Consider the following 221,055-nt stretch of genomic DNA (forward strand, 5'->3'; position numbering starts at 1 on the left):
AGCTTGTCGAACTCGGGCATCCAGTGGTAGTCCGACGCGGAGTGACGACCGTCGAAGAAGGCGTCTTGCCACTGTCGAACCATGCCGATGTACTCGTTGTTGAGCACGGCGACCGTGATGTCGAGGTTCTCGCGGACGGCGACCGACAGCCCCTGCAGCGTCATCAGGAACGAGCCGTCGCCGTCGATACAGACGACCTCCTGATCGTCGTCGGCCGCGATCCGCGCGCCGATCGCCGAAGGCAACCCGTAGCCCATCGTCCCGAGCCCGTGACTCGAGACCCAGGTGCGGGGCTCGGTGTAGGTCCAGTACTGGCAGGCCCACATCTGGTGTTGGCCGACGCCGGTGGTGACGATCGCTCGGTCGCTCGTGGCCTCGTCGAGCGCCTCGACGACGAACTCCGGTTGGACCGGTTCGTCCTCCGGCGCGTCGTAGGCCATCGAGTAATCGGATTTCCACTGCTGGCACTGCGCGCGCCACTTCTTCGCTTCCGGCGAGGCGTCGACGGCCTCGGAGAGCTGTTCGACGACCGTTTCGGCGTCGCCGACCAGCGGGTAGTCCGCGTGGATGTTCTTCGAGATCTCCGCGGGGTCGATGTCGACGTGGATGAGCTCCGCGTCGGGCGCGAAGGTCTCGATCCCGCCGGTCAGCCGGTCGTCGAAGCGGGTTCCGATGCCGATCAGCGTGTCGCAGTGTGTGATCGCCATGTTGGCGTAGCCGGTGCCGTGCATGCCCGCCATCTCGAGGGAGAGGTCGTGATCCTCGGGGAACGCGCCGATTCCGGGCATCGTGGTGATGACCGGGATCTCGTGTTTGATGGCGAACTCGCGACAGGCCTCGCTGGCCTCGCCCTTGATGACGCCGCCGCCGAGCAACATGGCGGGGCGGTCGGCGTTCTCGATCCGCTCGGCCGCGGCCGCGACGATCTCCGGATCCGCTCGCTCTTGTACCTGATAGGTGTCCGGAACCGCGGGGGCGTCGGGCTCGCGGTCGGTCTCGCCGTTCGTGATGTCTTTGGGCAGATCGACCAGGGTCGGTCCCGGCCGGCCCGCACCGGCGAGCGCGAACGCCTCGCTGACGTCGCTGCCGACGCGATCCGAGTCGCTCGCGAAGGTGTTATCCTTCGTGATCGGCGTCGTGACGCCGGTCGTGTCGGTCTCCTGGAACGCGTCGTTGCCGACGAACTCGGTCGGGACCTGCCCCGTCAGCGCGAGCAGCGGATCCGAATCCATGTCGGCGTCCGCGATGCCGGTGACGAGGTTGGTCGCGCCCGGTCCCGACGTCGCGAGGCAGACGCCCGGTTCGCCGGAGACGATACCGTAGGCGTCGGCCGCGTGGGCCGCGCCCTGCTCGTGGGCCATCGTCACGTGACGAATGTCCGAATCGTAGAGCGCGTCGTAGACGGGCATGATCGCCCCGCCCTGCACGCCGAAGGCGTACTCGACGCCCGCGTTCTCGAGCGCGCGAACGACCGCTTCTGCGCCCGACGTGACGGGGGCGGGCGTCGTCTCGGCGTCGCCGGCCGCCGCGTCGTTCTCGGTGGCCGCGTCGGGTGCGGCGCTGTCGGTGATCTGGTCGTCGTCCTGTTCGTCGTCCGGTGGTGTGACCTTTGCTGCGCGTTCGCTCATCGATTGCCTCCCGCCGGTGTGCGGCGATCGGGTGGTGTACGGTAGTGTGTCATCTGCTGGGGTAGTGATCGCTCGGAGAACGATGCGGATTCCGGTCCGACGCTACGAAGTGCTGAAAATGGGGCTAGAACGCCCCTACAATACGAATCGGAGCGAGCGCGCTGGTGCCGACCGTGCGAACGCGAGCCGACAGGGGAGCGCGGACCGTCATTACTGTCTACGTAGCACCCTCGAGGATCATAATCCTTCCGGGACGCATCCGTCCGTCCGCTCGAGCGCGACAGCAGGGGCTCGCGGCCGGTGGCAAACGGTGAGGACATTCCTCAGGCGCGCACCTCCTCCTGATCCTGCTGGCGTTCGACGCCAGCCTCTTCGGCGAAGCGCTCGAGGATGTCGACCGTCACGCGACGCTTCTCGGCTCCGTAGTCCTTGACGCGGCGGGTGACCGCCCTGACCTGCTCGTCGGTGGGGTCGAAGCCGCACTCGACGAGTCGCTCTCGGACCGAGTGGGTGCCGGTGTGTTTCCCCATGACGAGCTTGCGCTCGGCACCGACCATCTCGGGGGTCATGACGCCGGGTTCGAAGGTGTCGGAGTTTTCGATGACGCCGGCGGCGTGGATGCCGCTCTCGTGGGAGAAGGCGTTGTCGCCGACGACGGGTTTGTTGCCCGGCGTGTCCATCCCGCTTTTCTCCTCGACGATCTCCGACAGTTCGGTGATGCGCGTCGTGTCGATCCCCGTATCGCACTGGTAGAGCGACTCGACGGCCATCACGTACTCCTCGTAGGCGGCGTTGCCGGCCCGCTCGCCGATCGAGTTGACCGACACCTGCGCCTGGGCCGCGCCGGCCTCGATACCGGCCAGCGCGTTGGCGGTGGCCAGCCCGAAATCGTCGTGCGTGTGAACGTCGACCCGCGCGTCGGTGTGGGCACAGACCTTTTCGATCATGGCCCGAAAGCGAGTCGGCGTCGCGACGCCGCACGTGTCCGGAATGTTGATCCAGTCGGTACCCGCGTCCGAAACCGCCTCGATGACCTCGAGCAGGTACTCCTCGTCGGTTCGAGTCGCATCCATCGGCGAGAACATGCAGGTCACGCCCGCCTCTTTGATGCGTTCGACCGAGTCGACTGCGCGCTGTACGACTTCCTCCCGGGTGGCGTGCATCGAATCCTCGATCTGGACGTCGCTGGTGGACACGAACGCGTGCACCATCTCGACGCCGGAATCGAGCGCCGCTTCGATGTCCCCGTCGACGACGCGGGCTAACCCGCAGGTCGTCGAACTGGTTGCCGAAGCGATGTCACGAACGGCCTCGAACTCGGCGTCCGAGTTGACGGGGAATCCGGCCTCGATGACGTGGGTTCCCATCTCGTCCAGGATGGACGCGATCTGCCGTTTGTCGTCGTAGGAAAACGATGTGCCGGGCGACTGCTCGCCGTCCCGGAGGGTCGTATCGAAGACACGTGCTGACTCTATTTCGTCAGTGGAATCTAACGTGCCCTGGAAGAACTCGACCCCCCTGATTGGTATCAGAGGATGGGCTGTCTTGTGAAGACATTGTATCTGAACCCGAGGTGCGACGAGGTATATAAATCTAACGCTGTGAGCGGCGGACAGCTGTCGCGAGCGATACCGCTACCGATCAGATTCATCGGGAAAACGCACGACTGCGACGACCTATTATCTAATAGTATCTCCTAATACTGTTTAGGCGCTATCCAGTGATCAGCCCCGACTATCGGGTATCGAACCGGAAATACCACCCGTTCGGCCTCACTCGGACCGCTCGAGCGCTGGCGCGCGGTCGACTGTGGACGTTCGATCACCGCTCGCCTCCTCGAGGCACCGTATTGCTGTTCTTCCCTTATTTTCAACCCAGATAGTAGACGTTCATCCACCATCGGCGAGGAACGGTGGGTGCCGAACCGACGATCGGACGGCGTCTCCGCGGTCCTCGCGAACCAGCGCACCCGCCACCGAGCGGGGAGTCGAGTCGACGGAACGGAGCAGTCGCGCGTGTGAGCGTTTTATGCCCGGTCGTGGTATGACGGCGCGCATGACGACCGACGAGATCACCGACCTGCTGACAGGGGCGTATATCGACGAATTCGAGACCGTGATGAACTATCAGACCAACGCGATCGTCCTCGACGGCATCCACGCCGAGGAAGTCAAGACGAGCCTCGAGGAAGACATTCAGGAGGAGCTCGGCCACGCCGAGATGCTCGGCGAACGCCTGAAACAGTTAGACGAATCTCCGCCCGGTTCGGAGTCGTTCGAGGCCAACCAGCACAGCCTCCAGCCGCCCGAGGACACCACCGACGTCCAGTCGGTCATCGAGGGCGTCCTCGAGGCCGAGGAGTCCGCCATCGAGACCTATCGGTCGCTGATCGAGGCCGCGACCGAGGCGAACGACCCGGTCACGGAGGACGTGGCGGTGACGATTCTCGCGGACGAGGAGGCCCACCGGACCGAGTTCCGCGGGTTCCAGAAGGAGTTCCCGATGGACTGATCGTCTCGCACTCGACGGCATTCGCGGCCATACTCTCAGTTTCCGCGAGCGAACGCAGTGAGCGAGCGGGCCGAGGAACCCTCGAGGCCGCGCCAACGGCGCGGCTGAGAGGGTGACGCAGGCTTTTGATCAACCTTTACCGAGCGAACGACCGAAGGGAGTGAGCGCAGAGTAAAAGGTTGGAGGCGAACGTTTTTCTCGTCCGGGTTCGACGCTCGCCATATGAGCGATTTCGACCTCGACCTTCGGACCGTCGAGGAGCACATCGACGACGAACTCGAGCTCGAGGGCAGCATTATCCTCGGGTTCCTCGATGGAGAAACGCCGGACGACGAGTGGCTCGAGGCGATTTCGAAGGGGAACGTGCTCGTGCTCAACGTCGACGGCGACGTGAACGAACTGGCCGCGGGATTCGCGCGGGACATCAAGGAGTCGGGCGGGAATCTCGTCCACTTCCGGGGGTTCTTGCTCGTGACGCCGCCCGGCGTGGACGTGAGTACGGAGCGACTGTAATCACCTCGCGAACGACCCGCAAACGAGACTGAGTGAATTTCGATACCGTCTCGCTCGTGTCTCGATGAATGAAGAGCGCGTTCTACTGATACTGGCAACACGGAGGGGCCACACCCTCCCCAACCGATTCGCTCACTTCGTTCGCTCATCCCTCGCGTGTATTTGAGCGACGACTCGCCACAGGCTCGTCGACGCACCGCACGCGCCACCGCAGGGCGGTTCACCGGTCCGAAGTGCGGACGCGTTCACACCGCGGTAAACGTCAGGAAGTGGTCGTCCGGATCGCGGACGACGACCGCCTCGTCCGACTCCCGCTCGAGCGAACCGATCCGATCGCGCACCGCCTCGAGCGCCGCTGCCGGATCGTCCGTCTCGAACCCCAGATCGACGTGGACGCCGCCGCGGGCGTCGGCGATCCCGAGATGGGGCTCCCAGAGCTCGAGGGCCATCGGCCCGTGGAGTCGGACGCGCTTGCGGTCGTCGCCCTCGTCGACGGTCTTGAACCCCAGCTCCTCGTAGAAGGCCTGCGCACGGTCGATGTCCGCGACCTCGAGGACCACCTCGAAGATGCCGTCGATTCCCGGCCCGGCGACGTCTTGCTGGCCGAGTTCGACGCAGTTGCCGTCGGGATCGTACAGGTAGAGCGACCGGGAGGAGCCGAAGCGCGCCTCCTCGAGGTCGTAGTCGTCGTCGAGGCGGTCCCACCAGTCGTCGTACTCGGCCGCGGGGATCGAGAACGCGAAGTGCGTGTGGAGCCCGCCCCGCGGGAGCGCCGCCGGTCGTCGGAGCACGAGATCGGTGTCGCCGGCCGCGAAGACGAGTTCGTCCGCCCCGCGTTCGCGCCCAGTCAGTCCCAGCGTCTCCTCGTAGAACGTCCCCGCGGCCTCGAGGTACTTGGCCTCGAGAGCGAGCCAGGCTATCCCGGTTAACATACGCGGACGTACGCGAAGCGGGTGCATAGAAGCGTCGCCGGTTTCGCCGGCGGGCGGCCTCGAGTACGGTTGACCGCGCTCGGGCGACTGACCGTTCGGGTGCGGCGGTTACCGAGATTTATGGAGCGACGGTTCGTAGACTGTCAGTATGACTTCCCGAGTCGACGAACGCGAGACCGAGTTCCGCGAGATCGACCGCTTCGAGGACGGCATCGGCTGGATCGCCCACCCCGACGAACGGATGCAACGCGCCAGCCACGCCCTCGCGGTCGACGGCGAGGTCTGGGTGATCGACCCGGTCGACGCCGAGGGGATCGACGACCTGTTCGCCGAGTTCGGCGACGTGGCCGGCGTCGTCGTCACCCTCGACCGGCACAAGCGCGATGCGGCGGCGGTCGCGGACCGCCACGACGTTCCCGTCTACCTCCCCGAATTCTTCGAGGGCGTCACCGAAGACATCGACGCCGCGGTCGCTCGCTTCGACGACGAACTCTCCGATACCGGGATCCGCGCCATCACGGTCGTCGACAACCGCTTCTGGCAGGAAGTCGCCCTCTACAACCCGGCCGACGGGACGCTCGTCGTCCCCGAAACGGTCGGGTCGGTGGCATACTTCCGGGCCGGCGACGAGGAACTCGGCGTCCATCCGGCGTTGCGACTCACCCCGCCGCGAACGCCCCTCCGCGGCGTCGCGCCCGAGCGCGTGCTCGTCGGCCACGGCACCGGCGTGATGGCGGACGCCGCGCGCGTCCTCGAGACCGCGCTCGCCAACGCCAGAAAAGGCGCGCCACGGCTGTACGCGACCACGGCCTGGAAGCTGCTTCCCGTTTAGGGCGTCCGGAACCCGATCGGGACGAGACAGCGAGCTCCCTCAGGAGGCAACAGCTAAACTTCCGGCTATCCAAAGGGACCCTGTGGTCTACGTAACTCGCGCACTCGTCGACGTCCTGCTGGACCTGGCGAGCGATGCCGATCCCAACGACGTGACGACCGGCGTTTCGGTCACGCCGGCGAGCGAACTCGAGGGTGCGGACGCGATCCCGCCCGAAACACCCGTTTTCACCGACTTCTTTCTCCCCGACCCCCACAACTCCGTCAACGCCGTCTTCGGCGTCGATCTCTCGACGCCCGCGCGCCAGACGCAGGGCCGGTTCGTTTCCCACCCCGTCGGCGAGCTCGAGGTGACGCGCCGGGACCACCTGGCGGAAGTCGTCTTCGTCGCCGTCCCGCCGTGGGGAACCGACGACCGGTCGTTCGCCGCGTTCGACCGGAGCGGCAACCGACGACCCCTCGAGATCCTCGACGCCTCGCCGCCGGGGCAGTCGTTGACCGATTGATCGATATCGTCCGACCGACGACGACCAGATACGTCGACTACGTAGCGCGGCTACTATCCGTCAGGCGGTGATGCTCGCTCGGTACTGTGGTCTGGCGATCTCGAAAATATAGTAGCTACTGAAACGATCAGTGTGCAAACCGTTTCAGTGGCTACTACAGAGCGACTCAGCGTGGTTCAGGGCGGGTCACTCGAGATAGCCCAGCCCGCGGAGCTGTTCGGTGATCTCTTCGAACTCGGCTTCGGTGAGTTCCCCCTCCTTCTGGTGCTGGATGACGATGCTGCGCAGCAGGAATCGAACGAGGTCGCTCGTGCTCTGGAAGCTGGTCCCCTCGATGGTATCCTCGACGCGGTCCGCGAGATCCTTCGGAATCGACACCGTGGTGTACTCGGTCATACGCCATACTCCGTCGCGGGCCCCAAATGCGTGTCGACAGGTCGGTGGTCACCGCCGAACCGGTAGCTGATGGCCGCCGAACCGGTGGCTGATGGCTCACGCGGCTGTTGGCAGGGTTGTCGTTGGCTGCGATTGCTGTTGGCCGGAATTGCTGGGATCTGAAGCGGTTGCTAGTAGGCATCCGACAGTGAGCAGTTGACAGCCTCGACGGCGTTCGACTGACAGTCCCTGTTCGGTGACACTCCGCTGCCGTCTCCACAGGCATTTTTATATCCGGCTCCGTAGCGGGAGGTACAGGTATGGGAGTCCGGCCACCATCGAGCGGAGACGACGAGGAGCCCGACAGTATCGAGTTCGGCATCGCGGCCGTCGACGCTCATCTCAGCGATTCCGACCTCTCCTTTCCGGCTACGAAGGACGACGTCAGAGCCGAGATCGGCCACGAGAACGTTCCCTACGACGTTCACGGGAACGACGTGCCCCTGAGCGAGATGCTCGCCGAAGTCCCGACCGACCAATTTGACTCGCGTCAGGAGCTGTTGAACGCGCTCCACCAGCCCTTCGAGGAGTACCGCCGAAACAACTCGAACGGGGTCGTCGCCCAGTTTCGCTCGCTATTGCCCTTCTGAGTTCTCGCTGTCGAAGAAACAGGTCCGATAGCAGGTAATAGCGGTGTCAGTGGAAGATCGGTAGTTACAACCGTGATTCCCGTTCGCTCATCACGGTACAGCGCGCGCCACCGCCTAGCGGCTGACTGATTGGGAGCGATGCACTGATCCGCTGGACTGGCTGGGTAGACCGCGACGCTCGTTCCGTTCCCGACCGCGGCCGTCACTCGTCGTTCGACTCTCGAGCGATCCGCTCGAGTCGCCGCCGCTGTTCGCGGTGGAGGGTGACGAGCATGTCCGAGAGGACGCCGAACATGAGGAGCTGGACGCCCAGCAGGATGGCGGCCGCCGAGGCGAGAGCCATAACCTCGTGGCTCTGGGTGTACTGGACCCACTCCCAGAGGACGTAGACCGCGATGAGACCGCCCGAGAGAATCCCGGCGACCCCGAGACTGCCGAAGTAAAAGAGGGGGTTGTTGGTCTTGGCCAGCGAGTACAGCGTGAGCAGGATCGTCCCGCCGTCTTTGACCGGGTGGAGGTTGGTCTCGGACTCGTCGGGTCGGGCGCTGTAACTGACCGGGACGACCGTCGTCTCGACCCCGTGTTTGACGCACTCGACGGCGAGTTCGGTCTCGATCGTGAACCCGTCGGAGTCGAGCGAGAGCCGTTCGAACGACTCGACGGTGAACGCTCGGTAGCCCGAGAGGATGTCCTCGTAGTTGGCTCCGTGGACGAACCCGAACGCGCGGTTGATCATCCGATTCCCGAAACCGTTCAACGCGCGCATCGCGTCGTCGTCCATCTCGGCGAAGCGGTTGCCGATCACGTGTTCGTACCCCCGCGAGAGCGGTTCGACCATCTTGTCGGCGTCGGCCGGATCGTAGGTGCCATCGCCGTCGGCCATCAGCACGTACGGTACCGTCACGTACTCGAGGGCCTCGCGGACGGCCTGCCCCTTTCCGTCACCGGACTGAACCAGCACCTCGGCGCCGTGCTCGCGAGCGATCTCGCGAGTGCCGTCGGTCGAGTTGCCGTCGACGATGACGACGTTCGTATACCCCTGCTCGCGGAACCCCTCGATCACGTCGGCGATCGTGGCCGCCTCGTCGAGCGTCGGGATGAGAACGCAGACGTCGTCGGGCGAGACCTCGCGGGCGCCCTCGGTCACGGCGACCTCCCCTGCGCCGTCCGAGAGGATACTCGAGCCCGCACGTACCGCGTCATCTTCCATCGGACGGTATTCGCCCGCGTACCCGCAAAAGGCTACTGATTGAGCAGTGTCGGGTCTTTACGTCGGGTGGACTGCGACGCGGCCATCGCCTCGTCACCAGGTCAGCCCTTCGTAGACCTCGAGGGACTCCTCGTCGATCTCGATCCGCCGACCGTCGACCACGACGGAGCGCGCCATTCCCTCGAACGACACGTCGTCGAACTCAGGCCAGTTGGTCGCGACGACTGCGCCGTCGGCCCCCTCGAGCGCGTCCGCCGCCGACTCCGCGTACTCGATCTCGGGATAGTCCGGCCGAACGTTCTCGATCGCGACCGGATCGTAGGCGACGACCGCCGCGCCGCGACCGCTGAGGTGCTCGATCACGTCCAGCGCGCGGGACTTGCGCACGTCGTCGGTCCCGGGTTTGAACGAGAGCCCGAGAACCGCGATTCGGGCCCCCTCGAGCGGGACGTGCTCCTCGAGCAGGGCCACGAGCCGTTGCGGCTGTTCGTCGTTGACCGCGACGGTCGCATCGAGCAGTTCGGGATCGTAGCCCTGCTCGCGAGCGCCGGCGCGCAGCGCGTTGACGTCCTTGGGGAAACAGGAGCCGCCCCAGCCCAGGCCCGAGCGCATGAATCGCTCCGAAATCCGGTCGTCGAGCCCGACCGCCTCGAGCACCTCGTAGGCGTCCGCGTCGTACTCCCTGGCGATGTTGCCGAGCTCGTTGACCAGCGAGACCTTCGACGCGAGGAAGGCGTTGTTCGCGTACTTGATGAGTTCCGCCTCGCGGATGTCGGTCTCGACGAGGTCCGTCTCATCGCGCTCTAAGAGAGGCGCGTACAGCTCTCGGAGGGTCGCCGCGGCCGCCTCGCTCGCGGTGCCGAGGACGACCTTGTCCGGCTCGAGGAAGTCCTCGACGGCGGTCCCCATCCGGAGGAACTCGGGGTTCATCGCGAGCTCGAGGCCGTCGCCGATTCGCGCACCGGATTCGGCCTCGAGGATCGGTCCGACGACTTCTTCGGTCGTTCCGGGCAGGACCGTGCTCTTGACGACCACGAGGTGGTCGTCGTCTTTGTCGGCGATCGCGCGGCCGAGCGATTCCGCGCCGGCGCGCATGATCGCGAGATCGAGACTGCCGTCGTCGGATTGGGGCGTGGGAAGACAGAGGAACGTGACGTTCGTGTCGCGAACCGCATCGTAGTCCGTCGTCGCGCGGAGATTCGTTCCGGCGTGGGCGGCGATTCGCTCCGCGAGACCCGACTCGTGGATCGGTGCCTCCCCGGCGTTTATCGCGTCGACGATGTCCTCGTCGATCTCGACGTTGACCACGTCGTGGCCGATATCTGCGAGGCAGGCGGCGATCGTGGTGCCGACGTAACCGCTGCCGACGATGGAGACGTTCATAGGAAACGAGATGCGGAGTGGACGTTAGACGTTTTTGGGTTCGAGTGGACCGCGCTCTGTCCGGTTCGTCGACTCGCCCTCGCCGGATTCCGGAGCCGCTCGAGCACACCCACTTGTCCCGATCGGCGACCGTCACCAACACGAAAGCTATTCTTGCGGTTCGAGACTCCCTAGAGACACATGCAGGAACCCTTCGGCCAACGCGGCCGTCTCGCGGCGGGCGTCGTCCTCCTCGCCGTTCTGGCCGGGCTCGTCCTGTGGGCGGGCGCGGTCCCCTCCGATCTGATGAGCGGCGGCTATCCGGACGAAGTGGACGTCACCCAGAACCGCGAGGCCTACGTGGGCGAGCAGGTCGTCCTCGGCGGTCGCGTCGTCGACACGGACCCCGTCGTCATCGCGACTCGGGCCAGCGGCTACGGCAGGTTCACCCTCGTCAACGCGGAGGAGGGACTCCAGAACTCGGACGCCTCCCTCGAGCAGGGTGACCGCGTGAGCGCGTTCGGCCACCTCGAGGACGAGTCGACCCTCGTCGTCGACCGAACGACCATCGGCGACGTCTCCGGGACGGCCTACATGCTCGTCGTCTCGTTTTTCGGCGGCCTCTGGGCGTTCGGTCGGTTCGCCCGCGACTGGCGCGTCGATTTCGGTCGGTTCGCACTCGTCCCGCGAGACGAGCCGCTCTCCCTCTGGGACGTGATACCCGGGACTCGAGGCGGCGCGAGCGGCGGTGATCGCAGTGACTGACGTCCTCACGCACGTTCTCGTCGGCTACGTCGTCGGGACGCTCCTGTCGATTCGATACGCGCGGCTGCGGCGAGCGCACGTGACGCTCGTAATGCTCGGCGCGCTCTCTCCGGACTTCACGAAGATCGATCTCTTCTTTCCGGACGAGTTCGTCAGCTACCTGCTCGGCATTCCCTTCTCGTGGGCGCCGCTCCACCTTCTCGGTGGAACGATCGTCGTGACCCTCTTCGCCTCGCTCCTGTTCGCACCGGAGTACCGCCGGGACATCGTCGTGCTCGTCGCGATCGGTGCGGCGTCACACCACGTCCTCGATCTGGGCCTCATGACCTCGACGGGATACTCCTACGCCGCCTTCTGGCCGCTGACCGAGTACCGACTGCCGGCGGGCGGACTCTACCTCAGCACCGACCGCTGGCCGGCGCTCGTCGCTGGGGTATGTGCGGTACTCGTCTGGGCGCTCGAGCGACGGGTCGGCGTGCGGGGATATGAGGATTCGGCGTCGCTCGAGTGAAAGTGGTGATGCGGAACGCGGGTCTCAATCGGCGATCTCTAACTGACGCTATCGTTATTCGGTCGGTACCGGGACCCCGGCGTCGGCCAGCCGCTCCTCGACGCGGTCTCTATCTTCCGGATAGCCGACGTCGGTGCGCCAGCCGTCCATCCGAATCGCGTCGATGGTTCGACCCGACTGGATGAGGAGATCGATCGCGTCGGGAAGTTCGTACTCCCCGCGATCCGAGGGCTGGACGAGATGGCACGCGTGGAAGATTTCCGGCGTGAAGGTGTAGAAGCCGGTCATGACAAGATTGGACGGCGGATCGTCGGGTTTCTCCATCACCTCGACGATCTCGCCGTACTCGTTGGTATCGAGGACGCCGTACCTCGAGGCCTCCTCGTAGGGGACCTCCTCGACGAGGAAGGCGGCATCGGCGCGCTCTTCCTGCTGGCGGTTGATCACGTCGGCGAGATTCGCCCGGAAGACGTTGTCCCCGAGCATGAGCATGAAGTCGTCGTTGATGTGGGGTTCCGCCTGGAGAATGGCGTGAGCGAGGCCGAGCTGCTCGCGCTGGTGGGCGTAGGTGATGGGGATGTTCTTGTATTCGTCCCCGTAGCGCTCGATTATTTTCTCCTTCATGTAGCCGACGACGAGGACGAACTCGGTCGCGCCGATGTCGATGAGGTTGTCCATGACGTCCTCGAGGAGGGGTTTATCCTCGACCTCGACGAGGACCTTGGGTTTGCTATCGGTAAGGGGCCGGAGGCGGGTTCCCTTGCCCGCGGCCAGCACGACTGCTTGCATACACTAACCAATTATACTTGAATATTATATGACTTCGGGGATCACTGGTCCCAAATCAATTCTTATTATATTTTTTATTAGTATACAATCTAAAATTGTTCAATTCAAGCCAGAGAAAGGTTGGAAGTAGTTCCTCAACGGCTCGTACCAGTCGTCGTCCGCACGAACATTTTTTGGCTACAAGTCGGGTCATAACGACTCTGTGACATTCCGTAAAATTTCGTCACTGCGGTCATGGCATATGCGGCAGCCATGCCGGAGCGTTGGCGATGACCGTCGTACGGAATTGGGCGGAAATCACAAAAAGGGACAGGAAATAGATGCCAGACCCCGACACAGTGAGCGAGATGACGATCAGAGCGTTATGGCTCACATCGAGCGTCTCAAGGAGAGATCGACCGCCAGCAACAATTCCGGCCATCATCACTGCGGTGATGAACTGACGAGCCAGTTCGTCAGTCGGGACCTCGAAATTGACGAGCTGTCGAAGTGAGCGATACGAGAGCACCAACCCGACACACGCAGAGAGGCCCGTTGCAATTGCTGCACCGACCCAGCCGATCCAGAGGATGAGGACCACATTCAGGACGGCGTTCGTCACGATAAATATGATGTTTATTCGGAAGGCGATGTCGGGGCGATCCAGCGCGTTCAACGCGTTCATCAGCTGTTTCTGATAGCCATAAATGAGGGATGCGAGGATCAGCAATCCGAGGACGGGGGTTCCCTGCGTAAACTGATCGCCGTAGAGACGGAGGAGGCGATCGGCGAGGACGACGCCGCCGAAGAGCCCCGGGATGGCGATGAGGCCACCGTAGGCGATCGAGTCCGTCACCAGTCCCGCGATCCGGTCGTGATCGGCGGACGCCTCGGCCTCGCTCAGTTCGGGGAACAGCGTGGAACTCACCGCACTGTCAAACAGCGTAAGGAACGTCGCAATACTCCAGACGACGGAATAAACGCCCACGAGTGCCGACGGGACGAGGGCACCGAGGACGACGATATCGACATCGTTGAACGAACGGGATTTGAGCCCGCTGAGCCACGAGAACTTCGCGAAATCGAACAAGCTTCGGAAGTGGTGTCGCCGAGGCCGCGTCACTTCGACCGTGAGGAACGCCGCCCCGAGGAGGATCGCGAGGAGCGCACCGATCGCGTGTCCGACGAGCATTCCGGTCAGCCCGAATCCGGCGAGTACGAGTCCGATTTGGACGATGCTCCGGAAACTGGTCTGTACCGGCATGAGCAGCCCGGAAATGTGGACGAGCCGTTCCCCCCTGAGCGCCGCGTTGATGAGAGCGGACGAAAGACTGATCAATAACAATACTGCGACGAACGGAGCGACCCGCTCGCCAACGTACACGTTTACGACGTTGTGAAGCGCAAGGACCCCGATCGTCAGGCCGAGTCCCAACACCGCAACGATGATCATTCCGGCCGTAAAATGAGCTGACGGCTCATCGCCCTCGCTTATTCGCTTAACGACCGCCGAGGAAATCCCGAGTTGGCCGCCGAGCGCGAGCCAAGCGACGACTGCGAGGACGATCGCGTAGTGACCGAGAACCGTTGCTCCGAGCGTCCGCGCGAAGTATAGCGTCGCAACGAACCCTAGTGCCGAGCCGACGAGTTTGGAGGCGAAGACGACGAACGAGGTTTGACCAATTCTCATGCTGTTCCGCAATTAGAATTCATGCAGCCACACGTTGATTCCGTTCACTGACCGAAATAGACTCTCGCTGAATAAATTCATTATGAGATATCTCCAATCGTATTGCGGACGCACTGACTAGACAATTCACCTCCAATCGGACAGCCTTGAGGCTGTGCGACCGGTTTTGATAAACTGACGGCCGGCACCAGCAAGTATTCAAGCCTTCATCATCCAAGCAGGTGGTATGGAAGAAGAGAACGTGTCAGCTGTCGTACTCGCAGCTGGCGAGGGACGCCGGCTCGAGCCGCTGACTAACCGGCGTCCCAAACCGATGGTTCCCGTCGCGAACCGTCCGATACTCGAGTACGTCGTGTCGGCGATCGCAGAGGCAGGACTCGAGCGAATCGTCCTGGTCGTCGGATATCAACAGGAGCGAATTCGAAATTACTTCGGTGACGGTGACGACTGGGGGGTCGACATCGAGTACGTCGTCCAAGAGAAACAGCTCGGAACGGGCCACGCGGTCTTACAGGCCGAATCCACCGTTTCGAATCCGTTTCTCGTCCTGAACGGCGATCGAGTCGTCGACGCGTCGCTCGTCGAACGGGTTCGAAGCGCGATTGAAGCGCGCGATGGCCCGGTGATGGCGGTAACCCGAACGGACCACGCGAGCGACTACGGCGTCGTGACGGTCGCGGACGATCGCGTCACGGCGATCACGGAGAAACCAACCGAACCCGTCGCGTCCGAACTCATCAACGCTGGCGTCTACGGATTCGAGCCGTCGATCTTCGACGCGATCCGGTCAACACCGACCGACCGCGGCGAACTGGCCATTACGACGACGCTCGAGCGCGTCGCGACCGACCGACCGATCCGCGCCGTCAGGTATCGCGGTCGCTGGCTCGACGTCTCACACCTCTGGGATCTACTCGATGTGAACGCGGCGATCATCGATGACGACAAATCTCCCTCACAGGAGGGACGTGCGATCGCCGCAGATACGGCGATCGGGTCCGACGTGACGATCGGTCCGAACGCGACCGTCGGCGGCAGCACCGCGATTGGGGACAACGTGACGATCGAATCGAACGCTGTGCTCTCGAACGCGGTTGTCTTCGCCGATGCGGTCATCGAATCGGGGGCCGTCGTCCGCGATGCGATCATCGCGGAGAACGCCACCGTCGGAGCGAACGCGACTATTGCGGGCGGCACCGCGACGATCGTCGTCGACGGCACAGTGCACGACGCCGTCACCCTCGGCGGCGTCGTCGGCGACAACGCGACCGTCGGAAGCGGCGCAACTGTCGACCCCGGAACCGTGCTGGGCGACGGCGCAACCGTCGACCACGGCGTAGGCGTGAACGGTCGAATCGAACCGGATGCGATCGTGAGGAGGGGATAACATGTGTGGAATCGTCGGCTACGCCGGCACCGACTCAGCCGGCCCAATCGTCTACAGCAGCCTCGGGAACCTCGACTACCGCGGTTACGACTCCGCCGGGGTCGCACTCGTCGGCCGTGAACTGACGGTCGCGAAGCAGGCAGGCGAAGTGAGCGAACTGCGCGTGCCGGACGTCCTAGGCGCTACCTGCGGGATCGGACACACGCGCTGGTCGACCCACGGACCGCCAACCGATGCGAACGCCCATCCCCACACTAGTCGGAACGGCACCGTCGCCGTCGTCCACAACGGAATCATCGAGAATTACGAGTCACTGAAGGGGCAGCTCCTAAAGGAGGGATACGAGTTCTCGAGCGCCACCGATACTGAAGTAATCCCTCACCTCCTCGAGCGAGAACTCGACGATGGGCACGACCTGCTGTCGGCCGTCGAACGCGTCGTGGACCTGCTCGAGGGGAGTTACGCGATCGCCGTCGTCCGCGCCGGCAGCGACCGGATCGTCGCGACGCGTCACCAAAGTCCACTCGTGGTCGGTCACGGCGACGACGCCGCGTTCGTCGCGAGCGACGTGACGGCGTTCCTCGACCGGACTCGCGACGTGACCTACCTCGAGGACGGCGACATCGTGTCACTCGAGGACGACGGCGTAACCGTATACCACGACGGTGAACTTGTCGACCGAGCTATCGAAACCGTCGACTGGGACGCAGACGCCGCGGAGAAGGGGGGCTACGAACACTACATGCGCAAGGAGATCCACGAGCAGCCGTCAGCGCTTCGGCAGACACTGTCCGGTCGGTTCGACGTGGATCGTGGCGAGGTCGATCTCGACCTCGACTTTCCGCAGGGTTATCTCGAGTCCCTCGAGGAGATCCAGCTCGTGGCCTGTGGCACGTCCTACTATGCAAGCCAGTACGCGGCGCAGTTGCTCGAAGAGTTAGCGGACGTTCGCGCGACCGTCGAAATCGCGAGCGAGTACGAGTTCGACGGCGGCCGCGACCCCTGGCGGACGCTCGTCGTCGCCGTAACCCAGAGTGGGGAAACGGCGGATACGCTCGGCGCAATTCGCCGCGCCGCCGGTGCAGGGACGCGAACGCTCGCAGTAACGAACACACTCGGGAGTACCGTGACTCGGGAGACCAACGATACGTTGTTCATTCGCGCCGGCCCGGAGATCGGTGTCGCCGCGACGAAGACGTTTGCCTCGCAGGTCGCGACGCTGGCGCTGCTCGCGGTGAAAGTCGGGCGCGGCCGGGAAATGCTCTCGACGGCGGACGCGCGTGATGTGTTGGAGGATTTGCGCGCGTTACCCGGCGCCGTCCAGCAGGTCCTCGACGAAGAGGAGCGGGTCCTCGCGGCCGCTCGCGAATATCAGGACTCGGACGCCTTCTTCTTCGTCGGCCGGCGGTTCGGCTATCCGGTGGCCCTCGAGGGTGCGTTGAAGCTGAAAGAAATCTCGTACGACCACGCCGAAGGGTTTGCAGCAGGCGAGTTGAAACACGGTCCACTTGCACTGGTTTCAGAACGAACGCCTGTGCTCGCCGTCCTGACGACTGGTGCGGACGGGGATGAGACGAGAAACAATCTGACTGAAGCGCAGACTCGTAGTGCACCGGCGATCGGTGCTATCTCAGACGGGATGCGGACGAGATCGTTAGATTGGGCACTCGAGGTTCCTGCACTCGGCGTGTTCGAACCGCTCGTTGCAAACGTCTACTTCCAGCTATTCGCGTATCACATCGCGAACCTGAAGGGGCGGTCAATCGACAAGCCGCGGAACCTGGCCAAGAGTGTCACGGTAGAATAGGAGTAGTCTCCCTCGAGTAGTTTGCCCAGTTGGAGAGGGATCCTGAGGTCACCCCGTTGAAAGACAAAGAACCCGATCGAAAACCCTGTTATCACAACCGGTTAACAGCTTGGACACTATCTAGTTCTGAACCACCCCGGATTGGCGTTTTTCCGTTGGGCGCTTGATGCGGTCTTTGTTGGTTGCAGTAATATTCTAACCATCCAATACACTCGCGGATGTACGTCCGACTGCCCACCCACGAGTTATGGAAACGGTAAATGCGCATTTTGAGGGTGTGAAACCACTTTTCAAGGTTTCGGTCAGTATAGCTAATCCGATCGCTCAATCCTTTCTGTGAGAACGCAGTCCGATAGCCAAATTGATCGGCGAGAAACTCAGCCTCGGACAGATTGCGTTTCTCGCCGAGTTTCTGGAGTAATATAGCCGCCGGGGCAGTTCCATGCCGACTAAATAACGCGATATCGAGGACCATCTTTAACTCGATATCTATTGTACCATACATCCAAGACCATTTACCGTTGATTTTGACAGCGGTCTCGTCAACCGCGACCCGCTATCAGCCAGCCGACATTCCCAGTTCCACATCGTTCCATGAGATCGTTCAACGCCTACTGCAGCGAGAATCATTGTTGTCTCCCGAAGCGAAGACCGATCTGATGGAGGCGGATAGCGAACGGCCTGGCGGGCGTCGCCGTCCGCTCGTTCTTCCAGGATTCTTCTATATCCGCCTCATAGCTCTAGCTGAGCAGGTCTGCAAGCAACCTAGTCAAGTCACTCAACGACCTGCTCGTTTCTCAAACTGGCTCAACTCGACAGTGCCTGTTCACCTGATATATCAGAGACACCGATAGACGAAGTCGTTCGCGTAGGCTTCGGCCTCAAACGTACCGTCGATGTCAACCAGCACTGGGTTGTCGGCCATTCCATAAGCGAGGTCGGCGAAGTTCAGTGCATGGAATTCGCTGTGGGGTGTCCCGACTATGAGCGCGTCGAATCCTTCTACATCGAGTTCCTTCTGGACGGCGGTCCCGAACTCGGTGCGCATTGCATCGTTGGAAGCATGCGGATCGAAGCCGACGACTTCGATACCGTACTCTTTGAGTTCGTCTATCACACCGCCGATCGCGGAGGTTCGGATGTCGTCGACGTCCGGTTTGTACGCCAACCCGGCGACGAGAACCCGACTGTGCTGGAGAACCTTCTCGCTCTCGTTGAGCGCCTTGATCGTTTGTTCAGCAACGTGGGTCGAGACATACTCGTTGACCTCGCGGGCCTTCTGGATCAGCTCTGGGGAGAAGCCTTGCTGTTCGCTCTCGTAGATCAAGTAGAACGGGTCTACGGGGATACAGTGGCCGCCGACCAGTCCCGGTCTGTAGTCGTGGAAGTTCCACTTCGTTCGCGCAGCCTCGAGGACGGCCTCCGTTTCTACTCCAAGATGGCCACACGCCACTGCCAACTCATTGACCAGCGCGATATTGAGATCGCGTTGGGTGTTCTCGACACACTTGGCGGCTTCGGCGGTCTCGATCGTCGGCGCTTGGTGGATTCCGGCGTCGACGACCGTCTCATAGAGGGCGGCGAGCTCCGCACACGTTGTGTCGGTTAGCCCGCTCACAATTTTGACAACATTCCGCAGCCCGCGGTCGTCGTCGCCTGGGACCATCCGTTCGGGCGAGTAGCCAACGCCGAAGTCGTCGCCGGCGGTAAATCCCGACAGTGACTCGAGTGCCGGTATGAAGACTTCGCGCGTCGCACCCGGATACACGGTCGACTCGAGGACGACGGTCGTTCCGGGCGTGAGGTGTTCGCCGATCGTCTCGCCGGCACGTTCAACGAGGCTCAGATCCGGTTTCTTGAGGTCGTCGACAGGTGTCGGTACTGCGACTACCACAACCTCGACCTCTGCGATCACTGCTGGATCGGTAGTGAACTCGATCTCGCTGTCCACAATCGCGGCGTCGCCGATGTCACCCGTTGGATCAGCCCCCGCCTCGAGGGTTGCAATTGTATTCGGATCAATATCGACCCCCCAGACATCGTGGCCCTCTCCGTCGAACGCCTGTGCCAATGGCAAGCCAACGTACCCGAGTCCCACCACACACACCCGTGTCGATGTCGCTTTGATAGCGTCTGTCTCAGTGACTTGTTCACTCATCGTCTTTGCCTCGCATATTCATACTGTTCTAAGCCCTCTGATTTCATAGCTGCTGTTTCTTTTCAAACGACAGTTATCATACTGCTGAATCAGTGCAGTCTTCACGTTGTTAGTTCAGTCCCAGACTGCACTGACAGCACCGCAGTTCCCATCTTCTCATTTTTATACCACCATTGGACAATATTTTCGTCAATGAGCCCTATGCATGAATATGATAAATATTTGCCGGCCAAAATCCCTTCCAACTTGTGGTTCTCTTAAACGCGGTCCACGCGCGTACTTGAGTGCGTCAATAGCTTTCGATGAACGCATCCATCCAACCCATTTTCTGCCTCAGCGGTCGTACCCGCTATTGCCGCGCCTTCTTGTACGTCTACCGGCGGCTGACTCAGCAGAGTGACCGGGCACAGACATTCGTCGGTCGGACTCGACCACCTCGGGGGCGGAATAGGTGACGACTCGTGCAGTTCCGTGTGATGTATCTCACACTAGTATCAAATTGAGGAGGAGAAGAAGAGAGACGCCGGACAGCTAGTCCAGTGATCGGGAGAGTGCTGCCGGATAGTAGACCGCGTCTCGATCAGGAGACATATATGCGACCGATCCGTCAGTTGCGCCACGAATTCACACTCCGAGGACGCGATGGATCTGAAAAAGCTGGCAACTGATACGCTCATCTCGTTCGGGAGACAACTCCTGACGATTGCAAGAGGTATCGTCGTTATTCCATTGATCACGAAACTCATTGGAACGGACGCGTACGGTATCTGGGCGGCAGTTCTCGGTGTTGTCAGTATTGCGATGGGAATTGGCTCTTTCGACGCCGGGAATGCGATCGTCCGATACACTCCTACTGAGGAACGGACGGGGCAGACGTTCATCGATATTCTCCTCCTCGTCGTCGCTACCAGCGTTGCAGTCGGTGGACTGCTCCTTCTCGTCGACTCTGTCGTTCCCGTCCTTCCGACAGGCGGCGAAGCGTCGATCATCTACCCGACTGCCGCGCTCGTGATCGCATGGAGCGTGAGCGTCATTGTCCGCAACTATCCGCGGGCCCGCGACGAGGTAAAGTTCTACGAACTGCTCAATACGGTACAGACCCTTCTCGAGATTGTCGGCTTGGGTATCGTTCTCTTTCTCACACGCGACGTCGTAGCCGCGCTCTGGACGTTAGCCGCAATTAGTCTCCTCGTCGATAGCGCTACTGTGGTTTACTACTGGCCGGACGATGTCAACTTCCCCGCCGTGGCCGATCTCCGGCAGTACGTGACGTATAGTCTCCCGATGGTGGTGCAAACGCTCTCGAGTCGTATCATCCGTCACGCCGACAAATATCTCCTCCTGTATCTCGTCTCGCCGACTGCCGTCTCCGTGTACGCCGTTTGTATGGCAGCCAGCAAAATGATCGAAAATTTCATGGAAGTGTTGAATCCGAGCCTCTACCCCAAAATCGTCCGAGCATGGGAACAGGGTGATAAAGAAACGGTCGGACGCCTGTATACGTTCATTCTCAAGTGGTTTGTGGTCTTTGGTATACCAGCAATAGCGGGGCTCGGGATCCTCTCTCGTCCGTTTCTCGTAACGTTATCCACAGCGGAGATTGCAGAGGTCGGATCGGTACTGCTCCCATTGACAGCCTTCGCATATCTTGTTAGCGGGTTCAATAGTCCGCTAGTATTCATCGTTAACGCTGAGGAGAGCAACACCGTCCTCTCGAACGCGTACGTGATCGGGTCGGTGATCAACATTATCTTGAACTTGGCACTCATTCCGTCAGTTGGTATCTACGGTGCATTACTGGCAACAGTCGTATCCTATGCACTCATCACAACGTATCTCGTCTACTGGACTCGACAGCGCGTCCCGTATCGGCTCCCGGCGGCGACAGCCGTTAGAGCGGTGGTCGCAACGGCGACTATGGTGCTTGTTCTCTACGCTCTGCCACCGATGGCGTCGTCAATCAGTCAGTTGTTCCTGTATCCGGTCGTCGGTGCGGTCGTATACTTCGCAATACTCGTCGCTGTCGGCGGTATTCGAGGAGACGAGATTCGGACTGTCTACGGTGTTCTCACCGCTGAATAGTACTAGCTGCTACTCGTACTCCGCCAAAATTCGGTGGCCGCCAATCTGTCAGATACCGAGACAGTTTAAATCTCGATAAAAAATCGATGTTCGCTGGAGGTTCGCAGTTACTGGCCCCATTCCCTGAAAAAACAATTCGTTGAACCCTTGATCATCGAGCATTTCGTGCCCCGCTTCGTGACGCTGATTGTTGGTATCGTCCCAAATGATAACGCCGTCGGGAGTCAAGTGATTTACCGCAATCTCCGCACACTTGCTCCGCATGCGACCATCAATCACGATAACATCGAACTGTCCGTATTCGTTGATAACATGGGGATAGTCATCACTAGTACTGTGGTTGACCGTGGCGTTCGTCGGCAACATGGCCTCTACTCGTTGACTCCACTCGTGATCGTCTTCGACGGCGATCACCTGTTCGACCTGCTCCGCGTACCACATCGTCGAAAAACCGCTCCCGTACTCGAAGACCCTGAACGATGATTCGAGCCGGTCGGAAAGGAAATCGGTGAAACAGTAGGGTGTCCACGGCAACGGGTTCCCTTCCGCGTCCGTCGGTGCACCGTCGTAGGTGTCGAACCAGTTTCGGTCGTGGAGCGGACTATCGAACAGTAGTTGCGCGTGCGATGATACACCAAACCGATTAAGAACACCTCGTACGAGTTTTTGTGCACCATCTGGAAGTTTCCCGAACGTGTTCAATAGGACTGCTGACCCGGGCCGTGTTCCGGTTCGATTGCTGTCGTCCGACGAACGCTCCGCCTGAAGACCGTCGTACATCGTTACGTCTCTGTTCCTCGACCTATATAATCTTCGTGGCAGAATATGTGTGATAACGGTAAATAACAAATAATTAATACTACATCTCCACGAGTAAATAACACTGAAACTCATATAGTATTGGTCCAAATACTAATATATCGGTGAATATCAATCATATAAGAACAGATCAGCTAACTTATAATCTTGACATTGTTTATTGGAATATGGTATTAGAAGAGAGGATGGAAATTATGATGCCTGTAGAAACCGATACGAATGTAGGTTGCCGACCGAAGGAGCTTCCGCAGATCGAGTTTTCCAGCAAGTATTTGCGGCCGGACGAAAGAACGAGGGTTTATGGACATAGTCTGGCTTGTTCTCGACTCCTTAGGGTTCGACGAAACGTCGTTTGCAGCCGACGGTCCCGAAACGACGCCACGACTGGCAGCGCTCGCGGCCGAATCGGGCGTTATATTCACCAATGCATACGCGCCAGGACCAGCGAGTCCGTCCTCGCACGCGTCATTTCTCACCGGAAAACAACCGTCTGAAGCGGGAATGCACGAAGCGCGACCAGAGTTCGATCACCGTGTTCCGACGATCGCCGATGCGCTCAATGAAACGCACCGGACGTATCTCACGACCGTCAATCCGTTCCTGTTTACTGGACTCGAGGATTCGTTCGACGTCGCCGACGATCTCGCGGCGAACGAATACCTCGTATTCGACGACGCAACCGACCCGCGACGGTTCGGTAGGGAAACCAACACCCGAGGACTAGCGCAGTATCGTTCTTTCTTGCGTGACGGCGGCACGCCACTCCGGAACGTGATCAACGGCATCAGTTTCAAGCTATGGCAGCGGCGCGACGACGGCTTCATCCCAGAATCGATCGACGGTGCGGACGGCACGTATCGGTACGCGAAAGCGCTGAACGAACGCGTTCGGACCTCTCTCGAGGGGGATAGGCCGGCGTTCGTCGTCGCCAACTACATGGACGTCCATCCACCGCTCTCGGCGTCCGACGATGCGCTCGAGCAGTTCGCATCGGCGTACGACCGGTCGACGATTCCCATTGGCGTTCGCGCCGAGGATACCGACACCTACGATCATGACGCGATGCTGGCGCTCTACCGGGCGGCCGTCTGGGATCTTGACCGCGAACTCGCGCCCCTAGTTGAAGAGTTACTGAACGAGGGGGTCTTCGTCGTGGTCACGGCCGACCACGGGCCGCGGTTCGGTCGCGGCAACTATCTCACCGAACGGCGGCTCCATGTCCCGCTAATCGTATTCGCCCCCGACGGAGAAGCCCAAACGGTCGAACATACGGTTTCGCTCCGGTCCCTGCCGAAGACGACGCTAAACCGGATCCCCGGTGCGAACGGCGAGTTCGACGGCGACGATCTACTCTCGGTCAACGGTGATCGCACCGTTGTCACGGAGTACCTCCATCGTGAAAGTGATGATCCAGGCCCGGTGTCCATCAGTGCGGACAGTGAAATCCTGGATTACGATCTCCGTCTCCAACGCGGTAAGACAGTGTTACAGCTCGAGGGTGGGCGCGAAACGGTCGCGGACGGTGCTCCGTCGGTACTCGAAGAACTTAGGACTGATGCCGAATCGCTACGGGCCTCGCAGGGAGCCGAAGATGAAACGCCAACCGAGTTTGACCGGGCGACTGCCGAACGTCTAGAGGATCTGGGGTATCTCTAAGCCGGCAGCCGGCGGTTATCCGATCGGGAGCCGCCTGTATTGCCGCCGAACCGCTTCGCCGAGGCCGCTGACTTCCCAGCGGACGACCGATCGCGATCGCGCGGCGTTGACTCGCGGAATGGTAGCCGCGAGTACGGGGCTGACTGGCGGCTTGAGGAACCCACGCGAGACGCTGACGCCGAGTTCGTGAGTTTCCGCGACGCGACGTCGGCTTCGTAAATCGTACTTTCCGCCGGGATAGCAAAAACGGGAGATGTCAACATCGTATCGGCGTTCCAGTGATGTTCGCGCATCGTCGATCTCGGCACGCAATTCGTCCGTCTCGAGGTCCGGAAGCGATGGATGCGTTGCAGTGTGGTTCCCCAGCGTGACGAGGTCGTGGCCGGCCAGATCACGCATCTGCTGTTCGGTAAGCATTTCGTCAGGACCGGCCGCGAGTCCGAACGACCGAGGATCGCGCCGGTCTGCGCCGACGAATTCGTCGACGACGAACAGCGTAGCCGGCACCTCCAATTCCTCAAGAACCGGCAGCGCGTCGGTATAGAAGTTACGGTAGCCGTCGTCGAAGGTCACTGCGATTCGAGGTTCGTCCCCATGCCCAAGAACGTCTGGAAGGTCGACGATACGAAATCGGTTGCGAATGTACGAGAGGTCGGTCCGAAGTCGGGCAGGGGAGATTGTTCCACGAGGGTTGCCGTACGGTTCACCGACGGAATGGTACATCAAGACAGTGTTCCCGGGCGGGGGCGCAGCATCTGTCAACCTCGTTCGAACCGCTAGCTCGGCGAGGCCGCGCCACGCCGCGAGTTTTGCTCGAGAAAGAAAATCCTGTCGGACAGGCATGCTTACAGTATCGAATGCGATTCGATGTACGAATAGTCGACGACGCCGTCCGGTCGTCCGCCGCCGCTTTCGACAAACTCGCACAGCCGACAGACACGATCTTCGTACGTGTGATCGGCTTTCGCTCGCTCGTGACCGCGTTGTGCGATCGCTTCTCGTTCGTCGTCGTGTGTGAGGTAGTAGTCGACTTGCTTTCGAAGTTCGGACGGCGAATCGACGATAACGATCTCCTCGCCATCGACGAACCAGTCCGGATTACAGGCATCGGCGATCTGTAACGTGCCGGATGCGGGGATTTCGAAAGTCTTCATGTTTCCACCGGACAGTTGTACGCGATGATGAATGTTGACGGATAGCTTCGAACTATAGATCGCGCTGTAAAGATCAGGGCCGTACACGGACCCGCGATGAAAGGACGCAAGCGGTGTCTCATCCCAGCGCGGTCCGTACAGGGCGAGATCAATATCGGCATCGACAAGCGCCTCCAGATACATAACACGGCGAGGGTAGGGTTGACCCACGAACGACACGTCTGCGTCGAACTCAGACCGGTACTCGCAGAATTGCTGAACGGTGTTGATATCGCAGCCACTGCGGGGGAATACGACGCTGTCTACGCCGAGTGCCTGCCAGGACTGCCGGCGGTTGTCGTCATTGACGAGCATCAGGTCGTATTCTTGAGGTGCAACGTGGCGTTCCTGTGGCGCGCTGAAATCGAAGGGGCCGGTCCCAGTAATCCCGAAGACAAGCGCGTCGGTCGCTGACTTAATTTCCCCGACCGTTTCGGCAGTCAGATAGTGGTAGCCACCGGTGATCAACACGAGATCGGGACCGAATTCGATCGCGGCGTTCAATGCGCGACGGTTTCGTTTGCGGGCGGCGTGATCGAGCCAAGTGGGGGATCGACGACGGAGCTCGCGGACAGCGCGATAACCGATCCCAAATGTCTTATCGAGCCACGATGCGGCCCTGTATCCGACCGACGGTGGGAGCAATGCAGGGTCCGTGTACCGTTCAACACAGACCTGATGGCCCAGTTCTCGAAGAGCAGTAATAAATCGATGTTGATCCTGCGATGTCGGCAGTTCGGGAACTGCCTCGGTTCCGGTGTCCTCCCTCGAAATGTACCGCTCTACGTGGTCGAGACGGGTTAGATAGAGGACTCGCATATCTCTCTATCGAGAGGAGCCACAGATATATATACCGGTTGCCGGATCACTAGATGTAGCGATCCATGCACGTGCTTTTCGCCCCGTTTTTTGGGGACAACCCCTATCAAGAACTCCTCCGCAGTTCAATCGAAGCGGCTGGCATCGAAACGTCGACACATACGGACCCTGTTCCGCTAAGCCCGCTACTGGGTCACGTACTGTGGCACCGGGCTGACGTGCTCCACCTTCACTGGACGCATCCGTATTTTCTCTTCGGCAGTCGACGAGAATTCTACCGGCTCCCGTTGAGTCACCTCTTCTGTACGATCGCTGCAGTGATCTTCGTTGCACAGGTGGCGATCGCATCGCGACTCTGCGACAAGGTCGTCTGGACGGTTCACAACCGGTGCAACCACGAACGGCGGTACGAACTCCTCGATCGGTGGGTGAGCCAACAGGTAGTCGATATCGTCGACGTCGTACAGATTTGGGACGATCAGACGCGCGAGGAACTCGCGTCCTACCTCGATCGAGATCTAGATCACGCCGTCAAAGTTCCACACGGAAACTACGCACCCAAGTACAATCTTGAGTCCATTGATCGAGACGTTGCACAAGAGACTCTCGGCGTCGACAGCTATGAACGGGTCTTCCTCTACTTCGGCTTGATCCGCCCGTACAAGAACGTACCACAGCTGGTCGAGACGTTTGCCGAGGTCGCCCCGGACGACACTTGTCTCGTCGTCGCCGGCAATCCAATGCACGACGAGATCGAACGGGACGTTCGAGAAGCAGCCGCCGGCAAACCGAACGTCCACCTCGATCTCAGATTCGTGCCAGAACGAGCGGTCCCCGAACTCTTTGCAGCCTGCGATTTCGCCGTCTTCCCGTATGAACATATCTTCAACTCCGGCTCTGTCATGCTATGTATGACCTTCGGGCGACCGTTCATCGCACCGGCTCGCGGCAGCCTTCCCAGCGTCGCACCCGAGGGAAACGTGCTCTACGAATCGTTACGTAACGGGCTACAGGCGGCAATTTCGGCCCCGACCGAGCGAATTCGAACAGTCGGTGAACGGAACTTCTACGTCGCTCGAACGACATACAACTGGGAGGATATTGGGGCGGCTATGGCCGATCTGTACCGCGCCAAGTAGAGTTCGGAGCGTTCTTATCTCTCCCAGACTATGTTCGGCCAGAGTAGATGCATCCGTACGCTCCAGTCGATTTCGATCCCGACGATATCTCTCTCGTCGGTGACGTGGTGATGGTCAACTACGAGGGGAGAGATCAGCTCGCCGAATCGCTCCCTGTCTGGGTCACGATGCGAGACCTCGGATACGTTGGAACGATTTATGTCATCGACAACGCATCGTCCGACAGATCGGTCGCGTTTCTCGAGGATTCCTTTCCCGACGTGACCGTGGTTGCAAACGACACCAACAAGGGGTTTACCGGTGCTGTCAATCAAGGAATGGAACACGTGACGGCCGACGCGTCGTTTATTACGACGCCAGACATGATCGTCACACAGTCGTGGTGCCATAGGCTACTGGAGGCGATGGCGGATGCGCCGAACCGGGGTGCTGCGACCGGAATTGTCGTCCGTCCGTCGGGAGAAATCGACGGCCGAGGTTCGATCGAAAACGCGCTCTTCCGATTCGATCCGGGACCCCCACGTGATGATGTTTCCAGGGTCGACTCGGGACGCGGGAGCGGCCTCCTCGTTCGATCGGACGCGTTTGATGACGCTGGCGGGATCGACGACGATCTGTTCATCCAGTGGGACGAAGTAAGCCTCACTCTGAACCTCCGGGTGGCCGGGTACGAGACCGTGTTCGTCCCCGGGGCGCTCGCTTGGCACTGCGAACGTCTTGGATACGGAACGGGAATGGAGTATTACCACGCTCGGAATCTGTATCTCCTCGCAGGGCGCCACTGCGACCGATGGGAATTCGTCCGGATCCTTACCCTGAACCTCGGCCTTCATATCGTTGGACATCTGGTATCGGCACTCCTAGGCCGTCGTCCGTGGGCCGCGGTCGTACGGACATGGCACGGCGCGGCAGTTGGAATCAGTCGGGCGATCGCTGGCCGAGTCCGCTCGAATGGAGGGAAATCATGACCAATCTCCCGAAACGAGCGGTTCGGGTTCTCAGAGAAGACGGACCGATCGCCGCGATTGGGGAAATTTCAAAGTATGTCCACCAAGAGGCAGTCAGACCGCGGCTCCCCCGGAGGCGTGCCGTCTACAATGGTATCGAAACGCGCGCTGGACGGTCGTTCGATCGGATCGTTCCGTGGGAATCGGTCAACAGACCAACGTATGAGAGCGCGATCGTCGAGACTCTCAGATCCGAGGTCCAGCCCGGAGACCACGTTGTCGTTGTCGGCGGCGGGTGGGGTGTCTCGGCGACAGTCGCTGCGAGGCAATCCGGACCCGAGGGCCGTGTCTCCGTTTACGAGGGCTCCGAGGACGGCTCTGCACATGTACGTGAGACCGGGCGGCTCAATGGCGTCACTGATCGTATCGACGTAATGCACGCTATCGTCGGTGAATCGATCAGCCTTCTAGGGCCAGATGGTAACGCAGCTGTTGTTCCGACCACGGCTCTCCCCGACTGTGACGTACTAGTACTCGATTGCGAAGGTGCAGAGCATACGATCCTGACTGATCTGTCAATCCGACCTCGAAAACTCGTCGTCGAATCACACGGCTTTCTGGGGACGCCGCCTGACACAGTTCAGGAACTCGTCACGGCAAAGGGCTACGAGATCAAGTCACTGAAACCGGCAAACGCTGGCCACATCGAATACTGCGAGCAAAAGGGAATTCAGGTCATACACGCACATCGACAGTAGTATCGCCCCTCGATCGATCGGTTCCGGTTTTCGTTACAGTCCCCTACGATACGTCGCTGCGAGCTGGTCGCCGACGCGAGTCCACGTATACTGATCACGGACGTGATTGTGGGCAGTTTCGGCGAGTCGAGTTGCGAAATCAGGATTTTCGAGGACGCAGGTGATCGCCTCGACGAGGCTCGAGACGGAGCGTTTTGTTGCGGCCAGACCAGTTTCCCGGTGGACAAGGTGACCAGCGGCCGCGTGTTCATCGGTACCGACGACTGGCGTCCGGCAGGCCATCGCTTCCAAAGCAACGATACCAAATCCTTCGGTTACCGAGGGAAACACGCAGACATCGACGGCGTTGTAGTAGTCCGACAGTTCGAATCGCTCGACGGCACCGACAAATTCGACTCGGTCGCGTAGCCCTTCCTCATTGATCGTGCGCTCGACGTCGGACATGATCGCCTCGTCGACGCCGCTGTACACGAGCAACAGCGTCACGTCGTCAGGGAGTCGAGAGAGTGCCCTAACGAGGTAGGGGACACCTTTATGTTTCGTGATTCGGCCGACAAATAACAGGTATCGTTGATCGATAGCGAGCCCAAGGCGCTCGCGGCAGGTGTCACTGTCGTCCGGGCTGAACAACTGCGTATCGACGGCGTTAGGTAGATGGGTCATTCGATCAGCAGACAGCCCTGCAGTCCGCAAGTTATCGAGTTCTCGTTGGTTCACCGAAAGAACGCGGTCGATAGCGGGGGCAACGCCGTGAACGAATAGGTGATACCAGAAACGGTGCTTCCGACATCCAGTATCAAGCGATGCACCGTGATTGTGAACGACGATTTGTGCATCGGTCCAAACAAATGGTAGAACGAACTGGAGGACGTTCGGCTGATTGTAGCCGTGAACGTGGATTACGTCCGCGTCTGTCGACCAGAGGTATCGAACGAGTGGGATCGAGAGCTCACGTCCGAACGAAGAACCGGTAGTCACCCGAAACAATCGTACGGGAAATCCGAGGTCATCCTCGCTCGGCTCGGACTGCTGGGAGAGTACCAAGAGTTCGACCGACCCCCCTTTCTCGAGAACGACCTCGCAAAACCGCCGGTGGTATTCGGCGTATGCCAAAAACTTCGCCACAGAGGAGTATCCCACTGCGGACGGCGAATGCGGAACGACAAACGCAATTGTGCAACCCGCGAGATTGTTCGTCATCGGCGATCACCCATTCGGATTTGTGAGCAGATCTGGTTTCATGAATGCGTACGCATATCCTAATCCAACTGCGGCGATAAAGATGAGAATTGCACCGAGTTGTTTGCACTGATCCGATGATCGAGTGCTAAGACACTGCCGGAATCGGGTCGGGATCCGGGTCGTCAACAGCCAGCGGAGATACTCTCCTTTGGTGTCCGGTGCGTCTTGATAGAGGAGGTCCATGACGCGTTTCGAGTACCCTTGCCAGAACGAGCGGAAGACGAGCCAGCGAAACTCTCCCCTATAATCGAACAGTCTATGGGTGACAACTGCGTTTTCGTTGTATATCATCCTCTTTCCGTATTTTTCAAGTATTCGGTTGCCGGCTGGCGCTTCGTGGGCCTGGACGTGACGACTTCCTTTTCGGCCCGTCTTCTCGTCATATCCGCCAACCGCTAGAAACACTGCGCGTTTGTACGAGATATTCGATCCGTACGTGTTCCGAACCTCGTCCATGTGGTCGGCAAATCCAAGTTCCGTACAGCCGACCAGCCAGTAGAACTCTTCGGGGAAGAAGCCAGGTTTTGTCGTCACCCATTCCGGCGAAACATATCCTCCGACGGCGACCGCGTCAATCGTTTCGTAGGTCTCGACCAAGGTTTCTACCCAGTCTGGTTCAGCGATACCGTCGTCATCGATGAACGCAACCACCTCCCCAGTCGCGATCTCGGCCCCTCGAGTCCGACTGTACGAGATCCCCTGATTCTCGTCGTTACAGTGAAGGACGACATCATCAACCTCGCCGTAGTCATCCTGCACGCGCTCAAACACTGCATCATTCCCATCGACGACGATCACGACCTCGAGCGGCTCGTGCGTTTGCCTGAGGACGCTGTCGACACACTCGGAAAAGACGTCGTAGCGTTCCATCGCGTAGGTACAGATGACGACGGAGACCTTCATTTCGAACGGCTTTCGGTGACGCCTGAATAAGCTTTTTCGTTCGGACGGATCTACATCGCGATCATCACGTCTCGAAGCCACTCATCGAAGTGACCCAGTCCGGGCTCCGGATGGTAAAACCTCGCGGGTATATAACAAGACTTATTCTTGGCTTGGGTCTGGTGGGACCTAATGAGCACCGATACCGAACGCGTCGAGGACGGGACCGAAACGTCCGTCCTCGAGTCGTTCCGAGACTGGTATCACCTCCCCGTGATCGGGGTCGTGATGCTGTTTATGGTCTGGTTGCGAACCCGGTCGTATGATCGGTTCGTCACCGAGGATGGAACACCCGCCCTGGCAGGGGTCGACTCGTGGTATCACTGGCGGACGATCAACTGGACGGCGGAAAATTACCCGCACACGATGCCGTACGAGGTCTGGACGGGCTTCCCGACCGGCACTTACGTCGGCCAATTCGGCACGCTGTTCGACCAGCTCATCGTCACCGTCGCGATGATCGTCGGGCTCGGCGATCCGTCGCAGCAAACCCTCTATACGGTCTCGCTGCTTTCGATCCCGGTCATGGCCGCGCTCGTCGCGATCCCCGTCTTTTACGCCGGCCGCCGGCTCGGCGGCACGCTCGGCGGCATCGTCTCCGTGCTCGTGCTCGCACTCGCGAAGGGACAGTTCCTCTCTCGGTCGACAGTGGGACAACTCGACCACCACGTCGGCGAGGTCCTGTTCATGTCCATCGCGGTCCTCGCGATGATGGTCGCGCTCACCGTGGGCGAACGCGAGAAGCCGATCTACGAACTGGTCGTCGACAGGGACTGGGACGCACTCCGGACGCCCGCGATTTACAGCGCGCTCGCCGGACTCGCGCTCACGCTATACATCTGGGTCTGGCCGTCCGCGATCCTCCTGATCGGGATCTTCGCCATCTTCTTCACCGTCCAACTCTGTCTCGACTACCTCCGCGGTGTCTCGCCGGATCACGTCGCCTTCGTGGGCGCGGTGAGCCTCGGCGTGACGGCTATCCTGACGATCCTGCTCATGGAGCAACCTGGAAGCACGGGCTCGACCAGCTTCGGGTTGCTCCAGCCGCTTACCGCCCTCCTCGTAGCCGTCGGCTGTGTCTTCATGGCCTGGCTCGCACGCGAATGGAACAACCGCAGCCTCGAGCGACGATACTACCCCGTCGCGATCGGCGGACTGATCGCCGCGACGTTCGTCGTGATGTGGCTCGCCGTCCCGAGTCTGTTCGACTCGATAATCGGAAACGCGACGCGTCGCATGCTACCGTTCGGCGGGACGGCCACTGACCTCACCATCGCCGAGGCCCAGCCGCCGGAGAACTTCTTTGATCGCGTCTTCACCGAGTTCGGGAGCGCGTTCTACACGATGCTCGCCGGGCTGGCCTTCCTCGCGATTCGACCGCTCCTCGGTCGGAAGTTCCGCGCCGAGCACACGCTGATCATCGTCTGGACCGTGTTCCTGATCAGCATGGCCGCGACGCAGGTGCGCTTCATGTACTACCTCACGCTCGCGGTCGCGGTGGTCAACGCGGCGTTTATCGCGGAAATCACCCGCCTCTTCGACCTCGACCTCGAGAGCGGCCTCGACTCCATCAGACAGGTCGAGACCTATCAGGTGATCGTCGTCCTGCTCGTCGTTTTGCTCCTCTTCGCGCCGCTCCTGCCGCCGCTCGCGCAGGCGACCGCGTGGGAGCAAGGCAAACAGACCGGACCGAGCGGGAGCGCAATGAACTGGGAAGAATCGAACCACTGGCTCAAAGAAAACACGCCCGCGCCGGGGAACTACGGCGGTGCGAACAACGCCGACAAACTCGACTACTACGGGACGTACACTCCGGGCGACGGCGACTACGAGTATCCGGAGGGGGCCTACGGCGTCATGTCGTGGTGGGACTACGGCCACCTGATAACGACGCAGGCCGAACGGATCCCGCATTCGAACCCGTTCCAGCAGAACGCGCGGTCGTCGTCGACGTATCTGACAGCCGAGTCCGAGGAGCGAGCGGAACTGGTCCTCGACGCGATCGCCGCGGGCGAGCCGGTCGCCGATCGCTCCACCGAGGAACTCCGGCAGGCGACTTCGGGCAGTGATTCGGGCGAGGACGTCCGGTACGTGATGATCGATAACGAGATGGCCGGTCAGAAGTTCAGTCCGATCACGCAGTGGTCCGGCCCCGACTACGGCCACTACATCAATAATGAGCAGTTCGCGTTCGGTGAGAACCAGACGCAAGCGCTGCCGACCGTCAACGAGAACTACGACAATACGACGCTCTCATCGTTGTACCTGCAGGACGCGGCCGGAATGGAACACTACCGGTTAGTCCACGAGAACGACAAGTACGCGATCGTCGGCGGGATGGGTATCAGGGGACAGGCCATTCCCCGCTACTCCCTGCAGCTTCGGGGCTCCGGTTGGACGAACCAGACGCGGGCGATCCAACAGCAGCTAGCGCAGGCCCGGAGCAATAATCAGGTCTATCAGGGTCTCGGAAACCCAGTGTGGGACGGTCACGTCGTCTCATCGGTGAAAACCTACGAGCGCGTCGAGGGGGCGACGATCACCGGCAGCGTCGACGACGCCGACGATATCGACCCTGCTAACGCGACGGCCGTCGTCGCAGTCGAACTCGAGACCGACACCGGACGCACGTTCACGTACAGACAGCAGGCGGCGCTCGCGGACGACGGGAGCTACGAAGTGACCGTCCCGTACGCGACCAACGACGAACTGGGCGTCGAGGACGGCTACACCGACAGCAGCGTCGAAGCAACCGGTAACTACAGTGTCAGCGTCTTCGAGTCCGGCGAACAGGGACTGCGGCAGTTCACCGGGGAGACGGCCGTTCCCGAGCCCGCAGTGGTTCAGGGAGAGACCGTCACCGTCGGGGACCTCGAGGAAGTCGAAGATCCGTCCGGCAACGAAACGACGGGCAATGAGACGACGGACAACGAGACCTCGGGCAACGAAACGACCGGCAACGAGACGGACGACGGAAGCACGGACGGCACCAACTCGTCGGACGACGGAACTGCCGACAACGGGACCGCGAACGCGTTCGAGCCGGTCGCAGCGGAACGCGCGCACTAACGCGTCGATCCATTCTTCGAGCCGTGGCCGCTTCTCGTGGCTCGGTTCTCGATCGATGCGGAACGCGGGAACGGTTTTGCGTGACTTCGACAGATGTCACGAGCGATGCGGACTCCGCTGACGTCTTCCGAGGAGTTCTCGACGGGAGCAGCCGACATCGCTTCCGATGTCTCGGACGGAGCGCGAGCGTCGATCGTCGGCATCTCCGATCGGTTCCTCGGCTCGAGTCAGGCGGGGGACGTCGTCGGATGCGTTCGCGAGCGGGATCGAACTGCGACGCTCGTGGTCGTCGTGAATTCGATCGTGAGAGCGGCGACTGCCGGTCGGGGGTAGCCTGACGGCCCTCGAGGGGCGCCTGTCGAAACGGCCGGCAATTGCGGTCTTCGTAGTTGTCGACGAGACCGGAGCGGTAATTTCTTATACGAACACATCACAGATCGCGAATACGGAAATCACGGAGAACAACCCCGAAAACCGGATTTCTCTGTTGAGTTACTGTTTCAGGTTGGATCGTCATTGAAACATAAGAATTCGTATATGAATCTATTAGATAATTTTATTTCCATTGGCACCAACCAATGGTATGTATGCCAGCAAAAGACGACATGAAAGACTACCTCGCAAAGCACCCCCGAATGATCGGCGCGCTGTTCACCCTGTTCGTCCTGCTCAGTCAGGCGGGATCGGTCGCGGCAGGAATGAACTCCCAGATCGGACCGTAACGAGAGTGTTCGGCAACTGAACGTATCATTTTCGACAATTCTGTCGTTAAAAGAGGACTCCGGTGCTATAGTAGCTACTGAAACGAATTGCACACTGATCACAACGCCGTCGTACGATCAGGCGTGCATTGACTTGCAGTGGCTACTAAAGAGGGGAGTAGTTCACCGTTCGATCGCGTCCTCGCATCCGTCGCGAAGTAGCGAACGGACGGGCTTAGTCGAGCGAAATCGAACCGACGCCATCGTTCCAGCGGAGTCTCCCGTCGACGAGAACCGGTAACTCGGTCCACGTCAGGTACGGCTGCAGATCCTCCGTGTCGACCCGCGAATTCGGCGTGACGCCGGGACTGAGATGGCGGTCCGCGACCGACTCGAGGTTGGAGGCACTGGCCGTTCCGAGTTTGAACTCCTTCGTCGAATACGAGCGGACCGCGAACTCGAACTCGCCGTCATCGCCACCGTCGAGTTCGATGATCGCCGGCGTCCCGCCGTCGGACTGTGCGATGTCCGCCGAGCCGTCGCCGACGATGAGGTACTGATCGCCGAGCCCCGCGTACGTTCGCGCGATCTCGAGCGCCCCTCTGAGCGGGAAGCCGCGGTTGAGCAGCCTGGCCATGGTCTCGCCGGCCGTGACGGCGTCTTCGTTGATGACGTCGGCGTACGTGCTAACGCCGCCGAACGCGCCGCGGCGGGTGAGCGCGAGACCCTGCTCGTAGGACCGACAGGCGTTGAGAAAGAAGACGCCGACGTCGACCGACTCGAGGGTTCGGACGTCGAGGTCGCCGTCGGGACAGCGGATGCCGTCTTCGACCGCGTGACCGATGTAGTGAAAGAAGTCGTACCCGCCGTCGGTGAGCAACTCGGCGAGGCGATCCGATTCGACGCCGAACTCCGAGCGGATCTCGAACGGGAGGTCCGCTCGGTTGCCGTAGGCACCGTCGAGGAGGTCGTGTTCGTCGATCATTCGGGCGTCGTTGCAGACGAGCAGGATTTCGATCGATTCGCTCCGCTCGCGGCGATCCAGCTGGTTTCGGTACGCTTCGATCGTCGCTTTCGACGCGCGCTGTGGGATGTCGTCGCCGAACCACGCGTGTTCGACGGCTTCGTCGGTCACGGACGGCACGACGAACGCCGAATCGTCGGGTTGTGACGGCGAAGAGCGATACGTCGTCGCAGAGCGAACGAGCCCCGTCTCGGTCTCCGGTCGCGGAATCGATTCCGGCGTCCGACCGCGGGATTCGCGAACGATACCGAGTTCGTTCACGAGGTACGGGAGCAGCGTGGCGCTGTCCGGTTCGGCCGGGACGTGTGCGGTCAGCGGCCACCGCGGGATGTGCTGGTCGATCGACTGGATCGGCACCTCGAGGTACCGGTCCAGTCGCTGGGGGAGCGACAGGTCGTACGCTTCCGCGAACGAGAACGGCAGCTCGTCCTCGAGCGCCGATCGCTCGAGGAGGTTGTACTGGAAGACGCCCTCCGTTCGGACGAGACAGTCGAGGAAGAAGAATCGCTTCAGGAGTCCGGCGGTCTCGTCTTCGAACGCGCGCCCGGTCGAGAGCGGATAGTCGAACCGCGGCGTTTCGAGCGCCGGTTCGTCCCCCGGTCGAACCGCGGCTCCAAGGAAAAACGCCAGCGGTGCCGCGGCGAACACCGCCGCGTACTCCCGCGGGACGGTGAGGGTGATGTCGCTCTCCGGTGGATCGACGGCGTCGGGAATCTCGAGGCTGTCACCGAGTTCGATCAGCGGCGGATGGCCGCGCAGGGTCGGCCACGTCCGCTCTGGAGACGGCGTCTTCAGCGCGGACGGGAGCGCGGAGACGGCCTTCGTCAGTGACTCGATATCGGATGGCGTGGTAATCGTCCCAACCGGCTGGTCGTGCGGCGATCGTGCGCCGAGTTCGATCGTCGTCTCTCGGTCGGTCGCGATCCGTATCGAGGTCAGTCCGATGTCGATCGTGCCGGAAACGTCGATGCGACAGTACAGCTTCATCGGGCCGCTCAATCCGACGAACTGGGTCCGTTCCTCGAGCCGAACCGTTTCGCCGGCGTCGAAACTCGCCTCCGTGCGGCCGGTTTCGTCGTGAACGGTGACGGAGTAGAGCTGGTTGAACGTGAGCGCGTCGGTCTCGAACCGGCACGTCTCGTCGACGGGGAAACAGAACTGCGCCGTCTCGATGGCGTCGAACGACACCGACCCCGGCGTTTCGATCTGGAGGCGGCGTTGCTCGATGGAATCGTATACCTCGAGCCCGGGCGGGTCGGCCGTTTCCGCGATCTCGATAGTCATCTGTCCTCGTTGTCATCTCCCTCATTCCGCCGCACGGTCAAAAATGATTGTATCGGTCGCCGATCACGGAGCGTCGTCGTCCGCGGAGGGTCATCGATTACGGAGGGTCGTCGAGCGAGACCGTCGTCAGCGATCGGAACGCGATCTGGGGGTACCGCGGCTCGACCGCGCTGGGTTGCCGACCGCTGTTGTGACCCGATGACGACAACTGAACCCGTTCGATGACGCCTCGTTCCGCGAGCTCGTAGAGGAATCGCGTGACCGTGCCGGCGGTTAGCGACGACCGGGCGGCGATAGCGCTGGCTAGTTCGCGGATCGGGCGGTCGCTCGGATCGATATCGACGAGCGCGAGCAACACCCGTTGCCGGGTGGCCGAAAGTGCGAGCGCGCGAGCGACGTGAACGCCCCCGTCGGGCACGTCGGCCCGCGCCGTCTCGAGGTGGCTGGGTTCGATCCGCTCGGTTTCGCCCTCGCGAGCGAGGACGGCGGCGCCGAACAGGGCCGCGAGCGCGTCGTGAGCGTTCCCGTCGGCCCAGTCGGCCAATTCGCGGACCGCGTCGTGATCGAGCGCGCCCGCCGCGAGTCCCGTCGAGACGCGGTCGGTGACGACGTCGACGAGTTCGTGATCGCGGTAGGCCGGAACGGTGACCGTCTCGCCCCGGTGGTCGTCCGGTTCGGTCCGTCCGACCGCGACGGTGGCGCAGTCCTCGACGGGTGCCAGCAGCTCGCGGACGCGGTCGATCCCGAGCGTCTCGGGTTCGTCGTGGTGGTCGATCGCGACGACGGCGCGCCGATCCGGACGAGAGAGCCTGTCGCGGAGGCGCTCGCGGAGGTCGTCGGTGCCCACGCCGCTCTCGGGCACCCGTTCCGACGAGAGCCCCGACAGCACCGCACGATAGAACGCGAAGGGACTCTCGACCTGACGGCCGTCGACGGTGACGAACCACGTCACCGGCTCGGTGCGTCCACCTCTCGTCGTCGTCGCGATCGCGCGGCTCGAGCCGCCGAACTGGTCGTTCAACGCGTCGAACATCGCGGTCACGACCGCTGACGTGCCCGATCCAGCCGGCCCGACGATCGCGACCGGCGGCGGCAACTCCCCGTCGAAGACCGGCTCGATCGCGTCGAGCAGTTGCTCCAGCACGGGGCCTCGGCCGACCGGTTCCAACCGGTGGACGACCGGGCTGAGCTGGTCGCGATCGGCGACGATGCGTCGCCCCTGTCGGACCGATCGACGGCGAGCGATTCGCTCCTGGAGGTCCATTACTGCGCGTCTGCCTCCGTCGCGGTTCCGACCAGCGCCGCTTCGAGCACCTCGAGCGTGTGAGTGATCTCGTAGCCGGTCCCGTGTTCCATCTGCATCGAACAGGTGGGACACTCCGTGAGTCCCGTTTGTGCGTCCGCATCTTCCATGTGATCGAACATTTCCGACCCGATTTTCATGGATGTTTCGTAATGCTCGGCCTTCCAGCCGTACGTGCCGGAGATCCCCGAACAGGAGTCGCCGACGTCGTGGGCGTCGACGCCGTCGATCGCTGCCAACATCTCCATCGTCTGCCCGTCGAGGCCCTGATTCCGCGCGTGACACGGCGCGTGGTAGGCGAAGTTCGAATCCGCGAGCGCCCCGTCTATCGACGTCCCCTCGAGTTCGCCCTCGAGGTCCTCGTGGACCCGGAGGTACTCGACGGCGTCCCAGGTGTTTTCGGCGACGTCCTCGGTTCCCTCGAAGTCGAACAGTTCGGGGTACTCCTGTCGGATCGACATCGAACACGAACTGCAGGAGGCGACGACGTCCGCGCCGTCTTCGAGCGCCGCGGCGAGCTCCCGGACGTTCGTCTCGGCCGACCGGCGCGCGTCCTCGAGCATCCCGTTGGCGAACATCGGCGTTCCCGAACAGTGCTGGTCGGGGACCATGATCTCGTAGCCGAAGTGTTCGTAGAGGCGGACGAGCGCCTTCGCGACTTCGGGCGTGTTGTAGTTCGCGTAGCAGCCGTGGAAGTAGGCGATGCGCTTCTCGTCACTCTGAATCCGTGCACCACCCCTCTCCGTCCACCACTCCCGAAACGTCTCCGTCGCGAACGCCGGCAGCTCCCGCTCGCCGGTGATCCCGAGGAGTTTCTCGCCGAGCCACTGCGTCGCGGAGAGCCCCATCACGAAGTTCGTCGTCCGCGGGAACGTCGACCCGAGCGGGGCGAGTCGACGGTAGTTCGCGAGGATGCGGTTCCGAACGTACTCCCGCGAGAATTTGTCCATCCGTTCCTCGACGTACTCCCCTCGAGCGGTGTTGTGCATCTGCGAGAGGGGGACGTCCGACGGGCAGGCGCTGTCACAGCGCATGCAGTTCGAGCACTTCATCACTGAGTCGTCGATGTCGTGGTCGTCCTGGCGCTTGAGCCGCCACTGCTCGGGGCCCTGAAACTTCGGCCCGGGGAACTCGTCGTCTACCTCGGCGACGGGACAGTTGGTGTCGCAGGTCGAGCACTTGTAGCAGTCGTCTGCACCCGGTCTGAGGTCCATCTCCTCGGCCTCGGGGAACACCTGAATCGGCTCGAACTCGTCGTCACCTGCCGGGTCGTCGGTCGGTCGTTCTGCGTCGCTCATTGAATCACCTGAATCAGTCGGTTGTCGCCGTCCGTGCCGTTCGTCTCGTCCGTACCGCTCGTACCGTCCGAACCGCTCGTGTCGTCTGTACCGCTCGTGTCGTCTGTACCGCTCGTATCGTCTGTACCGCTCGTATCGTCCGTGCCGCTCGTGTCGATCGGGCGAATCAAATCGCGCACGTAGCGTCGGTCGGTTCCGCCGCTCGAGGCGCACACGTCGTCAGTCACCGTTCGCCCTCCGAGGCGGCGCGCCGGCCCGCGACGTAGCCCGTCGCGAGCGAGACGCCGGCACCCGATTTCTCCGCCGCGAAGTCGTAGCCGCCCAGCACCGCTCCCGCCGCCCGGAGGTTCGAAAACTCGGGCTCGTCGCCGGCGTCGAGCGGGCGGAGGTCGCGGTCGACCGGGAGGCCGAACCGCGCGTAGGGCTGGTCGCCGAAGACGTCGTCGACGAACCAATCGTAACGGTCCGCGGCGTGCGGGACGTGGCAGTCGAAGATCGGTTCGAACACCCGTTCGCGCTCCGAGCGCACGCCCTTTCCGACCAGCCCGCCTGTCGCGAGCACGTACTGGTCGGCGCGGTGGGGAATCTCGCTGCCGTTCCGGTCGACGACGACGCGATCGATCCGTTCGGAGCCGGTCGGGCCCGGCTCGCCCGCGTCGGTCTCGTAATCGACGACCGGAACCCCCGTCGTCACCCGGACGCCCCGCTCCTCGAGCGCGGCGTACAGGCGGTCCTCGAGTCGCATCCCCGGCAGGCTGGGCGGTCCCATCGGGACCTCGAAGACGTCGACACCGAGTCGGTCCGCGAGGTCCGCCCTGACCGCGTCGGCGCGCTCGTCGCCGAGGATCGCGGGGAAGCCGACGCGGGACTCGCCCTCGAGGTGGGTGCGAACGGTCTCGGCGAGGGCCTCGCGGGCGGTCGTCTCACCGGCCGTCGTCGCCACGGATTCGTCGTGGTCGAGCAGGTGCGCGTACCGCGTGATCTTCGCGTCGTCTCGAGCGATGCCGGGAAACCGAACCGTGACGCCGCGGGCCTCGAAGGGGACGCCCGCCGCCTCGAGGTGGGACGCTGCCAGCGGCGCTTCGAAGTCCGGCAGCGTCTCGAAGCCGACGAGCAGGGCGTCGCGGTCGTCGCTCGCGAGCCCGGCGGCGGTCGAAACCGGATATCTGGCGGTCGGCTTGACCGTGCCGCCGTGGGTCGGGACGAGCGCGTTCGAATCCGTGTGCGACCCCGCGTAGGCCTCGCCCGCGATATCGTCGAAAAAGGCGAGGGCCTCGCGGACGGCCTCGCTCCCAACCCGCTCGTAGGGATGGCCGTCGGGGAGATCGGCGAGCGCGTCGAACGGGTCCACGAGCGGGCCGTCGCCCGCCGGCGCGTATCCCAGCACGTCGATCAACCCGCTGGCGTGGCGGAGCGTGCTCTGCTTGTACGAAACCAGCCGGACGTGTACGTCTCCGTCTCGCTCCGCCGCGGCGAGCGCGGCGGTCGTCCCGGCGAGTCCGCCGCCGATGACGAGGACGTCGTCCTCGATCGCCATCTATCGGCCCCCTCCTGAGCCGTCGGCCCGGTTCCCCTCGGTCCGGCCGTCGTCGAAGGCCGCGAAATCGACGGCCGCCGTTTTCGCGTCCGCGCTTGCGGGATCGCAGTCCCGGTTCATCGTCGTCGCGTGCAGCGCGTAGTTGAGCATGGCCTGCGAGAGCTGTTCGCCCCACAGCGCGTGGCGCTCCCCCTTCCAGCGCTCCTGAAAGAGTTCGTCCAGCGCTTCGCGGACCGTCTCCTCGTCGTAGCCGGGATGGAGTTCGTTCGCCATGTTCTGACAGCAAAAGCCGCCCTGACAGTTCCCCATCGAGGCGCGCGTCCGGATCCGAACCGCGTCCAGATCCGAGCCCGACTGCGAGATCGCGTCTCGAACCTCCGCGCGCGTCACGCCCTCGCACTGGCAGATCACCGGGTTCGGCTCGTCCGTCTCGAGCACGTCGCGCGCCCGGCTTCCCAACCGCTGCTTGCTCCGGCGGGCCACCGGCGAGCGAAGGCCGAAATCGTCCATCCCGGCCTCGAGCGTCTCGGCGTTCTCGCTGCCGGGCAGGGGGTCCTCGGCGGTCGTACAGGCGGCTCGAACGCCGAGTTTCTCGCAGACGTGGTCGGAAATCTCCTCGGCCATCGCCCGGTAGGTGGTGAACTTGCCGCCGACGATGCTCGACATCCCCGAGACGCCGTCGCGATCCGCGTGATCGAGGAGGAAAAAGTCCCGCGTGATGTCGGTCGGGTCCTCGGTGCCGGTTCCCGGCGGCTCGTACAAGGGACGAACGCCCCAGAACGAGCGGATCGTTCGCGCCTCGGAAAGGATCGGCACCAGTTCCGAGAGCGTGTCGATCATCTGGTCGACCTCCCACCCCGCTTCCGGATAGTCGTCCGGGTCCGAGACCTCCTCGTCGGTCGTCCCCAGGATAGCCGTCGTCTCGTGGGGGACCACGATGTCGGCGTCTCCCTTCGGCCGGCAGCGGTTGATCACCGTGTCGACCTGCCGGACGTTCATGATCGTCATCACCCCCTTGGAGGGGCGGACTTCGATCTCGAGACCCGCCATCGCACCGATCTGGCCGGCCCACGCGCCGGTCGCATTGACGACGTACTCGGCGGTGATCTCCTCGGTCGTACCGGGCGTCGCGTGCGTGCGCTTCCCCGGTCCCGACTCGTGGCGCACCTCGACGCCGTAGATACCGTCGCCGTCGCGTAAGAGGTCCACCACCTCGGCGTGGGTTTCGATCCTCGCGCCGTGGGTCTCGGCGTCGATCGCGTTCGCGACGCAGAGCCGGAACGGGTCGACCGCGCCGTCGGGGACCTCGATCGCTCGCTTCACGTCCGCCGCGAGGTGCGGTTCGACCTCGCGAGCCTCCACGCCCGAGAGCACGCGGGCCGGAATGCCACAGTCCCGGCACCCCTCGAGTTTCTCGCGGAAGTAGTCGTCCGGGTCCTCGGGGCGCTGGACGAACAGGCCGCCGGTCTCCTCGACGCAGTGGCCCGCGATCTCCCGGAGCACCTCGTTTTCCTCGATACACTCGCGCGCGCTGGCCCGGTCGGACACCGCGTAGCGCCCGCCGCTGTGCAACAGGCCGTGCATCCGGCCGGTCGTTCCGTCTGTGAGGGTTCCTCGTTCGACGAGCGTGACCTCAAGGCCGCGGCGCGCCAGATCGCGGGCGATACCGCAGCCGGTCGAACCGCCGCCGAGAACGAGGACCTCCGTATCGGTTGCCATCCCTTCGTCCGCATCTACGATCACCTCGCCCATTATTTTATCGGTGGTAGCAGAACGTCCGTAAATTCTTGTTCAGCTCGGCTCGTCAACGGCAGGACGGCGTAGTCAGACGGCCAGTTACTCCGGTTCGATCCTGGTACGCTTCTACGCATAGGACGTTCTAACCGACGGATTACGTCGTATTAGTGTAACTATATCGCGTTTTGATAGGTTTAGAAACGTTTATAATGATCGTCAAAATTGTTTACCGATATCGCGCGATCACCAGTAAACAATCGCGTGGCTACACAACACCGGGTGAATACGAGTGACAGAATCCACGTACGTCGGTGCGGTCGACCAGGGGACGACCGGGACCCGCTTCATCGTCTTCGATCACGAGGGGCAGGTCGTCGCGAACGCTTACCAGAAACACGAACAGATCTATCCGGAACCCGGCTGGGTCGAACACGACCCGATGGAAATCTGGGAAAACACGAAAGCGGTCATCCAACAGGCGCTCGGGCAAGCTGACATCGGTCCCGAGCGGCTCGAGGCCATCGGGGTGACCAACCAGCGGGAGACGACGCTGCTGTGGGACGCCGATTCCGGAAAGCCGGTCCACAACGCCATCGTCTGGCAGGACCGACGGACGACGGATCGCGTCGAGCAACTCGAGGACGACGGGATGGTCGAGACCGTCCGCGACAAGACGGGCCTCGAGGCCGACGCCTACTTCTCGGCGACGAAAGCCGAGTGGCTGCTCGACAACGCCGATCCGATCAAACTCGAGCGCTCCCGCCCGCAGGACATCCGCGACCGCGCGGAGGAGGGAGAGGTCCTGTTCGGGACCATCGACTCGTGGTTGATCTACAATCTCACGGGCGAGCACGTTACGGAGGTCACGAACGCCTCGCGGACGATGCTCTACAACATCCACGATCTCGCGTGGGACGACGACCTCCTCGCGGAGTTCTCGATTCCCGAGGCGATGTTGCCCGAGGTCCGCCCCTCGAGCGACGACGCCACTTACGGATCGACCGATCCGGGCGGCTTCCTCGAAGCCGAGATCCCGGTCGCGGGTGCGCTGGGCGACCAGCAGGCGGCCCTGTTCGGCCAGACCTGTTTCGACGCCGGCGACGCGAAGAACACCTACGGCACCGGTTCCTTCTTCCTGATGAACACCGGCAACGAGGCCGTCGAGAGCGACCACGGCCTGTTGACCACGATCGGCTTCCAGCGCGCCGGCGAGGACGTCCAGTACGCGCTCGAAGGCTCGATCTTCGTCACCGGCGCGGCGATCGAGTGGCTCGAGGACATGACGCTGATCGACGATCCGGCCGAGACGGCGTCGCTCGCCCGCAGCGTCGACTCGACGGACGGCGTCTACGTCGTCCCCGCCTTTACGGGACTGGGCGCGCCCCACTGGGACCAGCGCGCACGCGGCACCATCGTCGGAATGACGCGGGGCACCCGAAAGGAACACGTCGTTCGCGCCACCCTCGAGTCGATCGCCTACCAGACCCGCGACGTCGCGGCGGCGATGGAGGCCGACTCGGGGATCGAGATGACGTCGCTGAAGGTCGACGGCGGCGCGGTCAAGAACAACTTCCTCTGCCAGCTCCAGTCGGACATCATCGGCTCGGAGATCGTTCGCCCGGTCGTCGACGAGACCACGGCGCTGGGATCGGCCTACGCGGCCGGACTCGCGGTCGGCTACTGGAGCGATCCCGACGAGTTGCGGAGCAACTGGCAGGTCGACGCGGAGTTCGAACCCGAGATGGACCCCGACGACGCCGATCGACGCTACGACCGCTGGTCGGACGCCGTCGACAGATCGCGCGACTGGGCGCAGGACGCGGAGGAGTGACCCATGTTCCAGCCCCTGTTCCAGATTCCCGTCATCGGGATGGAGTTCGAGGCGTTCGCCGTCCTGCTGATCGCCGCCCTCGCCGGCGGCGCGTTCGGCGCGGCGCTGGGTGCGCTTCCGTCGTTCGTTTTCACCGGCTTCGTCGTCTTCCTCGGCGAAGGGATCGCCATTCTCCAGGACGAAATCGGAAGCGAAATCGGCGTCGCCGGAGCGGGCGATATCGCGACCGGTATCACCGGAACCATCGGCTTCGGCCCGGTCACCGGCCCGCACATCGCGTTCGCCGGCGGCGTGGCCGCGACGGCGTACGCCGGCCGGAAGTACCCCGAGATGGAACCCGACGACTGGGACTACCACTTCGGGAAGGACATTCTGTACGCGTTCGGGACCAAGCCCGACATCCTCGCGGTCGGTGCGATCTTTGGCGCAGTAGGGATGCTCTTCACCCGGATCATGGGTGGAATCGGCTTCCCGACGGACAACATCGCGCTCTCGGTCGTGGCGACGGCGTTCCTGGCTCGACTCGCCTTCGGCTACCCGCTCGTCGGCAGGGTCGGCGGCTCGAGCGTTCTCGACATGTCGCCGTTCGAGCGCGAGGAGAAGCGCGTGGCGGCCGACGGCGGCACCGAAACCGATCGGCTGGCGACCGAACCCTGGCTGCCACACCAGTACGAGTGGTCCGGCGTCACCGCGATCGGCATCGTCGGCGGGATCCTCGGCGGCTTCATCTGGCTCGAGACCGGGAGCATCTTCCTGGGCTACGCGATTTCCGCGATGAGCCTGCTGTTTCTCAACCTCGGCGTCGAGAAGATCCCCGTCACCCACCACATCACGCTGTTGGGATCGACGGGTGCGGTGATCGCAGCGTCGGCCGTCGGGAGCGACCCGATCGTACTGCTCGTCGCCGGCGCGTTCGGGGCGATCAGCGCCCTCATCGGCGAACTGTCTCAGCGGGTGTTCTACTCGCACTCCGGGACCCACGTCGACCCGCCCGCGATGGCCATCGCGGCGTTCATGCTCGTCATCGGGGTCCTGTATCTGGCCGGGCTCTTGCCCAACGCGGGCTATCTCGGACTCTGAGGGATTCGAAATCCGACTGCGGTCCGTCTTTTCACCCGTCTGGATGACGGCGGGTTTCCCGTACCAGTACCGCTCAACGCGAGTTACGGATTGCTGTAACGATTTACCGGCGCAACCGCGACCCGTGCAGCGGTTGCGCCGGAAATGACTTACAGTAAACCGTAAGTAACCCTGGTTCCTGAGCGGCACGGATCGGACGGCCAATCGGCGTTTTCATCGGGTGATCTATTTTCACCGGATAGCTTTATCACGGTTCTTGGTGGCATATGACACGGTGTTCAACAATGGGAGAAGAGTGGATCATCAAGGGAGACTACGTCGAAGCCTGCAACTGCGACGTTGCCTGTCAGTGCGTATGGATGGAACCGCCGGACGACGACGTCTGTACCGTCTCGCTGGCGTGGCACATCGAGGAGGGACGCTACGGCGACGTAGATCTGAGCGGGGTAAACGTCGGGATGCTCATTTCGACCGACGAGGGGGTCATGTTCGCCCCCGAGACGGCGTGGGACGTCGTGTTACTCGTCGACGAGACGGCCGACGACGACCAGCTCGAGGCCGTCGAGGACATCTATTCCGGCCGCGCCGGGGGCATCTGGGCACCCGTCGCTGATACGCACGTTCGGTCCGTCGACGTCGCGACCGTGCCAATCAGCTTCTCGCGGGACGGATCGGAGTTCGCCGTCGAGATCGGGGACGCCGTCGAAATGGACGCGAGCGGCGCGGTCGGGTTCAACGAAGCGGTCGGGACGGTCTCGCCCCACCCGCTGACTGAGAGTCTCGAGGTGCAGACCGGCAAGACGACCACGGCCACCGTCTCCTACGACGACCAGTTCGCGTGGGACGTTTCGGGGAACAACGCCTACCTCGGGGACTTCGAACTGGCGAACTCCTGAAGACGGGACGACGGCGACACGGACGAGCTATCATGGGGAGACACGACTCGTTTCGAGACCAGATCACTCACCGACGCGTTCCGATCGTCGCGCTCGTCACGTACGTACTCGCGTTGCTCGCGTGGGCGGCGGTCGTGGGTCGGTGGCTCCCGATGCCTGACGGCCGGATGGAAGGACAGATGTCCGATCCGGGAGCACCGGAGGCGATGGCTCTCTCGAACGGGCCGACCGGTATCAGCCTCTACCTGTTCATGTGGGGTGCGATGATGATCGCCATGATGTATCCCTCGTCGGTCCCGCTCTTCCGGCTGTACGCCGAGACGCTCGAGGGGACGACGACCGCGGGGAAAGGAGCGCGAATCGGGGCGTTTATCGGAACGTACGCGCTCACGTGGACGCTGACGGGAATCGTCCCGCTCGCCGTTAGCGCGGTGGTGCCGATCGTCACCATCGCGAACGCCCACGGCGGGCTCCTGGTGGGCGGATCGTTGCTGCTCGTATCGGGGTACCAGCTCTCACCGTACAAATACCGGTGTCTGCGGTACTGCCGGTCGCCGCTCGGATTTCTCCTGGCACATCACCGACCGGGGGTGCGCGGTGCCGTTCGGATGAGCTGGCAGTTCAGCGTCTTCTGCGTCGGGTGTTGTTGGGCGCTGTTCGCGTTCATGGTGATCGTGGGCTCGATGAATCTCGTCTGGATGGCGCTCATCGCGGTCGTGCTCTCGCTCGAACGGACGGTCGCGCGGGGGGAGCAACTGGCACGTGCGGTCGGCGTTCTCGCCGGCATCGCCGGGAGTACCGTCATCGTACTCGCACTGATCTAGGACGAGCATCGGATACTATCGGGTGACCCGAAGGCGTCACTGACCGATCTCTCAGCCTCGAGCATCCCTGAACCGACTCTTTTAGGGCGCTCAGCCCTCGAGTGACGCACATGACCGCCGATCCGCCGCTCGTCCTCGACGTCGACGGCACCCTGACCCGCTCCGAAGGCTGGGGGATCGACCCCCGCGTCTTCGATCCGCTCCGCGAGTGGGACGCGCCCGTCCTGATCGCGACCGGGAAGGCCTTCCCCTACCCCGTCGCGCTCTGTCACTTCGTCGGCATCCCCGAACTCGTCGTCGCGGAAAACGGCGGCGTCGTCTACACCGGCGACGACGTCTTCTTCACCGCCGATCGCGAGGCGGCACAGGCCGTCGCGGAAGAGTATCGGGCCGCCGGCTACGACCTCGGCTGGGGCGCGGAGGACACCGTCAACCGCTGGCGGGAGACCGAAATCGCGGTCAGCCTCGAGCAGCCGATCGACCCCTTGCGCGAGATCGCCGCGAAGCACGGCCTCGAGGTGATCGACACCGGCTACGCCTACCACGTCAAGGACACCGATCCGACCAAGGGCGACGGGCTCGAGACGATCGCCGAGCACGTCGGGTTCGACCTCGCGGACTGCGTCGCCGTCGGCGACTCGATCAACGACGTCTCGACGTTCGAGGCGGTCGGCCGGAGTTTCGCCGTCGGAAACGCCGACGAGCTGGCGAAAGCGGCCGCCGACGAGGTGCTCGACGAGGTGCACGCCGACGGGACGCTCGCGGTGCTCGAGCGCGTTCGAGACGGAACGTAAACCAACTTCGTTCCGTAACGACCTCCAGTCGTCCTTACTCGCCGTCCTCGAGCACGTCGTCGATCCACTGCGCCGGGACGACCCGTATCTGACTGTCGGCCTGCAGCGAGTCGGCGGTGAGGAAAACGATCTCGTCGCCTCCGGCGACGGCCATTCCGCCGCCCGCGACGGAATCCCAGTGGTTCAGGACGGTGTCGGGGATCGTCAGGGTCCGCTCGCCGTCGATCTCGGTGCTCGCGACGTAGCGGATTCCCTCAGCGTCCTGCATCGGATCGAACTCCTGTGAGACGAAGACGGCGTCGTCCTCGCGAATCCCCCAGAACGCTTCGGAACTGAGCGACAGGATGTGCTGATCGAACGCGCGCTGTGGGACCGGGATTTCGCTGCTGTGTTCGTCGAACGCCGCCGAACCCAATCGCTCGTACGATTCGCGTTCGGCGCTGACGGAACTGTCGGATTCGCTCTCAGCCGCGGTGGACTCGCTCTCGAGATCCTCGATCTCGCTGTCAGGCTCAGTGGACTCGTTCGCCACGTCCGCAAGTCGCTCCTCGTCGGCGCCGGTCTCGACGACGTCCGACTGGTCGATTTCGGTCGCGTCGACATCGCTCTCGAGATCGGGACTCGAGTCCACGTCCTCGATGTCGATGCTGGTCCCGGCGACGCGCCGGGCCTCGTCACCGGTGTGGCGGCCGCCGCCGGCGTCTCGTTCCTCGAGGTCGTCGATTTCGGGGCCGGTGCTGACGACGTCCGTCTGATCGATATCGCTCCGAGCGTCGCCCGGTCTCTCGTCCGACCGTCGCTGGGCGATCGCGACCGCGACGAGCACGCTACCCAGGACGAGTTGGCCGATGCCGTGGTCGCGCTCGCCCCGCCGGAGTGCTCGGACGCCCCGGAGGAGACTCACTCCGCCCCCGATACCCGCCGGGAGGCCCGATTCGATACCCCCTCGGACTGACCGGAGCGCCCCGGAGACTCCCTCGCGGCTGCGTTTCGATTCGCTGTGCTCGGATTCGGTCGCGGGACTGTCGCCGGTTTCGGTGGTGGGATCTCGCTTGCTCATGTTCGAGGTGGCTGTTTCGATCCGTCGCAGGCGGTCTCTCGAGTAGTGAGAACGCGGTGCGGCACGGAACGCGTCTGGTCGGTGGTGGCTATTTGGTAGCTGGCTGCTGGTGGCTGGTGGCTGGTAGCTGACGGCTGACATCCGTCTCGTGGGGGTGAGCGAATTCGCGATTCAGCTCTCGGCGCTCGAGTCACCGTCTCCCGCGCTGTCGGCGAACTCGTCGGTCTCTTCTTCGGCCGACGACTGGACGTCGTCCATGTCGACGGCGGAGCCGACCTCCTCCTCGTTGATCGCCCGCTCGAGGGTCCCCGTGTCGGTCACCGCGCTCAGCCCCTTCTCTTCCACCGCGGACTGGATCTCTCCCGCGTCGATCGCCGAATCGACGTTTCCGTCGCTCGTCGACGACTTCAGCGCTCGTCGGACGATCAGATAGCCCGCGAGCGCCGCGCCGCCGCTCGCGATCGCGCCCGGAACCCCGTAGCGTTTGTAGCCGAATGTAACCGCTTTCTTGCCGATCGTGTAGGCGCCAATCATGGACGAACGTTGCACTGGCACGCGGAAGAGGGCGAGGCTTTCGTACGGAAGCGGCGATCCTCGAAGGGGACGGTCGATAGCTCCGACTGCGACTCGCGGAAATCGGCTCGAGAGAATCTATATAGACTTCGCCCCCACCAGTCACACGACGTTCTATGCGGACGAATTTCGGGTAGAGCTTCGACAGCACCCGTATCGGGCGTTGGTAATCGGCGTCTCTCTATAGATCCGCCTGTATTTATATTCGAGCGGGCTACATCCGACCACATGGAGACGCGCAAGGTCCAGGTGACGGGCGGATCGACGTACACCGTCTCGCTGCCGAAAACGTGGGCGACCGACAACGACGTCAGCGCCGGCACGACCGTCGAATTTTACCCCGAAGACAGCGCGCTGTTACTCACGCCCCAGAGCGAAACGGAGCGCCAAGAAGGAACCCTCGACATCTCGAGCCTCGAAGGCGAGCGCCTGACCCGGGCCGTGATGACGATGTACGTCAGCGGCTTCGACATAATCAGGCTCGAAGCCGGCCGCATCACGACCGACCAGCGTCGCGCGATCCGCAGCGCCACGCAGGGGCTGGTCGGCGTCGAGGTCCTCGAGGAGACCACCGACAGCGTGGTCATCCAGGATCTGCTCGATTCCTCGGAGCTGTCGATCGTCAACGCCGTCACGCGGATGCGCCTGATCGCCCAGTCGATGCTCGAGGACGCAGTCCGGGCGCTGATCGAGAACGACGACGACATCGCTCGCGACGTGATCGAGCGCGACGACGACGTCGACCGTCTCTGGCTCGTCGTCTCGCGGATCTTCCGCGCCACCCTGCGTTCGCCCCGCGCCGCCGAGGAACTCGGCGTCCCGCGCGAGGACTGTTTCGACTTCCACTCGAGCGCCCGCCAGCTCGAGCGCGTCGCCGACCACGCCGCCAAGATCAGCAACATCGCGCTCAAACTCGAGGAGATCCCCGAGCCGGTCGCCGAGGCGCTCGAGGAGCTGCATACGGACGCCTCCACCGTCCTCGAGAAGTCGATGGACGCGCTGTTCGCCGACGAAACCGGGGAGGCGAACCGGCTCGGCCACGACGCCCGGGAGGCCGTCCTCGAGATCGACGAGCACACCCGTCAGATCGACGACATGCTCCGGGATCTCGACCCGGTGCAGGCCCAGTCGCTGGGGCTGATCGTCGACTCGCTGTCCAGGAGCGCCGACTACGGCGGCAATATCGCCGAGACGGCGCTACAGAAGGCCGCACCGCGGCCCTGACGCGTTCGATCGGACCGCGCCAGTCAGCGTTCCGGTCGGCCCGATCCGCGGGAGCGTTGCGAACGAGCGGGAAAGCTACTACTACCTCTCCCTGAAATCGACTCCCGATGGCTTCCCGAGCGGCTCCGTTTCGGGTCGCGGCGGTGGTACCGTGACGCCCCGCCCGCGTTCGTCGCTCGCTCGAGTCCGACCGGCGCTCACGCGCACCCAGATTCGGGCCGGCCTTTGCATCGCCGTTCTGCTCTCGACCGCCGTCGTCGCCGCCGCGGCGTCGGGCGGCCTCTCGACGGCGTCGAAAGAGACCGTCCCGGAGGCACCGCCGACCGAGAACCACACGGTCGTGACCGAATCGGGTCGCGCCGGGACGATTACGGCCTACCAACCCGACGGGGAGGTCCTCTATTACAACAACTCGCGGACGAAGTACTTCGACGTCGATCCGGTCGAGGGCGATCCGCTGACCGTCGAGTACACCGCGACCGATACGATCCACGCGGAAGGGCCCAACTGCGGCGATCCGCCGTGTGCCAGAAACGTCATCGAGCGCGTCGACCTCGAGACCGGGGAAGTCGAGATCGTCTACGAACGCTATGACCACAAGGAGACCGCCGCCGAGTGGCACGACGTGGACCGCATCGACGAGCGCCACGTTCTCGTCGCCGACATCGTCGCGGATCAGGTCTTCATCGTCGACACGGAGACCGAGGTCGTCGAGTGGCTCTGGGACGCCCAGAGCGAGTTCCCGATGGAGAGCGGCCACTCGTTCCCGAACGACTGGACGCACATCAACGACGTCGAGTACATCGAGGACGGCCGGATGGAAGGCCGGATCATGGTCAGTGTTCGAAACCAGAATCGGGTCGTCTTCCTCGACCGAGAGGAGGGGCTGCTCGAGGAGTGGACCCTCGGCGGCGAGAACGACTACGATGTCCTTCACGAACAGCACAACCCCGATTACATCCCCGAGAGTCAGGGCGGCCCGGCCGTCCTCGTCGCCGACTCCGAGAACGGCCAGATCAAGGAGTTCCAGCGCGAGGACGGCGAGTGGAACCGAAGCTGGTTGTGGGAAGACGATCGGATCCAGTGGCCCCGCGACGCGGACCGGCTTCCGAACGGGAACACCCTGATCACCGACACCCACGGCAACCGCGTCGCGGTCGTCGACGAGTCGGGCGACATCGTCTGGGAGGTCGCGTCGACGCTTCCCTACGACGCCGAGCGCCTCGAGACCGGTGCCGAGAGCGAGAGTGGCCGGAGCGCCCGGGAACTCGGCCTCGAGTCCCGGACGGTAACCGAAGACGACGGCGGAAGCGGCGACTCCGGGTTCGACCCGTTCGCGTTCCTCGGCGACGTCGTCGAGTCGCTCCTTCCCCATCGAGTCTACAACGCGCTCATCTTCGTCGCACCTGTATGGGTCGACAAAACTGCGGCCGCCGCGATCGCCGTCGGACTCCTGTCGGGGCTGACTTGGGCGGGGCTCGAGATCAGATGGAAACTCCGCGATGCCGGTATCAGGTTCCGCCGTCCGGTCTCCCGCGAACGGGAGTAACGCGGTCGGTGGCCGCCGCTGCTCCGCGGGTGACACCCATCACCCTCTCGTCGGCGAGGGAGCGGATCGATCAGGCGTCCTTCCGTCCGACCGGCAGCGATCGGGTGCGGCTCGAGGGGGAGAACCGCGTCCACACGGCGCGTCCGCCGACGGCGACGAGCGAGGCGAAAATCAGGAACGAGCAGAAGTACCACGGCTTGGACTGTATCACCGCGAGTCCCCTCGTGGAAGCGGGGACGAGACCGAGCGCCAGCAGATAGAACGCGGTGCAAAGCGCGAGCGACGACCGGCGGTGGCCGTGCCAGTAGATGATTCCGATGAGAACGCCGGACAGGAGACCGAGCTGGCCCGAATGAAGTTCGGGAACGGTGCTGAAAATCGACGAAAGGACGGTCTCGACGGTAGCCATTCGTCTCGTTCTCCGACGGGACCGTCCTATGCTATGACCTGCAAATCGACAGCTACTATGACGGGTCGGCCGCGACGCTGTGGGTGGTCGTTGTCGAAACACCGACGACGAAAACCGACGCGTTCGTCGAGTTCGTTTAGTTCGTCGACATCATCGACATCGTCGGTCGACCGGTTCACTTCCACCCTCCTCCGGGAACGCTTTTTACGCCCCGACTCGAAAGGCGAGTGATGGAACTCGACGATCATGCCGAGGATCTCGCCTCCGACCTCGGTGTTGACAAAGAGGAGGTCAAAGACGACCTGCAGAATCTGGTGGAGTACAGCGTTCCGATCGACGAGGCGAAACAGAGCCTCCGGCGGAAGTACGGCGGCGGCTCCGGCGGCGGTGGCGGCGCGCCGTCGGCGAAGGATATCGCCGAAATAACGACCGACGATAGCAACGTCACCGTCACGGGCATCGTCCTGACCGCGGGCGAACGATCGATCCGCTATCAGGGCTCCGATCACGTCATCGTCGAAGGGCGACTGGCCGACGAGACCGGCGTCATCGACTACACCGCGTGGGAAGACTTCGGCCTCTCGCCGGGCGACACGATCACCGCGGGCAACGCGGGCGTCCGCGAGTGGGACGGCGAACCCGAACTCAACCTCGGCGAGAGCACCTCGCTCTCCTTCCAGGAGGAGTCCCTCGAAATCTCTGACGAGATTTCCTACGAGATCGGTGGCGACGCGCAACTGGCCGAGTTGCGGACCGGCGACCGCGCGGTCACTATCGAGGTCAGCGTCCTCGAGTGCGAGCGCAAGACGATCGACGGCCGCGACGGCGAGACCGACATCCTCAGCGGCGTCTTCGGCGACGAGAGCGGGCGGCTCCCCTTCACGAACTGGGATCCGGCCCCCGAAATCGAAGACGGCGGAACGGTCCGCATCGAGAATGCCTACGTACAGGAGTTCCGCGGGGTTCCCGAGGTCAACGTCTCGGAATTCTCTCGAGTCTCCGCACTCGAGCGCGACATCGACGTCGGCACCAACACGTCGACGATGGACGTCGGCGACGCCGTCGCCACCGGCGGCATCTACGACGTCGAAGTCGCGGGGAACCTGCTCGCGGTCCGCGACGGATCCGGGCTCATTCAGCGCTGTCCGGAGTGTTATCGGGTTATCCAGAAGGGACAGTGCCGAACCCACGGCGACGTCGACGGGATCGACGACCTGCGCGTCAAGGCGATCCTCGACGACGGCACCGGGACCGTCACCGTCGTCCTCGACGACGAACTCACCGAGCGAGTCTACGACGGGACCCTCGAAGACGCCCTCGAGCAAGCCCGCGAGGCGATGGACCAGGAGGTCGTCGCGGATCGGATCCGCGAGCGCATCGTCGGCCGCGAGTACCGCGTCCGGGGGCACCTCTCGGTCGACGAGTACGGCGCGAACCTCGACGCCGAACGCTTCGAAGAGAGCGACGACGATCCGGCCGCCCGTGCGACTGCCTTCCTCGAGGAGGTGGACGCATGAGCGCGAACGGCGACGGCGACGACGAGATTCCGGGGCGAGAACTCGCCTACCGGCTCTTCGCCGCCGAGTACGACGACGCCTCCTTCTCCTACGCGGAGAGCGACGAGGAACGCGCGCCGAACTACGTGATCACGCCGACCGGCGCGCGGCTCAACCGCGTCTTCGCCGTCGGAACGCTGACCGAGGTCACGTCGGTCAACGACGAGATGGTTCGGGCCCGGGTCGTCGATCCGACCGGCGCGTTCGTCGTCTACGCCGGCCAGTACCAGCCCGACGAACTGGCGTTCCTCGAGCAGGCCGAACCCCCCGCGTTCGTCGCGGTAACGGGCAAAGCGCGGACCTTCCAGCCCGACGATTCCGACCAGGTCTACACCTCGATCCGGCCGGAGAGCATCGCGACGGTCGACGCCGACACCCGGGACCGCTGGGTCGTCAGCGCGGCCGAGCAGACCCTCGATCGAATCAGTACCTACGCCGGGGCCGCCGACCTCGAACTGAACGGCGACGCGCTGACCGACGCGCTGCTCGAGGCCGGCGTCGAATCCGGCCTCGCGGCGGGGATCCCGCTCGCCCGAGAGCACTACGGGACGACGCCGTCGTACCTCGCGGCGCTGCGAGCCTGTGCGCTCGAGGCGGTCGAAGTCGTCGCGGGCGAGCGCGATCAGGTGAGCGGACTCGCTCTCGCACCCGACGCGACGAGCCCCGAGTCCGACGCGACGTTCGCCTCGCTCGCCGACATCGACGGCGTCGATACCGACGCGCTCGAGGCCAGCGTCGAGTCCGAACCCGAACCCGAGGCGGCGGAGCCGGTCGCCGCGACGACCGACGGGAGCGGCACGGCTTCGGCCGACTCCGAGGGCGCTCATTCCGGCTCCGCGGCCGGAACTGCGACGAGCGACGATCCCGATATCGCCGAGATCGATGCGGAACTCGAGGCCGAGGACGCAGCGGTAGAACCGGACGCTGAGTCGGACGATACCGACGAGCTGGACGGTTCCGCCGAGCCGGATGTCGAGTCGGACGACACTGCCGAACCGGACGTCGAGGCCGATACAAGCGAGACGGCAGCCGACACCCTCGAAACCGAGGACGGCGGTGACGAGACGGCGAGCAGTGACGAGGCGGCGAGCGAGGTCGACGAAAGTGCCGATATCGCGACATCGGAAGCCGACGACAGCGATGACGAAGCCGACGACGAACTCGGCGACTTCGACGCCGGCGACGTCGACGACGGCATGTACGAGATGGACGAGTCGGAACGCGAAAAACTCGAGGCGGAGTTCGGCACGGAGTTCACCGCCGGCTCCGAGGTCGACGAGCCCGGTGAAGCGGGAATCGACGTTCCCGAGCCCGAAGACGCCGCGGCCGACGAACTCGAGGCGGAATCGGAACCGGACGACGCCGAATCCGACGACGGCGACGCGATCACCGGTGGGGAATCCGACGAGTCCGACGACGATATCGGGACGCCGCCCGAATCCGGACTCGAGGACGCGGAATCGGACGAATCCGCCGAGTCAGCGCCCGGGGACGGAGAGGAGTCCGAAGCCGACGACGCCGACGACGAACCGGCCGAGGACGTCGACCTCGAGGCCGCCGTCGTCGAGACGATGAACGAACTCGACGACGGCGACGGTGCCGATCGAACGGAACTGATCGAGACGGTCGCCGCCGACACGGGGGCGCCCGCCGACGACGTGGAAGACGCCATCCAGGACGCGCTGATGGGCGGCCAGTGTTACGAACCCGACGACGAGACGCTGAAGGCGATCTGAGCGACGGCAATGCGAGACGATTCCAACCGGCCTCCGGCCGGGACCACGTCGTCGCCCGCTCGCGTCGAACCGGTTCCCGGCGAACCGGCCGCGACCGCGGCGATCGGGGCCGAGAGCGCGTTGCTCGTCGGCGACTATCACGCCGGCTACGAGGCCGGCTTGCGCTACGAACGGGGCGTCGACGTTCCCAGCCGCGCACCTGACCGCCGAGAGCGACTGTTGGCGTTGCTCGAGCGCACCGATCCCGATCGCCTGGTCGTCCTCGGCGACCTCATGCACTCGATCGGCGATCCGGGCGGGGCCGAACGCGGCGAACTCGAGGTGCTGTTCGAGTCCTTTGCAGGCGATCTCGCGGTCACCGTGGTCAAGGGCAACCACGACGGGAGAATCGGAACCTGGCTCGCGGACAGCGACGATATCGGAGCGACGATCACCGTCGTCCCCGGCGAGGGGATCGCGCTCGGCGATATCGGCGTCTGTCACGGGCACACGTGGCCCTCCCGAGCGGTCCTCGAGAGCGACGTCGTCTGTCTGGGTCACGAACACCCCTGCGTGCGACTCGAGGACGAGGTCGGCGGGAGCCGCGTCGAGCGCGCGTGGCTCCGCGGTCGGCTCGATCCCGGCCCGTTTCGCGACCGTCCGGAGTACGAGGGGGTAGCGTGGCTCGAGGATGCGGACGAACCTCCGCCGCGCGCGGTCGTCGTGCCGGCGTTCAACGACCTCGTCGGTGGAACGTGGATCAACGTGAGCGGGCAGTCGTTTCTCTCGCCGTTCCTGCCGGCAGGGCTGGCTTCGGGGGAGGCGTACTTGCTGGACGGCACGCGACTCGGCCCGTACGAATCTGTGTGAGACTATAGCGAGATTAGCGGGCGAAAAGCGGACCGTGACGCTCCCAGACGCGGAGTCCCCTGTGCTCGTTTCGCGGATCACAGCGCACCTACCGACGGCGAACGACGACAGCTGACCGTCCGTGAAAACACACCTGCGTACGGGCTCGTCCGTCACTTACGATTCCGAATCCGCCTCGCCGATGACGAACTCGCCGTCCGCCGTCGACCACCTGAGTTCGATTCCCGTCCCGCCGTCGATCCCCGGGAGCACCGAACCGCCCGCCTCGACTTCGACTCTGTCCGGTGCCGGGACCGTGACCGATTCGCCGTCGACGACGAACGTCATCGTCCTGGCCGTCGACAGCTGGCGCTCGACTCGCTCGAGCGCGACCGCCGGATCCGCGGTCGTCCCCTCGCTCCCGTCCGAGGGGGTCTCCTCGAGCGGGACGCCGCCGATGACCGGCTCAATGTTTACGTCGCGGCTGCGGTTCGAAAGGACGGCGTTGACGGCGACGCCGACGAGGAGCAGGAGGCTGCTGAAGTACAGCCACGTCAGGAAGACGAGGATACTCGAGAGGAACTGTCCCTCGGCGGCCGTACTGCTGTACTCGAGGTAGAACCGGAACAGCGATTCGAAGACGACGAGACCGACGGCGGTCACGGCCACACCGGGGACCACCTCTCGAACCGTCATATTCGGCTCGTCCGGGAAGAGATAGTACATCGGAGCCAACGCGGCCGCGATAGCGACGACGAGCCCCGTGCGCTGGACGATCCATCCGAACGTCGATACAGTCGACGGCGACAGCGTCGCTTCGATCGCGATGACGGCGACTCCCACGGCCGCGATAGAGACGAAGACGAGGATGCCGTCGACGAACTGGTTCGCGACCGTGTTCTCGGCCTCCGTTTCGTAGATATCGGAAAAAGCCGCATCGAGGCTCCGAAAGATCCGCAACGCGCCCCAGACGAGGACGGCGATTCCGAGCGCCGACGCCTCGACCGAGGCGGTATCGAGTTCGCTCACGAGTACTTCGGCCGCGCCCGGGGTGAAGGCCGCCTGCGTCACCGACAGCAGCGCCTCCTCGAGTCGCTGGCCGCCCACCGCCGAGACCGCGGCCAGCAACACCAACAACAACGGGAGCAGCGAAACGAACGCGTGGTAGGCGATACTGCCCGCCATGAACGTGATCCGTTCGACCCGAATCTCGTGGACGATCGCCCGGAGCACCGTCACCGCCCGATCCGTTCGCTGGCTCATTAGTTATCGATGCGATCGAGATCCGAAAAAAGGATCGGACTCCGTCGGCCGTCAGTGTGGTTCGATCTCGATCGAGTAGACGTCGTCCTTCCCGCTGTCCCCTACCGCCGTACAGTCTCCGATCGAATCTCGTCGCCCTCGCGCCACTGATAGTAGTCGTACTCGGTCCCGGCAATCTCCGTCATCGAGACGGTCGCCCGTTCCGGGACGCCGTCGGGGTAGGAGTCGGAATCGGCCTCGTCCGATGACGATTCGTCGTCCGCCCCCTCGCGTCGCTCCTTCCACGTCGCCACCGCCTCGAGATGGGAACTCACGTCGCGAAGCGTCGCCGCGTCTCGTTTCGTGAGTTCCTCGAGCGCCTCGCGGTCCGCGCGGTCCAATTCCGTCGGCGGAGTCGGTCGCTCGTCGCCAGTCATGTCTTCCGGTGGGAACCGGGCGACCGTAAAACGTCGTTGTTCCGTTCGAGACCGTCTTCCGCGTCACGATTTGCGGTGTGATGACGTGGCCTGTATTGAGTCCTAATATCCATTGATACTCCATCCACGTGTAGATTTATATACCAGAACGGGATCCGTACTGGTGACAATGGAATCACAGAAACGCCGACCGACGACGCGGATCGATCCGGTCCCCGACGACCTCGAGTCGGCCCAGGCGAAACTCGTGTACATCTCCCTGGAAGCGGCCGACGGCGCGACGGTCGACGAACTGGAAGAGATACTGGCGATGAAGAAGATCGACATCCTGAGCGTGCTGAACTCGCTTTCGAGCGCGGACTACGTCACCCGAGCGGGCGAGACGTACGTCGTCGCGAACTGATCGGCGAGTCGCGACGTCCGGGACGACGAGCTCTGCGCTCGTTTTGCCGGTGTGTCGTCAGAAAGTGGAGTGGTAGCGTATCGGCGCTCGACGCGCCGAAACGGGTCGTCTGCTGGGTCGGCCGGTTAGAACGTCTCGAGGTAGCGGTCGAGCTCCCACTCGGAGACGTCGACGAGGTAGTCCTCGAACTCCTGTTCTTTGGCTTCGACGAACTTCGGCCCGACGTGTTCGCCGAGGGCGCTGTAGATGACTTCGTCCTCCTCGAGGGCCTCGACGGCTTCGCCGAGGTTCGTCGGCAACGTGTCGATGCCGTACGCTTCGCGTTTTTCCTCGTCGAACTCGTAGATGTTCTCGCGGACCGGGTCCGGACAGTCGAGGTCCCGTTCGACCCCGTCGAGACCCGCGTGGATGAGCGCGGCCAGCGCGAGATACGGGTTACAGGACGGGTCGGGGAAGCGAGCCTCGACGCGCGAAGCCGCCGGGACGCGCGCCGCCGGTTTACGGATCAGCGCCGAGCGGTTGCGATCGGACCAGGCGACGTAGACGGGTGCCTCGTAGCCCGGCACCAGTCGCTTGTAGCTGTTCACGGTCGGGTTCGAGATCGCCGTGATCGCCGGCGCGTGCTCGAGAATCCCCGCGATGAAGGAGTGTGCCGTTTCGGAGAGGTCGAACTCGTCGTCGTCGTCGTGGAAGGCGTTCTCGCCGTCCTCGAACAGCGAGAGGTGCGTGTGCATGCCCGAGCCGTTGATGCGCGGGATCGGTTTCGGCATGAACGTCGCGTGGAGGTCGTGCTGGGCGGCGATCGCGCGGACGACGGTGCGGAACGTGCCGACGTTGTCGGCCGTCGTCAGGGCGTCGTCGTACTCGAAGTTGATCTCGTGTTGGCCCTTGGCGACCTCGTGGTGGCTCGCTTCGATCTCGAAGCCCATGTCCTCGAGGCCGTAGATGATGTCGCGGCGAACGTCGCTCGCGAGGTCTTTCGGCGCGAGGTCGAAATAGCCGCCGTGGTCGCCGGTCTCCGTCGTCGCGCGGCCGTCCTCGTCCTCCTCGAAGAGGAAGAACTCCGGCTCGGGCGCGGCGTTGACCGTGTAACCGAGGTCGTCGGCGCGCTCGAGGGCGTTCTTGAGGACGCGCCGCGGGTCGCCCTCGAAGGGCTCACCGGTCGAGGTGTCGATGACGTCGCAGATCATTCGGGCCGATGCGCCGTCCTCACGGTTTTGCCACGGGAGAACCGCGAACGTGTCCGGATCCGGCTTGAGCCGCATGTCCGACTCCTGAATGCGCACGAACCCCTCGATCGAGGAGCCGTCGAAGTAAATGCCCTCGGTGAACGCCTTCTCGGCCTGTCGAGCGGGCACGGAGACGTTCTTGACGGTCCCCAGAATGTCGGTGAACTGCAGCCGAAGGAAGTCGATGTCTTCCTCCTCGATTTCGTCCAGTACCTCCTCTTCCGAAGCGGTTAGATTTCCGTTCGTCATCTTCTGCTCGCCTAAGCCAACGGATTCTACTATTAAAGTTCTACTGTTGTGGGCGAATATACGCAAATCTCTTCTCAGATGGACGACCGTAGTTTATAATATGGTATACTCGGTGTGTGGCTGACATCGGCTGAAAAAGTACCGGCAGAAATGAATAATCGTGTAGTGGTCGCTCGAGGCACGACTCGACTGCGTCGAACTCGTCGATCTCGAGGATCGATTCGCTACGCCGAAGCGGCCCCCACGCCGGGGAGGTGGCCGACACCGGTCAGTATCGTCAGGCTCGAGAGGCCGATATCGACGGTCGCCCGCCAGACGGTCGAAGAGACGCGGATCGCTCGCTGCCACGCCGCGATCGGCACGATCGACGCTCGTTCGCGTGCCGGCTCGTTCGGTCGCGGCCGCTTCATCAGTGTCGTCTCGCAGTTCGGACAGACGGACGCGACGCGCCGGCCGTTCGATTCCAGCTGCCAGTCGCCGTCGATCGGGCTCGAGTGGTCGCACTCCCAGCAGAACAGCGTCGCTTTCCGCTGTGTCGGCGCGCCGTCACCGCGGGTTGATGCTGGCTGGGTCATCGGGCGTGAGTACGGGCCCCAGCTATAAAATCACCCCCCGTTCTCGATTCACACAATACGATCAATCGGTGAATCTTCGCTGCGACACCGTCAACCGATCCGAGAAGTGCGGTGTGTCCACGAGGGTCAAGCTGGTGAGACGACCCGACCGTCGACTCGCCGCGCCCCGTCGTCACGGATTTCCGCGCCGGTCACGTACCCGTCACCATGGCCGCGACCAGTAAACCGAGCCGACTCGAGACCGGCGACGAACTCGACGACTTCGTGGACGCCCACGACGTGGCGCTCGTGGAATTCTATACCAGCGGCTGTGCGATGTGTCAGGCCATGGAACCAGTTTTGGGAAACGTCGCTCGCGCCACGGACGTCGCGATCGGGATGGTCAACCCCGGCGACGACATCGAACTCGTCGATCGGTTCGACATCCGGTCGGTGCCGACGCTGCTCCTCTTCAAGGACGGAACGGAAACCGCGCGGCTGGCAGAGGGGTTCCAGGGCGGCGACGCGGTCACTGCGTTCCTGGCCGAGCACGTTCCGACCGCCGTCGGCGCGAATTGACGTAGCCGGATGTGCCACTGCAGCGCGCCAGCCCATTTCGCGATCGCCCTCACTCGAGTCCGCGAACGCTTATCATCGCTCGCTCGTATTCCCCTTCTATGTCCGACGAGGACGGTGCCGACCTGCTGGCGCTGCGCTGTGACGCCGTCGCCGAACTGGACGACACAGCGCTGCGAGACGCGCTCGAGTACTTCGATCCGGACCTCGTCTACGTCGTCCGCGAGTCGTCGGACGTCCGCGTCGTGAGCCGCCTTCGCCGCGCGTTCGACGGGCCGGTCGTCTCCGCCGCCGGTCCCGCCGACGTTCGGACGGAGACGGTCGCCGGTATCGCGTTCGTTTTCGCGGGGTCGGCGGCGCTGCTCGAGGACCGTCCCGACGACGAGACGGAGACCGCGGAGTACGTCGTCTGCGACGATATCGAGCCGACGACCGACGCCGTCATGCTGGAGGCGACCCTCGCCGGCCGCGAGTCGATCGCCCGCTACCAGTCGCGAGCGAGCGGGACGGCGACCGTACTGACCGGCGCGCTCGAGGCGAGTTATGATCACGTCTGGGAACCGACCGTCGACGGGGGGCCGGTCAGGATACCGGTTCGGGGAGCCGCCCCGTTGCGTCGCTCCGGCGCGGTCGAACTCGCCTGTCTCACCTGCGATCGACGCGGTTCGGTGGCGGTCTCGTCGGCCCCGGCCGACCGGTTCGGGCTGCGAGCGCTGTCTCACGTCGGGCCGACGACGGCAGCGCGACTCCGAACGAACGGGTACGAGACGCGCGCGGCCGTCGCCGAGGCCGCCGAGGCGGACCTCCGCGCGATCGACGGGATCGGCGCGTCGAGGGCTCGAGCGATCAGCCACAGCGCACGCTCGCTCGCGGAGTCACGCGTCGTCCGCCGCACCGACGAACCGGTTCCGCCGGCAGCCGAGTCCGCGACGCCGCTGTTCGTCGACATCGAAACCGACGGGCTGCAACCGACGATCATCTGGCTGATCGGGGTCTACGATCCCGACCGCGACGCGTACGTGGACTTCGTCGACACCGATCCGTCCCGCGACGATCCGGGCGCGGCGACCCGCGAGTTCGTCTCGTGGCTGGCCGCCGAGTACGACGCGCCGTCGCTGGTCGCGTGGAACGGCCACGCGTTTGACTACAAACACCTCGAGCGGTTCATTGCCCGCGACGTGTCCGAGTTCCGTGAGTTCTGGCAGGAGAGCGTTTTCACGTACGACCTCTACGACTGGGCAGTGCGACGCGAACACGCCGTGTTGCCGGGTCGAACGAACCGACTCGAGGACGTGGCCGAGGCGCTGGGCTGCGACCGCTCGGGACCCGCGGCGGCCCTCGACGGGAAGAGCCTCGCGGAGCGGATCCGGCGGCTGCTCGAGAGCGAGCAGCCATCGGGTGCCGGAGCTGACGATGTCCCAGCCGCGACGGAGGACACGGCGGGACCGGATATCGACTGGGCGGCCGCCCGGGAGTACTGCGAGGCGGACGTCCGGGAACTGGCCGCGGTCGCCGAGGCGATCGCGGCGGCCCCGCTCGAGGCGGAGAGAGCAACTGCGGAGACGTGCAGAGCAGCGGCGGAGACCGGCGGAGCGGAGACGGAGCGGGAGCGATCGACCGACGACTCGACGACGCAGACCGGCCTCGCCGACTTCTGACTATGCCAACCGACGACATCGACGATTTGACCGACGGGGAGGACAGCACCGGAGCGGACGGTCTCGCACTGACCGGCGCGGAGCTACGCGACACCTTTCCGTCGCGTCGCTACCACGGACAGCTTCACGAACGGTTCACGCTGCCGGCCGAGCCGGCCAGTCACGTTCCCGCCCGCGAGGTGTTGCCCGCCGACATCGCGGCGACGCTCGCGGTCGACCCCTGGAGCCACCAGGCCGAAGCGCTCGAGGCGCTGGCCGACGGCGAGAACGTCTGCGTCGCGACCTCGACGTCCTCCGGGAAGACCTACGTCTACGGGTTGCACATCGCGCGACGCTTTCGGGAGAATCCGGACGTGCGCGCGTTGCTCGTCTATCCGACGAAGGCGCTCAGCCGCGACCAGGAGCGGGAGCTCAACGATCTCTTCGATTCGCTCGGGCTGGACGTCACGGTCGGCGTCTACGACGGCGACACGAAACGCGAGGCAAAGGCCCGCATCCGCGAGGAGGCGAACGTCGTCATCACGAACTTCGCGGGACTGAACCAGTACCTCGAGGGCCACCACCGCTGGGCAGCGTTCCACGCGGAGTGCGAACTGATCGTGATCGACGAGGCGCACTCGTGGACGGGAATCAGCGGGATGCACGCCGCCCGGATCCTCCGGCGGGCCCGGCGGCTGATCGACTGGTACGGCGGCGACCCGCAGTACGTGCTGACGACCGCGACGATCGGCAACCCGGCCGAACACGCCCGCGCGCTGACCGGTGAGCCGGCGACGGTGATCGACGAGGACGGCTCGCCCAGCGGTCGCCGCCACCTCGCGTTCTGGGACCCGCCGACGGACGGCGGTGGGGGCGAGTACGAAGACGGGAGCGGTGATAGTGATACTGAGTGGTCGTCGAGCAAACGCCCCGCTACCGTCGAGGCCGCCGAGGTCTGGGCGCACTGTTGCTATCACGGCGTCCCCTCGCTGTTGTTCTGCGATTCGCGCAAGCAGACGGAGCTGGCCGTCGGGCGCGCGCGGGAGTACCTCGAGAACCCCACGTTGCCCTACCGAGGAACCGCCGACCTCGCGGCGTACAACGCGGGTCACGGAAAGCGGTCCCGGCGAGGGACCGAGAGCCGGCTCAAAAGCGGAGCCCTCGACGGCGTCGCGACGACCAGTGCGCTCGAGGTCGGCATCGACGTCGGCGGGATCGACGGCACGATCCTCATGGGGTATCCCGGCTCCAGACAGTCGTTCTGGCAGCGCCTCGGCCGCTCGGGGCGCGACGAGCGAGAGGCGCTCTCCGTGTTCGTTCCCAGCCACTCGACGCTAGACCAGTACATCCTGCGCCATCCGGAGTACCTCCTCGAGGAGGCACCCGAGAGCGCGGTCGTCGACCTCGCGAACAACCCGGTCTACCTCCAGCATCTGCGCTGTGCCGCTCAGGAACTGCCGCTGCGCCGCGAGGACGCGGACCGGTTCGGCGGGATCGAGAGACTGGAACAAGCCGTCGAGTACGGTCGACGGACGGGGGACTTCGAGGGCTCGCTCGCGGGCGGCGTCACGTACGCCCACCGCGACCGGCCACAGAGCGAGATCGATCTCTACGCCTCCGGCGGGAACGCCTTCGAGGTGCGGCTGGCCGGCGAGGAAACCATCGGCCACCAGCCCATCGGCAAAGCGCGCGCCTATCGGGACTACCACGAGGGCGCGACGGTGCTGTACCAAGGCGATCAGTACGAGGTCGTCGAACTGCGGGAGGATCGACCGCAACCGTACGTCACGCTCGAGTCGGTCGACGTCGACTACTACACCCAGTCCCAGCGCCGGACGACGATCTACGACACCGAGGTCCGCGAGTCCCGCGACGTCGGCCCCTTCCGTCTCAACTGGGGGTACGGAACGGTCACGGTCCACCACGACACCTTCACGAAACGGGAGATCGGGACCGGCGACGTTCTCACGGTGGGGCTCGAGACGGGCGTCCCGCCCCTGGAGATGCGAACGCAACTGTGCTGGGCCGAAGTCCCCGACGAGGTCGAACGGGCGGTGACGGCCGCTCACAGCGACTATCACAACGACGACTGCGAGGAGCTGCCGCCGCGACTCCACGGCTACCTCGGCGGCATCCACGCCATCGAGCACGCGATGATCGCCGTCTCGCCGCTCGAGTTGACCGTCGACGCCGCGGATCTCGGCGGCCTCGCGACCAACCGGCTCCCCGACGGGGGCGACGCGAGCGGCTGGTTCATCTACGACGGGGTCGAGGGCGGACTGGGCTTTTCCCGGCGCATCTACGAGGAGTACGAGGCGGTCGCCCGCCGGGCGCGAGACCTGATGACCGACTGCCCGTGCGGGCGCGACGAAGGGTGTCCCGCCTGTCTCATGGACGATCGCTGTGGCAACGACAACCGGCCGCTGTACGCGCCCGCGGCGGCGGACGTGATCGACGCCTTGCTCGGCGAGGTCGATCCGGCCGCGTTGCTCTCGCGGTCGGAACCCGTTCTCGAGGACGGGACCGAGCGTCGACCGCCCGCGTCGGTCTCGTAGCCGCTGGAACGAATTCCGTCGCGTGCGGCCGTCGAGAGACCGTGACCGATCCTACGTTTCGGACTCGAGCTCGCTCGGGTCGAGCGTCCCCTCGAGATACCGTTCGCCCAGCTCCGACACCTCGTAGACGCCGGGCATGTGTTTGGTCAGGAGCCCGTACTTGGTCAGTTCGCGGCATCGATAGGCCGCGTACCTGGCCGGAGCGAGCCCCTCGTCGTCGATCTGGTTCGGTTCGAAGGCGTCTTCGGACCGGAGGAACTCGAGGATCGGCTTGTCCGCGGGTTCCATCCACTCGGCGTCCGTCTCCGCTTCGGCGTTCGCTTCCGTTTCGCTCTCGGACTCGTCGGTACCGGATTCCGGGTCCTGGGCACCGGTTTCGGACTCGTCGGCACCCGCCGCCGGCTCCGCCGGATCGTCGGTCGTCGGATCGTCCATGAATAGCGAGACGACCTCCTCGGGGGAATGTGTTTCCCAATCGCTCGAGGCCCGTCACGCGATCGGTGGCGTCGTGACCGGGACAGATACCCGCGAACGGCTCGACCCCGTCGAGTGAGAGGGACAGCAGTGACCGGCAGGCCTCGCCGCTGGTCGTTACTCCTCCGGGACGGCGTAATCGACGTGAACGTTCGGAATCGCGGCCGGTTCGTGCCCCGTGATTCCGCGATCGACGAACGTGACGTCCGTCAGGTCGCCGGTGAATCGGAACGTCACCGTTCCGCTCTCGATCGTCCCTTCGACGGTGGTGCCCGAGAGGACGGTCACGTTCGCACCCCGCTCCTCGTCGGCCAGCTCGATCGCGCCGTCGACGGTGAGTTCGAAACTCGAGGGCGTCCCCTGCCCGATGATCGTCAGCACGTTCGGCCGGTCGCCGTTCGCGTCGGTCGCGTTCGACGACGATCTCGTCGCCGCGATGGTCGCTGTCGCCGGCGTCTCCGTCTGGAACGGTGTACTGCCACTGTCTACCGATTCCGCGGCGACACGGCCGTCGTCGCGGTCTCCCGTCGCGTTCTCGCGTCTCATATGGTGGACAGAGGCGAGTATGACAGTATAAACCTTCTCACTGAACTAACGGTAAGATCTGGAGAAATATAACCACACAAGCCGGATCTCGACGGAATTTTGCGCGTTCATCTCGAGGTTTTATACCATCTCTCTGATCGATGATTCCTCGTCGACGAGCGATGCGAGACACGAAAACTCCGAGACACTCGGGGCGGTCGAGTAAGGGTCTCTCCCACCCGCTCGAGCGCACTCGAGTCGGCGGGATCCGTCGTCAGTCGTCCTCGAGAAGCCCGAGGTCGGTCGCGGCCAGGTTCGCGATCTGATCGGCGATGTCGGGATCCACCGCGGCGACGTCGTCGCCGTCGTGAAGCTGCTCGTTGTGTCGGTCGATGGCGTCGGCGAGCTCCGACAGGGGGACGCGGGAGGTCGTTTCGCAGCCAGGACACACGACCGGGACGCGCGGAGCGTCCTCGTCCGACTCGTTTGTGTTCGTCATTTGTCGTGTGTCTCGCGCCGATCGTCAAAGCCTCATTGGTTCGCTTCCCGTCCGACACGATCGCGTCGACGGACTTCGAAATCGGTCGACAACCGGACCGGCGGGTTGTTCCGCCCGATCCGTTCACCCGTTAGGACGCGAGAGCTGCGTGGGTCCCGGCGACAGCCGTCGCCGTTCCCTCTCTTTCTCCGAGTCGTCGGGTTCGAAACCGTACCGGGGACCGTCCGCTATCGGTCTCCGCGTCGCCGGTGTGACGAGTCTCCGGCGACTGGGTCCGAAGTACCGGCGGGCCGGCGTTACCGTCGGTGTCGAGCGAGGGCGGCGACCGACAGCGCGACCACGGCCGCGAACGCGCCGAATCCGGGCATCTCGTCCCCTCCCTCCTCCGAGACGGACTGGGTGTCGTTCTCCTGCAGGGAGTCGCTCGAGTCGTTCTTCGACGGATCGGTGCCGTTCGACCCGCCGGGATCGAAGCGCTCGTCGGCCGGTGCGTCGAGTTGCAGGACGACGACGACCTGTCCGTGAGAGGCCTCGGTCTCGTAGGTCCAGCCGCCACCGGCTTCCTCGTAGGATTCCGCGGCGGTTACCGGGTCGATGTCGGTATCCCAGCCGTCCCCTTCGGGAACCTGCTGAATGTAGCCGGCCACGTCGATCCTGTCGGCGTGTTCGCCGCTGATCTCCGCTTCGCCGTACTCGATCGTCGCGTCCTCGGGGTGGCCGTGCATCTCGATACAGTGGGAATCCATGTAGCCGTCGCCCTGCGCGACGTCCGGGCTCGTTCCGAACTGGTCGGCGTCGAGCGGCCGGTCGTAGTTGTCCGTCAGGGGGAAGTCGACGGTCATCGGGTCGGCGTCGGAGTGCCAACTCGTCACGTCGTTCGTCGGAATCGTCACGGACGTGTTCGGAACCGACTCGCCGACGACCGGGTCGCCGTTTTCGTTGACCAGCGTAACGCAGACCTTCCCGGAGCCGTCCCCGAGGTACGGACTGCGATACTCGTCGCGCGGGTTCTCGTAACTGACCCAGCTCCCGTCGCTCGCCGCCGCCTCGAAGTAGGGATCCCCCGGCTCCGGCGCGGGTTCGACGTACGCTTCCTCCGAGACGGTCCCGTTCGAATCCTGGGCGACGGTGCCCGCGGCCGTCCCCGCGACACCCGTCGCGACGAGGCTGGCGATCACGACCAGTCCGAGGCCGAGAGCGAGGAGTCCGCGTCGCCCGCTCGGGATCGGTCCTCGAGATCCCCGTAGTCCGGACATGGTTACGCCACGTCACCGAGTTCGATCGCCGGGTTATCGATCCTGTGACTGTTCTGCAGCGACGACTGTCGTTCGATGATATCGGTCATCGGACTGGGGTACCGGGTTCCCCGTTCTATATATGAGCCGCGTACTTCCGTGGTAGGTGGTCGCTACCTCCAGTAGGCGGCCGTTTGACTCCCTGTACCGTGTACAACGCACCCGTTACTGGACGGTTGTGGATCGCTCGTTCGGAACGGTTCTCGCTCGGCGTCATCGCAGTAACGCAGCCGGATCGTTCCAAATTAGCGGCCACGACTATTATCGGATATGGTCCATCAAAACCAGGATGAAATGTACACTGTCCGAAAGATGGGGAATTGATTAAGTTTAACACCCACTATCTAGCAGCATGTGGTATGGGAGAAGATACCAGAAAGTTCGAGCAGATCCTGACGAAAAAGGACCTCTTCGTGCTCGCGTTCGGCGCGATGATCGGCTGGGGATGGATCATCCAAACGGGGTTCTGGATCGACGAAGCCGGCGTGGCCGGCTCGGTTCTCGGATTCGTCGTCGGGGCGATCATGGTCTGTATCGTCGGCCTGATTTACGGCGAACTCGCCTCCGCGTTGCCGTTCGTCGGCGGGGAGCACGTGTACAGCCTTCGGGCGCTCGGCCCGGTCGGATCGTTCGTGTGTACGTGGTCGCTCGTCCTCGGATACGTCGGCGTCGTCGTGTTCGAAGTCATCGCGCTGCCGTCCGCGATGGCGTACATCGTTCCGGGATTTAACGTACTCGAGCTCTGGTCGGTGGCCGGAGAACCGGTGTACGCGTCCTGGATACTGGTCGGGGGTATCGGTGCGGTCGTGATGACGGCGCTCAACTATCGCGGCGTGAAACCCGCGGCGCAGTTCCAGACGATACTGACGCTCGTCATCGCGCTGGCCGGACTCATGCTCGCCGTCGGGGCCGTTCTGAACGGCCAGTCACAGCCGAACCCGCCGCTGTCAGACGTCGGTGCGACGGGGGTAGCCACGGTCGCGATCATGACGCCGTTCATGTTCGTCGGATTCGACGTCATTCCCCAATCCGCGGAGGAGGCGGACGTAGCTCCCCGCCTCATCGGTCTTCTCATTCCGGCCTCCGTCACGCTGGCCGCCCTGTTTTACATCGGCGTCATCTGGGCGTCCGGGCAGGCGATGCCCGGCTCCGCACTCGTCGAGAGCCCGCTGCCCGCCGCCGCGGCGATGGAAACGATCTTCGACAGCCAGCTAATCGGTCGCATTATGGCGCTGGCGGGGATTGCGGGCGTCCTCACGAGCTGGAATTCGTTCCTCCTCGGTGCCAGTCGTGCAGTCTTCGCACTCGCCGACTCCGGGATGATTCCGAAGCGAATCAGCACGATTCACCCGGAGTACAACACGCCGTCGACGGCCGTCGTCCTCATCGGCGGGCTCTCCGTCTTCGCGCCGCTGTTCGGCGAGCAGATGCTGGTCTGGATCGTCAACGCGAGCGGGCTCGGTCTCGTCGTCGCGTGGTTCTTCGTGGTCGTTTCCTTCTTCGTGCTTCGGCGCAACGAACCCGACCTGGATCGACCGCTCAAACTCCCGTTCGGCTACGCGTTCGGCGCCGCCGCACTCGTCTTGACGCTCGGATTCATCGGTCTCTACTTGCCCGGCGGCCCGTCCGCGCTCCTGTGGCCCTACGAGTGGCTGATCGTTCTCTGCTGGGCGCTCCTGGGCGTCGTCCTGTACAGCGTCTCCTCGACCGACTCGGAGGTCGGCGTGACGGATCTGGAGATGGAAGAACTCGAGTAGCCCCTCGAGCGATCAGTCGGAGTCCGTCGTGGTCTCCACTAACGTCTCTAACTCGAAGTCGTTCAGCGGATGGGGCTCGTCTTTGACGGTTTCGACGACGAACTGCGAACTCGTTCGGACGATCTCGTCGATCATCTCGTAGTCGCTGATGAGTCGCTGCACCATCTCGCGGTCCGACAGGTGGGCGATGACGACGAAGTCCGTGTCCCCCATCGTGAAGTAGACCTGATTGACCCCCTCGATGGCGGCGAGTTTCTCACCGACTTCGTCGTGATACTGCTCCTCGTATTCCGCGATGACTTCCGAGATCACCGTGATCTCGAGGCCCAGTTTCTCGAGGTCGACGTCGAACAGGTCGTCCGTTACGATCCCGTCCTCTTTGAGCTTCGTCAGTCGATAGTGGACGGTCGACTTCGGAATATCGGTGTACTCGGAGATTTCGTCCGGACTGCCGGTCCCCAGATCCGCGACGGCCTGCAGAATGCGGATATTTCGTTCGTCCATATCTCGCGTAAGGGAACCCGCCGATAAACACCATTCGAATACGAAACCCGTACTCGGCCCAAAGTTGGATTTGGTTCGATAGCTTGTCGATCGCGAGGATCCGTGCGACCCGATCAAACTAGCAGCGCACCCCGTTTGGATAATTCGATTTATACTGTCACATATCCAAAGAAGTATGATTTAATAGGATACGGTGTAGATAAAGTAGCTATGTCCGAACAACAATCAGGACCTCCGAACGGGGCGCAGTCGAATTCGGCCGTCGTGTCGGCGTACGACGAACATCTAATGCCGATCTGGAAATCGCTCGATGTGCCGGTGAAACGGGCCTCGGGGTGTACGCTCGAGGACTTCGAGGGCAACGAGTACCTCGACGTCTTCTCCGGCATCTCGGTGACGAACGTCGGCCACGGCAACGACGCCGTCGTCGACGCCGCGAAAGACCAACTCGAGGAGTTCGTCCACGGCTGTTCGTACGTCCATCCGAACGAGCCCGTCGCCGACCTCGCCGAACGGATCGCCGAGGTGACGCCGGGAGACCTTCAGAAGAGCTTCTTCTGTAACTCCGGGACGGAGGCCGTCGAGGGGGCCGTCAAACTCGCACGGAAGTACACCGGTTCGAAGGAAGTAATCGCCCTCGAGATGGGCTTTCACGGCCGCACCCTCGGCAGTCTGGCGCTGACGGGGAACAAGGCCTACAAGCAGGGGATGGCCCCGACGCTCAACGACGTCGCCCACACCGCGCCGCCGTACGGCTACCGCTGTCCGCGCTGTGACGGCGACCAGTGCGACGCCAGTTGTGCCGAGGAACTCGAGCGGATCATCGGCTCGCACACCAGCGGGGATCTCGCGGCGGTCGTCGTCGAGCCCGTCATGGGCGAAGCCGGGATCGTCGTTCCGCCGGCGGGCTGGCTCGAGCGAGTGCGAGAAATCGCCCACGACCACGGCGCGTTGCTCATCGCCGACGAGGTCCAGACCGGCTACGGTCGAACCGGCGAGCTGTTCGCGAGTACCCACTTCGACGTCGAGCCCGACATACTGACGCAGGCGAAAGGGATCGCGAACGGACTGCCACTCGGCGCGTTCACCGCCTCCGAAGAGATCGCGGACGCCTTCGAGTCCGGCGATCACCTCTCGACGTTCGGCGGCAACCCCGTCGCCTGCGCCGCCGCGCTGGCGACGATCGACGAACTGCAAGACGGCATCGTCGACGACGCCCGCGAGCAGGGACAGTGGCTCGAGTCCGAGCTCGCAGGTCTCGAGGACGAGTACGACGTCGTCGGGCAGGCGCGAGGCCTCGGACTGATGCGCGGCATCGAACTCGTGGAGCCGGGCACACTAGGACCGCAGAACGTCGCCCCGCGACCGGACGGCGATCTCGCAGCGGCCGTAAGCGAGCACCTCCGCGAGGAGTCGAACGTCGTGATCGGCGTCGGCGGCTACCACAAGAACGTCATGCGCTTCCAGCCGCCGCTGACGATTACACGCGATCAACTCGAGTACGCCGTCGACGAGCTCCGGACGGCGCTCGAGACGGTCGCTCGGTGAGTTACCCGCCTGAGAGTCGGCCGCGGCCGTCCCGAAGGGACCCGGGACAGTAATCCAGTTTTCCCGCCCCACGTTCGTGAGATTGCGCTCCTTACTCGTCGGTGTCCTCGAGCGAGAGATCCGACATCGAATCGTCGACGGCGGTGAAATCCGTTCCGCCGCACCGACAGCCGTCCCTTCGACCGATCGGTCGAATCTTGTCTTCGGATAGTTCGAGTGCCGCGTAGAGCGACCCGCACTGTTTGCACGCGGCGATCGTTCGTCGATTGTCGTCGCTATCGTCCATATCGCCGGTGGAACGTCGGGAAAGCGAGCACAAGTACTCGCCGTGAGGAGCCGAGTGACAGCAGGGTTGTCACCCTGATCGTAACAACACCGATCGGGAGTGACGGTCGGCCGCAACGGGCCCCGCGAGCGCCGGCCGACCGCTTTTCCGACGGGTCCCGATAGCTCCGTCTATGAACGACGACGGACCGAACCGGGACCGCGCGCAGGATCGCGCCGAACAGCGCAAGTCCGAGCGGGCCGAGCAGACGGAATCGATCCTCGAGGACGTCGAACGCCACCTCGGCGAGATGGAGTATCCGGTGACGAGCGAGGAACTCGCCTCGGAGTACGCCGACCAGCCGATCGACATGCCCAACGAGACGGAATCGCTGGGCAGCGTCTTCGACCGGCTGGCCGACGAGCAGTACGACTCTCCGGAGGCGGTCCGCGAGGCGGCCTACGGCGAGCTCACCGGCGAGGCCGGGAGTCCCAACGAGGCCAACGCCGAACGGGATCTCGAAGAACTGACCGATGAGTACGAGGGGAACGAGGGATCGCTCGGCGAGAGCGACGACAGCACGTACTGATCAGCGGGATCTCACCGCATCGATCCGTTCCACTACCCGTACCACTACCGTCGCCGAGTCACCGGGCGGATCGTGATAGCAGAACGGATTTACGTTCCCAACACCTGTTCTCGCGTATGGATTACGAAGCGAGTCTCGACCGAGCGATGGAGGACGTCCCCGATATCGGGGGCGACGAAGAGCGGCTACAGATCCCCGACCCGCAGCCCCAGAAGGACGGTGCGTTTACGCGCGTCACGAATCTCGACGAGATCGCCGACGTGCTCTCGCGGGACACGGAACATCTCCACCGGTTCATCCAGCGCGAACTGGGGACCAGCGGCAAACTCGAGAACGGCCGCGGTCGGTACAACGGGACCTTCTCGCAGACAGACCTCAGCGCGGCGATCGACGCCTACGTCGACGAGTACGTCCTCTGTTCGGAGTGTGGCCTACCGGACACGCGCCTCGTCCGCGAGGACCGAACGCCGATGTTGCGCTGTGACGCCTGCGGTGCGTTCCGACCGGTCACCAAGCGCTCGACCAGCAGCCAGCAGCAACAACAGCAAGACGCCGTCGAGGAGGGCCAGACCTACACGGTCGAGATCACCGGTACGGGCCGAAAGGGCGACGGCGTCGCGGAGAAGGGGAGCTACACGATCTTCGTCCCCGGTGCCGAGGAGGGCGACGTCGTGGAGATTTACATCAAGAACATCTCCGGCAACCTCGCGTTCGCCCGACTCGACTGAGACGGTCCGCTGTACCGATGTACCGGTGCGACCGTCGGCCGTCTCGCGGTCGCACCGGAAATGACTGACAGCAGTCCGGATGAAACGGATTCGAGTCCGCGCCCGTTCGGCTCGAGCGGTCGACTGCGCGACGTGCCGACCCGCATCGTCGGACCGAGAAATTAAAGTCAATTTGTTCTAGTCACAGTTCTATGGGAGTATCGTTCGACCTCTTCGGGACGCTCGTGACCGCCGACCGGCCGGACGATCCGGCCGCAGCCGTCGCGACCGAACTCGCAAAGCGGGACGTGGCGGTGCCCAACGACTGGGCCGACGTCTACGCGGAACCACACGTCGATGCGCCCGACGGTGCGGAGGTCCCGCTTCCGGCTCACGTCTCCCGCGCGCTGGCGAGTCGCGGCGTCGACTACGAGCACAACGCGACCAGACGCGCGGTCGTCGCCGCGTTCGATCCGGTTGTCGAAACCAGATCCGGGGCGCTCGAGGCGGTCGACGCCGCCCGCGAGCGGGGGCCGGTCGCGATCTGTTCGAACTGCAGCGTCCCGGAGCTGGTCGGGCGGACGCTCGTCAGGTCCGACTTCGAGCGCGACGATTTCGACGCGATCGTGACGAGCGTCGGCTGCGGCTGGCGCAAGCCCGCCCCGGAGATCTTCGAACTGACGGCCGACGAACTCGGCGTCGCCCCCGCCGATCTGGTCCACGTCGGCGACGATCCGGAGGCCGACGGCGGGATCGAGGCCGTCGGCGGAACGGCGCTGGTGCTCGAGGACCTGTCGCTCGCGGACGTGCCGGCGCGACTGGCGACGATCGCCGAACGCAGCAGTCATGACTGAGCGGTCACATTCCCCTGGCAGCATGGCGGGGGCCGCGACGTGCTGACGACGCTTTCGGTCATCGGGCTGGCGTTCAGCCTCGATCTCCTGCTCGGCGAGCCGCCGACCGCCGCCCATCCGGTGGCCTGGTTCGGCCGGCTCGTCGACGCCCTCGACCGGGAGTGGAGCGAGACCGAGCGCGGCCAGCGGGTAGCCGGCGTCGTGATCGCCGTCCTCGCCCCGCTCGTTCCCGCCGGTATCGCGGGCGGTGGCGTCCTCGCGGCGACGACGGTTCACCCGACCGCCGGCGGGATCGCCGCCGCGCTGATCCTCTTCCTGACGATCAGCCTCCGCTCGTTACTCGAGCTCACCGCGGACGTCGTCGCGGCGACCGGGGGCGACCTCGAGACGGCTCGCGAGCGAGTCAGGGGACTGGTCGGCCGGGACGCGTCGACCCTCTCGGCCGGCGAGCTTCGCAGTGGGGCCGTCGAGAGCGCGGCCGAGAACCTCGCGGACGGGCTCGTCGCGACCCTCCTCCCCTTCGCAGTACTCGCGCCGGTGTCGCTCCCGGCCGCCGCGGCGGTCGCCGCGTGGGTCAAGGGCGTCAACACGCTGGATTCGATGCTCGGCTACCCCTCGAAACCGATCGGCACCGGAAGCGCGCGGCTCGACGACCTCGTCATGTTCCTGCCCGCACGGATCGCGGCCGGCGCGATCGCCGTCGCCGCGGCCGACCCGCTCGCTCTCGGTCGCGCCCGACGGTGGGCGCGCGTGCCGCCGTCGCCGAACTCCGGCTGGCCGATGGCGACGCTCGCCTGCGCGCTCTCGGTTCGGCTCGAGAAACCGGGCGTCTACGCGCTCAACCCCGACGCCGACCTCCCGACGCTGGCGGACGGCGAGCGAGCCGTCTCAGTCGTCGGGCGGGCGGCCGTCGTCTCGGTCGTCATCGCGGTGGCGCTCGCCGTGCTCGTCTCGGAGACGGGACAGGGACTTGAGTCCGCCCGCGGAGCGGCCGTCGGGCTCGTCCTCCCGGTGATCGGCGGGCCGGATATCGACTCGGTCCCACGACTGATCGCGGAGGTGAGTGCGACATGGCGGTGACCGGTCGCTGGATCGGTGCCGTTCGCGGCGCGCTCGGATTTCTGACGCGACTTCCAGTCGGCTACCGCGACGGCGACTGGGAGGCCTTCCGGGCGACGCCGGCGGCGTTTCCGATCGTCGGCCTCGTGGCAGGATCGATAGCGGCGATCCCGCTACTCGCCGCGGAAACGCTCGCAGCCCCGACCGTCGCGCTGGGATACCTGCTGTCGGTGTACGCCGTGACGGGGATCCACCACCTCGACGGCGTCGCCGACCTGGGCGACGCGCTCGTCGTCCACGGCGACCGCGAACGGCGGCGGGAGGTGCTGAAGGACACGACTACCGGCGTCGGCGCGATACTGGCGGTCGCGATCACCGTCGCCGCGCTGGCGCTCGGCGGGCTGGGACTGGCTGGTCTTCCCGTCCGCGCGGCGGTCGGCGTCGCGGTCGGCGCTGAAGTCGGCACGAAACTCGGGATGGCCGCGATGGCCTGTTTCGGCCGCGCGGCGTCCGACGGGATGGGCAAACGGTTCACCGACGCGGCGACTCCCAGGTCGTTCCTGCTGCCCGCAGCGGTCGCCCTCGCTGCGGCCGCCGGTATCGGAACTCTGGGCCGGCCGCTCCCCGTCGCGGTCGCGCTCACGGGTGCCGCCGCCGGGATCGGGATCCCGTGGTACTGGGCCGACCGGCATCTCGGGGGGCTCAACGGCGATATATTCGGAGCAGCCAACGAAATCGGTCGCGTCGCCGGCGTCCACCTGGGGGTGATCGCGTGGACGCTGTTGTGATGTGCGGCGGGAAGGGAACCCGCCTCGAGAGTCCCCGCGAGAAGCCGCTTCACCCGATCGACGGGACGGCGATGGTCGATCGCGTGCTAGCTGGACTCCGGGACAGCGGGGTCGAGACGATCTACGCCGCCGTCTCGCCGAACGCGCCGGAGACGCAGGTTCACCTCGAGGACCGCGACGGCGTCGCGACGATCGAAACGCCCGGCGAGGGCTACGTGGCGGACCTGATGGATCTCCTCGAGCGGCCCGAACTCGCGCCGCCGATTCTGACCGTCGCCGCGGACCTGCCGCTGCTCGAAGGGCCGGTCGTCGACCGAATACTCGCGGCGCACGGCGACAGCGACGCTTCGCGAACCGTCTGCGTTCCCGCGGCGCTCAAACGGCGGCTCGGAGTCAGTATCGACGCGCGACTCGAGCCCGACGATCACCTCGCGCCGACCGGGGTCAACGTCGTCGGCGAGACGGACGATTCAACGACCACGACTATGACAGACGTACGCTACGATCCACGACTCGCGGTGAACGTGAACCGACTCGAAGACGCCCGCGTCGCGGCCGACCGGCTGCAGCGCCGATCCGCGGAGGGACGCTAACGATGCGACTTCTTCTCCCCGCCGGAACGACCGAGACGGCCCTGATCGACGGCATCAGCGCCGCGGGGGCCGCCCCGGAGCTGATGGAGCACACGCCCTCGGCGGACGTCGAGATCCTCGAGTACGGGGAACCGGTCATGTCGCCGGTGACGCCAGTGAGTCCGAACGGCTGTCCGACGCCCGCCGCCGTGACTCGGGCGGTTCGGGAGGTCGTCGGCTTCGACGTCTCGGTGATCGACGCGGGACTCACGCAGTCGACGGCCGCGCCGACGGTCGACCTCGACGCGGGGCCCGGCGGCGACATCCGCGAATCGGTGGCCGTACCGGACGCGAAAGCGAGCTTCGACCGCGCGTACGACTACGGCGCGAGCCTGCCGGACGACCGGCTCGTGATCGGCGAGACGGTCCCCGGCGGGACGACGACCGCGCTCGGCGTCCTCACCGCGCTCGGCGAACCCGCAGGCGTCTCCTCCTCGCTGCCCGAGAACCCGATCGAGCGCAAGCGTCGAGTAGTCGACGAGGCGCTGGCCGCGAGCGACCTCGAGCCGGGCGACTGCGACGGTGCGCCCCTCGAGGCGATCGAAGCCGTCGGCGATCCCGTCCAGCCGACGGTGACCGGGATCGCGGCCGGCGCGCTCGAGTCGGGGACCGAGGTAACGCTGGCCGGCGGGACCCAGATGCTCGCCGTCGCGGCCCTGTTGCGCCACGCCGGGATCGACGCGCCGCTGTCGATCGCGACCACCTCCTTCGTGGCCGACGAACAGGGGGATCAACTCGCGGACGCCTGCGAGCGCTTCGGCTGCGAGCTCACCGTCACCGATCCCGGCTTCGACGAGCGCGACCACGTCGCGATGGCGCGCTACTGCGCCGGCGAGGCCAAGGAGGGCGTCGCGATGGGCGGCGCGCTCTCGCTCGTCCCCGAGGCCCGGATGGGGGAGGTGAGAGATCGGCTCGAGGCGGTCTGTGCTCGACTGGGTATCGAGAACGACGAAGGCAGTGGCGGAGCCGAAGAGGGGAGCCGTGGACCCTGATTCGATCCGGACCGCGGAGCGGGTCCCCCACGGCGGCGAACCCGACCGCGACCTGCTGGACTTCTCGGCCAATACGAACCCGCATACTCCCGACGGCGTCGCGGACGTGTACGCCGGCGCGCTCGAGGAGTCCCGTCGCTATCCGGACGACGACTACCCGGAGTTCCGGGCCGCCGCGGCGGCGTTCGTCGGCTGCGAGCCGGACCGAGTGATCCCCACGCCGGGCGGGCTCGCCGCGATTCGGCTGGCGATGGAGGCCGCGCTCGAGCCGGGCGACGAGGCGCTGGTTCCCTATCCGAGCTTCGGCGAGTACGCCCGCGAAGTCGAGCTACAGGGAGCGACACCGCGGTTCGTTCGCTACGACGAGCTGTGCGAGATCGGGCCGACCGTGCTCGAGTCGTCCGCGCTCGCGGTGATCTGCACCCCGAACAATCCCACCGGGGACGCGATCGATTCGGACGCGCTCGAGGCGTTCGCTACCCGCTGTGCCGACGCCGGCACGACGCTCCTGGTCGACGAGGCGTTCCTCGGCTTCACCGACCGCTCGTCGGCGGCCGAACTCGAGCGGGAGAACGTCATTGTCGCCCGCTCGCTCACCAAGCTGTTCGGCCTGCCGGGGCTGCGCGCCGGCTTCGCCGTTGCGAGCGCCGAGCGGCGAGACGCGCTCGCGACCGCCCGTCGCACGTGGTCGCTCGGGACGCCGGCCGCTCGAGTCGGGGCGCACTGCCTGCGGCGGGACGAGTTCGTTCGCGACACGCGCGAGCGCGTCGTCAGCGAGCGCGAGCGGATGCGCGAGGCGCTCGAGCGGCGGTTCGAGGTCCACGAATCGGACGCGCCCTATCTCCTCTGTAACGTCGGTGACCGAGACGTCTCCGCCGTGATCGACGACGCGCGAGCGGCCGGCGTGACGATCCGCGACGCGACGACCTTCCGCGCGCTCGACTCTCACGTCCGGGTCGCGGTCAAGGACCGCGCGGCGAACGACCGACTGCTCGCGGCGCTCGGCGTTCGCGATCACGACGACACCAGCGAAACCGAGCGATGACTGGAACGGATGCGGAGTACGACGCGATCCGACGGGACGGCGTCCTCCGGGTTATTCGACCGGGGACCGAGTGGCTCTCGACCGGCTGGAACGGGGGCCGCCACACGGCGGACTGCGCGTACAACGTCTCGGTCCCGGAAGGCTGGGAGCGAACCGACCTCGGGGCGTACGTCGACGAGCGCCTCGAGCGCGCGGGATTCGAGCCGACCGCTGCAGACGCGGCCGGACCGGCCCTACTGACCGGCGTCGACGTCGCGGACGCTCGCGGCGCTCGCCGGGGTCCGGTGACGGCCTACGCGACCGCCGGAATATCGAATCCGGCCGCGTTGCCGATGGAGCCCGATCCCGCCGACGCGAACGATCCCGACGGGCCGGCGACGGACGAATCGGCGCTCGAGCAGGGACGGGGAACCGTCAACGTCATCGTCGGGACGACGCGGGCCCTCGCGCCGGGTGCGCTGGCGAATCTGATCGCGGTCGCCGCGGAGGCGAAGGCCGCGACGCTGCTCGCCGAAACCGGTTTTCCGGGCACGACGACGGACGCGATCGTCGTCGGTCACGATCCGTCGGGACCGTCAGCGGCGTTTTCCGGCAGCGGCACCGAAGTCGGCGCGGCGACCCGTGCATGCGTCCGCGACGCGGTTCGGGCATCGCTACGCGTCCACTACACGGACGGCGACGTCTCCCTCCCGGAATCGCTCGCGGACGCGGCGTACGGCGTTTCGACGGACGATTGCGCCGAGGTCTTTCGACCGGGGCTCGAGCCGGAAGCCGACGACGATCGCGTTGCGACGGAGTAACTCGAGGCTCGAATCGCCTCACCCGACGGCTTCTATCGAACGGTTTCTACGAATTACCACGGATGCTCGAGATCCAGTGATCGAGACAGGGAAGTTTCGTTTCACTCCGACCAACCAACCGGTATGCGGTGGCGCGCGCTGTCTGCGAGGCGCGACTAGTGCGAGACCGGAGGTCTCGCAAACCATTCGCGCGGCGTTGCCGCGCGAAGACGACGGGAGTGCCTCGAAAGCGAACGGAGAGCGAAGCGATCCGTGAGCAGGCCGAACGAGAGTGAGGTCGGTCGATACCACTGCGCGAGGTCCTCGTGAGTCTTGCGAACGAAGGCTTGGAAGGCGCGGAGCGTCTTCCAGTGGATGAGTGAGCGCCGCGAGGCGTGAACGTTAGCGCGGGACCGTCTGTCCCGCGAACCATGCGAACGAGCAGTGCGCGGCGCAACGCGCCGCGACTGTCGGGACGGTGAAACCGTCCCGCAACGCCCGTGAGCAGAAATCGGCCGGGGAGGGCGTGGCGATTCCCTGTTGCCACGATAGCAGGACGCTTCGTCTCCCACAATCTCATCAGTACCTCACTGCACCGTTCACGGACGTCGCACACGTTCGAATCCCGGCAGTTAACCGGCCGCGAGTGCAATCCAGTATCAATGGTGGAAGACGGCGATCCGTCAGACGACCCCGATGACCCGTCAGCCATCCGCTCGATCGCGCTCTCGCCGGACGACGCCGTCGACGCCTACGCCTACAGCCGGGAGAATCCCGGCGAGGCCGTCCTTCGAGTGACGCCGCCGTTTCACGGCCGAATGCGGGCCCGCATCCACGTCTACCGCGTCGACGACACCGAACTGACCGGTGCGGTCCACCTCTCGCCCGCCGACGTTATCGACGAGGATGTCGTCGCCGAGTATCCCGACCTCGAGTCGACGCGCGCGGAGGCGAACGACGACTCGGACGCGGATGGCGACCCGGACGAGGCCGCTGATTCGGAGACCGACCGGATTCGCGAGCGCCACGCCGAGGCCATCGAGGCGTGGCAGGAGCGGGCACGCGAGGCGATCGTCCAGACGATCACGGTCGAGACCGACGACGGCTCACATCGCGTCGAACTCAAGACGCTCGGCTAGCGAACAGCCGACCGGCAGGTCAGCGGTGACTACTGCTGCAACCCCCATCACAGTCCCGTTTCACCGAACGGGACTCCGTCCCGTACTTTCACTTTCACTCCGGACGGATCGGTTTGACGTACTATCGCTCCAACTGAAACGTATGTCACTGATCATTGAAGGAGCCGACGAACGGATCGATTCCGACGAGGGGAGTGAACGACGCGACCGTCGCTCGACCGTCGACCACACGAACCGAGCGACGCAACAGCACCAACGGATCGATGTCACCGATCTGCATGCCGCGGGGATCGACGAATACGTCCGCACGAACGTCGAGACTAACGACGTCTCGCTCGAACACCGCGGCAGCCGAACGTACCTTCGACTCGAGGAGTGAACGAGGAGCTGTCGGACGACGTGCGTGCGGTCTCTCGTCGCTTCGAAAAGGAGATAGAGGGCACTCAGAGCTGCTGGACCCGGACTTCGTCGTCGGTTATCGTATCGACCTTGTCTTCGTCGAGCGGGTAGGTCTCCTCGTCCTGATCGCCCCAGCCGAGTTTCGATTTGATCGTATCGGTGATACCGGGGCTGAGATCGACGTGGGCAGTCCCTGAACTGACGTTTTGAACGACGCCGATCTCCTCGCCGTTGGCGTTCACAACTCGTTTCCCCTCGTCGTCGTCTGTGAAGTGTGCGGACATACGTTCTCCGTTCCCTCGAGTAGTGAGATATACGCTACCCCTGCGTCTGCTCGGCGGTCGCGACCGAAAAGAGTCCGGACGTTCGACCTCTCACTGTCTCGAACTGAATACCGCCGCGTATTCGATCAGAGACGCTGTAGCCGTATCTCGTGCTCCGTGATCTCGTCGATGTAGTCCTCGTCGAGCCGGTAGTTCTCCGTGCCGTCGGCTATCTCTCGGTCACGACGGAGCCGGGATTTGATCGACTCGCTCATCTCCGGGCCCGGTTCGACGTATGCGACGCCCGCGTCGATATCCTGAACGACGCCGATCTCCTTTCCGTTCGTGTTGACGACTCGCTTCCCTTCGTCGTCGACCGTCAGGTTGGCGCACATGGGCACTCGTTGGCCGGGCGACGGGGTATGCGTTGGACCGTCATATGCGTGGTGCGATCGACGGGTGAACCGGAACGGTGTCAGGATCCGTCGCCGGCCTCGAGGACCGCGCTCGAGTCCGAACCGGTTCGCGAGCAAACCGATACCACTAATCTCCCGGAATCGAGACCGCCGGTAATGAAACTCGCACGGATCGCGACGGACGACGGACCGGTCGCCGGACGATACGAGGACGGCGTCGTACACGCGGACGACGGTGCCTACGAGGTCGGGTCGGACGGGGACTTCCTGCCGCCCTGTGAGCCCTCGGCGCTGTACTGCGTCGGACGGAACTTCGCGGCGACGATCGATCAGATGGAGTACGAGCGACCCGACGAACCTGACTTCTTCATCAAGCCGCCCGCGTCGCTCGTCGGTCACGAGGATCCGGTTCCCTACCCCCAGTTCAGCGACGAAGTGACCTACGCCGGCGAGCTCGCGGCCGTCATCGACGAACCCTGTCGGAACCTCTCGGAAGACCAGGTCCCCGAGGTCGTCCGCGGTTACACGATTCTCAACGATATGGACGCGCTCGATCAGGGCGGGCGGACGGCCCGGAAGGCCTTCGACGCCTCCGGCCCGCTCGGTCCGTGGATCGAAACCGCCGTCGACCCGACCGACATCGACATGCACACCGACGTCGCCGGCGAGCGTCGACAGGAGGCCAACACCGAACTGATGCTGTTCGATCCGTACGAGATCATCGCCTTCCTCTCGCGGCGGTTCACCTTCCGCCCGGGCGACGTGATCTCCTTCGGCAGCCCCGCGAATCCAGGCCTCGTCGAACCCGGCGACACCGTCGAGATTACCTACGACGGCGTCGGCACGCTCCGGAACACGATCGTGGACTCGAGCGAGCGGGAGACGCTACCGCTCGAGTAGGCGACGATTCGCGCGTAGAACCGAGTTCGGAGTGCCACGCCACCCCGATCGAACAGCTATCGGGTGTGACGTTCAGCGTCGTCGCGGTGAACTCCGGTTCTCACTTCCAGGAGACGATCGGTAGAAAGGCACTTCACGGCGACCACCTACCAACGACACGTGAGCGCTGACGCCACGCGACGCGTCGAAGTCTATCCCGACCGCCAGGTCGTCGTCGAGTTCGACCCCGACCTCACGTTCGAGTGCGTCGACGACTGCACGTGGTGTTGCCACCACGGCGTGCTCCTCTACGATCGGGACCTCCTCGAGCTCGCCCAGCGGGCGAACCTCGCCGAGACCACGACGGAGTTCCGCGGCGAGAAGTTCGTCACGCGCGAGGCGAAAGACCGCGACGACCACGTCGCCGAGGACGGCCACGCCTGCGCCTTTTTGCGGGAGGACGGCCTCTGCTCGCTGCACCTCGAGGAGGACTGGAAACCCACCCGGTGTTCGGTCTTTCCGCTCGGGGTCTGGCTCGAGGACGGCGAGTTACACGTCGACATCCGGGACTCGGCTCACGAGCACTGCGAGGGGCTGAACGTCAGCGAGCGGAGCGTTATCGACAACCTCGAGGCCTTTCTACCGGAAGTGCTGTGGGACCTCGAGAATCCGGATTCGGACCGCGAACTCTAGCCGGAAGTCGACCGGAACCGTTCGAGGGGGTGATGTCGCCCGTTTTTCGCTAGTAGCCACTGAAACGATTTACACACCCGATCGTACAGCCGTCGCATGATCACGTATGCAGTGACTTTCAGTGGCGACTATAGCTCGAGTACGGACGATCGCCACCCGTTCGCACGAGGTTCGCTACCACGCCTCTCCAAGTATTTAAAAGTCTGCCGCACGTAGTCAGCCTGTGTCAGAAGACTCCGGGCGACGGAACCTCCGTATGCCCAACAGCGATGAAGTATTCGCCGTCGTAACCGAACACCTCGGTGGCAATCACGTTCGCCTCCGCTGTGAGGACGGCGAGGAGCGTCTCGGCCGCATTCCCGGGCGCATGAAATACCGGACCTGGATCGAGCAAGACGACATCGTCGTCGCCGAGCCATGGGACTGGCAGGACGAAAAAGCCACCATCGAGTGGCGCTACACTGGTCAGGACGCAGATCAACTGCGTCGCGAAGGCCACATCGATTGAACCCCGGTATCGGTCCCGCTTTCAATTAGATTTCTCCGCACCGACAGTTCGTCCGTAGCGGTTGCACTCTCGTACCGAGAGCCTCGGAGGCGTGAGACGGCGACTCGAGACGGTGCCCACTCCCGTCCGCGCTGCCTTGCCGTCGAAAACGCGACGCTATCGTGACGACCCGGAACGCTCTCCGAGCGACCGCTACTCTCGACGGTCGGTTCGCGCGTCGACGCGCATCTCGACGTAGCGATCCGGCCAGCTCTGGCAGTGTATCCGGAGCGACTCGAGCACGGTCGCGACGAGTCCCGCCGTCGGGGCGTGGTCGACCGCGTCGCCACTGTCCTCTCCCGCGGACTGCACACCCGGTTCGTGGGGCCCCTCTGAGAAACCCATTATGTTAGCATGTAACACGGAAGGTGTAATAAATATTGAGGACGTTTCGACCGGTCGGACGCCAGGCGAGGATCACCCCCTCAGTATAGTGCACGACTTACCCACACGAACGGTTCACGAGGTAGCGACAGACGGAAATACTCTTATTCTTCACTTCCAAACGCAGCGCTCACGGTTCAATGACACCGTCGTCATCGTCACCGAGCATCCAGAAGACCTTTCTCAAGTATCAACACGTCCTCGTCTTCATCGCACCGCTGGCGTTCGTCCTCGGGGTGTACTTCTTCGCACCAACGTCCGGAAGTGGCGGAACTGGCTACTGGCTGGAGTACTGGTGGCTCTTCGTTCCCTTCCTCATCGGTGCGACCATCGTCAACACCGTCGGGATCAGTGGCTCCGCACTGTTCGTCCCATTCCTCATCTTCGTCTTCCCGCTGTTCGCGTACCCCCTGGAGCCCGAGACGCTGGTGAAAATCGGCCTACTCAGCGAATCGTTCGGACTCTCGAGTTCGTCGCTCGCGTTCATCCAGCACGGGTTAGTCGACCGTCGGCTTGCGCTCAGCCTCGTTCTCGGGGGAATTCCGTTCGTCGTCGCCGGCGCGTTCCTCTCGTTCGTTATTCCGGAACCCGTGTTCCACGCGTTGCTCGCGATCGCGCTCCTCGCGGCGGCGTATCTGCTGTTCAAAGCCGACCTCAGCCACGGGGGGCCGGACGCGTCGGACGACTCGGCGATGGCGGCGGACGGCGGGCTGCCGAACGACGCGGCCAAACCCGGCGTCGCGGGCGTCCGGACCGCCGAGAACGGTACCGTGACCCGCGCAGACCGCGACGGAAACGGCTACGAGTACTCTCGGAGCGGCTACCTCGAGCGATTCGCCAACTACAGCGTCGGCGGCGTCTTCCAGGGACTCGCGGGCTTTGGCATCGGCGAACTGGGAATCATCTCGATGCTCCGGACGAACGTTCCCGTTCGAATCGCCATCGGCACCAACCACATCGTCGTCGCCTCGACGGCCATCCTCGCCTCCGTCGTCCACGTCTTCGGCGGCGGACTGGTCCCCGGCGGTCACACGATGGACCTGGCGTCGACGCCGTGGAACATGGTCATCTGGACCTGTCCGGCCGCCGCGACCGGCGGCCAAATCGCCCCCTACGTCTCGGCCGCGCTGGATACGGGAACGATCAAGAAGGGTGTCGGCGCTCTGTTCGCGATTATCGCCACGGCACTGTTCCTGATGGCGTTCGGCGGCTTCTAGGGCCGCTCGAGCCTGGAACACGTAGTGCCATCGAGCCCGGAACTCGGTCGGCCGACTGTCCGTGAATGAGACGGCGACGCGTTTTCGCCGTCCCCGAATTTCCACCTCGAGCGAACAGTCCCGATTCCCTACATAGGTATGATATACGTTTAACACCGGCCCCATACTCACGTTCGAGCATGGAATCGCTGGCCGGTGAGTCGGTCGTCGTGATCGGGGGCGGCATCGGTGGGCTCTCGACGGCCTGTTATCTCGCCGACGCGGGTGCCGACGTGCGCGTCATCGAGAAGAACGAACAGGTGGGCGGCCGCGCGAGTCGCCTCGAGACGGACGGGTTCCGATTCGATATGGGGCCCTCGTGGTACCTGATGCCCGACGTCTTCGAGCGCTTTTTCGCCGAGTTCGGCCGGACGCCCGGCGAGTACTACGAACTCTCGCATCTCGATCCGCACTATCGAATTTTCTTCAAAGATAGCGCGGAACGACGTCGTTCGAGAGACGGCGACGCCGTCGCTCGTGATGACGAAAATCGTCAGGGACGATTTTCGAACCATTCCGCGGACGATGCGAGCGGGCAGGGCCCGCGAGCACACGGTGATCGGGTGGACGTCACGCTGGACCTCGAGCGAACGAAGGCCGTCTTCGAGGAGTACGAGGCGGGCGCGGGCGAGGCGTTAGAGCGCTACCTCGAGAAGTCCAAGGAGAACTACGAGGTGGGGATGGAACACTTCGTCTATGAGGACCGCGAACGACTGCGGGATTACATCGATCCAGACGTGGCCCGACAGGCGCGGGGCCTCTCGCTTTTGGGATCGATGCAGGGCCACGTCGAGCGCTACTTCGATCACCCGAAGCTCCAGCAGATCATGCAGTACACGCTGGTGTTTCTGGGCGGTTCTCCCACCAATACGCCGGCGCTGTACAACCTGATGAGCCACGTCGATTTCAACCTCGGCGTCTGGTACCCCGACGGCGGGATCGGCGCGGTCATCGACGGCGTCGCGGAACTGGGCGACGAACTCGGCGTCGAGTACGACACCGATCGGCCGGCGACGGAGATCAAGGGCCGCACGGGCGGGTTCGAAGTCGAGACAGCCAGCGGCCCGGTACAGGCGGATCTGGTCGTGAGCAACGCCGATTACGCCCACACCGAACAGGAGTTGCTCACGCCCGAGCGCCGCGGCTACGACGCGGAGTACTGGGAGGAACGGACGTACGCCCCGTCCGCATTCTTGCTCTATCTCGGCGTCGAGGGCGACGTCGACGAACTCGCCCACCACACGCTCGTGCTTCCGACCGATTGGAACGACCACTTCGATCAGATCTTCGACGATCCGCAGTGGCCCGAGGACCCCGCGTACTACATCTGTGTCCCCTCGAAAACCGACGACGACGTCGCGCCCGAGGGACACAGCGCCCTGTTCGTCCTCGTCCCGATCGCCCCCGGCCTCGAGGACACGCCCGAAATCCGCGACCGGTATCGCGATCTGATCCTCGCGGACGTCGCCTCGAACACGGGGACCGATCTCCGAGACCGGATCGTCCTCGAGGAACGGTTCAGCATCGATGACTTCGCCAGCCGGTACAACAGCTACGAGGGGACGGCGCTGGGACTGGCCCACACGCTCCGCCAGACGTCGCTGTTCCGGCCGCCACACCGCTCGAAGGAGGTCGACGGCCTCTACTTCGTGGGCGGCGACACCACGCCCGGAATCGGCGTGCCGATGTGTCTCATCAGCGGCGAACTGACCGCCGAGAAAGTGCTCGAGGATCACGGATGACGGCGCCGACCGACCGCGGCGAATCCTCGAGACGCCATCGATGAGTTCGGAACCGACGGCCCCGAGCGGCGAAAGCGCGGGTGACCAGCTATCGTACCTGCTGACGCTCTCGCGGCCGCGGTTCTGGCTGTATCTGGCGGGCCCGGTGCTCGTGGGGGTAGCCTACGCCGCTGACGCCGTCGGCGACCTGTTCGCGCCCGCGGCGGTCGTGCTGTTCGCCTACTTCCTCCTGCCGGCGAACGTCTTCCTCTACGGGATCAACGACGTCTACGACCGGGAGATCGACGCGGCGAACCCGAAGAAGGGAGAGCGGGAGACGCGCTATCGGGGACAGGGTTACGTTCCCCTGGCGGTCGGGCTCTGTGCGGCCCTCCCCGTGCTGTTCGCACCGCTGGTCGGGACGGCCGCGCTGCCGTGGCTGATCGCCTTTCTCGCTCTCGGCGCGGCCTACAGCGCCCCGCCGGTCAGGCTGAAGACGACCCCGCCGCTCGATTCGGTCTCGAACGGGCTCTACGTCACGCCGGGGGCCGCCGCCTACGCCGCCGTCGCCGGCGCGCAGCCCCCCCTTCTCGCGATCGCCGGCGGCTGGCTGTGGGCGATGGGGATGCACACGTTCTCGGCGATCCCCGACATCGAGCCCGACCGCGAGACGGGGATCCGAACGACCGCAACGGTGCTCGGCGAGCGCCGCACCTACGCCTACTGCGGCGCGTGCTGGGTCGCGAGCGCGGCCGCCTTCGGCGCGCTCGACGCGGGGCTTGGCGCGCTCATGCTCGTCTATCCCGCGCTCGTCGTCGCGATTTCGACCGCGAGCGTCGCCGTCGATCGCGCGTACTGGTGGTTTCCGGCGATCAACACCGCCGTCGGCGCGCTCCTGACGGTGGGGGGCCTCTGGAGGCTGTTGTATGGGTAGCGAGGACCCGAACCGCTCGTCATCGAATTCACGTGCGAGTTCGGGACCGGAAACGGATTCAGGGCCGGAGCGAAGTTCGAGGTCGGAGAGGGGCTCGGGGCCGGAGACGAGCGCCGATCCCGACTCGAGCCCGCGTTCCCCCGACGACGCCGACACCGACGGGCTGACGCGAGCGTCCGTCCAGCGGCGGCTCGAGGCCCTCGTCCGCGAGAATCGGTTCACCATCGCGGTCGTCTTCCCGGTCGTCGGCGCGGTGACGCTGGTCGCGAGTGCCGAAGGGCATCTTCCACCGATACTGTCCTACAACCCGCTGCTGATCCTGTTCGGAACGCTCGTCATGCGCTCGCCGCTGGTCGTGGCCCTGCTCCCCGAAATCGACCGCCGCGCGCTCGCCCTCCTCGGCGTCCTGACGGCGTACACGTACGCGATCGAGCTCGTCGGGGTGCGCACGGGCTGGCCGTACGGGACCTTCGAGTACGGGGTTCGCCTCGGGCCGATGGTCGGCGACGAGGTCCCCCTCGCGCTGCCGCTGTTTTTCGTCCCGCTCGTGTTGAACGCCGTCCTTCTCACGCTGTTAGCGCTCGGCGAACGGGCCGCGCGGGTCGTCCCGCGCGTTCTCGGGACGATCGCCGCGGTCCTCGCCGTCGATCTGGTGCTCGATCCCGCTGCCGTCGCCATCGGGTTCTGGACGTACGTTCCGCCGGGAGAGTACTACGGCGTTCCGGCCTCGAACTATCGCGGCTGGCTCCTCTCGGGAGCCGTCGCCGTCGCCCTCCTCGATCTCGCCTTCGATCGCGCGGCCGTCCTCGAGCGCGTCCGGACCTGCGAGTTCGCGCTGGACGATCTGGTGAGCTTCCTCGTGCTGTGGGGGACCATCAACGCGCTCTACGGCCAGTGGCTGGCCGTCGGCGTCGCCGGATTGCTCTGTCTCGTTCTCCTCCGGACCGATCGCTACGACCTCGAGGCGGTCCGGACGGCGCTCCCGGGAGTCCGAGACCGGCGGTAGTGCCGCGTATCGATCGCGAGCGGTGAGCGGATCGACACCGACGGCGGGAAATTCCGGCCGGTACCTTTTGCGCCCGGGAGGAGTACCACTGCTATGGCGACGAAGGAACCGGTCGAATGTCCGGTCTGTCGCGAACCGACCGACGCGGGCCAACAGCTCGAGGATCACCTCTTCGCGGAACACTCGAAACGCAAGTTAGCGAAGTTCATCGTGGCCGATACGGCCGTGCTGGCCAACGGGGACGCTGCCGAGTAGCGCCGCGGTCGTTCGGGCCGTCCGTCGTGTGCCGTCGATGAGTGGCGAGCGTTGGTCGACGGCCGGACGCGAGAGAAAAACGTCCGGTGCGCGAACCGAGCGCCGCGTGTCTCGGAGCGGTTCGAAATAGCGCTCAGCGCGTCGGGACGGTTTCCCCGCGTCCGGAGCCGCGGTGGTCCGGTTCGCCGGACGGTACCGCCGACACGCGCTGGAACACGGCCTCGGGATCGCGGTTCCAGTGCCAGTGCCACCGCGTCTTCGCGAGACACCACAGCTTTCGAGTCGTGGACAGCGACGGCTCCCGCGAGAGCACGTCGTACTCCTGGGCTCGGATGACGGCGTGGTGTTCCGCGTAGAGGACCGCCGCCAGCAACACCGGAAGCTGACAGTCCTCGGGGAGATATCGAATACCGGCGACGCCCTCGCGGTAGAGCTCCTCCGTCCGCTGGAGCTCGGCGGCCATCGCCGCGGCGAACGAGTCGGAGAACTCGAGGCGCTCGACCTGGGCGGCGTCGACGCCGTGTTCCCGGAGCGTCTCCTGTGGAACGTAGATCCGACCGCGCTCGAGGACGTCCTCGCGGACGTCCCGGATGAAGTTCGTCAACTGGAAGGCTTCGCCGAGTTTGATCGCGTGGGGGAGCGCGATCGCTTCGTCCTCGGAGTCCATGATCGCGGTCATCATCACGCCGACCGCCGCGGCCGACCCGCGCATGTAGGACTCGAGGTCGTCGTAGGTCTCGTAGCGCTCCGTCTCGATGTCGGTCGCCATCGCGTCGATGAACGCGTCGATCTCGTCGTCGGGGATACCGTACTCCGCCCGGAGTTCGCGGAACGCCTCGAGAACGGGATCGTCGGGCTCTCGCTCGCCGAGGGCCTGTTCGCGAAGCTCCTCGAGTCGAGCGCGTTGCGTTTCCGGCGGAACCCCGTCGGCGTCGTCGACCACTTCGTCGGCGATCCGGAAGAACGCGTAGAGGACGTGCGTGGCGTGTCGAACTCGCTCGGGAAGGAACCGCGTCGCGAGATAGAACGTTTTCCCGGTTCGTTTCTGTATCGCCTTCCCTGCATCGATATGTTCCTGTTGCATTCTCTCACTCGTCGATCCCACCAAATTGCGATCGGATGGCGATCGGATGATGATTCTACGACAGTACTATATAAAGTACCACCCCCTCACTATGCTTACTGACCGCTGACCGCGGGCCAGTCGGACGGTCGACGCTGCAGGTGTTCGTACCCGGAAACCGTCGAGTCCCGATTCAGTCGGGCCGCCGTCACGGAACTGATCCGGGAACCGATCTGTGAACCAGCGGGTCGGTCCGTCCCAAGCGTCGACTCGAGGTGAGCCGACTATCGGTGACGGACAGGCGTCCGCTCACTAGTGGAATTTGTATAACATGTTTGATAACGTTTTTGTAGTCGTTCGTGGACGGCTTCCACGGAGATCGGGCGCGCTGGGATACGGATCCCTCAACCGACGAACGGAGCGCTGGAACCGAGCGGGCACGTCGGCAACGACGGTCGCTCGAGTACGGGCGCTCGGAGACGGTGGCCGAACCGACGAGGCGATCTCCGATTCGATCCACGCGAACGGACGGGTCGGTCCGACGACGGACGCCGTCGTCCGCTCCGCCCCGACCCAGTAGCGCCGTCCACGCTCACCCCTGTCATTCGCGGTCGTCTGCGCGGCCGGCCGTCTGTCGACGGTCGGTCTCGGACGGCCCGTTAGTTCCGACGGTGGAGTCGCTACGCGAAGCGAGAGCAGTGAACCGTTTCCGCCGTCAGCGTTCGCTCTCTACCGAAGATCGGGACAGTCGCCGTCGATCTCACTCGACGACCATGCAATCGACGCGGATCCCGCTTCAGCCCGTGCGACAGTCACTGCTGCCCGAACAAACATCTATGAGTGCAACTAGCATAGATCGAGATATGGCCAGTAACGTAGTCACGCACGAACGGTCACGGTGTCGCAACTGCGGCTTCGAAGCCCCCGGCGGGGACGACGAATGGCAGCGAATCGAGGTCCCCAAACTGGGCCGAATGACGCAGTGCCCCGACTGCGAGAGTACGGACGTCATCACCAGCCGGTGACGACCGGTCCTCGAGCCGGCGGGCCCAGTACGGCGGTACTCCGTCGCGGTCCGAGGGAGAGTTCGCAGACAGACTCTTGAGTGTCTCTCCCCTAGAACTCGCCGTGAGCAACGAGGCAGATCACCGTCCGACGAACGACGATGAGTGGCGCGAGAAACTGAGCGACGAGGAGTACCGCATTCTCCGAGAGGCGGGAACCGAGGCACCGTTTAGCGGCGAGTACGTCGACCACAAGGACGACGGCACGTACGCCTGTGCCGGCTGCGGGGCCGAACTGTTCGACTCCGAGACGAAGTTCGAGTCGGGGTGTGGCTGGCCCAGCTTCTACGACGCCGACGACGACCGGATCGAGACCCGAACCGATACCAGCCACGGCATGCGCCGCACCGAGGTCCTGTGTGCCGACTGCGGCGGCCACCTCGGCCACATCTTCGACGACGGCCCCGATCCGACCGGCAAGCGCTACTGCATCAACTCCGTCGCCCTCGAGTTCGACGGGGAGTGATGGACGGATAGCGGTTCGAATTTCGGATCGCGTTCGACGACCACCGCAGCGGTCTCGGACGGCGGCGACTGCAGGCAGCATCCTTTTCGAAATACTCGGCTCACCTCGACTATGTCCAACGAACGGCCGACCGCCGAGGAACTGCGACAGGGGATGACCGTCGAAATCGTCCAGGAGGATGCGGACCCGGAATCCGAGGACACGGAACCGATCATCGGCGAGGTCGGGACGATCTACGGTGACGAACCCGAAGGCCCGCAGGTGAAGTTGAAAAGCGGCGCGGTCGGCCACGTGCAGTCGGTCGCCCCCGACGAGTAACGCCCCGTTCGGTTCGGGTTCCGGTATTCGATTAGCACGTCAGATTTGAACAGAGTGTAACAGAAATGGGCGCATTATATCTAAACTTCAACTACCAATCGAACCCCTTCCGAAACATTCATGGTGTCTGTGAGAAGATATTCGAACATGGCACCCGAAGCGACGCCGGTCGGACGGCAGGTGGACGGGTCGAGCGATGTGATGGCGGCCATCGACGAGATCGACGGTCGATCTCACCTCGTCATCGCCGATATCGCTCGAGACGAGGCCTGGCTCGCCGTGTCCGAGGAGGAGGCCGTCTCCCTCGACGAGAGTCGGTAGGCCGCTTCGGAAGAGGTTTTTCGAGTCGCGATGCGAGGGCTTGCGCTTAGCGACCGGTCCCGTCGTCTCGAAAGGCCGCGTAAATGGTCTCCGCTCGCGTCGGGCCGATCCCCTCGAGCAGCGTGAGATCGTTCGGCTCCGCCTCGAGCAGCGCTTCGACGGTCGGATACCGGTCGTACAGCGTCGCGGCGAGTTCGGGGCCGATCCCTTCGATACAGCCGTAGATCCGCTTCGTCGTCGGTTCGCGACGACTGGGGACGGAACCGGCCGGCAGCCGGGTACTCGTCGGGTCCTCCGCGTGCTTTCGGCCGAGTCGGATCGCGAAATCGACTAACTGCCGGCGGTCCGTACAGGGGACGACCGGGACGCCGTAGCGGGCGGTGATCGAGGCCATCGACCCTCGAATCGATTCCGGGGAGACGCCCGTCCGCAGCGACTCGAGACCGGTGAAATCGTCCTCGAGCAGGACGTAAGAGTGGTCGTAGGCCGCGGCCATGCGCTCGACCTGATCGCCGAGATCCGAGCCGCTCCGTCCCATGACACTCGAGACGTAGTCTCGAAGGGTTTTGCGCTCGATACCGACCGAATCGATGGCGATATCGCCGGTCGCCAGCCGCTCGACTCTGACCGTCGTCACGTCGGGATGGGCGCGGACCGCCTCGACGAGGCCGGCCGGTTCCCGATCGTCGACGGTAACGGCGACGCGCATACTCGTCGGACGGGCTCGAGCGATGAACGAGTGTCGGTTAGCGACGGTCGCGCGAGCGCGAACGGACCGATGCCTTCTATCCCCAGGGGCCCGTAGACGGAACGAATGGCTTCCACACGGACGCTCGACGACGCCAGGCTCCTCGTCGCGGAGTCGCCCGATCCGAGTGCCGGTGACCGTTCGAACGCCCGTTCGGACGCCCCGCTCGAGGACGCGCTCGAAGACGACGCCCTCGAGGTGGTCACGGTGACGACCGCAACCGCGGCGCTCGAGCGGCTCGAGACGGACCACGTCGACTGTCTCCTGACCGCACAGTCCCTTTCGGACGCGGAGACGACCGGGCTGGACCTCCTCGAGGCGGTTCGGGAGCGTGCCCCCGATCTTCCGGTCGTGCTCGCGCCGGCCGAGGGCGACGAAGAACTGGCCAGCCAGGCGATCGCGGCGGGGGTCACGGCGTACGTGCCGCGCGATCGGACCGGCGACGGCTCGAGCGACGACTGCCGAGCGGCGATCGAACGGGCGCTCTCGGAGGGCCGCGAGAGACGACGCCAGCGAGAGCGCGCCCGACAGTTCGACGCGATCTTCGAGGGGGCGGAAACGCACTCGTGGGTGCTCGAACCGGACGGAACCGTCCGACGGGCCAACGAACCCGCGCTCGAGGCGATCGGCGCGACCGCGAGCGATGTCCGCGGCCGGCCGTTCGCGGCGCTTCCCTGGTGGCGGTGTACCGCGGACGGAAGAACGGCGCTTCGGGAGGCGATCGACCGAGCACGGAGCGGAGAGATCGCACACCGAGAGCTAACGCAGAGCCGCACCAACGGGGGTGATCTGGCCGAGCAAGGCGGGAGCACCGCCGCGAGCGAGCCGGCCGACTCGACCGACGATTCCACCTTCGAGGTGACCGTTCGGCCGGTCCGCGACGCGTCCGGTGACGTCGTCTCGTTGCTCGCACGGGCGAGCGACGTCACCGAGCGGGCCCGACTCGAGCGGGAGCTGCGAGCGTCGGAGGAGCTCCACCGGGTGACGCTCAACAACATGACCGATACCGTCCTCATCACCGACGACGACGGGGCGTTCACCTACGTCTGTCCGAACGTCCACTTCATCTTCGGCTACTCCGACGACGAGATCCGCGAGATGGGGACGATCGACGACCTGCTCGAGCCGGACCTCTTCGATCGCGACGAACTCGAGTCGGCGAGCGTGTTGACCAACATCGAGTGTACGGCGACCGATCGCGCGGGCCGCGAACACACCTTGCTGGTCAACGTCCGCGAAGTCTCGATCCAGGGCGGGACGACCCTCTACAGCTGTCGAGACATCACGAAGCGAAAGCGCCGCGAGGAGGCGCTGACGGCGCTTCATCGGACCGCTCGCGAACTCCTGTACGCCGAAACGGACCGCGAGATCGCCGACATCGTCGTCGACGACGCGACGGCCGTGCTCGATCTCGAGGCCAGCGGCGCGTACCTGTTCGATACGGCGGAGAACGTGTTACGACCCGCCGCGTCTTCGCCGGGTATGGAGCGGTTACACGGGCCGATTCGCGACCACCGGGCGACGGACGACAGCATCCCGGGTCGCGTCTTCATCGACGGCGAGAGTCGGTTCTTCGCGAACGTTCACGACGCCGCGTCGCTCTCGAATCCGGAGACCGACCTGCGAAGCGCCGCGTACGTCCCGCTCGGCGACCACGGCGTGTTCGTCGTCGGATCGACGGGGTCGGATGCGTTCGACGACGTTTCGCGGGAGTTGACGGACCTGCTGGCGGCGACCGCGGAAGCGGCGCTCGACCGGGTCGAACGGGAGCGAACGCTGCGCGAGCGGGACCGCGAACTCAAGCGCCGAAACCGGCAGCTCTCCCGCCTCAACCGGATCAACGAGATCATCCGGGAACTCGATCAGGCGCTGGTCGAGGCGGAGACCCGCGCCGAGATCGAACGGGCGGTCTGCGATCGACTCACGGCCGCCGACCGGTTTTCCTTCGCCTGGATCGGTCAGCTCGACGCCGACGGCGACCGCCTCGAGGCGCGCGCTCACGGTGGCACGGGCAACGGCCGCGAGTATCTCGACGCCGTCCCGCTCTCGCTGGCGGACGCGAACGAACCCGCGGTCGGGACGGCGGCCGATCGCGAGGCGACCGTCGTCTCGAACGTCGTCGACGGACTCCGCGAGGAACCGTGGCGCTCCGAAGCGCTCGCCCGCGAGTATCAGTCGGCCGCGAGCGTCCCGCTGTCGTACGACGGGTTCACGTACGGCGTCCTGACGGTCTACGCCGACCGCCCCGACGCGTTCGACGACATGATCCGCGCCGTGCTCGCGGAACTCGGCGAGACGATCGCGTCCGCGATCGCCGCGGTCGAACGCAAGCGCGCGCTGGTCTCGGACGAGAACACGCGACTCGAGTTCGAGGTGGCCGACGAGACGTTCGTCTTCGCACGGCTCGCTCGACTGGCAGACTGCGTGCTCTCCTCGGACGGCGGCGTTCGCCAGCACGAGCGGGGCGCGTCGGTGGTCGCGACCGTCGACGGCGCGTCGCCGGCCGCCGTCGCGACTGCGGCCGCGGAGCTGGTCGGCGTCGAGCGCGCACAGGTCATTCACACGGACGAATACGGCGGCGGAGACGGCGACGGTGAGCCGACTGCCGATGCAGATACCAGTGACGCCGAGGTCGTCGACACTGACGATGGCGTCGGCGGTGGCGTCCTCTTGCATCTCTCCCGACCGGTGCTTGCAGACCGGCTCGCGGATCACGGGGCGGTGTTACGAGGCGTCGAAGCGACCCCCTCGAGCGCCCGGGTCGTGATCGACGTTCCCCGATCGGCCGACGCGAGAGAAAGCGCCGACATCGTCTCGACGGCCTTCTCGGACGTCGAACTCCGATCGAAACGGACCGTCGAACGCACGACGCCGCGGGACCTCCGCTCGGAACTGCACGATCGGCTCACCGAGCGCCAACTCGAGGTCGTCCAGCTCGCGTACTACGGCGGCTACTTCGAATCGCCGCGCGACAATTCGGGCGAAGACGTCGCCGAAACCCTCGATATTTCGCCGGCAGCGTTCTACCGGCACGTCCGGCGCGTTCAGCGGACGCTCTTCGAAGTCGTGTTCGACGAGATCGGACTGCCGGAGCCTCGATCGGGAGGGGTTGAATAGTGAACCCCAATCGTTTGCCGACGCTAGCTATCTGACGGATATACTCATCCTAATATACCTTGTATTCGCGGATACGACGAGTGTCGCGACACACCGTCAGTCGTCTCTCCCATGAACCACAAAGACGCCGACTCCGACCCGCGGGCGGAATCGACCTACGAATGCTTCGACTGCGGAACCGTCGTTCGCGCGTCCGCACCGGACGCCTGTCCCGAGTGCGGTGCCGAAATGCGCAATCGAGGGACGCCGATCGAGTAAGTATGTCCTCTCAGGACCGTTCTTCGCCGCCGACCCGAGAAGCGACGGCCGAATCGACCGGCCCCGAAACCGCACTCGAGACCGCGCGCCGACAGCTCGATCGCGTCGCCGCACAGTTAGATATCGACGACGCCGTCATCGAGCGCCTCTCCCACCCCACGGCGGTCCACGAGGTGACGATCCCCCTCGAACGCGACGACGGCTCGCTCGAGGTCTTCACCGGCTACAGGGCCCACCACGACAGCGTCCGCGGGCCCTACAAGGGCGGACTGCGCTATCACCCCGGCGTGACCCGCGACGAGTGCGTCGGACTGTCGATGTGGATGACCTGGAAGTGTGCGGTGATGAATCTCCCATTCGGCGGCGCGAAAGGCGGCATCGTGGTCGACCCGAAATCGCTGAGCGACGACGAGAAGGAGCGGCTCACGCGTCGATTCGCACAGGAGATCCGCGGCGTGATCGGGCCGAACACGGATATCCCGGCGCCGGACATGGGCACCGACCCGCAGACGATGGCCTGGCTGATGGACGCCTACAGCATGCAGGAAGGCGAGACCATCCCCGGCGTCGTCACCGGCAAACCGCCGGTCATCGGCGGCAGCTTCGGCCGCGAGGAAGCGCCCGGCCGGAGCGTCGCCATCGTCACGCGGGAGACCTGCGAGTACTACGACTACCCGCTCGCCGAGACGACGGTCGCCGTCCAGGGCTTCGGTAGCGTCGGCGCGAACGCCGCGCGCCTGCTCGAGGAGTGGGGCGCGACGGTCGTCGCCGTTTCGGACGTCAACGGCGCGGTCTACGACCCCGACGGGATCGACGTCGACTTGATCCCTTCCCACGACGAGGAGCCGGAAGCGGTGACGCGCTTTGCGACCGATATCCTGGACGACGACGGCGGCGTCTCCCGGCTCTCGAACGCCGAACTGCTCGAGTTGGACGTCGACGTCCTCGTCCCCGCCGCAGTCGGCAACGTCATCACCGCGGACAACGCCGACGCGATCGCGGCCGATATCGTCGTCGAAGGGGCGAACGGCCCGACCACGTTCGCCGCCGACACCATCCTCGAGGACCGCGGGATCCGCGTGATTCCGGACATCCTCGCGAACGCCGGCGGCGTCACGGTGAGCTACTTCGAGTGGCTCCAGGACATCAACCGTCGCGCGTGGTCCCTCGAGCGGGTCAACGAGGAACTCGAGTCCGAGATGGTAACGGCCTGGACCGCCCTCAAAGACGAGGTCGAACGGCGGGACGTCTCCTGGCGCGATGCGGCGTACGCCGTCGCGCTCGAGCGGGTTTCCGACGCCCACGAGATGCGCGGCCTCTGGCCGTGAATAGTCGGTTCCGGTAAATCGCAGACGAGATCGGTTACCGCTCTGTTTCGGTTCTCCGTCGTTGAAGTGCTGTTTTTGACGATGACTGCAGTGGACAGTGCGCTCGAGACTATCCGAAGAGAAAAGAACGCGTTCTGCTATCGTGGCACCAGGGAATCGCCACGCCCTCCCCAGCCGATTCGTTCGCTCGCAGGCTCGCTCACTCATCCCTCGCACGGCATCGTGCCGCGGTTCATTGACACTCACCGCGGCCCAGCGCGCGCCACCGCATGCCGGTTGATCAGTCTGAAGCGAGATAGCGCCTCCCTCAATCGATCACCGATCCAGTGTCACGACTCTCGAGCGAGGTACTCGATCGCTTCGTCGTCGCTCACCTGGCCGAAGGTCCGGTAGTACTGGCCAACGGCGCGGAAGCCCGCGGGCGTCTGGAGAGCGATCACTTCGTCGGCCTCGCGCTCGAGGCCGTCGATGGCCCGCGGGGAGCCGACGGGCACGGCCAGGCCGACCCACGCCGCGCCGGTCTCTCGGACCTGTCGGAGGCAGGCCGTCGCGGTCGCCCCGGTCGCGACGCCGTCGTCGACGATCAGGACCCGCTTCCCCCCCAGGTCGGGTAGCCCGTCCGCGTCGCGGTAGCGATCGGCCTTTTCGCGCGCGTTGTCGGCTTCTTCGGCCCGAATCTCCTCGAGATACCCCTCGGAAACGTTCAGCCGATCGATCAGGTCGTCGTTCTCCCAGACGCTGCCGTCGCTGGCGACCGCGCCCAGCGCCACTTCGGGATTGTGCGGCGCGCCCATCTTGCGCGCGACGACGACGTCGAGGTCGGCCTCGAGCGCGTCGGCGACCGGCCGCGCGACGGGAAGGGCACCGCGGGGAATTCCGAGGACGATATCGACAGCGAGGTCGCGGGCCTCGAGGTCCGCTGCGAGGCGTTCGCCGGCGTCAGTTCTGTCGTCGAACATGGTCCCGTCGGATAGTACGGTATCGACGCACTACGCGTTTGCGCCGCACACGCCGGGATCGTGACGCTGGGATGGTGCAGATCGGACCGTAACTCGCCTGCCGAACGCCTACACGGTGTCGTTCGGGAGAGGTCGTATGGGACGCCTCCAGCAAACGCTCTCGAACGTCAGCGACGAGTCGGGACGCGACAACGGCCGGGTCGGAATCGTCGGCGGGAGCGTCGCGTATCCGAACCAGCCCGCGCTCGTCGGGCGCGCGGCGCTGCGAACCGGCTCCGATCACGTCCGGACCTTCGTCACCCGGCCGATCTGCGAAATCGTCGCCGGTCACTCGCCGAACCTGCTCGTCGACGCCTACGACCGCGAGGAGTTCGACGACGGCGCCGTCGAACGGACCCTCGAGGTGGCCGACTGGGCCGACGCCTTCGTGATCGGACCCGGGCTCGTCGACGCGGATCCCGACGCGATACGCGAGGCGGTCGATCGCATCGAGGTCCCGATCGTCGTCGACGCACTCGCGATCGAACCCGCCCTCGAAGCGGACCTCTCGAACGCGATCCTGACGCCCAGCGGCTCCGAAGACGACCCGATCTACGAGGCCTACGGTTCGCTCGAGACCTTCTCCGAGGAGACGGGGGCAGTCATCGCCTTAACCGGCGGCGTCGACGAGATCGTCGCCGAGGGCGACCGGATCGAAAACGAGACGGGAACGTCGGCCATGACCGTCACCGGAACTGGAGATACGCTGTCGGGTATCGTGGCCTCGCTGCTCGGCCAGGGGATGGATCGCCGCGAGGCGGCCGAACTCGGCGCGTGGGTCCTCGGCAAGACCGGCGAACTCGCGACGGCCGAGTACGGACCGGGCGTCGTCGCGACCGACGTTATCGAGCGAATTCCGAACACGATCCGCTAACCGCTCGATCCGGTACCCGCGTTCGGAACTGACTACTGTTCGTGAACGACGATCACGGTCATCGGTGCCCGGCGAACCACCGCTTCGGAAACGCTGCCGAGCAAGACGCGATCGACGCCGTGTCGTCCGTGACTGCCGACGACGATCTGATCAAATCCGTTCTCGACCGCGTAGTCGACGATCTCGCGAGCCGGTTTCCCCTTCGCGACGACCGTCTCGATTTCGCGGTCGGTGTCAGCGGCCGACTGCACGGCCGTCTCGACGAGTTCCTCGCCGCGTTCTCGTGCGCTCTCGTATCCCGGGAGCGCCGATTCGGAGGCGGCGAACGACGCCCAGTACCCCTCAGGGAGTCGAACGACGTGTATCGCCGTGAGCGCGGATTCGGGGAACTCTTCGAGCGCGTACTCGAGCGCCGCTTTAGCCTGTGGAGAGTCGTCGATCGCGACCAGCGTTTTTCGCACCATGTGTGAGACTCCCACTCCCGAGAACTTAATGACGATCTCACGATTTCGTGGACGTCTACACGCACCGACGCGCTATCGGCCCGAATCAGCCCTCGGTCCGTCGCCGTTGAAGCCGCCCGCGAACGATCGGCGTCACCGGGAACACTCCGACGCCGACCCGCTCGATCTCGAGGACGTCGAACGCGTCGTGCCCGACGAACCGTTCGACCGTCTCCCGGTTCAACTGGCATCCACCCGCAGCGCGTTCCCACAGCGGATTCAGACGGTCCTGTGCCCGCGCGCGCCAGCCGTCGTTGCGGACGTGCTCGAGGAAGCGCAGTTCGCCGCCCGGTCGCAGGACGCGGGCGACCTCCTGGAGCGCCGTCCCGGGGTCGGCGATGGTACAGAAGACCAGGCTCGAGAGGACGACGTCGAAACTGTCGTCGGCGTACGGCAACGACTCGGCGCGGTCACCGCGGAGGTGGACCTCGAGGTCGGTTCCCCTCGCTTCGCGCGCGGCCCGGCGTCGCATGTGCGGATCCGGTTCGATCGCGTGGTACTCGAGGTCGTCGTCGCGGGCATCGGCTACGTACGGAATCATTACGCCGTTGCCCGCGCCGATATCGAGAACGCGTCCGGAGAGGTCAGTCGCGAGGTACTCGCGGTGGGGGCCGATCAGCAACCGATCCGGCACGAACCGATCGTACAGCGCGGCGAACGCGGGGTGTGCGATCGTCCGATCGCCCGCGGGGCATCGTGAAGTGCCGTCTGCCATCGTATCACTCGGTTCAACGGACGGCGACCCGGGCCATACTCCTTTTCCCGTCGGTACTCGCACCCGTAGCGATCGGTTTCGGGACGGCTACTCGTCGTCCTCCCTCGACAGAGAGGGTGTATCGACGTTTCAGTCCGGATCACACCCGACTCTTTTCGACCGTCCCGCGCCCGGGAGCCAGGAGATTGCTATAGCGGCTTTTAGTTTATCAGGATGGAGAGGATCGACACCGAAACGTCAGCGTTACGGCGGCGCGCCGGCCAGTTCGCGTATGGAAGTGCCGTGCGTCCGCGTCGCGCGAGAAGCGGGGGAAGCGACGCGATCGTCGCTCGCCGATGCGGACCTGATCGACGACGCCTACGAGATTAGCGTCGCAGACGGCCAGCTCTACATCCCGATCACCGATCCCGCCGCCGCATCAGCGGCGCTCGAGGGGTGCGAGATCGTTCCCCGGACGGTCACCGAGCGCGAGCAACAGACGACGCCCGCGGATCTCCTCGCGTTCGACCCCACCTACGAGCGACTCGGCGAGGCCGCGCTCATCGACGAGGACGATCCCGAGCGGGCGCGCGAAATCGCCGACGCGGTCCTCGAGTCGGATCTCCCCGCGAAAACGGTTCTGAACAAGGCCTCGAAAGTCAAAGGCGAGACGCGCGTGCGCGATTGGGAGTTGCTCGCCGGCGAGAACACGGAGGTCGTCCACCGGGAGTACGGCTGCGAGTTCGCACTGGACCTCGCGTCCGTTTACTTCTCGCCGCGGCTCGCGACCGAGCGCCACCGGGTGGCCGAGCAGGTCAGCGAGGGCCAACGGGCCTCGGAAAGTGCGAGCGGGCAGGGCCCGCGAGCCGACGGCGAGCGCGCGTTCGATATGTTCGCCGGCGTCGGCCCCTTCGTGATTCCGTTCGCGAAACGCGGCGCGACGTGCGTCGGCGTGGACATCAACGCCGAGGCGATCGACTACCTGCGCGAGAACGCCCGCCGAAACGGGGTTGCAGACCGCGTAACCGCTATCAACGACGATGTGCGCGAGGTGGCTGCCGACTACGAGAACTGGGCCGACCGGATCGTGATGAACCTCCCCCACAGCGCCGACGACTTCCTCGAGTCGGCCGTCGCCCTGGCCGGCGACGACTGTACCCTCCACTACTACGACATCCAGCACGAGGACGATCCGTTCGGGCCGGGCGAACGCGCGATCCGCGCGGCCGCCGAACCCGAGTACGCGGTCACCGTCGAAACCCGCCACACCGTTCGGTCCTACGCCCCCCACGAGCTGAACGTCTGTCTGGACGTCCGCCTCGAGCGGTAATCGAGAGCCGCGACGCGCGCCATCTGTCATGAACCCCCATCGCACGAGCGCACCGATTCGCAATCCTTATGGCTGGTATCGGCCCTACGAATGAATGCACTCGCGTCGGTGTTGCGGCGACGGTCGTCGCCGATGCACGGGACACGAGCGCAGTGAGTGTGCCGGTGTAGCTCAGACTGGCAGAGCGAATCCTTCGTAAGGATTAGGTCAAGGGTTCAAATCCCTTCACCGGCTTGCTTTTGCGACGAACAGTACGTGAGGAGCGAAGCAAGCCGAAGAGGATTTGAATCAAGGAGCAGCTTTGCTGCGACCGTGGTTCACGATCCCTTCACCGGCTTGCTTTTGCGACACGACGTGAGGACCCCAAGAGCGACTGGAGGGATTTGAATCTGGAGGGGCGTGCTCCGACCGTGGTTCAAATCCCCTCCACCGACTCGTCTTCTGCGACGGATATCCCGTGGGAAGCGAGCGCCAGGGGGAGCGAAACCGGAACGCCGGTTCGCTCCGACCATCAATCGATTTCGACGAGAGGCCTGTGATCCTCGGGGTCGACGACTCATTCGGGGACGAGATCGTTGTCCGCAGCCGATGGCATGAACGTCCGAATGAAACTGTGAGAGACTAGAGACCTGAGCGACTGCGTCAATTCGACCGACTCAATGGGATCCAATCGCCGGTCAGCACTAGTAATAAACTATATGCCGCGATATCAAATGGGCCGTTTCCGTATAAGACGGCTATCGACGGACGAGTACTGCAGAAATGATCACGGCGAGAAGACAGTACGCGAAATCTCGAGTGCGGCTTCACCGCGTGCTCGAGCACCGCGAGGTGCTCGTGGACGGTCGCGGACCCGTGCCGTCCTCGTTCAGTCGTCGGTGTATCCTTCGATCAGGCCCCGCAGTCGGTCCGCCGGCAGCGCGCCGGTGAGCTGTTCGACCTGCTCGCCGTCCGCGAAGAGCGCGAGCGTCGGAACGCCGCGGACGCCATAGGCACCCGCGAGCTGCTGATGTTCGTCGACGTCGACTTTCGCGATCACGGCCTCTGTTTCGCCGGCCAGATCGTCCAAGACGGGCTCGAGCATCTGACAGGGACCACACCAGTCGGCGTAGAAGTCGACGAGCACGACCTCGTGGGCCTCGACGACCTCGTCGAGCTGTTCCTCGCTCTCGATGGAGAGCGGTTCGTCAATCGACCGTTCGGACGGTCCGCCGCGGACATCGGTTGCCATTACAGCTCCGTACGGACCGACAGCGTTTAAGAGTTTTGTGGAAATGGTACAATATAGGCACGGCACGATTCGCTCGCTCCGACCGGCTCGACGAGAGGCGCGGTTCGAAGGGGCGATTCGGCGCATCTCGCGTCCCTTTCTGCCTCGAGAGGGGAGAGGAAGGGCCACAGAGTCCGTTTGTAACCAAAGCAGCTCCAATACGCCCGTCGAGCGGGTGCTCGCTGACGTCGTCTTCCCGACGATCGATGCGCTCGAGTTCTCGATTCCGAACAGCGAAGATCGTCCCATTCTCACCGTACGTTCGCGCCGTGTGTGCCGTCTCTGTCTGTCGTGCCGCTCGAGACCGGCTGTGCTAGACGAACGACGAGAACGCGAGAACGGCGGCGAGCACGAGGACGGGATAGTCGAGACGCGAAAAATCGAGCGGCGGGAGCGTGGGATTCCACGCGAAGCACCGCGCCTGCAGCGCGAGCGAGAGCCGGTCCGCTCGGTCGAAGGCCCGCGTCAGGCCGAGTATCCCGATCGTGCTGGCGCGGTCGACCGCGCTCCGTTCGGTTCCGAGCCGGGCGGCCATCGCCTCGCGGATCGTCCGGAGATCGCCCTGTAAGACGGGGAGAAATCGGAAGACGAGCGCGACGCCGATGCCGAGGAGCTGCCCTGGTTTTCCGGGGATCGTCCGCTGGATCGCCGCTCGAGAGTCCCGAACCGGCGTCGACCGGACGTAGGCCGCGCTGACGAGCAGGATGAGCAGAACGCGGTAGCTCGCGAGCCCCGACGCGGTGGCGTCCGCGGTATCGAACCAGGGCGCACCCAGGGTGACGCCCGCGATCAGCGGGGCGAGCGCGAGGATGAGCAGCGCGAATCGGTAGTCGACGAGCGTCCGTCGGATCGAAACGTGCGCGCTGAACAGGACGATCGCCGTCACCGCGGAGAGGACGGCCAGCGCTCGCGGCGTCGTGTGCGCCAGTGCCGTGGCCGCGAACCCGATCTGGACCGCCAGCTTGGTCCGGGGGTCGAGTCGGTGTGCGAGCGTCGCGTCGGGTTCGTAGGTCAGCATCGATTTTCTCCGGCGGTCGTTTCGGACAAGAACGGTGGTCGTCTCAGATCGACCATCGTGATCACCGCCTCGGGACTCGGACCTCGAGGCCCTCGAGTTCCGCCAGCGCCTTCGCGGGCGGTCCGTCGACGGCGACGCGGCCGTCCCGCATGGCGATGATGCGATCCGCGAGCCCGCAGACGTCCCGGAGGTCGTGGGTCGCGAGCAGGATGCCGGTGCCGTCGGCCGACAGCGACTCGAGGCGCTCGAGCACGGACCGGCGGGCGGGCTCGTCGAGCCCGGTAAAGGGTTCGTCGAGGACGAGATGGGTCGGTTCCATCGCGAGCGCGCCGGCGATCGCGACGCGGGACTGTTCGCCGCCCGAGAGTGCGTCGATTCGGTCGTCCTCCCGGTCGGCCATGTTCACCGCCTCGAGCGCGGCGGTCACCCGGCGGTCGATCTCCCGCCGCTCGAGCCCGAGGTTCTCGGGGCCGAAGGCGACGTCCGCGCCGACGGTCGCGGCGACGAACTGGTCGCGGGGGTGCTGGAAGACCATGCCCACGCTCGATCGGGCGGCGATCAGGTCCTCCGCGACGGGCGTCCCGTCGACGAGAACGTCGCCGGAATCGGGCTCGAGGAGGCCGTTGCAGTGGCGCAACAGCGTCGTCTTCCCGCTGCCGTTTCCCCCCGCCAAGAGGACGAATTCGCCGTCGTTGATCGAGAGCGAGACCGACTCGAGAACGGGAACGTCCTCGAACGCGTAGGAGACCGACTCGAACTCGATCATCGTTCCCTCGTCACGATCGAACCGGCGTAATTCGGCCGGATCTGACGATTGCGACCGCGGCGGCTATTTTGAGGATTTCGCCGGGGATGAACGGGAGTACGCCGGCCGTGATGGCCTCCCAGGCCGTGTACTCGAGCAGCCAGGCCATGTACGCCGTCCCGAGCCCGTAGATGAGGATCGTCGCCATGACGAGTGCGCCGACCACCAGCGAGAGCGGGACGGTGCGGAGATCGCGCAGCGTCGTTCCGCGGTGGACGACCACCCCGATCAGGGCCGCGGCGATCGGGTACGACCACAGATAGCCGCCGCTGTTTCCGACCAGAATGCCGAGACCGCCCTTCATGCCGGCGAATACCGGGAGACCGACGCCGCCCGCCGCGAGGTAGAGCAGGAGCGAAAACGCCCCCCAGACCGGACCCAGAACGAGTCCGGCGAGGAAGACGAACAGTACCTGCAGCGTGATCGGTGCCGGCGAAAGTGGTATCGGAATTGACACCAGTACCGACGCCCCGATCAGCGCCGCGAGCACCGCCGCTCGAGCGAACTGTCGGACGACGGTGTCGTCCACGAGATCGACCGAATTCCGTTCCGTTGCCATACCGCTGCTCTCTCGTAAACCGGGATCAAAACTTCGGTTTCCGAGGGATTTTAGCCCCTCGTTGACACGTTTTCTCGAGTCGCTATCGGTCCGGTGTCGACTCGAGGGCGGGTCGAAGAACGGTCGAAACAGTGCGCTTCCTCTCAGTTTTGGTGACGGTGGAGGTCCCCGCGAGATCGTCGATGGTCGGGCTATTCGGGCGTCGATCCGTCGTTTCTGGCAGTCTCCCAGCGAAAGAACTTGGTAATAGCTAATTGTCTCGTCTCGCTAACCGAAACGACCGGCGGTCTTATGGCGTCATTCGGCCCGTGGTGGGGAAAATGCGAATTGGTTGTGCTGCGGCTGGCGATCAAGGGTACCACGCGGCGACTCCCGACGCGGCCGATTCGGGGGTTCGACGGGAAGCAGTTTGGGGCGAACGGAAGCGGAGTGAGAACGGGGCAGAGCCGGGGTGGTGGCGTCACGAATCAGGATCGCCGAAGGCGGAATCGGAACTGGAAGAGAGATTCCGGCGTCCCGCTCGCGGAGTGATCGCGCGATGAGGAGCGGTCGAACGACCGTCGTCGTCGCGCTGGTCGCGGCCGCGATGGTCGGAAGCGTCGTGGCGCTTCCAGCGTTGAGCGGTGGCTCGGACCCGCTCGACGTGGCCGACGGTGTGACCACCGAGACGGGAGCCGATCCGGCGGCCGCGGGTGAGCCACGGGCCGCGCTCGAGGCGGGCGGCGCGCAGACGCAGAACGCTAGTTCGGAACTGGTGGCCTTCGAGGAGGCCGACGCGACGGATGACGATGGCGGCGCGAACGCGCAGGCGACGATCCAGGGGGATACCGAAACCGCCGTCGAGAGCGGCGTCGAGGAAGGGGTCGAACTCGTCCAGTCACAGGGGATCGAGGTGACCCAGGAACAGCGAGCGGCGGCGCTCGAGGGGGCGCGGTCGTCGGTCGCACAGCACCAGACCGTCGACGCCGAGCAGGTGCAGGCGGCCACGAAGGGGGCGGTCCACGGCTCCCTGATCCAGTCCCAGTCGGTGAACGCCACCCACATTCAGTACGCGGTGAACGGAGCGACCGACGGCGGACTCTCTCAGTCCCAGTCGGTCAATGCGACCCAGCTCCAGAGCGCGACCTGGGGAGCGACCCACGGCGCTCTCGCACAGAGCCAGAACGTCAGCGTCGAGCAGATTCAGGTCGCGACCAAGGGCGCGGCTGCGGGTGCCACGAAGGAAGCGGGCGCGAGCGACGTCGGCAAAGCGCCGCACATCCAGGAGGCCGCCCAGGGATCGGCCTACGGCGTCCTGACGCAGTACCAGTCGATCTCGCTCGAACAGCGCCAGCGGGTGACCCTCGAGCACGTCCAGCACGCCGCCGCCGGCGGTGCGGCCGGCTCGCTCGCGGGGAGTTCCCCCGCCACGCTCGAGGGAGAGCAACGAGTCGACGCGCGACAGAAACAGCGCGTCGACGTCGAGCAGCGCCAACGGGTGACGATCAAGCAGATTCAGAAGGCCGCGGCCGGGGCGTCGAAGGGAGCGCTCGTCCAGAAGCAGTCGGTGTCGGTCGAGCAGACGCAGGCAGCCGCACGCGGGGCCAGCCGGGGCTCGCTGAAGCAAGTCCAGTCGGTGCGCCTCGAGCAGTCCCAATCGACCCGCCTCGAGCAGCGCCAGCGGGTTTCGATCACGCAGGTCCAGGAGGCTTCCTTCGGCGCGGCGAGGGGCGCTATCTCGCAGAGCCAGTCGGCGACCGTCGAACAGATTCAGGCCGCCGCCCACGGGAGCGCGGGCGGCGTGCTCGTCCAGCGCCAGTCGATCTCGATCACGCAGATCCAGTACGCCGCGGTCGGGGCCGCCCAGGGCGCGGTCACGTCGGCGATCCAGCGTCAAGAAGTGACGATCGAGCAGCTCCAGGCGGCCGCGTTCGGTGCCGGCGAGGGCGCGGTGACCCAGACGCAACTCGTCGAGGTCACGCAAGTCCAGCAGCTCGCACACGGCGGTGCGAGCGGTGCCCTCGTCCAGGCGCAGTCGGCAACGGTCGAGCAGATCCAGATCGCGGCGCGATCCGCCTGTCAGGAGACGGCCCACGTCGCCCAGTCCCAGCGGATCAGCATCACGCAACTGCAGATCCTGACTCAGGAAGCCGCGTCCGAGGCGACCGCCTACGCGGTGCGAGAAGAGACGGATGACGTGACCCAGATCACCCAGTACGTCGATATTACGGTCACCCAGCGAATCGAGACGATCGACCGGATCGAGGGGACGGCCTCGATCGACGCCCCGGATCAGGAGTCCGGCGGGGAGCGGGTCACGATCGAAGACGCGTCGCTCTCCGAGGGCGGCTTCGTCGCGGTCTACGAGGGACTCGCAATCGACGCCGATCCGGACGCCATCATCGGCGTCTCGGAGTTCCTCGAGGCCGGCGATCACGAGAACGTCACGATCGAACTCGACGAGCCCCTCGAGGAGAGCGGGTCGGTCGTCGCGGTCCCCCATCACGACACGAACGACGACGGAACGTTCCGGTACGCCGAGTCCGACGGCGAGGAGGACGTGCCCTACGTCACCGGTGCCGGCGCGCCGGTGATCGACGGCGCGTTCGTGACGGTCGCGGACGAACCGGATGAGCCGGACGAACCGGACGAGGCGACCGCGACGCTGTCGGTCGCCGATCAGCAGGGCGACGGCGAAACGCTCACCGTCGACGAAGCGAACGCCTCCGTTCCCTACGCCGTCACCGCATCGTACGACGGCGAGACGGCGGAGAGCGACGCGTTCGCGGCCGGCGAGGCGGTATCGAATCTCTCGCTCGAACTCGAGCCGCCGATCGAGGCGAACGCGACGGTCGACGTCTCGGTCGTCGACGAGAACGGCACGGCGCTCGCGAACGACTCCCTCGAGTACACGGTGGCGAACGAGACCGGTGAGAACGACACCGACGGTCCCGAAGCGACCCTCTCGGTCGACAATCAGACGGGCGAGGGCGAGACCCTCACGGTCGACGCGGCGAGCGCGTCCGTGCCGTACGTCCTCACGGCCGAGTACGACGGCCAGCGAGTCGAGAGCGACGAGATCGAGGCGAACGCGACGGTTTCGGACGAGGTCCTCGACCTCGAGCCGCCCCTCGTGGAGAACGCGACGGTCGACGTCTCCGTTCGCGCCGCGGCCGACGACGCGGTGCTGGCGAACGAGTCCATCGAGTACGCGGTCGAGGAACCGGATCCCGAGGAGCCGACGGCGAACCTCTCGGTGGCCGACCAGACCGGTGACGGCGAGACGCTCACCGTCACGCAGGCGAACGCGTCCGTTGAGTACGCGATCACCGTCACCGACGGGAACGGAACGCAGCTCGCGACGAGCGAGACCTTCGACGCGAACGAGACGATCGGCCCCGAGGAGTTCGACCTCGAGCCGCCCCTCGCAGCGAACGCGACGCTCGAGGTGGCGGTCGTCGCGGCCGACGACGGCACGCCCATCGAGACGGCGGATGTCGAGTACACGGTCGACGGCGCGCCCGCAGGGTTCGACGTGGAGTTCGTGAACTGCCAGCGCGCGGAGGTCACCGCGTCGCTCGAGGCGGGCGATCGGGTCGCCGCGAGCACGTGGTTCTACACCTCCGGCGGCGCCGGGGACACGATCGCGGAGGACCTCGTCACCGCCGGTGACGAGATCCCGGCACCCTATAACGGGACGATCGTCTTCGAGATCGGCACCGAGCGCAACGTCACGACGGACGACGAGCAGGTGATCGTCGAGGTGCCGGACTACGGCACCTTCGGCACGTACATCTCGGGGATCAGTTCGCCCGAGGCGGCCCCCGTGGGCGGCATCGACTATCCGAACCCGTCCGAGGCGTGCAACGAGGAAGTGCGGCCCGAGCGGCCGTCGATCGCGGTCGAGGAGACGACCCCAACCGAGGACGGCATCGACGTCACGTTTAGCTACGAGAACCCGAACGACGCCCCGATGGGCGCGAACAGTCAGTTCGTCGAGGGGAACACGACCGATCAGCCGCCGTCAGAATTCGAACCGGGCCAGCGGACGTTCACCGTCGAGTGGACGCCCGAAAGCGAGGACGAACGGCTCGTCTGGCAGGCCGACTTCTCGAACTTCGGCTACCAGGAGCCGATCACCGCCGAGACGCCGCCGGCCGGCGAGATCGAGCCGTCAGACCCCGCGGCGTTCGGCGTCTCGATCGCGGGCACGAACAGTCCGGTCGAACGGGGAGAGCAACTCGAGGTCGAGGCCGACCTCGAGAACGCCGGTGGCGAGAACGGAACGCAAAACGTCTCGCTCGCGATCGGCGAGACCACTGTGGACGCCGAATCGATCTCGCTCGAGGCTGGTGAGACGGAGACGGTCTCGTTTACAGCCGAAACGGACGGTCTCGAGCCCGGTGAGTATCCGGTCACGGCGTCGACCGCGAACGAGACTGCGGAGACGACGGTGACCGTCGAGGAACCACCCGAACCCGCGACGTTCGACGTTTCGATCGCGGGGACCAACAGCCCGGTCGAACAGGGTGACCCCATCGCGGTCGAGACGGAACTCGAAAACGTCGGCGATCGAGCGGGGACGCAAGATCTCGAGGTCGCCGTCGACGGAGCACTCGGTGAGCCGATACCGGTAACGCTACAGTCCGGTGAGACGCAAACGGTCACGCTGAATTACGAAACGGCTGGCCTCGAGCCCGGCGAACACGCTCTCGAGGTGTCGACCGAGAATCAGACGGCCGAGACGACGGTGGCCGTCGAGGCGGTCGCGGAAGACGGCACAGAGGCGGACGGGGACGATGGGGTGGAGCCGGACGGTGAACCCGAGGAGCCACCGGAGCCGGAACCCCCGGCAGAACCCGAACAGCCGGAGCCGCCCGAAGAACCGGAGCCACAGGATCCCGAACTGCCTGAAACGCCGGAACCCGGTCCAGACGGTGACTCCGAACCGGCCACTGCGGGGAACGAACCCGCAGGCGAATCACCACAGGAGCCGGAAGCGAACACGGAGCCCGCCGAGACGGCCGATGGCGGAGCGGTTGAGACGACTGACGGAGGAACGAACGAAGCGACCGACGGTGGAGCGGCCGGTGCTATCGAAGACGGAGCTGCCGATACCGAAAACGAAACCGTCGGAACCGGGTAGCCATCGTTCGACGGCCGATCAGCTACCAGTCGATTTCACTCGAGGGACGAACTGCGGAGAAACCGCGATTGTGGTTCGGCTATCGGCCGCTCAGTGCTGATGACCGGTCGCTTCGCCGAACGTGACGCCGAAGCGCTCCTCGAACAGGTCCATGACTTCCGATTCCTGGGCCTCGAGGTCCTCGTCGGCGTCCTCGCCGTGGTGGACGATGTGGTGGGCGCGGCTGGCGAAAGACAGCAGCATGACGTCGCCGATCGTCTCGGCGTCGGTCTGGTCGCCCTCGGCGACCAGGTCGACGAGGCCGGACGGGATCGTGATTTCGTCGGTCGCACCGTCTTCGGAACTGATCGAGAAGGTCGTCGTCTGGACTTCGTCGCTCATACAGTGACGGTCGGGAAGCGTGCCTAAAGGTGCTGTGACTTGCGACGGACCCGTGCTCGATCCCGAACCGTCGAGGCCCCCGTGGCGTTTTTGCCGCTCGCCGACGGAATTTCGGGTATGCCATCCGTCGAACTCGAGGAGGAGACGATCGAGCGGTTAGAGGCACTGCGCGTCGAGGACGAGTCCTACGACGAACTCGTCACCGAACTCATCAACATCTACGAAGCGAGCGAGTACACGATGTTTCACGCCGGGGACTGACCAGTAGTGAGCTACGACGGTGATCGGCGACCAGTGGTAATCGGCAACGGTGATCGTAATCGGGGTGGTTTACGATGGTGACAGCGCCAGTTGAAACTCGACAGTCAGCCGCTACTGGCCGTCCGCGGCAGCGTGACGAGCCGTCTCCCATTTCCCCTTCGACTCGAGGTGTGACTGGAGTTCGTCGGCGTACTCCTGTGTGAGCCGTTCAGCTGCGTTCCGTTGTTCTTTCTCCGAGGAGCCACCGCCGCCTCCCATCCCGAGTGCGCCCATGATCGAGTCGAACACCCCGCCGCTCGAGGAGTTCGAACCGGCGTTCCCGCCCCCCGCGCCCCCCATCGCGCCCATCCCGGCCTGTACGTTTTCGAGTTCTGGGATGACCCCGTCGAGTTTGTCCGTATTGGCCACGATCCGCGCCCGGTCGGGGTCGTCGGGGTGTTCGATCTCGAACTCCGTGGCGGTCATGATCAGGCTCCACTGCTGGTTGGAAAAGCGCGACTGCTGGATCCGCTCGGAGAACTCCTGATCGACGGCCATCCGCTCGCCGACGATCCGATCCGTCCACGGGTTGTCGCTCATGCCCCCCGATTTGGGCGGCGGCTGTATCAGCGTTTCCCCTCCCCGATTTTCGATCCGTCGCCGTCGCGGAGCGAGTTGCAGTTCGCTCGAAAAGTGTCACTCTACCAGACCGTCCTACGTGTCAGGATAATGCTAATGTGCGTTCCCGTTGTATGCTATCACATACCACTATGTACGACTCCATCCTCGTCCCGACCGACGGCTCTCGAGAGGTCGAACGCGCGCTCGAGTACGCGTTCGAGCTCGCTCGCGAGCACGACGCAACGATCCACACACTGTACGTTGTCAACGCGGCCGGTTACGGTGGTCTGCCGATGGAAACGGCCCTCGACGGCGTCAACGACGCGCTCCGCGGCGAGGGGCAGGCGGCGGTCGAGCGGGCCGAAGCGCTCGCACCGGACGACGTCACGGTCGAGACCGAGGTTCGCGAGGGGTCACCGAGTCAGGTCATCGTCAATGAGGCGGATCCCGCGGAATGCGATCTGGTGGTGATGGGAACGCACGGTCGCGGCGGGATCGACCGACTGTTGCTCGGCAGCGTCACCGAACGGGTCGTTCGACGCGCCTCGGTACCGGTGCTGACGGTGCAAGTCGATCCCGACAAGGCGAGCGAGCGCTCCGACGAGCGACAGCTCGCCGTCGAGTGAAACGGACTGCCGTAACGATGGACGCGAGCACCCGCAGGACGACTCGCGATGGCTCCGGAACGGACTGACAACGGTCCGTCTGAGAGTCGTCCGCGGACGAGTGGTCACGAGGACAGTCGTCTCCCCTCTTTTCGCCGTGATTCGAACGTTCGAGACTGAATCGAATTCGATCAGACGGGGCGCAGGTGTTCACAGTCTCCCGCAGCGACCGTCACCCGGTCGTCGTCGGTCTCGACCACGAGCGCCCCCGATTCGGTCACGTCGATCGCCTCTCCGACGATCTCGCCCGACGGCCGATCGACTCGCACGCGCTGGCCGAGCGTCAACGCGAGGTCCCGCCACGCCGGGACGACGGCGTCGAGGTCGCTTCGGTAGCTGTCGAACTCCTCGAGCAGGCGCTGGACGAATCGTCGGCGATCGACGTCGCCGACCTCGTCGCGGACGCTGGTCGCCCCCTGGGGCAGCGCGTCGGCGTCGAGATTCGCGTTGATCCCGACACCGACGACGAGCCAGTCGACCCGATCCGTCTCGCCCTCCATCTCCGTCAGAATTCCCGAGAGCTTGCGGTAATCGCCGTCGTCGCCGACCGGGACGACCACGTCGTTTGGCCACTTGATCCGCGCGTCGACGCCCGCCTCTCGAGCCGCAGTCGCCGTGGCGACCGACGCCGCGAGCGTGTACAACGGGGCTTGCGCGGGAGTGATATCGGGGCGCGTCACGACGCTCACCCAGACGCCGCCCGACGGGGCCGACCACTCGCGCTCGAGGCGACCGCGGCTGCCGGTCTGTTCGTCCGCGAGGACGGCCGCGTCCGTCGCGCCCTCGCCCGCCAGTTCGCGCGCCCGATCGTTCGTACTCCCCACGGAATCGTGGTACTCGATCGAAAACGGAGCCTCGAGTCCGAACTCGACCGACGGGCCGTTGTACGCCGCGACGTCGGTGAGGTCGTAGCCGTCCGGCCCGCTCTCGATCGCGAAGTCGGCCTCGCGCAACGCCTCGATGTGCTTCCAGACGGCCGCCCGCGAGATATCGAGCGATTCCGCCAGCTCCGGCCCCGATGCCGGCCCGTCCGCGAGCGCCTCGAGAACCGCCCGTCGCGTCTCGTTCATAGCCTCGCAAGGGGGCCGGTGGCACTTCAATCGGCGGGATCGTCCCCCAGCGGCGAGGGGCGGCAAAATAGCGCGTGGGTTCCGCCCGAGAGACGCGTCGGTTTCAGGAGCGCAGTTCGCGCAGCTTCTCGCGGCCGGGCGCGATCAGTTCGTCGAGGTGGCTCGCGAGCGTCCCCTTCGCGTCGGCGGGGTGGAGTTCGCCCGACTCGAGGTCCGCAGCGAGGTCGTCGTACGCCTCGTAGGTGAGATCGCCGCCGTACTTCTCGGGCCGCTCGACGACGACTTCGTCGAAGCGCGGGAAGACGTGGTACTCGAACAGTTCGAGAACCGGGTTCTCGAGGTCGCCTTCGGGGTCCCGGGTCGGCGGACAGAACGCCGAGTTGACCTTCTCCTCGAGTTCGTCGGTCGAGTCCTCCATCGAGATGGTGATCCCCTCGCTCGAGGACATCTTCCCCTCGCCGCTCGTGAGGTCGGCGACGATGGGCGTGTGGAGGGCCGGCCGAACGTCGTACTCGAGTTCGGGCAACTTCTCGCGGGCGAGCATGTGGACCTTGCGCTGGTCGAGCCCGCCGACCGCCAGATCGAGATCGAGATATTCGATGTCCAGCGTCTGCATCAGGGGGTAGACGAGGTGGCTCACTTTCGCCGTCTCGTCGCCCTGGATCTCCGCCATCGCGCGCTGGGCGCGGTTCATCGTGGTCGACAGCTCGAGTTCGTGCAGGTCGAGGGTGTACTCCTCCTCGAGTTGGAACCCGGAGCCGTAGACGAACTCGGTGTTGTCCTCGTCTAACCCGTAGGCGACGAACTGGGCTTTCATCTGCTCGGCGGTGGCCCGAATCTCCTCGAAGGTGCCCTTCCCGTTCAGGTAGGCGTGGACGTCCGCCAGCAAAACGACGACCTCCATGCCCGCCTCCTGGAGGTCGATGAGTTTGTTCGCGGTCAGGAGATGGCCGAGGTGGAGCACGCCCGAGGGTTCGTAGCCGACGTAGGCCCGCTTGCCCTCGGGCTCGGCGGCGAGGTCGCGGACCTCCTCGTCGGTGACGACCTCCTCGGCGTTTCGCGTGAGTAGCTCGTAGGCGTCCATGTGTGGACTGAAACCGGAGGAGGAATTTATACCTCCTGAATCCCGACTCGAGCGGCCATCGAGGGCGGGAGGCGGGGCACGGCTTCGGAACCGACTCGACGCGGTCGCGTGCGGTCCCGGAACGCGTCAGGCTGACAGTTCGCGGACCGTCGTCGTGCCGTCCTGGTGAACGCGGATGCGGTAGCCCTCGTACGAAAACGCGACGTGGGCGTTCGCCTCGAGGGGTGCCGGTGACGAGAAGAGACCGGTGATGAGGCCGTCGATACGGTAGTATATCGGGGCCAGCTCCATCGGTTCGACGTCATCGATGTCAGCGATGACCTCGACGAGTTGGGCCGCCGGATCCTCCTGATCGGTGTCGAGCTGTCGTCGAATCACGCCGCCGTCAGCAGTAGGGTCGGTCAGTCCAGTCATCGATATCGTGACTGTCAGTGTCCCCGACTGGTAACTATTGCACCGGCTACTGCCTGCCCGGCTACGCGGCCCGCGCGGCCTGTGGCGGGTCGCGTTTCGCTGATTCGTGGATCCGCCATCCCTGCAGACGCGTTCGTCGGTCCGGGCGAGCGGGTCCCGATCGTGGAACCCGCCGACGATCGAGACGCCGGTTCACGGGCTCGGGGAAAGGGCTGAGAGAGGCCGAAACGACGGGTTAGAGATCGCCCGATCGGATCCGTTCTTCGGCCTCCTCGAGCGCCCGATCCCGGTCGAAGCCCTCGATAACCGCCCGGAGCTCGTCCTCGTCGGCCGCCGCCAGCTCTCGCGCGTGCTCGGTGATGTTCGGCACCGCGCGGATGATGTTGTCGACGATCGGCACGTCGGCCACCTGCGGCGAGCGCGACAGCGGGTTGAGGTCGATCACGATCTCGGTCTTGCCCATCTCGTCTAACGCCTCGGCGCGGTCGCCGTCCTCGAGGGGGACGAGCACGACGTCGGCCTCGTAGATGCCGTCGGCGTCGACCTTCGAGCGCTCGTGGTCCAAGTTCGGAATGTGTGCGTCGGCCTCGAGTCCCTTGACCTCGTCCGCGCCGTGCTCGCGCAGGTGATCGGCGATGGCTTCGATTCGCTCGGGCGTTCGGTTGAAGAGATTGACCTCGAGATCGGCCTCGACGGCGTCGGCCAGGGCGGCCATCTCGCCGGGGACCAGCGCGGCGACGTTGCCGTTGATCGAGAGCACGGGATGCTCGGCGAGCAGGAGGTGTGCCGCGGCGGCCCGTTCCGCGTCGTCGGCGCTCGGAATCGTCTCCTCGCCCAGCAGGTAGTCAAAGGCGCTGCCCCGTCCCTCGGCGTGCATCCCCTGGAGGTGGGTGATCCCCATCTCGACGCCCCGCTCGATTCGGTGGCGAGTGAGCAGATCCTGGTATCTCGGGTGGTCCTCCGGGATCTCCTCCTCGTGTTCGACGTCGGCGGAGACGCTGTCGTAATCGCTCACGAGCGGTGACTCGATCCGTTCGATAAAAAGTCAACTGATACTCGCGCCGCCGGACTACTCCGTAAACGTGATCCAGCCGTCGGGCGCCTGCGCCTTCACGTCGTTCATCGCCTGGCGGGCGTCCGTGCGGTTCGCGTAGGTCTGCGTGCTCTCCGCCATCGTCGTCCCGTACTCGTCGATCAGTTGCCAGACCCAGCCGTCGTCGGCGGTGTGCAACTCGAAGGAAACGCTGTCGATTTCGAGGATACTCGCCGACTCGATCAGGTCGCGAACGTTCTCGAGGGCATCGCGTGCGGCGCCGACCGTCTCGTGCGTTTCGGAGCCGGACGCGACGGTGCGACCGTCCTCGTCGATGAGCCGCCAGCGCCATCGCTCGTCCTCGTCGGCGACGAGTTCGAACGAAGCGACGTCGAAGTCGACGCGGCCGGCCATCGGCGCGAGCCGACGGACCGCCTCGATCGCCTCCAGCAACTCGTCCTTGCTCGCAGCGGAGTCGACCGCCTCGGCGAGCACCTCGCGATCGCGGTCGACGAGTTCCCACGACCAGTCGTCCTCCCCGTCGAGACGAATCACGGCGTCCTCGATCGCGAAGATCGGCGCGTCGGGCGCGCGGGCCGTGAGGGCGTCGACGCCGTCGGTCGCCGCCTCGCGGTCGGCGTAGGAGACGGTCGAGTCGGCGATCTCCGCTCGGTCGCGGTCGAGCAGCCGGAAGTGCCACTCGCCGTTGCCGTACAGCTGCACGGATACGTCGCCGATCGTGGAGCGACGAGCCGTTGCGGCGGCGTCGCGCACGTCGTCGAGACCGTCGACCAGTTCGTCGCGGGTCGGATGGTCCTCGCCGTCGACGGCGACGGTGTCACCGGACGGCATGATGAACCGCCAGTGCCAGCCCTCCGTCGCGTACGTCTGGAAGATCGCCCGATCCATCGTCCGCACGTCGGAGTCGAGATACTCGAGTAGCCGATTCATCGCCTGGCGCGCGGCCCCGCGGGTGGGATGGGTCGCCGGGTCTTCGGCGACGAGTTTGCCGGCTTCGTCGATGAGCCGCCAGCCCCACTCGTCGTCCTCGTTCACGAAGAGTTCGAACGCCGCGGTCTCGATCTCGAGGAGTTCGGCGTTGGGCGCCTGCTCTTTCAGCGTCATCATCGCTTCCGCAGCATCGCCGCGGGAGGTGTGTTCCTCGCCGCTGTCCGCGAGGACGTTCCCGTCCTCGTCGATGAGCCGCCAGCGCCACTCGCCGGAATCGGCTTCGTAGACCTGGAAGGCGGCGTTCTCGAACTCGATGAGCTCCGCCTCGCTGGCCTGCTGGCGAACGCGCTCGATCGCCGTCGTCGCCGCGTCGGCGTCCGCGTGTGGTTCCGTGCTCGCGGCGACGACGTCCCGGTCGTCGGTGACGAGCCGCCAGTGCCACGGCCCGGTCTCGTCCGCGTCGGGCGCATCGACGGTCGTTCCGCCGTCCGCCGCCGGCTCGGGCTCTTCGACCGTCGCGGGGAGGTCGTCGTCGGGCGTGGATGCGGCGCTGCCACTGGCGCTGTGTCCCGCCGCCGGATACACTTCGTACTCGGCGTCCTCGATCTCGACGACGTCGGCCTCGCGAGCGTTCTCGCCGAACTGATCGGCCCACTCCGCCGAGCCGTCGTGTTCGGGCGTTCCCTCGGGTCCGCGCGCGACGACGTGCTCGCTCTCGTCGACCAGCCGGTAGCGCCACTCCTCGCCGGACTCGTAGAGCTCGTAGATCGGTTCGCCGGCGACGGTGACCGACGCCGACTCGAGCGCCGGGAGCAACGCTTCGGCGGCCTTCTCGGCGTCGCGCCGGGAGTCGAACTCGTCCGTGCTGTCGGCGACGACCTCGTCGTCGGCGTCGACGAACCGCCAGGTCCAGCCGTCGGCTCGCTCGCAGAGTTCCACCCCGACGTGCTCGACGTCGAGCACCCACGCCTGGTCGAACCGTTCGGCGAACGTCTGGGCGGCGTCTTCGGCCCGCTCCTGCGTCGAGTGCCCCGTCTCGCTCGAGGCCAGCGGAGCGCGTTCGTCGTCGACCAGTTGCCAGTACCACTGGTCGCGTCGCTCCTCGTAGGTGAAGGCGGCGCCCTCGATCTCGATCACGTCCGCGTCGGGACCCCGATCTTTCAGGAAGCTGACCGACTGCTCGGCACCGTCGCGCTGGTCGAACTCGCCGGCACAGGAGCCGACGATGGAACCGTCGTCGCGCGCGAGCGTCCACTGCCACGTGCCGTCGCGGTCCTCGTAGAGCCGGAACGCCGAGGTCGTCAGCTCCATCAGCCCAGCGGAGCTGATCTGGTTCTGAACGCGCTCGATGCCCTCCGTCGCGTCCGGCCGGGTCACGGCGCTCTCCGTGCTCTGGGCCAGCGCCTCGAGGTGGAGGACGTGCCACTTCCAGTCGCCGTTCTCGTCGCGGAAGACGGCGAACTGTGCGCTTTCCATCGCATCCCCGGTGAGAATCGGCGGATCTTCGGTTTTCCCTTCCTCCGCGACGAACATCCCCTTCTGGCCCGTCAATATGGGCACGAGCGCGGTCACGCCCGCGATGATGCCGATACCGAGCGTGTAGACCGTGATGACTTCGACGCTGTAGTCGGCCCCGATCTGTTGTCCGAGTTCCCGCCATCTGCGCGGATACGCCCACCCGAAAAGACCAACGCCCGCAAACGAGACGAGAAGGCCGACAGCGCTCGCCTGAATCCCTCGCTTTCGGACGGGTAACATCAGAACGATACCGAACAGACAGAGCGCGAGCCCCGTAGCCGCAGTGATACCGGAGCCCCTGATAAGCGGGTAGTTATTCCCTTCACCCGCGTACCCGATCACGAAGGCCGCCACGCCGGCCGCACCGATGATATAGCCGACGATGAACAGCCAGTAGCCGTAGACGTCCTTGCTCGAGTCGGGTTCACCGACGTAGTGCTCATACAGCTGAAATAAGCTTTGGTGAAAGTCAGTTCGTGAAGCCATTGTCAAACTTGACCGGATAACTTGAACGAACCATAATAAAGTTCTGGCTACCAGTAAGTTATCTGTTATGAAAAGGCGCGTCCCCCTCGAGTCGCACCGGTCGCCGACCTGTGCCGATTAGTGGCGTTCGAGTCACTCGCTATATCGTGGCGTACACGACCGCTATCCCTGATATCGGATGCGTTCGGTCACCGTGATCGGGACCGAAAACGGTCACCGGACGACGAGGGGATAGCGACCGAGCGGAGCACGCCCTTACTTGAGCACTGCACCGGCCGGATGCGTGGCGCAGACCGAGGGGTCGTAGCCCGCATCGGACAGCCCCGTCCCGAGCGCGAAGACGGTTTCGCCGAGCATGGCCATCGACGCCTGCCCGTCGGCCGCCGAGACGTCGGTGATCGCCTCCGAAACCTGCGCCGTCAGCAGCCCCGCATCGCGAGCGAACAGCCTCGAGGCGTACAGGAAGGAGAGCAAGGTCGGCTCCTCGACGACACGCGCGAGCGCTTCCTTCCCGGCGGCGGTCAGCGCTTCCGTATCGCCCGAGAGCACGTCGGCCGTCGAGCGTTCGCCGAACGAGACGTATTCCACTCGTGCGCGGGCGGGGATCGCATCGAGTTCGTTGTGATGGGGGCCGCCGGGCTCGAGGCGGATCGGGACGCCGCCGTGGGCTTGGGCAACCACGTCGCCGAGCCCCGTCCCGGCCTGAACCTCGGCACCGTGGGCGATCGTGACGAGTTCGTTCATCGAGAGCTTGCGATCGAAGACGCGGTTGGCCGCGAGCGCCGTTCCCAGCGCCATCGCTCCGGAAACGCCGAACCCGGACCCGATCGGGAGTTCGGAGTTCGCCTCGACTCGAGCGGTCGCGTCGAGCGTCTCGAGGACGGTCGCTACCGGGTCGACATCGATCTCCGTCCCGTCGAGGACGACGGTCGTCTCCGTCGCTGGCTCGACCGTTACGTCGACGCCGTCCGTCAGCGTCAGTCCCGCGCCTCGTGAACCGGCTTTCGTCGGATCGTCGTCCGGATGGGCGCTGAAAAAGCCCGTAACGTGTCCGGGGACGAACGCCGTCGCCTCCTCGCGCATTACGCCACCGCTTTCGGCCGGAGCGATATAACGTTGAAGATTCCGCGATCGCCGATAGACTCGGCGGTTCGAGTCGGTTTGATGCCCGAACTCCCCTCGAGACGAGCGATAGCCGGTCTCGCGTACGCGCGATCGGGGACGCGTGTCCACCGGAAAACGTGACTCGTTTCGCCGAGGCCGTTCGGGATCGGATCGTTCCGAAACGCGTTCGTTTGAACGACACTACGACTGCCAGACCACTACTGTCAGAGACAGCTTTTAGCATTGTATTAAATACGCTCTATATAGAAGAGAAAATTGCATCGTCTATCATGTGATACTACTGCCCGTCTCATGACAGACAACGACAAACTCGGCGAACAGCCGGCGACCGACGAATCGACGACCGATCGACGAACGCTCCTGAAGGCCACCGGAACGACCATCGCCGGCGGAGCGGGGCTGGCCGCGGCCTCTGGGTCCGCGTCCGCGCAGTTCGGCGGCCCCACCGTGATCGAAGTCGACGACGGGTGGCTCGGCTGGAGCGCCGACGGCAGCATCCCCGTCGCGGACGAAGTCCTCGTCTTCATCCACGGCTGGTTCGGCGATAGCACCGTCGAGAGCCAGACCACCGACGTCGAGGATTCGCTCGTTTCAGGCGGCTATACGCCCGACGAAACCGTCGCGATCGAGTGGCCGGGTACCACGCTCAATTTCGTCGGTGCCGAGGCCGATACCGAAGACGTCGGCGAGGTCGTCGCGGGCCTCGTCGAGGAGTTCTACGATAGCGGCGGCGGGAACATCCGTCTCGTCGGTCACTCGCTGGGTGGCCGCTGCGTCTACTGGACCGCGACCAAGCTCAGCAGCGGCTACGAGATCGAAACCGTCGCGGGGCTCGGCGCGGCCGCCGACGGCTCCGAGATCTGTGGCAACCCGTGGAATCCGGGTCTCAGCAACGCCTGCGAGGTGCGCAACTACCACTCCGGGAACGACTCGACCGTCGGCTCGGCTTACGGCGGCTTCGGCGACACCGCGCTCGGGACGGACGGTGCCGGCTGCGACCCCGCCTCGAACTACACCGACGTCGACGTGACCTGGAGCGTCGGCAGCCACCTCGCGTATCTGGGTGACTCGACCGTCGGCAGCGATCTCGCCGGTGCGATCAACAGCGGCTCCTGTACCAGCGGCGGTGACGGCGGTGACGACGGCGACGACGGCGGCTGGTTCGACTTCTAATCAATTCGCGGCCGACCGCACGGTTTCTGGGCGCGACGCAGCCGTCAGTTTCCGATACCCGCGTTCTTCCAACACGTTGCTGACGAGTAGCCCGTCAGTTCGAAACAGCGGTCGGCGCACGTCGCGCACTCGCCGAGCAGACAGCAGCCAAAATGGATCCCATACCGCCACATATACTATAACATTTATACTGTGCAGTGTTAAATACACTCACAAACGCAGAGTAAGGTACATCCTCCTTGTGAGTATACGAGTGGGTGTCGCATGACAGAACAGAACTCCCCTGACGAATCGCAGACGACCGCTCGACGAACGCTCCTGAAGACCGCCGGCACCACGATCGTCGGCGGCGCGGGACTCGCCGCCGCATCCAACTCGGCGTCCGCCCAGTTCGGCGGTCCCCAGATCATCAGCGTCGACAGCGGACTGCTCGGCTGGAGCGCCGACGGCAGCCTCCCCGTCACGGACGAACTCCTGATCTTCATCCACGGCTGGTTCGGCGACACCACCGTCTCGAGTCAGACATCGAACCTGCAGGGCTCCCTCGAGGCGGGCGGGTATTCGCCCAGCGAGACCGTCGCAATCGAGTGGCCCGGGACGACGCTCAACTTCGCCGGCGCAGAGGCCGACACGGAGAACGTCGGCGAAGTCGTCGCCGGGCTGATCGAGGAGTTCTACGATAACGGCGGCGGGAACGTCCGCCTCGTCGGTCACTCGCTGGGTGGCCGCTGTGTCTACTGGACCGCGACCAAAATCGGCAGTAGCTACGAGATCGATACCGTCGCCGGCCTCGGGGCCGCCGCCGACGGGGCCGAGATCTGCGGGAATCCGTGGAACCCGGGCATGGCCAACGCCTGCGAGGTCTGGAACTACCACTCCTTCAACGACTCGACGGTCGGCGGCGCCTACGGCATCGGCGCTACCACCGCGCTGGGCACCGAGGGCGCCGGCTGTGGCGTCGCACCGAACTACCTGGACGTCGACGTCACCGCCAGCGTCGGGAGCCACCTCGAATACATGGGCTCCCAGGGGGTCGGGAACCACCTCGCCAGTGTCATCAACGCCGGCTGTGGGAGCGTACCCCGCGGGGAACCGACGGGAATCGCCGAGGGGACCTATCGGATCACGAACGTCAACAGCAACCGGTTGCTCGAGGTCGCCAACGCGGAGACGAGCGACGGTGCGAACGTCCAGCAGTACGCCGACACCGGTCACGCGACCCAGCAGTGGGTGGTGAGCGACAACGGCGACGGCACCTACACGTTCGAGAACGCCAACAGCGGGAAGCTGCTCGAGGTCGCCAACGCGGAAACGAGCAACGGCGCGAACGTCCAGCAGTACGCGGACACCGGAAACCCGACCCAGGACTGGATCGTCCTCGACAACGGCGACGGGACCTTCGCCCTGGAGAACGCCAACAGCGGCAAGGTCGTCGACGTCTACGAGTCGAGCACGGCCGACGGCGCCAACGTGGTCCAATGGTCCTGGAACGGCGGTCCACAGCAGCGTTGGACCCTGGAACAGATCTGACCCGGGATCCGACCATGCTGCACTGACGCGGATAGTTCGGACGGCGGCTGGTTCGACTTCTATTGTAGCCACTGACAACCACTGTACACCTGATCGCACGACTGCTGTGCGATCAGCGTGAATCGTTTCATCCGGTCTGCTGTCGACCAGTTCCGGCGCGATCGCGGTCCGACCTGCTGTCGCGCCGGTACGTCGGTACAGCAAACCGTATCCGTTGTTACTATAATTCCCGACCGACCACCCTGATTCCAGGGCGTACCGGCGCAACTGCTCGAACTCGCCACTCTCGTTCTTCCGGTAGTCGACGACGAGCAGCCGTCAGGTCAGTTTTGACCGTTCGGGCGAGCCGCCTAACGGCGATGCTCACCCATCGCTCCTGCTCGACCGACAACTTGTCGCTGGAAATATTGATGGAGAGTGATGGATACTTAATATTTTATCATACGGGCCTTGAATGCACTCAGAATAGCGGGGTAAAGACCAATCGGTTCGTACCGAAACGAGAAAGCGTCGCATGTCAGATAAGCACATCCCCGACGAATCGTATTCGACCGATCGACGAACGCTCCTCAAGACCGCCGCGACGGCCGCCGTTGCGGCCGTAGGGGTCGGCACCACGGCGGGGTCGGCCGCCGCGGACTCCGACTCGATCATGGAGGTCGACCTGCGAGGCGGAATCCCGCCAGTATCGGCGGCGCCGCAGGGAGAGGACGAGGTGATCTTCAACGTCCACGGCTACACCGGGTCGTCGGCCAGCGTCAGCCAGTCACAGACGCTTCAGGACACGCTCCGCCAAGTGGGTAGCACCGAGACGGTAACGGCGGTCACGTGGGACGACAGCGGACTCCCCAGTTCGGCCGAGTCCAGCGCCCGCCAGCAAGGCGCGGACTTCGCCGACTGGATGGAGGGGTACATCCAGGCGAACCCCGGCACGACGATCCGGATCCTCGGCCACTCGATGGGCGGGATCGTCACGTTCGAGTTCCTGGCCGCAGCCGAGGGTCGCTTCCGGGTGGCAAACGCCGACACCATCGGCTCCTACGAGGTCACCGACGCGCCCTGCGAGGGATCCGCGTTCCACACCGCGATCGAGAACGTGGCGAACTTCTCCGGGAACTACTTCTCGACGAACGACTCCATCGCACGCCTCGGCAGCGGGCCGGCGGACTGTGGCTGGGGCGGTGGCTCGCTGCCGTCGAACTACGCGGACGTCGACGTGAGCGGCTCCGTCGGCAGCCACACCACCTACAAGGCGAGCACCGGGTTCGGGCAGGCGTACCTCAGTAACTTCTCACCCGCCGTCGACCGCGGTGGCGGCAGTGGCGGCGGTGGCGGGTCAGGCGCACAAATCTCCGAGGGGACCTACCGACTCACGAACGTCAACAGCGGGAAGTTGCTCGAGGTCGCGAACGCGAACACGAGCGACGGCGCGAACGTCCAGCAGTACGCAGACACGGGCCACCCGACCCAGCAGTGGGTGGTGAGCGACAACGGCGACGGTACCTACACGTTCGAGAACGCCAACAGCGGGAAGCTACTCGAAGTCGCCAACGCCGGTACGAGCGACGGCGACAACGTCCAGCAGTACGCGGACACCGGCCACCCATGCCAGGATTGGATCGTCCTCGACAACGGCGACGGGACCTATACCCTCGAGAACGCGAACAGCGGCAAGGTCGCCGACGTCTACGAGTCCAGCACGGCCGACGGCGCCAACGTCAATCAGTGGTCCTCGAACGGCGGCCCACAGCAGCGCTGGACCCTCCAGCAGGTCTGATCCTCGATCGAGAGGTGCGCCGACGAGGGCGTCGATAGGTGGCAGGTACTCCGATCGATGGCTGGGGCACCGGACTCATGACTGTCGGTCCGACCCTCGAGACGTCTCGGAATCCCACGGGACTCACTTCTAGTAGCAACTGAAACTATCTACACACCGATCGCACAACAGTCGTGCGATCAGGTGTGGAGTGACTGTCAGTTCTATTATAGCCTCGGCGGCGAGAGCGTGCGACTCGTCGGCCACTCGGTGGGCGGCAGCTGCGTCTACCGGACCGCGACCACGCGTAGCAGCGGCTCCGAGATCGAGACCGTCGCCGGCCTCGAGGCCGCCGCGGACGGGTCGGAGATCTGTGGCGACCCGTGGAATCCCGGCCTCAGCAACGCCTGCGAGGTTCGGAACTACCACTCCGAGAACGACTCGACGGTCGACGGGGCCTACGGCGGCGACGATGGCGGCTAGTTCGACTCCTCCTTCCCGGTCGATCGCATCACTTTCAGGGCGCACCGACGCAACCGTCCGTCTCCGACACCCCACGTTCTTTCGGTACGTCGTCGACGAGCAGCCGTCAGTATGAGCGTCCAGTTCGTGTACGGAGACCGGCGGATCCGACCGGTGGGGCGGACGTTCCGCACTCGAAGAGCGACAGCGGCCGGAAATGTCGCCAGAACAATTGTCTATCCATAACATTTTCTCCGAGGGGTGTTAAATATACTCAGAATAACGGGATAAAATCCAACCAGATAGTACCTAAATGAGCGGTCGTCGCATGACAGACAACGACACCCCCGACGAACCGCAGACGGCCGATCGACGAACCCTCCTGAAGACCGCCGGCACCACGATCGTCGGCGGCGCGGGACTCGCCGCCGCCTCCAACTCGGCGTCCGCCCAGGTCGGCGGCCCCACCGTGATCGGAGTCGACGACGGCCTCCTCGGCTGGAGCGCCGACGGCAGCCTCCCGGTCACCGACGAACTACTCGTCTTCATCCACGGCTGGTTCGGTGACTCCACCGTCGAGAGTCAGGCTACCGACGTGCTGAATTCGCTCGATTCCGGCGGCTATTCACCCGATTCGACCGTCGCTATCGAGTGGCCGGGTAGCACGCTCAACTTCGCTGGCGCCGAGGCCGACACCGAAAACGTCGGCAACGTCGTCGCCGGTCTCGTCGAGGAGTTCTACGACAACGGCGGCGGAAACATCCGGCTGGTCGGCCACTCGCTGGGCGGTCGCTGTGTCTACTGGACCGCGACGAAACTTTCGAGCGGCTACGAGATCGAGACCGTCGCGGGACTCGGCGCCGCTGCGGACGGCTCGGAGATCTGTGGTAACCCGTGGAACCCCGGGCTCAGCAGCGCCTGCGAGGTCCGCAACTATTACTCCCAGAACGACTCGACCGTCGGCAGCGCGTACGGCGGCCTCGGCGACACCGCCCTCGGGACGGAAGGGGCCGGCTGCGACCCCGCACCGAACTACACCGACGTCGACGTGACCTCCAGCGTCGGCGGTCACCTCGAGTACCTCGGCGACCCGATGGTTGGTTCCGATCTCGCCACGGCCATCAACGCCGGTTGTGGCAGCGGTACCGGGTCGGGCACGGAGATCGCCGAAGGCACCTACCGGCTGACCAACGCCAACAGCGGGAAGCTGCTCGAGGTCGCCAACGCGAGCACGAGCGACGGCGCGAACGTTCAGCAGTACGCCGACACCGGCAACGCGACCCAGGAGTGGGAAGTGAGCGCCAACGGGGACGGTACCTACACGTTCACGAACGCCAACAGCGGGAAGCTGCTCGAAGTCGCCAACGCCGGCACGAGCGACGGCGACAACGTCCAGCAGTACGCCGACACCGGCAACGCGACCCAGGACTGGATCGTCCTCGACAACGGCGACGGCACCTACAGCCTCGAGAACGCCAACAGCGGCAAGGTCGCGGAAGTCTACGAAGCGAGCACGTCCGACGGCGCAAACGTCGTCCAGTGGTCCTCGAGCGGTGGGGCCTGGCAGCGCTGGTCCCTCGAGCAGCTCTGAGCTACCGACCGTACCCGACGCGCTCTCTGAACTCGCGATCGGATGGGAGAACACGCGGAAGTCGTTAGCGCCACCGGGCGACTCCCGTCGAACACTGAGGGAAAGTAGCGGAACCAATCGGTCGGTTCGTACTTCTCGACTCGGTCATCTCTTTCAGTCCCGCATTGCGACTCTCTGATCGGTACCGATACTCCCGCCAAAACGGGAGCGCCATCCGATAGCGATTCGGTTACAGCCGTGCTCGAGTCGCTGTTCTGACCGCTCCAACGACCCGCTCCAGTGTGAACGATCGCAGGAAAAATGGTTGGTATACCAATTACTATTTATTAATTGTTTACCTGAGTGGTGTTAAACGTACTTCGTATAGAGGAATTAAACCCAACCATCGCGCTTCCAAATGGGTGGGTGTCGTATGACAGACACCGACCGACCCGCCGAGGAGAAGACGACCGACGAATCGACGACCGACCGACGAACGCTCCTGAAGGCCACCGGAACGACCATCGCCGGCGGAGCGGGGCTGGCCGCGGCGTCCGGATCCGCATCCGCACAGTTCGGCGGTCCCACCGTGATCGGAGTCGACGACGGCCTCCTCGGCTGGAGCGCCGACGGCAGCATCCCCGTCGCGGACGAAGTCCTCGTCTTCATCCACGGCTGGTTCGGCGACTCCACCGTCGAGAGTCAGACCGAAAACGTGCAAGACTCCCTCGAGTCCGGCGGCTATACGCCCGACGAAACCGTCGCGATCGAGTGGCCGGGTACCACGCTCAACTTCGCCGGTGCCGAGGGCGACACCGAGGACGTCGGCGAGGTCGTCGCCGGCCTCATCGAGGAGTTCTACGACGCCGGCGGCGGGAACATCCGCCTCGTCGGTCACTCGCTTGGCGGCCGCTGCGTCTACTGGACCGCGACGAAGCTCAGTAGCGGCTACGAGATCGAGACCGTCGCCGGACTCGGCGCGGCCGCGGACGGCTCCGAGATCTGTGGCGATCCGTGGAACCCCGGCCTCAGCAACGCCTGCGAGGTTCGCAACTATCACTCCGAGAACGACTCGACCGTCGGCTCGGCTTACGGCGGTCTCGGCGATACCGCCCTCGGAACTGAGGGTGCGGGCTGTGACCCCGCATCGAACTACACCGACATCGACGTCACCGCCAGCGTCGGCGGCCACCTCGAGTATATGGGCGACGATACTGTCGGTTCGGACCTCGCCGCGGCCATCAACGCCGGCTCCTGTACCAGCGGCGGTGGCGGCGATGGCGGCGATGGCGGCGATAGCGACGACGGCAGCTGGTGGGGCTAGTACTCGCGGCCGATCCCATCCACCCGCCCCAGTAGCGATCCGAACCCAGTGAGAGTCGTCCGAGCCGTTTTTCTTCGCCAACGCGTCCCTTCGGAACCCCGGTACGGTACCCAGTTTCGTGTCAGAAACGGTATCGAAAGACGCCTCGAGTGCCCGGGCGACACGCTATTTGTCGGTCACGGACTGCCAAGACCACATTCGTGAAACCTGTCCAAGAGGGGGTCTCCGCCCGAGGCGGACTCGAGAATCCGACGTGCTCTGTGGCTCTCAGCGTCTTCGTCCTACGGACTCAGACGTTGGCGATCACGCGGGAACAACGCGGGATCAAAGATCCCGCGAGCCCCCACTCGACGGGCCGCGGCGAGCCCTAGGGGCTCAGCCGCTGCCGGTCTCGCGGGAAGAGAACAGCTTCTCGGATGTTATCCAGTCCGAGGATCGTCATGATCAGACGCTCGCCGCCGAGGCCGAAGCCGGCGTGAGGGGGCATGCCGTACTTGAACATCTTGGTGTAGTACTCGAACTGGTCGGGGTCGAGTCCCTGCTGTTCGAAGCCCTCGATGAGCTTCTCGTGGCGGTGTTCGCGCTGGCCGCCCGAGACCAGTTCCATGCGCGGGTGCATCAGATCGAAGCCGGTCGACAGCTGGGGATCGTCGTCGTGATCCTTGATGTAGAACGGCTTGATCTCGCTGGGCCAGTCGGTGATGAAGTAGTGACCGCCGACGTCTTGCCCGAGCGCTTCCTCGGCCGGCGTCGAGAGGTCGTCGCCCCAGACGAGTTGCTCGTCGAGTTCGCCCGTGGCGTTGATGCGCTCGATGGCGTCCTCGTAACTGATGCGAGGGAAGTCGCCCTCGGGGACTTCGAACTCCTCGGCGAGGTCGAGTTCCTCGAGCTGGTCGCCGAAGTTCTCCTGAACGGACTCGTAGGCGGCTTTGACGATGCCCTCGGCGACGTCCATGGCGTCGGTGTGGTCACAGAACGCCCCCTCGAAGTCGATCGAGGTGGCCTCGTTGAGGTGACGCGGCGTGTTGTGTTCCTCCGCGCGGAAGATCGGGCCGATCTCGAAGACCCGCTCGACGTTCGAGCCCGCGACCAGCTGCTTGAACAGCTGTGGCGACTGGTTCATGAAGGCCTCCTCGCCGAAGTAGGTGATCGGGAACAGTTCCGTCCCGCCCTCGGTCCCCGTCGCGACGATCTTCGGCGTGTTGATCTCCGTACAGTCGTAGTCGCGGAATTGGTCACGGACTGCACGCAGCACGTCCGAACGAATCTCGAAGACCGTCTGGACCTCGTCCTTGCGAAGGTCGAGGGTGCGGTTGTCGAGTCGCGTCGAGAGGTCGGCGTCGACCTTCTCCGAGGGGTCGAGGGGGAGTTCGGGGTCGGCGGGCGCGACGACCTCGACGGACTCCGGCGTGACCTCGACGCCCGTCGGCGCGCGCGGTTCCTCCTCGACCGCACCGGAGACTTCGATGACGCTCTCGCGGGAGACGCCCAGTCCCGTCTCGACCAAGTCCTCGTCCATCTCGTCTTTCTCGAACTTGATCTGGATCTTGCCGGTTGTGTCCCGGAGAATCAGAAAGGCGATGCCCCCGAGATCGCGGATCTCGTGGACCCAGCCGGCGACCGTCGCGTCGTCGCCCGGCTCGGCGTCGGCAGTGTAGGTTCTGTCCTGCATACCACCCGATTCACGCAGGCGGAACTTAAGCGCAGTCGTTCGCACCGAGAGTCGCGGGTCCGTCGAACCCCGCAGTCGACGCTGCGTTTGGCACCGACAGCGGTCCGCACAGCGCGGGGACGGTTCGATCGACGGGGCTCCGTCTCGCCCGACTCACCGGGAAACCGTGCCGGCCAGAACGTAATACTCGTGGTGTGGCTCTCGCCCCCACAGCACCGGATCGACGAGCGGTTCGTACTCGACGTCTCGGAGACCGTGTCGTTCGAAGACCGCACGCAGCTCCTCGGGCGGTCGCCCGTGGTACATCGGCAGGTCGTCGTGGATCCGTTCGTACTCGTCCCACGGTTCGTCGTGGGCCCAGTAGCCCTCGATCACGAGAATCCGCCCACCCGGTTCGACGACCCGCCGCCATCCTCGATCGCCGTCTCGGGGTTCGGCAGCGTCCAGATGAGGTGGCGAGCCGTAATCAGTTCGACGGCGTCGTCGGGAACCGCGAGGGCCTCCGCGTCACCGCGGTAGAAGTCGGCCGATCGGTCCGTCCGTCGGGTTTTCGTCCGGGCGCGCTCGAGCATCGCCGGTGCAAAGTCGACGCCGGTGACGCGGTGGTTCAGGGCCGCCAGCAGCAGCGAGATGACCCCCGTCCCACACCCGATATCGAGCACCCGCAACGGTTCGTCGCCGGTCCACTCGCGCAGGACCGACAGCCACTCCTGGTGTTGCTCCTCGCTGTGGATACCGTGCTGGCTCGCGTCATCGAACGTCGTCGCGCACCCGTTCCAGTGCCGTCGGACGAGTTCCTTGACGGCCGTCTCGTTCCGATCCGGTCGCGTCATGCAGGCGGTCGCCTCATCTGTACCGACCTTCCGCTAGATTCGACAAAAGCGTGGGGGTCGCGACGGTCGTCTCGGTGGTGAGCGGCCGTTCGAAGCGGATATTCGTCCGCAGCGCGGCGTGCAACGGCGCCAGACGAACCGTTTTGTCGGCCCGGCACGATTTCGGCCGTATGGACGACCTCGAGCGACTCGCCGACGACGTCCGAAGCGCGGACGCGGTCGTCGCCTTCACCGGCGCGGGGATCTCGGCCCCCTCCGGCGTCCCGACGTTCCGGGGCGACGACGGCGTCTGGGACCGGTTCGACGAGGGACAGTTCGCCTACGGCCGGTTTCAGCGCGATCCCGAGGGGTTCTGGCGGGACCGCGTCGAACTCCAGCGAGCGATGTTCGACGGGGAGTACGAGCCGAACGCGGCCCACGAGGCGCTGGCCGAGATGGGGCGAGACGGCGACCTCGAAGCGATCCTCACCCAGAACACGGACGGGCTCCACGGCGACGCGGCCGCGGCGATCGGTGACGGGGACGCCGCCGACGCGGACGGCGATCCCGGCGTGACGGCCGCCGGCGAGCCGACGATCCTCGAGTTACACGGCAACTCACAGCGAGTCCGCTGTACGGACTGTGAGAAACGCAGGGACGGCGATCCGATCTTCGAGCGCGCCGCGAACGGCGAACTCCCGCCGACCTGCGACTGTGGCGGCGTCTTCAAACCCGACGTCGTCCTCTTCGGCGAGCAGCTTCCGGGGGCGGTCATTCAGCGCGCGCGGTCGCTCGCCCGCGAGAGCGACGTCTTCCTCGCGATCGGCTCCTCGCTGGTCGTCGAACCCGCCGCCTCGCTCCCCCGAACAGCCGCCTCGACCGGTGCGACGGTGGGGATCGTCAACCTCGAATCGACGCCCTGTGACGATATCGCCGACGCGGTGCTCCGCGAGGACGTGACGGCGGCGCTCCCCCGGCTGCGGGACCTGGTCGCGGACTGAGGATCGTTCCCGCGTCCCGGCGCGGCCTCACTCGACGAGCCGCTGATCGATCAACTGCGCCTGGCCGCGCCGCAGCCGTTCGCTGACGGCCTGATTCGAGATGCCGAGCCGGGCGGCGATCTCGGACAGGCCCGTCTCGCGGGGTACCTCGAAGAATCCGTGCTCGTGGGCCAGCACGAGCGCCTCCCGCTGGGCGTCGGTCAGCTCGGATCCGCGGCCGCGGCCCCGGCGCTGACGGTCGTCGGCGGCGAGGCGCTGTAACTCGAGAGAGACGCCCTCGTTCGAGAGAAAATCGTGATAGCGACCGAACGAGTCCCGATCGGGAAAGCGCATCTCGATCTCCCAGCGCCCGTCCGAGCCGAGACACTCGAGCAGCTCGCCGCCGGCGTCGACCCACGCGCGATACGCGCCGATGACGTCCGTCTCGCTCCGTTGCAACCGGTATCGGCTCTCGCCGCCGGCACCGCCGATCCGCTCGAACTCGTCGATCGTGGCGTCGGCCGCGAGCGCGCGGTCGAGTCCGTCGCGGTCGCGACAGTGAACCCGACAGAACGCGATGGGGCGGTCGGGGTCGAGGGCGTACTGGCGCTCGAGTTCGACGTCGACCGACGGCAAGGCCTCGAGCGTCGGCCCGAGGAGGAGCGCCGGCGACGACGCCTCGAACGCGGCGAGGAGGCTCATGCAGAGTCGTGTGCCACGGAGAGACAAAACAGTTGAGGCCCACGTTGACGGGGCCGACCGCCGCAGTGACGGGACCAACGGTCGCAGCTACGCGTCGTTCGCCGCAGCGACGGTTTCCCGAACCGCCTCGATGCCCTCGTCGTGTGCGAGGTCGCCGACGACGATCACGTCGGCGTACCGGGCCATCGAGTACGCGGAATCGTAGTCGTGGATGCCGCCGCCGTAGAACAGCGTCGACTCGTCGGTGGCCTCGGCGGCGGCTTCGACGACGCCTTCGTCGCCGAGCATGCCGGAGTACTCGACGTAGACGATCTCCTGGCCGAACATGTGTTCCGCGACCGTCGCGTAGGCGGCGACGTCGTCGGCGCCGAGATCGCAATCGGCCTCCGTCAGCTCCGCGACGTCGGCCTCGGGGTTCATCACGACGTAGGCCTCCGTCGTCGTCCGGTCCCAGTCGAGATCTCCCTCGAGTCGGACCCACTCTTTGTGCGCCTCGGTGATCCAGAACGGCGAGCCGGCGTTGAAGACGGTCGGGATGAGGTAGCCGTCCAGCGCGTCGTCCTCGAGGACGACCTCGGGGTTCGACGGCTCCTGGTAGAGCGCGACGTCGTGTTCGGCGCAGGCCTCGATAACCGCGCTCATGTTCTCCTCGGTGATTCCCATGGTGCCGCCGACTTCGATCGCGTCGGTCCCGGTCGCACAGAGATCGCCGTAGGTCACGCCGTCCGGAAGCTCCTTGTCCGGATCGAGCTTGAGAATATGGTTCCAGTCGTCCCAGGGGGTAGTCATACCGCGTCGTTTCCCGACAACCAGCAAAAGCGCTACGGAACGACCCCGTCTCGAGGTTCCCCCAGATTTCGGATCCGGATTCGACGCGCCGAGACGCTCGAGCACCACACGACGAGGCCGGTCGCGGTCGATCCCACTCCGGCCGCGGACGATCGGATCGTGGCGCGCGACGGCGCGTCGGTGATCTCGAGGCGGCTGCGAGCGCGCCGTTCACTCGGCTCGAGTTGCCGTCCTCACAGTTGCTCGGCGCTGACGGCCCGCATCGAGCTGTCGTTCTCGACTTCCCAGATTCGCAGTACGAGGTGTGCCTTGCAGTAGTATTCGGCGGTCTCGAGACCGGTCTCCCCGTTCTCGAGGACGAGCTGGCACGTGTCCCCGTTCGAACACTCTGGTGAATGTTCACACATTGGTACTCGGTCCGACTACTCCCCTCGCAGGCAAGACCTTGTCGGTGAAAGAGTTCGGCTTTTTTGCCGGCCCGGTCCCCTGCTACCGGTTCGATCAGCTCTACTCAGCGGTAGCACCGGGTGCTGAGCGGGCTCTAAACCGATCACTACGACCGGGAAACTCGGCGGCGTGCGCCGCGACGGATCGGTGACCGACTGCAGTGACGGACCGGAGAGCCGATCGCGGTGCAAACCGGATCGGTGCTAGACACCCTGACTCATCAGGTGACTGCGCAACACGTCGGCCTCCTTGTTACCCGATCCCGTGTTGACGATGACGACGGTCTCGTCGCCGTCGAACGCGCCGCGTTCCGCGAGCTCCCACGCGCCGCTCGCGGCCGCCGCCGCGCTCGGAATGAGTTCGAGTCCCGTCGTCTGGGCTACCCTGACGGCGGCCTCGAGAACGTCCGGGTCCTCGGTCGCGACCGCGCCACCGCCGCTCTCGCGGATCGCCTCGAGGACTCGCGGACTCGCCGCGGGATCCGGAATCTCGAGTTCGCCACAGATCGTGTCGGGGTGCTCGACCGGGTCGTGTTCGTCGCGACCGTCGTCGAACGCCTCGACGATCGGCGCGCAGCCGGACGCCTGGGCGGCGTAGAGGGCCGGCAGGTCGTCCGTCAGTCCCAGCGTCCGGAACTCGCGTGCCGCTTTGGCGAGTCCCACGAGCCCGGTGCCGGCTCCCGTGGGATAACAGATCGCGTCGGGAACGTCCCACTCGAGCTGTTCCGCGATCTCGTAGAACAGCGTCTTCGCGCCCTCGTGGCGGTAGGGCGTGTCGAACGATCGGAGGGAGTACCAGTCGTCGTGTTCGGCGAGCGCCTCCTCGAACGCGCCGGCGGCGTCGCCGAACCGACCGCCGACGACGTTCATGTCGCCGCCGTGGACGTTGACCATCGCCTTGTTCGTGAAGCCGGATCGGGACGGGAGATACGCGTGCGAGTCGAGCCCCGCCCGGCCCGCGTAGGCCGCGACGGCCTGCCCGCCGTTGCCCGTCGAGGGGAGCGCGACGTCGCTCGCGCCGTGGTGGACGGCCGCGGTGACGGCCACCGACGCGCCGCGATCCGTGCTCGAGCCGGTCGGATTTCGGCCGTCATCTTTGATCAGCACGCGCTCGACCCCGAGCTCGGCGGCCAGATCGGGACAGTCGACCAGCGGCGTCGCACCCTCCGCGGTCGTCACCGCCGACTCGCGAGCGAACGGGAGCAGTTCGGCGTAGCGCCACTGCGAGTCGAACGGGCGGGTGGCGAGCGTCTCGCGATCGAGTTCGATCGCATCGTAGTCGTAGGTCGGCTCGAGCGCGCCGCCACAATCCGGGCAGCGATGGGACTCGGAAGCGTCGACGGCGGCCCCGCAGTCGACGCACTCGAGGCCGGCGAAGGCGGCTGTCGTCTTCATAGACGATCCTTCGCGGCGTCGAACTAAGGGCTGTTCATCGGCGGCGCGGCCCGGCCGGTACGGGGAACGTCGTGATCGATAGTTGTGAGCGAGACTGTCGAGAGCGAGGCTGCCGAACGCGAGAGCGGTACGCGCGCAGTTACCGAGGGCTCAGTCGGATGCAGCGCAAACGACGAAAAACGAGGGGGAGAAGCGAGAGATCAGTTGTCGCCGGTTTTCGACTGCCACTCGTATCCGCGGCGCTTGGCGGATTTGCCGAAGCCACACGACGAGCACTCTTTCTTCTTGGTATGATACGATTTCTCTCCGCAGCGACGACACTTCGTGTGCGTCGTCTTGTTCTTCTTTCCTTGGCTCGGGGTTCCTGCACCAGTCATGGAGTGATCGAAACGACGTTATCGCCGCGTATAATGGTTGTGTCTTCGGCCGGCGGCTCCGTTTCGACCCCGCCGTCGACGGGGATCGTCACGTCCTCGAGCACCAGATTCATGTGCTGATCGTAGCCGGCGAGCTCGCCGAGATACTCGTCACCACTCTTGAGTCGTACCGTCACGCGTTCGCCGAGCGACGCCTCGAGGACGTCCAGCGGTCGTCCACTCATACGCAACACCGCTGGTGACGGACACTTAATCGTACCGGTCCGGAGTCCGACGTGGCCCGGGCGAACGACGTTACCGTACGTCGCGGGAAACGAACGCACGGCGCACCGATTTCGTTCCGCGGTTTCGAGGGAGAAGCGGCCGCGTTTGACGAATCGGCGAATACCGTCCCGAGCACTCACATCACAGTACCGTATACCTAACCAAACGGCTAAGTGCGCACTCGTTGACCGTCCGCCCATGGGAGACAAGAAATTCACCCTCGTAGAGTTGCACTTCGACGGCGAAGCACAGTTCGGACTCGGATCGATCGGCGAGGCGTTGCCGATCGGCAGCACCGAATCGACAGCGGAGTCGGCCCCCGAGACGGAGACCGACGAGGGCGCGGCCGCGGGAGACGAGTCGGGCGGCAAAGGAAAGAGCGCCGCCGGCGCGCTCGTCGCGCTCGTCGTCCTGGTCGGCATCGCCGTCGCCGCCAAAAAGTTCCGCGGCGGCGACGAGGAATCGGACCTCGAGACCGAAGCGGAACCCGACGTCATCGTCAACTGACCGCCGACGTTCGCGGCTCGCCGTCGACGAGTCCGCTATCGGTCGGTAGCTGGCAGACGGCGTCGGGTCTTCGCACCGACTCGAACCGAGCCGAACGCTTTTGCGCGTCCTCGTCCTAGCCGGAGTCGTGAATCTCTATCGTAGCGCCCGGGCCGTCGCCGGGGCGTCCGGTGACGACGCGATCGACTGGCGGTCTGCCGCCGACGCCGCCAAGGCGGCGACCGATCCGGGCTCGCTCGAGCTCGAGCCCGGCGAGCGCGAGGCGTACGCTCGCGACGTCCGGGACGCGCGGGCCGCCGTGCGGTCGGTTTCCGGCGTCGAGTTCGACGTGCCCGAGACCGTCGAGATCCAGAACCGCCACCACTGGATCGACGCGAACGTCGCCACCTTCGAGCGGGTAATGCAGACCCTCGAGACCCACACCGGCGCGTTCCCCGGCGTCGCCCGGACGATCAACACGGGGACGATGACCGTCCTGCTCTCCTTCCTCGGACGGAACGTCCTCGGTCAGTACGACCCGCTCCTGCTCGCCGACGCCCCCGCGGACGACCACGCGCTGTACTTCGTTCGACCGAACATCCTCAACGCCGCCGCGAAGCTCGACGTCGACGCCGACCGGTTCCGCCGCTGGATCGCCTTCCACGAGGTGACCCACGCCGCCGAGTTCGGGGCCGCGCCGTGGCTCTCCGACCACCTTGAGGCCCGCATGGAAGACGGGATCGCGACGCTCTCGGAGGGATCGTTCGACCGGGACGCGTTCCGCGATCTGGACGCCGCGATGACCGTCGTCGAGGGCTACGCCGAACTCCTGATGGACCACGCGTTCGACGAGGAGTACGAGGACCTGCGGCGAAAGCTGGACGAACGGCGGCAGGGGCGAGGTCCCCTGCAGAAGCTCTTCCGTCGTCTGCTCGGGCTGGGCCTCAAGGAACGTCAGTACGAGCGCGGTAAGAACTTCTTCGAGCACGTCCTCGCCGTCCGCGACCTCGAGACGGCGAGTCTCGTCTGGGAGCAGCCCGAGAACCTCCCGAGCCACGACGAGCTCGACGCGCCGGGGACGTGGATCCAGCGCGTCGATCGCTAGGGTCGATCGGTTCTCGAGGGAGAAATCGTTATTTTGCTGGTGGTACGGGATTATAGCAGCGCCGAAGCCGAGCGTCCTGCTATCGCGGCAGCAGGAATCGCCACGCCCTCCCCAGCCGATTCGCTCACTACCGTTCGCTCATCCCTCGCACGACTTCGTTCCGTGATTCGCTTTTCGCTCATCACGGTACAGCGCGCGCCACCGCACGTGGACCCGGCAGCGTGGTTCAGTCGGTCGTTATCCAAATCACGTACCAGAGCAACGCGCCGCCGGCGACGATACCGCCGAGTATCGCCGCGCCGACCACCGGCAACGAGGCGCCGCTCTGGATGGCGACCAGGCCGCCGGAGAGCCCGACTAGCAGCACGAAAACGGCTTTGAGCTGATCGCCGCCGTCCGGCAGGTCGCTCGAGCGCGACGAGCCCCGCCCCGGACCGCGACTCACAGCTCGCGGGGTGCGCTGACGTGCATCACGGCGAACCGCCAGTCGCTCGCGCTCGAGTCGTCGTCCGAAGCCCGTTCGACCAGCGTCCCGCTCCAGCGGCTGTCGAACCGGAACCGTTCGCCGGTCGTCGTCTTCGTCCAGGCCATCGTCACCTCGTCGGCGACCGTCGCGAACCCGTCCCGTTCGTCGACGACGAGATCGCGGCTCTCGACCGTCCACTCGTCGGTCGTCTCCGTCTGCTCCTCGAGGGCCGCGGCGATCTCGCTCCCGCCGAACAGGGACTCGCTGATCCCGAACTTGACGGTCCGCTCGTCGTCGGCGAAATACGGAGCGAGGGGATCGCCCTCGCGGAGTGCGTCGTAGTACTCGCGAACGACGGCCTCTGCGCTCACGCTCGGTGACATAGCACTACCGTCGAAGCCCGATCCCAAAGAGTCACCGGACGCAGGCGCAGGCGGCGACGAACGCGGCCCCGAATACCGCGGACCGCTAGCTCACATGAAACCCCGATCGACCTCGTCGGTCTCGATCAGGTCCTCGAGTTCGCTGTTCAGCAACTCGTCGGCCTCGTCGAACCGGTCGGCGAGATCCTCGAGTTCGTCGGGTCGGTCGTACTGGTCGTACGCCATCGGTCCGAACGCGGGGCTCTCCATGGCCTCCATCACGTCGTCGAAGAGGTCCTGGGGCCGGGTCGGCGCGTCCGCGTGCGTCTCGAGGACGGTCTCGAGGCGCTTCCCGACGGTTTCGGCTTGCTCCTCGTCTTCTGGCGGGGATTGCACTGCGAAGCGCCCGCCCGAATCCCGCTCGGGGAGGAACGATCCGATCTCGTCGTCGAGGTTCCGGGCGACCCGCGTGCCGACGCCGCGAACCTCGAAGGGATTCTTCGCGTACGTCTTCAGGAAGAAGACGCCGGCCCGTGGATGCGCGAGGTACATGTCCTCACCGACGCCGCCGGCGCGGTCACCGGCGACGGCGCGCCAGTCCTCCGAATCGACGTTCCGTTCGGTGACGTCCTCGAGTACGTCCTGCCACTCGCGAATCCGCATACTATGCGGGAGGATCGCCGGCAGAATGAACGTATCGGTTCCACCGAAAGACGCCGCAGAGAGACTATCGGGGCCGCTACCGGCCGATCCGAACCAAAAAGAATACCATCGGTCCCCCGAAGATAGCGGTAACCGACGGTTTCCCCATGTCCGGCCGCCACTCACTCTCGTTCGTCGAACTGTTTCGCGCGACGCCGGCGAAGAGCGCGTTGTTGACGCTCGCACCGCTGGCGCTGTCGCTGGGTCAGTTATGGAATAGTTACGTCAACGGCGTCTCGCCGGCCGTCTCGATCGCGTTCGCCGTCGTCATGGTCGGCTTCTCCGTCGTCGCGATGGGGCACCACGCCGCCGAACACCGCATCCGCCGGCTCGAGGCCGAGTACGGTCCGGATCGGGCGAGACTCTAGATCCTCGCCCCGGACTCGGCCGTGACCGATCGCGCCTCGCGGGCCTCGTACGCGTTGTACCCCGCCAGTCCGGCGATCAGGAGTCCGGCGGCGAGCGTGCTCCAGAACAGGCCGCCGCTCATCTCGAGCAGCGCGGCCGAGACGATCAGCCAGATCCCGAGGACGGCGATAAGGGACGCGACGGCGGTGCTGAGCGGAATGTCGTTCGTCAGTCGGTAGTAGTTGTACCCCGCAGCGATGGCGACCACGAGCCCGACCAGCACGTCGTTCCACAGCGGTGCCGCAGCGGTCTCGAAGACGAGCACCGACAGCGCGACCCACGCACCGAGGACGGCGACGAGCAGGCTGAGTACCGACGTCTTTCGCCGCCGCTCCTCGTTCGCGACCTGCGTCGACTCGTCGCGCGGGTCCCGCCCGGCGGAGTGCTCCCCGTCTCCGACGCCGGTGCCGGAGTCGATATCGGCGGACGCCGCTTCCGCGCGGTTGGTCGGCCCGTCGCCGGTTCCGGCCCCCGCGTCGGTCTCGGTGTCGGACTCGCCGCTCGTCCGACGATCGTCGCCGTTGGGGTCAGTCATGGCAGCGGGCGTTCGCGTCCCGCTCTCAAAAACGACCCGTCCGTTCCAGCCGTTCCCTTCCCGTCACTATCCGATTGATATCGAAGACGGACTCGAGTCCCAGTGGGAACGGCGGTAACATCGACTTACCGCCGCGTGAGATCGACGGGTCGAGAAATCGAGAGAGTGGTCGAGGGATCGAAGTGGGGGCCGAGCGCGCTCGGTCGACCGATAGCGTTTTTGATCGCTCGACCCTGATGGATCAGTGTGCACGTACGCGGAACCGTCGCGGGCGAGGTCGACGTGCGGTCGGTGTCCACGAGCTACGGCGAGAGCGATCTCGCGGAGGTGCCGCTCCGGCCGGCCGAGGACGCGTCGAACGGCGAGGCGACCGACGACGAGACGCCGAGCCCTCGAGGCGACGGCGGGACGGTGACCGTCCCCGACGGTCGCGAAACCACGACGGTGACTCTCTGGAACAAGTGGACCGAATCGGCCGAACTGCTCGAGCCGGGGATGGAACTACTCGTCACGAACGCGAAAGAAGAGGAGTACGACGGCGAGACGCAGTACGCGACGACAGGCGACTCCTACGTCGTCGTCGAGCCCTCCTTCCTCGTGAGCGTGACGTCGATCCGCAACTGGGTCCAGTGTCCCCGGCTGTATTACCTGAACAAGCTCTCCGGGGTGCCGCTGAACTACCCCGTCGTGAAGGGGACGCTCGTCCACGAGGTCTTCGGCGACCTGCTCCGCGGGCGCGACCTCGAGGAGTCGATCGAGGCCCGCGTCGAGGAACGGGGGCTCCAGCTCGGCCTGCTCGGCGAAACGCCCGAGGCCGTCACCGAGGAGATCAGAGAGAACGCGAAAGCGATCGAGGGCTGGCTCGAGCAGGGCCGGCTGACAGACGAAGATAGCTGGCGCTCGGAACAGTTGCTCATCAGCGAGACGTTCGGCATCCGCGGGCGCGCCGACGCCGTCCGCCGCGGGGCCCCGGTCGAACTCAAGACGGGCAAGAATCTCAAGAAGGAGCCGCGGTTCAAGGACAAGGTGCAGGCGGCTTGCTACGCGCTCTTGCTCGAGGAACACGGCGGCGACGTCGACATCGGAACCTTGCTCTACACGAAGAACTCGGCGCTGGATCGCAACGAGGAGACCGGCGATCTCACGCCCGCGAAGGAGTTCACGATGGGCGACGGCCTCCTGAAGTACGTCGTTCGCCTGCGCAACGAGATCGCGGCGAAGGAGATGTCCGGCGATATTCCGACCGGCTACGAGGCCGACGCGAAGTGCGAGTACTGCTTCGAACAGGACACCTGCATGGTCGTCTCGGGCCGCCTCGATCAGGAATCCAAAGCCGGCCAGATCGGCCAGTCGCTGCCCGAGGAAGAACTCGAGTATTTCGACCGATTCTACCGCGCGATCGAGGAAGAACGCCGCGAGGTCCACCGCGAGTACGCCAAGCTCTGGGAACAGACGGCCGAGGAGCGGGCCGACGACGACCGCGCGCTGATCGAGCTCGAGTTCGTCGAGAAGCGGCCGCTCGAGGAAGGGCGCTGGGAACTGCGGGCCGAGCGGACCGGCGGCGCGACCTCGAAGCTCCGCGAGGGCGATCTGGTGCTGGCGAGCGACGGCCACCCGGTTCGCGGCGATTCGGAGTTAGCGTGGGTCAAACGACTGGACGACGAGGTCGTGCTCACGGCGGACGAGCCGGTCGAGGTGACGCGGCTCGACGTCTACCCCTCCGAACTGACGACCGACCGGCTGCTCGTCGCGATGCACGACGCGCTCCTCAAGGGCGACGAGCGGCGCAAGGACATCCTGTTCGGGAGAGCGGAGCCCGAATTCGAAGCCATCGACGAAACGTTCATCGACAACAACGAACGCCAGAACGAGGCCGTGACGAAGGCGGTCGGCGCGACGGACTGTGCGCTGATCCACGGGCCGCCGGGGACCGGGAAGACCTACACCATCGCCCGCGCCATCCGCGCGATGGTCGAACGCGGCGAGCGCGTCCTGCTATCGGCCTTCACGAACCGCGCGGTGGACAACGCGCTCGAGGCCCTGCTCGAGCAACTCGAGGACGTGATCGACGAGGATCGCGTGGTTCGGGTCGGCTCCGAGAGCGGGATCCGCGACGACATGGAGCCCTACCGCCTCGAGCGCTCGGGAGAGCCCGAGGACCGCGTCGCGAAACTCCAGAACGCGCAAGTGGTGGCGGCGACGACGTCGACCTGCGGCTCGCGGATCATGAAAGAGCAGGCCTTCGACGTCGCGCTGGTCGACGAGGCCGCACAGCTCACCGAACCGGGAACCTGCGCGGCGATCAATCTGGCCGATCGGTTCGTGCTGGTCGGCGACCACGAACAGCTTCCCCCGGTCGTTCGGGCCGAAAACGACCTCACCGAGTCGCTGTTCGAGCGACTGGTCGATCTCCATCCCGAGGCCGGCGTCATGTTGACCCAGCAGTACCGGATGAACCAGCGCATTCAGGTCTTCGCCTCGACCGAGTTCTACGACGGTCAGCTTCGACCCGCGACGCCCGAAGTCGCGGGCCGGAACCTGGACGACCTCGAGGGCGTCTCCCGCGATGGACTGCCCGAAACGCTGCGGGATCCGGTCTCGTTCGTCGACGTCGAGGGCGACCGGAGCCAGTACACCGACAGCGAGGAGGCCGCGCGGATCGCGGCCCTGATCGAGACGTACGAGGCCGCTGGCCTCGAGCGAACCGACATCGGCGTCATCGCCCCGTTCCGTGCGCAGGTCTCGGAGATCTCCAAGCACGTCCCCGACGACGTGGCCGTCGACACCGTCGACCGCTTTCAGGGCTCGAGTCAAGAGGTCATCATCGTCTCCTTCACCGCGACCGGCTCGCTCGAGGGACCGATCTTCGAGGACTACCGGCGGATCAACGTCGCCCTGACCCGGCCCAAGCGCGCGCTGGTACTGGTCGGCGACGCGAGCGCGCTCGCGTCCGACCCGGTCTACGAGCGGATGCTCGAGTGGGCGCGGCGGTGACGAACTCGCAACCGGTGAGAAGCACTGACTCGCGGGCCGCGCGGTCGCCGCTCCGTCGGTCGAAACGCAGCCCTCGAGTTGTAGGGACGCAAGCTAAACCGGTTGCCCGTGTCGAGGAAAACACGTCGCGTTGGTGAACTCTATGACAGGGAAGGACACGACTTCGGCTGCGGACTCGTCAGTGGAAGGTCCCGAACGGGGATCGGTTACCGCGCGATACGACTGGACCGCGAACGACGACCCGTCGCTGTCGATCGTTCGGGCGGTCGCTGCAGTAACGGGGACGAAACCGACGGAGATGCGACCGCTCTACGAAGTCGTCGATCCGGAGGCTACGAATCGACTCCTCACTCGAGCGGGAGCCCGAACGCGACCGATACGGCTCTCGTTTCGCTACGAGGACTGTGCCGTCACCGTCCGCGCGGACGGCCGCATCGTCGTGGCTCCGTGCGAGTGAGACGGAACCGGCACGACCATCGAGCGGACCGACGCGACCGTCGAGGCCACGCGACGGGGATCGGTCTCGTTCCGTCTCGGTTCCGGGTTACGACGCCTCGAACACCATCGTCAGGAGTTTGCGCTCGGCGGCGTGAATGTGCTCGGAGAACGTCGGCGACGAGATCCCGAGTTCGGTCGCGACCGATTCGCCCGAGCACTCGCGGGGCCAATCGTAGTAGCCGGCATCGAACGCCGCCTCGAGCACTTCGCACTGTCGATCCGTGAGCCTCGAGCAAAATTCCTGCCGGAACCCCGTTCGACTGAACGGAGCCGTGAGTTCCGCCGTTTCACGCTTCGCGACGAACGCCGCCTCCGGCACCCGATCGAGAAACGCGTCCGTGATCGACACCGCATCGTACCGCCGCGGGACTTCGGCGACGATTCGGCCGGTGCCGCCGTCGGCTCGAACCTCCTGCGGGAGCGCTCCGAGTTCGGCGAGGATCACCGCGGGACACCCCTCGGAAACGAGAAATTCGAGGAGCGCGTCGTTTTCATCGCCGCTGAGAAGTCGACTCTCGACGCTCTCGTGAGTCCTAGCGAGTTCGACGACCGCCGACGGATCACCGTCCGTGACCGTGAAAAACTCGGCGTACTCGCCGTCGCCGCGCGGAAGCATCTCCGCGAGTTCGATCCGACAGTCGACTCGTTCCGACGCGGAGACGAACGGATACGACGACTCGTCGATCACGAACTCGAGCTCCCGCACCGAAGCCGATCGCTCGTCTCGCTGGATTTCTGTCATGGGGGAATTGAAACCGCAGTATCTCCCGTAATGGCGCTATCTGGCAAACGTTTTCTGGAAAAGACCGTCGCTGGCAGCCCGCAATAAATCCGATTGCGGTGATCGGCCGACCCGCTTCGCGTCTCGACGAGAGCGGCGCGTCAAAACGAACGTTTACATTTCGGACGGATCACGTGGAAACCGAGATGCGACTCAGGGAGCAAAGCGCAGTCGTCCGTGATGCCGCGCCGAGCGAATACGCGGAGGTCGTCGTGTTCATCACGGAACTCGGCGGGACGACGCTGCTTATGTTCTTGCTCGCCGTGCTGTTCTGGTGTGTCGACCGCCGCCGAAGCGCACTCGTGATCAGTTACGCGGTCGCCGGCCTGGCGCTCTTGCTCTCGCTCAAGGCCGTCTTCGCGCTCCCGCGACCGCCGGCGGACGCCGTATTGGTCCCGCTCGAGGGAGAGCGCGAGGGGTACGGCTTTCCGAGCGGGCACGCCTTCGCGGCGGCGGTCGTCTACGGCGGCCTCGTCTCGACGTACGACCGACTGGGAGACCGGCGGGCAGTCATCGGCGCCGGCGTGCTGATCGTCGCCGTCTCGCTGTCGCGGGTCGCCCTCGGCGTTCACTACCTCGGCGACGTGATCGTCGGCGCGGTCCTCGGGATCGTCTTCATCGCGGTCATGAACCGCCTCACGCGCGGTGATCCGACGGTCGGATTTGCCATCGCGCTCGTCCTCGCCGTTCCCGCCGCTGCGGTCGTGGGAACGACGGACGCGCTGCTCGGACTCGGGGGCTCGATCGGCGGGCTGTTCGCCACGCGGCGACTCGAGGCCCTGCCGGCGCTGCGATCCCGACTCGAGGGCGTCGTCCTCACCGGTCTCGGCGGCGGATTCGTGGTCCTCGTCACGGGCGTCGAACCCGTCGTCGCGACGGTCGCACCCCTGCTCGTCGTCCTCTACGCGATGCTCCTCGCCGGGATCCTTCTCGCTCCGGCCGCCGTCGGCCGACTCGAGGTCGGCGCGCTCGAGTCGCGGCGGGCGTAAGAGCGCGACCGCCGACCGGCCACGGCGACGGTTGCAGACGCAGGGACCACGTTTAGTGCCGCCTTGGATGTGGATTACGACCGGATTTGATAATGAGCGGCAGTAACGAGCGCGCGCCGGCCGAGTCGAATCGACTCGAGGAACGGAGGGCGAACCGATGAGGGCGCTCACCTGGCACGGCGAACGGGACGTCCGTATCGACGACGTTCCCGAACCCGAGATCGTCAATCCGACGGACGCGATCATCGAGGTCACGGCGACCGCTATCTGCGGCTCCGACCTCCACCTCTACAACGGCTACATGCCCGGGATGCGGGAGGGTGACGTGCTCGGCCACGAGCCGATGGGCGAGGTGATCGAGGTCGGCAGCGGGGTCGAGACCCTCGAGGAGGGCGACCGCGTCGTCGTTCCCTTCACGATCAGCTGCGGCTCGTGTTGGTTCTGCGACCACGACCTCTACTCCCTCTGTGACAACTCGAACCCGAACGCCGAGGTGGCGAGCGAGGTGATGGGCCACTCGCCGGCCGGCTTGCTCGGCTTCTCGCACATGTTGGGCGGCTACGCCGGCGGACAGGCGGAGTACCTGCGGGTCCCCTACGCCGACGTGGGGCCGATCACGATCGACTCCGACCTGCCCGACGAGCAGGTGCTCTTCCTCTCCGATATCTTCCCCACGGGATACATGGCCGCCGAAAACGCCGAGATCGAGGAGAACGACACGGTCGCGGTCTGGGGCTGCGGGCCCGTCGGCCAGTTCGCCATCCAGAGCGCGTGGATGCTCGGCGCCGACCGGGTGATCGCCATCGACCGAATTCCGGAACGACTCGAGATGGCCAGAGACCACGGCGACGCGGAGATCATCCACTTCGAGGAGGACGACGTCTACGATCGGCTGCTGTCGATGACCGGCAATCGCGGCCCGGACCGGTGCATCGACGCGGTCGGGACGGAGGCCCACGGCACGGGCGTCACGGGTCTCGCCGATCGGGTCAAACAGGAGGCACACCTCGAGGACGACCGCCCGCACGTCCTCCGGCAGGCGATCAAGTGCTGTCGGAAGGGCGGCACGCTCTCGGTTCCCGGCGTCTACCTCGGCCGCTCGGACAACCTTCCCTTCGGCTCGGTGATGAACAAGGCGCTGACGATCAAGACCGGCCAGACCCACGTTCAGCGCTATTTGAATCCGCTGCTCGAGAAGATCGAGGACGGCGATATCGACCCCTCGTTCGTCATCAGTCATCAGGTCGGCCTCGAGGACGGCCCGGAGATGTACGAGACGTTCAACAACAAAGAAGACGACTGCATCAAGGTGGTGATGACGCCCTGAAACGAATGTGAGTGCGGCCTCGTCGCGCCGCGACGCCGGCGCCGGTCCGGCCGACCGGCGGACGGCCACAGCCCTCTCCGCCGGCGAGTAGTCCACTCGCCCCTCGTCCTCGCTCATCCGGATCCAGTACAGTCGGGTATAGGGGAGGTGGATGAAACTCTCGTCCTCGAGTCGAACCCGAACGCCCTGGCCCGTTCCCGAGTCGGTGATGTGATCGGCGTCCACCTCCTCCGAGGCCGTTTCGTCGGGGCCCTCGTATGTGATCTTCGCCGTGACTCTAGGACGAAATCCCCGCCAATAAGTCCGTGCCAAGAGATCGCACAGTCCGACCTTCGCGCGCCCCGTCGTGCGGCGGACTCGACCGGGGGTTTACCGCCGCCGTCGGTGTGGAATCACTATGTTCGAGGCGCTTCACTCGCGTCGACCCGGTGGTCACGTCGCTGTCTGGATCGTCGCCGCAATCGCGCTCACGTCGATCGCGACCGGCGTCGGCGCGATTCTCACTCGGCCGGCCCTCGAGACCGGCGGCACGCTCGGCGATCTCCAGGCCGTCGCGGAGTTCAGCGGGACCATCGTCGGCTTCGCCCTGCTCGTCACCGCCTGGGGAATGCGTCGAGGGTACCGGCTAGCGTACGTCACAGCCGTCCTCCTCGTCGTCGTGTCCGGTGCACACGGTATCGTCCAGTTCCGAGCAGTGTCCGTCCCGCTCGTCGTCCTCTCGGTCGGCGGACTCGTCGTCCTCGTCGCCACGAGCGGCCGGTTCACCCGCTCGAGTACGCTCGACGCGACGCAGATCGGTGCGCTCCTGTCTATCGTCGGCGTGCTCTGTTACGGAACCGCCGGGGCGTACGCGCTCAGAACCGGGTTCGACGGGGTCACGACCGTCGTCGACGCGGTCTACTTTACCGCCGTGACCGCGAGCACGGTCGGCTACGGCGACGTCCACGCGAGTACCGAAGGGGCGCGGCTGTTCGCCATCTCGTTGGTCGTCCTCGGGCCGGCGACCCTGGCCGCCACGGTCGGTAGCCTGTTCGGACCCGCGCTCGATACCCACCTCGCCCGAACCGGTCGCGAGGCGACGGCGCATCTCGGTTCCGACGCTGCCGCGGCCGGACACGGGCCGGGAACCGGCGCGGAAATCGTCGTTATCGGGGCCGGCGAGACGATGGCACCGATCGTCGACGCCCTCGCATCCCGCGCGTCGGTCGCGGTCGTGACGAGCGAGGAGGAGTCACGGCGTTCGGACGGCGTCGACGCGATCGTCGGTGACCCGACGACCGACGGCACGCTCGAGCGGGCCGGCCTCGATACGTGCGATGCGGTCCTCGTCTGTACCGCCGCCCTGCGAGACGCGGACGCGGTGATCGCCGCGGCTCGGTCGCGTACGGACGCCAGAATCGTGGCCCTCGCGAGGAGGAGTGAAATCGAGTCCGACGAACGAACCGAGGCGGACGTCGTGGTCGACCCCGAAACGGTGCTGATCGAGGCGACCGTCGACGCGCTGTTCGGGACCGACGAGGGTGCGAGTCAGTCGTCCGTGTCGGCGGCCTCCCAGAGCGGATAGAGGTCGTCCTCGATCGGGTCGGTGATCGACTCGCCGTCGAGAAGAAGTTCGGGTTCGCCGCCCTCGAGTTCCGTGACGGTCCCGATCTCGGCGGCCTCGACTCCCGCGTCCGCGAGCTCCTCGAGACAGTCGTCCAGCGCGTCCGCGGGGACGGTCGCGACCAGCGCGCCGGAGCCGAAGATCCGCAGCGGGTCGACGCCGGCCGCCTCGCACAGCGCCGCGGTCTCCTCTCGAATCGGGACCGCATCACGGTCGACCTCGAGTCGGACGTTCGAGGCGCGGGCCACCTCGAGCAGGCCGGCCGCGACCCCGCCCTCGGTGGGGTCGTGCATCGACGTCGCGTCCTCGCGGACGATCCGAGCCTCGGGAACGACGCTGATCTCTCCGAGGAACCCCTCGGCGCGCTCGCGGGTCTCGGAATCGACCGCGAGTTCGTCGCCGAAGTCGGCCGCGAGGATCGCCGTTCCCTCGATCCCCGCCGCCTTGGTGAGGACGACGGCGTCGCCGGGCTCCGCGCCGCCGGTCGGGACGAACCGCTCGGTCGTCCCCATCGCCGTCAGGGAGAGGATGGGGCGCTCGAGTTGGTCGACGTACTCGGAGTGGCCGCCGACGATCGACGCGCCGACCGCCCGCGCGGCGGCGTCGAGGTCGCGAGAGATCCGCTCGAGGAGCGAGCCGTCGGCCCCGGCTGGCAACAACACGACGGCCGTCAGCCAGCGCGGGTCCGCCCCCGAGACGGCGACGTCGTTGGTAGCGACGGCGACGCCGAGGGTGCCCACCTCGGCGGCGGCCAGGGAGATCGGATCGGAGCTGACGACGAGCGTGCCCTCGCCGTCGGGCCAGTCGATCGCGGCGGCGTCCTCGCCGTCCGCGGGGCCCTGTACTATCGTCTCGTCGGCCTCGGCCGCCCCCGTCCGCTCGAAGACGTGGGTCAGCAGGTCGTCCGGGCTCACCTTGCCGGGCATACCTCCTACTGGGACGATGTGCCGTTTGTAGCTGTCGGAGAAGCGGTCGCTCGAGGGTCGGGAGACCCGAGTCAGTCACTCAGTCGGGAAGAGGCGGCCACGTCGTCGCGACCGTTTCCTCGATGAGCTGCCCGTGAGCGCGACGAAGCCGTTCCGATACCGAGGATGCGGAGACGTCCAACTCCGCCGCGATCGTTTGCAGTGACGTCTGTCGTGGGATCTCGAAATAACCCATCTCGTAGGCCGTTCTGAGCGCCTCTCGTTGCCCGTCGGAGAGTCCGTCACCGGGCGGTTCGGACGCGCCATCGCGAGTGAGACGATGCAACCGAAACCCGGCGTTCCGTTGCCAGAACGACGAGAATTCGTCGAACGCTGCTCGATCGGCAAACCACCCCGACTGCCGCCATCCGTGCGCGTTCACTTCGATTCGTTCGATAGCGGCTTCGACGCCGGCGAGCGCCTCGAGTCCGGCGAGATCCTCGAGGTGATCGCCGAGCTGTTCCGCTAAACTGAGTGCCGGTACCGCCTGATAGCGCCGCGTCGAGCCGGCCTCTCCGATCAGCGTCCACGTTTCGACGTCGACGGCGTCGGCAAGCGCCGTCTCAACTGTCGTCCGTGAACCGCCCGTGACAGTGGTCAGAAATAGCGGCCGGCCACCGTGATTGAACTGTAGCTCGAGTAGGATCGTCGCCTCGGGCACCGCCCTCGCGATCTCGACGAGTGGCAGGGCCTCACACCGGATATCGAACTCCGCGACGAGCCCCATACGCTGTCGTTTTTCACCTGTGCTAATGGTCGTGTCGAAAACGCTCGCTGAACCGCGCCGCCCCGTCCGTCCGGAGCGACGATCGCCGCTACCTGCCTTCAGCGTCGGCCCGGCGCGAACCGATTCGGTCCGGGTCCTCCATATAAACACCCCCATCACTGAGGGAACGGCTTAGCCCGGTTTGTCCCAGACGTGGTAATGCATGCTGACCACACAGTCCGAAGCCGGCATCGAGGTCACGTCCGAACGCCGCGGTCGTGGCCCGCCGCTGATTCTGCTTCACGGCGGAATGGCTCCCGCGGAATATTGGGACCCAATCATTCCGTCCCTCGACGGATTCACTACGGTCGTCCCGCAACGACCGGGGTTCGGGACCTGCCTCGATGAGCCGGCCGAGACCGGTGCCGACGACGTGCTGAATCGCGAAATCGAGTACGTGCGAACGCTCGTCGACGCCGTCGACGGCGACCCGATTCTGTTCGGTCACTCATTCGGCGCACTCACCGCGATCGAAGCCGCGACAGCTGTCACGGTGCGGGCCGTCATCGCGTACGAACCGGCGATCCTTCCCGACGACTACCGAGCCGAAGCCGATCTCGCGGACCGAATGCAGCGGCTCATCGAGGCAGGTGAGCGGCGCGAGGCGGTGAAGCGGTATATCGAGCACGTCCTCCACCCGGACGGGACTGCTGACCTCGAGTCGTGGTTAGCGGAGTGGCCGATCTGGCCGGAGTGCGTGGAGCTCGCCGAAACGGTCGTCCGGATGAACCGCGCCGTCGAGCAGTACCGGCTTCCTCCCGAACTCGAGGTTACCGCCCCCGTGCTCGTGTTGACTGGTACCGACGGACCCGATTTCCTTCGCCAAAGCTCCCGCGCCACCCACGAAGCGGTTCCGCACAGCCGCCTCGTCGAATTCGACGGTGTCAGCCACGGCGGCCCGACTGAAGCACCGGAACTGATCTCGGAAGAAGTCGACGCCTTCCTTCGTGCGAACTCGATAGCGATCCCGTAACCAACGCGGTTTCGGGAGTGATTTCGGAACCCGTTCAGTTCTCGGGCGCGACCGCTTCCATCGTCTTGCGAACCTGCTCCTCGCTCGCGCCGCGCGGGAAGCTGACCGAGACGGCGTCGACCCCGTCGACCGCCTCGTAGCGCTCGAGTTGCTCGCGGACGGTCTCCGGCTCCCCGGCCGCACAGAGGTCGTCGAGGATGTTCTCCTCGACCAGTTCGAGGGCGTGCTCGCGGTCGCCGTCCTGCCAGGAATCGTAGATCTCGGTCGCCTCGTCGTAGCCCTGTCGCTCGAGGGCGTCGCGGTAGAACGTGCCCATGCCGCCGACGTAGAAGCCGATGTGTTGGCGGACGAGCGCGCGGGCCTCGTCGGGGTCCTCGAGCGCACAACAGGTGACGCCGGCGGAGACCTGCACGTCCGACGGGTCGCGATCACCGAGATCGGCACCGCGCTCGATGTCCTCGATGCGGTCTTTCATTCCGTCGGGGGTGAGCATGATACCGTGCCAGCCGTCGGAGAACCGCCCCGCGAGTTCGACCGCCTTGGGGCCCATGCCAGTGACCTCGATCGGCGGCGGCGTCTCCGGCGGATCACAGCGCAGGCGAAAGCCCGAAAGGTCGAAATCGTCGCCGTCGTAGTCGACCGTTTCGCCGGAAAGCACCTGCCGGACGATCTCGACCGTCTCCCGGGTGCGCTTGAGCGGGTTGCCGAACTCGACGCCGTGCCAGTTCTCGATCACGACGGGGCCGCTCGGACCGAGCCCGAGCCGGAACCGGCCCTCGGAGAGTTCCTGTAGCGTCGCCGCGGTCTGGCCCAGCAGGGCAGGCGACCGCGAGTAGGTGTTGAGGATGCTCGAGCCGACGTCGATCGACTCGGTGCGCTCGGCCATCGCCGTCAGCACGGTGACGCCGTCGCGCCCCCACGTCTCCGGGAGCCAGGCGCAGTCGTACCCGCCGTCCTCGGCGGTCTGTGCATAGTCGACGATCGAGTCGATCGTCGGCTGTGCGGCCACCGGCAGGTGGACATCTCTGTCTGTCATCATCGATCACAGACGGAACGGTGCCTTTTGGGTGTATGGGAACCGGGTGCCCGAGGACTACCGTTTACGGTTCGGACTCGAGCGCGACCCGTTACTCGAACGTAGCCTAATACTCGTATTTCGCGTACGTCGGACCGATCCGAACCAGCCGTCAAACTGCCGCGCGATCGGCCGGTTTCGGAACGTTTGAGGCCCGTTGTCGAAACTAGTGACTGTGACCCGCGAACGACTCTTCGCCTCCTTCTGTGGCCTCGTCTTTCTGCTCAACCTCGCCAGAGTCATCTTCGCACCGCTGCTCGACGTGTTCATCGCCGAGTTCGCGATCGGCGAGGCGACCGCCGGACTCATCGTAACGCTCGCGTGGGTCGGGAGCGCCTCCCTTCGGCTGCCGACCGGGTGGCTCCTCACGAAGGTCCCGAGACACCACATCGTCGTCGGGTCGGGGATGATTCTCGCCGCGTCCTCGGCGATCGCGGCGACCGCGACGACGGTCCCACAGCTCATGGGCGGAGCCTTCCTCATGGGCATCGCCTCCGGGGCCTACTTCGTCTCGGCGAATCCGCTGTTGAGCGAACTGTTCCCGTCGCGCGTCGGCCGCGTCATGGGGATCCACGGGGCCGCCAGCCAGCTCGCCGCGGTGATCGCCGCCCCGTTCGTCGCGCTCACGCTCGTCGTCGACTGGCGGCTCTCGCTGTGGGCGATCGCCGTCGGCGCGGCAGTGGTGACGACCGTCACGTGGCTCGTCGCGAGGAATACCGAGATGCCGAGTGCAGGAGGGGCCGATCGGGACTTCGTCGCCGGCGCGCTCTCGGAGTGGCGGCTCATCGTCACCGGCCTGGCGATCGTCGGCGCACCCGTCTTCGTCTGGCAGGGTCTGTTCAACTTCTACGAACTGTACATGCAGTCGAAGGGACTCTCCGATCGGATGGCGGGGACGATGCTCACGATCGTCTTCGCCGCCGGCGTTCCCGCGTTTTACTTCGGGGGCGACCTGGCCGACAGGTTCCCGCAGGTCCCGTCCCTGCTCGGAATCGTCGGCGCGTTCGCCGCGAGCCTCCTCGTACTGACGGCGGTCGAGGGCCTGCTCGCACTGGTCGTCGTCTCCGCGGTCGTCGGCTTCGTTATTCACGCGCTGTTCCCGGCGACGGACACGTACCTCCTCGATACGCTGCCGGATTCGACGCGGGCGAGTACCTACGCCGTGTTCAGTTCGATCTGGATGCTCACGCAGGCGCTCGGGTCGTCCGCCGTGGGCTTCTTCCTCGAGCGCGACTACACCTACGACGCGGTGTTCAGCAGCGCCGCCCTCTTCCTCGGCGGCTCGCTCGTCGTTCTCGTCCTCCTCGAACGGCAGGGCAAACTCCCGAGTTGAACCGGTATCTGCCGGGAAGTAGCGACCGTTGACGGACGACGATATCGGGGTCGGCTACGGATTTTCGCGATCGCTACCGGTCCAGTAGTTATCGAAACCACCGGTAAATACACGCCCCGTGCTATCAAATGACTATGTGATAGTTTCATCTCTTCTCGAGGGGAAAAAGAGTGTGGGTTTCCGGTCGTCACCGGGGTAGTCAGTACTGCTCCGAACGACGGACGCGAAACCCGGAGGAGGGGACAATGACAACAAACGAAACGCAAGCGGAGATGGCGGAGTATCTCGGCCGGGTTCCGAGCTGGATCGACGCGCTGCCGGAGCCGGCCGCGGACCACAGCTGGGGGATCGTTCGAGACCTCCAGCTCGGAGAGACGGAGCTCGAGCAGCGGGAAAAGGCGCTCGTCGCCCTCGGCGCAGCGGCGGCGATACAGTGTCCGTACTGCATCCGCTTCCACAGAGCGGAAGCGGAACTCGAGGGGGTGACGGAGGCGGAGATGTCCGAAGCGATCGCCGTCACGAGCGGCGTGCGCTACTTCTCGACGGTGCTCCACGGGGCGGAGATCGATCGCGACGAGTTCGCGACCGAGACCGCGGAAATCGCCGAGCACGTCGAGGAACAGCGATCCGCGGCACCGAGCGACGACTGAACGGCCGGACGTCCGGTCACGATATTTCGTTCGACGGACGACGATCGCCGGGCGCTCGAGCGCACGCCTGGCAGCGTCGTGAGCCGAGTCGCTCGAGCGAAAGGCGGGAGCTCAGACGTCGTGGTCTTCGGAAATCTGCGGGACGCCCTGGGCCGTGATCGTCTCGCCGACGATATACGACGAGGCGGGACTGGCGAGGAACTGGGTGAGGTCGGCGATCTCCTCGACGGTGCCGATCCGGCGCGAGACCTCCGAGCGGTCGATTTCGTCGGCGGAGACGCCCATCTGGCTCTCGACGCCCGGCGTGGCGACGAAGCCCGGCGCGATGCAGTTGACGCGCACGTCGTCGTCGGCCCACTCGTAGGAGAGCGTCGTCGTCAGGTTGATCACGGCGGCCTTGGCCGCGCCGTAGGGACTCATCAGCGGCGAGCCGCGCTGGCCCGCGACGCTCGCGAGGTTGATCACCGAACCGCCGCCGTCCTTGAGGTGCGCCGCGGCGGCGTGCGTGCAGTGATAGGTTCCGTTGATGTTGATGTCGACGATCGTCTTCCAGCCGTTCGGCGAAATCTCGTCGAACTGGGCCATGAAGGACGCGCCGGCGTTGTTGACCAGTACGTCCAGCCCGCCGAACTCCTCGACGGTGGCCTCGACGAGCGCATCGACGGCCTCGCGGTCGGTCACGTCGCACTCGACCGGCAGCGCCCGGCCGGGCCTGTCGCTCTCGTTGATCCCCTCGGCGACCGGATCGACGTTCCCCTGCTCGCGCGAGCAGACGACGACGTCGACGCCGTCCGCGGCGAAGCGCTCGGCGATCGACTTCCCGATTCCGCTCGAGGAGCCCGTGATGATGGCGGTTTCGCCGTCGACGCTGAATTGGTCTGTACTCACGCGCGGTCACCTACGACTGCGACTCGAAGTTGACTCGTTACCATTGTTAGATCCGTTCGGCCATTCGCAGCAACTGTTAATAAAGCTGGGCATGGATACCGTACCGTTAAGTGAGTGGCAAGCGCTGGCACAGATATTCACGCGACGGCGACGGGACGGTCGCCGTCACGGACACGACCATGACACCAGACACTCCCGATTACGGACCGGATCGCCAGGCCGAGGTCTATCTCAACGGAATGCTCGAGGACGAACCCCCCGAGTTCCCCGTCTCCTACGAGGACCTCGAGGAACGCGCCCGCGAGGAACTCAGCGAGGAGGCGTTCGCCTACGTCGCGGGCGGCGCGGGTTCGGAGTCGACGGTCGCCGCGAACGACCGCGCCTTCGACGCGTGGCAGATCGTTCCCCGAATCATGCGGGACATCTCCGAGCGCGACCTGTCGGTCGACCTCTTTGACCGCGAGTACCCCGCGCCCGTCTTGCTCGCACCGATCGGCGTCCAGTCGATCCTCCACGAGGAGGCCGAACTGGCCGTCGCCCGCGCGGCGAGCGAGTTCTCGGTGCCGATGATCTGTAGCTCCGTCTCCTCGTACTCGATGGAGGAAGTCGGCGACGAACTCGGCGAGAGTCCGGGCTGGTTCCAACTCTACTGGAGTTCCGATCGAGACGTGGCGGCCAGCTTTCTAGAGCGCGCCGAGGACGCGGGGTACGAGGCCGTCGTCGTCACGCTCGACACGCCGAAAATGGGGTGGCGAGAACGCGACGTCGAACTCGGTTACCTCCCCTTCCTCGAGGCACAGGGCCTGAAAAACTACTTCGAGGATCCGGCCTTCCGCGAGCGACTCGATGGGGCCGATCCCCGGGAGAATCAGGAGGCTGCGATCGCGTCCTGGCAGGCCTGCTTCGGCGACGCCTCGCTGACCTGGGACGACCTCGAGTGGCTCGAGGCCCAGACCGATTTGCCGATCGTCGTGAAGGGCGTACTCCACCCCGACGACGCTCGCGAGGCGGTCGAACGCGGCGTCGACGGGATGGTCGTCTCGAACCACGGCGGCCGGCAGGTCGACGGCGCGATTCCGGCGCTCGACGCGCTCCCGGACGTCGTCGACGCGGTCGCGGACGCGACCAGCGCGGACCGCGAGGTTCCAGTCCTCTTCGACAGCGGCATCCGACGCGGGAGCGACGTGATCCGGGCGATCGCGCTCGGTGCCGACGCGGTCCTGCTGGGTCGGCCCTACGCGCTCGGACTCGGAATCGGCGGCGAGGACGGCGTCAGCGCCGTCCTCGAGAACCTGCTGGCCGATCTCGATCTGACGGTCGGGCTCTCGGGGTGTGCGAGCATCGACGAGATCGACCGGTCGACGATCCGGAGGGCCGAGCGATGAGCGAGGACGCGACGGCGGACGGCGACGCAACCGCACCCGCAGACGGCGAGTGGGAGGCCGTCTTCTGGGACATCGGCGGCGTCATCCTCGCGCTCGATTCCGTCCAGGCCGCCCACGCCGACTTCATCGCGGACCTACTCGAGCGCCACGAGGTGGACGCGACGGTCGAGGAGGCCATCGACACCTGGCGGTCGACCGTCGGAAACTACTTCCGCGAGCGCGACGGCACCGAGTTCCGGTCGGCTCGCGACGGCTACCACCGCGGCGTCGCGGCCATCGTCGGGGAGGAGATCCCTCGAGCCGACTGGCAGCCCCGATTCGACGAGGTCGTTCGATCCTCGATCGAGCCGATCCCGGGGGCCGTCGAGACGATCGAACGCCTCGCCGAGCGGGACCTCCACGTCGGCGTCATCAGCGACGTCGACGACGCGGAGGGCCGGGAGATGCTCGAGCGCTTCGGCGTCCGCGAGCGCTTCGATTCGATCACCACCTCCGAGGAGGTCGGGCGCACGAAGCCCGATCCGGCCATGTTCGAGACGGCGCTCGAGAAGGCCGGCGTCGACCCGGAACGGTCGCTGATGATCGGCGATCGCTACGACCACGACGTGAAGGGGGCCGCGGCGATGGGAATGCACGGCGTCGCGTTCGGGGCCGACGACGGTCCGGCCGTCTCCTACCGGATCGAGACGCCGACGGACGTCCTCGAGATCGTCGACGGTGTCGAACACGGTTCGACGAACAGTTAGCGCGGGACCCGCGCTGACGGCGGCGATGAGCCGCGCTGATCGAGACGGCGGACGCTCCGGCGAGGAAATGCGGGTCGAATGGCACTCACTCGACTCGAGCGAGAACCGGAAATCGATTCTCCGGACCTGAGTCAGCCGCTCGTTCCTGAACTCGCCGGGGAGTCTATTTAAGTCGATCGCGATTTCGAACCGAGCCCGTAAATCCAACGGGACCGTCTCGAGGAGCTGTACAAGTAGATTCCCGCGATCGTGGAATTCACAGCTGTTTATATGTCGTCTGTCGACTCCTATCGAAGTAGGTGAAGATCACATGTCCTCAGAGAAGATGACTGTCGGTGCGAACGTGTTCGAAAGCGAGATCGGTGGCGTCAGCGTCCGCGCGAAGGCCCACAGCCTGAGCGCGTGGTTCGTGCTCGCGCTGCGGCTCATGATGGGCTACGCGTTCCTCTATTCCGGGGCCACGAAGGTCGCGGAGGGAGGCTTTAGCGCCGGCGGCTACCTGACTCACAGCGCCGCCACGAACGGCAATCCCCTCGCCGGGGTGTTCGCCTGGATGGGCAGTACGCCGTGGTTCGTCGAATTCGCGAACGTCGCGGTCCCGTGGGGAGAGGTCCTGATCGGCCTCGGCCTGCTCGTCGGTGCGCTCGTCCGCCTCGCGGCGTTCTTTGGCGCGCTCATGATGCTCATGTTCTACTTCGGGAACTGGGATATCGCCCACGGTATCATCAACGGCGACTTCGCGTACATGCTCGTGTTCCTCGCCGTCGCCGCCTTCGGTGCCGGCCGGATCCTCGGGCTGGACCGACTCATCGAGGAGTACGAGGTCGACGGCCAACCGCTGCTCGAGAAGTATCCGAAACTCGACTACATCCTCGGGTAAGTCGCGTTCTCTTTTCTCTCTCCTGAGTACGCGTCTGTCCTCCCAGTCCGCGTACGGCGAGTGGCCCGCGAGCCGGTCGCGTTCCCGACGAACGTCCGGGGCGGGTCCGCTCGAGGGGCTACTTCGCGCCGGATCTCCGGTCACTTTCCGCGTCCATTGGTAACTTCCACCTCACAAACATTGTAAAAGATGATTCGCAGCGTAACTATTTTCGTAAAGGGGGGACGTATTAGCAGACGACAATGCCCACAGCGAATCACGAACCGAGGGTTGACACCGTATCGGCCGTCCACGCCGAAAACACCGCCGAGTCGCTCCCATGAGCGAGAACTACTACGAGCGCCTCGTCGACGAGGACGCGTTGGTCGCGTATCTGGGGGAACACCTCGGCGAGGTCGACGACTACGACATCGCCCGCCATCAGGAGGGACACTCGAACGAAACCCTGTTCGTCACCTGGGGTGACCGCGAGTTCGTTATCCGGCGGCCGCCGCCGGGCGAAACCGCCGACACGGCACACGACGTCCTCCGCGAGTATCGCGTGACGAACGCGGTCGCCGACACCGACGTTCCCGTGCCGACGCCGGTACTCGCCTGCGACGACCACGACGTCATCGGGAGCGACTTCTACGTGATGGAACAACTCGAGGGGGACGTCCTCCGGGAGGACGAACCGGAGCGATTCGCCGAACCGGAGTATCGCCGGCGGGTCGGCGAGGAGCTCGTCGACAATCTGGCGACGATTCACGATCTCGACTACGAGGAGATCGGACTCGGCGAGTTCGGCCGGCCGTCGGGATACACCCAGCGACAGGTCGACCGCTGGGGCAAACAGCTCTCATGGGCGTTCGAAGTGACCGAAGAGGAGCGGGAGGTTCCCGTCCTCCACGAGGTCGGCGACTGGCTCCGCGACAACGTGCCCGAAGAACACCCCCACACGCTCGTCCACGGCGACTACAAGCTCGACAACGTCATGTTCGCGCCGGGGACGCCGCCGGAACTGATCGGCGTCTTCGACTGGGAGATGGCCACGCTCGGCGATCCGCGCGCCGATCTGGGCTGGATGCTCTCCTACTGGCGCGACGCGAAGGACCCCGAGCCGTCGATTCCCGAACTCTCGACCCGCTTCATGGAGCGGGAGGGCTACTCGAGCCGAGCCGAACTGGTCGAGCGCTGGGAGGAGCGGACCGGCTACGAGTTCGAACACGAGCGGTTCTACCGGACGCTGGCCGTCTACAAGCTGGCCGGCCTCGGCGAGATGTTCTTCCGGCGCTACCTCGAGGGGAACAGCGACGATCCGATGTACCCGAAGATGGAAGAGCGCGTCCCGGCGCTGGCCGCGCGAGCGAAGCGGATCATCGAGGGCGACGAACCGCTGTAGCGCGATCAGTTTGCGATTTTCCATCAACAAGCGCGTGCCGCTCGAGTGGCGAGCGAAACGACCGATGGATCGAACGAACTGTTCGGGTAGAGTGAACGGAACAGTGTATTCTAAAGGGATCGGGTAAGGCAACGCGTCCTGCTATCGCGGCAACAGGGGATCGCCACGCCCTCCCCAACCGATTCGTTCGGTCGCTGCGCTCCCTCACTCATCCCTCGCGCAATGTCGTCAGCCGCCCTCACTCTCGTTCGGTCGGCTTCCAGTGCGCGCCACTGCACGCCGGCTGGCCGGTCCGAAGTGATACATCGATCGCCTGTACGTCCCATGCAGCAATCGACGAGGGGCATTCGAGTCGGACGACTCGAGTCGATCGCGAAATCGAACTCATCCCGTCCCCGTCGACCGCTGGTCGGCCGTCCGATCGGAATAAACTCGAGTCGCGATTACCGACGTTTACTTGAAACTCGAGTCAGCGTATGCGCGGTACAACGGCGGACAACGGGCTTAACATTGCTAAGTCGGTTCGGTGGTATTAAGACCATCCCGAGCAATCACACGACCATGTCACTGGACAGCATCGACCGCGTTGCAGTGCTGGGCGCGGGGAACATGGGGCACGGAATTACCGAAGTAACGGCCATGGCCGGCTACGACGTCACGATGCGGGACATCAAAGACGAGTTCGTCGAGGACGGCTACGAGTCGGTCAAGTGGAGCCTCGAGAAACTCGAGGAGAAGGAACTCATCGACGAGTCCGCCGACGAGGTCCTCTCGCGGATCGACATCACGACGGACCTCGAGGAGGCCGTCGCCGACGCCGACCTCGTGATCGAGGCCGCACCCGAAGACCTCGACCTGAAACACGACATCTTCACCTCCCTCGAGGAGTACACCAGCGAGGACACGCTGCTGGCGACCAACACCTCGAGTCTCCCGATCACGGACATCGCGGAGGCCGTCGACACGCCCGAGCGCGTGCTGGGCCTACACTTCTTCAACCCGCCGGTGAAGATGGACTTAGTCGAGGTCATCTACGGCGAGGATACCAGCGACGAGGCGGCCGAAGCGGGCTACGAGTGGGTCGAGTCGATCGGCAAGACGCCGATCTACGTCCGCAAGGACGTCCGCGGCTTCGTCGTCAACACCATCGTCGGGCCGTTCGGCGACGAGTCCTCCTGGATGGTCTCGAACGGCGAGGCCACGATCCGCGAGGTCGACGCGACGATGGTCCACGAGCGGGGCTACCCGATGGGGCCGTTCGAACTGGCCGACCTGAGCGGGATCGACATCGGCTACCACGTCCGCAAGGAAGCCGGTCAGCCGGTCCCGCCGATCATCGAGGAGAAAGTCGAGAACGACGAACTCGGCCAGAAGACCGGGAAGGGGTTCTACGACTACGAGGACGGCGACGGCGCGGACTACGAACCCGAAGACGCGGGCGACTTCGACTGGCTGCGCGTCGAAGCGCGCATGATCAACGCCGCCGCCTCCCTCGTCGGCGACGGCGTCGCCAAACCCGAGGAGGTCGACACCGGCGTCCAGCTCGGGCTCGGCTTCCCCGAGGGCATCTGCCGCCGCGCGGACAAGCTCGGTCTCGATACGGTTCTCAAGAAGCTCGAGACCCTCTACGAGGAGACCGGCTCGGACCGCTACGAGCCCCATCCGTACCTCGAGCAGCTCGTCGAGGAAGGCAAAACCGGCGAGGACGCCGGTGCCGGCTTCTACGACTACGGCGACGACGAACTCGGCCCCTATCACGACCTGAACTACGAGCTGGAGGACGGCGTCCTCTCCGTCGAACTCGACCGACCGTCCCGAATGAACGCGCTCTCGGAGGACCTGCTGAACGAGATCGACGAGCTGTTCTCGTCGGTCGACACCGACGACGTCCGGTGTGCGACGATCGAAGGCGCGGGCGACCAGGCGTTCTGCGCCGGTGCGGACGTCTCCGGCTTCAGCGACGCGAACCCGACCGACCTGATGGACGTGACGCCCGCCTTCGAGACGGTCAACGACTTCGAACGCCCCGTCCTCGCGAAGATCGACGGCTTCTGTCTCGGCGGCGGCCTCGAGCTCGCGCTGGCCTGCGACCTGCGCGTCGCGACCGACCGCTCGTCGTTCGGCGCACCCGAGATCAACCTCGGCCTGATCCCCGGCGGCGGCGGCACGCAGCGACTCACCCGCATCCTCGGCGAGACCCGCGCGAAGGAACTGGTCTTCCGAGGCAACCACATCGACGCCGACCGCGCCGAGGAGTGGGGCCTGATCAACCGCTCGGTCGAGCGCGACGAGTTCGACGACACCGTCGAGGAGTTCGTCTCCGACCTCGCCGGCGGCCCGCCGATCGCCCTCAAGATCGCCAAGAAAGTCATGAACGAAGGCGAGGACGCGAGCCTCGAGGCCGCCGTCGCCATGGAGAGCCAGGGCTTCGGCCTCCTGTCGAGCACCGAGGACGTCCTCGAGGGGACCGCGGCGTTCGCGGAGGACCGCGAGCCCGAGTTCGAGGGCAAGTGAGATGACCGATGGACCGGACGAGCCGTCCGCGTGGCCCGAGTGGGCGTCGTTCGTCGAGCACCACGGCTACCTGTCGTGGCTCGACATCGACGTCGACCACCTCGAGGACGGACGTGCGGTCCTCGTCATCGAGCGAAACGAGGACTTCGAGAACCCTACCGGGACCGAGGGATACGATCCGGTCCACGGCGGGATCGTCGCGACGCTGATCGACACCTCGAGTGCGTTCGCGCTCCGAAGCACGTTAGAGAACCCGTCGGAGGCGTTCCTGACGACGACAGACCTCAACGTCTCGTATCTGCGGCCGGCGACGGGCGACCTGCGGGCCGAAGCCGAAGTACTTCGCGTCGGCGGCTCGACCGGCGTCACCGACGTGACCATCGAGGGGGAAGACGGCGAGGCTGCCGTCGGCCGGACTACCTACCGGCTGTTCCGCGACGGCATCGACGGCTAACAACTACCGGGCGGGGTTACCGCTCGTTGCGTTCTTTTCGCAAGTCCTCGTAGATCCGCGGATCGGTCTGGAACTTGAGGACGTTGTGAACCGCCGAGTTGCGAACGTTCGCGATGACGTCGCCGTATTCGGTGTAGCACTCGTGGATCCACTGGGAGACCTCCTGGCGGTCGCGGAACATCATCACGGTCTTCCACTGGTACTCCCCGTCCGAGAGGAAGAAGAACAGGGTGTGTTTGTCCGCCTTGATATACTCCATCGCGTCGCGCCAGCTCTCGGCAAAGTTCTCGGGATTGAACTTGAACTCGAACAGCGCGAAGATGTAATACTCCTCGTTGGGGATGATCGCCTCGCGGAAGACGCCCTCGTCGCGCATCCGCCGGATCGACTCGCTGACGGTGACGTGGGAGACATCGATGTCGTACTCCTCCTCGAGCACCTGCGTGAGTTCCCGGGAGGACAACTGCGGATCGTTCGAGAGTTCACAGAGGATCGCGATGTCGCGATCTTTGAACTCCCAGGTCGGTGGGTCACCACTCATAGGTGCGTGAACGTCGTAGCTGACATACTGTTACACTTCCGTTCCGGACAGGAACTCACGGAGGCGGTCGGCGTAGGCGTCGGATCGGTCCTCTGGCACCCAGTGGTAGGCGTCAGACAGCGGCGCGAGCGTCGCGTCCGGGATATCCTCGGCCAATCGTTCGGCGTACGCGTAGGGCTGCATCACGTCGTCTTCGCCCCACAGCAGCAACGTCTCCGCGGCGATCGCCTCGTAGTCGATCTCGGTCGTGTGGTTGGTGTTCGTCGCGACGGCGTCGCGAACCAGCGAGACGTGACCGTCGTCGGTCAGCCACGGCGCTTTCATACCGTCGACGAACTCGGGATCCGCCTCGCCGTAGGCGCCCTCGACGAACGCCGAATCGAGGCGTCCCTCGAGTTCCTCGCGCTCGAGATCGGCCGTCGACGGGAGGCCAAGATTCGAGACGAACTCGACCGGCCAGGAGTCGTAACAGACCGCGTTCGAGAGGACGAGTCGGTCGACCGCGTCGGGATTGTGCGCGGCGAAGCGAAGGGCGACGCCGCCGCCGATGTCGTGGGCGACGAGCGCGATTCGATCGATACCGAGGTCGGCGAGGAGGGCCTCGAGCATCCGTTCCTGGGCCCGAATCGAGCGATCGAAATCGTCGCTCATCGCGGAGTTGCCGTAGCCGACCATGTCGAGCGCGATCGTGCGTCGATCCTCGGCGACCGCCGGCACGATATCGCGCCAGAGGAACGACCAGGTCGGAATGCCGTGGACGAAGACGACCGGCGGGTCATCGCCCTCGTCGGGACCGGTGTCGTGGTACGCTACCTCGAGGTCGCGGTCGTCGACCGAGACCGTCGTCGTCGACTGCTCGTCGCTCCAGGTCTCGTGATCGACCATCTATCGCACCCCGTTCCGACGACCGATCCGTGGAAGACGGCTCACGTCGTTTGGTTCGCGATACCGATCGTCGGCCTCTGCGCGTGGAATTGTCTGGCGTCGCATCGGTGATACACCACCATTTCAGTTTCCAACACAAAGTCAGTTTGGGAGCTGCCTACCGTTGGTAACGCAGTCTCCGTTACTCGCCCTCGGGACCCGTCGACAGCCCCGCCAGCGACTCCTCGCCGATCTCCTCGAGCACGCGGTCGTGAAACGACTGGAGCGCGGCGCTCTCGTCCTCGGCGAGGACGACGTCGCTGGCCGAGAGCGTCGCGAGACCGAACGCCCGCGGCGTCGGCGAATCGAGGAGCCGTCGGGAGACCGCGAGATCGCCCGCGTCGATCGCGCTGACTATCCCCTCGATCTCGTCGACGTTCAGCTTGTCCTCGAGGATCTCGCGGTAGGTCTCCTCGATCACGGCGAAGTTCTCGAGTTCCTCGGCGAACCCCAGCAGCATCTCGCTGGAGACCTGCTGTTCGCTCGCTGACTTCTCGTAGCCCTTGTAGCGCTTGAGAATCATCAGCGATCGGGTCGCGTTGATCCGGAAGTAGCGCTGGAGGAGGTCGGTTCCCGACAGCGACGCCCGGAGATCCGCGCGGACGTCGTCGGGCTCGAGGTCGTCGATGACGCCCTCGATGTCGACCTTTCGGTTGAGGGGCATCGAGAGGACGAAGCCGTTGTCCGCGACCGCCACGCGGACGTTGGCCGTCGCCTCCTGCGCACAGCGGTACGCGAACAAGCGCGAGAGCCCGTCGTTGACCTTGCGGCCGTAGTTCGAGTGAACGTAGTAGTGACGCTCGTACTCCTCGCGGTCGCGGACGACTTCGATCGCGAGCCGGTCGGGCGCGCTCACGCTCGCCGCGTCGGCGTACCGACACTGGTACTCGAACAGGCGAGCGATCGCCCGGACGCTGTCGTCGTCCAGCGGGAACTCCCGGAGCCACGCGCGGACCCGCGGGGGGCCGCCGTCCGCGTAGTGCGCGAGGAGTTCACCCTGAAAGTCGAGGATCTCACAGCCCAGGTCGTAGGAGAGGGGGAGCCGCTCGGAGTACCACGAGGGGACGGTCGGCCGGGCGCTCGTGCGGTCGACGTATACCTTCGATCCGCGCCGGTAGCTGTACTCGAAGTGATCGCCGCCGAGGACGAAGACGTCGCCCTTCTCGAGGGTGTCGAGGTAGGACTCGTCGAGCTGGCCGACCCACTCGTCGCTCGCGCGCGTCTTGACGTCGCAGGTAAAGGAGTCCGGAATCGTCCCGATGTTGGTCATGTAGATGACGCGCGCGAGCCGGCCGCGCTTACCGATCAGTCGCTCGCCGACCGGGTACTCCTCGTAGTGGTGTTCGCCGTCGGGCGGATCGTTCTCGTCGCGCCAGACCTTCGCGTAGACGTTGCGGTCCTCGAGGCCGGCGTACTCCGCCGTCAGGTATCGCATGAGCGACTCGTACTCGTCGTCGGTGTAGTTGCGGTAGGGATACGCGCGCCGGAGGATAGCCGTGAGGTCGACCTCGGGTCTGATCTCGGCGATCGCCATCCCGTAGACGTGCTGGGCGGCCACGTCCTGGGCGTTCTCGGGGATCGACACGGAGTCGACGAACCCCTCCGCGGCCGTCTTGAGCATGACCGCACACTCGACGAGTTCGTCCCGGTCGAGGGCGATCACTCGGCCGGTGACGGTCTGGCCGACGCGGTGGCCCGCCCGCCCGACCCGCTGGAGCAAGGCGGCGACGGACTTGGGCGAGCCGACCTGTACGACCAGATCGACGTGGGGCATGTCGATCCCCAGCTCGAGGCTCGTCGAGGAGGTGACCACGTCGAGGTCGCCCGCTTTCAGTCGTCCCTCGACGTCTTGCCGGACCTCCTTCGAGAGGCTCCCGTGGTGACACCCCGAGTTCTCCTCGTCGTAGGCGTCGAATCGCTCTCGGAGATTGTGGAGGACGCGCTCCGCGCCCGAGCGCGTGTTGGTGAAAACGAGCGTGTTCGTGTGTCCCTGGACGTGGTCGTGGAGCATCCGATAAAACCGCTCTTGGACGACCTCGCGGGGCGTGTTGATCAGGTCGTCCGTCGGGCATTCGAGCTGGAGATCGAACTCGCGGGCGAAGCGAGCGTCGACGATATCGTAGTCCCGGGGCTGACCGCCGGGCTCCGCGCGGCCAACGAGGAACTCAGCCACGCGATTCAGTGGCTCGATCGTCGCGGAGCAGCCGATCCTGGTGATCTCGTTCGCGGCCATCGCCTCGAGTCGCTCGAGGCTCACCGAGAGGTGCGTCCCTCGCTTGCCCGCCGCCAGCGAGTGGATCTCGTCGACGATGACGTACTCGACGGTGCGGAGCTTCTCGCGGAACTTCGGCGAGTTGAGGAGGATCGCGAGCGTCTCGGGCGTCGTGTTGAGGATGTGGGGCGTCTCCTCGAGCATCTTCTGGCGGTCGCTCGAGGAGGTGTCGCCGTGGCGAATGGCGTGGCGAATCTCGCCCATCGAGTCGTCGCCGTCGCGCTCGGCGACGATTTCCTCGATGCCGTCGAGGGGGACCTCGAGATTGCGGTGAATGTCGTTCGCGAGGGATTTGAGCGGGGAGACGTAGAGGCAGTAGACCGAGTTCTCGAGCCCGTCCGCCCCGTCGCGCTTGAACAGTTCGTTGATGATCGCACAGAAACTGGCCTGGGTCTTGCCGCTGCCAGTCGGCGCACAGACCAAGGTGTTCGTCCCCTCGTGAATCTTCGGGATCGCGCCCCGCTGTGGCGGCGTGAAGAACCCCTCGTTCTCGGGAACGAACTCGCCGAACGCCGCGAGCCACCACTCCTGGACCGCCGGCTCGAGGAGGTCGAAGACGTCGCCGTCTTCGATCGTCGCAGCGGCGGGATCGAAAGGGAGGGCGTCGTCGGCGACCGGCAACTCGAGGCGCTCGTTCCCGTCCATTACCGTCGTCTCGGGGGCCGGCGTGTAAGAGGGTTTGGACGGCGGGGTGAAAGTGAAACGGCCGGCAGTTCGCCTCCCGCCGGCCCCGAACTGCCACGGCGTCAGATCGGTTTTCGGGGACAGCCACAATATAGTTATTCTTTCGTTCGAGACAGTCAGGAAATGCGATCTCCACGGGTGCTCACTGTTCTCGTTCTTCTCGTCGGGCTGCTAACGACCGGGGTCGTCGCCGGTGCGACGGTCGTCGATCCCGACGGCGACGGAGAGCCGATGCTGGTGGAACTCCGCGACGGAACCGCCCCGTTCGACGGCGACACCGACGGAGACGGACTCGATGACGGCGCGGAAAAGCGACGCGGGACCGACCCGACCGCCGCGGATACGGACGGTGACGGGCTCGCGGACGGAACGGAGGTGCACGACCACGGGACGGATCCGCTCGAGGCGGATACTGACGGCGACGACCTCGACGACGGCGCGGAGATCCGCGACCACGAGACCGAGCCGCTCGAGGCGGACACCGACGGCGACGGTCTCGACGACGGCCCGGAAGTTCGCGACTACGAGACTGGCCCGACCGAGTCGGACACTGACGGCGACGGCCTCGACGATGGGACGGAAGTCCACGAGCACGGGACGAATCCGTTGACGCCCGATTCCGACGACGACGGACTGACCGATTCCGACGAATTCGAGGCGTACGGGACGGATCCGCTCGAGTCGGATACGGACGGCGACGGGCTCGCGGACGGCCCCGAGATCGACGAGTACGACACCGATCCGACCGCCGCCGATACGGACGGTGACGGACTCAACGACGGCGCGGAAGTCCACGAGCACGGGACGGATCCGCTCGAGTCGGATACGGACGGCGACGGGCTCTCGGACGGCGCGGAGGTCCACCGGCAGGATCTCTATCCCGACGCCGACCCGCTCAGGACGGACATCTACGTCGAACTCGACCGGATGGAGGGGGTCAACCTCGAGCGCGCCGAGATCGAGCGAGTCGTCGACGAGTTCGACGCCGCGCCGCTCTCGAACCCCGGCGGATCGTCCGGCGCGGACCTGCACGTCGTTTACAGCGATGCGATTCCCCGTGACTCGTCGACCGATGTCGGCCAGCTAACCGAGTACCGATCGCGATACTTCGACCGGACTGGCGAGGGATATCACTATCTGGCCATCGTCGAGAACGTCGCCGGCGATACCGCCCGGGGGAACGTCATCGGCAAGGCCGGGCTCGGAACGATGATGGTCGAAGACCAGTGGGGCGACGACCACACCGGGTCGACCGTGATGCACGAGCTAGGCCACTCGCTCGGGCTGTCGAACACTGACTTCGACGGGATCGACTCCGCCCGATACGGCTTCCGGAGTTACACGAGCGTTATGAACTACGACGCGCCGCGGGAGTTCTACGGCTTCTCCTCGGAATCCGGGCCCCGCACCTTCGACGACTGGAGCTATCTCGACGAGCACATGTTCACGCCGGCGACGTCCGCCGTCACCGTGGACGGCTGAGACGGTTTGCTGTACCAATGTACCGGCGCGACGCGATCCGGCCTGCGGTCGCGCCGGGACTGACTGATAGCAGACCGTCTGACTCGAGACGCGGCGGTCGACAGCGTCCGATCGGACTCGGCGACTACCGTCTTGGACCGGTCCCGGTCGAACCGCTTCGGTCGGCGTCGTTCTCCGTCACATCGACGCGGCCCGCGCTATCGACGGACACGTGTTTGCCTCGGTACGCGAACTCGACCGACGCTGCGGCCTCGCTCGGATCCTCGTCCGGACGAAACAGCGCGTCGAGCGCGTCGGTATCGATGACCGCGTGCAGCGGTGGCTCGAGATCCATCGGGTCGGTCCCCTCGTGTGCTGCCACCCCCTGCACCACCCTGATGCTAGTCGGAGTCGTTGCTGACATATGACGGGCGGCAACGAGGATCGCAATAATTCCCTCGATACTTTACTGACGGCTGGCAGCCACGTGGCAGACGCACGTCAGACGCCTGCCCTCGCTCCAACGAAGGATGGTGCGTGATCGTGAGTTCGGCGTTTCCCGGTCACGGCCACGTGCTCTCGCACCCGAGGTTGTGAAGCGACGATCCCTGTGACGCGTCTGAAACGCTCGATCGGATTCCGTCGAGTGAAACAGTTCACTATGGCTCTAATCAACAGATATCGGTGTGAACGATACTGCCGACCGCCAGACCGACAGGTCGATGGGACCGAAGAGGCGTCAGGCTGGTCGTGGACCGCTCCGAGCGGCCACGACTCGAGCGAGGACACCATCGCCGACGAGGACGTAAAACGCGTCGCCACGTAAACGATCAAAGAAAGCCGGAAAAACGGTTTCTCGATCCGCAAAACCGTCGAATACGTCCCGTTCGCCGCGTCGACCGTCTCGACGTGGTGGAGCGATGATCAAAACGGCGGCGAGAAGCGAGAATGGGGTGATCACCGCCGAAACAGTAGCTGACCGCATGGCGGTGGTCACGTGTTTACTTCACGAACCTCCAGGGGGCTGCAGTTTGTCTATCGAGCGCACGGGCGCTCTGGCCGCACGATCCTACGTGATAAAAGAGTCCGCTTGCGCGATGTACCGCTATTACGGTGGCACGGTGGCGGCGATCACCGCGGAATCGAGCGAGCGAAAGTCTCGATCGATACTATCTTCTGAATAAGCGATTCCGTTCCGCCTTAATCACCAATTTCCCTCGAACCGGTGTCTGTCACGGAACGGCATCAGTTACCGTCGTCTGACGCACGTCAGTAGAGGAACGTCTGGTTTTATGTGGCAGTTCCTGACATCAGTGACCGTGCAATCGACTCAATCACTCAGTCTGAAGATCGTAGAAAAAATTGCCGAACGGGAAGGGGTCGAACCGGAAGAACTCAACCCACCGATCCACTCCGCGATTAACACGGACGCACTCGACTCACTCTATGAAGCAAGTGATCCCGATAGGAGTCCGTCTACAGTCGAATTCGCCTACAGAGGCTACACGGTGACTGTCGATAGTACGGGAGATGTGAATATCGAGAAACGCGTATCGTCCTTCGATCCCAATAAAACGGCAGTGTGACCCGCTCTGAACCCCGGGACTGAAATTCGATCTCTTGTTAGTCGGCCTCAGTAGTGACCTCGAACGTCACTGCTCGAGTCGAAATCGTCTCGGCGGTCTCTCGGCGCTGCTCGAGCGTGAGGGCGTCCGCCGCTGGCCTTCGAACGCTCGAGTTCCCGGTGTTCTTCTTGCTCGGTCTCCCTCGAGATCGCCGTGTTTATCGAGTAGCCCTCGACAAGTGGATCGTCTTTCAGCAGGGTGATCGGTCAGCGTACGGCCGATGTGGTTGCGCTTGCGTGTGTGATGCAGTCGTCTCGATCTGCACGTTGCGGTCGTCCACCTTCCGCCGCTCCTCGAGGACGTTGTCGAACGCTCGAGTACGAGAGACGCGGAACCCGTGCGGATAGGAGTCACGTTCGCTGGCCGGCGTCCGCTCGAATCCATCCGGCCACTCGAGGCGCTCAGACATCGGTCTCACCTCCGTGGCGGCCGGGCGATGTCTCCGGGTCCGGAATCGAAACGTCGACGCCAGCAGCGGAGCCGCGGCTCAGTCGTGCGTAGGTATCGCAGTCGCCACAGCGGTGGGCTCGGTTGCGGTTGTCACCGAAAACTCGCGAGAAGTGGTCGGTGACGTGGGCTCCACAGTGCTTGCACGTCGAGTTGTCGACCGACGGCCAGGGAGCGACCGTCACGCTGACCACCTCCCGGTAGTCTGTCGACTATGTGGTAATATACCGAGACCGAGAATTGGATTTTCGGCCGTCTCGAGGGGACGAGACGCTAAGAGTTGAACACTTAGATGATTTCGAGTGGGACCGCCGAGAATTGAACTCGGGTCCTACGGACCCCATCCGCAGAGGATACCACTACCCCACGGTCCCGTACCTGATTCGATGCCCGTCTGCCGCTTAAGAGTGTCGTTTCGCGGCCGCTCCAACACGGGTTTCCGTCACCAATCGATCGAGACCGCTCAGACCAGCACGCGCTCGAGATCCACCACAACACCGCTGTCAGCGTCGACATCACCGGCCAGTTCGCCGAGACACACCGCCGCACCGTCGGGCGTGTAACAGGCCACGAGCGCTCCCTGCTCGATCCCGTCGTCGGCCTCGAGCACGCCCGGCGCGTAGACCGGCGCGCCCTCGGCCACCTCGCGGGCCGCGTTCCGAGCGATCACGACGCTCGGGATCCCCTCGAGCATGCGCTCTGCGGGCTCGACGATGTCGTACAGCGGTTCGGGGTCGTCGTCCTCGAGCCAGAAGCCCAGCGCGTCGAGGAAATCGTGGGCACTGTGGAGCGTCCGATCGTCGAACGGGTCCGTCGCCGTCCGGCGAAGGTGCCCCATGTGCGCGCCCGTTCCCAGCGCCAGTCCGAGGTCGTGACACAGTTTGCGGACGTAGGTCCCGCTCTCGCAACGCATCCGCACGAGGAGCCGTCGGTCCTCGGCCTCGAGCACTTCGAGTTCGTAGATCTCACGAACGCGCAGGCGACGGGTCACCGCGCTCTTGCGCGGGGGCTTCTGATAGATCGGCCCCTCGAACTCCGCGACGACCGACTCGGCGTCGGCCGGAACCGGCGCGTGACACTCGAGGACGGCCACGTACTCCTTGCCGCCCTCGAGAAAGACCTGTGCGAGCCGGGTCGCGTCGCCGAGCATCATCGGGAGACAGCCGGTCACCTTCGGATCGAGCGTCCCCGCGTGGGCGGCGCGATCGATCCGCGACTCGACGCCGCGCTCGGCCAGCGTCTCGTCGACGGCGTCGCGCAGCCAGCCGCTGACCTGATGCGAGGACGGACCGGGCGGCTTGTCGAGGTTGACGACGCCGAAGGTGAGCAACTCGGCGGGCGAGCGCTCGCCCGGTGGGCCACGGAGCGTCATTAGAAGTCGGTCTCGAGGTCGACGAGCGCTTTCCCCTCGTCGCCGGCGGCGTCGTAGCGTTCGACGGCGGTCACGAGCATGTCGAGGACGGCGTCGGGCTCCCAGCGGGCCGTGTTCACCGAGAGGTCGTAGATAGTCAGATCTCGGATGTCGATCCCGTAGTACTCCTCGTAGCGCTGGGCCTCGCTGGCTTCGCGGGCCTTCGTCTCCTCGGTCGCGCGATCGGGATCTTTCGCCTCGCGCTCGGCGATGCGTTTCCCCCGAACCCGTGCCGGCGCGTCCAGCCAGAAGCGGAAATCAGCCTGTTCGCCGGCCAGCCAGCCCGCGAGCCTGGACTCGAGCACGAGATCGGTCTCCTCGACCGCGATCTCTCGCAGCCGCCGGTCGAGATCGCGGTCGATCTCGTCGTTCTCCTCGGCGAGCTTGTTGAACTCGAGGGGGGTGTAGCCGCGTTCGTCGGCCAGATCGCGGAAGATGTCACCGCCGCTGACGTGGTCGAGATCGAAGGCGTCGGCGAGCAACTCGGCGGTCGTGCTCTTCCCGCTTCCCGGCGGGCCGGAGACGGTGAGTAACATAGTCGATCTGCGAGGGGGCAGGTGAAATGGGTTTTGAATGCGCGAAGCCGGTCGATCCGGTCCAAAGCAAACGAGAAGAGCTGGTAGCCGACGGGTCAGCTCAGGCGTTCGACGGCGACATATCGATGTTCAGCGACTTACGGATCAACTGGGAGAACCCCATCGAGCACAGGAAGTACCAGACGATCCACGCCTGCATCGGTCCGAGCACGCCTTCCTGCCACTCGATCTCGCCGACGAGGGGCATCACGACGGTCTCCTCTGCCGCGCCGATAGCGCCCGTCCGAATCGTCCAGTACATCCAGAGGAACAGTGGAATCGTCAACAGCATGATCCAGACCATCGGGCGGAACTGCTCTTTGAACATGCCCAGGTTGTCCGCCATGGCCTCCATCTGCTCTTCGCGGGCCTTTTCGATCTCGTTTTCGATGCGTTCGATTTCGGCCTCGCTCGCGCCGCGGTCCTCGGCGTCTTTCTTTTTCTGCCGGAGTTCCTTCTGTTCGTTCTGGACGGACTTCATCCGTTCTTGATACTTGCCCATAATCTCCGTGTTCATCAGGTTCGCCTGGAGCAGCGACGAGTAGAGACCGGTGAGCAGCGCGACCGAGAGGATCACGGCGTAGAACGGTAACGCCGCATCGAGCGGACCGAGCACGACGTTGACTGCATTCCCGACGACGTTCTGAATCGAGTCGAACCAGTACCCCGGCATCAACAGGAGTGCCCCCACGCCGGCCAGCTTGTCCCACTGCGACCAGCTCGATTCCTCCTCGTCGATGTCGACGTCGGCCGGGGCACCGCTGCCACCGTCGCCATCGCCGTCGAGTGCCCGATCGTAGGCCTCGCGATCGGCGATCACGAACCCTTGGTCGCCGTCGACTAACACTCCTTTCTCGATCAGTCGCCCCCACTGTCCGCTCGTCAGGTCGTCGCTGACGTCGGCCCACTGGACCTCGCCGCCGTTCCTGTCGGCTTCATCGCGGATCGCCTCGAGGGCTGCCGCCATGGAGGAATCCTCGCGAACGAGGGCGTCGATCTTTTCGGCTGTACGCGTCATCTGGTTTGTGCTAGGGTTGGTCCGATATACAAGTGTTTTTCTTCGGGTGGAGCCCGCGGTACTCGAGCGACCGGTCGGTGGGCAGACGTCCGGCGGGTCTTTCTGTGAATTATTTCCAACAATTAAATCGGTGTCAAGATAGGTGGTAATCCGATGGTGTGAAAGTTTCGTAAAAAAGACATTCAACCAAACTACTTATTATGGTCGGCTATCGTATACAGTACTAATTATAATGGGGGAGAGAGAGTCGCGCGTTCGTTTTTCAGCAGTACGAGGCCAGTCGGAGGTGCTTGCTATCGTGTTGCTTATCGGCTTCGTTCTCATCGCCGCTATTTCGGTTCTAGTCGTCGGATCTGCTGCGCTCGGTGCTGCACAGGATCAATCTACGTCGGAACGGAACCAAAACGAGATTACGGCCGTCTCACACGCCGTGGAAACGTCGATTCAGTCCGGCAATCCGAACACGATGACGGGGTTGCAGAACAGTTACGAGCTCTCCGAAGGAGCAGAAATCAGTATCATTGTCGACGGTAATCAGACGGTCGATGCAAACACCGGTCAACTGCGCTACGATGGACTCGTCTACGAAGGCGGACTGGTCATGGACGGCGAGCAGGTCGTGAGATCACCGCCGTTCCAGTTCGAAGCGGGCTCCTCGATGATTCAGATCCCGACGTTCATCGACTACAAGAACGGTGGGAGTTTCGACGGCGAAATTCGACCGCAGGGACGAAGCGCGCCGACCTTGCGTCCCGAAGACTCCCTCGTCATCGAAATCGAAAGCGAGTACTCACAGCAGTGGGCCGATGCGTTCGAGGAAGCCAATGCAATCGTCACCGAGAACAACGGAGTCACGCGCGTCGAATACAACGTCACTGATACCGGCCCGCGTGATATCTCGCATTCGTTGAGTTTCGGTGCATCCGACGGGTCGTTCAACCTGAACGAGCTTCCGAATACCCATATCGAGAGCTACAACGGAGACTACGACCAATCGGCTTCACGACACAACGCGATCATGGCGGTAAAGGAAAATGACGGAAACAATGGCGGCAGTCTATCGGTCTTTGGAGATCTACTCTTCGGAAATGACTTAAATGGGGGAGGGAACATAAATGTCACCGGGGAAATTAAAGAAAACGTTAATCTCGAGGAGCCGACTCCGACGAGCGAACTCCTCATCTCTCCCGACAAAGCGAAGAACACATCGGATGCAGAAGAGTATCAGGCGGGCGATGACCTCACGGGCGGCGTCTACTACGTCGACGGTTCGACCACTCTCAGTTCCGATCTCGAGGTCACCGAACAGTCGATACTGGTCGTCGACGGGAATCTGACTATCGACGATGCCACGATCGAGGCAAAAGAGGCGTTCGACGTTCACGTCCACGGCTCACTCCACCTCGAGGACGGAGCGGAAGTGACGACAGCGGGACCACATCAGGGTGATCAGGTCTCGATCTTCGTCCGGGACGATATCCCTGTCGCCGGCCACGTGAAGGTGACCGGCCTCCTCTACGGTACCAGTTCGACCATCGACGTCGGCGATTCGCAACTCGACATCTATGGTGGGATGGCAATCGGCGAACTCGTAGGAAGTAGCAAAAAGAAAGGCGGGCACTTCAACCTGTACTACGACGAAGATCTTGAGGGAGAGTCACCGTACGCGACCTCGAGCGTTCAGGCGGAGATTCTGTATGGACTCAATGAGCATAAACATTCGTTCAACATTCGAATCGCCGAACTCAAGCTCAACTAATTGGACCGCTCGAAGCCGGGAACGAGATCTCAATCGTCGATCCGGCTCACCGAATGCACCGCGATTCGCTGACAAGAGAACGATATTCGAGAGTCGAGACCGAATACCGCGACGGCGTCGTTCGCGTTAAGCGGAATCGACTCCACCAGACCTACTGGCCAGTTACGCCGCGTTTTCGATCGTTTCCTTCACGTCCTCCCAGACCGCGTCGGGAGCCTGCTCGCCGTCGACTCGCTCGAGCACGCCTTCCGCCTCGTAATACTCGATAACGGGCTCGGTGTTCTCGTGGAAGACCGACAGTCGCTCCCGCACGGTCTCCTCGGTGTCGTCGTCGCGCTGCTCGAGGCGCGCCTCGACGTCGGGATCCTCCGGCGGGTTGTACTCGACGTGGTAGATGTCGCCCGTTTCGGGATCCATGCGGCGGCCGGTCAGCCGGTGGACGAGTTCCTCCTCGCCCACCTCGAGGGAGAGGACGACGTCGAGGTCGGTCATGTCCTCGAGTTCCTCGGCCTGTTCGACGTTCCGCGGGTAGCCGTCGAGGACGAAGCCGTCGGCCTGCGAGAGCGCCTCGTCGACGATGGCGTTGACGACCTCGTCGGGGACGAGTTCGCCCCGATCCATGTACTCGCCCGGCGTGTCGTACTCGGTGTCCAACTCGGAGATGTCCATCTCCTTGTTGTTTCGGAGCGCGTCCCCGGTCGTGATATGATCGACGTCGAACTCGTCGGTGATCTTTGCACTCTGGGTCCCCTTCCCCGCACCGGGCGCGCCCAGGATCAGGATTCGTGGCTGAGCCATACGTCTCCGTTCAGGGGCACCGCATAAAGGCTTAAAGAATCGGGCACGTCCGTCCGACTATGACTCGCTTCGATGCGTCCGAACCCGCCGAGCGACGGAAACTGTACGTCGACGCCATCGCCGCACATCGCGAGCGCGAGAGCGCCTTTCTGACGTTCGAGGCCGACGACGCCGTCCTCGATGGGGACGCAAACGGGAGTGACGAGACGGAGACGATGCCAGGTTCCGAGGAGGAATCGGACGATGGGACGCCCGCGGAGCTGGGCGTTCCGTGGATCCAGTTCGGCGACGGAACGGTCAACCTCGACTGTACCGACGCGGAACTGGAGACGCTAAAGACCGTCCTCGGTGAGTTTCCGGCGTTCAAGATCGACGAACTGATTCGACCCGAAGAGGTCGAGGGAGTCAACGCCCGGATCAGCGCGAAGGCGGACTCGAATCGAATCGCCCAGTTCGTCGACGAGGCCTTCCTCGAGGTGTACGATCTACCGACAGGGTTTCGCGTCTGGGTCGTCGAGGTGTGAACAGTCACGAAAGACCGTTCGGGACCGTGGCGCCGGTGACGGACGGTATCGGGGAACTATAATACGAAGAGTCACAAGACTCGATATGGACTTCCCGCGACGCACCGACCAGTCTCGTCAGTCGACTGGCTCGGTCGCTCCCCAGTTACGGCGGCCGACGGCCGGACTGCGACCGCCATCGACGATCGTTCGACGACCAGCGGTCGGCGGTCAACTCCCCCACGATGAGTGACGAAGAACTGGCGAAGGACCTCGGGCCGCTGGCCGCGCTGACGATCGGTGTCGGGACGATGATCGGAGCCGGGATCTTCGTCCTGCCCGGCGAAGCCGTCGCATCGGCCGGACCGCTGGCTGCGGTCGCCTTCGTTCTCGGCGGCGGAATCGCACTACTAACGGCGTTTTCCGCGAGCGAGCTCGGGACGGCGATGCCGAAATCCGGCGGCGCGTACTTCTACGTCAACCGAGCCCTCGGACCGCTGTTCGGTTCCATCGCCGGCTGGGGAAACTGGATTGGGTTAGCGTTCGCATCGGCGTTTTACGTCTACGGGTTCGGCGAGTACATCGTTCGGATGGGGGGCCTCACGTTCGGACCGCTGGATCTGTACGTCATCTCGCTGTCGGCCGCACAGGTGATCGGGATCGGTGCGGCACTGCTCTTCATCACCGTCAACTACGTCGGCGCGAAGGAGACCGGAACCCTCCAGAACGTCATCGTTATGATCCTCGTCGGCATTCTTGCCGTCTTCACCGCGTTCGGGGTGATGAACGCGGATCTCTCGACGCTCCGACCGATCGTCCCGCCGGAGGAGGGACTCACGCCTCTGTTACCGGTAACCGGACTGATCTTCGTCTCGTATCTCGGCTTCGTCCAGATCACGTCCGTCGCCGAAGAGATCAAAGACCCGGGCCGGAACCTCCCGCGAGCGGTCATCGGCAGCGTCGTTCTCGTCACCGTAATATACGCGCTGGTATTGCTCGCCGTCCTCGCCGCCGTCGAAACCGAACTCGTCGCCAACAACGATACGGCGGTCGTCGACGTCGCCAGCATACTCATCGGGCCGATCGGTGCCGGCGCGCTCTTGCTCGGCGGCCTGCTCGCGACGGCCTCGTCCGCGAACGCGTCGATCCTCGCGTCGTCGCGGATCAACTTCGCGATGGGACGGAACAAGCTCGTCAGTCCGGAGCTCAACGCGATCCATCCCCGTTACGGGACGCCGTACCGCTCGATCGCGGTGACCGGCGGCTTCATCATCTTCTTCCTGCTCATCGGCGACATCAGGACGCTCTCGACGGCCGGCAGCGTCCTCCACCTCATCATCTACGGCTTGCTGAACGTCGCGTTGATCGTCATGCGCGAGGCCGAGCCCGAGGGATACGACCCGGACTACCGCGTCCCGTTCTATCCGTTCACGCCGATTCTCGGCGCGATCCTCTCGTTCGCCCTCATTGCGTTTATCGATCCGCGCGTTATCGGTCTCTCCGGCGTATTCGTGGTCGTCGCCGCGCTCTGGTACTTGCTCTACGCCCGCGATAAAACCGAAGAGCAGGGCGTCCTCAGCAAATACATTCTCAACCGGGCCGACGAAATGCCCGAACCCGCCGTCACCGCCGCGACGAGTGTCAAACCCGACGGTGGAGCCTACCGCGTGATGGTCCCGCTGGCCAACCCGGATCACGAGACGGACCTGATCACGCTCGCCAGCGCGATCGCCAAACAGAAAGGCGGCACCGTCGTCGCGACCCACATCGTCCAGGTTCCCGATCAGACGCCCCTCGAGAAGGGTGCCGACCACGTGGCGAAGCTCGACTCGGAATCAGAGGCGCTCCTCGAGCAGGCTCGACGCGACGCCGAGACGTTCGGGGTCGACGTCGAAACGAGAACGATCCTCTCACACCGGTCGTTCGACGAAGTGTTCGACGCCGCGCGGACGAACGATGCCGATCTCGTCGTGATGGGGTGGGGACCACACGCACACGGCCGTGCGGAACAACGGATGGACGAACTCACCGGGGATCTCCCCTGTGACTTCCTGGTCCTCAAGAACCGCGGGTTCGACGCGTCGCGCATACTCGTTCCGACCGCCGGCGGACCCGACTCCGAGCTCGGCGCGACCGTCGCCGGGCTGCTCGCCGACGAGTACGACAGCGAGGTTACGCTGCTGTACGTTCGCGACGAGGACGAATCGACCGCCGACGCGGAAGCGTTCCTCGAAGAGTGGGCGGCCGACCACGATCTCGCGGACGCGACCCTGCAGATCGAAGCCGGTGATCCCGGGACTGCGATCGGGCGGGCCGCTCGAGAGCAGACGATGGTGGTCGTCGGCGCGACCGAACGAGGACTCCTCACTCGACTCGTGGGAGAGTCGCTGATCGACGACGTCGCCGAAACCGTCGACTGTTCGGTGTTGCTCGCCCAGCGCAGCCACGACCGGTCGCTCCGCGAACGCCTCTTTGGCTGGCGAGAGTGATCGCGCCGGCCGGCGAGAGTGGGCGCCTCTCGTCCGCACGGTAACTCGTGGATCCGGCGGTCGATCCGAAACCACTGTTCTCGGCTACCGCGGTCACGAACGTGTTCGCTCGAGTACGCGATACTTCGTCTCCGAACCGACGCCGGCCGGCCGAAAGAACGATAAAGAAAAGGTCGTCGACGCCAACGACATCGTGATGAGGGAAACTAACGTCGGCGGACGGTCCGCCGATCGAACCACGAGCCGCAGTCTGACTCGAGAAACGGGCGCGTCCGGGCGGTTTCCAAATAGATAAGTGCCCCCAGCAACCATCGTCCGACATATAACTGGCCGACAAAAGAGATGAATACAATCTACAGCGCACTCATTGCCCCGATGCAGCGGACCCGCGTCGACGTGTTCGAGAATATCTTCGTGGTATTTCTCGGACTCGGGACGCTCGTCGGTATCGTCGTTGTCGCGTACACGTTGTACAACGCGTACAAGTACCGTGATACCGGCGAGGCCGCCGAGAAAGACGAGGATCTGCCATCCGTGGGGGAGTTACCGACAGGCGGAAAGGGCGGCAAAAAACTGTTCCTCTCGTTTGGAATCAGTGCCATCATCGTCATTTCGCTGGTGATCTGGACGTACACGATGCTCCTGTACGTCGAAGATCCCGGAGACGCCAACCAGGAAGAGGCACTCAACGTCGAGGTGACCGGTGATAGCTTCGCGTGGTACTTCGAGTACGACAACGGGATCGAATCGACGTCGACGCTCCGAGTCCCCGCGGACGAGCGAGTCTGGCTCCAGGTGACGTCGGGCGACGTCTGGCACGCGTTCGGTATCCCCGATCAAAAGGTGAAAGCCGACGCGATCCCGGGCGAGTACGACGAAACGTGGTTCGAAGCCGAAGAGCCCGGAACGCACGAGATCAAGTGCTTCGAGCTCTGTGGCGAGTTCCACACCACGATGACCGGACAGGCACAGGTCATGGAACCCGACGCGTACGAGGAGTGGATGAACGACCAGCTGACGATGTCGATTACGGTTCAAGACCAAAACGAGACTCCCGTCTCCGAAGAAACCGGATACGGAGATGTCGGATACGAGATGACCCTCGAGAGTCAGGAGTGGGACTTCGAGGAAACCTACACGGACGACCAGTTCGATAACGGGACGATCACGGTCAGCAACGTCAGCGATATCGAACAGGGCGGCGTCTACAACGTAACGATCTCACCGACCGAGGGCGGTCAGCAGTTCGAACCGGTCGAAGAGCAGTTCGACATGACCGGTCCGGTCGACGAGAGCTACACGCTCGAGCTGAACGCGACGGAAAGTGAAACCAATGAAAGCAACACGAGCGACGGAGGTGAGGCCTGATGAGTGATCTCCCGCCGATGAAATCGGTCAAGCGGTGGTTGGTGACGACGAACCACAAGGACGTCGGAATCCTGTACATCACGACGGCGCTGTTCTTCCTCATCTTCGGTGGTGTCCTCGCCTTGCTGTTCCGCGCCCACCTCTGGGAGTCGGGCGGCATGCAGTTCGGCGGCAGCGCACTGCTGTCGAACGATCAGTACTATCAGTCAGTCTCGGCGCACGGGCTGATAATGGTCTTCTGGTTCCTTTCGCCGGTCGCGAGCGGCTTTGCGAACTACTTCGTTCCCCTGCAGATCGGTGCGAAAGACCTCGCGTTCCCGCGACTGAACGCCCTGAGTTACTGGTTCTACCTGTTCTCGGGCATCCTCATGGGAATCTCGTTCTTCCAAGGAGGCACGTTCGCCGGCGGCTGGACGATGTACGCCCCGTTGAACGTCCCGACGTATACGCCAGCGATAGGCGCGACCTCCGGCAGTAACGCGACGATCCTCGCACTGACCCTGTTCGTCGTTTCGATCACGATCGGATCGGTAAACTTCCTCGTGACGATGCACCGGTCTCGAGCCGAAGGGCTCGGCCTCTGGAACATCCCGATGTTCTCGTGGTCGTGGCTGTTGACTATCTGGATGATGCTGTTCGCCTTCGCGGCACTGCTGGCAGCGCTCCTGTTGCTGTCGGTCGACCGCCTGTTCCTCACGCAGTACTTCGCCACTGATCAGGGCTCGAGCCTATTGTGGGCCCACCTGTTCTGGTTCTTCGGCCATCCGGAGGTGTACATCGTCTTCTTCCCCGCGCTGGGGATCATGTTCGAGACGTTCCAGACCTTCTGTGGTCGACGACTCGTCGGCCGGAAATGGGTCATCATCGCGATGGTCCTGGTGGCCGTCCAGTCCTTCCTGGTCTGGATGCACCACATGTTCCTGTCGACGATCAACCTCCCGATCAAGACGCTGTTTATGGCGACGACGATCGGGATCTCGCTGCCGTTCGACCTGATGGTCTTCGCGTTGATCTACACGATGATCAAGGGTCGCGTCCGATTCACGACGCCGTTCCTGTTCTCGCTGGGTGCGCTCGTGTTGTTCATCCTCGGCGGGATCACCGGCGTCTTCCTCGGTGCGGTCGTCCTCGACTACGAGTTCCGGGGCACCTACTGGGTCGTCGCGCACTTCCACTACGTGATGGTCTCCGGTGTCACCGCGCTGCTCGGTGGCCTCTACTACTGGTGGCCCAAGATCACCGGGAAGATGTACTCCGAACGGCTCGGAAAGCTCAGCTTCGCGGTCTACTTCCTCGGCTTCAACCTGCTGTACTTCCCGATGTTTCTCGCCTGGGAGACGCCGCGGCGCGTCTTCCACTACGCTGAGAGCGCACAGATCTACCACCAGCTGGCGACCGTCGGGGCGTTCGTCCTCGGTGCGGGAGTGTTGCTCGTGTTCATCACGCTCGGCAAAAGTCTGGTTTCCGGCCCCGACGCGCCGGACAACCCGTGGACGTTCTCGCGAACCGCCGAGTGGGCGATCCCCTCGCCGCCGCCCCTCGAGAACTGGCCGAACCGACCCAGCTACGCGAGCGGCCGACTCGAGTTCGTCGACGACGCCCCCGCGGCGACCGACGGCGGCGTCGCCCACGGAGCGGCTGCAACGACCGAGAGTCACGAAGAGGAACACGCCGACCACGCCAGCATCTGGCCGCTCGGTATCGGTGCCGGGACCTTCGTCTTCTTCCTCGGACTCAGCGGCATCACGCCGTACGTCTACTCGTTCGTCGAGTCGAACATTCACAGCGGTGTCGGGGACTTCGTGAGTCTGGCCTCGGCACCCAACCAGAGTATCGTCTACCCGATACTGACGGCGCTCGGGCTCGGGCTGATGGGGATCACGCTGTTCCAGTTCGGCCGCGAGCAGTTCGACGCTCCCGAGATGGCGATCGCCGAACGCTGGCCGTTCGGCGGCATCAGCAACGAAAAGATGGGCGTCTGGGTCTTCCTGGCCTCTGACGTCGTCGTCTTCGGGGCCGCGATCGGTGCGTACATCTTCATGCGCATCCACGGCGGCTGGGACAACTGGCACCTCGAGTCGATCACGATGGCGGGCCTGTTCAACACGTACGTCCTGCTGACCTCGAGTTTCACGGTCATCCTCGCGCACGTGATGGCCGAACGCGGGAACAAGAAGGGGCTGCTCGGCGCGCTCAGCGCGACGATCCTGCTCGGGTTCGTGTTCATGGGCGTCAAGGCCTTCGAGTATAGCAGCAAGTTCGCCGACGGTCACTACTGGTTCAGCGGGATCGAGTACTCGTTGTACTTCGTGACGACCGGTCTGCACGCGCTGCACGTCATCCTCGGCCTGCTCGTCGCGGGCTTCATGATCTACCGCGTTGTCTCGATCGACGCCTACCTCGAGGATCACATGCCGGTGGAGTACTTCGGCCTCTACTGGCACTTCGTCGACATCGTGTGGGTCTTCCTGTTCCCACTGTTCTACCTGATGTAGCGGCTCGCCGCTACGCGGGTCGTTTCGCGTTCGACTGCGATTCCATTCTTCCTGACGGCTACTGAGACGGAGTTACGAGTCCTGGATGTCGCGTTCGCTGACGACACCCGCCGGTACCCGATACTGGTGTAGCGGTCCGGGCGATCGATCGTTCTCCCCACACTCGAGAGACCACAGCGCTACCGGCCGTAAGATCGGGCCAACGCTGAGAGCGCGGCGAGACGGCATAAATGCCGCCCACCGGCTCGAGCGACGATGTGCGAGACGGAGCGACGCCAACGAAGAGAGTGCAGCAAAGGCGACCGAAGCGACGGGACGAGAGCGACTCGAGCCCGAGCGTCAGCCGGCCCAGACCAGCGCGTAGACGAACGTAAACAAAAAGTAGACCAGAAACACTGAGATAGCCGCTTTGAAGTGGAACGTGAAGAGGTCGTACTCCTCGTCGTCGCGTTCGGCTTCGAACGCCTCGCGTTCGTCCTCGGAACACTCCCCGGCGTGGTCGACACCGATGTGGAACGTGGCGTATTGCTCGGATCGGAACGGCCGTCCGCAGTACGGACAGGTCTCGCCGGGCGATTCCTCCGGCGGTACATCGTACTCGCGCTCGAGTGACCGGTTGGTCGCCATTCGACCGACTATTGCGACGGCGGGAGGAAGTGTTTGCCGGTTCAGTAGTCCGAGCGGTCAGTGGGAGAGAAATCAGGAATCCGGACGAGTAGCGGGTCGAAAAGGGATCGAGTCGAGGAGATGGTTGCGGGGCGGTTACCCCGGAACGTACGGCGGGCTCATCGAGCCCTGGGAGACGAGATAGAGGCTCGCCATCGTGAAAAAGACCATCACGACGATCAGCGGGTACTGGCTCCTGATCGCTTGGAGTTTCCCGGGAAACAGGTCGAAAGAGACGGTGTGACTGACCCACACCGCGAGAACGTGGCCGAGCAGGATGCCGGCGATCTCAACGTAGCCGAACCAGCCCGGGAGCGCGTACCGGGTCGGGTTCGGCGGCGGTGAAAGCGGCATCGCCAGCGCGTCGATCAGCGACGGCCACAGCGAGAGCCCGAAGCCGATGTAGTGTGCGAAGTGGTAGCCGGCCGCGATGGCGAGCAGCGGCGCGGCGAAACGGAGCCCGAGATACCGACGGGAGAGGTACGTCTCTGCCCGCTCGCGGGTCCGATCGATCGCGATCCAGTACACCTTCCAGAACAGGGCGAAGCCGCCGACGAGCAAGAGCAGGTAGACGAGTACCGGTGGGAGGCCGATTCCGACGAGCCCTCTGACGGTCCGAACGCCAACCGGAGTGACGATAAACCCGCTGTAGGTGAGTTCCCAGACGAGCGCGAGCACGAACGCCACGACGGAGGTGTCAGTGACCAGGTCGTCGTCGCTCAGCCGAGAGCCGGGAAATCGCAGTTCGAACCCGTCATCGGTGCGCTGGATCGGTGCGACGGCGCCGTAGAGTCGAAACCACAACGAGAGCGGGTCGCCGCGACGGAACCACGTCTCGGGGGAGAAGACGACCGCACTCGAGATCGTAAACAGCGAGTACATCACGAGCACGAACACCAGCGCGCGCGCCGACGAGGTCAGCGGGGCGACGACCTCGAGCCAGACGAACGTCAACAGCGCCACGACGGCTGGCCAGGAGCCGAAGTCCGACGGGTACGATTCGTAGCCGTTGGGCAGCGCCGCGGCGATCCGCCGCCAGGGGTTCAGCGCCGGCCACGGGTTGCCGACGGTATACGCGACGATCGTCAAGAGTGCCCGCCCGCCGACGAACGTCAGCAGGACGGTCGCGCTGACCAGCCCGATTGCGGGACCCCAGATTCCGGCGAGCAGGGTCAGCGCGAGTCCGAGGAGACCGACAACCCCGAGCAGGAGCGAGCCCGCAGTCAGGAGCCGGTCAGTCGTGGTCTCGAGCGCGCGGTCGTGGTAGGTCCCGATCACGTCGCGATCGGTGACGAGCATGGTCAACAGCGCCGACGCACCGACGGCACCGCCGCCGGTCGCGAGGTAGAGCCACGTCGGAACCGACACGTCGCTGCCCCCGGAGAGGCCGGCTGCCACGTTGCTCGCGGCGACGACGCCGGTGCTCGCGGCGAGGACCGCGAGGGCGAACACGAACCCGATGCCGGTCCGGCGACGGAGAGCCGAACGTCCACTCATTGCCGGCGATTCGCACCCGCGATCCATCTACGTGTCGCTTCCGTGCGATCGCGGTCGGTCCCGTGCGACCGTCGATCGAACACCTTCTTCCGGCGGGCGCGCAGACGCCGGCCAGCCCGGCGAGCGATCGTATGAGGAAGGTATAAGTATCCGTCAGTCTCATTCCTCACCAATGGCGAGTATTCGGAACTACGCATTGATTTACGTGGCGCTGATACTGCTGGCGACGGGGAAGTTCGTCTTCTTCCACTTCCCGGAAATATTCACCTACGAACTCGCAGTGGGCGGGACGATGGTTCTGGCGGCCATCAAGGTATCCCTGATCGCCGGCTACTTCCAGCACCTGAAAGACGAGCCGCGGTCGATCACCTACCTGATGCTCACCGCATTGTTCATGGTGCTCCTGCTCACCCTCGCAGCAGGGTACTCGATCCAGTAACGCCACCACACAGCCGGCGTTTGAAACCGAATCGAACCTTCTCTCTCCTTTCTGACGATGTCAGTGCCGTCGGCACCACTCTACCGATCGGACAGTCCCATCGCTCGACGCTCACCGGTGACGTGACTGCTCGAAGGAGGTGTCCACAGCACGAACGGACTCGCGAGGGCCGGACTCGGCTGCGTCCGCGTCTGAACTGGAGTCGGCCAGTGGCTTCGAATCGGCGGGATACTCCGTTTGCTGGCGGTCGAGTCGGTCCCGGATTTGCTCGAGGTTGGCGTAGAGGAACCGCAATCGATCGCATTTCTCCCGCGGATTCGCGTGGAAGCGCCACGGGCTGTCGGATTCGAAGTGAACGTCGGTCTGGGTCACGAGGGCGTGTCCGAGATAGGTACCGAACGTCCGCGGGCGAACGCCGATCGCGTCGCAGTAAGCGCTCAGTTGCTCGTACACGCGGTCGGCGTGGGGCGTCTCTTCGAGCAGCGTGGCCCGAACGCCGGCCTCGAAGTCGCCGAACGCGAATTCGGCGAGTTTCAGGGTGAAGAAGCCGGGATCAGCGACGGGGTTTCGATCGAGCGCGCTGTACTCCCAGTCGATGACGCGCTCGATCGCGCCGTCGTCGGCGACGAGGACGTTGCCCGGGTGGTAGTCCCCGTGTGCGGGGACCGTCGGATACTCGACCGGCTCGGACACCGCCGGCGGCGTCACGTCGAGTTCGGACGGGGTCAGCTCGCGATGGACCGTCTTCGGTGACACCGTCACGCGAGGCCCCGCGTGGGTTCGCTGTAGCCGACCGATCCAGTCGAGTCCCGTCTCGAGGATCCGAGCGAAAGCGTCCGGATCGGGTGGCGTCTCCAGTCGAGCCACGACGTCCATGAGCGGCGCGCCCGCGGCCGGTGATTCCGACAGCACCGGACCGAGCGGAGACTCCTCGAGCGCCACGTCGGGGAGCGTCCCCGTCAACGGGCTGTCCGCAGCCGCGAGCGCCGAGAGGGTCGACGCCGCGCGTTCGTTGTAGCGGCCGTGGTGGGGGGCGTTCGGTACTTTCCGGACGGACTCGAGGTCGCCGTCAGCGAGTTCGAAGACGATCGACCGGTTCGCGCCGCGTCGGAGCACTCGCGTCCGCTCGGAGCCAGCCCCCGATTCGGCGTCCGCTTTCGACGCCGACGGCCGCGTCCGGCAGACGGCGACGTAACTAGGATACGACTGTGAGACGACGCCCATTCTGTTGGCGAGGGTCGCACCGCCACGAAGCAGCCGAGCCGCCGTCGTGTCCGCCTCGATCGTGTCCAACACCCATTCGAGGGCGTCGGGATCGGCGACCGGCACCGCCCACCGGTATCGACTTCCACCGGGGAGGAGCCCGAACAGTTCGACCTCGTCAAACCCCCTGTCCTCGAGGGCCGCGACGAACCGCGAGGGGATCGATCGCCAGACTGTCGCCGGGGACCGATCGCCGGTCGTCGCCGATCCGCTCTCGAGGCCGACCAGATCGGTCGCCCCGGTCGTTCGGGGCCAGCCGTGTGTCTCGGTGACGAGCGTCCCCCCGTCCTCGAGCGACGCGGTGAGCTCGTCGACGTGATCGAAGAAGTCGCGGTCCGGTGCCCGCGGTCCCGTCGTAACGATCGTCTCGAACGAACGATCGCGGACCGCCGAAGCGAGGTCGTCGCCCGCGAGCGACACGACGTCGGCCCCCTCGAGCGCCGGTCGGGCCTCGAGGAACCGCCTACCGGTATCGGTCGGCTGATGCGTGTAGACCGTGTCGGCGAGTCGACTCAGAAGCGGCGTCGTGCGTCCCCAGCCGGGACTGAGATCGAGACAGGAGCCGGAGATATCGTCGGCGACGAGGGCGTACCAGCCGTCGTATCCGACGCCGAAGAGCGACGTGAGTATCGAACGCGGCTCGTCGGCGGTCTCGAGCAGAGTTCGGACCGCCGCGTGTCGCTCACCCCGCTCGAACTGATCGACGAACGATTGGAGGGCTGCCCCGTCGGTATCGGAATCGAGGGGTCGTGTGTTCACGTTCTCGATGCCGACTATATCGTATTTTGATATGAACGCGTTACCGGTATATAGCGCTCCGGAAGGGTATTGTTACCAGCGGAGACGAGCGAGCCGATGTGAGAGCGGCCACTCTCGTGAGCGCACGAACGGACCGGAATGCCGCGAGTCGAGCGTGAGCGCACGAACGGACCGGAATGCCGCGAGTCGAGCGTGAGCGCACGGACACAGCGCAGGCCAGTCGGTCACCCGAACGCAATCGGTCGCCACTCGGGGGAACGCGACGACCGAACCCGTGTCTCGAGCAGAAAATAGTGAGTCGAGAATCGAGAGCAGGGGAACAAAATAGAGGTGGGATCGAGAACGGGGACGCCCGGAAACCCGAGACCAGCGACCGCCGACGAGGCTAGGTCAACAGCGCGAGCGTCTCTCGAGGATCGACCAGCCCGCTGAACGTGATCAAGCAGCCCCAGATGCCGACGCCGAGTGCGATCACGCCGGTGAGGGCGATCAGGTTCGAGACGTAGGGAACCAGAACGAGGACGGCGACGCCCATCCCCGCTGAAATGAGGGCGATGAGCGCGACCGATCGGCCGACGCCGCCGTAATCGAACGCGATCTCGCGGTACATGACGAAGACGTTAACGGCCGTGTAGACGCCGTAGGTGACGACGGTGGCGAACGCCGCCCCGGCGACGCCGAACCGCGGGATCAAGAGCACGTTGAGGACGGCGTTGGCCGCGGAGGTGACTCCCTTCGCGATCGCGCGGTCGGACGCGCGGCCGAGGTAATCCAGCCCGTTGGTCGTCACGTTGGTGATCGCCTGGAAGATAACGTAGATCGCCATCAGCTGAAGGACGGGGACGGCGCCGGCGTAGTCCGCGCCGAACACGAGCCGAATGGCCGGATCGGCGACGAGGATCAGCCCGACTGCCGCCGGAATGTAGAGGAGGAGGACGTACTGCAGCGTCGACTCGTAGATCCGCGCCGCCTCCTCGAGCGCGTCGTTGGCCTTCTGTTCGCCGTATGTCGGCGAGACGGAGAAGCCCAGCGAGCCGGCGGGAACGAGCACGAACTCCGTGATCTGCTTACTGAGCACGTAGTAGCTCACGGCCACCGGATTGAGGAAGAACCCGACGAGAACCGTATCGATCCGGTTGTCGAGGATGCTCGCGCTGGTCGAGGCGGTCAGCGGGATGCTGTACCGCAGCATTCGATTGCGCAGCGTCGTCTCACCGCCGTCGTCGTCGTAGGTCACGTAGAACCGTCGGTAGAGGAGGACGATTCCGACGACTGCCGCGAGCACTGCGCCGACCAGATACCCCATCATCGCGCCGACGACGCCGAGTCCGAGGACGGTAAAGGCGACGACGAAGCCGACCCGCGTGACGTTGTTGACGACGTTGACGACGGCGCTGAGTTCGACCTGGTTGAACCCCTGAAAGACCGTCTGGGTGTAGGAGTTCAGCGACTGAAAGACGAGATAGACGCCGCCGACCAGCAGTAGCGTCGCCGCTTCCGGCGTCTTGAGAAGGGCAGCGAGTTGCTCGTGGCCGACAATCAGCGCGGTGGAAACGATGCCGATCAACGCCAGTCGAAATCCGAGCGACGTCCGGAGGAGGTACGGGATCTTGCCGGGATCGGTCTCCTTGGACTCGGAGACGTATCGGGCGGCCGAGCGAGCGATTCCGAGATCGGTAAACATCCCCGCGACGCCGATAACCGCGATCACGAAGAACAGCAACCCGTACTCGTCGGGCGTGAGCAGTTCCCGCGCGAGCAGCAGCATCAACACCCCGTTCGCGATGTTGGTGACGAGACGAGCCCCCAGCGTCGCCTTGAAGCCGTCGACGATTCGCTCAGTAACGGACATTAGTCAACGCGAACGCCGGCCGGGTCAGTCGAGAGGCGACGACAGCGCGACGTCGTCGACTTCACGAGCGCGGACCGGGGATCTGCCGTCGCACGGTCCGACCGGTGACGAACGGCGAGCACGTTCCTGATCACTGCGTTGACCGTCGCCGACGGACGGCATTGTTATCATCCGCCTACCCGCAATCGAGACGGGCTCCCCTCCGGAAGGGATGACGTAACCCGCGCGACGCCGCTCGAGAATCTCGTTCGGTGACCGGACGGCTGTCGACCGGGCGGCAGCGAGGAGTCAGCCGTCGGTGTCTCCGTCCCGATTCGCCCAGTCGTCACCCCTCGAGTTCGGGTTCGGGCTCGTCGTCCGGTGCGACGCTTTCCGCCGAGAACTCCGCCCTGAGCCGGACCGTATCGTTGGTGATCTCGTCGATCGCGTCGTCCTCGAGCGGGACGATGTCACCGGACGCGGGCTCCCAGTCGAGCACGGCCTTGATCGAGTCGGTCATATCCGGTTCCGGATCGAGGTGTGCACCCTCTTCGTCGGCGGCGACGACGGTACCGAGCGTCTCGCCGTCTGCACTTTCGACGGGCTTGCCGACGTCGTCGTCGGTAACGGTGGGACTCATTCCGTCGACAGTAACGCTCCACCCCGGAAGCCGTCTCGGCCTGCACGACCCGGGCGGCCCCGGTTCCGTCACGCTAACTCGAGGGCCGTCCGCAGATCCGACTCCACGGCGTCGACCTTGCTCCGGTCGTACAGCGCCGCCGCCGGATGGAACGCCGGCACGACGCGGCAGACCTCGCCCGAAGTGCCACGCGCCTCGCGCTCGAACTCGCGCCCGTGCAGGTCGGTGATCGTCTCGTCCGTCTCGAGGAGTTCGTCCGTCGCGAAACTCCCCAGCGGAACGAGCACGCTCGGATCGACGCGCTCGATCTCCGCCTCGAGCACCGGCCACCAGGCCTCGATCTCGTCGACGTAGGGATCGCGGTTCTCCGGCGGCCGTACTTTGACGAGGTTGGTGATATAGAGATCGCGACGGTCGTAGCCGATCGCCTCGAGCGCTCGGTCGAGTTGCTTTCCGGCCTGCCCAACGAAGGGTTCTCCCTGCGTGACTTCCTGCTCGCCCGGGGCCTCGCCGACGAGCATCACGTCCGCCGACAGCGGTCCGACGCCGGGGACGAACCGATCCCGATCGAACTGGTCGTCGGGCACCGTCTCGAGAACCGTCTCGAACTCCGCGTCGAACTCCCAGTCGGTCGCGGTTCGGTCGCTCATCGAGTGGGACTGCGACTGCGTCGAGGAAACACCTTTTCGCTGCGCACGCTACCCGACCGAGCGGTCGTACCGGCGGCCGTCGCTCGACGGGTAGAGCCGCCGCCGACGGCTGGGGTACCGCTCGCTCGAGGCAGTCGCCCACCGAAACAGCGATCCCGTGCCGTTCGGCGCGCAGTCCTCTCGCCGGGAGCCGTCGAGGGGCGACCGAGACCGTGCCGATCGATGGCCCGCTCGAAACGGATCGCGGGCATATGCATGCTGTAGCGCTTTCCCTCGAACGGACGGATGGTGAAGAACAGATGGCATTCACACCGCCGACCGAGTGTCCGATCTGCCGTGACGTACTGGAGCTCGATCGGACGCTCGAGGACCACCTCGTCGGGGCCCACACCCACGACGAAGTCGCCCGCTATCTCGCCACCCGCCACGACCGAGCCGAGATGCAGCCGATCTCCGACTGATACGGTCTACTGTAACGATTTAGCGGCGCGACCGCGTCCGGCCTGCGGTCGCGCTGGAAATGACTTACAGTAGTCCGTATGAAGCGCCGGCAGTCGAACGCGGTTTGATCGCTCGCGTCGACAGCGACTGCTCCCGGCCCCGCATCTCACGCAGCCGTGCAGGCTTCGCGTCCCGTCATAACGCGAGCGCGGATCGGACGTCACCCCGTCCCGTCGACCGTATACTCCGGGATCCAGGGCGGCATCGACCGCGCTTTCGACCACTCGAACAGGTGCCGCTTCTCGTTCGCGTAGTAGTAGCGATAAGCGTCGACGTAGTCGTCGGCCGTCCACCCGTCCGTCACCTGCGGCGGGTCCTCGCGGCCCTCGGCCGGCCACTCGAGGTCGCGAACCCGGTCGTCGTCGAGCGATCGAACGGTCGCCCAGCAGCCGTGGCGCTCCGTCGGGTCGTGATCCCAGCGATAGCGCCACTCCTCGTGCGCCGCGTCGGTGTAGTCCCGAAGGGTCCGCCAGTTGGCGATCGATCGCGCCGCCCAGCGAGTCAGCGGGTGGTCGGGATGCGTGAAGTACAGCGCGTCGGATTTCGGGTAGCCGTTTCGCTGGACCGCCGTCGTCAGCACCATCGAACACTCGAAGACGCTGCTCGTGACGTGGCGATCGACGAGCCACGCCGCGGCTCGCTCGAGGTCGCGATCGAGCCAGAAGGCGTTGACCATGGTCGGGGTACGTCGTGCAGCGGGGTATGTCTCTCACCGGCCGGCCAACGGCGGGGTACAGTTCGGTACTCACCGGTGCGATGGAGCAGCCGCTCACGGTCTGAAGAACTGAAAGAGAGACGAGATGGGCGTTAGTCGCCGCCGCCGAACATCTCGCGCATCATCGGATGCATCTCCATCATCTGCTCCTCGGCGATCTCCTCGTACAGCTTGTACGTGATTGAGACGGCCAGCAGCAGCCCGGTTCCGCTCACACCGCCGATGGTGCCGAGCATGTTGGCCCAGACGGCCAGCAGGCCGACCAGCGCACCGCCGATGACGGTCACTTGCGGAATATAGCGCTCCATGACCTTCTCGATGACGCCGATGTTCTGTCGGAAGCCGGGAATCTGCATCCCGGAGTTCTGAATCTGTTTCGCCGTGGACTCGGGGCCCATGTCCGTCGTCTCGACCCAGAAGATGGCGAAGATCGCGCCACCGACGACCATGAAGGTGACGTCGATGCCGATCCGGATCATCACTTGCCACCACTCCTGAGTGACGGGGGCAGTAATCCACAACCAGTCCTGGGGCGAGTAGATCGGGGCCACGTAGTAGAAGAACCCGCCGTCGGGTTGGCCCTGCGAGTAACTCCCGAGCCAGGCGGGCATCCCCGCCCACTGTTGATTGAGGATCTGCCCCATGAACTGGATGTTCGCCTGCACTGCGCGAACGAGGATCATCGGCAGGACGCTCGCGTAGATGAGCTTCACGGGGAAGCGACCGCGAGCGCCCTTGACCCGGGCGTGGCTCAGCGGGATCTCGACGCGGACCGACTCCGCGTAGACGACGATCCCGAAGATGAGCACCGTCGTGAACAGGGCGATGATGTGTCCCTCGCCGAGCAACAGCGTCTGTAGGCCAGCGCCGGAGATGAGCGACCCCATCTCGACCTGTCCGGTCAGGATGCGGTACCAGTCGAAGAAGAACCCGCCTTGAACGGGGTTGATGAGTCCGGAGACCAGTCGCTGGCTCACGCCGGCGATGATGAACAGGCCGATCCCGCTGCCGACGCCCCACTTGCTGACGACCTCGTCCATGTAGAGGATGAGGATACCGCCCATGACGATCTGGGCGAACATCAGCATCTGTACCTGCGTCTGATCGAGGGTGAGCCCGCCGAGCTGGAGCTGGGGCACTGCTGGCAGGAAGCCGCCGGCGAACACCATCGGGAGCCCGGTCAGGATGACCATCATGACGACCAGTACCTTCTGGAGGCCCTGGTAGAGAACCTGATCCCGGGGATCGTCCGTATCGAGCCCGAGCAGGTTCGCACCGCCGAGCAGCTGCAAGACGATGCTCGCGGTGACGATCGGTCCGATACCGACCTGAAGCACCGATCCGTGCGCCCCGGCGAGGATCGCGCGGAACTGTCCGAAGAGGTCGTCCGCCCCGCCGGACTGGTACCCGAGCAGCGTGATGTTCGTCAGGAAGAAGTACAACATGAGGATGCCGACCGTCCACATCAGCTTCCGCTTGAAGGGGACGTGCCCCTCCGGACGGCGCACTGCTGGCATCCTCGTCAGGACCGGTTCAGCGGCTTCCTTCCATCCCATAGTTATTCCTCGTCCTGTTCAGCGTCGGCTTCGTCGTCCTCGGCCTCGGCCGCGCGTTCCTCGCCGCGCTCGGAGAGGACCGCCTCACCGCCGCCGGACTCGAGTTTCTCCTCGGCCGCGGCGGAGAACGCGTCCGCGGTGACCGTCAGCTGATTGCGGACCTGGCCCGATCCGAGGACCTTGACGACGTCGACTTCGTGGCCGTCCTCGACGATATCGCGCGCGTCGAGTACGTACCCGTCGTCGGTCTCCTCGGCGAGGTCCTCCGCGACGTAGAGGATCGCGTCCTCGTCTAACTTCTGGACGTCGATCTCCGCGACCGTCTCGCGGATGTCGTGGGGTCGCTTGAAGCCGTGTTTCCCCTTCGGTTCGTAGTTGTGGAACTCGTGTTTGCTGCGCCCGGCACGGCCGCGGCCACCGCGATGGCCCGCACCGCGTCGATTCTTGTGGGAACCGCCGCTGTGGGTCCGCGATCCGCGCTGGCGTCGTTTTTTGCTCGTCATGATTATCGCATCGATTCTAGGAGGTCGTTAATCTCCCCGGTTGTATGCTTTCCGAGTTGGCCGCCCTCGACGGTCGGCTTTTTGATACCGTCGTGACCCCCCCGCGGCGGGTGGAGTCGAAGCGTCGGTGACAGTCCCTCGTCACGAAGCGTCGTCTCCTCCGCCAGGAGCGCCTCGGCCAGTTCGCCGAAGTCGTCGTACTCCGTGTTGTCGACCAGCCACTCCTCGTCGACGTCCGCCTGCTTGCCCTCGAGGGGCTCCGCTCGCTTCGCGAGCAGGGTCTCGATCACGTCCGCGTCGGGCTCTCCGACGGCGACGTAGTCGTTGACCTTGGCGATCATCCCCTCGTACGGGTCGGTTTCGGGGACGAGCGTGCAGTGGTTGACGTTGTGGATATTGAGCATCGACAGGGTGTCCTGGACGTCTTCCTGTCGATTCACTTCGCCGCGGATCTGGACGATCGCTTTCATTGATCGGCCACCTCGGCTTCGTCTCGGCCGCCTCGCTGTCGCGGCTGTCGCGACTGCGAAGCGTTCTCGAGCGCGTTGTACGTCGCTTTCGCGAGGTTGACCGTCGTTCGAGTGTTGCCGTGGCTCTTCGTCCAGGCGTTCTCGATGCCGGCCAGCTCGAGGACGTGACGGACGGTGTCGCTGGCGGCCAGTCCCAGCCCTTCGGGGGCCGGAATGACCTCGACGACGACGGAGCCGGCTTTGCCGGTCGTCTTCCGCGTTAGCGAGTGAGGCCGTTCCGAGCGGTCCTCCCAGGAACCCGAACCGCGGGGCACCTGGATCATGTTCAGCTTCGCGATACCGATCGCTTTCTGGATGGCAGAGCCGACCTGGTCGTCTCGACCCTCGGCGTAGCCGACGAACCCGTTTCGGTCGCCGACGGCGACGACGCAGCGGAACTTCACGCGTCGTCCGGAGTCGGTCATCCGCTGGACCATGTTGATGTCCAGTACTTCGTCTTCCAGTCCGGGGAGGAGCTGGTCGATAATTTCGGGTTCCTTCAGCGGGAGGCCCGAGTTGAGGGCGGTCTCCATGTCCTCGATTTCGCCCTCCTGGACCTTCCGGCCGAGACGGGTGACGGGTTCCCATCCGCTATCGTTGTAGTTACTCATTCGAGAATCGCCTCTCGTACCTCGTCGAAGTGTTCAGGGAGATCCGTTGCGTCGAACTCGCCGCTGTACAGCGGCTCGTCGAGCTGTTCGGCGTAGTCGGCGATATGCTCGCCGCGCGTGCGCGACCAGTCAGCGAGTACGCTGTCGTTGTGCGGGATCTCGAGGCCGGCGTCGATCGCGCCCTCCTGTACCGCAAACACCTTGTTGCCGGGCGTCGCCGTGTTGAGGCCGATGTCGAGGACCGCTTCCTCGAGACCGGCGTCGACGGCTCGTTTGCCGGCCAGGAGGCCGGTCAGATACGCCGCGGAAATGTTACTCGTGGGGGCGTCCCAGCCGTACTCCGCCAGATCGCTCGAGTGCGCGCTTGCAAGCGTCTCGTCTCCCTGAGGTCCGGGAGTGATCAGCTGCGCCGTAGTATGCTTGTTACTCTTGCGAGCAACGAGGCGGGGCTTTCCCGATTTCAGCAGGCGCAACCTCTGGTGGTAGTCCGTCCGGACCTCACGGCGACGCCGCATCGGCACTTTGTATCGTGGTCCTGTCGCCATTATTGGTCACCGTAGTTTTCGTCGATATAGTTCAACAGGTACTGGACGCTACGGAACTCCCCGCCGCCCGCCTTCTTGTAGAGCGTGCGGTACTGCGTGGGCGTCAGTTCGCCCTTGTCGCGGAGGTCGCGTAGCTTCCGGCGCTGTGCGCGAATCTTCTTCTGCCATTCTTCTTTCTCGTTCTGGCGCGCGCCCTTCTTGCCGCGGCGCTTGCCCTGGCCGTTCTGGTGGCCGTAGGCGCGTTTCGCGTTGCGCTCGCGGGCGCGACCGCGAGAGTTACCGGAGGGTTCGTCGGCCTGAATGCGACCCTCGTCGACGAGTTCGCGGATCTCGTCGCGAGTAATCGCTTCGGCGATGTCTCCCTGCGCGTCCGGGTCGAACCAGACGCGGTTCTTGCCGACGTCCATGACGTCGGCCGCCAGTCGCTTCTGTGCGCTCAGATCAGTCATCTGATTCCACCTCGACTTCCTCGTAGGTCGGGTTCAGGACGCGAATGCCCTGGTCTTCCGCTTCCTCTTCGATCCGTTCGCGCTTGCGCGCGCCGACCGCAGAGGCGATGCGGACCGCTTCGCTGTCGCCGTCGACGCCCTCGAGGTCGCCGAGATTCTCGACGTACACTTCCTCGAAGCCGCTGGGGTGTTTCCCCCGGACCGCTTTCGGCGTTCGGAAACCGGCCTCGACTTTCGGGCCCTTGCCCTTGACGCCGCGGCGCTGCTTGGACAGCTGGCCGCGGGGTCGTCGCCAGGATTCCGGCGTCCGCTTTTTCTTGTGGTAGTCCTGTCGCTTGAACTGCGGTTTCCCCTCGCTCCGGCGGCGGTTGAGGAGTCGCTCCTCGTTCTCGGAGAGGTCGGGCGTCTTCTCGGTCAGCCCGCGGGGCTGCAGTTCCGTCTCGACGTCTTCGTCGGGTTCTTCTTCCTCGGCGCTCTCGTCCTCGATCTCGGCTTCGGTCTCGTCGGTGACCTCGAGGTCGCCGACGTCGGCCTTGATACGAGCCGCGAGCGCGTTCCCGACGCCGTCGGCATCGGCCAGGTCGTCCTGGTCGGCTTCCTTGACGTCCTCGATGGACTCGAAACCGGCATCGCGCAGCGCGTCCGCTTTGCTCGCGCCGACGCCGCTGATGTCCTCGAGCGTTCGGGCGTCGTCCGAGGCTTGCTCGTCGTTCGATTGATCGTCTGCCATCTTTTAGACGCCTCCTTTGGCGGGTTTGGTGGTGATGTAGACCCCGTCCTGGAAGACGCGGGTGTCCTTGCCGCTGACCTTCGTCAGCTGCTCGATGTCGGCCGCCGTCTGTCCGACATCTTCTTTGTCGGGGCCGGACAGGACGAGTCGCTCCTCGTCGACGGCAACGTCGGTTTCACCGTGGATAGTCGTTCGTCGCGGTGCCTTTTCGCCGAGGAAGTTCTCGATGACGACCTCCTCGCCTTCCACGCGGACCTGCATCGGGAAGTGAGAGTAGAAGACTTCCATCTCGTACTCCCAGCCCGCGGTCACGCCGTGGAAGGCGTTTCGAATGTGGCTCTCGAAGGTGCCGACGGTCGAATTCGTCTTCGCGTCCTCAGCACCGCTCTCGATTACCACCTGATCGTCGCCGGTCTCGACGGTCACGTCGGGGTACCAGAGGCGGCGCGTCACGCTGCCTTCCGGCCCTTCGACGGTCACGTCGAACCGATCGACCTCGACGGTTACGTTCTCGGGAATTTCCAGTTCTACTCGCATGGTCAGTAGACGTATGCGATCACCTGGCCCCCAATACCCTGCTCACGAGCCTCGTAGTGGCTCATGATGCCGCTGCTCGTCGTGACGACGAGCGCACCGAAGTCTCGAGCGGGGAGATAGCGCTTCTCCCACTTCTCGAAGTCCTCGGAGCCGACGGCGTAGCGGGGCTTGATGGGGCCGCACTGGTTGATCGCTCCTTTCAATTCGACCTCGAACTGACCGGCTTTACCGTCGTCGACGTACTCGAAGCCGTCGATGTACCCGCGGTCGTAGAAGACCTCGAGTACGCTGCCGATTTCGTTCGAGGCGGGCGTTACCTCGTGGGTGAGATGACCCACACTCTCGGCGTTATCGAGTCCCGAGAGCGCGTTACTGAGTGGATCGTTTCCGGTCATGTTATCGATACTTCCTGAATCCCATGTCGCGGGCGATCTCGCGGAAGCACTGCCGGCAGAGATTGATGTCGTACTTCCCGACGAGTCCCTGCTCGCGGCCACAGCGCTGACAGGACTCGATCTGTCCCGTCCGCTTTGCTGCGTGCTCGCCCGTGCGGTCGTTTTCTGTTTCGCTTTCACTCATCGTCTGTGCCCTCAACGGTCACGTCGAAGTTCGCCTCGAGGAACGAAATAGCGTCCTCGGGGGTCAGTCGGTGGCTCGAGGGGATCGAGCGGGTCGCCTTGTCGCGCTTGGCGATGCGGTAGCCCGGACGCACCAGGTTGACGGTGACGTCCAGCCCGTAGATCCCGACGTTCGGGTCGTACTCCTGGCTGGGGAAGTCGGTGTGTTCCGCGACACCGAAGCTGAAGTTCCCCGTGTCGTCGAACTGCGACGACGAGATGTTCGCCAGGGGAAGCGCCGTCTCGAGGAAATCGAGTGCGTCCTGGTCGCGAAGGGTGACCTTCGCGCCGATCGGATCGCCCTGACGGATGCCGAAATCGGGTTCGGTCCGTTTCGCCTGCGTGCGGACGCTCTCCTGACTCGTGACCTCCTCGATGATGTCCTCGGCCTTACCGAGTTCGCGACCGCCCTGGCCGACGCCCATGTGGACGACGACCTTCTCGACGCGGGGCTCGCGCATTTCGTGGAAGTCAGCGTTGTCGGCTTCGCTCATTCGTCATCACCTGTGCTCACGGTTTCACCGTTCGCGTCTTCCGACGCGTCCGCGTCGCCCGTGAAGTTCTCGTCGATGACGACGACGTACTCTTCGACGGTTTCGAAGCCGCCGTCGTCCATCGAGACGCCGACGTTGTTCGATCCGCTGCCCGCCGTGATATCGATCGCGTCGATCTCGCCGACCTTGCCGCCGTGGTTGCCACGGACGGCCGTCACGAGCGCACCCTCCTCGTACGGGAAGTGCGCGACGACGGATTTGTCGTCGTTGTCGATGACGATCGAGTCCTTCGGTCGGTACTCGTCGGAATCGGTGAGGACGTTCGTTCCGTCGTGAAGCGTCAGCTGCGTGTCGCCGCCGGGAACCTGCTGTTTGCCCTCGATCTTGCCGAGGCGGCTCCCCGCTGCGTCCTCGTCGATCGCGGTCAGCGCGAGCCGACCGCCCTCGTCGGGGAAGACGCGGTAGTACTCCTCGAGAGCGGGGAAGGCAACGATGTCGAACATGCCGATCGGGCGCTGTTCGTCGTTGATCGCGTCCCCGTTAATGAGGATTGAATCCTCCGAGAGCGCGTAGCGCGCTTCCTTGCGCGAGTCCACGTAGCCGAGCACGTCCCGCAGGAGGACGACGAGCGGCACGCCGTCCTCGCCGTGCGGGCCGGCACCGGCCTTTACCGTGAAGGTCTCGGTCTTCCGCTCGACCGGCCAGGACTTCGGAACCGACAGTCGCTTCTGGTGTTTCGTCATTCGGTATCACCTTCGAGACGCGCCTCGCGACGCTCGTCCTCGAGGTCGAGCGCCGTGAGACGGACGTTCGACGGGTCGAGCGGCCGCGGCACTTCTTCGCCGTCGGCCGTCTCGACGGTCACGTCCTCGACGTGGATGGTCCCATCCTCGAGGATCGCGCGCATGACCTCGCCTTCCTCGCCGGCGTGGTCGCCGCGCATAACCTCGACCGTGTCGCCCGCGTTGACGCGGGTTCGACGGGTGTCGTACTCCTCGCGGAGGTCGTCGGACAGCGTCGCGTGCAGTTGCTTCCCTCGCTCGTGCAGCGGCGCGTTTCTCGTCTGCGTTCGCTGTTTGTGTGGTTGCGTGGTCATATCTATACGATCATCGTCGCCGTGCTGGCGATTGCTCCGAAGCGTTCCGCGACTTCGCGGGCGATGGGCCCTTTGATCTCCGTGCCGCGGGGCTCCTCGTTCTCGTCGATGATGACCGCCGCGTTGTCCTCGAACTTGAGCCGCGTGCCGTCCGGCCGGCGGATCGACTTCCGCTGGCGAACGACGACGGCCTCGAGGACCTGTCGGCGCATCTCCGGGGTACCCTTGGTGACCGAGACGGTCACCTTGTCACCGATCCCCGCCTTCGGCTGGCGGTTCTTGGTGCCGTGGTAGCCCGCGACGCTGATGACCTTCAGCTCACGCGCGCCGGTGTTGTCGGCACACGTGACCAGGGATCCCTTCTTGAGTCCCTGCGTGACGTCGGCTTTCATCGCCTCCATCACTCGTCACCCTCGTCTTCGTCCGCCGCGAAGTCCTCGTCCGAAAGTTGCGGCTCAGGCTCGGCCTGGCTCGTGAGTTCGGCGAGGTCCTCCGCGGTTGCTTCGGCGGTTACTTCGACGACCACGTGCGATTTCGTCTTCGACAGTGGTCGGGTCTCTGCGATCTTGACCGTGTCACCGACCGAGAGCGGCTCGAGCACGCCCGGTACGTGTGCCGGGATGCGCGAGCGTCGTTTCATGTGCCGGTCGTACTTCGGGACCGCCACATCGTACTCTCGCTCGACGACTACGGTCTTGTCCATGTCCGTCGAGACGACCGTCCCCTCGAGGATCTGTCCTCGAACGGAGAGGTCGCCGTAGAACGGACACTTCTCGTAGTCGTATTCCTCCGGATTGTTCGGTTCCGGAGGGGTTTCAACGTCTAGTCCTATTGCCATGGTGAGTCACCATTCGTTTCCGTGCGTCGGGCGGGCCGTGAGAGCAGCCGCGATCCATCGACCGTAACGTAGGCTACATCCTCGCCAGCGCAGTCCGCAGGGGGAGAGGATCGTTCCTCGAATCCCCCGGCGGGTTCAGTGTCGGCCAGTTTGGACGCAGTCCCCGACCCCTTCGCGAGATCGGCGGCGTCATCTGTGATCGCGAACTCGAACGTCGAGCCCGACTTCGGCACCATCACGACCCGAGACTCGCCGTCGTCGCGAACTTCTATCGAGAGGGTCTTCGTCGTCTCGATGACGACCCGTCCCTCGAGACCGACCCGCGAGGAGTCGTCGCTCTCGACGACTCGCACGGGGAGCCCGTTGAGTTCGTGTCGCGGCAGGGTCTCGGGTGTCAGTGCCATTTGTGTATCGTTATTCCGCGGTTGCGTCCGCTTCGTCCTCGAGATCGCCTTCCTCGCGCTGGATCGTCTTGATCCGCGCGACGGTGCGACCGAGTTCGCCGATGCGACCCGGGTTCTCCGGGGCACCACCGGCGGCGAGGACGGACTTCTGGTTCAGCAGTTCCGTCTCGAGTTCCTCGAGTTCTTCCTCCCGTTCGGCGGGAGTCATGTCGCGGATCTCTTCGACGCGGAGGATCGCCATCAGGCGTCACCTCCCTCGTCCGGATCCGCTTCGTCGGTGTCTGCCTCGTCCGCATCTGCCTCGTCCGTCTCCGCTTCCTCGTCCATCTCCTCGACGAGCTCTTCGGCTTCCGCTTCGACGTCTTCCTCGAGCTCCTCGAGCTCTTCGTCGACGTCTTCGTCGCCGGGGACGTCGACCTCGTCGAACTCCTCGTCGGCCTCGACCTCTTCCTCGATGACTTCCTCGACGACGTCTTCGTCGAGGTCGGCTTCGTCGGCTTCAGCGGCTTCGTCAGCCTCACCTTCGGTATCGCCGTCGGCGGCCTCGGCCTCCTCGGGTTCGCCCTCGAGGAGTTCCTCGACGCCGCCTTCCGCGTTGACTTCGACGGCGTCCGGAACGACCTCTTCCGGATCCATGTCTTCGCTGACCTGGAAGTCGTCGGGGAGCTCGGCTCCCGGCGGGATGATCTTGACGTCGACACCGATGGTGCCGAGTTTCATCACCGCGACGCCCTGGCCGTGGTCGACGACCGTCTCGGCGGGCTCGCCGTTGTGCTTGATGTAGCCGCGGTTGAACTTCTCGACGCGCGATCGTGCGCCGGTGACCTTCCCCGACAGGACGATCTCCGCGCCGAGCGCGCCGGCGTCCATGATCCGGTCGATCGTCGTGTGACCGGCCTTCCGGAAGTACCAACCGCGCTCGAGCGCGTTGGCCAGTCGGTCCGCGACGATCCGCGCGTTGAGGTCGGGTTCGTCGACCTCCTGGACGTCGATCTGGGGATCCTCGAGGTTGAACTTCTCCTCGAGAGCCGTCGTGACCTTCCGGATGTTCTCGCCGCCTTTGCCGATGACCATCCCGGGCTTCTCGGCCTTGAGGACGATCTGGGTTCCCATCGGCGTCTTGGCGACGTCCATACCACCGTAGCCCGCGCGGCCGAGCTCTTCCTGGAAGAACTCGTCGATCTGGGACCGCTGCAGGCCGTTCTCGATGAATTGGTGTTCGTCAGCCATTAGCTATCGTCCTCCTCGTCTTCGACTTCTTCGACGACGATCTCGACGTCGACCTGCGGCGTGTTCCACGCCGAGGCACGCCCCATCGCGCGGGGCTTGCGGCCCACGGACTCGCCGACCTTGTGGGCGGCGACGTGGACGATCTCCATCGACTCGCCGTCGAAGCCCTGATGATCCGCGTTGGCTTCGACGTTCTCGAGCAGATCGAGGAACTCCCCCGAGACCTTCTCGGGGTACTTGCCGGCGTCCCAGCCGTCGATATCGGAGCGGTGACCCGCGCCGGTATTGTGGGACTTGAACGGCACCGACTGCTTCTTGTCGATTACGTCCTGAAGGTACGCTCGAGCCTCGCCGACTGTCTGGCCCTTGAGTTGGCGTGCGACCTCCTTGCTGTGCTTGTTGCTCATATGACGCTCCCGAAGCATGGCTTTCGCCGTGGCGTCGGGATCGGCGTCGACTGAGTAGTTGATTCCCATACGATGATCACTTCAGTGGGACGAACTTGGACGATCGGGTCGCGCCGATACCGGCCTGACCGTGCTCGACGGAGGTCCGCGTCAGCTGGAACTCGCCGAGGTAGTGGCCGATCATTTCGGGTTCGACGCGAACGCGCTCGAACGACTGGCCGGTGTAGACCTCGAAGGTCAGTCCGACGAACTCCGGCAGGATCGGCATATCCCGCAGGTGCGTTCGGATCGGGTCGTTCGCCGTCTCTTCTTCGCCCTTCTCGCTGGCCTCCGCTCGAAGCTTCTCCTTCTCGACGGAGAGGCCGCGTTCGATACTTCGCCGCTGTCGTGCGGGTAACAGTTCCACAACCTCGTCGAGCTCCATCGACTGCAGCTCCTCGAGCGTGTGACCGCGGTAGGTGAACTCACCTTCGCGGCCGGTTCGGTACTCCTGACTCATTTCTTGCCACCTCGACCGGTGCTCCGGGACGCGATGTCACCGACCTTCCGCCCCGGCGGGGCGTCCCGCGAGACGGACTTGGGTTTGCCGGGGTGCTGTCGGCCGCCGCCACCGAAGGGGTGGTCGACGGCGTTCATCGCGACACCGCGGACGCGAGGCCACTTGGTGCCCCGGGACTTCATCTTGTGATACTTGTTCCCCGCCTTGACGAACGGCTTCTCCGTCCGGCCGCCGCCGGCGACGACGCCGATGGTGGCGCGACACTGCGGATCGAGGCGCTTGACCTCGCCGCTGGGAAGCTGAATGACCGCCGCCGATCGGTCGTGGGTGATCAGGTCGGCGTTGGTCCCCGAGGCGCGAGCGAATCGACCGCCGTCGCCCGGGTTCGCTTCGACGTTACAGACCGGCACTCCCTCGGGAATCTCCGCGAGCGGGAGCGTGTTGCCGGGCTTGATCTCCGCCGTGACACCGACCTGGAGCTCCTCGCCCACGGTGATGCCTTCGGGTGCGAGGATGAGGCGCTGATCGCCATCGTCGAACTCGACGGCCGCGATCGGTGCGGACCGAGCCGGGTCGTGTTCGATGTCGACGACCGTCCCGCGGACGATGTCGTCGTCTTCCTCTTTCTTGTGCTCGAGGTCCGCCTTGTATCGGTGCGACGGGGCGCGGAACGTGGAGGTCCCGCGGCCGCGTCGTTGTCCTTGAATGCGTCGTCCCATTCTCAGAACACCCCGATGCGCGAAGCGACTTCCTGTGCGTCGTCCTCCTCGGAGAGGCGGACGATCGCTTTCTTTTTACCCTTCATCGTTACCTGCGTGTTGACGTTCTCGACCGAGATCTCGAAGCGCTCTTCGACCTCGTCCCGAATCTCGGGTTTGGTCGCGTCCGGGTTGACGACGAACTGGAGCTTGTTCTCGAAGTCCATGTCGTTCATCGCCTTCTCCGTGACGAGCGGGTGTTCGATGGCCGAACTCATCGGTCGGCCACCTCCTCGAGCGCGCTCTCGGTCCAGACGGTGAGTCGTCCCGGCTGTGCGCCGGGGGCGAGATCCTCCGCGTTGACCTCGGCGGCCGTCGTCACGTCTGCACCGGCGAGGTTCCGGGCCGCACGGGACGGGCCGGTCTCGCTGGACGTGACGAAGAGGATCGACGTTGGCGTCTTGTACTTCCGGCCGCGGGCCTTCCCTTGACCGGAGCGGACGCTGCGACCCTCGTCGGCGCGTTCGATGTCGTCCGCGAGGCCGACTGCCTCGAGGAAGTCGACGACCTCGCGCGTCTTCTGGAGGTCCTCGAACTCGTCGTCGACGACGACGGGGGTCTCGACGTCTTCGTCGAACTCGTGACCGCGCTCGGCGACGAGTTCGGCGTCGGTCGTCGCAGCGATCGCGCTGCGGACGGCCAGTTTCTTTGCTTTCGTGTTGATCGATTCGGACTGGTCCTTCTCGGCTTTCGGCGGGTGCGCCTTGCGTCCCTTGACGGCTTGGGGGACGCGGCGTGCGCGACCCTCCTGTCGTGGAACGTGGGCCATCCCGCGGCCGCTACCGAACGATTCGGCCGGCGTTCGAAGGCCGGCGAACTCGTCGGCACCGTAGTCCTGTTTTCGGTTTGCCTGCGCGGCGCGCACGGCGCGGCCGATCAAGTCCGGGCGGTACGTGGTCTCGAAGACCGCCGGGAGCTCGACCGTGTCCGCGTCGTCGCCGTCCAGGTTTCGTACTGTTGCGTCCATGTGTTATCCCTGGTTGGATGCGGTGGAGACGTAGCGCACCTCGGGATCGAGGCGCGGCTGGTCTCCGGGTCGGATCGCCGGGCGGAAGCGTACGAGACGCTGTTGCGGCCCGGGGAGCGAGCCCTTGATCAGCGCGTGCGGTCCGTCGACTTCGCCGTAGTTGACGAAGCCGCCGTCGACCGTCGCGTCTGCGCCGTCGCCGATGTCGACGAGGCGCTTGTTCAGTTCCGTCCGCTGGTGGTAGCCGGTCTGTCCCTGCTGCGGGACGGTCGAGCGGACGCGGCTGGGGTTCCAGGGGCCGAGGTTGCCGATACGGCGACGCCAGCCCTGTCGGGCGTGTTTGCCCTTCCGTTTCTGAACGCCCCATCGCTTGACGGGACCCTGCGTCCCTTTCCCTTTCGTGACGCCGCTCGCGTCGACGTACTCGCCGGCGCGGAACACGTCGTTCATGACGTGTTCGCCGCCGTTCTCGATGGTCTCGAGGGCGAACTCGACGCGATCGTCGACGGAGCCGCCGCCGACGCGCGTTTCCATCACGTCCGGTTTCTTCTTCGGCATCGAGGGCAGCTCCCCCGGTACCGTGTGGGTGATGACGCGAACGTCATCGACGCGGCCCTCCTCGTGGAGGGAACGGAGCTCGTCCGTGGTCGCGCCGCTGTCGTTTTCGTCACCGGGAAGGTCGAGAACGCGATCGAGTTCGGGAACGAACTCGTCGGTCCAGACCTCGGTTATCGGCTTCATACCGTACGGCGTGTCTTCGTATGCTCGCAGAGCGACGGCGCGCATCGGCGGCGTCTCCACGATCGTCACGGGGACGGTCTCTTCCATCCCTTCGGTCGGCGAGTTCGCTGTATCGTCGACCATGACGACGTGAGTCATGCCGGCCTTGTAGCCCGCGAAACCCTGAAGCGTCGGCTGTCCGTCAGTGTCCGGCCACGAGTTAAAGCGTGGGACCTCGCTGGTCGCACGCTGTCGTGGGCCGAACCCGAGTGAGCCTTTGCGTGGTGTATTTGCTTGTGGCATTCTATCACTCTCTCAGTGAGAGGGGCGCGAGGGTCGCGAACAGAGCCTCCTCCGTCCGAACGACCTCGCTTCCCTGATCCGGAACCGTGTTCAGCCAGAGGTCGAACCCCGGATCGGCAGTGGGTTCGACTCCGTTATCCCCGTCGGCGGCTGCGTCCTGTGCAGCGCCGACGGCGGATTCCTCGATTTCGAGGATAGCCGGCAGCCCTCTCTCGGGCGCGCCGAAGGCGACGGTCATCCCGTCGCGCTGAACGCGTCCGGCCAGCGTCTCGAGCCGCCCGACGGTGAGATTCTCACCGAATCGGGAGGCCGCGATACGAACGCCGGCGTCCTCACGGCCGAGTGCTGCCCGCAGGTCCGTCTGCTCGATCGAAAGCCCCGGAAGGGGATCGTCGACGAGCTTCGCCCGGACCGGTCGTCGCGAAGAGATCCTGACGGTCACGCGCTCCCCCTCCTCGACCGCCATGTTCGGCGGTACGTTGAGGGAGATCGGGTGTTGCAGTCCGCAATTGACCCGGACGCGCCCTTCAGGTCCGACCTCGGTCACGATTCCTTGTCTTGACGACCCCGAACCGGTAGATTCGGAGCCGGTCTGTGACATGGCGCGGAGCGGCGGTAAGATGCCCGCGTACTCCAGTTCGTCACGCATCCCCCACGCCTCGTTGCGGAGGTAGGGGGGCGTTGCGGCGTACCGCAACACGATGCTGACGAACCCGCCGTCAAACTGTCCGGTTTCCCCATCCCGATCGGGATAGACGACCAGACGATCGGCCCGGAAGATCGTCGCCGCGCGGGCGACGTATCCAAGTTTGCGAGTTGCCTCGCGTTTGTCTTCGGCTTCCCGGCTGATTGACGACGGCACGAGTACGCTGACAGTCATACCGAAACGCTTCGGCGCCGCGTCACTAGACTGTAGCGATGTATTGCGGAGAGGGTCTTAAAAGAATAGCGGATTCGATTCCGGCTGTCAACGCCTCACACCCCCGAATTCGTGCTGCACGGACACACATTTGTCCTCGATAACCAGTTGCATCTAACACGCGGGCAAAGTCGGTGAATACTGCCGGGTATGCGCGGAAATTGGCAGTATGATTACTCGAGAATCGGCATGCTGCGGCATGCCGAAGGCGGTTGGATTCGCAACCCTTATACATCCGTCCGGCAGTAGATATGAGTGCAGCAGGGCGCTGGTAGTGTAGTGGTATCACGTGACCTTGCCATGGTCACAACCTGGGTTCAAATCCCAGCCAGCGCATTTTTCGATCAACCTCTACGCCCAACGGAACAAGCGCGAAACGGTGAACGTTCGACTCGAGCGAAAATACGGTGCGTTCGTCCGTTCACGGCGTTGGTGAAAGCAGTTTCGTGAGCTTACCCGTGCGTGCCTCGCCCACAATCTCGACCGGACCCCCTAACGATCAGGACGGGATACCAATAGACCACCGTTTCGAGGCTTAGAAAGTAGTTCGATCGGAGAGTATAATCCAGGCTGCAAGGCCGATAAAGGTTCCTATAGCGGCTCCCATCGGCCCGATAAACGGATTTTTGGCGATTGATCCGATCAAAAACCGAGCGCCACTCCAAGAACGAGACCAACGGCCAGGCAATAGGCGAGTCGTTCATCGTCGCTTACCCCTTCGGCAAATTTGACCATGCCTCTGAATGGAAAACGGGCGGCATATAGCTGCCCGTGAGTGGTATCCCGAGACAAAGGTCCGTGAAATCGTGAGCGACGGAAACCGTTCGGGATTTGAAGGAGACGAATCGCACCCGGGAAACGAACGAAGTGAGGACCTCGAAAGGCGCACTCGAGCGATACTTGGTACCGAAAGGAAGAGAGATGACTTAGTCGATGGTGACGACGTCCGGCCCGCTCTCGGACCCGTCGCCCTCCTTCGCGAGGTCCTCGAGGGCCAGTTTCAGATTCCACTTATTGGCCTTCCAGAAGGCGTCGAAGGCGACGCCGAGGAGGGGGATAGAGCCGACGACGGCGTCGACGCCGATGTTCGCGAGCATCCGAGCCAGCGTCGACCGGGTGACGCCCATGCGAGCCGACTCGGCCACGAGATACAGCGAGACGACCGCCGCGACGGTGTCGCCGGCCCCCGGGAGGATTCCGACGATCGGGTCGAGCCCGATTTTGAAGTCCGTCCCCGGGACCCGAACCCCTTCGTCGAGGGCGTGCGCGACGACGCGCATCCGCTCGATCGCCGCCTCGTCGACGGCGTCGGGAAGGTCACTGCGAAGTTCCTCGAGTTCCGAACTGAAATCGCTCGTTGAATCGGTTGCCATAGGTCGGATTGGGCGCGGGTGTGGATAAGCCCGCGGGCGGCCGTGGCAAGCGGTTCGCAGATCGGCCGGTCGCCATCCCGTCCGAATCGGCCTCGAGAGGTCCCGGAGACGATGCGAACCGGGGCGTTCGATCACGTACAAACGGATTACGTCGAGCGGAGTCGCCTTCGTCAAGCCCGGCAGAACGGCACCTCGTCAACTGCGGAGTGCGACGGGTTCGTCACGCGTGGACTCGAGCGAGCGCGTTCGTCACGACGGGAGCCGTACAGCCAAGCGAGAGCACGAGTTCGATCGGAAACAGCCGGTTGTCGATACAAAAGCTCGTATTGTCGCGAGTATCATCGCCGTGACGCTGGAGACGAGGCGCACGATCGGCCGCTGGAAGTGGTATTTGACGTATTATACTAATAGAGACCGGTATTTCACATATACATACTATTGTCGGCGACGAGTGGCTTTTATACTATGAGTAACTACAGTCTAATACACGATTGAACGATCAGATATAGCAATGCAGACTGAACTCTCACCCGCAGACGGCACGGACGACCTCCAGTACGACCAGCCAAACGATCGATACGTCTTCCACCACGACGTCGACGGCACCGCCACCATCACCACCACGATCGTCCACGCGCTCGCATCGATCGCGGACACCGACGTCTCGCAAGGGGAGTTCTCCCTGTACGATAGCGTCGACCCGGACGCGCTCGACCGCATCTTCAGCCAGAAGGCGGACGGCTCCGATCGCGCGGGTGGCCACGTCGCGTTCACCGCCCTCGAGCACGAGGTGTACGTCTACGCGAACGGCGACGTCATCATCTACCCGCCCGCGGAGACGCCCCGGACGCCAACCACGAACTGACCGCCGTCGGTTACGACCCCGATCACGGTCTCCACTGATCGTTTTTCCGCGCTTTCACGACCAACCGTGAGCACGCATCCGTTCGGTTCGCAAGAGCGGCTGACGGCCGCCCCCGGTGAGACGAGCCGTCGAACGCGGAGTTTAGGTTCCTCCCGGGTGTCAGTGGTCCCTATGACGGTAGTCGCACTACTGAGCGTCGCACCGGTAATCGAGGACAGCATGGCCGGCGAGGTCGCGAAGGCCGTCGACGCCCTCGAGTCGTACGACGTCACCTACGAGACGAACCCGATGGGGACGGTGATCGAAGCCGAGACGACGGACGAACTCTTCGCGGCCGCGCAGGCGGCTCACGACGCCGTCGACGCCGACCGCGTGAGCACGGTCCTGAAAATCGACGACAAACGGACGCGGGACGCCGACGCCGCGGAGAAAGTCTCGGCCGTCGAGGAACGGCTCGGGCGACCCGCCCGAAACCGCGAGGTGTGAGACGAGGCCGTCCGTGGGAACCGTAACGCGAGACCCGGAACAGGGCAGTCCTGTCAGACGCCGGTCAGACACGAACTGACAAACGGTTTTACTACGGAGGGTGAATTCGATCGCATGGAAAGTCTCAATCGAATGGCGATCGAGCTGGTCGACGAGGCCCTCGATTACGCCGAGGAGTTGAATATCGGGGGCTACGACCTCGAGAACGAATCGACGGTACTCGACTTCGGCCTCGAGTTCGACGGCGGTATCGAGGCCGGGCTCCTGTTGACCGAAATTCAGACGGCGGGGATGGCGACGCCGAGTTACGAACTCGGCGAACTCGGCGACGCGTCGATCCCCTTCGTCGAGCTGTCGACGGATCAGCCGGCGCTCTCGCTGCTGTGTTCCCAGAAGGCGGGCTGGGAAGTACTGACCGAGGACTTCGAGGGCCTGGGCAGCGGTCCCGCTCGGGCGCTGGTGGCCGAAGAGGAGGAGTTCCGCCGCATCGGCTACACCGACGCCTTCGACCTGACGGCGCTGGCCATCGAGACGGACGCGGATCCGACCGAGTCCGTGGCCGAGCACGTCGCCGAGCGCGCCGAGGTCGAGACGAGCAGCGTGTTCTTGCTGGCCTATCCGACCGCGAGCCTCGTGGGGAGTATTACGAACGCCGCTCGCGCGGCCGAGCTCGCGACCTTCCGGCTCTCGGAGCTCGGATACGATCCCCTCGATATCGTCTCCGCGACGGGGCGCGCACCGGTCGCACCCGTCGCGGGCGACGAGCGGACGGCCATCGCCCGGACGAACGACGCGATCGCCTACGGCGGGCGCGCACACCTCACCGTCCGCGAGGACGCCGACATCTTCGACTCGGTGCCCTCGACCGCCGCCGAGGATCACGGCCGGCCGTTCGGCGAGGTCTTCGACGACCTCGAGTGGGACTTCTCGGAGGTACCGTCGGATCTCTTCGCGCCCGCTGCGGTGACGATCGACGTGCTCGGCGGGCCGACGTACGTCCACGGCGAAACCGACGAAGAGATCCTCGTCGACTCCTTCGACCTGTAGCCGTGCGGTTCAAGCCGGTCCCCGAACCGCCCGCGGATCTCGCCGCGGTCGAGACGGTCCGCCGCGCCCTCCCCGCGGCCGCCGGCGACGCCGACGACTGCTGTCACCGCCTCGTCGAGGAGACGCCCCTCGAGACGCGAGACGAGGCGGCGACGTGGCTCACCTTCCTTCGCGCGCTCGAGCTCGCGACCGAGGAGCCGGCGGGCTTTCGCCGCCGTGATCCGAACCCGAGTGCGGAGACCGATTCGGATCTCCAGTCGGCGCTCGAGTCCGACCGGCTCCGTCGGACGTTTCGAGAACGGGTGGACGGAGCCGACGCAGTGCTGTCAGTGCTCGAGCGAACCGACGACTCACTGACCGCCGCCGAGGTCGTCGCGGCGATCCGCGAAGCGCGACGACAGTCCGGCGAACGCGGGCGGCGCTCGAACGCCACCGAAGGAACGCAGCGCGAACGGGTCGAACGACTCCTCGAGTGGGCCGTCCTGTTCGGACTCGCAGAGAAGACGGGAGGCGGCGCAGAGGCGGCTGGAGGCGGGTATCGATCCGCGCCCACGCGTTGGTAGGCGCGAGAGGAAGAACCTATTCGTCGGAGAGGCGGCCGGGAGACCACTCCCCGTCGAACGCCTCGTGCGTGAACGGTTTGGCGTCCTCGCCGGCGTAGGTGGCGACGAGGTGGCCGTCGCCCTCGAGATGGTACTTGTAGGTGGTCAACCCCTCGAGACCGACGGGGCCGCGGGCGTGGATCTTGCCCGTGCTGATGCCGACCTCCGCGCCGAGGCCGAACCGGTAGCCGTCGGCGAACCGGGTCGAGGCGTTGTGGAAGACGCTCGCGGAGTCGAGACTCCGCATGAAGGTGCTCGCGCGCTCTTCGTCCTCGGTCACGATCGACTCGGTGTGCTTCGAGCCGTGGGCGGTGACGTGATCGATCGCGGTCTCGAGCGAGTCGACGACCCGGATCGAGACGATCAGGTCGCCGTACTCGGTGTCCCAGTCCGCGCCGGTCGCGGCCTCGGCGTCGACGATTTCGCGGGTGCGCTCGTCGCCCCGAATTTCGACGTCGGCGGTCTCGTAGCGATCCGCGATCGCCGGCAGGAACTCGTCGGCGACGTCCTCGTGGACCAGCAGGGTCTCGACGGCGTTACAGACCGCGGGGTACTGGACCTTGGCGTCGTACGCGATGTCTTCGGCCATCGAGAGGTCGGCCCCGTCGTCGACGTAGACGTGGCAGATCCCCTCCGTGTGGCCGAGCACGGGGATGCTCGTGTTGTTCTGGATGTAGCTCACGAACGCGGAGCTTCCCCGGGGCATGAGGAGGTCGATCGCGTCGTCCATCTCGAGCAGGGCGTCGACGTCTTCGCGGGCCTCGATGTGCTGGGCCCACCCGGCAGGTATCTCGGCTTCGGCCGCGGCGTCCTCGATGATCTCGAACAGGATCCGGTTCGAGTGCAGCGCCTCGCTGCCGCCCTTGAGGATCACCGCGTTGCCCGACTTCAGGCCGAGCGCGGCGATCTGGACGAGCGCGTCGGGGCGGGACTCGAAGACCGTCCCGACGACGCCGATCGGGGTGGCGACCTTGTACAGTTCGAGGTCCTCGTCGAGTTCTCGAGCCGAGAGCGTCTTCCCGAGCGGATCGTCCTGCTCGGCGACGCTGCGGACCATCTCCGCGATGCTCTCGATCTTCGACTCGGAGAGCTTCAGTCGGTCGACGAGGGCTCGCGTGTACTCGCCCTCCTCGAGCAGTCGCTCGCCCTCCTCGACGTCCCTCTCGTTTTCCGCGAGGATCTCGTCGGTCCGGGCTTCGATCGCGTCGGCGATCTCGTGAAGCGCTCCGCTCCGCTCCGCGTCGGAGAGCTTCGCGAGCTCGAGGGCCGCGGTCTGTGCTTGCTCGACGTCTCGTTCGATGTCGGTTTCAGTCATCGCGCACACCGTTGATGGGGAGGAATACGGTTCCCACGGGCTTGGCAGTAGCGATCTTCTCGAGCACGTCGGGCTCGGTGGACTTCGCGATGTACGCCGGGACGCCGTGCTCGCTGACGTCGCGCGCGCCCTCGACTTTCGTCTGGATGCCGCCGAACCCGTCGGACGTGCTCTCGGAGATGATCTCCTGGACCGTATCGTAGTTGGTGCCGACCGCTTCGATGCGTTCGGCGTCGGGATCGTGTTTCGGGTTGCCGGTGTAGACGCCGCCGACGTCGGTCAGCGTGATCAGCAGGTCCGCGTCGATCCCGATCGTCGTCGCCGCCGAGAGCATGTCGTTGTCGCCGATCCGGATCTCCTCTGTCGCGACCGCGTCGTTCTCGTTGATGATCGGAACGACGCCCCACTCGAGCAGCGTCTCGATCGTGTTCCGGAGGTTCGTAAAGCGTTCGGGATTCTCGAGGTCGTGCTGGGTCAAGAGCAGTTGCGCGACCTTCCGGTCGTAGCGGTCGAAGCTCTCGGTGTAGCGGTGCATGAGGAGGCTCTGGCCGACGGTCGACAGCGCCTGGGACTCCTCGACGGTCCCGCTTGACTGTTCGATCCGGCCCGTTCCGGCCCCGATCGAGCCCGAGGAGACCAGGATGACCTCCTTCCCGCGCGAGAGGAGGTCCTCGAGGTCGTCGACGAGCTTGTCGAGTTTCTCGTCGTCGAGATTGGAGTCCGCGTCGGTCAGGGAGTTCGTCCCCGCCTTGACGATCACGCGGTCCGCGTCGGCCGCCAGCCGTCGCGCCTCGTCGACGGCCGACTCCTCGAGTTCCTTACGCATCGTCCTCGCTGTCGAATTCGGCCGCGAGTTCCGCCGAGCGCTCTTCGGCCGCCGTCACCGCCGCGGCGACGTCGGCGTCGGCGTCGCTGTCCCAGAGGACTTCCATTCCCTCGATGGTCGTTCCGTTCGGCGAACAGACGGCGTCGATCAGTTCCTCGACGCTCCGATCCGCCCGGAGGACGGTCTCGGCCGCCCCCTTGAAGGTCTGGGCGGCCAGCGTCTCGGCGTCGTCGGGCTCGAGGCCGCCCTCGACGCCCGCGTCCGCCATCGCCTGAATGAGATAGAAGACGAAAGCCGGGCCGCTCCCGTTGACGGCGGTCGCGATGTCCATCTTCGCCTCGTCGATCTCGGCGAACTCGCCGACGTCGTCGAGCAGCTCTCGCACCTCGTCGGTGACGCCCTCCGCGGTCACGGCAGCGGCCATATCCCCCGTCTCGGCCGCGAGATTCGGCATGATCCGAACCACGTTCGCGTCGGTCCGCGCTTCGACGTAGTCGGTGGAGACGCCCGCGGCGATCGTGATCAGCGTCTGCTCGGGCGAGAGAGCCAGCTCCTCGAGAACCGCGCCGACGATGTCCGGTTTGACCGCGACGATCACGACGTCGGCGTCGGCCGCTTCCGAAACGTCCGACGTCGTTCGGTCGACGTAGTCGGCGACTGCCTCGAGTGCGTCGGGATCGAGATCGCACGCAGTCACCGTGTGGTTCCCGGCCCGCCGGAGCCCCTTGATCAGGGCGCTCCCCATGTTTCCACAACCGATAACGCTCGTCTGTACCATCTTATCTAGGGTGTGGAGTCGAGGCGGACATACCAACTTTGGTTTCGATCGGCCGCCGCGATACCGATCGGTCCGCGTCTCCGCTCGAGGCCGCCGGTGACCGACGGCGCTTAAAGAAGACCGCGTTTCCGAGGGGTCACGCTGAGGCGTCTCGGTGGCGATCCATCCGCTAGAGATCATGCGTGGTGTTTCCTCACAGGCGACGGGACGACCGGGACGGGGCGATCGCTCGCTCGAGACGAGAGCGCGATGCGATCGACCCGGGACGGAGGTGCGATGATCGGCGATGCAGACCGAATACTACGACCGGGAGCGCTACGACATCGGTGACTCCGTCCTCGAACGCCACCGTTCGGCGGCGGAGACGGTTCTCTCGCGCGATCGATACGGCCATCTGATCGACGGCGACTGGGTCGACGCCGCCGACGGCGAGGAGGGGCGGGCGATCGACGCGACCACGGGCGAAGCGCTCGCGACGGTCCAGGTCGGCTCCCCCGCGGACGTCGATCGGGCCGTCGAGGCCGCGCGGGCGGCGTTCGAGGGAAGCTGGGGCCAGCTCTCCCCCAGACAGCGCGCCGACCGCCTCGCGGAGATCGCCGACCGACTCGAAGATCGCAAGACGGAGATCGCGAAACTCGACAGCCTCGAGGCGGGGAAGCCGAACCTCCACGCCCTGTTCGTCGACTGCGAGGTGCTGATCGAGCAGTTCCGCCACTTCGCGGCGCTCGCGCGGTCGACCGACGAGGGACGGGTCGTGCCGACGGGCGACGAGAAACACGTCTTCACGCGCCGCGAGCCGTACGGCGTCGTCGGCGCGATTTCCGCGTGGAACTTCCCCGCGATGTTCGTCGCGTGGAAGCTCGGCCCGGCGCTGGCGACCGGCAACGCGGTCGTCCTCAAACCGTCGGAGCGAGCCGCGCTCTCGTCGCTCGAGGTCGCGCGGATCTGCGATCGCGTCCTCCCGCCGGGAACGGTCAACGTCGTCACCGGCCTCGGCGCGGACGTCGGCGCGGCGATGACCGCCCACGACGGCATCGACAAGCTGAGCCTGACCGGCTCGCACGCGTCGGGCGTCGCGACCCTCGAGAGCGCCGCGCAGACGATCACGCCGACGTCGCTCGAACTCGGCGGGAAGAGTCCGAACATCGTCTTTCCCGACGCAGACCTCGAGCAGGCGATCCTGGGGACGATCGTGAGCATCTTCTTCAACTCGGGACAGCAGTGTACCGCGGGGTCGCGGCTCTACCTGCACTCGGAGATCCGCGAGGAGTTCCTGGACCTGCTCGAGAGCGCCGTCGATAACCTCGGCGTCGGCGACCCCCTCGCGCCGACGACCGACGTCGGGCCGATGATCGATCACGCCCACCAGTCGTCGGTTCGCGAGTACGTCGACGACGCCGTCGCCGAGGGCGCGACGCTACGCATCGGTGGCGAGAACGCCGCGGTCGACGGCGACCTCGAGGGTGCCCCGTTCGTCCGGCCGACGGTGCTCACCGACGTGGGCGACGACGACCGCGTCGGCTGCGAGGAAGTGTTCGGTCCCGTCCTCTCCGTCTTCGAGTGGAGCGACCGCCACGAGGTTCTCCGGCGAGCCAACGACACGTCGTACGGGCTCGCCGCGGGCGTCTGGACCGAGGACCTGGGCACGGCTCACGAGTTCGCGGCCGAACTCGAGGCCGGGACGGTCTGGATCAACACCTACAACGACCTCTTCGATCCGGCACCCCACGGCGGCTACGAGGAGAGCGGCACAGGGCGAGAGCTCGCCGAGGAGGCGCTCGAGGACTACTCGCAGGTGAAGACGGTCAAAGTGAACCTCGGCGGCGTGCCGAAGATGGGGTGAACGCTCGGTTTCGTCGCACTCCGGATTCAGCGGACCGGATTCGTCGGATCCCGGTTTCGGTTGGACCCGGTTTCGGCGGGACACGGTTTCGATGGGACTCGAGGTCGACCGAAACCCGCACCGGATTGGACCGAAACGGCTGTCGACCATCCCGTCAGCGACAGCCACCGCAGAATATATAATTATTAATCATTATATTTATGGCAGAGGGCGTCGTTCGAGTAGCCGTGAAAGCAGTAGTCTTCCAGGGCGCGAACGAACCCCTCGAGGTAGCGGAAGTCGACCGGCCGGAGTGCGAGGAAAACGGCGTGGTCGTCGAAACCGAAGCCTGCGGCATCTGCCGGAGCGACTGGCACGCCTGGCAGGGCGACTGGGACTGGATCGGACTGGTGCCCACCCCGGGCCTGATCTTCGGCCACGAACCCGTCGGCCGGATCGTCGAGGTCGGCGACGGCGTCGAGCGCTTCGGCGAGGGCGACCTCGTCACAAACCCATTCAACCTGAGCGACGGGACCTGTCCGTACTGTCGGGAGGGCCGCGCGAACATCTGCGAGAAATCGGTGCCGATGGGCTTCGTCCCCTTCCAGCAGGGCGCGTTCGCCGAGGAGTACCCCGTCCGGAACGCCGACCAGAACCTCGTGACGGTCCCCGAATCGGTCGATCCCGCCGAGGTCGCGGGGTTGGGCTGTCGGTTCGCGACCGCGTTCCACGGAATCGTCCACCGCGTGGACGTCACCCCCGGCGACTGGGTCGCCGTCCACGGCTGCGGCGGCGTCGGCCTCTCCGCGGTTCACATCGCCAGCGCGCTGGGCGCGAACGTCATCGCGATCGACGTCGTCCCCGAAAAGCTCGAGTTAGCTCGAGAGCTCGGTGCGATCGAGACGGTCGACTCCGAGGGCGTCGACGACGTTCCCCAGACCGTCAAGTCCATCACCGAGATGAGCCGCGGCGTGGACGTCTCGATCGACGCGCTCGGAATCGCGGAGACGGTCCGGAACTCGATCGACTCGCTCTGCAAGGGCGGGCAACACCTCCAGATCGGGATGACGACGTCCGAGGAGGGCGGTGACGTTTCCGTCCCGGTCGACACCATGGTCACCGACGAACGGGAGTTCTACGGCTCCTACGGGATGCCGCCGAACGAGTACGACGACATCTTCCGAATGATGGACGGCGGAACGATCGATCCGGGCAAGATCGTCACGGAGACCTGCGCGCTCGAGGAGGTTCCCGACGTGATGGACCGGCTCGGCGAGTACGAGACGATGGGGATTCCGGTCTGTACCGAGTTCTGAGCCGACGCAGCCGTACTCGAATCGTCTCGCCGCATCACCCGATCGGCGCGGCCTCGGCCTGTGGATACATACGAACGGCGCTCGAACCGAGACGGTATGGCCGCGATCGAACTCGAGGGGCTCACGAAGGACTACGGGGAGGTGCTCGCCAACGACGGCGTGACGTTCGACGTCGAGCGAGGGGAGATCTTCGGCTACCTCGGCCCGAACGGCGCGGGGAAGACGACGACGATCCGGACGCTGCTGGGGTTCATTTCGCCGACCGCCGGCTCGGCGCGGCTGCTGGGCCGCGACATCACCGACGAGGGGGACCTCATCGAGGCGAAGCGCCGACTCGGCTATCTCCCCGACAGCCCGGCGTTCGACGAGACGGCGACGGGGCGCGAAATACTCGACCTGCACGCGTCGATCAAGGGCGACGAGCGCAGCGGGGAGCTACTCGAGCTGTTCGACCCGCCGCTGGACCGGCCGGTGCGGGAGTACTCCCGAGGGAACGTCCAGAAACTGGGACTCGTGACGACGTTCATGCACGATCCCGAGCTGGTGATCTTAGACGAGCCGACGAGCGGGTTAGATCCCCTGTTGCAACAGCGGTTTACGGAGTTCCTCCGGGCCGAGCGAGAGCGCGGACTCACGGTGTTTTTCTCCTCGCACATCCTGAGCGAGGTGCGAAAGCTGTGCGACCGCGTCGGCGTCATTCGGAACGGGCGGCTCGTGACGGTCGAACCGGTAGAATCGCTCCTCGACAGGAGCGGCAAATTCGTCCGCCTGCACGCCGCCGAGTCGATCCCGAGTCGCGCCCTCGAGATCGACGGGGTCCACGGCCTCGAGTCCGGGTCCGAGCGCGGTGCCGGATCGACCGCCGGATCGGGCGACGGAACCGAATACGCGTTCACGTTCACCGGCGATATCAACACCTTACTCGAGCGGCTTCGGGAGTATCGATTGCACGATTGCACGATCGAGGAAGCGCCCCTCGAGGAGGTCTTCATGCGGTTTTACGGCGACGAGGGGACGGACGCCGGCTCGGCTGCTGGCGGTCGAGTCCCCGCCGGTGCCGGCGCGACAGACGACGGCGTCGGAGGTGACGGCGATGTTTGAACTGACGCGCTACGACGGCCGGCACCGGATCCGCGGCGGGCTCTATCTCTCGATCGGGCTGTCCCTGCTCGCGGCGATGGTCATCTGGGTGTACCCATCCTTCGAGGCCGAGGTCGATCTCGACCAGCTGCTGGCCGCCTATCCGGAGCCGATCTTGCAGGTGATGGGCGTCCAGACGATGGCGAGTCTGGGCGGCTTCCTCTCGTTCGAACTCTACACGTTCGGGTGGATCATCCTGCTGGGCCTCTACCTGGCCTACGCCACGGCGGGGACGATCGCCGACGACGTCGACCGGGGACGGATGGACGTCCTGTTGTCGATGCCGATCTCTCGATCTCGAGTCGTCGCCGAGCGCTTCGCCGCGATGGCCGTCCCGATCGTCGGCGCGAACGTCCTGCCGCCGCTCGTCGTCTACGTCGGCGCGCGACTGATCGATCACCCCCTCGCCGCCGCGGACGTGCTCGCGGTCCACCTGCTCTCCATCCCCTACCTGTTCGCCTGCGCCGGGATCGGCCTGCTCGCGTCGGTCGTCTTCGATCGGGCCGCGATCGCCCAGCGGGTGGCCCTCGGCGTCACCTTCGCGCTGTTCCTGTCGGAGTCGCTGCTGTCCGGGACCGACGCCGAAGCCGTCGGGGCGATCGCACCCATGCGCTACTACGACCCGAACGCGGTCCTGCTCGAGGGGACGTACGACCTCGCCGGTGCGGGGATTCTCGTCGCCATGACTCTCGGCCTCCTGGTCGCGGCCCAGTTCTGGTTCGGCCGGAGCGACCTTCCGTGAGACTCGAGGAACCGACGCTCGCGGTCCGATTCGCTCGAGCGACGCGACCGCGCCGCCGACCGAGTTCGAGCCGTATCAGCGAGCGCCTCCGATGCGCTATTACGATCCGTCCGCCAACGGTCGAATGATGCGTTCCACCGAGTGGTTGCAGCGCCATCAGATTCTCGTCTACGCGGTCGCGGTCGCGCTCGCCGTCGGAATCGGCGCGGGGCGGCCGTCGACTGCGCCGCTCTTCGAGCGACTCATCACTCCCGTCCTGGCGGTGTTGCTGTACGCGACCTTCCTCGAGATCCCCTTCGCCCGGTTCCGAGCGGCGTTTACGAACCGGCGGTTCATGGCCGGCGCACTCGGGGTGAACTTCCTCGTCGTCCCGATCGTCGTCTACGGGCTCACCCGGTTTCTCCCGCCGGAGCCGGTACTTCTCGTCGGCGCGTTCATGGTGCTATTGACACCCTGTATCGACTACGTGATCGCGTTTACCGACCTCGCTGGGGGAGACGCCGAGCAGGTCACCGCGGCGACGCCGGCGCTGATGGTTCTCCAACTGCTCCTCTTGCCGGTCTATCTCTGGCTGTTCATGGGAAGTCGGATCGCCGCCGCCGTCGAGCCGGAACCGTTCCTCGAGGCGTTTCTCCTCCTCATCGCGCTCCCGCTGGCGCTCGCGTGGCTCACCGACGTGGGGGCGACGCGGTCGGACGCCGCACGCCGATGGCAGTCGGCGGTGGGATGGCTTCCCGTCCCGATGATGGGGGCGACCCTGCTGGTCGTCATCGCCTCACAGCTCCCCCGCGTGCAGGATTCGATCGGGCAGATCGCGGCAGTCGTTCCGGTGTACGTCGCGTTTCTCGTCGTCATGCCGGTTCTCGGCCGAGTGGCGGCCGGCGTGCTTCGGCTTGAGACCGGTGAAAGCCGGGCGCTCGTCTTCACCGCCGTGACGCGGAACTCGCTGGTCGTGTTACCGCTGGCGCTCGCGCTCCCGCCGGGCTACGAGCTGGCACCGGCGGTCGTCGTCACGCAAACGCTCGTGGAACTAACGGGCATGGTCGTCCTCACTCGAGTAGTGCCGGCGTGGCTCGTTCCGGAGTCTCCGGGCGCGGTTTCGGTACCCGGCATCGCGCCGGAGGAGTGAGACGGGTTAGGACGACTGCGCGTCCG

The 221,055-nt window shown here is 64.9% G+C and carries 223 protein-coding genes, 3 tRNA genes and 7 pseudogenes (1 of these 233 only partly in view); 112 read left to right on the forward strand and 121 right to left on the reverse strand.

The window, feature by feature from the left end; translation table 11 throughout:
* Together ilvB and AC0QDI_RS09775 are read right to left on the reverse strand one after the other, a co-directional pair.
* The coding region (gene ilvB, locus AC0QDI_RS09770; RefSeq protein ID WP_474667634.1) for a biosynthetic-type acetolactate synthase large subunit at positions 1-1,628 on the reverse strand (1,628 nt) is incomplete at its 3' end.
* Positions 1,629-1,951: 323 nt separating this feature from the next.
* Complete coding sequence (locus AC0QDI_RS09775) at positions 1,952-3,190, reverse strand: LeuA family protein (RefSeq protein ID WP_474668341.1); 1,239 nt, start codon at positions 3,188-3,190, stop codon at positions 1,952-1,954.
* A 493-nt stretch (positions 3,191-3,683) separates the two neighbouring features.
* Here AC0QDI_RS09775 and AC0QDI_RS09780 point away from each other — a divergent pair, with 493 nt between their 5' ends.
* Together AC0QDI_RS09780 and AC0QDI_RS09785 are read left to right on the forward strand one after the other, a co-directional pair.
* Positions 3,684-4,139, forward strand: a complete 456-nt coding sequence (locus AC0QDI_RS09780) for a ferritin-like domain-containing protein (RefSeq protein ID WP_474667635.1) — start codon at positions 3,684-3,686, stop codon at positions 4,137-4,139.
* Between the two features lie 222 nt (positions 4,140-4,361).
* Positions 4,362-4,652, forward strand: a complete 291-nt coding sequence (locus AC0QDI_RS09785) for a DUF5779 family protein (protein ID WP_098726028.1) — start codon at positions 4,362-4,364, stop codon at positions 4,650-4,652.
* 245 nt (positions 4,653-4,897) lie between these two features.
* Here AC0QDI_RS09785 and AC0QDI_RS09790 read toward each other — a convergent pair whose 3' ends face one another.
* On the reverse strand, positions 4,898-5,584 hold the full coding sequence (locus AC0QDI_RS09790) for a VOC family protein (protein WP_474667637.1): 687 nt from the start codon (positions 5,582-5,584) through the stop codon (positions 4,898-4,900).
* 148 nt (positions 5,585-5,732) lie between these two features.
* Here AC0QDI_RS09790 and AC0QDI_RS09795 point away from each other — a divergent pair, with 148 nt between their 5' ends.
* Both AC0QDI_RS09795 and AC0QDI_RS09800 read left to right on the forward strand, forming a co-directional pair.
* Entirely contained in the window at positions 5,733-6,416 is a 684-nt protein-coding gene (locus AC0QDI_RS09795) for a hypothetical protein (RefSeq protein ID WP_474667639.1), read from the forward strand.
* 82 nt (positions 6,417-6,498) lie between these two features.
* Positions 6,499-6,921, forward strand: a complete 423-nt coding sequence (locus tag AC0QDI_RS09800; protein ID WP_474667641.1) for a JAB/MPN domain protein-containing protein — start codon at positions 6,499-6,501, stop codon at positions 6,919-6,921.
* 186 nt (positions 6,922-7,107) lie between these two features.
* Here the strand turns inward: AC0QDI_RS09800 and AC0QDI_RS09805 are convergent, their stop codons facing one another.
* Complete coding sequence (locus AC0QDI_RS09805) at positions 7,108-7,317, reverse strand: ribbon-helix-helix domain-containing protein (protein WP_006179895.1); 210 nt, start codon at positions 7,315-7,317, stop codon at positions 7,108-7,110.
* 299 nt (positions 7,318-7,616) lie between these two features.
* Between AC0QDI_RS09805 and AC0QDI_RS09810 the strand changes: the two genes are divergently transcribed.
* Positions 7,617-7,946 carry a DUF5789 family protein gene (locus AC0QDI_RS09810; protein WP_474667643.1) on the forward strand — a complete coding sequence of 110 codons (330 nt, stop codon included), beginning with the start codon at positions 7,617-7,619 and terminating at the stop codon, positions 7,944-7,946.
* A gap of 202 nt (positions 7,947-8,148) precedes the next feature.
* On the opposite strand, the gene aglJ is transcribed toward AC0QDI_RS09810, so the two are convergent.
* A complete protein-coding gene (aglJ, locus tag AC0QDI_RS09815) occupies positions 8,149-9,156 on the reverse strand; it encodes an S-layer glycoprotein N-glycosyltransferase AglJ (protein ID WP_474667645.1) in 1,008 nt (335 codons plus the stop codon).
* Between the two features lie 93 nt (positions 9,157-9,249).
* On the reverse strand, positions 9,250-10,539 hold the full coding sequence (aglM, locus tag AC0QDI_RS09820) for a UDP-glucose 6-dehydrogenase AglM (RefSeq protein WP_474667647.1): 1,290 nt from the start codon (positions 10,537-10,539) through the stop codon (positions 9,250-9,252).
* A gap of 180 nt (positions 10,540-10,719) precedes the next feature.
* On the opposite strand from aglM, the gene AC0QDI_RS09825 reads away from it, so the two are divergent.
* Both AC0QDI_RS09825 and AC0QDI_RS09830 read left to right on the forward strand, forming a co-directional pair.
* The gene (locus AC0QDI_RS09825) at positions 10,720-11,283 is read left to right on the forward strand and encodes an OB-like fold-containing membrane protein (RefSeq protein WP_474667649.1); all 564 of its coding nucleotides are present in this window, start codon (positions 10,720-10,722) and stop codon (positions 11,281-11,283) included.
* Entirely contained in the window at positions 11,267-11,794 is a 528-nt protein-coding gene (locus tag AC0QDI_RS09830; protein WP_474667651.1) for a metal-dependent hydrolase, read from the forward strand. The genes AC0QDI_RS09825 and AC0QDI_RS09830 overlap by 17 nt, the downstream gene beginning before the upstream one ends.
* 54 nt (positions 11,795-11,848) lie before the next feature.
* Here the strand turns inward: AC0QDI_RS09830 and aglF are convergent, their stop codons facing one another.
* Positions 11,849-12,583 (reverse strand): UTP--glucose-1-phosphate uridylyltransferase AglF, encoded by a 735-nt coding sequence (gene aglF / locus AC0QDI_RS09835; protein WP_474667653.1) that lies wholly within the window; start codon positions 12,581-12,583, stop codon positions 11,849-11,851.
* Between the two features lie 232 nt (positions 12,584-12,815).
* On the reverse strand, positions 12,816-14,252 hold the full coding sequence (locus AC0QDI_RS09840; protein WP_474667655.1) for an oligosaccharide flippase family protein: 1,437 nt from the start codon (positions 14,250-14,252) through the stop codon (positions 12,816-12,818).
* Positions 14,253-14,478: 226 nt separating this feature from the next.
* Here AC0QDI_RS09840 and AC0QDI_RS09845 point away from each other — a divergent pair, with 226 nt between their 5' ends.
* Complete coding sequence (locus AC0QDI_RS09845) at positions 14,479-15,639, forward strand: sugar phosphate nucleotidyltransferase (protein WP_474667657.1); 1,161 nt, start codon at positions 14,479-14,481, stop codon at positions 15,637-15,639.
* 1 nt (position 15,640) lies between these two features.
* Positions 15,641-17,446: a glutamine--fructose-6-phosphate transaminase (isomerizing) gene (gene glmS, locus AC0QDI_RS09850; RefSeq protein ID WP_474667658.1), complete on the forward strand. Its 1,806-nt coding sequence runs from the start codon at positions 15,641-15,643 to the stop codon at positions 17,444-17,446.
* A 91-nt stretch (positions 17,447-17,537) separates the two neighbouring features.
* Here glmS and AC0QDI_RS09855 read toward each other — a convergent pair.
* A pseudogene (locus AC0QDI_RS09855) lies at positions 17,538-18,171 on the reverse strand (IS6 family transposase).
* 113 nt (positions 18,172-18,284) lie between these two features.
* Positions 18,285-19,604 (reverse strand): nucleotide sugar dehydrogenase, encoded by a 1,320-nt coding sequence (locus AC0QDI_RS09860; RefSeq protein WP_474667660.1) that lies wholly within the window; start codon positions 19,602-19,604, stop codon positions 18,285-18,287.
* A gap of 642 nt (positions 19,605-20,246) precedes the next feature.
* Between AC0QDI_RS09860 and AC0QDI_RS09865 the strand changes: the two genes are divergently transcribed.
* Positions 20,247-21,686: an oligosaccharide flippase family protein gene (locus AC0QDI_RS09865; protein ID WP_474667662.1), complete on the forward strand. Its 1,440-nt coding sequence runs from the start codon at positions 20,247-20,249 to the stop codon at positions 21,684-21,686.
* A 48-nt stretch (positions 21,687-21,734) separates the two neighbouring features.
* On the opposite strand, the gene AC0QDI_RS09870 is transcribed toward AC0QDI_RS09865, so the two are convergent.
* Positions 21,735-22,466 carry a class I SAM-dependent methyltransferase gene (locus AC0QDI_RS09870; RefSeq protein ID WP_474667663.1) on the reverse strand — a complete coding sequence of 244 codons (732 nt, stop codon included), beginning with the start codon at positions 22,464-22,466 and terminating at the stop codon, positions 21,735-21,737.
* A 339-nt stretch (positions 22,467-22,805) separates the two neighbouring features.
* Here AC0QDI_RS09870 and AC0QDI_RS09875 point away from each other — a divergent pair, with 339 nt between their 5' ends.
* Positions 22,806-24,161, forward strand: coding sequence for a sulfatase-like hydrolase/transferase (locus AC0QDI_RS09875; protein ID WP_474667665.1), 1,356 nt, complete (start codon positions 22,806-22,808; stop codon positions 24,159-24,161).
* A gap of 15 nt (positions 24,162-24,176) precedes the next feature.
* Here AC0QDI_RS09875 and AC0QDI_RS09880 read toward each other — a convergent pair whose 3' ends face one another.
* Positions 24,177-25,004 carry a polysaccharide deacetylase family protein gene (locus tag AC0QDI_RS09880; RefSeq protein ID WP_474667666.1) on the reverse strand — a complete coding sequence of 276 codons (828 nt, stop codon included), beginning with the start codon at positions 25,002-25,004 and terminating at the stop codon, positions 24,177-24,179.
* A gap of 2 nt (positions 25,005-25,006) precedes the next feature.
* Complete coding sequence (locus AC0QDI_RS09885; protein ID WP_474667668.1) at positions 25,007-26,173, reverse strand: CgeB family protein; 1,167 nt, start codon at positions 26,171-26,173, stop codon at positions 25,007-25,009.
* A gap of 317 nt (positions 26,174-26,490) precedes the next feature.
* Here AC0QDI_RS09885 and AC0QDI_RS09890 point away from each other — a divergent pair, with 317 nt between their 5' ends.
* The 3 genes from AC0QDI_RS09890 (at position 26,491) to AC0QDI_RS09900 (ending at position 29,017) form a co-directional block, all read left to right on the forward strand.
* Positions 26,491-27,312, forward strand: a complete 822-nt coding sequence (locus AC0QDI_RS09890; protein WP_474667670.1) for a glycosyltransferase — start codon at positions 26,491-26,493, stop codon at positions 27,310-27,312.
* Positions 27,313-27,422: 110 nt separating this feature from the next.
* On the forward strand, positions 27,423-28,280 hold the full coding sequence (locus tag AC0QDI_RS09895; RefSeq protein ID WP_474667672.1) for a glycosyltransferase family 2 protein: 858 nt from the start codon (positions 27,423-27,425) through the stop codon (positions 28,278-28,280).
* Positions 28,277-29,017, forward strand: coding sequence for a class I SAM-dependent methyltransferase (locus tag AC0QDI_RS09900; protein WP_474667674.1), 741 nt, complete (start codon positions 28,277-28,279; stop codon positions 29,015-29,017). Before AC0QDI_RS09895 ends, AC0QDI_RS09900 begins: the two co-directional genes overlap by 4 nt.
* 33 nt (positions 29,018-29,050) lie before the next feature.
* Here AC0QDI_RS09900 and AC0QDI_RS09905 read toward each other — a convergent pair whose 3' ends face one another.
* Both AC0QDI_RS09905 and aglG read right to left on the reverse strand, forming a co-directional pair.
* A complete protein-coding gene (locus AC0QDI_RS09905) occupies positions 29,051-30,217 on the reverse strand; it encodes a glycosyltransferase family 4 protein (protein ID WP_474667676.1) in 1,167 nt (388 codons plus the stop codon).
* A gap of 6 nt (positions 30,218-30,223) precedes the next feature.
* Positions 30,224-31,162 (reverse strand): glucosyl-dolichyl phosphate glucuronosyltransferase, encoded by a 939-nt coding sequence (aglG, locus tag AC0QDI_RS09910; RefSeq protein ID WP_474667678.1) that lies wholly within the window; start codon positions 31,160-31,162, stop codon positions 30,224-30,226.
* A 171-nt stretch (positions 31,163-31,333) separates the two neighbouring features.
* Here aglG and AC0QDI_RS09915 point away from each other — a divergent pair, with 171 nt between their 5' ends.
* The 3 genes from AC0QDI_RS09915 (at position 31,334) to AC0QDI_RS09925 (ending at position 34,992) form a co-directional block, all read left to right on the forward strand.
* On the forward strand, positions 31,334-34,270 hold the full coding sequence (locus tag AC0QDI_RS09915) for an oligosaccharyl transferase, archaeosortase A system-associated (protein ID WP_474667680.1): 2,937 nt from the start codon (positions 31,334-31,336) through the stop codon (positions 34,268-34,270).
* Between the two features lie 105 nt (positions 34,271-34,375).
* Positions 34,376-34,603 (forward strand): hypothetical protein, encoded by a 228-nt coding sequence (locus AC0QDI_RS09920; RefSeq protein ID WP_474667682.1) that lies wholly within the window; start codon positions 34,376-34,378, stop codon positions 34,601-34,603.
* Positions 34,604-34,857: 254 nt separating this feature from the next.
* On the forward strand, positions 34,858-34,992 hold the full coding sequence (locus AC0QDI_RS09925; RefSeq protein ID WP_474667683.1) for a DUF7503 family protein: 135 nt from the start codon (positions 34,858-34,860) through the stop codon (positions 34,990-34,992).
* 214 nt (positions 34,993-35,206) lie between these two features.
* On the opposite strand, the gene AC0QDI_RS09930 is transcribed toward AC0QDI_RS09925, so the two are convergent.
* The 6 genes from AC0QDI_RS09930 to glpA all read right to left on the reverse strand — a co-directional run bounded on the left by AC0QDI_RS09930 (position 35,207) and on the right by glpA (position 43,136).
* A complete protein-coding gene (locus AC0QDI_RS09930) occupies positions 35,207-37,279 on the reverse strand; it encodes a hypothetical protein (protein WP_474667684.1) in 2,073 nt (690 codons plus the stop codon).
* Positions 37,280-37,376: 97 nt separating this feature from the next.
* On the reverse strand, positions 37,377-38,543 hold the full coding sequence (locus tag AC0QDI_RS09935; RefSeq protein ID WP_474667685.1) for a Cdc6/Cdc18 family protein: 1,167 nt from the start codon (positions 38,541-38,543) through the stop codon (positions 37,377-37,379).
* Positions 38,543-39,880: an anaerobic glycerol-3-phosphate dehydrogenase subunit C gene (locus AC0QDI_RS09940; RefSeq protein WP_474667687.1), complete on the reverse strand. Its 1,338-nt coding sequence runs from the start codon at positions 39,878-39,880 to the stop codon at positions 38,543-38,545. The genes AC0QDI_RS09935 and AC0QDI_RS09940 overlap by 1 nt, the downstream gene beginning before the upstream one ends.
* Positions 39,877-40,107: a hypothetical protein gene (locus tag AC0QDI_RS09945; protein ID WP_474667689.1), complete on the reverse strand. Its 231-nt coding sequence runs from the start codon at positions 40,105-40,107 to the stop codon at positions 39,877-39,879. The genes AC0QDI_RS09940 and AC0QDI_RS09945 overlap by 4 nt, the downstream gene beginning before the upstream one ends.
* On the reverse strand, positions 40,104-41,417 hold the full coding sequence (gene glpB, locus AC0QDI_RS09950; RefSeq protein ID WP_474667691.1) for a glycerol-3-phosphate dehydrogenase subunit GlpB: 1,314 nt from the start codon (positions 41,415-41,417) through the stop codon (positions 40,104-40,106). The genes AC0QDI_RS09945 and glpB overlap by 4 nt, the downstream gene beginning before the upstream one ends.
* Positions 41,418-43,136, reverse strand: a complete 1,719-nt coding sequence (gene glpA / locus AC0QDI_RS09955; protein ID WP_474668343.1) for an anaerobic glycerol-3-phosphate dehydrogenase subunit GlpA — start codon at positions 43,134-43,136, stop codon at positions 41,418-41,420. It abuts the gene before it with no gap.
* Between the two features lie 307 nt (positions 43,137-43,443).
* Between glpA and glpK the strand changes: the two genes are divergently transcribed.
* From glpK to AC0QDI_RS09980, 5 genes are all read left to right on the forward strand, one after another.
* A complete protein-coding gene (gene glpK / locus AC0QDI_RS09960; protein WP_474667692.1) occupies positions 43,444-44,985 on the forward strand; it encodes a glycerol kinase GlpK in 1,542 nt (513 codons plus the stop codon).
* 3 nt (positions 44,986-44,988) lie between these two features.
* On the forward strand, positions 44,989-46,065 hold the full coding sequence (locus tag AC0QDI_RS09965) for a DUF7973 family transport facilitator (protein ID WP_474667694.1): 1,077 nt from the start codon (positions 44,989-44,991) through the stop codon (positions 46,063-46,065).
* Positions 46,066-46,349: 284 nt separating this feature from the next.
* Positions 46,350-46,961, forward strand: coding sequence for a DUF1326 domain-containing protein (locus AC0QDI_RS09970; protein ID WP_474667696.1), 612 nt, complete (start codon positions 46,350-46,352; stop codon positions 46,959-46,961).
* A 32-nt stretch (positions 46,962-46,993) separates the two neighbouring features.
* Positions 46,994-47,785, forward strand: a complete 792-nt coding sequence (locus AC0QDI_RS09975; protein WP_474667698.1) for a DUF2182 domain-containing protein — start codon at positions 46,994-46,996, stop codon at positions 47,783-47,785.
* 110 nt (positions 47,786-47,895) lie between these two features.
* Positions 47,896-48,579, forward strand: a complete 684-nt coding sequence (locus tag AC0QDI_RS09980; RefSeq protein WP_474667700.1) for an HAD-IIB family hydrolase — start codon at positions 47,896-47,898, stop codon at positions 48,577-48,579.
* Positions 48,580-48,613: 34 nt separating this feature from the next.
* Here the strand turns inward: AC0QDI_RS09980 and AC0QDI_RS09985 are convergent, their stop codons facing one another.
* Positions 48,614-49,639: a hypothetical protein gene (locus AC0QDI_RS09985; protein ID WP_474667702.1), complete on the reverse strand. Its 1,026-nt coding sequence runs from the start codon at positions 49,637-49,639 to the stop codon at positions 48,614-48,616.
* Between the two features lie 171 nt (positions 49,640-49,810).
* Complete coding sequence (locus AC0QDI_RS09990; protein ID WP_474667704.1) at positions 49,811-50,173, reverse strand: hypothetical protein; 363 nt, start codon at positions 50,171-50,173, stop codon at positions 49,811-49,813.
* A gap of 267 nt (positions 50,174-50,440) precedes the next feature.
* Here AC0QDI_RS09990 and AC0QDI_RS09995 point away from each other — a divergent pair, with 267 nt between their 5' ends.
* Together AC0QDI_RS09995 and AC0QDI_RS10000 are read left to right on the forward strand one after the other, a co-directional pair.
* On the forward strand, positions 50,441-51,436 hold the full coding sequence (locus tag AC0QDI_RS09995) for a PhoU domain-containing protein (protein WP_474667706.1): 996 nt from the start codon (positions 50,441-50,443) through the stop codon (positions 51,434-51,436).
* A 151-nt stretch (positions 51,437-51,587) separates the two neighbouring features.
* Positions 51,588-52,985 carry an arylsulfotransferase family protein gene (locus tag AC0QDI_RS10000; protein ID WP_474667708.1) on the forward strand — a complete coding sequence of 466 codons (1,398 nt, stop codon included), beginning with the start codon at positions 51,588-51,590 and terminating at the stop codon, positions 52,983-52,985.
* Positions 52,986-53,055: 70 nt separating this feature from the next.
* On the opposite strand, the gene AC0QDI_RS10005 is transcribed toward AC0QDI_RS10000, so the two are convergent.
* Positions 53,056-53,394 carry a hypothetical protein gene (locus AC0QDI_RS10005; RefSeq protein WP_474667709.1) on the reverse strand — a complete coding sequence of 113 codons (339 nt, stop codon included), beginning with the start codon at positions 53,392-53,394 and terminating at the stop codon, positions 53,056-53,058.
* 26 nt (positions 53,395-53,420) lie between these two features.
* Positions 53,421-53,642 (reverse strand): hypothetical protein, encoded by a 222-nt coding sequence (locus AC0QDI_RS10010; RefSeq protein WP_474667711.1) that lies wholly within the window; start codon positions 53,640-53,642, stop codon positions 53,421-53,423.
* Here AC0QDI_RS10010 and AC0QDI_RS10015 point away from each other — a divergent pair.
* Genes AC0QDI_RS10015 through AC0QDI_RS10025 form a run of 3 tightly spaced genes read left to right on the forward strand, consistent with a single transcriptional unit; the run spans position 53,625 to position 57,535 of the window.
* A complete protein-coding gene (locus AC0QDI_RS10015; protein WP_474667712.1) occupies positions 53,625-54,911 on the forward strand; it encodes a Single-stranded DNA binding protein in 1,287 nt (428 codons plus the stop codon). The two genes, AC0QDI_RS10010 and AC0QDI_RS10015, sit on opposite strands and share 18 nt — an antisense overlap.
* On the forward strand, positions 54,908-56,686 hold the full coding sequence (locus AC0QDI_RS10020; RefSeq protein WP_474667714.1) for an RPA family protein: 1,779 nt from the start codon (positions 54,908-54,910) through the stop codon (positions 56,684-56,686). Before AC0QDI_RS10015 ends, AC0QDI_RS10020 begins: the two co-directional genes overlap by 4 nt.
* A 9-nt stretch (positions 56,687-56,695) precedes the next feature.
* Complete coding sequence (locus AC0QDI_RS10025) at positions 56,696-57,535, forward strand: metallophosphoesterase (RefSeq protein ID WP_474667715.1); 840 nt, start codon at positions 56,696-56,698, stop codon at positions 57,533-57,535.
* A 156-nt stretch (positions 57,536-57,691) separates the two neighbouring features.
* Here AC0QDI_RS10025 and AC0QDI_RS10030 read toward each other — a convergent pair whose 3' ends face one another.
* Together AC0QDI_RS10030 and AC0QDI_RS10035 are read right to left on the reverse strand one after the other, a co-directional pair.
* A complete protein-coding gene (locus tag AC0QDI_RS10030) occupies positions 57,692-58,777 on the reverse strand; it encodes a YihY/virulence factor BrkB family protein (RefSeq protein ID WP_474667717.1) in 1,086 nt (361 codons plus the stop codon).
* A gap of 101 nt (positions 58,778-58,878) precedes the next feature.
* Positions 58,879-59,193 (reverse strand): hypothetical protein, encoded by a 315-nt coding sequence (locus AC0QDI_RS10035; RefSeq protein WP_474667718.1) that lies wholly within the window; start codon positions 59,191-59,193, stop codon positions 58,879-58,881.
* A 169-nt stretch (positions 59,194-59,362) separates the two neighbouring features.
* Between AC0QDI_RS10035 and AC0QDI_RS10040 the strand changes: the two genes are divergently transcribed.
* Positions 59,363-59,596 carry a MarR family transcriptional regulator gene (locus tag AC0QDI_RS10040; protein ID WP_474667719.1) on the forward strand — a complete coding sequence of 78 codons (234 nt, stop codon included), beginning with the start codon at positions 59,363-59,365 and terminating at the stop codon, positions 59,594-59,596.
* Positions 59,597-59,721: 125 nt separating this feature from the next.
* On the opposite strand, the gene glnA is transcribed toward AC0QDI_RS10040, so the two are convergent.
* Both glnA and AC0QDI_RS10050 read right to left on the reverse strand, forming a co-directional pair.
* Entirely contained in the window at positions 59,722-61,074 is a 1,353-nt protein-coding gene (gene glnA / locus AC0QDI_RS10045; protein WP_474667721.1) for a type I glutamate--ammonia ligase, read from the reverse strand.
* A gap of 224 nt (positions 61,075-61,298) precedes the next feature.
* On the reverse strand, positions 61,299-61,649 hold the full coding sequence (locus tag AC0QDI_RS10050; protein WP_474667723.1) for a DUF8106 domain-containing protein: 351 nt from the start codon (positions 61,647-61,649) through the stop codon (positions 61,299-61,301).
* Positions 61,650-61,856: 207 nt separating this feature from the next.
* Here AC0QDI_RS10050 and AC0QDI_RS10055 point away from each other — a divergent pair, with 207 nt between their 5' ends.
* The 3 genes from AC0QDI_RS10055 (at position 61,857) to AC0QDI_RS10065 (ending at position 66,396) form a co-directional block, all read left to right on the forward strand.
* Positions 61,857-62,207 (forward strand): thioredoxin family protein, encoded by a 351-nt coding sequence (locus AC0QDI_RS10055; RefSeq protein ID WP_474667725.1) that lies wholly within the window; start codon positions 61,857-61,859, stop codon positions 62,205-62,207.
* Between the two features lie 98 nt (positions 62,208-62,305).
* On the forward strand, positions 62,306-63,862 hold the full coding sequence (locus tag AC0QDI_RS10060) for a ribonuclease H-like domain-containing protein (protein ID WP_474667727.1): 1,557 nt from the start codon (positions 62,306-62,308) through the stop codon (positions 63,860-63,862).
* Between the two features lie 2 nt (positions 63,863-63,864).
* A complete protein-coding gene (locus tag AC0QDI_RS10065; protein WP_474667729.1) occupies positions 63,865-66,396 on the forward strand; it encodes a DEAD/DEAH box helicase in 2,532 nt (843 codons plus the stop codon).
* A gap of 51 nt (positions 66,397-66,447) precedes the next feature.
* On the opposite strand, the gene AC0QDI_RS10070 is transcribed toward AC0QDI_RS10065, so the two are convergent.
* The 4 genes from AC0QDI_RS10070 to AC0QDI_RS10085 all read right to left on the reverse strand — a co-directional run bounded on the left by AC0QDI_RS10070 (position 66,448) and on the right by AC0QDI_RS10085 (position 69,150).
* Positions 66,448-66,831 (reverse strand): hypothetical protein, encoded by a 384-nt coding sequence (locus AC0QDI_RS10070; RefSeq protein WP_474667731.1) that lies wholly within the window; start codon positions 66,829-66,831, stop codon positions 66,448-66,450.
* 156 nt (positions 66,832-66,987) lie between these two features.
* A complete protein-coding gene (locus AC0QDI_RS10075; RefSeq protein ID WP_474667733.1) occupies positions 66,988-67,416 on the reverse strand; it encodes a hypothetical protein in 429 nt (142 codons plus the stop codon).
* 253 nt (positions 67,417-67,669) lie between these two features.
* Complete coding sequence (locus tag AC0QDI_RS10080) at positions 67,670-67,894, reverse strand: DUF8149 family protein (RefSeq protein ID WP_474667735.1); 225 nt, start codon at positions 67,892-67,894, stop codon at positions 67,670-67,672.
* A 296-nt stretch (positions 67,895-68,190) separates the two neighbouring features.
* Complete coding sequence (locus AC0QDI_RS10085; protein ID WP_474667736.1) at positions 68,191-69,150, reverse strand: PGF-CTERM sorting domain-containing protein; 960 nt, start codon at positions 69,148-69,150, stop codon at positions 68,191-68,193.
* Between the two features lie 398 nt (positions 69,151-69,548).
* Between AC0QDI_RS10085 and AC0QDI_RS10090 the strand changes: the two genes are divergently transcribed.
* The gene (locus AC0QDI_RS10090; RefSeq protein ID WP_474667738.1) at positions 69,549-70,946 is read left to right on the forward strand and encodes an APC family permease; all 1,398 of its coding nucleotides are present in this window, start codon (positions 69,549-69,551) and stop codon (positions 70,944-70,946) included.
* A gap of 12 nt (positions 70,947-70,958) precedes the next feature.
* On the opposite strand, the gene AC0QDI_RS10095 is transcribed toward AC0QDI_RS10090, so the two are convergent.
* Complete coding sequence (locus AC0QDI_RS10095; protein ID WP_474667740.1) at positions 70,959-71,450, reverse strand: Lrp/AsnC family transcriptional regulator; 492 nt, start codon at positions 71,448-71,450, stop codon at positions 70,959-70,961.
* 210 nt (positions 71,451-71,660) lie between these two features.
* On the opposite strand from AC0QDI_RS10095, the gene AC0QDI_RS10100 reads away from it, so the two are divergent.
* Complete coding sequence (locus AC0QDI_RS10100; RefSeq protein ID WP_474667742.1) at positions 71,661-72,998, forward strand: aspartate aminotransferase family protein; 1,338 nt, start codon at positions 71,661-71,663, stop codon at positions 72,996-72,998.
* Between the two features lie 91 nt (positions 72,999-73,089).
* On the opposite strand, the gene AC0QDI_RS10105 is transcribed toward AC0QDI_RS10100, so the two are convergent.
* Positions 73,090-73,284, reverse strand: coding sequence for a hypothetical protein (locus tag AC0QDI_RS10105; protein ID WP_474667744.1), 195 nt, complete (start codon positions 73,282-73,284; stop codon positions 73,090-73,092).
* 172 nt (positions 73,285-73,456) lie between these two features.
* On the opposite strand from AC0QDI_RS10105, the gene AC0QDI_RS10110 reads away from it, so the two are divergent.
* From AC0QDI_RS10110 to AC0QDI_RS10160, 11 genes are all read left to right on the forward strand, one after another.
* Positions 73,457-73,852 carry a DUF5789 family protein gene (locus AC0QDI_RS10110; protein ID WP_474667745.1) on the forward strand — a complete coding sequence of 132 codons (396 nt, stop codon included), beginning with the start codon at positions 73,457-73,459 and terminating at the stop codon, positions 73,850-73,852.
* Positions 73,853-73,968: 116 nt separating this feature from the next.
* Entirely contained in the window at positions 73,969-74,580 is a 612-nt protein-coding gene (locus AC0QDI_RS10115) for a translation initiation factor IF-2 subunit beta (RefSeq protein ID WP_180842191.1), read from the forward strand.
* A 191-nt stretch (positions 74,581-74,771) separates the two neighbouring features.
* Positions 74,772-75,413 carry an HAD family hydrolase gene (locus tag AC0QDI_RS10120; RefSeq protein ID WP_474667748.1) on the forward strand — a complete coding sequence of 214 codons (642 nt, stop codon included), beginning with the start codon at positions 74,772-74,774 and terminating at the stop codon, positions 75,411-75,413.
* 39 nt (positions 75,414-75,452) lie between these two features.
* Positions 75,453-76,493 carry an adenosylcobinamide-phosphate synthase CbiB gene (cbiB, locus tag AC0QDI_RS10125; protein WP_474667750.1) on the forward strand — a complete coding sequence of 347 codons (1,041 nt, stop codon included), beginning with the start codon at positions 75,453-75,455 and terminating at the stop codon, positions 76,491-76,493.
* Complete coding sequence (gene cobS, locus AC0QDI_RS10130) at positions 76,484-77,260, forward strand: adenosylcobinamide-GDP ribazoletransferase (RefSeq protein ID WP_474667752.1); 777 nt, start codon at positions 76,484-76,486, stop codon at positions 77,258-77,260. Before cbiB ends, cobS begins: the two co-directional genes overlap by 10 nt.
* Positions 77,260-77,853, forward strand: a complete 594-nt coding sequence (locus tag AC0QDI_RS10135; protein WP_474668345.1) for an NTP transferase domain-containing protein — start codon at positions 77,260-77,262, stop codon at positions 77,851-77,853. The genes cobS and AC0QDI_RS10135 overlap by 1 nt, the downstream gene beginning before the upstream one ends.
* A 2-nt stretch (positions 77,854-77,855) precedes the next feature.
* On the forward strand, positions 77,856-78,884 hold the full coding sequence (gene cobT / locus AC0QDI_RS10140; RefSeq protein ID WP_474667754.1) for a nicotinate mononucleotide-dependent phosphoribosyltransferase CobT: 1,029 nt from the start codon (positions 77,856-77,858) through the stop codon (positions 78,882-78,884).
* The gene (cobD, locus tag AC0QDI_RS10145; RefSeq protein ID WP_474667756.1) at positions 78,874-79,929 is read left to right on the forward strand and encodes a threonine-phosphate decarboxylase CobD; all 1,056 of its coding nucleotides are present in this window, start codon (positions 78,874-78,876) and stop codon (positions 79,927-79,929) included. The genes cobT and cobD overlap by 11 nt, the downstream gene beginning before the upstream one ends.
* Positions 79,926-80,729 carry an adenosylcobinamide amidohydrolase gene (locus AC0QDI_RS10150; RefSeq protein WP_474667758.1) on the forward strand — a complete coding sequence of 268 codons (804 nt, stop codon included), beginning with the start codon at positions 79,926-79,928 and terminating at the stop codon, positions 80,727-80,729. The genes cobD and AC0QDI_RS10150 overlap by 4 nt, the downstream gene beginning before the upstream one ends.
* A gap of 641 nt (positions 80,730-81,370) precedes the next feature.
* On the forward strand, positions 81,371-81,847 hold the full coding sequence (locus tag AC0QDI_RS10155; protein ID WP_474667760.1) for a DUF8009 family protein: 477 nt from the start codon (positions 81,371-81,373) through the stop codon (positions 81,845-81,847).
* Between the two features lie 142 nt (positions 81,848-81,989).
* Complete coding sequence (locus tag AC0QDI_RS10160; RefSeq protein WP_474667762.1) at positions 81,990-82,226, forward strand: hypothetical protein; 237 nt, start codon at positions 81,990-81,992, stop codon at positions 82,224-82,226.
* Between the two features lie 64 nt (positions 82,227-82,290).
* Here AC0QDI_RS10160 and AC0QDI_RS10165 read toward each other — a convergent pair whose 3' ends face one another.
* Positions 82,291-82,530 (reverse strand): PRC-barrel domain containing protein, encoded by a 240-nt coding sequence (locus AC0QDI_RS10165; RefSeq protein WP_474667763.1) that lies wholly within the window; start codon positions 82,528-82,530, stop codon positions 82,291-82,293.
* A gap of 125 nt (positions 82,531-82,655) precedes the next feature.
* A complete protein-coding gene (locus AC0QDI_RS10170; RefSeq protein ID WP_474667765.1) occupies positions 82,656-82,904 on the reverse strand; it encodes a hypothetical protein in 249 nt (82 codons plus the stop codon).
* Between the two features lie 177 nt (positions 82,905-83,081).
* Here AC0QDI_RS10170 and AC0QDI_RS10175 point away from each other — a divergent pair, with 177 nt between their 5' ends.
* The 3 genes from AC0QDI_RS10175 to AC0QDI_RS10185 all read left to right on the forward strand — a co-directional run bounded on the left by AC0QDI_RS10175 (position 83,082) and on the right by AC0QDI_RS10185 (position 85,005).
* Positions 83,082-83,825, forward strand: coding sequence for a fumarylacetoacetate hydrolase family protein (locus AC0QDI_RS10175; RefSeq protein WP_474667767.1), 744 nt, complete (start codon positions 83,082-83,084; stop codon positions 83,823-83,825).
* Positions 83,826-83,984: 159 nt separating this feature from the next.
* Complete coding sequence (locus tag AC0QDI_RS10180; RefSeq protein ID WP_474667769.1) at positions 83,985-84,497, forward strand: YkgJ family cysteine cluster protein; 513 nt, start codon at positions 83,985-83,987, stop codon at positions 84,495-84,497.
* Positions 84,498-84,720: 223 nt separating this feature from the next.
* Positions 84,721-85,005, forward strand: coding sequence for a translation initiation factor eIF-1A (locus AC0QDI_RS10185; RefSeq protein WP_083902798.1), 285 nt, complete (start codon positions 84,721-84,723; stop codon positions 85,003-85,005).
* Positions 85,006-85,197: 192 nt separating this feature from the next.
* Here the strand turns inward: AC0QDI_RS10185 and AC0QDI_RS10190 are convergent, their stop codons facing one another.
* Positions 85,198-85,389, reverse strand: a complete 192-nt coding sequence (locus AC0QDI_RS10190) for a hypothetical protein (RefSeq protein WP_474667771.1) — start codon at positions 85,387-85,389, stop codon at positions 85,198-85,200.
* Between the two features lie 179 nt (positions 85,390-85,568).
* Here AC0QDI_RS10190 and AC0QDI_RS10195 point away from each other — a divergent pair, with 179 nt between their 5' ends.
* From AC0QDI_RS10195 to AC0QDI_RS10215, 5 genes are all read left to right on the forward strand, one after another.
* On the forward strand, positions 85,569-86,645 hold the full coding sequence (locus tag AC0QDI_RS10195) for a TSUP family transporter (RefSeq protein WP_474667773.1): 1,077 nt from the start codon (positions 85,569-85,571) through the stop codon (positions 86,643-86,645).
* Positions 86,646-86,824: 179 nt separating this feature from the next.
* Positions 86,825-88,426 (forward strand): phytoene desaturase family protein, encoded by a 1,602-nt coding sequence (locus tag AC0QDI_RS10200; protein WP_474667775.1) that lies wholly within the window; start codon positions 86,825-86,827, stop codon positions 88,424-88,426.
* 40 nt (positions 88,427-88,466) lie between these two features.
* Positions 88,467-89,339 carry a prenyltransferase gene (locus tag AC0QDI_RS10205; protein WP_474667776.1) on the forward strand — a complete coding sequence of 291 codons (873 nt, stop codon included), beginning with the start codon at positions 88,467-88,469 and terminating at the stop codon, positions 89,337-89,339.
* Positions 89,332-90,345, forward strand: coding sequence for a bisanhydrobacterioruberin hydratase (gene cruF, locus AC0QDI_RS10210; protein ID WP_474667778.1), 1,014 nt, complete (start codon positions 89,332-89,334; stop codon positions 90,343-90,345). The genes AC0QDI_RS10205 and cruF overlap by 8 nt, the downstream gene beginning before the upstream one ends.
* A 93-nt stretch (positions 90,346-90,438) precedes the next feature.
* Positions 90,439-90,600 carry a hypothetical protein gene (locus AC0QDI_RS10215; protein ID WP_474667780.1) on the forward strand — a complete coding sequence of 54 codons (162 nt, stop codon included), beginning with the start codon at positions 90,439-90,441 and terminating at the stop codon, positions 90,598-90,600.
* A gap of 133 nt (positions 90,601-90,733) precedes the next feature.
* Here AC0QDI_RS10215 and AC0QDI_RS10220 read toward each other — a convergent pair whose 3' ends face one another.
* A complete protein-coding gene (locus AC0QDI_RS10220) occupies positions 90,734-91,684 on the reverse strand; it encodes a phytoene/squalene synthase family protein (protein WP_474667782.1) in 951 nt (316 codons plus the stop codon).
* A 310-nt stretch (positions 91,685-91,994) separates the two neighbouring features.
* On the opposite strand from AC0QDI_RS10220, the gene AC0QDI_RS10225 reads away from it, so the two are divergent.
* The 5 genes from AC0QDI_RS10225 to AC0QDI_RS10245 all read left to right on the forward strand — a co-directional run bounded on the left by AC0QDI_RS10225 (position 91,995) and on the right by AC0QDI_RS10245 (position 93,832).
* A complete protein-coding gene (locus AC0QDI_RS10225; RefSeq protein ID WP_474667784.1) occupies positions 91,995-92,243 on the forward strand; it encodes a hypothetical protein in 249 nt (82 codons plus the stop codon).
* A gap of 283 nt (positions 92,244-92,526) precedes the next feature.
* On the forward strand, positions 92,527-92,688 hold the full coding sequence (locus AC0QDI_RS10230; RefSeq protein ID WP_176548182.1) for a hypothetical protein: 162 nt from the start codon (positions 92,527-92,529) through the stop codon (positions 92,686-92,688).
* Between the two features lie 103 nt (positions 92,689-92,791).
* Positions 92,792-93,193 (forward strand): peptide-methionine (R)-S-oxide reductase MsrB, encoded by a 402-nt coding sequence (gene msrB / locus AC0QDI_RS10235; RefSeq protein WP_474667786.1) that lies wholly within the window; start codon positions 92,792-92,794, stop codon positions 93,191-93,193.
* A 111-nt stretch (positions 93,194-93,304) separates the two neighbouring features.
* A complete protein-coding gene (locus AC0QDI_RS10240; protein WP_474667788.1) occupies positions 93,305-93,511 on the forward strand; it encodes a DUF2196 domain-containing protein in 207 nt (68 codons plus the stop codon).
* 147 nt (positions 93,512-93,658) lie between these two features.
* Positions 93,659-93,832, forward strand: a complete 174-nt coding sequence (locus AC0QDI_RS10245) for a DUF7556 family protein (protein ID WP_474667790.1) — start codon at positions 93,659-93,661, stop codon at positions 93,830-93,832.
* A 46-nt stretch (positions 93,833-93,878) separates the two neighbouring features.
* On the opposite strand, the gene AC0QDI_RS10250 is transcribed toward AC0QDI_RS10245, so the two are convergent.
* A complete protein-coding gene (locus AC0QDI_RS10250) occupies positions 93,879-94,541 on the reverse strand; it encodes an ERCC4 domain-containing protein (protein ID WP_474667792.1) in 663 nt (220 codons plus the stop codon).
* 105 nt (positions 94,542-94,646) lie between these two features.
* Between AC0QDI_RS10250 and AC0QDI_RS10255 the strand changes: the two genes are divergently transcribed.
* The 3 genes from AC0QDI_RS10255 to gdhB all read left to right on the forward strand — a co-directional run bounded on the left by AC0QDI_RS10255 (position 94,647) and on the right by gdhB (position 99,283).
* Positions 94,647-97,697, forward strand: a complete 3,051-nt coding sequence (locus tag AC0QDI_RS10255) for a bacterio-opsin activator domain-containing protein (RefSeq protein WP_474667794.1) — start codon at positions 94,647-94,649, stop codon at positions 97,695-97,697.
* Positions 97,698-97,808: 111 nt separating this feature from the next.
* A complete protein-coding gene (locus tag AC0QDI_RS10260) occupies positions 97,809-97,955 on the forward strand; it encodes a rubrerythrin-like domain-containing protein (RefSeq protein WP_474667796.1) in 147 nt (48 codons plus the stop codon).
* Between the two features lie 2 nt (positions 97,956-97,957).
* Complete coding sequence (gene gdhB / locus AC0QDI_RS10265; protein WP_474667798.1) at positions 97,958-99,283, forward strand: glutamate dehydrogenase GdhB; 1,326 nt, start codon at positions 97,958-97,960, stop codon at positions 99,281-99,283.
* Between the two features lie 329 nt (positions 99,284-99,612).
* Here gdhB and AC0QDI_RS10270 read toward each other — a convergent pair whose 3' ends face one another.
* Positions 99,613-100,242, reverse strand: coding sequence for a phosphoribosyltransferase (locus tag AC0QDI_RS10270; RefSeq protein ID WP_474667800.1), 630 nt, complete (start codon positions 100,240-100,242; stop codon positions 99,613-99,615).
* A 136-nt stretch (positions 100,243-100,378) separates the two neighbouring features.
* On the opposite strand from AC0QDI_RS10270, the gene AC0QDI_RS10275 reads away from it, so the two are divergent.
* Complete coding sequence (locus AC0QDI_RS10275) at positions 100,379-101,155, forward strand: NAD(P)H-hydrate dehydratase (protein ID WP_474667802.1); 777 nt, start codon at positions 100,379-100,381, stop codon at positions 101,153-101,155.
* A 32-nt stretch (positions 101,156-101,187) separates the two neighbouring features.
* On the opposite strand, the gene AC0QDI_RS10280 is transcribed toward AC0QDI_RS10275, so the two are convergent.
* Together AC0QDI_RS10280 and AC0QDI_RS10285 are read right to left on the reverse strand one after the other, a co-directional pair.
* Positions 101,188-101,619 (reverse strand): universal stress protein, encoded by a 432-nt coding sequence (locus AC0QDI_RS10280; protein WP_474667804.1) that lies wholly within the window; start codon positions 101,617-101,619, stop codon positions 101,188-101,190.
* An 85-nt stretch (positions 101,620-101,704) separates the two neighbouring features.
* On the reverse strand, positions 101,705-102,373 hold the full coding sequence (locus tag AC0QDI_RS10285) for a class I SAM-dependent methyltransferase (RefSeq protein ID WP_474667806.1): 669 nt from the start codon (positions 102,371-102,373) through the stop codon (positions 101,705-101,707).
* 271 nt (positions 102,374-102,644) lie between these two features.
* On the opposite strand from AC0QDI_RS10285, the gene AC0QDI_RS10290 reads away from it, so the two are divergent.
* Together AC0QDI_RS10290 and AC0QDI_RS10295 are read left to right on the forward strand one after the other, a co-directional pair.
* A complete protein-coding gene (locus AC0QDI_RS10290) occupies positions 102,645-103,682 on the forward strand; it encodes a class I SAM-dependent methyltransferase (RefSeq protein WP_474667808.1) in 1,038 nt (345 codons plus the stop codon).
* Positions 103,683-103,842: 160 nt separating this feature from the next.
* Positions 103,843-103,916, forward strand: a tRNA-Thr gene (locus tag AC0QDI_RS10295).
* Positions 103,917-104,550: 634 nt separating this feature from the next.
* Here the strand turns inward: AC0QDI_RS10295 and trxA are convergent.
* From trxA to AC0QDI_RS10315, 4 genes are all read right to left on the reverse strand, one after another.
* Positions 104,551-104,913 carry a thioredoxin gene (gene trxA / locus AC0QDI_RS10300; RefSeq protein WP_474667810.1) on the reverse strand — a complete coding sequence of 121 codons (363 nt, stop codon included), beginning with the start codon at positions 104,911-104,913 and terminating at the stop codon, positions 104,551-104,553.
* Between the two features lie 352 nt (positions 104,914-105,265).
* Positions 105,266-105,970, reverse strand: coding sequence for an energy-coupling factor transporter transmembrane component T family protein (locus tag AC0QDI_RS10305; protein WP_474667812.1), 705 nt, complete (start codon positions 105,968-105,970; stop codon positions 105,266-105,268).
* A gap of 61 nt (positions 105,971-106,031) precedes the next feature.
* On the reverse strand, positions 106,032-106,736 hold the full coding sequence (locus AC0QDI_RS10310; RefSeq protein WP_474667814.1) for an energy-coupling factor ABC transporter ATP-binding protein: 705 nt from the start codon (positions 106,734-106,736) through the stop codon (positions 106,032-106,034).
* Positions 106,737-106,746: 10 nt separating this feature from the next.
* The gene (locus AC0QDI_RS10315) at positions 106,747-107,334 is read right to left on the reverse strand and encodes a biotin transporter BioY (protein WP_474667816.1); all 588 of its coding nucleotides are present in this window, start codon (positions 107,332-107,334) and stop codon (positions 106,747-106,749) included.
* Between the two features lie 538 nt (positions 107,335-107,872).
* Between AC0QDI_RS10315 and AC0QDI_RS10320 the strand changes: the two genes are divergently transcribed.
* Positions 107,873-112,459 (forward strand): DUF7282 domain-containing protein, encoded by a 4,587-nt coding sequence (locus tag AC0QDI_RS10320; protein WP_474667818.1) that lies wholly within the window; start codon positions 107,873-107,875, stop codon positions 112,457-112,459.
* 90 nt (positions 112,460-112,549) lie between these two features.
* Here the strand turns inward: AC0QDI_RS10320 and AC0QDI_RS10325 are convergent, their stop codons facing one another.
* Positions 112,550-112,840 (reverse strand): DUF7545 family protein, encoded by a 291-nt coding sequence (locus AC0QDI_RS10325; RefSeq protein ID WP_474667820.1) that lies wholly within the window; start codon positions 112,838-112,840, stop codon positions 112,550-112,552.
* 117 nt (positions 112,841-112,957) lie between these two features.
* On the opposite strand from AC0QDI_RS10325, the gene AC0QDI_RS10330 reads away from it, so the two are divergent.
* Positions 112,958-113,101: a DUF7557 family protein gene (locus tag AC0QDI_RS10330; protein WP_474667822.1), complete on the forward strand. Its 144-nt coding sequence runs from the start codon at positions 112,958-112,960 to the stop codon at positions 113,099-113,101.
* 111 nt (positions 113,102-113,212) lie between these two features.
* On the opposite strand, the gene AC0QDI_RS10335 is transcribed toward AC0QDI_RS10330, so the two are convergent.
* Positions 113,213-113,680, reverse strand: a complete 468-nt coding sequence (locus AC0QDI_RS10335; RefSeq protein WP_474667824.1) for a DUF5799 family protein — start codon at positions 113,678-113,680, stop codon at positions 113,213-113,215.
* Positions 113,681-113,850: 170 nt separating this feature from the next.
* On the opposite strand from AC0QDI_RS10335, the gene AC0QDI_RS10340 reads away from it, so the two are divergent.
* Complete coding sequence (locus AC0QDI_RS10340; protein WP_474667826.1) at positions 113,851-114,327, forward strand: universal stress protein; 477 nt, start codon at positions 113,851-113,853, stop codon at positions 114,325-114,327.
* Between the two features lie 170 nt (positions 114,328-114,497).
* On the opposite strand, the gene AC0QDI_RS10345 is transcribed toward AC0QDI_RS10340, so the two are convergent.
* From AC0QDI_RS10345 to AC0QDI_RS10370, 6 genes are all read right to left on the reverse strand, one after another.
* Positions 114,498-115,436 (reverse strand): biotin--[acetyl-CoA-carboxylase] ligase, encoded by a 939-nt coding sequence (locus AC0QDI_RS10345; RefSeq protein WP_474667828.1) that lies wholly within the window; start codon positions 115,434-115,436, stop codon positions 114,498-114,500.
* 103 nt (positions 115,437-115,539) lie between these two features.
* On the reverse strand, positions 115,540-116,520 hold the full coding sequence (locus tag AC0QDI_RS10350; protein WP_474667830.1) for a tyrosine--tRNA ligase: 981 nt from the start codon (positions 116,518-116,520) through the stop codon (positions 115,540-115,542).
* 126 nt (positions 116,521-116,646) lie between these two features.
* A complete protein-coding gene (locus AC0QDI_RS10355) occupies positions 116,647-116,934 on the reverse strand; it encodes a HalOD1 output domain-containing protein (RefSeq protein ID WP_474667832.1) in 288 nt (95 codons plus the stop codon).
* A 235-nt stretch (positions 116,935-117,169) separates the two neighbouring features.
* The gene (locus tag AC0QDI_RS10360) at positions 117,170-117,949 is read right to left on the reverse strand and encodes a 4-phosphopantoate--beta-alanine ligase (protein ID WP_474667834.1); all 780 of its coding nucleotides are present in this window, start codon (positions 117,947-117,949) and stop codon (positions 117,170-117,172) included.
* 54 nt (positions 117,950-118,003) lie between these two features.
* Positions 118,004-120,922 (reverse strand): DUF1508 domain-containing protein, encoded by a 2,919-nt coding sequence (locus tag AC0QDI_RS10365; protein WP_474667836.1) that lies wholly within the window; start codon positions 120,920-120,922, stop codon positions 118,004-118,006.
* Between the two features lie 255 nt (positions 120,923-121,177).
* Positions 121,178-122,005, reverse strand: a complete 828-nt coding sequence (locus AC0QDI_RS10370; protein ID WP_474667838.1) for a pantoate kinase — start codon at positions 122,003-122,005, stop codon at positions 121,178-121,180.
* A gap of 333 nt (positions 122,006-122,338) precedes the next feature.
* Between AC0QDI_RS10370 and AC0QDI_RS10375 the strand changes: the two genes are divergently transcribed.
* The 8 genes and pseudogenes from AC0QDI_RS10375 (at position 122,339) to AC0QDI_RS10410 (ending at position 129,862) form a co-directional block, all read left to right on the forward strand.
* Positions 122,339-123,220 carry an esterase/lipase family protein gene (locus AC0QDI_RS10375; protein ID WP_474667840.1) on the forward strand — a complete coding sequence of 294 codons (882 nt, stop codon included), beginning with the start codon at positions 122,339-122,341 and terminating at the stop codon, positions 123,218-123,220.
* Positions 123,221-123,484: 264 nt separating this feature from the next.
* Positions 123,485-124,288, forward strand: a pseudogene (locus AC0QDI_RS10380) (alpha/beta fold hydrolase); the annotation flags it as partial.
* A gap of 78 nt (positions 124,289-124,366) precedes the next feature.
* A complete protein-coding gene (locus AC0QDI_RS10385) occupies positions 124,367-124,750 on the forward strand; it encodes an RICIN domain-containing protein (protein ID WP_474668347.1) in 384 nt (127 codons plus the stop codon).
* A gap of 514 nt (positions 124,751-125,264) precedes the next feature.
* Positions 125,265-126,527: an RICIN domain-containing protein gene (locus AC0QDI_RS10390; RefSeq protein ID WP_474667842.1), complete on the forward strand. Its 1,263-nt coding sequence runs from the start codon at positions 125,265-125,267 to the stop codon at positions 126,525-126,527.
* 204 nt (positions 126,528-126,731) lie between these two features.
* Positions 126,732-126,974: pseudogene (locus AC0QDI_RS10395) on the forward strand (alpha/beta hydrolase); the annotation flags it as partial.
* A gap of 322 nt (positions 126,975-127,296) precedes the next feature.
* Positions 127,297-128,112: pseudogene (locus tag AC0QDI_RS10400) on the forward strand (alpha/beta hydrolase); the annotation flags it as partial.
* An 18-nt stretch (positions 128,113-128,130) separates the two neighbouring features.
* Positions 128,131-128,559, forward strand: coding sequence for an RICIN domain-containing protein (locus tag AC0QDI_RS10405; protein WP_474668349.1), 429 nt, complete (start codon positions 128,131-128,133; stop codon positions 128,557-128,559).
* A gap of 412 nt (positions 128,560-128,971) precedes the next feature.
* Positions 128,972-129,862 carry an esterase/lipase family protein gene (locus AC0QDI_RS10410; protein WP_474667844.1) on the forward strand — a complete coding sequence of 297 codons (891 nt, stop codon included), beginning with the start codon at positions 128,972-128,974 and terminating at the stop codon, positions 129,860-129,862.
* 367 nt (positions 129,863-130,229) lie between these two features.
* On the opposite strand, the gene aspS is transcribed toward AC0QDI_RS10410, so the two are convergent.
* Both aspS and AC0QDI_RS10420 read right to left on the reverse strand, forming a co-directional pair.
* Complete coding sequence (aspS, locus tag AC0QDI_RS10415) at positions 130,230-131,534, reverse strand: aspartate--tRNA(Asn) ligase (protein ID WP_474667846.1); 1,305 nt, start codon at positions 131,532-131,534, stop codon at positions 130,230-130,232.
* Positions 131,535-131,687: 153 nt separating this feature from the next.
* Positions 131,688-132,367: pseudogene (locus tag AC0QDI_RS10420) on the reverse strand (class I SAM-dependent methyltransferase).
* Between the two features lie 170 nt (positions 132,368-132,537).
* On the opposite strand from AC0QDI_RS10420, the gene AC0QDI_RS10425 reads away from it, so the two are divergent.
* Positions 132,538-133,347 carry an SIR2 family NAD-dependent protein deacylase gene (locus AC0QDI_RS10425; RefSeq protein WP_474667848.1) on the forward strand — a complete coding sequence of 270 codons (810 nt, stop codon included), beginning with the start codon at positions 132,538-132,540 and terminating at the stop codon, positions 133,345-133,347.
* 27 nt (positions 133,348-133,374) lie between these two features.
* On the opposite strand, the gene AC0QDI_RS10430 is transcribed toward AC0QDI_RS10425, so the two are convergent.
* From AC0QDI_RS10430 to AC0QDI_RS10455, 6 genes are all read right to left on the reverse strand, one after another.
* Positions 133,375-134,028, reverse strand: a complete 654-nt coding sequence (locus AC0QDI_RS10430) for a helix-turn-helix domain-containing protein (RefSeq protein ID WP_474667850.1) — start codon at positions 134,026-134,028, stop codon at positions 133,375-133,377.
* An 87-nt stretch (positions 134,029-134,115) separates the two neighbouring features.
* A complete protein-coding gene (locus AC0QDI_RS10435; protein ID WP_474667852.1) occupies positions 134,116-134,817 on the reverse strand; it encodes a phosphoglycerol geranylgeranyltransferase in 702 nt (233 codons plus the stop codon).
* 233 nt (positions 134,818-135,050) lie between these two features.
* Positions 135,051-135,224 carry a hypothetical protein gene (locus AC0QDI_RS10440; RefSeq protein WP_374061980.1) on the reverse strand — a complete coding sequence of 58 codons (174 nt, stop codon included), beginning with the start codon at positions 135,222-135,224 and terminating at the stop codon, positions 135,051-135,053.
* A 243-nt stretch (positions 135,225-135,467) separates the two neighbouring features.
* The gene (locus AC0QDI_RS10445) at positions 135,468-136,658 is read right to left on the reverse strand and encodes a threonine synthase (RefSeq protein ID WP_474667854.1); all 1,191 of its coding nucleotides are present in this window, start codon (positions 136,656-136,658) and stop codon (positions 135,468-135,470) included.
* A gap of 200 nt (positions 136,659-136,858) precedes the next feature.
* Positions 136,859-137,035, reverse strand: a complete 177-nt coding sequence (locus tag AC0QDI_RS10450) for a 50S ribosomal protein L37e (RefSeq protein WP_006186041.1) — start codon at positions 137,033-137,035, stop codon at positions 136,859-136,861.
* Positions 137,032-137,259 (reverse strand): LSM domain-containing protein, encoded by a 228-nt coding sequence (locus tag AC0QDI_RS10455; protein WP_474667856.1) that lies wholly within the window; start codon positions 137,257-137,259, stop codon positions 137,032-137,034. The genes AC0QDI_RS10450 and AC0QDI_RS10455 overlap by 4 nt, the downstream gene beginning before the upstream one ends.
* Before the next feature lie 238 nt (positions 137,260-137,497).
* Between AC0QDI_RS10455 and AC0QDI_RS10460 the strand changes: the two genes are divergently transcribed.
* Entirely contained in the window at positions 137,498-137,806 is a 309-nt protein-coding gene (locus AC0QDI_RS10460; protein WP_474667858.1) for a hypothetical protein, read from the forward strand.
* 127 nt (positions 137,807-137,933) lie between these two features.
* On the forward strand, positions 137,934-138,890 hold the full coding sequence (locus AC0QDI_RS10465) for a zinc-dependent metalloprotease (RefSeq protein ID WP_474667860.1): 957 nt from the start codon (positions 137,934-137,936) through the stop codon (positions 138,888-138,890).
* A gap of 226 nt (positions 138,891-139,116) precedes the next feature.
* Here AC0QDI_RS10465 and AC0QDI_RS10470 read toward each other — a convergent pair whose 3' ends face one another.
* The 3 genes from AC0QDI_RS10470 to AC0QDI_RS10480 all read right to left on the reverse strand — a co-directional run bounded on the left by AC0QDI_RS10470 (position 139,117) and on the right by AC0QDI_RS10480 (position 140,381).
* Positions 139,117-139,335 carry a hypothetical protein gene (locus tag AC0QDI_RS10470; protein WP_474667862.1) on the reverse strand — a complete coding sequence of 73 codons (219 nt, stop codon included), beginning with the start codon at positions 139,333-139,335 and terminating at the stop codon, positions 139,117-139,119.
* Positions 139,332-139,739, reverse strand: coding sequence for a nuclear transport factor 2 family protein (locus AC0QDI_RS10475; RefSeq protein ID WP_474667864.1), 408 nt, complete (start codon positions 139,737-139,739; stop codon positions 139,332-139,334). Before AC0QDI_RS10475 ends, AC0QDI_RS10470 begins: the two co-directional genes overlap by 4 nt.
* 90 nt (positions 139,740-139,829) lie before the next feature.
* On the reverse strand, positions 139,830-140,381 hold the full coding sequence (locus tag AC0QDI_RS10480) for a hypothetical protein (protein ID WP_474667866.1): 552 nt from the start codon (positions 140,379-140,381) through the stop codon (positions 139,830-139,832).
* A gap of 146 nt (positions 140,382-140,527) precedes the next feature.
* Here AC0QDI_RS10480 and AC0QDI_RS10485 point away from each other — a divergent pair, with 146 nt between their 5' ends.
* Positions 140,528-140,788 carry a hypothetical protein gene (locus AC0QDI_RS10485; protein ID WP_474667868.1) on the forward strand — a complete coding sequence of 87 codons (261 nt, stop codon included), beginning with the start codon at positions 140,528-140,530 and terminating at the stop codon, positions 140,786-140,788.
* Here AC0QDI_RS10485 and AC0QDI_RS10490 read toward each other — a convergent pair.
* A complete protein-coding gene (locus tag AC0QDI_RS10490; RefSeq protein WP_474667870.1) occupies positions 140,785-141,363 on the reverse strand; it encodes an SPW repeat domain-containing protein in 579 nt (192 codons plus the stop codon). The two genes, AC0QDI_RS10485 and AC0QDI_RS10490, sit on opposite strands and share 4 nt — an antisense overlap.
* Before the next feature lie 246 nt (positions 141,364-141,609).
* Between AC0QDI_RS10490 and AC0QDI_RS10495 the strand changes: the two genes are divergently transcribed.
* Both AC0QDI_RS10495 and AC0QDI_RS10500 read left to right on the forward strand, forming a co-directional pair.
* Positions 141,610-144,357: an AAA domain-containing protein gene (locus tag AC0QDI_RS10495; protein ID WP_474667872.1), complete on the forward strand. Its 2,748-nt coding sequence runs from the start codon at positions 141,610-141,612 to the stop codon at positions 144,355-144,357.
* A 142-nt stretch (positions 144,358-144,499) separates the two neighbouring features.
* A complete protein-coding gene (locus AC0QDI_RS10500) occupies positions 144,500-144,814 on the forward strand; it encodes a HalOD1 output domain-containing protein (RefSeq protein ID WP_474667874.1) in 315 nt (104 codons plus the stop codon).
* Between the two features lie 87 nt (positions 144,815-144,901).
* Here AC0QDI_RS10500 and AC0QDI_RS10505 read toward each other — a convergent pair whose 3' ends face one another.
* Complete coding sequence (locus tag AC0QDI_RS10505) at positions 144,902-145,597, reverse strand: bacterio-opsin activator domain-containing protein (protein WP_474667876.1); 696 nt, start codon at positions 145,595-145,597, stop codon at positions 144,902-144,904.
* 185 nt (positions 145,598-145,782) lie between these two features.
* On the opposite strand from AC0QDI_RS10505, the gene AC0QDI_RS10510 reads away from it, so the two are divergent.
* From AC0QDI_RS10510 to AC0QDI_RS10520, 3 genes are all read left to right on the forward strand, one after another.
* Positions 145,783-146,625, forward strand: a complete 843-nt coding sequence (locus AC0QDI_RS10510) for a phosphatase PAP2 family protein (protein ID WP_474667878.1) — start codon at positions 145,783-145,785, stop codon at positions 146,623-146,625.
* Positions 146,626-146,782: 157 nt separating this feature from the next.
* Entirely contained in the window at positions 146,783-147,952 is a 1,170-nt protein-coding gene (locus AC0QDI_RS10515) for a zinc-dependent alcohol dehydrogenase (protein ID WP_474667880.1), read from the forward strand.
* Between the two features lie 397 nt (positions 147,953-148,349).
* Positions 148,350-149,516, forward strand: coding sequence for an NAD-binding protein (locus tag AC0QDI_RS10520; protein WP_474667882.1), 1,167 nt, complete (start codon positions 148,350-148,352; stop codon positions 149,514-149,516).
* Here the strand turns inward: AC0QDI_RS10520 and AC0QDI_RS10525 are convergent.
* Together AC0QDI_RS10525 and AC0QDI_RS10530 are read right to left on the reverse strand one after the other, a co-directional pair.
* A complete protein-coding gene (locus tag AC0QDI_RS10525; protein ID WP_474667884.1) occupies positions 149,480-150,481 on the reverse strand; it encodes an AIR synthase family protein in 1,002 nt (333 codons plus the stop codon). The genes AC0QDI_RS10520 and AC0QDI_RS10525 overlap by 37 nt on opposite strands.
* 79 nt (positions 150,482-150,560) lie before the next feature.
* Entirely contained in the window at positions 150,561-151,247 is a 687-nt protein-coding gene (locus AC0QDI_RS10530) for a helix-turn-helix domain-containing protein (RefSeq protein ID WP_474667886.1), read from the reverse strand.
* 202 nt (positions 151,248-151,449) lie between these two features.
* Between AC0QDI_RS10530 and AC0QDI_RS10535 the strand changes: the two genes are divergently transcribed.
* Positions 151,450-152,259 (forward strand): alpha/beta fold hydrolase, encoded by an 810-nt coding sequence (locus AC0QDI_RS10535; RefSeq protein ID WP_474667888.1) that lies wholly within the window; start codon positions 151,450-151,452, stop codon positions 152,257-152,259.
* Between the two features lie 34 nt (positions 152,260-152,293).
* Here the strand turns inward: AC0QDI_RS10535 and AC0QDI_RS10540 are convergent, their stop codons facing one another.
* Positions 152,294-153,295, reverse strand: coding sequence for a TIGR04024 family LLM class F420-dependent oxidoreductase (locus AC0QDI_RS10540; RefSeq protein WP_474667890.1), 1,002 nt, complete (start codon positions 153,293-153,295; stop codon positions 152,294-152,296).
* A 214-nt stretch (positions 153,296-153,509) separates the two neighbouring features.
* Here AC0QDI_RS10540 and AC0QDI_RS10545 point away from each other — a divergent pair, with 214 nt between their 5' ends.
* Both AC0QDI_RS10545 and AC0QDI_RS10550 read left to right on the forward strand, forming a co-directional pair.
* A complete protein-coding gene (locus AC0QDI_RS10545) occupies positions 153,510-154,667 on the forward strand; it encodes an MFS transporter (RefSeq protein ID WP_474667892.1) in 1,158 nt (385 codons plus the stop codon).
* Between the two features lie 245 nt (positions 154,668-154,912).
* Entirely contained in the window at positions 154,913-155,317 is a 405-nt protein-coding gene (locus AC0QDI_RS10550) for a carboxymuconolactone decarboxylase family protein (protein WP_474667894.1), read from the forward strand.
* A gap of 111 nt (positions 155,318-155,428) precedes the next feature.
* Here the strand turns inward: AC0QDI_RS10550 and AC0QDI_RS10555 are convergent, their stop codons facing one another.
* Entirely contained in the window at positions 155,429-156,205 is a 777-nt protein-coding gene (locus AC0QDI_RS10555) for an SDR family NAD(P)-dependent oxidoreductase (protein WP_474667896.1), read from the reverse strand.
* A 179-nt stretch (positions 156,206-156,384) separates the two neighbouring features.
* On the opposite strand from AC0QDI_RS10555, the gene AC0QDI_RS10560 reads away from it, so the two are divergent.
* From AC0QDI_RS10560 to AC0QDI_RS10585, 6 genes are all read left to right on the forward strand, one after another.
* A complete protein-coding gene (locus AC0QDI_RS10560) occupies positions 156,385-157,590 on the forward strand; it encodes a lactate 2-monooxygenase (RefSeq protein ID WP_474667898.1) in 1,206 nt (401 codons plus the stop codon).
* Positions 157,587-158,336 carry an HAD family hydrolase gene (locus AC0QDI_RS10565; protein ID WP_474667900.1) on the forward strand — a complete coding sequence of 250 codons (750 nt, stop codon included), beginning with the start codon at positions 157,587-157,589 and terminating at the stop codon, positions 158,334-158,336. The genes AC0QDI_RS10560 and AC0QDI_RS10565 overlap by 4 nt, the downstream gene beginning before the upstream one ends.
* A 310-nt stretch (positions 158,337-158,646) precedes the next feature.
* A complete protein-coding gene (locus tag AC0QDI_RS10570; protein ID WP_474667902.1) occupies positions 158,647-159,216 on the forward strand; it encodes a DoxX family protein in 570 nt (189 codons plus the stop codon).
* Between the two features lie 319 nt (positions 159,217-159,535).
* Positions 159,536-160,597, forward strand: a complete 1,062-nt coding sequence (locus AC0QDI_RS10575; protein ID WP_474667904.1) for a phosphotransferase family protein — start codon at positions 159,536-159,538, stop codon at positions 160,595-160,597.
* Positions 160,598-161,158: 561 nt separating this feature from the next.
* Entirely contained in the window at positions 161,159-163,111 is a 1,953-nt protein-coding gene (locus tag AC0QDI_RS10580) for a 3-hydroxyacyl-CoA dehydrogenase/enoyl-CoA hydratase family protein (RefSeq protein ID WP_474667906.1), read from the forward strand.
* Position 163,112: 1 nt separating this feature from the next.
* Positions 163,113-163,565, forward strand: coding sequence for a PaaI family thioesterase (locus AC0QDI_RS10585; RefSeq protein WP_254761614.1), 453 nt, complete (start codon positions 163,113-163,115; stop codon positions 163,563-163,565).
* A 16-nt stretch (positions 163,566-163,581) separates the two neighbouring features.
* Here the strand turns inward: AC0QDI_RS10585 and AC0QDI_RS10590 are convergent, their stop codons facing one another.
* From AC0QDI_RS10590 to AC0QDI_RS10600, 3 genes are all read right to left on the reverse strand, one after another.
* Positions 163,582-164,106 (reverse strand): Lrp/AsnC family transcriptional regulator, encoded by a 525-nt coding sequence (locus tag AC0QDI_RS10590; RefSeq protein WP_474667908.1) that lies wholly within the window; start codon positions 164,104-164,106, stop codon positions 163,582-163,584.
* Between the two features lie 30 nt (positions 164,107-164,136).
* On the reverse strand, positions 164,137-164,991 hold the full coding sequence (locus AC0QDI_RS10595; RefSeq protein ID WP_474667909.1) for an alpha/beta fold hydrolase: 855 nt from the start codon (positions 164,989-164,991) through the stop codon (positions 164,137-164,139).
* Positions 164,992-165,172: 181 nt separating this feature from the next.
* A complete protein-coding gene (locus AC0QDI_RS10600) occupies positions 165,173-167,947 on the reverse strand; it encodes an ATP-dependent helicase (protein ID WP_474667911.1) in 2,775 nt (924 codons plus the stop codon).
* Positions 167,948-168,109: 162 nt separating this feature from the next.
* On the opposite strand from AC0QDI_RS10600, the gene AC0QDI_RS10605 reads away from it, so the two are divergent.
* The gene (locus tag AC0QDI_RS10605; RefSeq protein ID WP_474667913.1) at positions 168,110-169,468 is read left to right on the forward strand and encodes a zinc metalloprotease; all 1,359 of its coding nucleotides are present in this window, start codon (positions 168,110-168,112) and stop codon (positions 169,466-169,468) included.
* 124 nt (positions 169,469-169,592) lie between these two features.
* On the opposite strand, the gene AC0QDI_RS10610 is transcribed toward AC0QDI_RS10605, so the two are convergent.
* Positions 169,593-169,871, reverse strand: coding sequence for a HalOD1 output domain-containing protein (locus AC0QDI_RS10610; protein ID WP_474667915.1), 279 nt, complete (start codon positions 169,869-169,871; stop codon positions 169,593-169,595).
* Between the two features lie 895 nt (positions 169,872-170,766).
* On the opposite strand from AC0QDI_RS10610, the gene AC0QDI_RS10615 reads away from it, so the two are divergent.
* Positions 170,767-171,033, forward strand: a complete 267-nt coding sequence (locus tag AC0QDI_RS10615) for a HalOD1 output domain-containing protein (protein WP_474667917.1) — start codon at positions 170,767-170,769, stop codon at positions 171,031-171,033.
* Positions 171,034-171,070: 37 nt separating this feature from the next.
* Here AC0QDI_RS10615 and AC0QDI_RS10620 read toward each other — a convergent pair.
* The 7 genes and pseudogenes from AC0QDI_RS10620 to AC0QDI_RS10650 form a co-directional block, all read right to left on the reverse strand.
* Positions 171,071-171,160 (reverse strand): annotated as a pseudogene (locus tag AC0QDI_RS10620) (DUF7692 domain-containing protein); the annotation flags it as partial.
* A 102-nt stretch (positions 171,161-171,262) separates the two neighbouring features.
* Entirely contained in the window at positions 171,263-171,481 is a 219-nt protein-coding gene (locus AC0QDI_RS10625; protein ID WP_474667919.1) for a hypothetical protein, read from the reverse strand.
* The gene (locus AC0QDI_RS10630; RefSeq protein ID WP_474667921.1) at positions 171,474-171,713 is read right to left on the reverse strand and encodes a DUF7563 family protein; all 240 of its coding nucleotides are present in this window, start codon (positions 171,711-171,713) and stop codon (positions 171,474-171,476) included. The genes AC0QDI_RS10625 and AC0QDI_RS10630 overlap by 8 nt, the downstream gene beginning before the upstream one ends.
* 109 nt (positions 171,714-171,822) lie before the next feature.
* Positions 171,823-171,893 (reverse strand) — tRNA-Pro (locus tag AC0QDI_RS10635).
* Between the two features lie 89 nt (positions 171,894-171,982).
* Positions 171,983-172,891, reverse strand: coding sequence for an RNA-guided pseudouridylation complex pseudouridine synthase subunit Cbf5 (locus tag AC0QDI_RS10640; protein ID WP_474667923.1), 909 nt, complete (start codon positions 172,889-172,891; stop codon positions 171,983-171,985).
* Complete coding sequence (cmk, locus tag AC0QDI_RS10645) at positions 172,891-173,466, reverse strand: (d)CMP kinase (RefSeq protein WP_474667925.1); 576 nt, start codon at positions 173,464-173,466, stop codon at positions 172,891-172,893. The genes AC0QDI_RS10640 and cmk overlap by 1 nt, the downstream gene beginning before the upstream one ends.
* Positions 173,467-173,566: 100 nt before the next feature.
* A complete protein-coding gene (locus AC0QDI_RS10650; RefSeq protein WP_474667927.1) occupies positions 173,567-174,523 on the reverse strand; it encodes a DUF106 domain-containing protein in 957 nt (318 codons plus the stop codon).
* A 232-nt stretch (positions 174,524-174,755) separates the two neighbouring features.
* On the opposite strand from AC0QDI_RS10650, the gene AC0QDI_RS10655 reads away from it, so the two are divergent.
* Positions 174,756-176,282 carry a DUF7289 family protein gene (locus AC0QDI_RS10655; RefSeq protein ID WP_474667929.1) on the forward strand — a complete coding sequence of 509 codons (1,527 nt, stop codon included), beginning with the start codon at positions 174,756-174,758 and terminating at the stop codon, positions 176,280-176,282.
* A gap of 162 nt (positions 176,283-176,444) precedes the next feature.
* Here AC0QDI_RS10655 and AC0QDI_RS10660 read toward each other — a convergent pair whose 3' ends face one another.
* Complete coding sequence (locus AC0QDI_RS10660) at positions 176,445-177,080, reverse strand: adenylate kinase (RefSeq protein ID WP_474667931.1); 636 nt, start codon at positions 177,078-177,080, stop codon at positions 176,445-176,447.
* Positions 177,081-177,139: 59 nt separating this feature from the next.
* Here AC0QDI_RS10660 and AC0QDI_RS10665 point away from each other — a divergent pair, with 59 nt between their 5' ends.
* From AC0QDI_RS10665 to AC0QDI_RS10680, 4 genes are all read left to right on the forward strand, one after another.
* Positions 177,140-177,604 (forward strand): DUF7975 family protein, encoded by a 465-nt coding sequence (locus AC0QDI_RS10665; protein WP_474667933.1) that lies wholly within the window; start codon positions 177,140-177,142, stop codon positions 177,602-177,604.
* Between the two features lie 224 nt (positions 177,605-177,828).
* Positions 177,829-180,072: an amino acid permease gene (locus AC0QDI_RS10670; RefSeq protein WP_474667935.1), complete on the forward strand. Its 2,244-nt coding sequence runs from the start codon at positions 177,829-177,831 to the stop codon at positions 180,070-180,072.
* Between the two features lie 342 nt (positions 180,073-180,414).
* Positions 180,415-181,440, forward strand: coding sequence for a cytochrome c oxidase subunit II (coxB, locus tag AC0QDI_RS10675; RefSeq protein WP_474667937.1), 1,026 nt, complete (start codon positions 180,415-180,417; stop codon positions 181,438-181,440).
* Complete coding sequence (locus tag AC0QDI_RS10680) at positions 181,440-183,935, forward strand: cbb3-type cytochrome c oxidase subunit I (protein WP_474667939.1); 2,496 nt, start codon at positions 181,440-181,442, stop codon at positions 183,933-183,935. Before coxB ends, AC0QDI_RS10680 begins: the two co-directional genes overlap by 1 nt.
* 339 nt (positions 183,936-184,274) lie before the next feature.
* Here AC0QDI_RS10680 and AC0QDI_RS10685 read toward each other — a convergent pair whose 3' ends face one another.
* Both AC0QDI_RS10685 and AC0QDI_RS10690 read right to left on the reverse strand, forming a co-directional pair.
* Positions 184,275-184,562 (reverse strand): DUF7410 domain-containing protein, encoded by a 288-nt coding sequence (locus AC0QDI_RS10685; RefSeq protein ID WP_474667941.1) that lies wholly within the window; start codon positions 184,560-184,562, stop codon positions 184,275-184,277.
* A gap of 135 nt (positions 184,563-184,697) precedes the next feature.
* A complete protein-coding gene (locus tag AC0QDI_RS10690; RefSeq protein ID WP_474667943.1) occupies positions 184,698-186,098 on the reverse strand; it encodes a hypothetical protein in 1,401 nt (466 codons plus the stop codon).
* A gap of 172 nt (positions 186,099-186,270) precedes the next feature.
* Between AC0QDI_RS10690 and AC0QDI_RS10695 the strand changes: the two genes are divergently transcribed.
* Complete coding sequence (locus tag AC0QDI_RS10695; RefSeq protein ID WP_474667945.1) at positions 186,271-186,537, forward strand: cytochrome C oxidase subunit IV family protein; 267 nt, start codon at positions 186,271-186,273, stop codon at positions 186,535-186,537.
* Between the two features lie 111 nt (positions 186,538-186,648).
* Here the strand turns inward: AC0QDI_RS10695 and AC0QDI_RS10700 are convergent, their stop codons facing one another.
* From AC0QDI_RS10700 to AC0QDI_RS10715, 4 genes are all read right to left on the reverse strand, one after another.
* Entirely contained in the window at positions 186,649-188,559 is a 1,911-nt protein-coding gene (locus AC0QDI_RS10700) for a phosphotransferase (protein WP_474667947.1), read from the reverse strand.
* A gap of 385 nt (positions 188,560-188,944) precedes the next feature.
* On the reverse strand, positions 188,945-190,411 hold the full coding sequence (locus tag AC0QDI_RS10705) for a flippase (RefSeq protein ID WP_474667949.1): 1,467 nt from the start codon (positions 190,409-190,411) through the stop codon (positions 188,945-188,947).
* A 325-nt stretch (positions 190,412-190,736) separates the two neighbouring features.
* The gene (locus AC0QDI_RS10710; protein WP_474667951.1) at positions 190,737-191,030 is read right to left on the reverse strand and encodes a hypothetical protein; all 294 of its coding nucleotides are present in this window, start codon (positions 191,028-191,030) and stop codon (positions 190,737-190,739) included.
* A gap of 68 nt (positions 191,031-191,098) precedes the next feature.
* Positions 191,099-191,680 carry a uracil-DNA glycosylase gene (locus tag AC0QDI_RS10715; protein ID WP_474667953.1) on the reverse strand — a complete coding sequence of 194 codons (582 nt, stop codon included), beginning with the start codon at positions 191,678-191,680 and terminating at the stop codon, positions 191,099-191,101.
* A 299-nt stretch (positions 191,681-191,979) separates the two neighbouring features.
* On the opposite strand from AC0QDI_RS10715, the gene AC0QDI_RS10720 reads away from it, so the two are divergent.
* Positions 191,980-192,141 (forward strand): hypothetical protein, encoded by a 162-nt coding sequence (locus tag AC0QDI_RS10720; protein ID WP_474667955.1) that lies wholly within the window; start codon positions 191,980-191,982, stop codon positions 192,139-192,141.
* 200 nt (positions 192,142-192,341) lie between these two features.
* On the opposite strand, the gene AC0QDI_RS10725 is transcribed toward AC0QDI_RS10720, so the two are convergent.
* The 26 genes from AC0QDI_RS10725 to AC0QDI_RS10850 all read right to left on the reverse strand — a co-directional run bounded on the left by AC0QDI_RS10725 (position 192,342) and on the right by AC0QDI_RS10850 (position 207,549).
* Positions 192,342-192,857, reverse strand: a complete 516-nt coding sequence (locus AC0QDI_RS10725) for a hypothetical protein (RefSeq protein ID WP_474667957.1) — start codon at positions 192,855-192,857, stop codon at positions 192,342-192,344.
* Positions 192,858-192,988: 131 nt separating this feature from the next.
* Complete coding sequence (gene secY, locus AC0QDI_RS10730) at positions 192,989-194,452, reverse strand: preprotein translocase subunit SecY (RefSeq protein WP_474667959.1); 1,464 nt, start codon at positions 194,450-194,452, stop codon at positions 192,989-192,991.
* A gap of 2 nt (positions 194,453-194,454) precedes the next feature.
* Positions 194,455-194,955 (reverse strand): uL15m family ribosomal protein, encoded by a 501-nt coding sequence (locus AC0QDI_RS10735; protein WP_474667961.1) that lies wholly within the window; start codon positions 194,953-194,955, stop codon positions 194,455-194,457.
* 2 nt (positions 194,956-194,957) lie between these two features.
* Positions 194,958-195,425, reverse strand: coding sequence for a 50S ribosomal protein L30 (locus AC0QDI_RS10740; protein WP_474667963.1), 468 nt, complete (start codon positions 195,423-195,425; stop codon positions 194,958-194,960).
* A complete protein-coding gene (locus AC0QDI_RS10745) occupies positions 195,422-196,075 on the reverse strand; it encodes a 30S ribosomal protein S5 (protein WP_474667965.1) in 654 nt (217 codons plus the stop codon). The genes AC0QDI_RS10740 and AC0QDI_RS10745 overlap by 4 nt, the downstream gene beginning before the upstream one ends.
* On the reverse strand, positions 196,072-196,620 hold the full coding sequence (locus tag AC0QDI_RS10750) for a 50S ribosomal protein L18 (RefSeq protein WP_098725842.1): 549 nt from the start codon (positions 196,618-196,620) through the stop codon (positions 196,072-196,074). Before AC0QDI_RS10750 ends, AC0QDI_RS10745 begins: the two co-directional genes overlap by 4 nt.
* Positions 196,620-197,069: a 50S ribosomal protein L19e gene (locus AC0QDI_RS10755; RefSeq protein ID WP_474667967.1), complete on the reverse strand. Its 450-nt coding sequence runs from the start codon at positions 197,067-197,069 to the stop codon at positions 196,620-196,622. Before AC0QDI_RS10755 ends, AC0QDI_RS10750 begins: the two co-directional genes overlap by 1 nt.
* Positions 197,062-197,799 carry a 50S ribosomal protein L32e gene (locus AC0QDI_RS10760; RefSeq protein ID WP_474667969.1) on the reverse strand — a complete coding sequence of 246 codons (738 nt, stop codon included), beginning with the start codon at positions 197,797-197,799 and terminating at the stop codon, positions 197,062-197,064. Before AC0QDI_RS10760 ends, AC0QDI_RS10755 begins: the two co-directional genes overlap by 8 nt.
* A 3-nt stretch (positions 197,800-197,802) precedes the next feature.
* Positions 197,803-198,336, reverse strand: a complete 534-nt coding sequence (locus AC0QDI_RS10765) for a 50S ribosomal protein L6 (RefSeq protein WP_474667971.1) — start codon at positions 198,334-198,336, stop codon at positions 197,803-197,805.
* Positions 198,337-198,338: 2 nt separating this feature from the next.
* Positions 198,339-198,731 carry a 30S ribosomal protein S8 gene (locus tag AC0QDI_RS10770; protein WP_098725838.1) on the reverse strand — a complete coding sequence of 131 codons (393 nt, stop codon included), beginning with the start codon at positions 198,729-198,731 and terminating at the stop codon, positions 198,339-198,341.
* Position 198,732: 1 nt separating this feature from the next.
* Complete coding sequence (locus AC0QDI_RS10775) at positions 198,733-198,915, reverse strand: 30S ribosomal protein S14 (RefSeq protein ID WP_098725837.1); 183 nt, start codon at positions 198,913-198,915, stop codon at positions 198,733-198,735.
* Entirely contained in the window at positions 198,908-199,447 is a 540-nt protein-coding gene (locus AC0QDI_RS10780) for a 50S ribosomal protein L5 (RefSeq protein ID WP_474667972.1), read from the reverse strand. Before AC0QDI_RS10780 ends, AC0QDI_RS10775 begins: the two co-directional genes overlap by 8 nt.
* Positions 199,444-200,190: a 30S ribosomal protein S4e gene (locus AC0QDI_RS10785; RefSeq protein ID WP_474667973.1), complete on the reverse strand. Its 747-nt coding sequence runs from the start codon at positions 200,188-200,190 to the stop codon at positions 199,444-199,446. Before AC0QDI_RS10785 ends, AC0QDI_RS10780 begins: the two co-directional genes overlap by 4 nt.
* A complete protein-coding gene (gene rplX, locus AC0QDI_RS10790) occupies positions 200,187-200,543 on the reverse strand; it encodes a 50S ribosomal protein L24 (RefSeq protein WP_474667975.1) in 357 nt (118 codons plus the stop codon). The genes AC0QDI_RS10785 and rplX overlap by 4 nt, the downstream gene beginning before the upstream one ends.
* A gap of 2 nt (positions 200,544-200,545) precedes the next feature.
* Positions 200,546-200,944, reverse strand: a complete 399-nt coding sequence (locus AC0QDI_RS10795; protein WP_006180012.1) for a 50S ribosomal protein L14 — start codon at positions 200,942-200,944, stop codon at positions 200,546-200,548.
* On the reverse strand, positions 200,944-201,381 hold the full coding sequence (locus AC0QDI_RS10800) for a 30S ribosomal protein S17 (RefSeq protein ID WP_474667978.1): 438 nt from the start codon (positions 201,379-201,381) through the stop codon (positions 200,944-200,946). The genes AC0QDI_RS10795 and AC0QDI_RS10800 overlap by 1 nt, the downstream gene beginning before the upstream one ends.
* Positions 201,372-201,785, reverse strand: coding sequence for a ribonuclease P protein component 1 (locus tag AC0QDI_RS10805; RefSeq protein WP_474667980.1), 414 nt, complete (start codon positions 201,783-201,785; stop codon positions 201,372-201,374). Before AC0QDI_RS10805 ends, AC0QDI_RS10800 begins: the two co-directional genes overlap by 10 nt.
* 10 nt (positions 201,786-201,795) lie before the next feature.
* Positions 201,796-202,026 (reverse strand): 50S ribosomal protein L29, encoded by a 231-nt coding sequence (rpmC, locus tag AC0QDI_RS10810; protein WP_474667982.1) that lies wholly within the window; start codon positions 202,024-202,026, stop codon positions 201,796-201,798.
* Positions 202,026-203,015 (reverse strand): 30S ribosomal protein S3, encoded by a 990-nt coding sequence (locus AC0QDI_RS10815; protein ID WP_474667984.1) that lies wholly within the window; start codon positions 203,013-203,015, stop codon positions 202,026-202,028. Before AC0QDI_RS10815 ends, rpmC begins: the two co-directional genes overlap by 1 nt.
* Positions 203,015-203,491 (reverse strand): 50S ribosomal protein L22, encoded by a 477-nt coding sequence (locus AC0QDI_RS10820; RefSeq protein ID WP_474667986.1) that lies wholly within the window; start codon positions 203,489-203,491, stop codon positions 203,015-203,017. Before AC0QDI_RS10820 ends, AC0QDI_RS10815 begins: the two co-directional genes overlap by 1 nt.
* A gap of 7 nt (positions 203,492-203,498) precedes the next feature.
* Positions 203,499-203,921 carry a 30S ribosomal protein S19 gene (locus tag AC0QDI_RS10825; RefSeq protein ID WP_273739239.1) on the reverse strand — a complete coding sequence of 141 codons (423 nt, stop codon included), beginning with the start codon at positions 203,919-203,921 and terminating at the stop codon, positions 203,499-203,501.
* Positions 203,918-204,640 (reverse strand): 50S ribosomal protein L2, encoded by a 723-nt coding sequence (locus AC0QDI_RS10830; RefSeq protein ID WP_474667988.1) that lies wholly within the window; start codon positions 204,638-204,640, stop codon positions 203,918-203,920. The genes AC0QDI_RS10825 and AC0QDI_RS10830 overlap by 4 nt, the downstream gene beginning before the upstream one ends.
* A 2-nt stretch (positions 204,641-204,642) precedes the next feature.
* Positions 204,643-204,897 carry a 50S ribosomal protein L23 gene (locus AC0QDI_RS10835; RefSeq protein ID WP_180842253.1) on the reverse strand — a complete coding sequence of 85 codons (255 nt, stop codon included), beginning with the start codon at positions 204,895-204,897 and terminating at the stop codon, positions 204,643-204,645.
* Positions 204,894-205,646 carry a 50S ribosomal protein L4 gene (gene rpl4p, locus AC0QDI_RS10840; RefSeq protein WP_474667990.1) on the reverse strand — a complete coding sequence of 251 codons (753 nt, stop codon included), beginning with the start codon at positions 205,644-205,646 and terminating at the stop codon, positions 204,894-204,896. Before rpl4p ends, AC0QDI_RS10835 begins: the two co-directional genes overlap by 4 nt.
* 3 nt (positions 205,647-205,649) lie before the next feature.
* Positions 205,650-206,669, reverse strand: a complete 1,020-nt coding sequence (locus AC0QDI_RS10845; protein WP_474667992.1) for a 50S ribosomal protein L3 — start codon at positions 206,667-206,669, stop codon at positions 205,650-205,652.
* A gap of 4 nt (positions 206,670-206,673) precedes the next feature.
* Entirely contained in the window at positions 206,674-207,549 is an 876-nt protein-coding gene (locus AC0QDI_RS10850; RefSeq protein WP_474667994.1) for a putative RNA uridine N3 methyltransferase, read from the reverse strand.
* A 304-nt stretch (positions 207,550-207,853) separates the two neighbouring features.
* On the opposite strand from AC0QDI_RS10850, the gene AC0QDI_RS10855 reads away from it, so the two are divergent.
* Both AC0QDI_RS10855 and AC0QDI_RS10860 read left to right on the forward strand, forming a co-directional pair.
* Positions 207,854-207,924 (forward strand) — tRNA-Gly (locus tag AC0QDI_RS10855).
* 13 nt (positions 207,925-207,937) lie between these two features.
* Positions 207,938-208,024: pseudogene (locus AC0QDI_RS10860) on the forward strand (IS5/IS1182 family transposase); the annotation flags it as partial.
* A 490-nt stretch (positions 208,025-208,514) separates the two neighbouring features.
* Here AC0QDI_RS10860 and AC0QDI_RS10865 read toward each other — a convergent pair.
* On the reverse strand, positions 208,515-208,961 hold the full coding sequence (locus AC0QDI_RS10865; protein ID WP_474667996.1) for a DUF4112 domain-containing protein: 447 nt from the start codon (positions 208,959-208,961) through the stop codon (positions 208,515-208,517).
* 511 nt (positions 208,962-209,472) lie between these two features.
* On the opposite strand from AC0QDI_RS10865, the gene AC0QDI_RS10870 reads away from it, so the two are divergent.
* From AC0QDI_RS10870 to AC0QDI_RS10885, 4 genes are all read left to right on the forward strand, one after another.
* A complete protein-coding gene (locus AC0QDI_RS10870; protein ID WP_098725819.1) occupies positions 209,473-209,826 on the forward strand; it encodes a HalOD1 output domain-containing protein in 354 nt (117 codons plus the stop codon).
* Between the two features lie 171 nt (positions 209,827-209,997).
* Complete coding sequence (locus AC0QDI_RS10875; RefSeq protein ID WP_474667998.1) at positions 209,998-210,312, forward strand: MTH1187 family thiamine-binding protein; 315 nt, start codon at positions 209,998-210,000, stop codon at positions 210,310-210,312.
* A 114-nt stretch (positions 210,313-210,426) separates the two neighbouring features.
* Complete coding sequence (gene mch / locus AC0QDI_RS10880) at positions 210,427-211,359, forward strand: methenyltetrahydromethanopterin cyclohydrolase (RefSeq protein WP_474668000.1); 933 nt, start codon at positions 210,427-210,429, stop codon at positions 211,357-211,359.
* A 2-nt stretch (positions 211,360-211,361) separates the two neighbouring features.
* Positions 211,362-211,922 carry a double winged helix-containing putative transcriptional regulator gene (locus AC0QDI_RS10885; RefSeq protein ID WP_474668002.1) on the forward strand — a complete coding sequence of 187 codons (561 nt, stop codon included), beginning with the start codon at positions 211,362-211,364 and terminating at the stop codon, positions 211,920-211,922.
* Between the two features lie 16 nt (positions 211,923-211,938).
* On the opposite strand, the gene AC0QDI_RS10890 is transcribed toward AC0QDI_RS10885, so the two are convergent.
* The 3 genes from AC0QDI_RS10890 to proC are packed head-to-tail and all read right to left on the reverse strand — an operon-like array spanning position 211,939 to position 214,880.
* Positions 211,939-213,276: a glutamate-5-semialdehyde dehydrogenase gene (locus AC0QDI_RS10890; protein WP_474668004.1), complete on the reverse strand. Its 1,338-nt coding sequence runs from the start codon at positions 213,274-213,276 to the stop codon at positions 211,939-211,941.
* Entirely contained in the window at positions 213,269-214,102 is an 834-nt protein-coding gene (gene proB, locus AC0QDI_RS10895) for a glutamate 5-kinase (protein ID WP_474668006.1), read from the reverse strand. The genes AC0QDI_RS10890 and proB overlap by 8 nt, the downstream gene beginning before the upstream one ends.
* Positions 214,095-214,880 (reverse strand): pyrroline-5-carboxylate reductase, encoded by a 786-nt coding sequence (proC, locus tag AC0QDI_RS10900; RefSeq protein ID WP_474668008.1) that lies wholly within the window; start codon positions 214,878-214,880, stop codon positions 214,095-214,097. Before proC ends, proB begins: the two co-directional genes overlap by 8 nt.
* 286 nt (positions 214,881-215,166) lie before the next feature.
* On the opposite strand from proC, the gene AC0QDI_RS10905 reads away from it, so the two are divergent.
* The 5 genes from AC0QDI_RS10905 (at position 215,167) to AC0QDI_RS10925 (ending at position 221,029) form a co-directional block, all read left to right on the forward strand.
* Complete coding sequence (locus AC0QDI_RS10905; RefSeq protein WP_474668010.1) at positions 215,167-216,723, forward strand: aldehyde dehydrogenase family protein; 1,557 nt, start codon at positions 215,167-215,169, stop codon at positions 216,721-216,723.
* 227 nt (positions 216,724-216,950) lie between these two features.
* Positions 216,951-218,018: a zinc-dependent alcohol dehydrogenase family protein gene (locus AC0QDI_RS10910; RefSeq protein ID WP_474668012.1), complete on the forward strand. Its 1,068-nt coding sequence runs from the start codon at positions 216,951-216,953 to the stop codon at positions 218,016-218,018.
* Between the two features lie 96 nt (positions 218,019-218,114).
* Positions 218,115-219,119 carry an ABC transporter ATP-binding protein gene (locus AC0QDI_RS10915; protein ID WP_474668014.1) on the forward strand — a complete coding sequence of 335 codons (1,005 nt, stop codon included), beginning with the start codon at positions 218,115-218,117 and terminating at the stop codon, positions 219,117-219,119.
* Complete coding sequence (locus AC0QDI_RS10920; RefSeq protein ID WP_474668016.1) at positions 219,112-219,900, forward strand: ABC transporter permease; 789 nt, start codon at positions 219,112-219,114, stop codon at positions 219,898-219,900. Before AC0QDI_RS10915 ends, AC0QDI_RS10920 begins: the two co-directional genes overlap by 8 nt.
* Positions 219,901-220,027: 127 nt before the next feature.
* Entirely contained in the window at positions 220,028-221,029 is a 1,002-nt protein-coding gene (locus AC0QDI_RS10925; RefSeq protein WP_474668351.1) for an arsenic resistance protein, read from the forward strand.
* Between the two features lie 6 nt (positions 221,030-221,035).
* On the opposite strand, the gene AC0QDI_RS10930 is transcribed toward AC0QDI_RS10925, so the two are convergent.
* On the reverse strand, positions 221,036-221,055 hold the final stretch of the coding sequence (locus tag AC0QDI_RS10930; protein ID WP_474668353.1) for a helix-turn-helix domain-containing protein. 634 nt of this gene lie beyond the right edge of the window; 20 of the gene's 654 nt are visible here — the last part of the coding sequence; its start codon lies beyond the right edge, outside the window; its stop codon occupies positions 221,036-221,038.

The sequence above is a fragment of the Natrinema sp. LJW11 genome (assembly GCF_056135975.1).

Coding starts and splice junctions, on each gene's coding strand:
- AC0QDI_RS10175 (WP_474667767.1), top strand. CDS start 83,082: ATGAAACTCGCACGGATCGCGACGGACGACGGACCGGTCGCCGGACGA.
- glpA (WP_474668343.1), bottom strand. CDS start 43,136: ATGGCAACCGATACGGAGGTCCTCGTTCTCGGCGGCGGTTCGACCGGC.
- AC0QDI_RS10075 (WP_474667733.1), bottom strand. CDS start 67,416: ATGAGACGCGAGAACGCGACGGGAGACCGCGACGACGGCCGTGTCGCC.
- AC0QDI_RS10100 (WP_474667742.1), top strand. CDS start 71,661: ATGTCCGAACAACAATCAGGACCTCCGAACGGGGCGCAGTCGAATTCG.
- AC0QDI_RS10445 (WP_474667854.1), bottom strand. CDS start 136,658: ATGAAGACGACAGCCGCCTTCGCCGGCCTCGAGTGCGTCGACTGCGGG.
- AC0QDI_RS10625 (WP_474667919.1), bottom strand. CDS start 171,481: ATGTCTGAGCGCCTCGAGTGGCCGGATGGATTCGAGCGGACGCCGGCC.
- AC0QDI_RS10310 (WP_474667814.1), bottom strand. CDS start 106,736: ATGATCGAGTTCGAGTCGGTCTCCTACGCGTTCGAGGACGTTCCCGTT.
- AC0QDI_RS10080 (WP_474667735.1), bottom strand. CDS start 67,894: ATGACGAACACAAACGAGTCGGACGAGGACGCTCCGCGCGTCCCGGTC.
- AC0QDI_RS10590 (WP_474667908.1), bottom strand. CDS start 164,106: ATGAGTGGTGACCCACCGACCTGGGAGTTCAAAGATCGCGACATCGCG.
- AC0QDI_RS10005 (WP_474667709.1), bottom strand. CDS start 53,394: ATGGCTACCGTCGAGACCGTCCTTTCGTCGATTTTCAGCACCGTTCCC.
- AC0QDI_RS10650 (WP_474667927.1), bottom strand. CDS start 174,523: ATGACGCGTACAGCCGAAAAGATCGACGCCCTCGTTCGCGAGGATTCC.
- AC0QDI_RS10025 (WP_474667715.1), top strand. CDS start 56,696: ATGCGAGACGATTCCAACCGGCCTCCGGCCGGGACCACGTCGTCGCCC.
- AC0QDI_RS10485 (WP_474667868.1), top strand. CDS start 140,528: ATGTCCGGCCGCCACTCACTCTCGTTCGTCGAACTGTTTCGCGCGACG.
- AC0QDI_RS10200 (WP_474667775.1), top strand. CDS start 86,825: ATGGAATCGCTGGCCGGTGAGTCGGTCGTCGTGATCGGGGGCGGCATC.
- AC0QDI_RS09845 (WP_474667657.1), top strand. CDS start 14,479: ATGGAAGAAGAGAACGTGTCAGCTGTCGTACTCGCAGCTGGCGAGGGA.
- AC0QDI_RS10290 (WP_474667808.1), top strand. CDS start 102,645: ATGGAAGTGCCGTGCGTCCGCGTCGCGCGAGAAGCGGGGGAAGCGACG.
- glnA (WP_474667721.1), bottom strand. CDS start 61,074: ATGACGAACGGAAATCTAACCGCTTCGGAAGAGGAGGTACTGGACGAA.
- AC0QDI_RS09805 (WP_006179895.1), bottom strand. CDS start 7,317: ATGACCGAGTACACCACGGTGTCGATTCCGAAGGATCTCGCGGACCGC.
- AC0QDI_RS10575 (WP_474667904.1), top strand. CDS start 159,536: ATGAGCGAGAACTACTACGAGCGCCTCGTCGACGAGGACGCGTTGGTC.
- AC0QDI_RS10710 (WP_474667951.1), bottom strand. CDS start 191,030: ATGAGTCCCACCGTTACCGACGACGACGTCGGCAAGCCCGTCGAAAGT.
- trxA (WP_474667810.1), bottom strand. CDS start 104,913: ATGGCAACCGATGTCCGCGGCGGACCGTCCGAACGGTCGATTGACGAA.
- AC0QDI_RS10695 (WP_474667945.1), top strand. CDS start 186,271: ATGGCGAGTATTCGGAACTACGCATTGATTTACGTGGCGCTGATACTG.
- AC0QDI_RS10535 (WP_474667888.1), top strand. CDS start 151,450: ATGCTGACCACACAGTCCGAAGCCGGCATCGAGGTCACGTCCGAACGC.
- AC0QDI_RS10515 (WP_474667880.1), top strand. CDS start 146,783: ATGAGGGCGCTCACCTGGCACGGCGAACGGGACGTCCGTATCGACGAC.
- AC0QDI_RS10120 (WP_474667748.1), top strand. CDS start 74,772: ATGGGAGTATCGTTCGACCTCTTCGGGACGCTCGTGACCGCCGACCGG.
- AC0QDI_RS10595 (WP_474667909.1), bottom strand. CDS start 164,991: ATGGTCGATCACGAGACCTGGAGCGACGAGCAGTCGACGACGACGGTC.
- AC0QDI_RS10245 (WP_474667790.1), top strand. CDS start 93,659: ATGGCACCCGAAGCGACGCCGGTCGGACGGCAGGTGGACGGGTCGAGC.
- AC0QDI_RS10225 (WP_474667784.1), top strand. CDS start 91,995: ATGTTTGATAACGTTTTTGTAGTCGTTCGTGGACGGCTTCCACGGAGA.
- AC0QDI_RS10890 (WP_474668004.1), bottom strand. CDS start 213,276: ATGACTGAAACCGACATCGAACGAGACGTCGAGCAAGCACAGACCGCG.
- AC0QDI_RS10170 (WP_474667765.1), bottom strand. CDS start 82,904: ATGTGCGCCAACCTGACGGTCGACGACGAAGGGAAGCGAGTCGTCAAC.
- AC0QDI_RS10530 (WP_474667886.1), bottom strand. CDS start 151,247: ATGGGGCTCGTCGCGGAGTTCGATATCCGGTGTGAGGCCCTGCCACTC.
- AC0QDI_RS10845 (WP_474667992.1), bottom strand. CDS start 206,669: ATGCCACAAGCAAATACACCACGCAAAGGCTCACTCGGGTTCGGCCCA.
- AC0QDI_RS09780 (WP_474667635.1), top strand. CDS start 3,684: ATGACGACCGACGAGATCACCGACCTGCTGACAGGGGCGTATATCGAC.
- AC0QDI_RS10040 (WP_474667719.1), top strand. CDS start 59,363: ATGGAATCACAGAAACGCCGACCGACGACGCGGATCGATCCGGTCCCC.
- AC0QDI_RS09875 (WP_474667665.1), top strand. CDS start 22,806: ATGGACATAGTCTGGCTTGTTCTCGACTCCTTAGGGTTCGACGAAACG.
- AC0QDI_RS10835 (WP_180842253.1), bottom strand. CDS start 204,897: ATGAGTTCGGCCATCGAACACCCGCTCGTCACGGAGAAGGCGATGAAC.
- AC0QDI_RS10260 (WP_474667796.1), top strand. CDS start 97,809: ATGAACCACAAAGACGCCGACTCCGACCCGCGGGCGGAATCGACCTAC.
- AC0QDI_RS10920 (WP_474668016.1), top strand. CDS start 219,112: ATGTTTGAACTGACGCGCTACGACGGCCGGCACCGGATCCGCGGCGGG.
- AC0QDI_RS09940 (WP_474667687.1), bottom strand. CDS start 39,880: ATGAGCGACGCAGAACGACCGACCGACGACCCGGCAGGTGACGACGAG.
- proC (WP_474668008.1), bottom strand. CDS start 214,880: ATGGTACAGACGAGCGTTATCGGTTGTGGAAACATGGGGAGCGCCCTG.
- AC0QDI_RS10270 (WP_474667800.1), bottom strand. CDS start 100,242: ATGTTCGACGACAGAACTGACGCCGGCGAACGCCTCGCAGCGGACCTC.
- AC0QDI_RS10670 (WP_474667935.1), top strand. CDS start 177,829: ATGAGTGACGAAGAACTGGCGAAGGACCTCGGGCCGCTGGCCGCGCTG.
- AC0QDI_RS10870 (WP_098725819.1), top strand. CDS start 209,473: ATGCAGACTGAACTCTCACCCGCAGACGGCACGGACGACCTCCAGTAC.
- AC0QDI_RS10610 (WP_474667915.1), bottom strand. CDS start 169,871: ATGTCAGCAACGACTCCGACTAGCATCAGGGTGGTGCAGGGGGTGGCA.
- AC0QDI_RS10240 (WP_474667788.1), top strand. CDS start 93,305: ATGTCCAACGAACGGCCGACCGCCGAGGAACTGCGACAGGGGATGACC.
- AC0QDI_RS10110 (WP_474667745.1), top strand. CDS start 73,457: ATGAACGACGACGGACCGAACCGGGACCGCGCGCAGGATCGCGCCGAA.
- AC0QDI_RS10205 (WP_474667776.1), top strand. CDS start 88,467: ATGAGTTCGGAACCGACGGCCCCGAGCGGCGAAAGCGCGGGTGACCAG.
- AC0QDI_RS10450 (WP_006186041.1), bottom strand. CDS start 137,035: ATGACTGGTGCAGGAACCCCGAGCCAAGGAAAGAAGAACAAGACGACG.
- AC0QDI_RS10060 (WP_474667727.1), top strand. CDS start 62,306: ATGTCCGACGAGGACGGTGCCGACCTGCTGGCGCTGCGCTGTGACGCC.
- AC0QDI_RS09880 (WP_474667666.1), bottom strand. CDS start 25,004: ATGCCTGTCCGACAGGATTTTCTTTCTCGAGCAAAACTCGCGGCGTGG.
- AC0QDI_RS09840 (WP_474667655.1), bottom strand. CDS start 14,252: ATGAGAATTGGTCAAACCTCGTTCGTCGTCTTCGCCTCCAAACTCGTC.
- AC0QDI_RS10665 (WP_474667933.1), top strand. CDS start 177,140: ATGACTCGCTTCGATGCGTCCGAACCCGCCGAGCGACGGAAACTGTAC.
- AC0QDI_RS10720 (WP_474667955.1), top strand. CDS start 191,980: ATGGCATTCACACCGCCGACCGAGTGTCCGATCTGCCGTGACGTACTG.
- AC0QDI_RS10440 (WP_374061980.1), bottom strand. CDS start 135,224: ATGTGTGAACATTCACCAGAGTGTTCGAACGGGGACACGTGCCAGCTC.
- AC0QDI_RS10540 (WP_474667890.1), bottom strand. CDS start 153,295: ATGACAGACAGAGATGTCCACCTGCCGGTGGCCGCACAGCCGACGATC.
- AC0QDI_RS10015 (WP_474667712.1), top strand. CDS start 53,625: ATGGAACTCGACGATCATGCCGAGGATCTCGCCTCCGACCTCGGTGTT.
- AC0QDI_RS10605 (WP_474667913.1), top strand. CDS start 168,110: ATGCGATCTCCACGGGTGCTCACTGTTCTCGTTCTTCTCGTCGGGCTG.
- AC0QDI_RS10740 (WP_474667963.1), bottom strand. CDS start 195,425: ATGAAAGCGATCGTCCAGATCCGCGGCGAAGTGAATCGACAGGAAGAC.
- aglF (WP_474667653.1), bottom strand. CDS start 12,583: ATGCAAGCAGTCGTGCTGGCCGCGGGCAAGGGAACCCGCCTCCGGCCC.
- AC0QDI_RS10850 (WP_474667994.1), bottom strand. CDS start 207,549: ATGACTGTCAGCGTACTCGTGCCGTCGTCAATCAGCCGGGAAGCCGAA.
- aglJ (WP_474667645.1), bottom strand. CDS start 9,156: ATGGAAGATGACGCGGTACGTGCGGGCTCGAGTATCCTCTCGGACGGC.
- AC0QDI_RS10500 (WP_474667874.1), top strand. CDS start 144,500: ATGACAGGGAAGGACACGACTTCGGCTGCGGACTCGTCAGTGGAAGGT.
- AC0QDI_RS10765 (WP_474667971.1), bottom strand. CDS start 198,336: ATGCGAGTAGAACTGGAAATTCCCGAGAACGTAACCGTCGAGGTCGAT.
- AC0QDI_RS09930 (WP_474667684.1), bottom strand. CDS start 37,279: ATGACTATCGAGATCGCGGAAACGGCCGACCCGCCCGGGCTCGAGGTA.
- cobT (WP_474667754.1), top strand. CDS start 77,856: ATGCGACTTCTTCTCCCCGCCGGAACGACCGAGACGGCCCTGATCGAC.
- cruF (WP_474667778.1), top strand. CDS start 89,332: ATGGGTAGCGAGGACCCGAACCGCTCGTCATCGAATTCACGTGCGAGT.
- AC0QDI_RS10280 (WP_474667804.1), bottom strand. CDS start 101,619: ATGGTGCGAAAAACGCTGGTCGCGATCGACGACTCTCCACAGGCTAAA.
- secY (WP_474667959.1), bottom strand. CDS start 194,452: ATGGGATGGAAGGAAGCCGCTGAACCGGTCCTGACGAGGATGCCAGCA.
- AC0QDI_RS09975 (WP_474667698.1), top strand. CDS start 46,994: ATGGGGAGACACGACTCGTTTCGAGACCAGATCACTCACCGACGCGTT.
- AC0QDI_RS10780 (WP_474667972.1), bottom strand. CDS start 199,447: ATGAGCGAAGCCGACAACGCTGACTTCCACGAAATGCGCGAGCCCCGC.
- AC0QDI_RS10735 (WP_474667961.1), bottom strand. CDS start 194,955: ATGACGAGCAAAAAACGACGCCAGCGCGGATCGCGGACCCACAGCGGC.
- AC0QDI_RS10095 (WP_474667740.1), bottom strand. CDS start 71,450: ATGGACGAACGAAATATCCGCATTCTGCAGGCCGTCGCGGATCTGGGG.
- AC0QDI_RS10475 (WP_474667864.1), bottom strand. CDS start 139,739: ATGTCACCGAGCGTGAGCGCAGAGGCCGTCGTTCGCGAGTACTACGAC.
- AC0QDI_RS10520 (WP_474667882.1), top strand. CDS start 148,350: ATGTTCGAGGCGCTTCACTCGCGTCGACCCGGTGGTCACGTCGCTGTC.
- rpl4p (WP_474667990.1), bottom strand. CDS start 205,646: ATGGACGCAACAGTACGAAACCTGGACGGCGACGACGCGGACACGGTC.
- AC0QDI_RS10915 (WP_474668014.1), top strand. CDS start 218,115: ATGGCCGCGATCGAACTCGAGGGGCTCACGAAGGACTACGGGGAGGTG.
- AC0QDI_RS09905 (WP_474667676.1), bottom strand. CDS start 30,217: ATGACGAACAATCTCGCGGGTTGCACAATTGCGTTTGTCGTTCCGCAT.
- AC0QDI_RS10230 (WP_176548182.1), top strand. CDS start 92,527: ATGGCCAGTAACGTAGTCACGCACGAACGGTCACGGTGTCGCAACTGC.
- AC0QDI_RS10135 (WP_474668345.1), top strand. CDS start 77,260: ATGTGCGGCGGGAAGGGAACCCGCCTCGAGAGTCCCCGCGAGAAGCCG.
- AC0QDI_RS10365 (WP_474667836.1), bottom strand. CDS start 120,922: ATGGCTTCACGAACTGACTTTCACCAAAGCTTATTTCAGCTGTATGAG.
- AC0QDI_RS09870 (WP_474667663.1), bottom strand. CDS start 22,466: ATGTACGACGGTCTTCAGGCGGAGCGTTCGTCGGACGACAGCAATCGA.
- AC0QDI_RS10055 (WP_474667725.1), top strand. CDS start 61,857: ATGGCCGCGACCAGTAAACCGAGCCGACTCGAGACCGGCGACGAACTC.
- AC0QDI_RS10725 (WP_474667957.1), bottom strand. CDS start 192,857: ATGGTCAACGCCTTCTGGCTCGATCGCGACCTCGAGCGAGCCGCGGCG.
- AC0QDI_RS10640 (WP_474667923.1), bottom strand. CDS start 172,891: ATGACGCTCCGTGGCCCACCGGGCGAGCGCTCGCCCGCCGAGTTGCTC.
- AC0QDI_RS10070 (WP_474667731.1), bottom strand. CDS start 66,831: ATGGACGATCCGACGACCGACGATCCGGCGGAGCCGGCGGCGGGTGCC.
- AC0QDI_RS10065 (WP_474667729.1), top strand. CDS start 63,865: ATGCCAACCGACGACATCGACGATTTGACCGACGGGGAGGACAGCACC.
- aglM (WP_474667647.1), bottom strand. CDS start 10,539: ATGAACGTCTCCATCGTCGGCAGCGGTTACGTCGGCACCACGATCGCC.
- AC0QDI_RS10275 (WP_474667802.1), top strand. CDS start 100,379: ATGGGACGCCTCCAGCAAACGCTCTCGAACGTCAGCGACGAGTCGGGA.
- AC0QDI_RS10430 (WP_474667850.1), bottom strand. CDS start 134,028: ATGAGCCTCCTCGCCGCGTTCGAGGCGTCGTCGCCGGCGCTCCTCCTC.
- AC0QDI_RS09790 (WP_474667637.1), bottom strand. CDS start 5,584: ATGTTAACCGGGATAGCCTGGCTCGCTCTCGAGGCCAAGTACCTCGAG.
- AC0QDI_RS10825 (WP_273739239.1), bottom strand. CDS start 203,921: ATGAGTCAGGAGTACCGAACCGGCCGCGAAGGTGAGTTCACCTACCGC.
- gdhB (WP_474667798.1), top strand. CDS start 97,958: ATGTCCTCTCAGGACCGTTCTTCGCCGCCGACCCGAGAAGCGACGGCC.
- AC0QDI_RS10795 (WP_006180012.1), bottom strand. CDS start 200,944: ATGGAGGCGATGAAAGCCGACGTCACGCAGGGACTCAAGAAGGGATCC.
- AC0QDI_RS09825 (WP_474667649.1), top strand. CDS start 10,720: ATGCAGGAACCCTTCGGCCAACGCGGCCGTCTCGCGGCGGGCGTCGTC.
- AC0QDI_RS10660 (WP_474667931.1), bottom strand. CDS start 177,080: ATGGCTCAGCCACGAATCCTGATCCTGGGCGCGCCCGGTGCGGGGAAG.
- AC0QDI_RS10195 (WP_474667773.1), top strand. CDS start 85,569: ATGACACCGTCGTCATCGTCACCGAGCATCCAGAAGACCTTTCTCAAG.
- AC0QDI_RS10505 (WP_474667876.1), bottom strand. CDS start 145,597: ATGACAGAAATCCAGCGAGACGAGCGATCGGCTTCGGTGCGGGAGCTC.
- AC0QDI_RS10410 (WP_474667844.1), top strand. CDS start 128,972: ATGACAGACACCGACCGACCCGCCGAGGAGAAGACGACCGACGAATCG.
- AC0QDI_RS10460 (WP_474667858.1), top strand. CDS start 137,498: ATGGGAGACAAGAAATTCACCCTCGTAGAGTTGCACTTCGACGGCGAA.
- AC0QDI_RS10680 (WP_474667939.1), top strand. CDS start 181,440: ATGAGTGATCTCCCGCCGATGAAATCGGTCAAGCGGTGGTTGGTGACG.
- AC0QDI_RS10480 (WP_474667866.1), bottom strand. CDS start 140,381: ATGCGGATTCGCGAGTGGCAGGACGTACTCGAGGACGTCACCGAACGG.
- AC0QDI_RS10370 (WP_474667838.1), bottom strand. CDS start 122,005: ATGCGCGAGGAGGCGACGGCGTTCGTCCCCGGACACGTTACGGGCTTT.
- AC0QDI_RS10510 (WP_474667878.1), top strand. CDS start 145,783: ATGCGACTCAGGGAGCAAAGCGCAGTCGTCCGTGATGCCGCGCCGAGC.
- AC0QDI_RS10150 (WP_474667758.1), top strand. CDS start 79,926: ATGACTGGAACGGATGCGGAGTACGACGCGATCCGACGGGACGGCGTC.
- AC0QDI_RS10560 (WP_474667898.1), top strand. CDS start 156,385: ATGACACCAGACACTCCCGATTACGGACCGGATCGCCAGGCCGAGGTC.
- AC0QDI_RS09935 (WP_474667685.1), bottom strand. CDS start 38,543: ATGGACCTCCAGGAGCGAATCGCTCGCCGTCGATCGGTCCGACAGGGG.
- AC0QDI_RS10305 (WP_474667812.1), bottom strand. CDS start 105,970: ATGCTGACCTACGAACCCGACGCGACGCTCGCACACCGACTCGACCCC.
- AC0QDI_RS09895 (WP_474667672.1), top strand. CDS start 27,423: ATGGTCAACTACGAGGGGAGAGATCAGCTCGCCGAATCGCTCCCTGTC.
- AC0QDI_RS09920 (WP_474667682.1), top strand. CDS start 34,376: ATGCGGACTCCGCTGACGTCTTCCGAGGAGTTCTCGACGGGAGCAGCC.
- proB (WP_474668006.1), bottom strand. CDS start 214,102: ATGCGTAAGGAACTCGAGGAGTCGGCCGTCGACGAGGCGCGACGGCTG.
- AC0QDI_RS10335 (WP_474667824.1), bottom strand. CDS start 113,680: ATGAGCGACAACCCGTGGACGGATCGGATCGTCGGCGAGCGGATGGCC.
- AC0QDI_RS09970 (WP_474667696.1), top strand. CDS start 46,350: ATGGGAGAAGAGTGGATCATCAAGGGAGACTACGTCGAAGCCTGCAAC.
- AC0QDI_RS10755 (WP_474667967.1), bottom strand. CDS start 197,069: ATGACTGATCTGAGCGCACAGAAGCGACTGGCGGCCGACGTCATGGAC.
- AC0QDI_RS10585 (WP_254761614.1), top strand. CDS start 163,113: ATGACCGATGGACCGGACGAGCCGTCCGCGTGGCCCGAGTGGGCGTCG.
- AC0QDI_RS10250 (WP_474667792.1), bottom strand. CDS start 94,541: ATGCGCGTCGCCGTTACCGTCGACGATCGGGAACCGGCCGGCCTCGTC.
- glmS (WP_474667658.1), top strand. CDS start 15,641: ATGTGTGGAATCGTCGGCTACGCCGGCACCGACTCAGCCGGCCCAATC.
- AC0QDI_RS10340 (WP_474667826.1), top strand. CDS start 113,851: ATGTACGACTCCATCCTCGTCCCGACCGACGGCTCTCGAGAGGTCGAA.
- AC0QDI_RS10425 (WP_474667848.1), top strand. CDS start 132,538: ATGGACGACCTCGAGCGACTCGCCGACGACGTCCGAAGCGCGGACGCG.
- AC0QDI_RS10805 (WP_474667980.1), bottom strand. CDS start 201,785: ATGGCACTGACACCCGAGACCCTGCCGCGACACGAACTCAACGGGCTC.
- AC0QDI_RS10320 (WP_474667818.1), top strand. CDS start 107,873: ATGAGGAGCGGTCGAACGACCGTCGTCGTCGCGCTGGTCGCGGCCGCG.
- AC0QDI_RS10820 (WP_474667986.1), bottom strand. CDS start 203,491: ATGGGAATCAACTACTCAGTCGACGCCGATCCCGACGCCACGGCGAAA.
- AC0QDI_RS10815 (WP_474667984.1), bottom strand. CDS start 203,015: ATGGCTGACGAACACCAATTCATCGAGAACGGCCTGCAGCGGTCCCAG.
- AC0QDI_RS10800 (WP_474667978.1), bottom strand. CDS start 201,381: ATGGCAATAGGACTAGACGTTGAAACCCCTCCGGAACCGAACAATCCG.
- AC0QDI_RS10745 (WP_474667965.1), bottom strand. CDS start 196,075: ATGAGTAACTACAACGATAGCGGATGGGAACCCGTCACCCGTCTCGGC.
- AC0QDI_RS10785 (WP_474667973.1), bottom strand. CDS start 200,190: ATGACGAAACACCAGAAGCGACTGTCGGTTCCGAAGTCCTGGCCGGTC.
- AC0QDI_RS10525 (WP_474667884.1), bottom strand. CDS start 150,481: ATGCCCGGCAAGGTGAGCCCGGACGACCTGCTGACCCACGTCTTCGAG.
- AC0QDI_RS10550 (WP_474667894.1), top strand. CDS start 154,913: ATGACAACAAACGAAACGCAAGCGGAGATGGCGGAGTATCTCGGCCGG.
- AC0QDI_RS10215 (WP_474667780.1), top strand. CDS start 90,439: ATGGCGACGAAGGAACCGGTCGAATGTCCGGTCTGTCGCGAACCGACC.
- AC0QDI_RS10875 (WP_474667998.1), top strand. CDS start 209,998: ATGACGGTAGTCGCACTACTGAGCGTCGCACCGGTAATCGAGGACAGC.
- AC0QDI_RS10865 (WP_474667996.1), bottom strand. CDS start 208,961: ATGGCAACCGATTCAACGAGCGATTTCAGTTCGGAACTCGAGGAACTT.
- AC0QDI_RS09810 (WP_474667643.1), top strand. CDS start 7,617: ATGGGAGTCCGGCCACCATCGAGCGGAGACGACGAGGAGCCCGACAGT.
- AC0QDI_RS09990 (WP_474667704.1), bottom strand. CDS start 50,173: ATGATTGGCGCCTACACGATCGGCAAGAAAGCGGTTACATTCGGCTAC.
- AC0QDI_RS10760 (WP_474667969.1), bottom strand. CDS start 197,799: ATGGCAGACGATCAATCGAACGACGAGCAAGCCTCGGACGACGCCCGA.
- AC0QDI_RS10580 (WP_474667906.1), top strand. CDS start 161,159: ATGTCACTGGACAGCATCGACCGCGTTGCAGTGCTGGGCGCGGGGAAC.
- AC0QDI_RS10355 (WP_474667832.1), bottom strand. CDS start 116,934: ATGACTGGACTGACCGACCCTACTGCTGACGGCGGCGTGATTCGACGA.
- AC0QDI_RS10315 (WP_474667816.1), bottom strand. CDS start 107,334: ATGGCAACGGAACGGAATTCGGTCGATCTCGTGGACGACACCGTCGTC.
- AC0QDI_RS09860 (WP_474667660.1), bottom strand. CDS start 19,604: ATGAGTGAACAAGTCACTGAGACAGACGCTATCAAAGCGACATCGACA.
- AC0QDI_RS10570 (WP_474667902.1), top strand. CDS start 158,647: ATGTCCTCAGAGAAGATGACTGTCGGTGCGAACGTGTTCGAAAGCGAG.
- AC0QDI_RS10925 (WP_474668351.1), top strand. CDS start 220,028: ATGCGTTCCACCGAGTGGTTGCAGCGCCATCAGATTCTCGTCTACGCG.
- AC0QDI_RS10905 (WP_474668010.1), top strand. CDS start 215,167: ATGCAGACCGAATACTACGACCGGGAGCGCTACGACATCGGTGACTCC.
- AC0QDI_RS10020 (WP_474667714.1), top strand. CDS start 54,908: ATGAGCGCGAACGGCGACGGCGACGACGAGATTCCGGGGCGAGAACTC.
- AC0QDI_RS10330 (WP_474667822.1), top strand. CDS start 112,958: ATGCCATCCGTCGAACTCGAGGAGGAGACGATCGAGCGGTTAGAGGCA.
- cobS (WP_474667752.1), top strand. CDS start 76,484: ATGGCGGTGACCGGTCGCTGGATCGGTGCCGTTCGCGGCGCGCTCGGA.
- AC0QDI_RS10325 (WP_474667820.1), bottom strand. CDS start 112,840: ATGAGCGACGAAGTCCAGACGACGACCTTCTCGATCAGTTCCGAAGAC.
- AC0QDI_RS10600 (WP_474667911.1), bottom strand. CDS start 167,947: ATGGACGGGAACGAGCGCCTCGAGTTGCCGGTCGCCGACGACGCCCTC.
- AC0QDI_RS09885 (WP_474667668.1), bottom strand. CDS start 26,173: ATGCGAGTCCTCTATCTAACCCGTCTCGACCACGTAGAGCGGTACATT.
- AC0QDI_RS09785 (WP_098726028.1), top strand. CDS start 4,362: ATGAGCGATTTCGACCTCGACCTTCGGACCGTCGAGGAGCACATCGAC.
- AC0QDI_RS10190 (WP_474667771.1), bottom strand. CDS start 85,389: ATGGGTTTCTCAGAGGGGCCCCACGAACCGGGTGTGCAGTCCGCGGGA.
- AC0QDI_RS10565 (WP_474667900.1), top strand. CDS start 157,587: ATGAGCGAGGACGCGACGGCGGACGGCGACGCAACCGCACCCGCAGAC.
- AC0QDI_RS10165 (WP_474667763.1), bottom strand. CDS start 82,530: ATGTCCGCACACTTCACAGACGACGACGAGGGGAAACGAGTTGTGAAC.
- AC0QDI_RS09865 (WP_474667662.1), top strand. CDS start 20,247: ATGGATCTGAAAAAGCTGGCAACTGATACGCTCATCTCGTTCGGGAGA.
- AC0QDI_RS10090 (WP_474667738.1), top strand. CDS start 69,549: ATGGGAGAAGATACCAGAAAGTTCGAGCAGATCCTGACGAAAAAGGAC.
- AC0QDI_RS09900 (WP_474667674.1), top strand. CDS start 28,277: ATGACCAATCTCCCGAAACGAGCGGTTCGGGTTCTCAGAGAAGACGGA.
- AC0QDI_RS10155 (WP_474667760.1), top strand. CDS start 81,371: ATGGTGGAAGACGGCGATCCGTCAGACGACCCCGATGACCCGTCAGCC.
- AC0QDI_RS10050 (WP_474667723.1), bottom strand. CDS start 61,649: ATGACCCAGCCAGCATCAACCCGCGGTGACGGCGCGCCGACACAGCGG.
- AC0QDI_RS10285 (WP_474667806.1), bottom strand. CDS start 102,373: ATGGCAGACGGCACTTCACGATGCCCCGCGGGCGATCGGACGATCGCA.
- AC0QDI_RS10160 (WP_474667762.1), top strand. CDS start 81,990: ATGTCACTGATCATTGAAGGAGCCGACGAACGGATCGATTCCGACGAG.
- mch (WP_474668000.1), top strand. CDS start 210,427: ATGGAAAGTCTCAATCGAATGGCGATCGAGCTGGTCGACGAGGCCCTC.
- rplX (WP_474667975.1), bottom strand. CDS start 200,543: ATGACCACGCAACCACACAAACAGCGAACGCAGACGAGAAACGCGCCG.
- AC0QDI_RS10115 (WP_180842191.1), top strand. CDS start 73,969: ATGGATTACGAAGCGAGTCTCGACCGAGCGATGGAGGACGTCCCCGAT.
- coxB (WP_474667937.1), top strand. CDS start 180,415: ATGAATACAATCTACAGCGCACTCATTGCCCCGATGCAGCGGACCCGC.
- AC0QDI_RS10010 (WP_474667711.1), bottom strand. CDS start 53,642: ATGATCGTCGAGTTCCATCACTCGCCTTTCGAGTCGGGGCGTAAAAAG.
- AC0QDI_RS10770 (WP_098725838.1), bottom strand. CDS start 198,731: ATGACCGGAAACGATCCACTCAGTAACGCGCTCTCGGGACTCGATAAC.
- AC0QDI_RS10705 (WP_474667949.1), bottom strand. CDS start 190,411: ATGTCCGTTACTGAGCGAATCGTCGACGGCTTCAAGGCGACGCTGGGG.
- cmk (WP_474667925.1), bottom strand. CDS start 173,466: ATGTTACTCACCGTCTCCGGCCCGCCGGGAAGCGGGAAGAGCACGACC.
- AC0QDI_RS10390 (WP_474667842.1), top strand. CDS start 125,265: ATGTCAGATAAGCACATCCCCGACGAATCGTATTCGACCGATCGACGA.
- AC0QDI_RS10105 (WP_474667744.1), bottom strand. CDS start 73,284: ATGGACGATAGCGACGACAATCGACGAACGATCGCCGCGTGCAAACAG.
- AC0QDI_RS09985 (WP_474667702.1), bottom strand. CDS start 49,639: ATGAGCAAGCGAGATCCCACCACCGAAACCGGCGACAGTCCCGCGACC.
- AC0QDI_RS10375 (WP_474667840.1), top strand. CDS start 122,339: ATGACAGACAACGACAAACTCGGCGAACAGCCGGCGACCGACGAATCG.
- AC0QDI_RS10030 (WP_474667717.1), bottom strand. CDS start 58,777: ATGAGCCAGCGAACGGATCGGGCGGTGACGGTGCTCCGGGCGATCGTC.
- AC0QDI_RS10690 (WP_474667943.1), bottom strand. CDS start 186,098: ATGAGTGGACGTTCGGCTCTCCGTCGCCGGACCGGCATCGGGTTCGTG.
- AC0QDI_RS09965 (WP_474667694.1), top strand. CDS start 44,989: ATGTTCCAGCCCCTGTTCCAGATTCCCGTCATCGGGATGGAGTTCGAG.
- AC0QDI_RS10220 (WP_474667782.1), bottom strand. CDS start 91,684: ATGCAACAGGAACATATCGATGCAGGGAAGGCGATACAGAAACGAACC.
- AC0QDI_RS09995 (WP_474667706.1), top strand. CDS start 50,441: ATGGAGACGCGCAAGGTCCAGGTGACGGGCGGATCGACGTACACCGTC.
- aglG (WP_474667678.1), bottom strand. CDS start 31,162: ATGAAGGTCTCCGTCGTCATCTGTACCTACGCGATGGAACGCTACGAC.
- AC0QDI_RS10490 (WP_474667870.1), bottom strand. CDS start 141,363: ATGACTGACCCCAACGGCGACGATCGTCGGACGAGCGGCGAGTCCGAC.
- AC0QDI_RS10085 (WP_474667736.1), bottom strand. CDS start 69,150: ATGTCCGGACTACGGGGATCTCGAGGACCGATCCCGAGCGGGCGACGC.
- AC0QDI_RS09915 (WP_474667680.1), top strand. CDS start 31,334: ATGAGCACCGATACCGAACGCGTCGAGGACGGGACCGAAACGTCCGTC.
- AC0QDI_RS10775 (WP_098725837.1), bottom strand. CDS start 198,915: ATGAGTGAAAGCGAAACAGAAAACGACCGCACGGGCGAGCACGCAGCA.
- AC0QDI_RS10455 (WP_474667856.1), bottom strand. CDS start 137,259: ATGAGTGGACGACCGCTGGACGTCCTCGAGGCGTCGCTCGGCGAACGC.
- AC0QDI_RS10435 (WP_474667852.1), bottom strand. CDS start 134,817: ATGACTACCCCCTGGGACGACTGGAACCATATTCTCAAGCTCGATCCG.
- glpB (WP_474667691.1), bottom strand. CDS start 41,417: ATGGCGATCGAGGACGACGTCCTCGTCATCGGCGGCGGACTCGCCGGG.
- AC0QDI_RS10655 (WP_474667929.1), top strand. CDS start 174,756: ATGGGGGAGAGAGAGTCGCGCGTTCGTTTTTCAGCAGTACGAGGCCAG.
- AC0QDI_RS10350 (WP_474667830.1), bottom strand. CDS start 116,520: ATGGACGCCTACGAGCTACTCACGCGAAACGCCGAGGAGGTCGTCACC.
- AC0QDI_RS10715 (WP_474667953.1), bottom strand. CDS start 191,680: ATGAGCGACCGAACCGCGACCGACTGGGAGTTCGACGCGGAGTTCGAG.
- AC0QDI_RS10685 (WP_474667941.1), bottom strand. CDS start 184,562: ATGGCGACCAACCGGTCACTCGAGCGCGAGTACGATGTACCGCCGGAG.
- aspS (WP_474667846.1), bottom strand. CDS start 131,534: ATGCAGGACAGAACCTACACTGCCGACGCCGAGCCGGGCGACGACGCG.
- AC0QDI_RS10035 (WP_474667718.1), bottom strand. CDS start 59,193: ATGACTGGCGACGAGCGACCGACTCCGCCGACGGAATTGGACCGCGCG.
- AC0QDI_RS09925 (WP_474667683.1), top strand. CDS start 34,858: ATGCCAGCAAAAGACGACATGAAAGACTACCTCGCAAAGCACCCCCGA.
- rpmC (WP_474667982.1), bottom strand. CDS start 202,026: ATGGCGATCCTCCGCGTCGAAGAGATCCGCGACATGACTCCCGCCGAA.
- AC0QDI_RS09980 (WP_474667700.1), top strand. CDS start 47,896: ATGACCGCCGATCCGCCGCTCGTCCTCGACGTCGACGGCACCCTGACC.
- AC0QDI_RS10750 (WP_098725842.1), bottom strand. CDS start 196,620: ATGGCGACAGGACCACGATACAAAGTGCCGATGCGGCGTCGCCGTGAG.
- AC0QDI_RS10345 (WP_474667828.1), bottom strand. CDS start 115,436: ATGAACGAGACGCGACGGGCGGTTCTCGAGGCGCTCGCGGACGGGCCG.
- AC0QDI_RS09795 (WP_474667639.1), top strand. CDS start 5,733: ATGACTTCCCGAGTCGACGAACGCGAGACCGAGTTCCGCGAGATCGAC.
- AC0QDI_RS10255 (WP_474667794.1), top strand. CDS start 94,647: ATGGCTTCCACACGGACGCTCGACGACGCCAGGCTCCTCGTCGCGGAG.
- AC0QDI_RS10830 (WP_474667988.1), bottom strand. CDS start 204,640: ATGGGACGACGCATTCAAGGACAACGACGCGGCCGCGGGACCTCCACG.